The 225,781-nt window shown below is 59.0% G+C and carries 230 protein-coding genes and 1 tRNA gene (1 of these 231 cut by a window edge); 98 read left to right on the top strand and 133 right to left on the bottom strand.

Annotated elements, in window-relative coordinates; genetic code table 11:
* Positions 1-201: 201 nt before the first annotated feature.
* Positions 202-1,017 carry a lytic transglycosylase domain-containing protein gene (locus BUB72_RS08380; RefSeq protein WP_083588610.1) on the bottom strand — a complete coding sequence of 272 codons (816 nt, stop codon included), beginning with the start codon at positions 1,015-1,017 and terminating at the stop codon, positions 202-204.
* Between the two features lie 373 nt (positions 1,018-1,390).
* On the opposite strand from BUB72_RS08380, the gene BUB72_RS08375 reads away from it, so the two are divergent.
* The 13 genes from BUB72_RS08375 to BUB72_RS08315 all read left to right on the top strand — a co-directional run bounded on the left by BUB72_RS08375 (position 1,391) and on the right by BUB72_RS08315 (position 12,553).
* Positions 1,391-1,585 (top strand): Flp family type IVb pilin, encoded by a 195-nt coding sequence (locus BUB72_RS08375; RefSeq protein ID WP_073142742.1) that lies wholly within the window; start codon positions 1,391-1,393, stop codon positions 1,583-1,585.
* 257 nt (positions 1,586-1,842) lie between these two features.
* Positions 1,843-2,037 carry a hypothetical protein gene (locus tag BUB72_RS08370; RefSeq protein WP_073142740.1) on the top strand — a complete coding sequence of 65 codons (195 nt, stop codon included), beginning with the start codon at positions 1,843-1,845 and terminating at the stop codon, positions 2,035-2,037.
* A gap of 240 nt (positions 2,038-2,277) precedes the next feature.
* Positions 2,278-2,466, top strand: a complete 189-nt coding sequence (locus BUB72_RS08365) for a hypothetical protein (RefSeq protein WP_073142738.1) — start codon at positions 2,278-2,280, stop codon at positions 2,464-2,466.
* Between the two features lie 138 nt (positions 2,467-2,604).
* Entirely contained in the window at positions 2,605-3,438 is an 834-nt protein-coding gene (gene cpaB / locus BUB72_RS08360) for a Flp pilus assembly protein CpaB (protein WP_073142736.1), read from the top strand.
* A gap of 212 nt (positions 3,439-3,650) precedes the next feature.
* Positions 3,651-5,078 carry a type II and III secretion system protein family protein gene (locus tag BUB72_RS08355; RefSeq protein WP_073142734.1) on the top strand — a complete coding sequence of 476 codons (1,428 nt, stop codon included), beginning with the start codon at positions 3,651-3,653 and terminating at the stop codon, positions 5,076-5,078.
* A 6-nt stretch (positions 5,079-5,084) separates the two neighbouring features.
* A complete protein-coding gene (locus tag BUB72_RS08350; protein WP_073142732.1) occupies positions 5,085-5,732 on the top strand; it encodes an OmpA family protein in 648 nt (215 codons plus the stop codon).
* Between the two features lie 210 nt (positions 5,733-5,942).
* Positions 5,943-7,199, top strand: coding sequence for a CpaE/TadZ family protein (locus tag BUB72_RS08345; RefSeq protein ID WP_073142730.1), 1,257 nt, complete (start codon positions 5,943-5,945; stop codon positions 7,197-7,199).
* A gap of 15 nt (positions 7,200-7,214) precedes the next feature.
* Entirely contained in the window at positions 7,215-8,654 is a 1,440-nt protein-coding gene (locus BUB72_RS08340; RefSeq protein ID WP_073142728.1) for a TadA family conjugal transfer-associated ATPase, read from the top strand.
* A 6-nt stretch (positions 8,655-8,660) separates the two neighbouring features.
* Entirely contained in the window at positions 8,661-9,629 is a 969-nt protein-coding gene (locus tag BUB72_RS08335; protein ID WP_073142725.1) for a type II secretion system F family protein, read from the top strand.
* A gap of 4 nt (positions 9,630-9,633) precedes the next feature.
* Positions 9,634-10,617: a type II secretion system F family protein gene (locus BUB72_RS08330; RefSeq protein ID WP_073142723.1), complete on the top strand. Its 984-nt coding sequence runs from the start codon at positions 9,634-9,636 to the stop codon at positions 10,615-10,617.
* Between the two features lie 2 nt (positions 10,618-10,619).
* Entirely contained in the window at positions 10,620-11,186 is a 567-nt protein-coding gene (locus BUB72_RS08325) for a tetratricopeptide repeat protein (protein ID WP_073142721.1), read from the top strand.
* A 37-nt stretch (positions 11,187-11,223) separates the two neighbouring features.
* A complete protein-coding gene (locus BUB72_RS08320; RefSeq protein WP_073142719.1) occupies positions 11,224-12,069 on the top strand; it encodes a tetratricopeptide repeat protein in 846 nt (281 codons plus the stop codon).
* A gap of 4 nt (positions 12,070-12,073) precedes the next feature.
* A complete protein-coding gene (locus BUB72_RS08315) occupies positions 12,074-12,553 on the top strand; it encodes an A24 family peptidase (RefSeq protein WP_073142717.1) in 480 nt (159 codons plus the stop codon).
* Here BUB72_RS08315 and BUB72_RS08310 read toward each other — a convergent pair.
* Positions 12,550-14,169 carry a hypothetical protein gene (locus tag BUB72_RS08310; protein ID WP_073142715.1) on the bottom strand — a complete coding sequence of 540 codons (1,620 nt, stop codon included), beginning with the start codon at positions 14,167-14,169 and terminating at the stop codon, positions 12,550-12,552. The genes BUB72_RS08315 and BUB72_RS08310 overlap by 4 nt on opposite strands.
* Before the next feature lie 151 nt (positions 14,170-14,320).
* On the opposite strand from BUB72_RS08310, the gene BUB72_RS08305 reads away from it, so the two are divergent.
* The 4 genes from BUB72_RS08305 to BUB72_RS08290 are packed head-to-tail and all read left to right on the top strand — an operon-like array spanning position 14,321 to position 19,181.
* Complete coding sequence (locus BUB72_RS08305) at positions 14,321-15,634, top strand: ATPase (protein WP_073142713.1); 1,314 nt, start codon at positions 14,321-14,323, stop codon at positions 15,632-15,634.
* Between the two features lie 31 nt (positions 15,635-15,665).
* On the top strand, positions 15,666-18,068 hold the full coding sequence (locus tag BUB72_RS08300; protein ID WP_073142710.1) for a ligase-associated DNA damage response DEXH box helicase: 2,403 nt from the start codon (positions 15,666-15,668) through the stop codon (positions 18,066-18,068).
* Positions 18,065-18,727 carry a ligase-associated DNA damage response endonuclease PdeM gene (gene pdeM / locus BUB72_RS08295; protein ID WP_073142707.1) on the top strand — a complete coding sequence of 221 codons (663 nt, stop codon included), beginning with the start codon at positions 18,065-18,067 and terminating at the stop codon, positions 18,725-18,727. Before BUB72_RS08300 ends, pdeM begins: the two co-directional genes overlap by 4 nt.
* 25 nt (positions 18,728-18,752) lie before the next feature.
* Positions 18,753-19,181, top strand: a complete 429-nt coding sequence (locus BUB72_RS08290; protein ID WP_073142705.1) for a PaaI family thioesterase — start codon at positions 18,753-18,755, stop codon at positions 19,179-19,181.
* Here BUB72_RS08290 and folD read toward each other — a convergent pair.
* The 17 genes from folD to ruvC all read right to left on the bottom strand — a co-directional run bounded on the left by folD (position 19,178) and on the right by ruvC (position 35,373).
* Positions 19,178-20,080 (bottom strand): bifunctional methylenetetrahydrofolate dehydrogenase/methenyltetrahydrofolate cyclohydrolase FolD, encoded by a 903-nt coding sequence (gene folD, locus BUB72_RS08285; RefSeq protein WP_073142702.1) that lies wholly within the window; start codon positions 20,078-20,080, stop codon positions 19,178-19,180. The genes BUB72_RS08290 and folD overlap by 4 nt on opposite strands.
* 107 nt (positions 20,081-20,187) lie before the next feature.
* Complete coding sequence (locus BUB72_RS08280; protein WP_073142700.1) at positions 20,188-21,864, bottom strand: formate--tetrahydrofolate ligase; 1,677 nt, start codon at positions 21,862-21,864, stop codon at positions 20,188-20,190.
* A 169-nt stretch (positions 21,865-22,033) separates the two neighbouring features.
* Entirely contained in the window at positions 22,034-22,621 is a 588-nt protein-coding gene (locus tag BUB72_RS08275; RefSeq protein ID WP_073142697.1) for an MOSC domain-containing protein, read from the bottom strand.
* A 144-nt stretch (positions 22,622-22,765) separates the two neighbouring features.
* Complete coding sequence (gene ftsH / locus BUB72_RS08270; protein ID WP_073142695.1) at positions 22,766-24,685, bottom strand: ATP-dependent zinc metalloprotease FtsH; 1,920 nt, start codon at positions 24,683-24,685, stop codon at positions 22,766-22,768.
* An 89-nt stretch (positions 24,686-24,774) separates the two neighbouring features.
* Entirely contained in the window at positions 24,775-25,998 is a 1,224-nt protein-coding gene (gene tilS, locus BUB72_RS08265; protein ID WP_073142692.1) for a tRNA lysidine(34) synthetase TilS, read from the bottom strand.
* On the bottom strand, positions 25,995-26,810 hold the full coding sequence (gene ybgF / locus BUB72_RS08260; protein ID WP_073142690.1) for a tol-pal system protein YbgF: 816 nt from the start codon (positions 26,808-26,810) through the stop codon (positions 25,995-25,997). The genes tilS and ybgF overlap by 4 nt, the downstream gene beginning before the upstream one ends.
* Before the next feature lie 12 nt (positions 26,811-26,822).
* On the bottom strand, positions 26,823-27,341 hold the full coding sequence (gene pal / locus BUB72_RS08255; RefSeq protein ID WP_073142687.1) for a peptidoglycan-associated lipoprotein Pal: 519 nt from the start codon (positions 27,339-27,341) through the stop codon (positions 26,823-26,825).
* 84 nt (positions 27,342-27,425) lie between these two features.
* Complete coding sequence (tolB, locus tag BUB72_RS08250; protein ID WP_073142685.1) at positions 27,426-28,733, bottom strand: Tol-Pal system beta propeller repeat protein TolB; 1,308 nt, start codon at positions 28,731-28,733, stop codon at positions 27,426-27,428.
* Positions 28,734-28,817: 84 nt separating this feature from the next.
* Positions 28,818-29,957, bottom strand: coding sequence for a hypothetical protein (locus BUB72_RS08245; protein ID WP_073142683.1), 1,140 nt, complete (start codon positions 29,955-29,957; stop codon positions 28,818-28,820).
* Positions 29,958-29,963: 6 nt separating this feature from the next.
* Positions 29,964-30,440 (bottom strand): protein TolR, encoded by a 477-nt coding sequence (gene tolR / locus BUB72_RS08240; protein WP_073142681.1) that lies wholly within the window; start codon positions 30,438-30,440, stop codon positions 29,964-29,966.
* A 3-nt stretch (positions 30,441-30,443) separates the two neighbouring features.
* Positions 30,444-31,139, bottom strand: a complete 696-nt coding sequence (gene tolQ / locus BUB72_RS08235; RefSeq protein WP_073142679.1) for a protein TolQ — start codon at positions 31,137-31,139, stop codon at positions 30,444-30,446.
* A gap of 111 nt (positions 31,140-31,250) precedes the next feature.
* Entirely contained in the window at positions 31,251-31,643 is a 393-nt protein-coding gene (ybgC, locus tag BUB72_RS08230) for a tol-pal system-associated acyl-CoA thioesterase (RefSeq protein ID WP_073142676.1), read from the bottom strand.
* Positions 31,633-32,295: a hypothetical protein gene (locus BUB72_RS08225; protein WP_073142674.1), complete on the bottom strand. Its 663-nt coding sequence runs from the start codon at positions 32,293-32,295 to the stop codon at positions 31,633-31,635. Before BUB72_RS08225 ends, ybgC begins: the two co-directional genes overlap by 11 nt.
* On the bottom strand, positions 32,292-33,122 hold the full coding sequence (locus BUB72_RS08220; protein ID WP_073142672.1) for a hypothetical protein: 831 nt from the start codon (positions 33,120-33,122) through the stop codon (positions 32,292-32,294). The genes BUB72_RS08225 and BUB72_RS08220 overlap by 4 nt, the downstream gene beginning before the upstream one ends.
* Positions 33,123-33,126: 4 nt before the next feature.
* Positions 33,127-34,149, bottom strand: coding sequence for a Holliday junction branch migration DNA helicase RuvB (ruvB, locus tag BUB72_RS08215; RefSeq protein ID WP_073142670.1), 1,023 nt, complete (start codon positions 34,147-34,149; stop codon positions 33,127-33,129).
* A 52-nt stretch (positions 34,150-34,201) separates the two neighbouring features.
* On the bottom strand, positions 34,202-34,867 hold the full coding sequence (ruvA, locus tag BUB72_RS08210) for a Holliday junction branch migration protein RuvA (protein WP_073142668.1): 666 nt from the start codon (positions 34,865-34,867) through the stop codon (positions 34,202-34,204).
* Positions 34,864-35,373: a crossover junction endodeoxyribonuclease RuvC gene (ruvC, locus tag BUB72_RS08205; protein WP_073142666.1), complete on the bottom strand. Its 510-nt coding sequence runs from the start codon at positions 35,371-35,373 to the stop codon at positions 34,864-34,866. Before ruvC ends, ruvA begins: the two co-directional genes overlap by 4 nt.
* 339 nt (positions 35,374-35,712) lie before the next feature.
* Here ruvC and BUB72_RS08200 point away from each other — a divergent pair, with 339 nt between their 5' ends.
* Positions 35,713-35,904 (top strand): DUF1127 domain-containing protein, encoded by a 192-nt coding sequence (locus BUB72_RS08200; protein WP_073142664.1) that lies wholly within the window; start codon positions 35,713-35,715, stop codon positions 35,902-35,904.
* Positions 35,905-35,979: 75 nt separating this feature from the next.
* On the opposite strand, the gene BUB72_RS08195 is transcribed toward BUB72_RS08200, so the two are convergent.
* From BUB72_RS08195 to modA, 15 genes are all read right to left on the bottom strand, one after another.
* Positions 35,980-36,333 (bottom strand): hypothetical protein, encoded by a 354-nt coding sequence (locus BUB72_RS08195; protein WP_073142662.1) that lies wholly within the window; start codon positions 36,331-36,333, stop codon positions 35,980-35,982.
* Between the two features lie 77 nt (positions 36,334-36,410).
* Positions 36,411-37,280 carry a 50S ribosomal protein L11 methyltransferase gene (locus tag BUB72_RS08190; RefSeq protein WP_073142660.1) on the bottom strand — a complete coding sequence of 290 codons (870 nt, stop codon included), beginning with the start codon at positions 37,278-37,280 and terminating at the stop codon, positions 36,411-36,413.
* A 66-nt stretch (positions 37,281-37,346) separates the two neighbouring features.
* The gene (locus BUB72_RS08185; RefSeq protein ID WP_175549135.1) at positions 37,347-38,591 is read right to left on the bottom strand and encodes an MFS transporter; all 1,245 of its coding nucleotides are present in this window, start codon (positions 38,589-38,591) and stop codon (positions 37,347-37,349) included.
* A gap of 59 nt (positions 38,592-38,650) precedes the next feature.
* Positions 38,651-39,649 carry a hypothetical protein gene (locus BUB72_RS08180; RefSeq protein WP_073142658.1) on the bottom strand — a complete coding sequence of 333 codons (999 nt, stop codon included), beginning with the start codon at positions 39,647-39,649 and terminating at the stop codon, positions 38,651-38,653.
* Between the two features lie 102 nt (positions 39,650-39,751).
* Positions 39,752-40,438, bottom strand: a complete 687-nt coding sequence (locus BUB72_RS08175) for an adenylate kinase (protein WP_073142656.1) — start codon at positions 40,436-40,438, stop codon at positions 39,752-39,754.
* Positions 40,438-42,408: an acetate--CoA ligase gene (acs, locus tag BUB72_RS08170; RefSeq protein ID WP_073142653.1), complete on the bottom strand. Its 1,971-nt coding sequence runs from the start codon at positions 42,406-42,408 to the stop codon at positions 40,438-40,440. Before acs ends, BUB72_RS08175 begins: the two co-directional genes overlap by 1 nt.
* A 376-nt stretch (positions 42,409-42,784) precedes the next feature.
* Entirely contained in the window at positions 42,785-44,200 is a 1,416-nt protein-coding gene (locus BUB72_RS08165) for a homospermidine synthase (protein ID WP_073142651.1), read from the bottom strand.
* Positions 44,201-44,267: 67 nt separating this feature from the next.
* On the bottom strand, positions 44,268-44,888 hold the full coding sequence (rpsD, locus tag BUB72_RS08160) for a 30S ribosomal protein S4 (protein ID WP_073142972.1): 621 nt from the start codon (positions 44,886-44,888) through the stop codon (positions 44,268-44,270).
* Positions 44,889-45,034: 146 nt separating this feature from the next.
* The gene (locus BUB72_RS08155; protein ID WP_073142649.1) at positions 45,035-45,676 is read right to left on the bottom strand and encodes a hypothetical protein; all 642 of its coding nucleotides are present in this window, start codon (positions 45,674-45,676) and stop codon (positions 45,035-45,037) included.
* 13 nt (positions 45,677-45,689) lie between these two features.
* Positions 45,690-46,382, bottom strand: coding sequence for a M50 family metallopeptidase (locus tag BUB72_RS08150; RefSeq protein WP_073142646.1), 693 nt, complete (start codon positions 46,380-46,382; stop codon positions 45,690-45,692).
* A 4-nt stretch (positions 46,383-46,386) separates the two neighbouring features.
* Positions 46,387-47,442: a Hint domain-containing protein gene (locus BUB72_RS08145; RefSeq protein ID WP_073142970.1), complete on the bottom strand. Its 1,056-nt coding sequence runs from the start codon at positions 47,440-47,442 to the stop codon at positions 46,387-46,389.
* A 142-nt stretch (positions 47,443-47,584) separates the two neighbouring features.
* Positions 47,585-48,496 (bottom strand): lipid A-modifier LpxR family protein, encoded by a 912-nt coding sequence (locus BUB72_RS08140; protein ID WP_073142644.1) that lies wholly within the window; start codon positions 48,494-48,496, stop codon positions 47,585-47,587.
* 102 nt (positions 48,497-48,598) lie between these two features.
* A complete protein-coding gene (modC, locus tag BUB72_RS08135) occupies positions 48,599-49,690 on the bottom strand; it encodes a molybdenum ABC transporter ATP-binding protein (RefSeq protein ID WP_073142641.1) in 1,092 nt (363 codons plus the stop codon).
* Positions 49,687-50,373 (bottom strand): molybdate ABC transporter permease subunit, encoded by a 687-nt coding sequence (modB, locus tag BUB72_RS08130; RefSeq protein ID WP_073142639.1) that lies wholly within the window; start codon positions 50,371-50,373, stop codon positions 49,687-49,689. The genes modC and modB overlap by 4 nt, the downstream gene beginning before the upstream one ends.
* Positions 50,373-51,077, bottom strand: coding sequence for a molybdate ABC transporter substrate-binding protein (modA, locus tag BUB72_RS08125; RefSeq protein WP_073142967.1), 705 nt, complete (start codon positions 51,075-51,077; stop codon positions 50,373-50,375). The genes modB and modA overlap by 1 nt, the downstream gene beginning before the upstream one ends.
* A gap of 84 nt (positions 51,078-51,161) precedes the next feature.
* On the opposite strand from modA, the gene BUB72_RS08120 reads away from it, so the two are divergent.
* Positions 51,162-52,136, top strand: coding sequence for a threonine dehydratase (locus tag BUB72_RS08120; protein ID WP_073142637.1), 975 nt, complete (start codon positions 51,162-51,164; stop codon positions 52,134-52,136).
* A gap of 6 nt (positions 52,137-52,142) precedes the next feature.
* Here BUB72_RS08120 and BUB72_RS08115 read toward each other — a convergent pair whose 3' ends face one another.
* Positions 52,143-53,267: an acetoin utilization protein AcuC gene (locus BUB72_RS08115; RefSeq protein WP_083588607.1), complete on the bottom strand. Its 1,125-nt coding sequence runs from the start codon at positions 53,265-53,267 to the stop codon at positions 52,143-52,145.
* A gap of 123 nt (positions 53,268-53,390) precedes the next feature.
* On the opposite strand from BUB72_RS08115, the gene BUB72_RS08110 reads away from it, so the two are divergent.
* The 5 genes from BUB72_RS08110 to ptsP all read left to right on the top strand — a co-directional run bounded on the left by BUB72_RS08110 (position 53,391) and on the right by ptsP (position 58,873).
* Positions 53,391-53,867, top strand: coding sequence for an NUDIX hydrolase (locus tag BUB72_RS08110; RefSeq protein WP_073142635.1), 477 nt, complete (start codon positions 53,391-53,393; stop codon positions 53,865-53,867).
* A 70-nt stretch (positions 53,868-53,937) separates the two neighbouring features.
* Entirely contained in the window at positions 53,938-54,351 is a 414-nt protein-coding gene (locus BUB72_RS08105) for a DUF1178 family protein (protein ID WP_073142633.1), read from the top strand.
* A gap of 10 nt (positions 54,352-54,361) precedes the next feature.
* Positions 54,362-55,006 carry an SDR family NAD(P)-dependent oxidoreductase gene (locus BUB72_RS08100; RefSeq protein ID WP_073142630.1) on the top strand — a complete coding sequence of 215 codons (645 nt, stop codon included), beginning with the start codon at positions 54,362-54,364 and terminating at the stop codon, positions 55,004-55,006.
* An 81-nt stretch (positions 55,007-55,087) separates the two neighbouring features.
* Entirely contained in the window at positions 55,088-56,326 is a 1,239-nt protein-coding gene (locus BUB72_RS08095) for an aspartate kinase (protein WP_073142629.1), read from the top strand.
* A gap of 291 nt (positions 56,327-56,617) precedes the next feature.
* Positions 56,618-58,873, top strand: coding sequence for a phosphoenolpyruvate--protein phosphotransferase (gene ptsP / locus BUB72_RS08090; protein ID WP_073142627.1), 2,256 nt, complete (start codon positions 56,618-56,620; stop codon positions 58,871-58,873).
* 169 nt (positions 58,874-59,042) lie between these two features.
* Here the strand turns inward: ptsP and BUB72_RS08085 are convergent, their stop codons facing one another.
* Together BUB72_RS08085 and BUB72_RS08080 are read right to left on the bottom strand one after the other, a co-directional pair.
* Positions 59,043-59,819, bottom strand: coding sequence for an EcsC family protein (locus tag BUB72_RS08085; protein WP_073142625.1), 777 nt, complete (start codon positions 59,817-59,819; stop codon positions 59,043-59,045).
* Between the two features lie 5 nt (positions 59,820-59,824).
* Positions 59,825-60,316 carry a GNAT family N-acetyltransferase gene (locus BUB72_RS08080; protein ID WP_073142623.1) on the bottom strand — a complete coding sequence of 164 codons (492 nt, stop codon included), beginning with the start codon at positions 60,314-60,316 and terminating at the stop codon, positions 59,825-59,827.
* A 78-nt stretch (positions 60,317-60,394) separates the two neighbouring features.
* Between BUB72_RS08080 and BUB72_RS08075 the strand changes: the two genes are divergently transcribed.
* Positions 60,395-61,000 carry a flavin reductase family protein gene (locus BUB72_RS08075; RefSeq protein ID WP_073142621.1) on the top strand — a complete coding sequence of 202 codons (606 nt, stop codon included), beginning with the start codon at positions 60,395-60,397 and terminating at the stop codon, positions 60,998-61,000.
* Between the two features lie 278 nt (positions 61,001-61,278).
* Here the strand turns inward: BUB72_RS08075 and BUB72_RS08070 are convergent, their stop codons facing one another.
* A complete protein-coding gene (locus BUB72_RS08070) occupies positions 61,279-62,955 on the bottom strand; it encodes a SulP family inorganic anion transporter (RefSeq protein ID WP_245814771.1) in 1,677 nt (558 codons plus the stop codon).
* Positions 62,956-63,139: 184 nt separating this feature from the next.
* Here BUB72_RS08070 and BUB72_RS08065 point away from each other — a divergent pair, with 184 nt between their 5' ends.
* The 3 genes from BUB72_RS08065 (at position 63,140) to BUB72_RS08055 (ending at position 65,546) form a co-directional block, all read left to right on the top strand.
* Entirely contained in the window at positions 63,140-64,012 is an 873-nt protein-coding gene (locus BUB72_RS08065; protein ID WP_073142619.1) for an S-methyl-5'-thioadenosine phosphorylase, read from the top strand.
* A 105-nt stretch (positions 64,013-64,117) separates the two neighbouring features.
* A complete protein-coding gene (locus BUB72_RS08060) occupies positions 64,118-64,945 on the top strand; it encodes a M15 family metallopeptidase (RefSeq protein WP_073142618.1) in 828 nt (275 codons plus the stop codon).
* A gap of 61 nt (positions 64,946-65,006) precedes the next feature.
* Positions 65,007-65,546 (top strand): adenine phosphoribosyltransferase, encoded by a 540-nt coding sequence (locus BUB72_RS08055; protein WP_073142617.1) that lies wholly within the window; start codon positions 65,007-65,009, stop codon positions 65,544-65,546.
* Positions 65,547-65,674: 128 nt separating this feature from the next.
* Here the strand turns inward: BUB72_RS08055 and BUB72_RS08050 are convergent, their stop codons facing one another.
* From BUB72_RS08050 to coxB, 11 genes are all read right to left on the bottom strand, one after another.
* Positions 65,675-67,087, bottom strand: a complete 1,413-nt coding sequence (locus BUB72_RS08050) for an FAD-binding oxidoreductase (RefSeq protein ID WP_073142616.1) — start codon at positions 67,085-67,087, stop codon at positions 65,675-65,677.
* A 37-nt stretch (positions 67,088-67,124) separates the two neighbouring features.
* Complete coding sequence (locus tag BUB72_RS08045) at positions 67,125-67,928, bottom strand: MBL fold metallo-hydrolase (protein WP_073142613.1); 804 nt, start codon at positions 67,926-67,928, stop codon at positions 67,125-67,127.
* Between the two features lie 88 nt (positions 67,929-68,016).
* A complete protein-coding gene (locus tag BUB72_RS08040; RefSeq protein ID WP_073142612.1) occupies positions 68,017-68,601 on the bottom strand; it encodes a GNAT family N-acetyltransferase in 585 nt (194 codons plus the stop codon).
* The gene (locus tag BUB72_RS08035) at positions 68,601-69,860 is read right to left on the bottom strand and encodes a M16 family metallopeptidase (RefSeq protein ID WP_073142611.1); all 1,260 of its coding nucleotides are present in this window, start codon (positions 69,858-69,860) and stop codon (positions 68,601-68,603) included. The genes BUB72_RS08040 and BUB72_RS08035 overlap by 1 nt, the downstream gene beginning before the upstream one ends.
* Positions 69,857-71,245: a threonine synthase gene (thrC, locus tag BUB72_RS08030; protein ID WP_073142609.1), complete on the bottom strand. Its 1,389-nt coding sequence runs from the start codon at positions 71,243-71,245 to the stop codon at positions 69,857-69,859. Before thrC ends, BUB72_RS08035 begins: the two co-directional genes overlap by 4 nt.
* Positions 71,246-71,256: 11 nt before the next feature.
* Positions 71,257-71,931 (bottom strand): SURF1 family protein, encoded by a 675-nt coding sequence (locus BUB72_RS08025; protein ID WP_073142606.1) that lies wholly within the window; start codon positions 71,929-71,931, stop codon positions 71,257-71,259.
* Positions 71,932-72,002: 71 nt separating this feature from the next.
* The gene (locus tag BUB72_RS08020) at positions 72,003-72,803 is read right to left on the bottom strand and encodes a cytochrome c oxidase subunit 3 (RefSeq protein WP_073142604.1); all 801 of its coding nucleotides are present in this window, start codon (positions 72,801-72,803) and stop codon (positions 72,003-72,005) included.
* A 25-nt stretch (positions 72,804-72,828) separates the two neighbouring features.
* The gene (locus tag BUB72_RS08015; protein ID WP_073142602.1) at positions 72,829-73,425 is read right to left on the bottom strand and encodes a cytochrome c oxidase assembly protein; all 597 of its coding nucleotides are present in this window, start codon (positions 73,423-73,425) and stop codon (positions 72,829-72,831) included.
* Complete coding sequence (locus tag BUB72_RS08010) at positions 73,425-73,616, bottom strand: hypothetical protein (protein WP_073142600.1); 192 nt, start codon at positions 73,614-73,616, stop codon at positions 73,425-73,427. Before BUB72_RS08010 ends, BUB72_RS08015 begins: the two co-directional genes overlap by 1 nt.
* A 5-nt stretch (positions 73,617-73,621) precedes the next feature.
* Positions 73,622-74,560, bottom strand: coding sequence for a heme o synthase (cyoE, locus tag BUB72_RS08005; protein WP_073142597.1), 939 nt, complete (start codon positions 74,558-74,560; stop codon positions 73,622-73,624).
* A 61-nt stretch (positions 74,561-74,621) separates the two neighbouring features.
* The gene (coxB, locus tag BUB72_RS08000) at positions 74,622-75,506 is read right to left on the bottom strand and encodes a cytochrome c oxidase subunit II (RefSeq protein WP_073142594.1); all 885 of its coding nucleotides are present in this window, start codon (positions 75,504-75,506) and stop codon (positions 74,622-74,624) included.
* Between the two features lie 161 nt (positions 75,507-75,667).
* Between coxB and tldD the strand changes: the two genes are divergently transcribed.
* Together tldD and dprA are read left to right on the top strand one after the other, a co-directional pair.
* Positions 75,668-77,098: a metalloprotease TldD gene (gene tldD / locus BUB72_RS07995; RefSeq protein WP_073142592.1), complete on the top strand. Its 1,431-nt coding sequence runs from the start codon at positions 75,668-75,670 to the stop codon at positions 77,096-77,098.
* Between the two features lie 184 nt (positions 77,099-77,282).
* Positions 77,283-78,410 carry a DNA-processing protein DprA gene (gene dprA, locus BUB72_RS07990; RefSeq protein ID WP_073142589.1) on the top strand — a complete coding sequence of 376 codons (1,128 nt, stop codon included), beginning with the start codon at positions 77,283-77,285 and terminating at the stop codon, positions 78,408-78,410.
* On the opposite strand, the gene BUB72_RS07985 is transcribed toward dprA, so the two are convergent.
* The 4 genes from BUB72_RS07985 to BUB72_RS07970 form a co-directional block, all read right to left on the bottom strand.
* A complete protein-coding gene (locus BUB72_RS07985; protein WP_073142586.1) occupies positions 78,407-79,234 on the bottom strand; it encodes a DMT family transporter in 828 nt (275 codons plus the stop codon). The genes dprA and BUB72_RS07985 overlap by 4 nt on opposite strands.
* Positions 79,235-79,443: 209 nt before the next feature.
* Positions 79,444-81,087, bottom strand: coding sequence for a chaperonin GroEL (groL, locus tag BUB72_RS07980; RefSeq protein WP_073142960.1), 1,644 nt, complete (start codon positions 81,085-81,087; stop codon positions 79,444-79,446).
* A 68-nt stretch (positions 81,088-81,155) separates the two neighbouring features.
* Positions 81,156-81,443 (bottom strand): co-chaperone GroES, encoded by a 288-nt coding sequence (locus tag BUB72_RS07975; RefSeq protein WP_073142584.1) that lies wholly within the window; start codon positions 81,441-81,443, stop codon positions 81,156-81,158.
* Positions 81,444-81,591: 148 nt separating this feature from the next.
* Entirely contained in the window at positions 81,592-82,260 is a 669-nt protein-coding gene (locus BUB72_RS07970) for a DUF2161 domain-containing phosphodiesterase (RefSeq protein ID WP_073142582.1), read from the bottom strand.
* A 108-nt stretch (positions 82,261-82,368) separates the two neighbouring features.
* Between BUB72_RS07970 and BUB72_RS07965 the strand changes: the two genes are divergently transcribed.
* From BUB72_RS07965 to BUB72_RS07935, 7 genes are all read left to right on the top strand, one after another.
* A complete protein-coding gene (locus tag BUB72_RS07965; RefSeq protein WP_073142580.1) occupies positions 82,369-83,838 on the top strand; it encodes an asparagine synthetase B family protein in 1,470 nt (489 codons plus the stop codon).
* 88 nt (positions 83,839-83,926) lie between these two features.
* On the top strand, positions 83,927-84,844 hold the full coding sequence (locus BUB72_RS07960; RefSeq protein WP_073142577.1) for a manganese-dependent inorganic pyrophosphatase: 918 nt from the start codon (positions 83,927-83,929) through the stop codon (positions 84,842-84,844).
* Positions 84,845-84,953: 109 nt separating this feature from the next.
* Positions 84,954-85,826 carry a TIGR01459 family HAD-type hydrolase gene (locus BUB72_RS07955; RefSeq protein WP_073142574.1) on the top strand — a complete coding sequence of 291 codons (873 nt, stop codon included), beginning with the start codon at positions 84,954-84,956 and terminating at the stop codon, positions 85,824-85,826.
* Between the two features lie 83 nt (positions 85,827-85,909).
* Positions 85,910-86,368 (top strand): MaoC family dehydratase, encoded by a 459-nt coding sequence (locus BUB72_RS07950; RefSeq protein ID WP_073142572.1) that lies wholly within the window; start codon positions 85,910-85,912, stop codon positions 86,366-86,368.
* Between the two features lie 38 nt (positions 86,369-86,406).
* A complete protein-coding gene (locus tag BUB72_RS07945; protein ID WP_073142570.1) occupies positions 86,407-87,339 on the top strand; it encodes a bifunctional riboflavin kinase/FAD synthetase in 933 nt (310 codons plus the stop codon).
* Positions 87,336-87,803: a YcgN family cysteine cluster protein gene (locus BUB72_RS07940; RefSeq protein ID WP_073142568.1), complete on the top strand. Its 468-nt coding sequence runs from the start codon at positions 87,336-87,338 to the stop codon at positions 87,801-87,803. The genes BUB72_RS07945 and BUB72_RS07940 overlap by 4 nt, the downstream gene beginning before the upstream one ends.
* Position 87,804: 1 nt before the next feature.
* The gene (locus BUB72_RS07935; protein ID WP_073142566.1) at positions 87,805-88,857 is read left to right on the top strand and encodes a threonine aldolase family protein; all 1,053 of its coding nucleotides are present in this window, start codon (positions 87,805-87,807) and stop codon (positions 88,855-88,857) included.
* On the opposite strand, the gene BUB72_RS07930 is transcribed toward BUB72_RS07935, so the two are convergent.
* Both BUB72_RS07930 and BUB72_RS07925 read right to left on the bottom strand, forming a co-directional pair.
* Complete coding sequence (locus BUB72_RS07930; protein ID WP_073142564.1) at positions 88,854-89,585, bottom strand: alpha/beta fold hydrolase; 732 nt, start codon at positions 89,583-89,585, stop codon at positions 88,854-88,856. The two genes, BUB72_RS07935 and BUB72_RS07930, sit on opposite strands and share 4 nt — an antisense overlap.
* Complete coding sequence (locus BUB72_RS07925) at positions 89,586-90,182, bottom strand: 2-hydroxychromene-2-carboxylate isomerase (protein WP_073142562.1); 597 nt, start codon at positions 90,180-90,182, stop codon at positions 89,586-89,588.
* Positions 90,183-90,299: 117 nt separating this feature from the next.
* Between BUB72_RS07925 and BUB72_RS07920 the strand changes: the two genes are divergently transcribed.
* Positions 90,300-91,316: a ribose-phosphate pyrophosphokinase gene (locus BUB72_RS07920; protein WP_073142560.1), complete on the top strand. Its 1,017-nt coding sequence runs from the start codon at positions 90,300-90,302 to the stop codon at positions 91,314-91,316.
* Positions 91,317-91,411: 95 nt separating this feature from the next.
* Here BUB72_RS07920 and BUB72_RS07915 read toward each other — a convergent pair whose 3' ends face one another.
* The 7 genes from BUB72_RS07915 to BUB72_RS07885 all read right to left on the bottom strand — a co-directional run bounded on the left by BUB72_RS07915 (position 91,412) and on the right by BUB72_RS07885 (position 97,813).
* Positions 91,412-91,762 carry an H-type lectin domain-containing protein gene (locus BUB72_RS07915; protein WP_073142558.1) on the bottom strand — a complete coding sequence of 117 codons (351 nt, stop codon included), beginning with the start codon at positions 91,760-91,762 and terminating at the stop codon, positions 91,412-91,414.
* A gap of 157 nt (positions 91,763-91,919) precedes the next feature.
* On the bottom strand, positions 91,920-92,309 hold the full coding sequence (locus BUB72_RS07910) for a F0F1 ATP synthase subunit epsilon (RefSeq protein WP_073142555.1): 390 nt from the start codon (positions 92,307-92,309) through the stop codon (positions 91,920-91,922).
* Positions 92,310-92,327: 18 nt separating this feature from the next.
* Positions 92,328-93,752, bottom strand: coding sequence for a F0F1 ATP synthase subunit beta (gene atpD, locus BUB72_RS07905; RefSeq protein WP_073142553.1), 1,425 nt, complete (start codon positions 93,750-93,752; stop codon positions 92,328-92,330).
* Between the two features lie 18 nt (positions 93,753-93,770).
* Positions 93,771-94,643: a F0F1 ATP synthase subunit gamma gene (locus tag BUB72_RS07900; protein WP_073142552.1), complete on the bottom strand. Its 873-nt coding sequence runs from the start codon at positions 94,641-94,643 to the stop codon at positions 93,771-93,773.
* Positions 94,644-94,658: 15 nt separating this feature from the next.
* Positions 94,659-96,197: a F0F1 ATP synthase subunit alpha gene (gene atpA / locus BUB72_RS07895; RefSeq protein ID WP_073142550.1), complete on the bottom strand. Its 1,539-nt coding sequence runs from the start codon at positions 96,195-96,197 to the stop codon at positions 94,659-94,661.
* A gap of 1 nt (position 96,198) precedes the next feature.
* Positions 96,199-96,759: a F0F1 ATP synthase subunit delta gene (locus BUB72_RS07890; protein ID WP_073142547.1), complete on the bottom strand. Its 561-nt coding sequence runs from the start codon at positions 96,757-96,759 to the stop codon at positions 96,199-96,201.
* Positions 96,760-97,051: 292 nt separating this feature from the next.
* The gene (locus BUB72_RS07885) at positions 97,052-97,813 is read right to left on the bottom strand and encodes a class I SAM-dependent methyltransferase (RefSeq protein ID WP_073142545.1); all 762 of its coding nucleotides are present in this window, start codon (positions 97,811-97,813) and stop codon (positions 97,052-97,054) included.
* Positions 97,814-98,071: 258 nt separating this feature from the next.
* Here BUB72_RS07885 and clpA point away from each other — a divergent pair, with 258 nt between their 5' ends.
* Together clpA and BUB72_RS07875 are read left to right on the top strand one after the other, a co-directional pair.
* Positions 98,072-100,405, top strand: coding sequence for an ATP-dependent Clp protease ATP-binding subunit ClpA (gene clpA, locus BUB72_RS07880; protein ID WP_073142542.1), 2,334 nt, complete (start codon positions 98,072-98,074; stop codon positions 100,403-100,405).
* Positions 100,405-101,367: a M23 family metallopeptidase gene (locus tag BUB72_RS07875; RefSeq protein WP_073142540.1), complete on the top strand. Its 963-nt coding sequence runs from the start codon at positions 100,405-100,407 to the stop codon at positions 101,365-101,367. The genes clpA and BUB72_RS07875 overlap by 1 nt, the downstream gene beginning before the upstream one ends.
* Here the strand turns inward: BUB72_RS07875 and BUB72_RS07870 are convergent.
* The 3 genes from BUB72_RS07870 to BUB72_RS07860 all read right to left on the bottom strand — a co-directional run bounded on the left by BUB72_RS07870 (position 101,354) and on the right by BUB72_RS07860 (position 104,981).
* Positions 101,354-103,144: a peptidoglycan -binding protein gene (locus BUB72_RS07870; protein WP_073142537.1), complete on the bottom strand. Its 1,791-nt coding sequence runs from the start codon at positions 103,142-103,144 to the stop codon at positions 101,354-101,356. The two genes, BUB72_RS07875 and BUB72_RS07870, sit on opposite strands and share 14 nt — an antisense overlap.
* Positions 103,145-103,148: 4 nt before the next feature.
* Positions 103,149-104,363 carry a biopolymer transporter ExbB gene (locus BUB72_RS07865; RefSeq protein WP_073142535.1) on the bottom strand — a complete coding sequence of 405 codons (1,215 nt, stop codon included), beginning with the start codon at positions 104,361-104,363 and terminating at the stop codon, positions 103,149-103,151.
* 81 nt (positions 104,364-104,444) lie between these two features.
* Positions 104,445-104,981 (bottom strand): gamma-glutamylcyclotransferase, encoded by a 537-nt coding sequence (locus BUB72_RS07860; protein ID WP_073142958.1) that lies wholly within the window; start codon positions 104,979-104,981, stop codon positions 104,445-104,447.
* Between the two features lie 65 nt (positions 104,982-105,046).
* On the opposite strand from BUB72_RS07860, the gene BUB72_RS07855 reads away from it, so the two are divergent.
* The gene (locus BUB72_RS07855) at positions 105,047-106,048 is read left to right on the top strand and encodes a DUF2125 domain-containing protein (RefSeq protein WP_073142533.1); all 1,002 of its coding nucleotides are present in this window, start codon (positions 105,047-105,049) and stop codon (positions 106,046-106,048) included.
* Here the strand turns inward: BUB72_RS07855 and BUB72_RS07850 are convergent.
* The 4 genes from BUB72_RS07850 to BUB72_RS07835 all read right to left on the bottom strand — a co-directional run bounded on the left by BUB72_RS07850 (position 106,045) and on the right by BUB72_RS07835 (position 111,112).
* Positions 106,045-106,719: an extensin-like domain-containing protein gene (locus tag BUB72_RS07850; protein ID WP_245814769.1), complete on the bottom strand. Its 675-nt coding sequence runs from the start codon at positions 106,717-106,719 to the stop codon at positions 106,045-106,047. The two genes, BUB72_RS07855 and BUB72_RS07850, sit on opposite strands and share 4 nt — an antisense overlap.
* Before the next feature lie 167 nt (positions 106,720-106,886).
* On the bottom strand, positions 106,887-107,801 hold the full coding sequence (locus BUB72_RS07845) for a prephenate/arogenate dehydrogenase family protein (RefSeq protein WP_073142528.1): 915 nt from the start codon (positions 107,799-107,801) through the stop codon (positions 106,887-106,889).
* Positions 107,802-108,872, bottom strand: coding sequence for a histidinol-phosphate transaminase (hisC, locus tag BUB72_RS07840; RefSeq protein ID WP_073142526.1), 1,071 nt, complete (start codon positions 108,870-108,872; stop codon positions 107,802-107,804). It abuts the gene before it with no gap.
* Between the two features lie 62 nt (positions 108,873-108,934).
* A complete protein-coding gene (locus BUB72_RS07835) occupies positions 108,935-111,112 on the bottom strand; it encodes a primosomal protein N' (RefSeq protein ID WP_073142524.1) in 2,178 nt (725 codons plus the stop codon).
* A gap of 87 nt (positions 111,113-111,199) precedes the next feature.
* Here BUB72_RS07835 and fsa point away from each other — a divergent pair, with 87 nt between their 5' ends.
* From fsa to BUB72_RS07800, 7 genes are all read left to right on the top strand, one after another.
* The gene (gene fsa, locus BUB72_RS07830; RefSeq protein ID WP_073142522.1) at positions 111,200-111,853 is read left to right on the top strand and encodes a fructose-6-phosphate aldolase; all 654 of its coding nucleotides are present in this window, start codon (positions 111,200-111,202) and stop codon (positions 111,851-111,853) included.
* Between the two features lie 72 nt (positions 111,854-111,925).
* Positions 111,926-112,882: a DUF808 domain-containing protein gene (locus BUB72_RS07825; RefSeq protein ID WP_073142520.1), complete on the top strand. Its 957-nt coding sequence runs from the start codon at positions 111,926-111,928 to the stop codon at positions 112,880-112,882.
* 55 nt (positions 112,883-112,937) lie between these two features.
* Positions 112,938-113,885 carry a DMT family transporter gene (locus BUB72_RS07820; RefSeq protein WP_073142517.1) on the top strand — a complete coding sequence of 316 codons (948 nt, stop codon included), beginning with the start codon at positions 112,938-112,940 and terminating at the stop codon, positions 113,883-113,885.
* A 112-nt stretch (positions 113,886-113,997) separates the two neighbouring features.
* The gene (locus BUB72_RS07815; protein ID WP_073142515.1) at positions 113,998-114,699 is read left to right on the top strand and encodes a DUF484 family protein; all 702 of its coding nucleotides are present in this window, start codon (positions 113,998-114,000) and stop codon (positions 114,697-114,699) included.
* On the top strand, positions 114,699-115,628 hold the full coding sequence (locus tag BUB72_RS07810; protein WP_175549134.1) for a tyrosine recombinase XerC: 930 nt from the start codon (positions 114,699-114,701) through the stop codon (positions 115,626-115,628). Before BUB72_RS07815 ends, BUB72_RS07810 begins: the two co-directional genes overlap by 1 nt.
* 113 nt (positions 115,629-115,741) lie before the next feature.
* Entirely contained in the window at positions 115,742-116,329 is a 588-nt protein-coding gene (locus BUB72_RS07805; RefSeq protein ID WP_073142512.1) for a cytochrome P460 family protein, read from the top strand.
* A 113-nt stretch (positions 116,330-116,442) separates the two neighbouring features.
* Positions 116,443-117,138 carry a CDP-alcohol phosphatidyltransferase family protein gene (locus BUB72_RS07800; protein ID WP_073142511.1) on the top strand — a complete coding sequence of 232 codons (696 nt, stop codon included), beginning with the start codon at positions 116,443-116,445 and terminating at the stop codon, positions 117,136-117,138.
* Here BUB72_RS07800 and BUB72_RS07795 read toward each other — a convergent pair.
* Positions 117,135-117,599 carry a methylated-DNA--[protein]-cysteine S-methyltransferase gene (locus tag BUB72_RS07795; RefSeq protein WP_073142510.1) on the bottom strand — a complete coding sequence of 155 codons (465 nt, stop codon included), beginning with the start codon at positions 117,597-117,599 and terminating at the stop codon, positions 117,135-117,137. The genes BUB72_RS07800 and BUB72_RS07795 overlap by 4 nt on opposite strands.
* 3 nt (positions 117,600-117,602) lie before the next feature.
* Positions 117,603-120,584: an isoleucine--tRNA ligase gene (gene ileS, locus BUB72_RS07790; protein ID WP_073142508.1), complete on the bottom strand. Its 2,982-nt coding sequence runs from the start codon at positions 120,582-120,584 to the stop codon at positions 117,603-117,605.
* Positions 120,585-120,901: 317 nt separating this feature from the next.
* On the opposite strand from ileS, the gene BUB72_RS07785 reads away from it, so the two are divergent.
* Complete coding sequence (locus tag BUB72_RS07785) at positions 120,902-121,525, top strand: hypothetical protein (RefSeq protein WP_073142506.1); 624 nt, start codon at positions 120,902-120,904, stop codon at positions 121,523-121,525.
* A gap of 65 nt (positions 121,526-121,590) precedes the next feature.
* Here the strand turns inward: BUB72_RS07785 and BUB72_RS07780 are convergent, their stop codons facing one another.
* Complete coding sequence (locus BUB72_RS07780) at positions 121,591-122,049, bottom strand: RrF2 family transcriptional regulator (protein ID WP_073142503.1); 459 nt, start codon at positions 122,047-122,049, stop codon at positions 121,591-121,593.
* Positions 122,050-122,130: 81 nt separating this feature from the next.
* Here BUB72_RS07780 and BUB72_RS18785 point away from each other — a divergent pair, with 81 nt between their 5' ends.
* From BUB72_RS18785 to BUB72_RS07770, 3 genes are read left to right on the top strand one after another with little or no spacing between them, the layout of a single operon-like run.
* Complete coding sequence (locus BUB72_RS18785) at positions 122,131-122,304, top strand: hypothetical protein (protein ID WP_175549133.1); 174 nt, start codon at positions 122,131-122,133, stop codon at positions 122,302-122,304.
* Entirely contained in the window at positions 122,289-122,711 is a 423-nt protein-coding gene (locus BUB72_RS07775) for a group III truncated hemoglobin (protein ID WP_073142500.1), read from the top strand. The genes BUB72_RS18785 and BUB72_RS07775 overlap by 16 nt, the downstream gene beginning before the upstream one ends.
* 53 nt (positions 122,712-122,764) lie before the next feature.
* Positions 122,765-123,946 carry an FAD-dependent oxidoreductase gene (locus BUB72_RS07770; RefSeq protein WP_073142497.1) on the top strand — a complete coding sequence of 394 codons (1,182 nt, stop codon included), beginning with the start codon at positions 122,765-122,767 and terminating at the stop codon, positions 123,944-123,946.
* Here the strand turns inward: BUB72_RS07770 and BUB72_RS07765 are convergent.
* Positions 123,943-124,926, bottom strand: a complete 984-nt coding sequence (locus BUB72_RS07765) for a YcjF family protein (protein WP_073142495.1) — start codon at positions 124,924-124,926, stop codon at positions 123,943-123,945. The genes BUB72_RS07770 and BUB72_RS07765 overlap by 4 nt on opposite strands.
* Entirely contained in the window at positions 124,923-126,326 is a 1,404-nt protein-coding gene (locus BUB72_RS07760) for a YcjX family GTP-binding protein (RefSeq protein ID WP_073142492.1), read from the bottom strand. The genes BUB72_RS07765 and BUB72_RS07760 overlap by 4 nt, the downstream gene beginning before the upstream one ends.
* Positions 126,327-126,420: 94 nt before the next feature.
* Here BUB72_RS07760 and truA point away from each other — a divergent pair, with 94 nt between their 5' ends.
* The gene (truA, locus tag BUB72_RS07755; protein ID WP_073142489.1) at positions 126,421-127,212 is read left to right on the top strand and encodes a tRNA pseudouridine(38-40) synthase TruA; all 792 of its coding nucleotides are present in this window, start codon (positions 126,421-126,423) and stop codon (positions 127,210-127,212) included.
* Here truA and BUB72_RS07750 read toward each other — a convergent pair.
* From BUB72_RS07750 to BUB72_RS07740, 3 genes are all read right to left on the bottom strand, one after another.
* Complete coding sequence (locus BUB72_RS07750) at positions 127,209-127,892, bottom strand: hypothetical protein (protein ID WP_073142487.1); 684 nt, start codon at positions 127,890-127,892, stop codon at positions 127,209-127,211. The two genes, truA and BUB72_RS07750, sit on opposite strands and share 4 nt — an antisense overlap.
* A gap of 214 nt (positions 127,893-128,106) precedes the next feature.
* The gene (locus tag BUB72_RS07745) at positions 128,107-128,868 is read right to left on the bottom strand and encodes an ABC transporter permease (protein ID WP_073142485.1); all 762 of its coding nucleotides are present in this window, start codon (positions 128,866-128,868) and stop codon (positions 128,107-128,109) included.
* A complete protein-coding gene (locus BUB72_RS07740; protein ID WP_073142482.1) occupies positions 128,865-129,791 on the bottom strand; it encodes an ABC transporter ATP-binding protein in 927 nt (308 codons plus the stop codon). The genes BUB72_RS07745 and BUB72_RS07740 overlap by 4 nt, the downstream gene beginning before the upstream one ends.
* 246 nt (positions 129,792-130,037) lie before the next feature.
* Between BUB72_RS07740 and BUB72_RS07735 the strand changes: the two genes are divergently transcribed.
* Positions 130,038-130,376 (top strand): hypothetical protein, encoded by a 339-nt coding sequence (locus BUB72_RS07735; RefSeq protein ID WP_073142479.1) that lies wholly within the window; start codon positions 130,038-130,040, stop codon positions 130,374-130,376.
* Here the strand turns inward: BUB72_RS07735 and rpe are convergent.
* On the bottom strand, positions 130,373-131,050 hold the full coding sequence (rpe, locus tag BUB72_RS07730) for a ribulose-phosphate 3-epimerase (RefSeq protein WP_073142477.1): 678 nt from the start codon (positions 131,048-131,050) through the stop codon (positions 130,373-130,375). The genes BUB72_RS07735 and rpe overlap by 4 nt on opposite strands.
* A gap of 131 nt (positions 131,051-131,181) precedes the next feature.
* Here rpe and deoC point away from each other — a divergent pair, with 131 nt between their 5' ends.
* Both deoC and BUB72_RS07720 read left to right on the top strand, forming a co-directional pair.
* On the top strand, positions 131,182-132,168 hold the full coding sequence (gene deoC, locus BUB72_RS07725; RefSeq protein WP_073142475.1) for a deoxyribose-phosphate aldolase: 987 nt from the start codon (positions 131,182-131,184) through the stop codon (positions 132,166-132,168).
* A 4-nt stretch (positions 132,169-132,172) separates the two neighbouring features.
* On the top strand, positions 132,173-134,473 hold the full coding sequence (locus BUB72_RS07720) for an aldehyde dehydrogenase family protein (RefSeq protein ID WP_073142472.1): 2,301 nt from the start codon (positions 132,173-132,175) through the stop codon (positions 134,471-134,473).
* A 12-nt stretch (positions 134,474-134,485) separates the two neighbouring features.
* Here BUB72_RS07720 and BUB72_RS07715 read toward each other — a convergent pair whose 3' ends face one another.
* From BUB72_RS07715 to BUB72_RS07670, 10 genes are all read right to left on the bottom strand, one after another.
* Positions 134,486-135,139 carry a DUF1523 family protein gene (locus tag BUB72_RS07715; RefSeq protein ID WP_073142955.1) on the bottom strand — a complete coding sequence of 218 codons (654 nt, stop codon included), beginning with the start codon at positions 135,137-135,139 and terminating at the stop codon, positions 134,486-134,488.
* A 15-nt stretch (positions 135,140-135,154) separates the two neighbouring features.
* Complete coding sequence (locus BUB72_RS07710) at positions 135,155-135,424, bottom strand: hypothetical protein (protein ID WP_342742152.1); 270 nt, start codon at positions 135,422-135,424, stop codon at positions 135,155-135,157.
* Positions 135,421-136,779: a DUF6638 family protein gene (locus BUB72_RS07705; protein ID WP_073142469.1), complete on the bottom strand. Its 1,359-nt coding sequence runs from the start codon at positions 136,777-136,779 to the stop codon at positions 135,421-135,423. Before BUB72_RS07705 ends, BUB72_RS07710 begins: the two co-directional genes overlap by 4 nt.
* Positions 136,776-137,015, bottom strand: coding sequence for a hypothetical protein (locus BUB72_RS07700; RefSeq protein ID WP_073142466.1), 240 nt, complete (start codon positions 137,013-137,015; stop codon positions 136,776-136,778). Before BUB72_RS07700 ends, BUB72_RS07705 begins: the two co-directional genes overlap by 4 nt.
* Complete coding sequence (locus BUB72_RS07695; RefSeq protein WP_073142464.1) at positions 137,008-137,796, bottom strand: hypothetical protein; 789 nt, start codon at positions 137,794-137,796, stop codon at positions 137,008-137,010. The genes BUB72_RS07700 and BUB72_RS07695 overlap by 8 nt, the downstream gene beginning before the upstream one ends.
* 17 nt (positions 137,797-137,813) lie before the next feature.
* Positions 137,814-139,745 carry an ATP-binding protein gene (locus BUB72_RS07690; RefSeq protein WP_073142462.1) on the bottom strand — a complete coding sequence of 644 codons (1,932 nt, stop codon included), beginning with the start codon at positions 139,743-139,745 and terminating at the stop codon, positions 137,814-137,816.
* A gap of 30 nt (positions 139,746-139,775) precedes the next feature.
* Entirely contained in the window at positions 139,776-140,906 is a 1,131-nt protein-coding gene (locus BUB72_RS07685) for a hypothetical protein (protein WP_073142459.1), read from the bottom strand.
* Entirely contained in the window at positions 140,903-141,238 is a 336-nt protein-coding gene (locus BUB72_RS07680) for a hypothetical protein (RefSeq protein ID WP_175549132.1), read from the bottom strand. The genes BUB72_RS07685 and BUB72_RS07680 overlap by 4 nt, the downstream gene beginning before the upstream one ends.
* A gap of 35 nt (positions 141,239-141,273) precedes the next feature.
* Positions 141,274-142,350, bottom strand: coding sequence for a coiled-coil domain-containing protein (locus tag BUB72_RS07675; RefSeq protein ID WP_073142455.1), 1,077 nt, complete (start codon positions 142,348-142,350; stop codon positions 141,274-141,276).
* Between the two features lie 120 nt (positions 142,351-142,470).
* On the bottom strand, positions 142,471-143,262 hold the full coding sequence (locus BUB72_RS07670) for an alpha/beta hydrolase (RefSeq protein ID WP_073142452.1): 792 nt from the start codon (positions 143,260-143,262) through the stop codon (positions 142,471-142,473).
* Positions 143,263-143,321: 59 nt separating this feature from the next.
* On the opposite strand from BUB72_RS07670, the gene BUB72_RS07665 reads away from it, so the two are divergent.
* Both BUB72_RS07665 and BUB72_RS07660 read left to right on the top strand, forming a co-directional pair.
* The gene (locus BUB72_RS07665) at positions 143,322-143,858 is read left to right on the top strand and encodes an RNA polymerase sigma factor (protein WP_073142952.1); all 537 of its coding nucleotides are present in this window, start codon (positions 143,322-143,324) and stop codon (positions 143,856-143,858) included.
* A complete protein-coding gene (locus tag BUB72_RS07660) occupies positions 143,859-145,814 on the top strand; it encodes a vWA domain-containing protein (RefSeq protein WP_073142450.1) in 1,956 nt (651 codons plus the stop codon).
* 66 nt (positions 145,815-145,880) lie between these two features.
* On the opposite strand, the gene BUB72_RS07655 is transcribed toward BUB72_RS07660, so the two are convergent.
* The 5 genes from BUB72_RS07655 to BUB72_RS07635 all read right to left on the bottom strand — a co-directional run bounded on the left by BUB72_RS07655 (position 145,881) and on the right by BUB72_RS07635 (position 148,464).
* Positions 145,881-146,435 (bottom strand): F0F1 ATP synthase subunit B, encoded by a 555-nt coding sequence (locus tag BUB72_RS07655; protein ID WP_073142447.1) that lies wholly within the window; start codon positions 146,433-146,435, stop codon positions 145,881-145,883.
* Positions 146,436-146,438: 3 nt separating this feature from the next.
* A complete protein-coding gene (locus BUB72_RS07650) occupies positions 146,439-146,975 on the bottom strand; it encodes a F0F1 ATP synthase subunit B' (RefSeq protein ID WP_073142950.1) in 537 nt (178 codons plus the stop codon).
* Between the two features lie 116 nt (positions 146,976-147,091).
* On the bottom strand, positions 147,092-147,328 hold the full coding sequence (locus tag BUB72_RS07645) for a F0F1 ATP synthase subunit C (RefSeq protein ID WP_073142444.1): 237 nt from the start codon (positions 147,326-147,328) through the stop codon (positions 147,092-147,094).
* A gap of 46 nt (positions 147,329-147,374) precedes the next feature.
* Positions 147,375-148,133: a F0F1 ATP synthase subunit A gene (locus BUB72_RS07640; RefSeq protein ID WP_073142442.1), complete on the bottom strand. Its 759-nt coding sequence runs from the start codon at positions 148,131-148,133 to the stop codon at positions 147,375-147,377.
* 4 nt (positions 148,134-148,137) lie between these two features.
* Complete coding sequence (locus BUB72_RS07635) at positions 148,138-148,464, bottom strand: AtpZ/AtpI family protein (protein ID WP_073142440.1); 327 nt, start codon at positions 148,462-148,464, stop codon at positions 148,138-148,140.
* A 219-nt stretch (positions 148,465-148,683) separates the two neighbouring features.
* On the opposite strand from BUB72_RS07635, the gene BUB72_RS07630 reads away from it, so the two are divergent.
* The gene (locus BUB72_RS07630; RefSeq protein ID WP_073142946.1) at positions 148,684-149,007 is read left to right on the top strand and encodes an ArsR/SmtB family transcription factor; all 324 of its coding nucleotides are present in this window, start codon (positions 148,684-148,686) and stop codon (positions 149,005-149,007) included.
* On the opposite strand, the gene BUB72_RS07625 is transcribed toward BUB72_RS07630, so the two are convergent.
* The gene (locus BUB72_RS07625) at positions 149,004-149,879 is read right to left on the bottom strand and encodes a DMT family transporter (RefSeq protein WP_139250633.1); all 876 of its coding nucleotides are present in this window, start codon (positions 149,877-149,879) and stop codon (positions 149,004-149,006) included. The two genes, BUB72_RS07630 and BUB72_RS07625, sit on opposite strands and share 4 nt — an antisense overlap.
* A gap of 144 nt (positions 149,880-150,023) precedes the next feature.
* Positions 150,024-150,911 carry a LysR family transcriptional regulator gene (locus tag BUB72_RS07620; RefSeq protein WP_342742151.1) on the bottom strand — a complete coding sequence of 296 codons (888 nt, stop codon included), beginning with the start codon at positions 150,909-150,911 and terminating at the stop codon, positions 150,024-150,026.
* Positions 150,912-151,051: 140 nt separating this feature from the next.
* Between BUB72_RS07620 and BUB72_RS07615 the strand changes: the two genes are divergently transcribed.
* From BUB72_RS07615 to trmD, 12 genes are all read left to right on the top strand, one after another.
* Positions 151,052-151,525 carry a hypothetical protein gene (locus BUB72_RS07615; protein WP_073142942.1) on the top strand — a complete coding sequence of 158 codons (474 nt, stop codon included), beginning with the start codon at positions 151,052-151,054 and terminating at the stop codon, positions 151,523-151,525.
* Positions 151,504-151,983, top strand: a complete 480-nt coding sequence (locus tag BUB72_RS07610) for a hypothetical protein (protein ID WP_139250632.1) — start codon at positions 151,504-151,506, stop codon at positions 151,981-151,983. Before BUB72_RS07615 ends, BUB72_RS07610 begins: the two co-directional genes overlap by 22 nt.
* A gap of 196 nt (positions 151,984-152,179) precedes the next feature.
* Positions 152,180-153,682, top strand: coding sequence for a signal recognition particle protein (gene ffh / locus BUB72_RS07605; RefSeq protein ID WP_073142435.1), 1,503 nt, complete (start codon positions 152,180-152,182; stop codon positions 153,680-153,682).
* Positions 153,679-154,212 (top strand): GNAT family N-acetyltransferase, encoded by a 534-nt coding sequence (locus tag BUB72_RS07600; RefSeq protein WP_073142432.1) that lies wholly within the window; start codon positions 153,679-153,681, stop codon positions 154,210-154,212. Before ffh ends, BUB72_RS07600 begins: the two co-directional genes overlap by 4 nt.
* Complete coding sequence (locus tag BUB72_RS07595; RefSeq protein WP_073142430.1) at positions 154,212-154,814, top strand: GNAT family N-acetyltransferase; 603 nt, start codon at positions 154,212-154,214, stop codon at positions 154,812-154,814. The genes BUB72_RS07600 and BUB72_RS07595 overlap by 1 nt, the downstream gene beginning before the upstream one ends.
* Positions 154,807-155,100, top strand: coding sequence for a chorismate mutase (locus tag BUB72_RS07590; protein ID WP_073142428.1), 294 nt, complete (start codon positions 154,807-154,809; stop codon positions 155,098-155,100). Before BUB72_RS07595 ends, BUB72_RS07590 begins: the two co-directional genes overlap by 8 nt.
* A gap of 45 nt (positions 155,101-155,145) precedes the next feature.
* Positions 155,146-155,571 carry a 30S ribosomal protein S16 gene (gene rpsP, locus BUB72_RS07585; RefSeq protein WP_073142425.1) on the top strand — a complete coding sequence of 142 codons (426 nt, stop codon included), beginning with the start codon at positions 155,146-155,148 and terminating at the stop codon, positions 155,569-155,571.
* Between the two features lie 14 nt (positions 155,572-155,585).
* Entirely contained in the window at positions 155,586-156,215 is a 630-nt protein-coding gene (gene bluB / locus BUB72_RS07580) for a 5,6-dimethylbenzimidazole synthase (protein ID WP_073142423.1), read from the top strand.
* Entirely contained in the window at positions 156,212-156,634 is a 423-nt protein-coding gene (locus BUB72_RS07575) for an EVE domain-containing protein (protein WP_073142420.1), read from the top strand. Before bluB ends, BUB72_RS07575 begins: the two co-directional genes overlap by 4 nt.
* The gene (locus BUB72_RS18780) at positions 156,631-156,777 is read left to right on the top strand and encodes a hypothetical protein (protein ID WP_175549131.1); all 147 of its coding nucleotides are present in this window, start codon (positions 156,631-156,633) and stop codon (positions 156,775-156,777) included. The genes BUB72_RS07575 and BUB72_RS18780 overlap by 4 nt, the downstream gene beginning before the upstream one ends.
* Positions 156,774-157,280, top strand: a complete 507-nt coding sequence (gene rimM / locus BUB72_RS07570) for a ribosome maturation factor RimM (protein WP_073142418.1) — start codon at positions 156,774-156,776, stop codon at positions 157,278-157,280. The genes BUB72_RS18780 and rimM overlap by 4 nt, the downstream gene beginning before the upstream one ends.
* Before the next feature lies 1 nt (position 157,281).
* Positions 157,282-158,085 carry a tRNA (guanosine(37)-N1)-methyltransferase TrmD gene (trmD, locus tag BUB72_RS07565; protein ID WP_073142414.1) on the top strand — a complete coding sequence of 268 codons (804 nt, stop codon included), beginning with the start codon at positions 157,282-157,284 and terminating at the stop codon, positions 158,083-158,085.
* On the opposite strand, the gene BUB72_RS07560 is transcribed toward trmD, so the two are convergent.
* Complete coding sequence (locus BUB72_RS07560) at positions 158,082-159,110, bottom strand: NADP-dependent oxidoreductase (RefSeq protein ID WP_073142410.1); 1,029 nt, start codon at positions 159,108-159,110, stop codon at positions 158,082-158,084. The two genes, trmD and BUB72_RS07560, sit on opposite strands and share 4 nt — an antisense overlap.
* Positions 159,111-159,476: 366 nt before the next feature.
* Between BUB72_RS07560 and rplS the strand changes: the two genes are divergently transcribed.
* The 3 genes from rplS to BUB72_RS07540 all read left to right on the top strand — a co-directional run bounded on the left by rplS (position 159,477) and on the right by BUB72_RS07540 (position 161,355).
* Entirely contained in the window at positions 159,477-159,851 is a 375-nt protein-coding gene (rplS, locus tag BUB72_RS07550) for a 50S ribosomal protein L19 (protein WP_073142406.1), read from the top strand.
* 11 nt (positions 159,852-159,862) lie between these two features.
* Positions 159,863-160,084 (top strand): 50S ribosomal protein L31, encoded by a 222-nt coding sequence (gene rpmE, locus BUB72_RS07545; RefSeq protein ID WP_073142404.1) that lies wholly within the window; start codon positions 159,863-159,865, stop codon positions 160,082-160,084.
* Positions 160,085-160,542: 458 nt separating this feature from the next.
* Entirely contained in the window at positions 160,543-161,355 is an 813-nt protein-coding gene (locus tag BUB72_RS07540; protein WP_073142402.1) for a division plane positioning ATPase MipZ, read from the top strand.
* On the opposite strand, the gene BUB72_RS07535 is transcribed toward BUB72_RS07540, so the two are convergent.
* From BUB72_RS07535 to BUB72_RS07495, 9 genes are all read right to left on the bottom strand, one after another.
* Complete coding sequence (locus tag BUB72_RS07535) at positions 161,352-161,717, bottom strand: hypothetical protein (protein WP_073142399.1); 366 nt, start codon at positions 161,715-161,717, stop codon at positions 161,352-161,354. The two genes, BUB72_RS07540 and BUB72_RS07535, sit on opposite strands and share 4 nt — an antisense overlap.
* Before the next feature lie 180 nt (positions 161,718-161,897).
* The gene (locus BUB72_RS07530; RefSeq protein ID WP_073142397.1) at positions 161,898-162,806 is read right to left on the bottom strand and encodes an FAD:protein FMN transferase; all 909 of its coding nucleotides are present in this window, start codon (positions 162,804-162,806) and stop codon (positions 161,898-161,900) included.
* Positions 162,807-162,810: 4 nt separating this feature from the next.
* Entirely contained in the window at positions 162,811-163,371 is a 561-nt protein-coding gene (locus BUB72_RS07525; RefSeq protein WP_073142394.1) for a nitrous oxide reductase accessory protein NosL, read from the bottom strand.
* The gene (locus BUB72_RS07520) at positions 163,368-164,192 is read right to left on the bottom strand and encodes an ABC transporter permease (RefSeq protein ID WP_073142391.1); all 825 of its coding nucleotides are present in this window, start codon (positions 164,190-164,192) and stop codon (positions 163,368-163,370) included. Before BUB72_RS07520 ends, BUB72_RS07525 begins: the two co-directional genes overlap by 4 nt.
* Positions 164,189-165,079 carry an ABC transporter ATP-binding protein gene (locus BUB72_RS07515; protein WP_073142389.1) on the bottom strand — a complete coding sequence of 297 codons (891 nt, stop codon included), beginning with the start codon at positions 165,077-165,079 and terminating at the stop codon, positions 164,189-164,191. The genes BUB72_RS07520 and BUB72_RS07515 overlap by 4 nt, the downstream gene beginning before the upstream one ends.
* Positions 165,045-166,376 (bottom strand): nitrous oxide reductase family maturation protein NosD, encoded by a 1,332-nt coding sequence (locus BUB72_RS07510; RefSeq protein ID WP_073142386.1) that lies wholly within the window; start codon positions 166,374-166,376, stop codon positions 165,045-165,047. Before BUB72_RS07510 ends, BUB72_RS07515 begins: the two co-directional genes overlap by 35 nt.
* A 3-nt stretch (positions 166,377-166,379) precedes the next feature.
* On the bottom strand, positions 166,380-168,317 hold the full coding sequence (gene nosZ, locus BUB72_RS07505; protein WP_073142384.1) for a TAT-dependent nitrous-oxide reductase: 1,938 nt from the start codon (positions 168,315-168,317) through the stop codon (positions 166,380-166,382).
* A gap of 13 nt (positions 168,318-168,330) precedes the next feature.
* Positions 168,331-170,535 (bottom strand): NosR/NirI family protein, encoded by a 2,205-nt coding sequence (locus BUB72_RS07500; protein WP_073142382.1) that lies wholly within the window; start codon positions 170,533-170,535, stop codon positions 168,331-168,333.
* A complete protein-coding gene (locus BUB72_RS07495; protein WP_139250631.1) occupies positions 170,532-170,993 on the bottom strand; it encodes a DUF2946 family protein in 462 nt (153 codons plus the stop codon). The genes BUB72_RS07500 and BUB72_RS07495 overlap by 4 nt, the downstream gene beginning before the upstream one ends.
* 223 nt (positions 170,994-171,216) lie before the next feature.
* On the opposite strand from BUB72_RS07495, the gene BUB72_RS07490 reads away from it, so the two are divergent.
* Entirely contained in the window at positions 171,217-172,140 is a 924-nt protein-coding gene (locus BUB72_RS07490) for a LysR family transcriptional regulator (RefSeq protein WP_073142377.1), read from the top strand.
* 154 nt (positions 172,141-172,294) lie between these two features.
* Positions 172,295-173,155 carry a DUF481 domain-containing protein gene (locus BUB72_RS07485; protein ID WP_073142375.1) on the top strand — a complete coding sequence of 287 codons (861 nt, stop codon included), beginning with the start codon at positions 172,295-172,297 and terminating at the stop codon, positions 173,153-173,155.
* Positions 173,156-173,271: 116 nt separating this feature from the next.
* Here BUB72_RS07485 and BUB72_RS07480 read toward each other — a convergent pair whose 3' ends face one another.
* The 6 genes from BUB72_RS07480 to BUB72_RS07455 all read right to left on the bottom strand — a co-directional run bounded on the left by BUB72_RS07480 (position 173,272) and on the right by BUB72_RS07455 (position 179,327).
* Positions 173,272-174,282 (bottom strand): ABC transporter ATP-binding protein, encoded by a 1,011-nt coding sequence (locus BUB72_RS07480; RefSeq protein WP_073142373.1) that lies wholly within the window; start codon positions 174,280-174,282, stop codon positions 173,272-173,274.
* Positions 174,279-175,304, bottom strand: coding sequence for a Gfo/Idh/MocA family protein (locus BUB72_RS07475; RefSeq protein WP_073142370.1), 1,026 nt, complete (start codon positions 175,302-175,304; stop codon positions 174,279-174,281). The genes BUB72_RS07480 and BUB72_RS07475 overlap by 4 nt, the downstream gene beginning before the upstream one ends.
* A complete protein-coding gene (locus tag BUB72_RS07470; RefSeq protein ID WP_073142368.1) occupies positions 175,301-176,140 on the bottom strand; it encodes a carbohydrate ABC transporter permease in 840 nt (279 codons plus the stop codon). The genes BUB72_RS07475 and BUB72_RS07470 overlap by 4 nt, the downstream gene beginning before the upstream one ends.
* 10 nt (positions 176,141-176,150) lie before the next feature.
* Positions 176,151-177,077 carry a carbohydrate ABC transporter permease gene (locus BUB72_RS07465; RefSeq protein ID WP_073142365.1) on the bottom strand — a complete coding sequence of 309 codons (927 nt, stop codon included), beginning with the start codon at positions 177,075-177,077 and terminating at the stop codon, positions 176,151-176,153.
* Between the two features lie 80 nt (positions 177,078-177,157).
* Complete coding sequence (locus tag BUB72_RS07460) at positions 177,158-178,411, bottom strand: ABC transporter substrate-binding protein (RefSeq protein WP_073142363.1); 1,254 nt, start codon at positions 178,409-178,411, stop codon at positions 177,158-177,160.
* Between the two features lie 22 nt (positions 178,412-178,433).
* The gene (locus BUB72_RS07455) at positions 178,434-179,327 is read right to left on the bottom strand and encodes an N-acetylmuramic acid 6-phosphate etherase (protein WP_073142361.1); all 894 of its coding nucleotides are present in this window, start codon (positions 179,325-179,327) and stop codon (positions 178,434-178,436) included.
* 152 nt (positions 179,328-179,479) lie between these two features.
* Here BUB72_RS07455 and BUB72_RS07450 point away from each other — a divergent pair, with 152 nt between their 5' ends.
* Genes BUB72_RS07450 through nagA form a run of 4 tightly spaced genes read left to right on the top strand, consistent with a single transcriptional unit; the run spans position 179,480 to position 183,320 of the window.
* Positions 179,480-180,373, top strand: a complete 894-nt coding sequence (locus BUB72_RS07450) for a glucosamine kinase nucleotide-binding domain-containing protein (protein ID WP_073142358.1) — start codon at positions 179,480-179,482, stop codon at positions 180,371-180,373.
* Positions 180,373-181,131: a GntR family transcriptional regulator gene (locus BUB72_RS07445; protein ID WP_073142356.1), complete on the top strand. Its 759-nt coding sequence runs from the start codon at positions 180,373-180,375 to the stop codon at positions 181,129-181,131. The genes BUB72_RS07450 and BUB72_RS07445 overlap by 1 nt, the downstream gene beginning before the upstream one ends.
* Before the next feature lie 9 nt (positions 181,132-181,140).
* Positions 181,141-182,172, top strand: a complete 1,032-nt coding sequence (locus BUB72_RS07440; protein WP_073142354.1) for an SIS domain-containing protein — start codon at positions 181,141-181,143, stop codon at positions 182,170-182,172.
* The gene (gene nagA, locus BUB72_RS07435) at positions 182,169-183,320 is read left to right on the top strand and encodes an N-acetylglucosamine-6-phosphate deacetylase (protein ID WP_073142352.1); all 1,152 of its coding nucleotides are present in this window, start codon (positions 182,169-182,171) and stop codon (positions 183,318-183,320) included. The genes BUB72_RS07440 and nagA overlap by 4 nt, the downstream gene beginning before the upstream one ends.
* A gap of 81 nt (positions 183,321-183,401) precedes the next feature.
* Here nagA and BUB72_RS07430 read toward each other — a convergent pair whose 3' ends face one another.
* Positions 183,402-186,443, bottom strand: a complete 3,042-nt coding sequence (locus BUB72_RS07430) for an aminotransferase class III-fold pyridoxal phosphate-dependent enzyme (RefSeq protein WP_073142350.1) — start codon at positions 186,441-186,443, stop codon at positions 183,402-183,404.
* Positions 186,444-186,679: 236 nt separating this feature from the next.
* Between BUB72_RS07430 and BUB72_RS07425 the strand changes: the two genes are divergently transcribed.
* On the top strand, positions 186,680-188,110 hold the full coding sequence (locus BUB72_RS07425) for an efflux transporter outer membrane subunit (RefSeq protein WP_073142347.1): 1,431 nt from the start codon (positions 186,680-186,682) through the stop codon (positions 188,108-188,110).
* A 215-nt stretch (positions 188,111-188,325) separates the two neighbouring features.
* Here the strand turns inward: BUB72_RS07425 and BUB72_RS07420 are convergent, their stop codons facing one another.
* Positions 188,326-188,826 (bottom strand): hypothetical protein, encoded by a 501-nt coding sequence (locus BUB72_RS07420; protein ID WP_073142345.1) that lies wholly within the window; start codon positions 188,824-188,826, stop codon positions 188,326-188,328.
* Between the two features lie 13 nt (positions 188,827-188,839).
* The gene (locus BUB72_RS19075) at positions 188,840-189,559 is read right to left on the bottom strand and encodes a helix-turn-helix transcriptional regulator (RefSeq protein WP_083588603.1); all 720 of its coding nucleotides are present in this window, start codon (positions 189,557-189,559) and stop codon (positions 188,840-188,842) included.
* An 829-nt stretch (positions 189,560-190,388) separates the two neighbouring features.
* Between BUB72_RS19075 and BUB72_RS19180 the strand changes: the two genes are divergently transcribed.
* From BUB72_RS19180 to BUB72_RS07395, 4 genes are all read left to right on the top strand, one after another.
* Positions 190,389-192,113: a hypothetical protein gene (locus BUB72_RS19180; protein ID WP_073142343.1), complete on the top strand. Its 1,725-nt coding sequence runs from the start codon at positions 190,389-190,391 to the stop codon at positions 192,111-192,113.
* Between the two features lie 159 nt (positions 192,114-192,272).
* Positions 192,273-194,312 carry a type I secretion protein ATPase gene (locus BUB72_RS07405; protein WP_139250630.1) on the top strand — a complete coding sequence of 680 codons (2,040 nt, stop codon included), beginning with the start codon at positions 192,273-192,275 and terminating at the stop codon, positions 194,310-194,312.
* A 79-nt stretch (positions 194,313-194,391) separates the two neighbouring features.
* On the top strand, positions 194,392-196,392 hold the full coding sequence (locus tag BUB72_RS07400) for a type I secretion system permease/ATPase (protein WP_083588601.1): 2,001 nt from the start codon (positions 194,392-194,394) through the stop codon (positions 196,390-196,392).
* Entirely contained in the window at positions 196,385-197,725 is a 1,341-nt protein-coding gene (locus tag BUB72_RS07395; protein WP_073142336.1) for an HlyD family type I secretion periplasmic adaptor subunit, read from the top strand. Before BUB72_RS07400 ends, BUB72_RS07395 begins: the two co-directional genes overlap by 8 nt.
* Before the next feature lie 33 nt (positions 197,726-197,758).
* On the opposite strand, the gene BUB72_RS07390 is transcribed toward BUB72_RS07395, so the two are convergent.
* From BUB72_RS07390 to BUB72_RS07365, 6 genes are all read right to left on the bottom strand, one after another.
* Positions 197,759-197,835 (bottom strand) — tRNA-Arg (locus tag BUB72_RS07390).
* A gap of 171 nt (positions 197,836-198,006) precedes the next feature.
* Positions 198,007-198,360 carry a hypothetical protein gene (locus BUB72_RS07385; RefSeq protein WP_073142334.1) on the bottom strand — a complete coding sequence of 118 codons (354 nt, stop codon included), beginning with the start codon at positions 198,358-198,360 and terminating at the stop codon, positions 198,007-198,009.
* Positions 198,361-198,372: 12 nt separating this feature from the next.
* On the bottom strand, positions 198,373-198,756 hold the full coding sequence (locus BUB72_RS07380; protein ID WP_073142331.1) for a hypothetical protein: 384 nt from the start codon (positions 198,754-198,756) through the stop codon (positions 198,373-198,375).
* A gap of 72 nt (positions 198,757-198,828) precedes the next feature.
* Positions 198,829-200,232 carry a sensor histidine kinase gene (locus tag BUB72_RS07375; RefSeq protein WP_073142329.1) on the bottom strand — a complete coding sequence of 468 codons (1,404 nt, stop codon included), beginning with the start codon at positions 200,230-200,232 and terminating at the stop codon, positions 198,829-198,831.
* A gap of 24 nt (positions 200,233-200,256) precedes the next feature.
* Positions 200,257-201,675 (bottom strand): dihydrolipoyl dehydrogenase family protein, encoded by a 1,419-nt coding sequence (locus BUB72_RS07370; RefSeq protein WP_073142327.1) that lies wholly within the window; start codon positions 201,673-201,675, stop codon positions 200,257-200,259.
* A gap of 2 nt (positions 201,676-201,677) precedes the next feature.
* A complete protein-coding gene (locus BUB72_RS07365) occupies positions 201,678-202,400 on the bottom strand; it encodes a TVP38/TMEM64 family protein (RefSeq protein ID WP_139250642.1) in 723 nt (240 codons plus the stop codon).
* 287 nt (positions 202,401-202,687) lie between these two features.
* On the opposite strand from BUB72_RS07365, the gene rpmH reads away from it, so the two are divergent.
* The 3 genes from rpmH to yidD are packed head-to-tail and all read left to right on the top strand — an operon-like array spanning position 202,688 to position 203,468.
* Positions 202,688-202,825 (top strand): 50S ribosomal protein L34, encoded by a 138-nt coding sequence (gene rpmH / locus BUB72_RS07360; RefSeq protein WP_073142323.1) that lies wholly within the window; start codon positions 202,688-202,690, stop codon positions 202,823-202,825.
* Between the two features lie 26 nt (positions 202,826-202,851).
* Positions 202,852-203,250, top strand: a complete 399-nt coding sequence (rnpA, locus tag BUB72_RS07355) for a ribonuclease P protein component (RefSeq protein ID WP_073142321.1) — start codon at positions 202,852-202,854, stop codon at positions 203,248-203,250.
* Positions 203,247-203,468, top strand: coding sequence for a membrane protein insertion efficiency factor YidD (yidD, locus tag BUB72_RS07350; protein ID WP_073142318.1), 222 nt, complete (start codon positions 203,247-203,249; stop codon positions 203,466-203,468). The genes rnpA and yidD overlap by 4 nt, the downstream gene beginning before the upstream one ends.
* On the opposite strand, the gene BUB72_RS07345 is transcribed toward yidD, so the two are convergent.
* Positions 203,465-204,391: an alpha/beta hydrolase gene (locus tag BUB72_RS07345; protein WP_073142316.1), complete on the bottom strand. Its 927-nt coding sequence runs from the start codon at positions 204,389-204,391 to the stop codon at positions 203,465-203,467. The two genes, yidD and BUB72_RS07345, sit on opposite strands and share 4 nt — an antisense overlap.
* A 119-nt stretch (positions 204,392-204,510) precedes the next feature.
* Here BUB72_RS07345 and ttcA point away from each other — a divergent pair, with 119 nt between their 5' ends.
* The 10 genes from ttcA to BUB72_RS07295 all read left to right on the top strand — a co-directional run bounded on the left by ttcA (position 204,511) and on the right by BUB72_RS07295 (position 214,079).
* Entirely contained in the window at positions 204,511-205,401 is an 891-nt protein-coding gene (gene ttcA / locus BUB72_RS07340; protein ID WP_073142314.1) for a tRNA 2-thiocytidine(32) synthetase TtcA, read from the top strand.
* 168 nt (positions 205,402-205,569) lie between these two features.
* Positions 205,570-206,964 carry a bifunctional diguanylate cyclase/phosphodiesterase gene (locus BUB72_RS07335; protein WP_175549130.1) on the top strand — a complete coding sequence of 465 codons (1,395 nt, stop codon included), beginning with the start codon at positions 205,570-205,572 and terminating at the stop codon, positions 206,962-206,964.
* Positions 206,965-207,089: 125 nt separating this feature from the next.
* A complete protein-coding gene (gene yidC / locus BUB72_RS07330; RefSeq protein ID WP_073142310.1) occupies positions 207,090-208,910 on the top strand; it encodes a membrane protein insertase YidC in 1,821 nt (606 codons plus the stop codon).
* Complete coding sequence (locus BUB72_RS07325; RefSeq protein ID WP_073142308.1) at positions 208,907-209,650, top strand: MOSC domain-containing protein; 744 nt, start codon at positions 208,907-208,909, stop codon at positions 209,648-209,650. The genes yidC and BUB72_RS07325 overlap by 4 nt, the downstream gene beginning before the upstream one ends.
* Positions 209,647-210,300 (top strand): ribosome biogenesis GTP-binding protein YihA/YsxC, encoded by a 654-nt coding sequence (yihA, locus tag BUB72_RS07320; RefSeq protein WP_073142306.1) that lies wholly within the window; start codon positions 209,647-209,649, stop codon positions 210,298-210,300. The genes BUB72_RS07325 and yihA overlap by 4 nt, the downstream gene beginning before the upstream one ends.
* 69 nt (positions 210,301-210,369) lie before the next feature.
* Positions 210,370-211,239, top strand: coding sequence for an acetylglutamate kinase (gene argB / locus BUB72_RS07315; protein WP_073142304.1), 870 nt, complete (start codon positions 210,370-210,372; stop codon positions 211,237-211,239).
* 71 nt (positions 211,240-211,310) lie between these two features.
* Positions 211,311-212,039 carry a hypothetical protein gene (locus tag BUB72_RS07310; protein WP_073142302.1) on the top strand — a complete coding sequence of 243 codons (729 nt, stop codon included), beginning with the start codon at positions 211,311-211,313 and terminating at the stop codon, positions 212,037-212,039.
* A 77-nt stretch (positions 212,040-212,116) separates the two neighbouring features.
* Positions 212,117-212,911, top strand: coding sequence for a sterol desaturase family protein (locus BUB72_RS07305; protein ID WP_073142300.1), 795 nt, complete (start codon positions 212,117-212,119; stop codon positions 212,909-212,911).
* Positions 212,908-213,570, top strand: coding sequence for a ferredoxin (locus BUB72_RS07300; RefSeq protein WP_073142298.1), 663 nt, complete (start codon positions 212,908-212,910; stop codon positions 213,568-213,570). Before BUB72_RS07305 ends, BUB72_RS07300 begins: the two co-directional genes overlap by 4 nt.
* Positions 213,567-214,079 carry a SixA phosphatase family protein gene (locus BUB72_RS07295; protein ID WP_073142296.1) on the top strand — a complete coding sequence of 171 codons (513 nt, stop codon included), beginning with the start codon at positions 213,567-213,569 and terminating at the stop codon, positions 214,077-214,079. The genes BUB72_RS07300 and BUB72_RS07295 overlap by 4 nt, the downstream gene beginning before the upstream one ends.
* 66 nt (positions 214,080-214,145) lie before the next feature.
* On the opposite strand, the gene BUB72_RS07290 is transcribed toward BUB72_RS07295, so the two are convergent.
* The 12 genes from BUB72_RS07290 to rplQ form a co-directional block, all read right to left on the bottom strand.
* Complete coding sequence (locus BUB72_RS07290) at positions 214,146-214,913, bottom strand: amino acid ABC transporter ATP-binding protein (protein ID WP_073142295.1); 768 nt, start codon at positions 214,911-214,913, stop codon at positions 214,146-214,148.
* 13 nt (positions 214,914-214,926) lie between these two features.
* Positions 214,927-216,483: an ABC transporter permease subunit gene (locus tag BUB72_RS07285; RefSeq protein WP_073142293.1), complete on the bottom strand. Its 1,557-nt coding sequence runs from the start codon at positions 216,481-216,483 to the stop codon at positions 214,927-214,929.
* Between the two features lies 1 nt (position 216,484).
* Positions 216,485-217,702, bottom strand: a complete 1,218-nt coding sequence (locus BUB72_RS07280; protein WP_073142291.1) for an amino acid ABC transporter permease — start codon at positions 217,700-217,702, stop codon at positions 216,485-216,487.
* Between the two features lie 141 nt (positions 217,703-217,843).
* Complete coding sequence (locus BUB72_RS07275) at positions 217,844-218,860, bottom strand: amino acid ABC transporter substrate-binding protein (RefSeq protein ID WP_073142289.1); 1,017 nt, start codon at positions 218,858-218,860, stop codon at positions 217,844-217,846.
* A 243-nt stretch (positions 218,861-219,103) separates the two neighbouring features.
* Positions 219,104-219,811 (bottom strand): ATP12 family chaperone protein, encoded by a 708-nt coding sequence (locus tag BUB72_RS07270; RefSeq protein ID WP_073142287.1) that lies wholly within the window; start codon positions 219,809-219,811, stop codon positions 219,104-219,106.
* On the bottom strand, positions 219,808-220,491 hold the full coding sequence (locus tag BUB72_RS07265; RefSeq protein WP_073142285.1) for an HAD-IA family hydrolase: 684 nt from the start codon (positions 220,489-220,491) through the stop codon (positions 219,808-219,810). The genes BUB72_RS07270 and BUB72_RS07265 overlap by 4 nt, the downstream gene beginning before the upstream one ends.
* A complete protein-coding gene (locus tag BUB72_RS07260) occupies positions 220,479-221,537 on the bottom strand; it encodes an RluA family pseudouridine synthase (protein WP_073142283.1) in 1,059 nt (352 codons plus the stop codon). The genes BUB72_RS07265 and BUB72_RS07260 overlap by 13 nt, the downstream gene beginning before the upstream one ends.
* Complete coding sequence (gene crcB, locus BUB72_RS07255; protein ID WP_073142280.1) at positions 221,534-221,911, bottom strand: fluoride efflux transporter CrcB; 378 nt, start codon at positions 221,909-221,911, stop codon at positions 221,534-221,536. Before crcB ends, BUB72_RS07260 begins: the two co-directional genes overlap by 4 nt.
* A gap of 37 nt (positions 221,912-221,948) precedes the next feature.
* Positions 221,949-223,247, bottom strand: coding sequence for a replication-associated recombination protein A (locus BUB72_RS07250; RefSeq protein WP_073142278.1), 1,299 nt, complete (start codon positions 223,245-223,247; stop codon positions 221,949-221,951).
* Positions 223,247-224,629 carry a trypsin-like peptidase domain-containing protein gene (locus BUB72_RS07245; protein WP_073142276.1) on the bottom strand — a complete coding sequence of 461 codons (1,383 nt, stop codon included), beginning with the start codon at positions 224,627-224,629 and terminating at the stop codon, positions 223,247-223,249. The genes BUB72_RS07250 and BUB72_RS07245 overlap by 1 nt, the downstream gene beginning before the upstream one ends.
* A gap of 70 nt (positions 224,630-224,699) precedes the next feature.
* The gene (locus BUB72_RS07240; RefSeq protein WP_245814766.1) at positions 224,700-225,242 is read right to left on the bottom strand and encodes a hypothetical protein; all 543 of its coding nucleotides are present in this window, start codon (positions 225,240-225,242) and stop codon (positions 224,700-224,702) included.
* Positions 225,243-225,405: 163 nt separating this feature from the next.
* On the bottom strand, positions 225,406-225,781 hold the 3' portion of the coding sequence (gene rplQ, locus BUB72_RS07235) for a 50S ribosomal protein L17 (protein WP_073142273.1). It continues 38 nt past the right edge of the window; the window shows 376 of its 414 coding nt (coding positions 39-414); the start codon falls outside the window, past its right edge; its stop codon occupies positions 225,406-225,408.

Below are 225,781 nucleotides of genomic sequence, written 5' to 3'. Positions count from 1 at the left end.
AGAACATCAGTGTCAGGGTGAACAGGATCATGGAGAGACGACCGCGCCTAAGTAGGCTAAGTTGAGGCCGGTCGCGAAAACAAGCACTCACCACAAGCCCAACCGCCGCAACTTTTTAAAGTCATCAAGACGGCGCGGGTCTCGCTTAGTTAGTGAAAAGGTGCCGCCGACATCCAAGATCAGGGGTTTGCGGGCCTTGGACTAGCCTTTCGTGCGGAAAACGCAGCCATCGGACACCAGTTCTGGCGGCGATAGACACATGCCTTTCGCGACCTTCCATGCGGCCAGCACTTTGGGCACATAATTGCGGGTCTCAGCATAGGGTGGCACGCCGCCATGCTTCTTCACTGCATTTTCACCCGCGTTATATCCGGCAAGGGCCAGAATGGGGTCACCGTTGAATTCCTTCATCAGCCATTCCAGATAGGCGACGCCGCCCTTTATGTTCTGCACAGGATCGGTGCTATCCGTCACACCAAAGCGGGCAGCAGTGTCCGGGATCAACTGCATCAGACCTTGCGCGCCCTTGTTGCTTTCAGCGGTGGCACGCCCCCCCGACTCGATCGAGATGAGGGCCAAGACGAAGGCAGGAGATATCTTCTTGTTTAAAGTCTCTAGCAGAATTGTCGTCCCGTGTTGCGACGCGATGGACTGCATGGTCTCAAGCCGCGGGGCTTTGACCGCCTGCCCCTTCGGTGCCTTCCCAAGACTGGCGACCGCATTCGAGAACCGGCCCGGACCAGACGCGTCTATTGACGGCGAAACCACTTGCCAGAACCACTCAAGTTGCGACGGGGCCGCCGCAGATGTTCCGGCTTTGGCCGTCGCTGTGGTTTTGGTCTCCGCAGGCTTGGGTTCGATCTGAATCGTTATAAGTTTCTTGGTGCCGCTTTTCGGCGGTGCAATCTTCTTAAAGGTAAAGTTTCCACCAAACGCAGGTTTGAGCTCTGCCGCCTTGGCAGAGAACCCGATGCTCATACACATCAGGACGAATAGTGCGCTTATCTGAATCGACATGAGCCTGCCCGACTTGTCGTTGGTGTTATTCTTTTTCAGGACTCTTCCAGAAAACCTGCACCAATTCTACCTCAACTAAGAAACAATCAAGAACCTGTGCCAGCATTGACGCAACCAACGCGACAGATTCCATGCCCGAAAGATTAATTTTTTATTAATTATCCATAAAAAACAACGAGATGTAAGATTTTACGTAGATTTCTTACCCTGCTCCGAAAAGGAACCATTCGCGCCCAATTCTCGCCCCGATTGAGGGGGATACATGCTGCATACCAAGACGGCGACACGGTCTAGAACAGAGGCTGGCCGGGTCGAACAAGCGTCAGGGTTAACTTGGAAACTAAACAAACTTACATCCTTGGAGGGATATACTATGACACTGAACGCAATGATCAAAAATTTCGCAGCTGACGAATCTGGCGCAGTAACTGTTGACTGGGTTGTTCTGACCGCTGCCATCGTTGGCTTGGGCATCGCAGTTATGGCTTCCGTTTCCGACGGTCTGGAAGACCTGTCCGGCGACATCGAAAACCAGCTGACGACTCAAGGCATCTCGACCACTTTCTAAGTTGGTCGTCGCCTAGAGCGACTTCGAGATTGGGCCGCGTTCTTAGGAACGCGGCTTTTTCGCGTTTTACGCCCCTGCCCATGCGCATTTACTTATCAACAATGACCCAGATCTGGTCCAACTCTCGCCCTATTCTTTTCGGATAAATTTTCCTCTTACAACAGCAATCCAAAGAAGGTCGGCGACCTTGTGGGATACGACTATCCCAATCAGATACAGAGAACCAAGCCAGGCCTAAGATCATTGAGGGGTAGACTATGACACTGAACAAACTGACCAAAAAATTCACTTCGGACGAATCTGGCGTCATCACTACCGATACGATGCTGATGATCGCTGCAGGCGGCCTTTTGAGCGTCGCGGTTATGGTCTTTGCCAGCGCAGGCGTCGAGCAGCTCGACAAAGACAAAGCCTATCAGCTGAAGGCTCAGGAGAAGGTCACCACGTTCTAGACGTGTCGGCACAGTATTGACTACGCCAGTGAGGGGCGCATTCTTCGGAGCGCGGCCTTTTTTACTGCCGAAAGCGCTCACAACCTTTCGTCGCCGACTTCGAAAACGGAAACGATCAGTTTCTAACTCAGGCCGCAATTATGGCGAGAATGCCTTATTCCTTCTAAATTTTGCCTAAATTCGTTGCGATAACTGTATCGTTGCAACCACGGCCCCAGGCCTGTTCCGCCGGAGAGTAAAATGACGTACCTAGTATCCCGATTTTGGACCGACGACTCCGGCGCCGTAACCGTAGATTGGGTCATCCTGTCTGCAGGCGTCATCGGGTTGGCGTTGGCCTCGATGGGTGTTGTCATCGATGGAACCGAAGACTTGACGGGCGATGTGGATACGACCCTCAGCAGCCAGCTGATCAGCACTTCGTTCTAATCAAACGATCCACGTAGCGCCGCGGTAAATCCTCGCCAGCTCCTACATTTTGCCGCATTTGCCGTGCATGACTGTGGTCACACGAGTGAGCCTGACCGGAAAATCGGCAGGCGTTACAATATTTAAAGGGGCTAAAAAATGCGATTGGTATTCGGGTTAGTACTGATAGTCGGCGTCGCCTTAGCGGGCTTCGCTGCATATATGGCGAAAAACAGGTTCGACCAATATCAGGCCAAAGTGGCCGCTCAGGAAAAATTGCTGAAAAGCAATGTTCCCTTGGAAGCTGTCTTCACGGTAAAACGGCAGATTGCCTATGGCGAGACGCTTACCAAAGACGACGTGCAGATCATCGCTTGGCCCAACAACGCTATTCCTGAAGGTGCATTCCAAAAAGGCGAGGACTTGTTCCCTGCCACTGGCGCCCTTCGCACTGTTCTTCGCGTAATGGAAAAAGACGAAGCCGTTATGGCATCGAAAGTGACAGAGCCGGGCGAAGACGCCGGTGTGTCCTCGCGCCTGTCGAAAGGTATGCGTGCTTTCGCGTTACGTGTTGACGTATCATCCGGCGTGTCAGGTTTCCTGCGCCCCGGTGACCATGTAGACGTTTACTGGACCGGCAACAGCCAAGGTCGCGAAGTTACAAAACTGATCGACACTCGCTTGCAGCTGCTTGCAGTGGACCAGATTGCCGATGGCGACCGATCTGCCCCGACAATTGCGCGGACTGTAACCGTAGCCGCGTCGCCCGCAGAAGTCGGCGCATTGGCTCAAGCCCAATCGTCGGGCCGCCTGTCCCTATCCCTTGTTGGTGCCGGTGATGACACCGAAGTCGCCGCAGTTGAAATCGATCAAAACCAGCTATTGGGTATTCTAGAAGAAAAGGCCATTGAGGCCAAAGCCGCGAAGGTCTGTACAATCAAGACCCGCAAAGGTGCCGAAGTGGTGGAGATCCCAATCCCCTGCGCTGAATGATCCGGAACCGATTATAAAACAACCTGACGGCACCTTATATTGGGTGCCGTTTCTGTGTGACCTACTAGAATTTGCGTTGTGTTGCGACAGGCCCACATAAAAGACGCGCGGTAAACACCTGATTCTTGCAATAAATATTAAATTCGCGCATGGTTCTCGTGAAAATGGGCAAAAGACCCGTTCCACTTAAGTGATCAGAGAGGCAGATCACAATGAAATTGAAGCAGTTTTTCTGCGTTGGCCTGTTTGGCCTCGCGCTAACGTCATTCGTACCAGAGACCGGGTTCGCACAGAACCTTAAGGTGACCAACCAGTCGACGGCACGCAAACTCAATGTTGCAATCAACAGCGCCGTGGTCGTCGAAAGTGACGTCCCCTTCGCTGAATTGTCCGTGGCCAACCCGGCAATCGCGGACATCGCGACCCTGTCGGACCGCACTATATATGTGCTGGGCAAGTCTCCGGGCCGCACAACTCTGACACTTCTTGGACCGGATGGCCGCTTGATCACCAACGTCTCCGTGCGCGTGTCGCCGGATCTGTCGGAATTCAAAGAGCGCCTTCGCGAAATCCTCCCGGGTGAGAAGATCGAAGTTCGCACCGCAAATGACGGTCTCGTGTTGTCCGGCACTGTTTCAAGCATCGCAAAGCTCGACCGCGCTTTGGACCTCGCCGAGCGTTATGCGCCGGACGCCGTGTCCAATCTGATGAGCGTCGGCGGCACTCAACAAGTGATGCTGAAAGTTCGGTTTGCTGAAATGCGCCGCTCTGTCTCCAAAGACCTGTCTGCAAGCCTCGGTTTCCAAACCGCTGGCGGGACGTTCGGGGCAAACGGTTTCACCAACACACTTCAAGCTGGCAACAACCCGACAACGACCTTCCCCGCCGGTGGTGGTGCTGGGAATGCGGTTTCTACCCGTGAACGTAACGGTGTGTTCTCATTCGGGTTCGGCAGCGGCAGCCTTCGCGCGCTTGTTGTTCTCGAAGCCCTTGAAACCAAGGGCCTTGTGCGCACTCTTGCCGAGCCAAACCTGACCGCCCTCTCTGGTCAGGAAGCGACATTCCTCGCAGGTGGTGAATATCCGATCCCGGTCGTAGACGACGGAACAGTGAGCATCAGCTACAAACCTTTCGGTGTTGAGCTGAAGTTCACACCAACCGTGCTGGACGAAGACATCATTAACCTCAAACTTGATACCGCCGTTTCGGGCATCGACTCGACTGTCGTTGTTCAAAATGAAGGTTTTGCGGTTAACGCCTTCTCCAAACGCGCATCTTCGACTGTAGTGGAAATGCGTGACGGCGAAAGCTTCGCGATCGCGGGTCTTCTTGAAGACGACTTCACCGATCTGGCTGGCCAGGTACCGTGGCTTGGGGATATCCCAATTCTGGGTGCATTGTTCCGCAGCGCAAACTTCGAGCGCCGTCAGTCCGAGCTGGTTGTCATTGTCACCGCACATCTTGTGTCGCCGACCCGTGGCAACGCCCTTGTTCTGTCAACCGACCGCATCCGCCCGCCGACGGAGCGTGAATTCTTCCTGAACGGGAAAGTCGCACGCGAAGTTCGGACTCGCCGCACATCTACAGGCGAAGTGGCCCGCCAGGACTTTTCTGGCTCCTACGGCTATGTTTTGGAGTAATACCAGATGCTTAAAACCTCTTCTTCAATCGCCCTGATCGCCGCGCTTACGGTCAGCCTGTCCGCATGCTCCAACTCTCGCAGTGTTTTTGAGCGGGAAGCTGGCGGTGATCTTGATGAGGGCGGCTTCGGCAACCCCACCATGACCAACACCTTGATCAGCAACGGGACGATTTCCGTTGCCGAGACTCTCGGCCGCCGTTTTGCGACGGATGTGAACACTCAGGTGAATTTCGAGTTCAATTCGGCACAGCTTGACGCGAACGCGCGTGCCGCCCTGCTTGAGCAAGCAAACTGGATCCGCCAATTCCCGGAAGTCCGCTTCCGCGTCTATGGACACACTGATCTTGTTGGCTCGAACGCCGCCAACAAAGCTCTCGGGCTGCGCCGCGCGAATGCTGCTGTAAACTTCTTGACGTCTCAGGGCATCAGCCGCTCTCGACTAGAGGCTGTCGCGTCGTTCGGAGAAACGAAACCTGTCATCCTGACTGAGAGCCCAGAACGTCGCAATCGTCGTACCGTGACTGAAGTCACAGGCTTCGTGAGCAACCATCCGATGCTTCTAAGTGGCAAGTACGGAATTATCGTTCAACGCGAGTATGTTCAGACCGCAAAGAGCGAAGAAACGCTCGCACGGGAAAGAATAGTGCAATAACGGAAATAATACCTCAGTTTTTCGCTAATTTAGCCCCATTCTCGCCCCTTTTCCTAAGCATTCCTTGTCATGAGATAAGCCACAATCCGCCTTAAGACGGCATGTTGGTTTAAATACCGCAAACAGTTGGCGGGGGCGCTAACCCTTACGAAAGGGTGCCCTCGTTAACACGAACCCGGCCGTGTTTTTTGGCCAAATGGGATTTGAGGCATGACGAGCAGTGTAGCTTTACAAACCGAACCGGCGCCAATTTCAGCCTGTACCGTCGCTCGCGACGTCCAAAACTTCGATCTTCTGATCGAAGATATGGAAACAGAGCTTGGTGAAGCATGGGGTGATCTGAGTTTCGAGGACGCAAACGCGTACTTGTCTCAGCCCGATGCCACGGACTTGAAGTTTATCGCCGTTGCGGTCGACAATTCCGACGAAGACAACCTGACACTTGTGGGCGACGTAATAGGTCGCGCCAAGGAAGTTGGCGTCAAAGTCATCCTGATTGCAGAAGATGTGTCGCCAATCGCGCTGCACCAACTGTTGAAGCTGGGCGCGGACGACTTCGTCCCCTACCCGCTTCCGGAAGGCGCACTGCACGACTCCATTGAACGCATTAGCAAGCCAGCTGAAGTTGTTGAGGCACCTCAAATGCCCGCCACCGTCGAGACCACGCCAGTGGTAACCGGCAAGGCGGGCACCAATGAAGGCGTCGTTCTTCCAGTCCACGGCCTTGCCGGAGGCGCCGGTGCGTCCACCTTTGCGGTGAACCTGGCTTGGGAGTTGGCGACAGTCGACAAGAAATCCGAAGTAAGCGTGTGCTTGCTCGATCTGGATTTCCAGTTCGGCTCAAGCTCTACCTATCTTGATCTGCCTCGCCGCGACGCTGTTCTGGAAATGCTGTCTGACATCGAAGGTATGGACGACGCCGTATTCCGCTCAACGCTTCTGACGTTTAACGACAAGCTTCAGGTTCTCACGGCTCCTGCCGACATGATCCCATTGGATATGGTCGGGCCGGAAGAAATCGAAAAGCTGGTCGAAACCGCACGTCGCAACTTCGATTATGTCATCATCGACATGCCATCGACGCTTGTTCAATGGACCGAAACGGTTCTGGGCATGTCTGATGTCTACTTCGGGATGCTGGAACTTGATCTGCGCTCCGCTCAAAACACGCTGCGTATGGTGCGCGCCCTCAAATCCGAGGATTTGCCCTACGAGAAAATTCGTTACGTGCTGAACCGTGCGCCGAAATTCACCGATTTGTCCGGCAAAAGCCGTGCGAAACGGATGGCAGAGAGCCTTGATATCTCCATTGAGCTGCACATGCCCGATGGCGGCAAACAAGTTGCACAAAGCTGCGACCACGGTCTGCCACTCGTTGAAACTGCAGCCAAGAACCCTTTGCGCAAAGAGATCGCCAAACTGGCGCAGTCTCTGCATGAAACAAATATGGCGGAAGCCACAGGATAACGGAAGGTTACCAAAATGTTTTCGCGCTACAAAAAACCAGGTGCCGATCCAAAGGCACAAGCAAACGCAGCACCGCAAGCAGCAGCGCCTAAAATCAGCGCCGCAAAGTACATGCGCAAGGCCGAGACCAAGCTTCCGGTCGCGCCTGCCGAGGTGATTGCTCAAGACAAAGAACTCAAGCGCCGTCAGCGTCTGGAAGAGGTCCGTTCAGATCTTCACCACCGCCTGCTCGACAACTTGAACCTCGCCGCGCTGGAAAACGCGCCGGAGGCTGACCTTAAGGCCGAAATCATCGCGATTTGCGCCGAAGGCCTTGAAGAGCAGTCCATCATCCTCACAAAGGACGAGCGGCAGACCCTGCACGCAGAACTTTTCGACGAAGTCACGGGCCTTGGCCCGCTGGAGCCGCTTCTGAAGGACGACACCGTCAACGATATTCTGGTCAACGGCCCGAACCGCGTGTTCATCGAACGCGACGGTAAACTGACGCTGACCAACACCCGTTTCAAAGACGAAAAGCACTTGCTTAGGATCATCGACAAGATCGTGTCCGCTGTGGGTCGTCGTGTCGATGAATCCAACCCGTACGTGGATGCGCGCTTGAAAGATGGCTCGCGTTTCAACGCCATGGTTCCACCGATTGCAGTGGACGGCTCGCTCGTTTCCATTCGTAAGTTCAAGAAAGAAAAGCTGGCGATCGACGATCTCGTCAAGTTTGGCGCGTTTTCGGAAGAAATGGCCGCCTATTTGCAAGCCGCCGTCGCGTGCCGTCTGAACGTCATTGTGTCGGGTGGTACGGGTTCCGGTAAAACGACCACGCTCAACGCTTTGTCATCCTTTATCGACAATTCCGAACGCATCCTGACGATCGAGGATACGGCGGAACTTCAACTCCAGCAGGTCCATGTCGGCCGAATGGAAAGCCGCCCGGCCAACGTCGAAGGCAAAGGTGCTGTGTCTCAGCGGGATTGTCTGAAAAACGCCCTTCGGATGCGCCCTGACCGTATCATCGTGGGTGAGACGCGTGGCGAAGAAGTTATCGACATGCTGCAAGCCATGAACACGGGTCACGACGGCTCGATGACCACCATTCACGCCAACTCGGCGCGTGACGGGGTGTCCCGTCTTGAAAACATGATCGCGATGGCCGGTATCGAGATGCCGATCAAAGCTGTGCGCGCGCAAATTTCCTCGGCTGTGAACCTGATTGTGCAGGCGTCGCGTCTGCAAGACGGCTCGCGTCGCATGGTCTCGATCACCGAGATCACCGGCATGGAAGGTGATGTTATCTCCATGCAGGAAGTGTTCCGTTACCAGCGTTTGGGCCTTCAGCCCGACGGCAAGATTATCGGCCAGTTCACGCCAACAGGTGTGCGCTCGCACTATTCCGACCGGTTCAAGCAGTGGGGCTATGACCTGCCTGCTTCGATCTACGAACCGATCGCAGCGGAGTAACCAGTTATGGAAATCAGTTTTGAACCAATCCTGTACGGCATAATCTTTGTTGCCGTTCTGATGTTGATCGAAGGCGTCTACCTTGTGGTATTCGGCAAGTCGATCAGCCTCAACAGCAAGGTGAACCGCCGTCTGGACATGATCCAGAAAGGCGGATCGCGCGAAAAGGTTCTGGAGCAGCTCCGCAAAGAGATGAACCAGCACATGAATTCGGGCGGCATCCCGCTCTATTCCATGCTGGCCGACAAAGCCCTACGCGCCAACATCGCGTTTACGCCGACCGCCCTCATCGCGATGATGTTCGCGCTTGCGGCGGTTATCTTTGCTGTTCTCAGCCAAATGACGGAAGCCGCCGCCCCCGTGCGTGGCCTCATTGCGCTCGCGATGGGGATCGGTGCTGTCTATGTTTGGGTCAACAACAAATGCAAAAAGCGCCTTGCCCTAATGGAAGAGCAATTGCCGGATGCCATCGAGTTGATGGTGCGCTCTCTTCGTGTGGGCCACCCGTTTGCCTCGGCGATCAACATCGTCGCCAAAGAGGTCGCGGATCCGCTTGGCACCGAATTTGGCGTGATCGCAGATGAATCCGCCTATGGTCGTGACGTGTCCGAAAGCCTCAAGCACCTGGCCGAGCGCATGGACATGCAAGATTTGCGCTTCCTCGCCGTGGCCGTGACCATTCAACAAACCTCCGGTGGTAACCTCGCCGAGATTTTGCACGGGCTTTCGCAGGTGATACGTGCCCGCTTCAAACTGTTCCGCCGCGTGAAAGCCATCACGGCAGAGGCCAAATGGTCCGGCATGTTCCTGTCCGCCTTCCCACTTCTGGCGCTGGTCGGGATCAACATCATGGAGCCGGATTACTACACCGAAGTAAAAGAAACCGAATTCTTCATTCCCGCGTGTATCGTTGTGGGTGTGTTCCTTGTGGTGAACATGGTTTTCATGCGCATCATGGTCAACATCAAGGTGTAATGAGATGCAGTTCATCGAAAAAATCAACGCCCTGCTCGTCGACAACTTCGGAGAATTGGGCCCGCTGATGGCAGTTGGCCTGCTGGGCTTCATCATGGTTCTGGTCACGTTGCCGACCATGCTGAAGAAGCAAAAGGACCCGCTCGACCGCATCCGTGAAGAGGCGCAGCGCTCCAACAACCGCTCGAAAAACGGAGAAAATTCGCTCCGGAACGCGAACGGCACCGACAAGCTCGACAAATTCGCCAACTTCCTCGAACCGCAGGATGATGAAGAACTTGCGGGCATGAAGCTCAAACTCCTTCAAGCGGGCTACAAGCAGAAAACAGCGGTGCGCACGTTCCACTTCGCACAGTTCGCACTTGGCTTGTTGTTCCTGACCCTTGGCCTGCTCTATGTTCTGATCCTCGGCGGCGACGACATGTCGACCCGTGACCTGATCCTGGCAATCGTGATCCCGGGTGGTGCAGGCTACTACCTGCCCAAGTACTGGATCGAACGCCGCCGTCAGGAACGGCAGGACGAAATCGAAAGCGGCTTCCCCGACAGCCTCGACCTGATGCTTGTTTGCGTTGAAGCGGGCCAAGCGCTTGATCAGTCGATCATCCGCGTGGCCGCCGAAATCCGGGCAGGTTATCCGGCCTTGGCAGACGAATTCCAAATGGTCGCCAACGAGATGAAAGCTGGCAAGGACCGGATTACCGTGCTTCGCGATATGGCCGAACGTGCTGGTGTGCCGGACGTGTCCAGCTTTGTAACCGTGCTGATCCAGTCAACCAGCTTCGGTACATCCATCGCAGATGCCTTGCGTGTCTATGCATCCGAGATGCGGGACAAACGCGTTATGCGCGCTGAAGAGAAGGCAAACGTGTTGCCGACCAAACTCACCCTCGGCACGATGTTGTTCTGTTTGCCACCTCTTTTGATTATTTTGATCGGCCCGTCGATCTATGACATCTATAAGAACCTAAACGGTGGCGGCGGATAATCATGCGATTTTGGGTGGGTGCAATAGCAGTTGGACTTAGCCTCGCTGGATGCGAGGAAGAGGCCCCTTCGCTTGGCGAGGGGGCTAATCCGTTTCCGCCCACCGGAGACGTCGCCCGCCTTCAAGGCGTCGACGGGCTAAGCGTCGGTCACCAGCTTATGGCTGCCGGTCAGTTCGAACTGGCCCTCAAAGCCTACCTTCGCGCCGCAGGGGAACAGGGAACCACTGTCGATGTGCTCAGCGCGCTCGGCTCGGCCAACTTGCGGCTTGGCCGGCTTGGACAGTCGGAAAAGCAGCTCCGTCGCGCCATCAAAATTGACCAAACCTTTGTTCCTGCTTGGAATAATCTTGGCGTGGTACTGATGGAAACCGGCCGCGCCGGAGAGGCCAGCCGTGTCTTCAAGACCGCCTTCGCGCTCGATAGTGGCAAATCTGACAAAATCAGGGAAAACCTGCGCCGCGCGCTCGCCAAGATAGAAAATCCTGCATATAGTTCAGAAAAAGACGACAGAGCCTTTGACTTGGTGAGACGCGGTAACGGCCGCTACCTGATTTTACAGGCGCCCTGATCAAAAAGGCCATTGAGAGCAGAGTAGAGGACGCCCCATGCGCCATATGAAGACAGGAATGCTGTGTCTTATCAGCGTTGTAGCCCTAACCGCTTGTGATAAAGGCGGCAAAGGCGAGTACAGCAAAACCCTCAAAAACGTCAATGTTATCGATGAGAGCAATCTCAACGACATCATGCTTACGGTCGCCGACCCTAATGAGGCGGTGACCTATTTCCAGAAGGCAAGTCGCGACGATCCAGACCGCCTTGACCTGCAACGTGGCCTCGGCCAGTCGCTGCTGCGCGCCAAACGCGCGACGGAAGCCGGTGTTGTCTGGGCAAAAGTCATAAAGCACCCCGAGGCGAACAACGACGATCAAGTCTTTTACGCCAATGCCCTGGTCCGCCAAGGCGAGTGGAAGAAAGCCGAAAAAGCACTTGATGCCGTGCCACCGACATATGAAACCTTCGAGCGGTATCGCCTCGAAGCAATCATCGCGGACACCAACAAAGAATGGAAAAAAGCCGATAGCTTCTACCAGACGGCTGTTGGCCTGACCACCACACCCGGATCGGTGCTCAACAACTGGGGTTTCTCGAAACTGACCCGCGGCGATTATGACGAAGCCGAGCGTCTGTTCGGCGAAGCCATCACCTATGACCCGAGCCTGTTTACCGCGAAGAACAACCTCGTGCTCGCGCGTGGAGCCCGTAAGAACTACACGCTTCCGATTATCCAGATCACGCAGGTCGAACGCGCGCAGTTGCTGCACACCATGGCCCTGACGGCCATCAAGCAAGGCGACACGCAGACCGGCAAAACCCTGTTAGAAGAAGCCATCGAGACCCATCCGCAGCACTTCGAGGCCGCGATCCGCTCCTTGCGCACGCTCGAAAGCTAAGTCTATGGCGACCTTCGCGTTATGGTCCCTGCCCTTGGCGACCCTCATTTGCATGTGGGTCGCCTGGAGCGACCTCGCCCGCATGAAAATTCCCAATAAGGCCGTGCTCGCATTGCTAGCGGTCTTTGCGGTGGTAGGTCTCCTGACCCTGCCGCTAGAGGCGTATCTGTGGCGCTACGCCCATTTTGCGGCCGTTTTGGCCATCGGCTTCTTGATGACCATCACCGGATTGGTCGGTGCGGGTGATGCAAAGTTCGCCGCCGCTATGGCCCCGTTTGTGGCTGTCATTGACGGCACATTTGTGGCCGCCATCTTCGCGGTCACGACGATCGTTGCTTTCATCTTGCACCGCTTGGCGCGTGTTACACCGCTGCGCAAGCTTGCCCCGAACTGGGAAAGCTGGGAGCGCACGCGCGACTTCCCGATGGGTCTTCCGCTCGCCGTAACTCTCATCGTCTATCTGGCGCGCACAGCCTTTCTTTAAGGGCGCGCGAACAAGATGTAGAGCTCGGTCCGCCGGACCTCTTCCAACACCTCGCCCCGCGCCTCCACGTCCTTCAGGATCGACCTGTAGGCATGTGGCGTGGTCGGGCAGGTCGGGATCAGCAGGTAATCCGCATTCTCGTACCCCGTCAGGTGTCCGTAATACCAAGGTGCGGCGCCAAGCGTGGGCTCCAGATCGCCAAACATCCACAGGTTGCCAAAGGTGTCCGCGACAAACACGGATTTCCCGTCGGACAACCCTGCCTGATCCAGATCTCGTGCCATCGCATGCGAAGCCCCGATCAACCCCAGCTCTTGCGCGCAGGAGGGCAAAACCTCGCCTTGAAACTCTGCCGGTGGCAGATGCGCCGCAAGCTCGTTCATGTAGGCAAACTCCTCGCTCTTGAACAGCATCGGCTTACGCATCAAGATGCGGTTGACCCGTTCAGCTTTGGTAAAGAAATCGCCATAGCGCGCCGCGTTGGGAGTGCCTTCAAACAATGCACTGTAGGTATTCTGCTTCGCCACAAAATGCCGTGCGGTGCTTGTTGCCATATTGAAAAACGAGGGCGCAATCAATGTGCACGCCACAACAGCCAACGCGATGACCTGCGGGGTTCGGGACACCGCCAAAATCATCACCGCCAGAAGCGCCAGCCATTTCGGGTCATTGCCATAATTCTGGTAGGTGACATAAATCATCCCCGGTCCAAGAAGCATCAGCACCAACCCCAAACGCGGATCAACGCCACGCCGCAGGACCACAACGGACAAGACCAGCACCGCATTCCCCAACGCGTATTGCGGGGCCGTCAGCAGCGTGCCCATATCCACCCCTGCACGCGGGCGAATGTCAGTGCCCGCTACCAACGCGAGGTCACCCAAATAGGCCGGCCACATCGCCGGACCTGCCAACGCCGTCAGCACACCGGCAAACAAGGCCACCACAACCAGTGCCGCCCCTATCGCCCGCCATTGGCCACGCATCGCCAGCGCAACGGCAACTCCGGGGGCGAAGGCCACACCGTAGGTTATTTTGCCCATGACAAAGAAGCTGAATGCGATCCCCAATATGACCCCGTCCAGCCATTGGTTTTCCGCCTGCTTCGGCTCCAGAACCGCGACCAGGATCGCGACGAAAGCAAACGCCCATGCCCAACGGTTATAGTGCATGGACAAAGACAGCGACGCCGAGGCCTCACCATGAATCATGGCCAAAACAAGCACCATAACCAAGGCGCCGACACCGTAGGCCATTCCACGGGTCAAACGGCTGTAAGCAAGCCACCAAACCATCGGCACGAACATCAACGCGACGGTGATCTGTGCCAGCAAAATCGCGGTTCCGATGCCGAACCCCATCCAGACGAAGGCCACAATCGGTAAGAAACAAAGGACCCCCAAAGGCGTGACAAAGTCCAGATGCGGCCATTGGCCTTCGGCCATCCGCAGCACAATTTCGATTAAATGGAGCGTGTCGCCCTCGTGGCGGTCCACGTAAAGACCACCTTTTGCCAAGGATAGACCGCCCATCAGCGCGACCAATCCTAGCAGATAAACAAGAAAAAGCCTTGCTCCGGCCTTATCCATACCCTCGTCCATGCCCATCATCCCCATGCCCCGCCCTGTTTGGCGGTGTTCTTTATGTACAAAGGCTAGCGCAGCTGGCCTGCTTTTTGAAGTGAGATCGGTTTTTGTTGTCCGGATACAGTTCAACCGATAAACTAGGTGGAAGGATGCCGAAAAATCGGCACGCGAGGCAGAGCACATGAATATGCACACAACCACGGGCGTACAGGCCCCGGCCCCTCCCAAGTCGTTGAAAGACACGGGGCTAAGCATCGTTATGATGCGCGATATCCTGTTAAAAACAATCTTCCGCAAGAACCTTGAGCACGTCTCGGACATGGCCGTTGCCATCTGTCTGTCCCTGCCGCTGACCCAACAACTTGTTGAGATCGCGCGGGAGCAAAAGCTGATTGAAGCACAAGGCACGTTGCACGCGGGCTCCGGCTCCGAGATGGCGTTCCAGCTGTCTGACGCGGGCAAATCGCGCGCGCTCGACGCCCTGTCCCAATCCGAATATTACGGCGCCCTACCTGTTCCTTTGGCCATGTACAAAGAGCAGGTAAAAAAGCAGTCCGTGCGCAACATCCAGATCACCCGTGAAAAGCTGCTGGGCAATATGGGTCACCTTATCCTGCCCGATAACCTGCTGAACGATCTAGGACCAGCAGTGAGTTCCGGCCGCTCCATTCTACTTTATGGCCCTCCCGGCAACGGTAAGTCAGCGATTTCCAACGGCATCCGCGACGCACTTGGTGACATGATCTATATCCCGCAATGTATTGAATATGCAGGACAAGTTGTAACACTATACGACCCGATCGTGCATACACCGATCGAAGATGTCGAGACGCAAACCACCTCTCTGCGCCGGACCGACAACCGCTACGACAAGCGCTACCTGATGTGCGAACGCCCCACGGTTATGACCGGTGGTGAGTTGATGCTGAACATGCTCGACCTGAACTACAACGCTACGTCGCGCACCTACCAAGCTTCGCTTCAGTTGAAGTCGACCGGCGGCGTGTTCATCGTGGATGACCTTGGCCGTCAGGAAGAGCCGCCACAGGCTCTTATCAACCGTTGGATTGTTCCGATGGAAGCCGAATACGATATTCTGGCCCTGCAATCGGGCGAGAAGTTCGAGGTCCCATTTGACACGCTGGTGATCTTCTCAACCAACTTCCACCCCAATGAGATGTTCGATGGCGCGGCCCTGCGTCGTATTTTCTTCAAAATCAAAATTGACGGCCCGACACAGGAAGAATTCCTGAAAGTGTTCGCCATGGTTGCGAAGAAAAAGAAAATCCCGCTGAACGAGGAGGCGTTGATCCACCTGTTGAAAGTCCGCTATCCGACAATCGACAACGTCTACGCCAACTACCATGCAAACTTCCTGATCGACCAGATGATCGCGGTGTGTGAATACGAGGGCATCCCAAATCAGATGACGCCCGAGCTGATCGACCGCGCATGGGCGAACATGTATGTGAAAGACGAAGAGATTAAGCACTGACCAAAACCATCGGTCGGGCTATATCTGGTGCATGACGCACCTGCCCCAGCCCCTGCATGATTGGTTCGCCGCCAGAGGCTGGGAGATTCACCCGCATCAGCAAGCGATGCTCGATGCCGCACACGCGCCGTCGACCTTGCTTATTGCCCCCACGGGGGGCGGCAAAACCATGGCGGGCTTCTTGCCCACGCTCGCCGATCTGCACGCATCCCCACGCCGTGGGCTTCACACGCTCTACATCTCGCCACTCAAAGCATTAGCCGCTGATATCAAACGGAATCTCCGAACGCCCGTGGACGAGATCGGCATGGATATCCGCATCGAGGATCGCAGCGGCGACACCACCTATACCCAGAAGCGCAAGCAACGCGCGGACCCGCCGCACATCCTGCTCACCACCCCTGAAAGTCTGGCATTGCTTCTCAGTTACGAAGACGCGCCGCGCATCTTCAACGAGTTGCAGCGCGTCGTGGTCGACGAAATCCATGCCCTTGCTGAAAGCAAACGTGGCGACCAGCTCATGCTTGGTCTCAGCCGCCTGCAAGCCCTTGCACCAGACCTGCGCCGTGTGGGCCTAAGCGCCACTGTCGAGGACCCCGAAGCCATCGCCAGCTTTCTCGCGCGTCATCCGCAGCCCACCAAGATCATCCACGCGGACCCCGGCCCTGCCCCCGATATCTCCATGCTGGAAACGGAAACGGCCCCTCCATGGTCTGGTGGTGGTGGGCGATACGCCATCCCCGCTGTGCTGGAGCAGGTGAAACGCCACAACACAACGCTGATCTTCCACAACACCCGCGCGCAGGCAGAGATTTTCTTCCACCACCTCTGGCTCGCCAACGAAGACCAGTTGCCCATCGGCATCCACCACGGCTCCCTCGCCCGCGAGCAGCGCATGAAGGTGGAACAAGCGATGGTCGAGGGCAGCCTAAAGGCCATTGTCTGCACTGGCAGCCTTGATCTGGGCATTGATTGGGGCGACGTCGATCTCGTGATCCAGATCGGCGCTCCGAAAAACGTCAAACGCCTCGTGCAGCGCATTGGCCGCGCCAATCACCGCTATAACGCACCATCCAAAGCGTTGCTCGTACCCGCAAACCGCTTCGAAATCGTCGAATGCAAAGCCGCCCTTGATGCGGTGAAGGAACACGACCTGGACGGGGAGCCGCGAAGCACAGGCCCGCGCGACGTCTTGTGCCAGCACATTTTGGCCAGCGCCGCGTCCGGCCCGTTTGCTGCCGATGATCTTTACAGGGAAGTCACAACCGCAGGCCCATATGCCAAGCTGACCCGCGACGATTTCGACCGCTGTCTCGATTTCTGTGCAACCGGCGGCTACGCGTTGCGCGCCTATGACCGCTATCAGCGCATTGTGGAGCGCGACGGTAAATGGCAACTCCGCGACCCGCGATCTGCCGCTCAAATCCGCATGAATATCGGCACGATCATCGACACTGAAATGCTGAAAGTCCGGCTTAAAGGGCGTCGTGGCGGGTCCGCTTTGGGCGAGGTCGAAGAAGCCTTTGCCTCGACATTAAGCCAAGGTGATACGTTCCTGATCGGCGGCCAGATCGTGCGCTACGAAGGCCTGAACGAGATGACGGTCGAGGTCACCCGCCGCGCATCCGACAACCCGAAGGTCGCGGTCTTCTCCGGCACCAAATTCGCCAACACCACGCAACTCAGCCAGCGCATTATGCGGCTCTTGCAGCAAGACAGCTGGCCCGACCTGCCCGCCCACACGGCCCAATGGCTGACCCTGCAACGCGAGCGCTCAAAATTGCCCGAGCCTTCGCGACTACTCATCGAAAGTTTCCCGCAAGACAGCCGCGAGTATACTGTCATCTACGGCTTCGCCGGACGCAACGCGATGCAGACACTGGGGCTTCTTCTGACCCAACGGATGGAAGAACAGGGCCTCGACCCGCTCGGGTTTCTGGCAACCGATTACGCCACCATGATCTGGAGCTTGCAACCCGTCACCGACCCTACCCCCTTGTTTAAAATAGACAACCTGCGGCAGGGATTGGAGGACTGGTTGGCTGGAAACGCCGTGATGAAGCGAACCTTTCGCGCCTCCGCCATAATCTCCGGCCTCATTGACCGCATGACGCAAGGCAAACGCAAATCCGGCAGGCAGGCCACGTTTTCCTCTGACATCCTGTATGACACGCTGCGCAAATATGATCCCGACCACCTCATGCTCGACATCACGCGGGAAGAAGCGATGAAGGGCCTCATCGACTTCGGCCGCATCGAGGAAATGATCACCAGAACCCGCGGCGCAATTGATCATCTTCAGCTGGACCGCGTCACCCCGCTGGCAGCCCCCCTCTTTCTGGAAATCGGGCGCGTCCCGATCAAAGGCGCGGCAGAAGAGCGGCTTATGGCCGAAGAAGCGTCGCTATTGATGGCAAAGGCTGGTCTGGAATGAAGCCGTTTTCATTTTGCAGGGCCGACCTCGTGGCCCTCCCCTCCGGCGCACTTCTCTGGCCCGCGCAAAAACTACTGACCGTCTCCGATCTCCACCTTGGTAAGTCGGAACGTATCGCGCGCCGCAGCGGCCAGATGCTCCCCCCCTACGAGACAATCGACACGCTGACGCGCCTGCAAACCGATCTGGATGCCCATAGGCCTGAACATGTCATCTGTCTTGGCGACAGCTTTGACGATCTGGAAGCCGGCGCGCATATGCCCGAAAATATCACCGACTGGATCACGCGGCTAATGGCTGGCCGAAGCTGGACATGGATCGAAGGCAACCACGACCCGGGGCCGTTGAACCTTGGTGGCAGCCACCGGGCGCAACAACAGATCTTCCCCCTGACCTTCCGTCATATCGCCGAGCCAGCCCCTGCATCGGGTGAGGTCTCGGGCCATTACCACCCCAAAGCCAGCTTGCGCACACGCGGGCGCAGCGTCACACGGCCCTGTTTCCTGTATGATCAGACGCGCCTGATCCTGCCCGCTTACGGCACCTATACTGGCGGCTTGCGCACGAATGCGGCCACCCTGCAATCGCTGATGGCACAGGATTCCCGCGCCATTCTCATCGGTGCATCAGCGGTGGAAATCCCGATGCCACGCAGCTAGGCTTTCAAAAAACTCCGGAGCCCTCATGCCATCCCCCCCGCGCAATCCCGACTATGAAACCACGGTGAAGGACAGCTTCGCGCGTCAGGCCATGATGGCCACAGCCGGGGCATCTCTCAGCAAAGTGTCCGCTGGGCAGTGCATAATAACCGCCCCGATCCGCGCGTCCATGACGCAGCAGCACGGATTCGGCCACGCAGCTTTAACCTTCGCATTGGGCGACAGTGCCGCGGGTTATGCCGCCCTCACGCTCATGGAAAAGGGGCAAGAGGTTCTGACCTCCGAGATGAAGATAAATCTGCTCGCACCGGCCAAGGGCCATCACCTCAAAGCGGTCGGGCGTGTCTTGAAGGCGGGGCGTCGGTTGGTTGTGGTGCAATCGGATGTCTACGCAATCGACGGCGAAGTGGAGACCCACATCGCCGCCCTGCAAGGCACCATGGTGCCGGTTTAAGCGGTCAGGCCTTCCGGCTCCGGCAACCCGTTGGCACGGCAACACGCGGTCAGGGTGTTGGCAAGCAGACAAGCAATCGTCATTGGTCCGACGCCGCCTGGAACCGGTGTGATCGCGCCAGCAACAGCCGCCGCGCTTTCATAATGCACGTCCCCGACAAGGCGGGTCTTGCCCTCGCCTTTTTCAGGCGCGTCGAGACGGTTGATGCCGACATCGATCACCGTCGCGCCCGGTTTGATCCAGTCACCCGGCACCATTTCAGGGCGCCCCACAGCGGCCACGACAATATCAGCGCGGCGCACCACATCGGGCAAATCCTTCGTACGGGAATGTGCAATCGTCACCGTGCAGCTATCCCCCAGAAGCAGCTGCGCCATAGGCTTGCCAACAATGTTAGAGCGCCCGACAACAACCGCGTCCAAGCCAGAAAGAGACCCGTGGTGGTCGCGCAGCATCATCAGACACCCCAATGGCGTACAGGGCACCATCGACTTCTGACCGGTGCCCAAAAGTCCGACATTGGAGATATGAAACCCGTCCACATCCTTGGCCGGATCAATCGAGTTGATCACCAGATCTTCGTTCAAATGCTTCGGCAACGGAAGTTGCACCAGAATGCCGTGGATCGACGCGTCTTCATTCAGCGACTTGATGACGGCCAGCAGGTCCGCCTCAGACGTGTCCGCATCCAACCGATGCTCGACCGACTTCATGCCAACTTCCACGGTCATCTTGCCTTTGGAGCGCACGTAAACTTCGCTTGCCGGGTCTTCGCCCACCAGAACGACCGCCAATCCCGGCACAAGGTCGTGATCGGCTCTTAACTTGCTCACACCTTCCGCGACTTGCCCGCGCACCTTGGCCGCAAAAGCCTTTCCGTCAATTACCTGTGCGCTCATGCCCGCAGTCTCCCTATTGATTTCAACACCCGCAACACGCGCGGGAAGCAGCCAAAGCTGCGACGCGGGCGTGGCGGCCTCGATGGCCGCTACGCCCGCACCATGTCTTAGAACAAGCCTTCGATTTCACCCGCGTCGTTTAGCATAATCGCTTCGGCGGACGGAACCCTCGGCAGGCCCGGCATGGTCATGATCTCGCCGCAGACGACAACGACAAAACCCGCACCTGCTGACAGTCGTACTTCACGCACTGGCAAGGAATGGCCAACCGGCGCGCCGCGCAGGTTCGGGTCGGTCGAGAACGAGTACTGCGTCTTCGCCATACACACCGGCAGGTGGCCATATCCGGCCTCTTCCCACTGGCGCAGCTGGTCGCGGATTTTCTTGTCCGCCAGAACCTCGTCAGCGCGGTAAATGCGCTTGGCAATGACTTCTATTTTCTCGATCAACCGCAGGTCGTCGGAATATAGCGGTGCGAATTGCGACGCTCCGCTATCGGCAATTTCCGCCACGCGGGTTGCCATTTCCTTGATCCCTTCGGAGCCATGCGCCCAGTGTTTGCACAAGATCGCTTCCGACCCTTGCGCTTCGACATAGGTCTTTACCGCAGCCACTTCCGCCTCGGAGTCGCCTGAGAAATGGTTGATCCCGACGACAACCGGCACGCCGAAGGATTTGACGTTCTCGATATGGCGTCCAAGGTTGGAGCAGCCCGCCTTCACCGCGTCCACATTCTCTTCTGCCAGATCGGCTTTCGCCACGCCGCCATTCATTTTCATCGCCCGAACCGTCGCGACCAGAACCACGCAGTCAGGCGCAAGCCCGGCTTTGCGGCACTTGATGTTCATGAACTTCTCGGCGCCCAAATCAGCCCCGAACCCTGCTTCGGTGACCACGTAATCGGCAAGCTTCAACGCTGTGGTGGTCGCCACTACCGAGTTACAGCCATGCGCGATATTGGCGAAGGGGCCGCCATGTACGAAGGCCGGATTGTTTTCCAGCGTCTGCACAAGGTTAGGCTGCATCGCTTGTTGCAGAAGCACCGTCATAGCACCGTCCGCCTTGATATCGCGGCAATAGATCGGAGAGCGGTCACGGCGATAGGCCACAATGATATCCCCCAGACGCTTTTGCAAATCGTCCAGATCAAGCGCCAAGCACAGGATTGCCATAACTTCGGAGGCCACGGTGATGTCGAACCCCGTCTGACGCGGGAAGCCGTTGGCAACCCCGCCCAGTGACGTCACACAATCGCGCAGCGCACGGTCGTTCATGTCCAGAACCCGTTTCCACACTACGCGGCGTTCGTCGATTTCCAGCTCGTTGCCCCAGTAAATATGGTTGTCGATCATCGCTGACAACAGGTTATGCGCCGAAGTGATCGCGTGGAAATCGCCCGTAAAGTGCAGGTTCATTTCTTCCATCGGCACGACTTGCGCGTACCCGCCACCAGCGGCCCCGCCCTTCATCCCGAAACACGGACCCAGCGAGGCTTCGCGAATACAGATCGCAGCCTTCTTGCCGATTGCATTCAGGCCGTCACCAAGACCTACGGTCGTTGTGGTCTTACCCTCACCGGCGGGTGTCGGGTTGATCGCGGTCACAAGGATCAGCTTGCCGTCTTTCTTGCCGCGCTGAGCGGCGATGAACTCTGCCGACACCTTTGCCTTGTCGTGGCCAAAGGGCAGAAGGTCCGCTTCCGGAATGCCCAGCTTGGCGCCGATCTCTTGGATCGGGCGTTTTTTGGCCTCGCGGGCAATCTCGATATCGGTCTTGAAACTCATGGTCTGTCTCCCCTTGGCCCGCGCAAAAACGCAATGGCTCGATTGTGTACCATCGCCTATATCGGGGACGCGGCCAGTCTCATCCCGCGTTTCCGACATTTATGACCCCGGAATCGGCCTCAACGGGATAATGCGTTTCTCATCGGAACGACTTTTGCCAATCATGCCCTCAATCCCCCTTCGGGCTCCACGCTCTTTGGTCCGGGATGTGCAAGCTAACGGTATCACCCACGCGCAGCAGACCTTCCCGCTCGACCCAAGCCGTCACTCCGCGGCGGTCTTTGGCAGCGGCTTTGAACGCGCGACCATGGCCCGGCGCATCTTCGTCGATAACGGGACTGGGCAAATGACAGGGGCGGTTTTCCATGTCGACCGTCAGGGTGGTGCCATCTTGCGTTTGCAATCGCGAGGATGGCGGGATGTGGGTGAAATCCGAAATGCCTTCGATCACGATGTTCGCGCCGCACCATTCCGGATTGAACCGCGCCACCCCGATCTCTGCCGCGACGGCCGCCATTTCTTCCGCCGACACGATACAAAGCTGCCGCGTGTTCTTGATTGGTGTCCCTTTGGGATATTGCGTCGAGACACGGCTGCAGGACGGGCGGGTCAGCCCGCCATGATCTTCACCGTCAATGCCTTCGAACCTGGCTTCAACTTCGGCCAAAGGGCTGGACCGCAACGCATCCGCCCTGCTCTCCACGCGCCCCAACCAGATGATGGTGCCAGTGTGTTCGGTCTTTTTCAAAGCAGGCATGCGGTCGGTATCCAATCAAATTGTCCGGCGACAATGGGCGACGGGGCAAAAGGCGTCCAGTCAAACTCTGTGACATCCTGCATCACAAGAAAACGCCCCACCAATTGGCAGGGCGTTCATTCGTCTTATGGGTGTGATCCAGCCTTACGAAGAAGGCTCCGGCTCCATGCCACCATCAGATTTTGGTGTTTTGGGTTTCCGTGTCTTCGGGATCGCCGCAACAGAGGTCGTACCGCTGCTTGGCGTATCATCTTCTTCGTCATCACCTCGGTTCAGCGGCTGACCGGCAACCACTTTGGCGATTTCGGATCCAGTGAGAGTTTCATACTCCAACAGCCCCTGCGCCAGCCGTTCCCATTCTTCCTTCTTTTCCGTCAGAATGCGTTTGGCGGTCTGATATCCTTCGTCGACCAGTTCTTTTACCTTCTGGTCAATGATCTTCTGAGTTTCTTGCGAGTGGCTCGTGCCACCCCCATAAGGGCCCAAATGGGACTGCTGCTCATTCGCGTAATCGACATGGCCCAACTCTTCGGAGAACCCGAACTGCGTGACCATCGCACGCGCGATTTTCGACACTTGCTGGATATCCGAGGTCGCACCAGAGGTGACGTTCTCAGGACCAAACTTCAGCTCTTCCGCAACCTTACCGCCCATCGCCATTGCGATTTTCGACGTGTACTTGGTTTTGGAAACTGACAACTGATCGCGCTCCGGCAAGCTCATCACCAGACCCAAGGCACGTCCGCGCGGGATAATTGTCGCTTTGTGGATCGGGTCATGCTGCGGAACGTTGAGCCCCACAATCGCGTGCCCGGCCTCGTGATAGGCCGTCAGCATTTTTTCGTCCTCGGTCATCACCATGGAGCGGCGCTCCGCCCCCATCATGACCTTGTCTTTGGCATTCTCGAAGTCTTCCATTGTCACAAAGCGACGCCCGATGCGGGCCGCCATGAGCGCGGATTCGTTCACAAGGTTCGCCAGATCGGCACCCGAGAACCCGGGCGAGCCGCGCGCAATGATGCGCAAATCAACATCAGGGCCAAGCGGCACCTTGCGCGCATGCACGCGCAGGATTTTTTCGCGACCTTTGATATCCGGATTCGGCACCTGAACCTGACGGTCGAAACGACCAGGGCGCAGCAATGCAGGGTCCAGAACGTCAGGACGGTTGGTTGCGGCCACGATGATGATGCCTTCATTGGCTTCAAAACCGTCCATCTCAACCAGCAGTTGGTTCAAAGTCTGTTCGCGCTCGTCGTTGCCGCCGCCATAGCCAGCCCCGCGGGAGCGACCAACAGCGTCAATCTCGTCAATAAACACGATGCAGGGTGCATTCTTTTTCGCCTGCTCGAACATATCACGAACGCGTGAAGCGCCCACACCGACGAACATTTCCACGAAGTCGGAGCCGGAAATGGTGAAAAACGGCACGCCAGCTTCGCCGGCAACAGCACGCGCCAGAAGCGTTTTACCAGTCCCGGGAGGGCCGACCAGCAAAGCACCTTTCGGGATCTTTCCACCAAGGCGCGAGAACTTCTGCGGGTTGCGCAGGAATTCGACGATCTCTTCCAAATCATCCTTCGCCTCGTCGATGCCAGCCACGTCGTCAAACGTCACGCGGCCTTGCTTTTCAGTCAGCAATTTGGCCTTCGATTTGCCGAAGCCCATGGCCCCGCCTTTGCCGCCACCCTGCATCCGGTTCATGAAGAAAATCCAGATGCCGATGATTACGAGGAAGGGCAGCAGCGTGCCAACATAAGCCAGAATACCGTTTTGTTCCTGACGCTTGGCCTCAACAGCGACCTTGTTCTCTAGCAGAACAGGGGTCACATCCACGCCTTCAGGCTTGATCGTGGCAAAGCGTTCATTGCCGGATTGGATGATGATGTTCTCGCCATCCAAAGTCACTTGGCTCACATCGCCGGACTCAACTCGCGAAATGAAATCCGAATAGGAAATCATGCGGGAATCTGCGGCGCTCTGCCCACCGTTGAACAGGTTGAAAAGAGCGAGGATCAATAAAAACAGTACGACCCAAAAAGCGATGTTTCTCGCGTTGCCCAAGAGAGTTCTCCTAAATCAGCTCGGCTTTGACGCAGACACTTACGCCACTTACAGCCGTTGGTGTTAAAATAGGGATAAGTGGCGCATGTTCAATGCGATAAAACGAACTCTAGGTACTCACAGTCATGTTGTCGCAGCGTTAGGCTCCAATTGTTGTCCCATCCGGCCAAAGGGGCCGCCATTAACCTGTCGCCCTCCCACACCGATGGCGAGGCAAGCACCGAAGCGCGAGGCAATCCGGTATCGCGCCAGCTGACCGCGCATTGAGCCAATCCTGCCTCTCCCAAAGCCCGAATTTCAGTGGTTTTGCTATGCGGACCGGCCACGCTCCATCGCTGGTCCCAAACCTCGGTCGAAGGTACACGAAGCTCCGCAACCGCGTTCAATTCCCGCCCGACCCGAAGCTCCGCGTCGTTGGACGTGATCACGCAGCCATGCAGCACGGATTTCTGGCGCAAATCTGCCAGTACCCGCATCGTTTTCGCACCGCGCGGCGGATAATCCTGTCCCGCAACGAATTGCAAAGCCGAATTGAGCAATCTGCGCTGCGACTCAGGTGACTTTGCCTCCAGCCAGTGAAGGTCAAAACACAGGTCGCCCCGATCCAGCCGGACATGGCCTTCCACCTCGGCGGCAAGTTCAGCGTTCAAATCGCGGCGGGTCGCTTGCAGGTTGCTTAGGGACATCTCGATTTGCTCGGTGGCGATACCTGCGGCTTCCAGCGCGCTCATGCTCTGACGCACCTGAATACGTTGGTAGCCGGGGTCGTCATTGCTCGGATCATCACACCAGTTGATCCCCGCACCGCGCAACATATCGCGCAATTCCGACCGGCGGGCATGAAGCAAGGGGCGATGAAACGCGACGCCTTTGCGCGAAAACGAAGGCTGCATACCAGACAACCCGTCCAAACCCGCCCCTCGCGCCAGACCCATCAGAAATGTTTCGATGTTGTCGTCGGCAGTATGCCCAAGCGCCACGCTGCCCAGTCCAGCCTCGGCAGCCCAATCGGACAGCAACCGGTAGCGACCCCGCCGCGCCTGATCTTGCAGGTTGCCGGTCCCGTCCCAGTGCCAGTGCAACTCATCGTGGCTAACACCACGGATCGCGCAATACGCGGCGACGGCCTGCGCCTCTGCTTCGGCTTCATCGCGAAGATTGTGGTTCACAGTGGCGACCCGAACCGGCACGCCGGCCTGCAGCAACATATACAGCAACGCCATGCTGTCGCCGCCGCCAGAGACGGCAACGCCCAGAACGCTGTCCGGTTTTAATGAGGTAAGGAAGTTTTCAGGAAGCGCTGCGGCGGTCACTGGCAGCCAAGATTGCGCATCGACGAGTTCGCAGGAAGCACCTGATCCGATCCCGGATAGCGCACGCCAACTTCTTGCAACATCAGGCAGGCCTCTTCCGCTTGGCCCAGCTCGTATAAGGCAAGTCCCAAACGGAACAACGCCTCTGGCGCGCGCGGGGCATCAGGCGAGCCGGAGAAACTTTCCAGATAGGAGCGTGCCGCGTTGTTCCAGTCACCCGATTGCGCCAGCGCCTGTCCACGCAAGAAATAGGCGTCGGCGGCTAGAGGCCCCCCCGGGTAGGATTCATTAAAGGCCGCAAACTGCTCCGCGGCGCCGCGAAAGTCACCGGCTGCGAGCGCCTCCTGCGCCCGCTCGAAGTCGGCTTTCTCGGATATGGCCAGTTCTGCACCGCCCGTGTCAGGCGAGGCGGTCGGCGCAACTGCGACAGGCGCTGTGCCGGTGTCACCACCTAAAGTCGGGGTTTCTCCAAGCGAACCAAGATCGCAGCCCGCTTCCAATTCGCACAGACGGAATTCCAGATCGCCCACGCGGTTGGTGCCGTCGGTCACAACACGATTAATCCGGTTCTCAAGGTCTTCGGCCTTGGAGGTCAGCTTCGCCAAGGACGCCTCGATAATGTCGATGCGTTGCAATGTGTCACCGGTGATCGTCAAACCACCGGTGTTGCCGCTCGACACTTCAGAGCGCAGCTGAACCAGCGCAGCATTCAGCTGCCCCAACTCCGCGCGAATATCCGCAAGGCTCGAATCTTGCGCGGCCAGCGGCCCCACACTCAGAGCGAAACTCAAACACATCAGAACCTTGCGCATAACTTTATCCTATCAGCTGCCAACACCAGCAGCGATCACTGTCACCGCACGGCGGTTCTTCGCATAGCATTCTTCTGTTGAACAGACCGCAAGCGGGCGCTCCTTGCCGAAGGTCACCGTGCGCAGGCGGTTGTCCGCAACGCCGTTCGCCACAAGGTAGTCACGGGCGGCGGCGGCACGGCGAGCGCCCAGCGCAAGGTTATACTCGCGCGTGCCCTGCTCGTCGGCGTGGCCTTCAATGATCGCGGTATAGGTCGTGTTGTTGTTCAGCCAGTTGGCCTGTTGGCTCAACGTGGTGCGGGCGGTGTCGTTGATTGTGGACTGGTCCACGGCAAACAACACTTTGTCACCGATGGTCTGGTTGAAATAGGCCGGGCTATTTGCGTCCAAAGCGGAGCTGGAAATTCCGCCGTTATCTAGACCGCCAGCGCCTGCACCGGCACCATTGCCGCTGCGGTCAAACGGGCTTTTGGCACAAGCGGCCAGCGCCAGCGTGGTGGTTAGCACTACAACCTTGGTAAACGTCTTCATGGGGTTTGATCCTTATCGGTCATTATATGTTAGCTCGATTGCGCCGAACTTAGCATGTGCGCGGCGCAAAGGGAATCTCACGGTTTATTTCAGCAGCGGTGACCAACTTGGGTCCGAAGCCTGCGCTTGTACGGCCTTCAGGTTGCGCCCCGAAATATCCACCGAATACAGCGTTGACGACCCGCCAGAGCCCGCCGTTTCACGGGTGAACATGATCACACGGCCATTCGGCGACCATGTCGGGCCTTCATCCAGGAACGAGGCCGTCAGCAGCCGCTCACCCGACCCGTCGGTGCGCATCACACCGATGTGGAAACGGCCACGGTTTTGCTTGGTGAAGGCGATCAGGTCACCACGCGGTGACCATACGGGCGTGCCATAACGGCCCTGCCCGAAGGAAATCCGTGTCGCCTCGCCACCACCGGCGTTCATCACATAAAGCTGCTGGGTGCCGGAGCGGTCACTCTCGAACACGATCTGCGTGCCGTCTGGCGAATAGCTGGGTGCGGTCTCGATCGCGGGACTGGAGGTCAGCTGCGTGCGCTGCCCGCTATCCAGATTCAGCTTGTAAATATCCGTGTTGGACCCTGTGGTCAGCGAGAACACGACATCCTGCCCATTCGGCGCGAAACGCGGCGCAAAGCTCATCGTGCCTGGCTGGTCTTGCAGCACACGACGCCCGACCGAAGCCACGTCCAACACATAAATCTTCGGGAACCCGCTCTCGTAGGAGGTATAAATCACGCGGTCGCCATTGGGTGAGAAACGCGGTGCCAAAACAATCGCCTGTGCATCGGTCAGGAATTGCTGGTTGGCCCCGTCATAGTCCATGATGCCAAGGCGTTTCAGGCGAGCATTTTTCGGACCGGTTTCAGACACGTACACGACGCGGCTATCAAAATAGCCGCCCTCGCCGGTGATCCGCGAATACACAGCGTCCGCCACCTTATGCGCCATGCGACGCCATCCATTGGTTGAGCCGACAAATTGCAGCCCCTCACCCATCTGGTCCTCGGAGAACACGTCAAACAGACGGAACTTCACGACGATCTGCCCGTCGCCCGTTGTCGTCACAGCTCCGGTGATCAGCGCTTGTGCGTTGATCGCCTTCCAGTCCGCGTATTGGACAGGGCTGTCAAAGCTGGTGATCTGGCTGATGAACGCATCTTGGCTGATCGCGCGGAACAGGCCGGAGCCTTGCAAGTCCGACGACACAACCGCCGCCAGATCGCGGGCATATTGGTCCGCACCCGCAGACTCAGCGATGAAAGCAGGCGCTGCAAATGGCAGCGGCTCGATATTGGGGCTGTCCAACTCGATGCGCAAAGGTTCGGCCTGCGCGGCAGCGACCGCCATCACAAACGCAAGACAGGTGAGAAGCATCTTCATCATGGTCTTATCCTTTCACGCAGACGGTACATTGCAAGGCGTTCTCGCCCTGCGTGGTTGCACTTCGGCGTATTTGCGCCATTTTGGTCATCTGATTTCTTTCTTCGTCGCGTTGAAGCTTACTTCCACTTCACGCCATTGGTCATATTTGTCGAGGGGAAGGTTGTACCCGCTTGCCCCGCAACGGATAATTGCACGGCGAGCGGCCTCATAGGCTTTCTCCACCGCGACACCGCTGCCACCCGTGGACGAGATCATCCGGATCGAGCCCACAATCGGTTTTGCATTTTGCTCCATCTGAAAGCCGACAACCACGGAAACCGCCAAGGCATCCGTGCCCAACGCGCCGACATTCCAGCATTTCTGAATACCCAGTATGAAGGTGCCTTTTTCAGACCGCGTGATCGGAGACGACGTGCCGCCACCGGGATTGGCGTTGTCCGCCACGGCGGTCGACGTGTTCGCCTCCGCCACCGCGTTCGCAATGCTATCTGCAAGGCTCGGTGCTTCGCTGGGGGTTTCGGTCGGTGTTTCGGCCACTTGCGGCGCAGGGCGCGCGGGCGGCTTTGGCTTGCGGCCGGGCCGCGTCGATTTGGTCGGCGCAGAGGTCGACGGCTCGTCCGCTTCGGTCACGATCTCGGTCGTGGCCTCTTCACGGGCAGTCTCTTCCTGGGCCTCTTCCACGGGGGTCGGCTCCGCCGCGGGCGCAGTCGCCGCTTGGTCCGTTTCGCCTATGGCCACCTCTGGATCGGGCTGCTCGACCACCTCCTCGGCGATCCGCTCCGCAGGGCGCGGAACAGGCACGGCATCAGGCACGATCAAGGTCGCCCCCGGATCGCCATCCACATCGGGCGCTTCTGGTTGCTCTGGAACCACGGGTGCCTCGACAGGTTCCGCAGGTTCGGGGATCACAGGCTCGGGCTCAGGTGCGACCTCTTCGACCGGACGCGGGGTCGGCGGCGGCGCGCTTGGTGTCTCCGGCTCCACGGCGGGGGCCGGTTGGTCGACGTCAGCAGGCACTTCCGGCGCGGGCGGCAATTCCCCTTCACCCGGGGATTGGGCCTGCATGGACGCAAATTCTTCGCCCGAGATAATCGAGACGTTGCTGACCTTCACTTCGAAATCCGTGTCCCGCGCAACGAAAAGCCCCCCTACGATCAGGTAGAGGATGAAGGCCGCATGGCCTGCGCCGGAAACATATGTGCCGGTATTTGGGGACATGCGCATGCGCGCCTACCCGCCCTGCCCGTCAAGAGAGGGGCCGCCGGTATCTGTCACCAAACCAATGTTGGAAAAGCCACCCTTGTTGAGCGCCCCCATCACCTGCACGACCCGCTCGTAAGGGATCGAGCCATCGGCCCGCAGGAAAACCTTGTCGTCATTCCGCTCGGCAGCAATCGCGCGCAGGCGGCCAATCAACGCGTCATCCTCGATCGGTGTATTCTGGATCGACAACTGCCCGTCCGCCTCGACGGTAATGGTCAGCGGTTCCTCCTGCTCCGTCGGCAGGGCTGAAGCTGCGGTCTTCGGCAACTCCACCGGCACGCCTACGGTCAACAACGGGGCCGCCACCATGAAGATGATCAGCAACACCAGCATCACATCGACGAAGGGCGTGACGTTGATCTCTGACATAGGCTTGGAGCCGCCCTTACGCCGCTTGCCCCGACGCCCGCCCGAAGACGCGCCTTGTTGAACGCTTCCAACCATGGTTCAAGCGTCCAGTTGACGTGACAGGATGGTGGTAAACTCGTCGGCAAATGCCTCGTAGCCCGACATGATGCGGTCCGAGTCGGCGCTGAGCTTGTTGTAGAAAATAACTGCCGGAATAGCCGCGACCAGACCCAGTGCCGTGGCGACCAGCGCTTCTGCGATACCAGGGGCCACAACCGCCAAGTTGGTGCTTTGCGAGATCGCAATTTGCTCGAACGCGTGTTTGATGCCCCAAACCGTGCCGAACAGTCCGATGAACGGGGCTGTCGCACCCGTAGTCGCCAAGAAGCCCAAACCGTAGTTCAGTTTTTCTTCCTGCTTGGAAATCGCAACATCCATCGAGCGGTCAATCCGCGCGGTGGCCCCCGCGATCAGCTGGCCGTCGTCGCGGTGCGAGCGTCGCCATTCGCTCATGCCTGCGGCAAAAATCTTCTGCGCCGCCCCGTCGGGATCAGCACCCACCTTGTCGAACAGCTCGTCCAACGGTTCGCCCGACCAGAACAGGCGGTCGAATTCCTCTGCCTCGCGGCGTGCCGCGCGGTAGTTGATAAACTTCTGAACGATGATCGCCCAGCCCCAGAACGAGGCCCCGATCAGCATCAGCATGACTATTTTAACAGTTGGTGTTGCCCGCCAGAAAAGCGCCGTGACTGAAAAGTCCACGTCGCTGGCTAGGCCGATTGCCTCAGCTTCCATAAAACCCGCTCGCCTTGTTTATTACCGCTTTGTGCGGCTTGATTGGCTGTAGAATAGCCGCAACGGAACCGCATTGCTACATTCCACGCAACAAGGGCATAAAAATTCCCGTTACCGTTGCATCAATTGGCGAATATCCGCCGGAAGGCGGTGCGGGCGGCCATCTGCGCCCAAGCAAACAAGCGTTACCACCGATTTGAACAGCGTCTCGTCACCACGGCTGACATCTTGCGTGAGCGTGATCCGCGCGGCCGTTATGTCCTGCACGTCCGTTGTCACGCTCAAGACGTCGTCAAATTTCGCAGGGGACAGGTAGTCCGCCTCGACCCGCCGCACGGCGAAAACAATCCCCTGCTCCGCTTTCAGCGCCACCTGATCCACGCCGATCCCGCGCACCCATTCGCTGCGGGCGCGCTCAATGAACTTCAGGTAGTTGGCGTAATAGACGATGCCCGCAAGGTCGGTGTCCTCGTAATACACACGCAGTGAAAAGCTATGTGGCATCAGATGCCCCCGCCGCAAGCAACGCCCCGACGCGCGCGGCCATCCGCAGCGCGTGGGATGCATCATCTGCCGCCACAGGCATCACCGGATCGTAGGCGGCACGGATCACATTCGCGACGTCCGGTTTCAGGATCGCCACATTGTCGCCTGTCAGTGCCAAGGGCGAACTTGTGGCAAAAGCCGCGTCCGACCACAGCAGAATCGACTGCACAGCTTGGCCCAAACATAAGGTATCCGCTGGCAGCTCCGACAATGCCGCATCCATTCGCAGAAATACAAAGCAGGCTTTGATCCCTCCGGCCTCGTCAAAGCGGAACAGCCGGTACTGATTGGCGTCCGCGCTCTTCAACCGGCCCACCAACGGCCCCAACTCAGGGATCAGGCGGTCCAGATTGGGGGTATCTGCCAGCTCCTGCCAGTCGCGCACGAAAAACACCATGAAGTTGGAGCCCAGTTCAGGATCCGTCTCCGCCATCTCGTGTTTGGCCAATCGGCACACGGCCTCGATGGCACCCTTCAAGATAGACACCGCGCTGTCCTCTACTCCGAAGGCGACGGGTGCAACGGGCCGCCCCCAACGGGCAAACTGGTAGGTTCCGTCCGCGCGGGTGAACAGCTTGGTCACCACCTCGGGCGAGGTCTCGTGCATCATGGCATTCTCCATCTCAATAGCGACGCGATAACGGGGTCTGCAAATTGCTGGTCACCCGCAAAGACAATAGGCCCGCCACGATCATAAAAGATCGCAAATGGGGCACCGTCACTGATCCGCAACGCCCAAGCCGCTGCTGCGCTATTGCACATATGTGCCTGGCAGGCGCGGCCAACGACCCAGCCGCCCTCCTGCTTCGTGTCACCCGGACCGGACATCCTGCGGTTCAGCTCGTCCATATTTTGTGGCGTTAACACACGAGCAAACCGCGTCTGCTCGCTCGGGTCTTGCGTCAGGTGTTGTGGATGCTGGCCCAGCCAGCGCGTCACGGCCTGTCCCGCTCCAGCCGCGGGCGCGGTCGCCTCTGCCACCGCCACTTGGCTCAGCTGCGCCCCGTCAAAGCGAAAGGTTTGATACGCCACCCGTGGCGCGGGGTCGGAGATATCAAGCTCCAACGCGTCAGGCGTCACCCGAACGTCAATTGGCCTGCCACGGCAAACCCCGAACTCATCCGTGCGCACCGCTGCACCTGCCGTCAGCATAATCGCGACCTGCGCACCGCCGCCGCACATATTGCCACCATGTATGGACGACAACACGGCCCAGTCCTGTCCGCCGCCTTGCACCGCCCAGACACCATCAATGGAAAAGGAGTGGTTCTCGATCCCAAGATCAGAGCCGTTGAATAGCACCCGCTGAAAACCCCGAGGCCCCACCACCTGTAACAGCCCGAAGCGGGTCTGCGCTTGGTCATAGCCACCCATTAGGTAGTCCGCCGCAGCAGCATTGCTCCAAATCGCAAAGAGAAAAGCAACAACGTACCGCATAGCGTCAGCCTTCAAACAAGTCGTTTCGCATCGTCGGCGCGTCGAGCCCCAGATGGGTCCACGCCTTTTGCGCCAGCATCCGCCCGCGCGGGGTGCGCTGGATCAGACCTTGTTGCAGCAGGTAAGGCTCGATCACCTCTTCCAGCGCGTCGCGGCTCTCGGACAGGGCCGCCGACATGGTCTCGATACCCACCGGCCCGCCCTGGTAGTTCTCGGCGACCAGCCGCAAGTAGCGCCGGTCCGCCCCGTCGAGGCCCAGATGGTCCACGCCCAGCCGCGTCAATGCACTGTCCGCCAGCGCGCGCGTAATCTTCCCGCCGCCCTCAACCACGGCAAAATCCACGACCCGCCGCAGCAACCGCCCCGCAATTCGCGGCGTGCCGCGTGCGCGGCGTGCGATCTCCAACGCGCCGTCGTCTTCCGTTGGCACGCCCAACAGCCGCGCGCCGCGGCGCACGATTTCATGCAACTCGCTCTCGGTGTAAAACTGCAAACGGGTCGGGATGCCAAAGCGGTCGCGCAAGGGCGTCGTCAACAAACCCAGCCGCGTGGTGGCGCCTACCAGCGTGAAAGGTTGCAGCTCGATGCGCACGGTGCGCGCCGCAGGCCCCTCGCCAATCACCAGATCCAGCTCGAAATCCTCCAAGGCGGGATACAGGATTTCCTCTACCACAGGGTTGAGCCGGTGAATCTCGTCGATGAACAGCACGTCGCGGGCTTCCAGATTGGTCAGGATCGCCGCCAGATCGCCCGCCTTGGCCAGCACAGGGCCAGAGGTCATCCGGAAATTCACCCCCAACTCGCGCGCCATGATCTGCGCCAGCGTGGTTTTCCCCAAACCGGGCGGGCCGTGAAACAGCGTGTGGTCCATCGCCTCGCCGCGCGTTTTGGCGCTTTCGATGAACACCCGCAGGTTCGCCCGCGCCTCCGCCTGCCCGATGAATTCATCAAGGCCTTGAGGCCGCAACGCGCGGTCCGCGTCTCCCGGCCTCGCCTCAGGGCGCAGTGTTGGGTCAGGTTCGTTCATATACATCTCTATGCCGCAGGGCGGTGCGTTCTTCCAGAGGAAGGTTCACCGCTCACTCCTTCGGGGCCAGCAGTTTCAATGCGGTACGGATCAGCGCGGGCGTCTCGGCCGCCCCGTCTCCGGCGGCTTGCGCCACAGCACTGGCCGCGTCCCCGTGGGCATAGCCGAGGTTGATCAAGGCCGACAACGCCTCCGCCTGCGACGACGCGCTCGAGGTGGTAACACGTTCTATCACGTCATCATTCACGTCATCATTCTCAGGCGCTGCGACGACCGTGCCTTGTGCTGCGGCCAAGCTGCCACCCATCGCCATGACTTTCGGCGCTTTGTCCTTCAGCTCCAGCACAACCTTTTGCGCGGTCTTGGGTCCGATCCCCTTGGCCGCCTTGATCGCGTTCCAGTCACCCAGTGTCACCGCCCGCGATACGCCATCCGGCCCCAGTGTCGACAGGATCGCCATCGACGCCTTCGCGCCGACGCCCTGCACCGTTATCAACATCCGGTGCCATTCCTTCTCGATCAAGGTGGTGAAGCCGAACAATTGCAGCAGGTCCTCGCGTACCAGCAATTCCGTAAACAGCGACACGGCTTCACCCGGGCCGGGCAACACCGCCATCGTGCGCTCCGAGCAGTAAACCATGTAGCCGACCCCGCCGACATCGATCAAAACATGATCCGTCGCGCGGTAATCCAGACGCCCCGAGAGTTTGCCGATCATGCCCCTGCCCTCGCCAATGCTGCGCTTAATGTGTTGCCGGTGCGGGCGTGAAAGGCGTGGCACAAGGCAATCGCCAAGGCATCCGTCGCATCCGGCCCCGTCAGAACCACCCCCGGCAGCTGCATCTTCACCATATGCGCCACTTGGAGCTTGTCTGCATGGCCGACGCCCACAACGGTCTTCTTGATCTTGTTCGGGGCATATTCGCCAATGCTCAGCCCCGCTTGCGCAGGCACCAACATCGCGATGCCGCGCGCTTGACCCAATTTCAGGGTCCCCGCGCCGTCCTTGTTAACAAAGGTCTGCTCCACGCCAGCCGTGTCGGGCATAAACTGCCTGAATACTTCGGTAAGCTGGCTGTGCAGGCTCAACAGTCGCGCCCCAAGCTCGGTGCCCGTCGAGGAATGGCAGGTGCCATTCGCAACATGCGAAATCCGCGATCCGTCAGTGTCGATCACCCCCCAACCAAGGTTTCTCAACCCCGGGTCAATCCCTATGACGCGCATGTCCTGCTCATTTTTTGTTGTTCTTTCGCCACAAGTAGCACGAAACAAGAACATTTGCCAAGATGATACGTGCAGGGCCGATTTAATCAACTTTCACCCAGTTCGCCCGAAACGCCGTATCTGGAGTCCAAAATCGCCGCCCCAAGCTCTGTTTGCGACATGCGGAAAGGCCTTATTTTACCATATTTTTTAGGGATTTGGGTGACGTTAAGACATATGCAAAAACCGCATAGGGGCCATGCAAAATTCATTCTTGTGGGACGCGTGACCGAACCCTAAATGCGGCTCAGATACTCATATCGCTCAACAATTGGGCACAATCAAAAAAGGACGACTCGCATGGCTGTATATGAAACCTCCCGCTCGCTGAACGAAGGCGTCCGCGCCGATGCACGTGGCTTCTTCGCTTCTCTCTTCGCAACTGTTGCAACATGGAATGACCGCCGCGTCACCCGCAACGCTCTGTCGGCTTTGACCGCACGCGAACTGGAAGACATTGGCCTGAACCGCGGCGACATCTACAACGTCTAAGCCACAGGGCTTACCGTATCGAAATCGCAAAGCCGCCCCTCGGGGTGGCTTTTTTCGTTTTCAAAGTTGAGTTCTTTACTTACCGGGCATGACCACGCGAAGGCCACGCGCCATGGCTTCGGTTGCCGGATCGGAATCCAGAAGAAACGCTGCAAAAACCTGAGCACTCGGCCCCTTTTTCAGCGTATCAATGCGGCTTTCGTATTCGTCTGCACCCAGCTGAGCCAGAACGAACCCTTTAAACATCACAAAGATCAGGGCGATGGTAACCATGCTTTTTATCGGGAGAAGTTTCTTGCGACGCGGCTTAACCACCTCGACAACAAGGCCATCCTTGTTGACCTTGCGCACGACCTTTTTCTTCGGGTCGCTTTTCTGCTGAATCGCATTTAGTCGCTCGATAAAGCGATCTTTATTAACGTCTGCCAAAACCTGATCCCAGTGCTTATGAATTGCACATTTGCGATCTTCGCTAACAGGTTTGCAGAAAAACTCCTACAAAAATCCTATTTTTTACACATTCTGAGCGCAGTCCATTCGCCAATGTCGCGTCTTTGCGACAGTTCGAATCCGGTTTTCTCGTAAACCGCCTGAACTTCATCCGCCTGTTCGATCAACAAACCCGAAAGAATAATCGTACCGCCTGCGGCACAATGCGCCGCCATATCGGGGGCCAAATCAATCAAGGGCCCCTTTAGAATATTCGCAAAAATCAAATCGAATGGCGCTTTTTCGGCAATAGCCTCGTGCCCGAAACCAATCGCTTCCAGACAGGTAATCTTGTCCGCCATGCCATTGGCCTGAGCATTCACTTCCGCGACCTCGACCGCAACGGGGTCAATATCGGACGCAATCACCACATCGCCCCAGACCGCAGCCGCTGCCATGGCCAGTACCGCTGTGCCACACCCCACGTCGATGACGTTTCTGGCGTGGCCGCCCTCGCTCACATAGTCTTCCAAGGACAACAGGCAGCCTTGCGTGGTGCCATGATGTCCTGTCCCGAAGGCCATTGCTGCCTCGATCAACAGCGATATCTTGTCGGCAGGAACTTTGTCCGCGTCATGCGCGCCGTAGACAAAGAAGCGCCCCGCCTCGACAGGGGCAAGTTCGCGGCGCACATGGGCGACCCAATCCGTCTCGGGGATCTCGGACACCACAAATGGCTTCGCGCCGTGCAGTGCCGTCAACAACGCCAGCTCCACATCGCTGGGCTGGTCCATGAAGTAGCCGCCCACTTCCCAAAGGCCGGAGCCATCCTCGACCTCGAATACGCCAACACCCGTTGGAGCAGGTTCCAACGCTTCCAAAGCCTCGCCCAAGGCTTGCGCGGCGGGTTCTCCCATCAGGGTGGTCAAAGCGGTATAAGTTGGCATGGGCTGGCTCCTTAATGTTGCCGTTCGCTTAGGCCGCTGCCGGCCCCGGCGCAAGCCCCCGACGCATTACTCCGCCAGGGCCGCCTTGGTGCGGGCAAAGATGGTCTCGTGGCCCGGCTCAGGGTGGCGCGGGATCAGCATCGACAGCACAAGCGAGGTGATCGCCATGCCCGCCGCCGCAATGAACACCGACGCGGGCGAGTTGATCCACATATATCCCAGCACCACCGGCAGGAACACGGCGGCGATATGGTTGATGGTAAACGCCACGGCAGCGGTTGGTGCGATGTCGGCGGGGTCCGCGATCTTCTGGAAATAGGTCTTCAGCGCGAACGCCATGGAGAAAAACAGGTGGTTCACCACATAAAGCCCGGCCGCCAGCACCACGCCCCAGCCGAAATAGTAAATGCCGCCATAGGCAAGGAACACAATCGTCAGGCCGACATATTCGAAGATCAGCATCCTGCGCTCGCCATAAACGCCAATCGCCCGCCCGATCAACGGGGCGAATATCATGTTGGCGACGTAGTTGATCAAAAACAGCGCCGTCACTTCATGCACTTCGAAACCGAAACGCTCGACCATCATGAAGGCCGCGAACACCACGAATATCTGACGCCGCGCGCCAGACACGAATTGCAGCGCGTAATAGAGCCAGTAGCGTTTGCGCAGCACCATGGTCTTGTTTTGCGGGTTCGGCGTCTCGAATTGCGGAAAGTAAAACAGGCAGAACGCGGCGATCAGCACCGTGATGCCACCCGACGCCAAATAGACCAGCTCATAGCTTAGATCGAAGGTCTTCCACGTCAGCACCAGCAACCCGTAGGCGATCAGCGAGGCGAAGCTCCCCGCCGCCGTCAGCCAGCCCAGCGTTTGCGGGGCCTTGGCCTTGTCGATCCATTGCAGTTGCAGCGACTGGTTGACCGTCTCGTAATAATGAAACCCGATGGAGGACAGCAGCGTCAGCATCAAAATGCCACCAAACTGCGGGAAATAGGATGTCATCGCGGTGGCCGCGCCCAAAAGGATCAGCGAAATCAACCCCAGCACCTGTTCGCGGATGAAGATGATCAGGAAGATCACCCCGATCGCGAGAAACCCCGGAATTTCACGCACCGTGTGCAGCCAGCCGATTTCGACGCCGGTAAATCCGGCCACCTCGATGACAAAATTGTTGAGCAGGGCCGACCATGTCGCAAAGGCAATCGGCATGGCAAAGGCCATAAGAAACAGCAAGAAAACAGGCTGGCGCACGAAGGGCAGCGCCTTCGCTTCATCCAAATCCATGCGTCTGATCTTGTCTCCGAACATGGCGAAGGCTTACGCCTGTCCCACCAGAATGGCGAGCAGAAACCGCAGCACGTGGCGCGCTAGTTCACCACCTCGACCTCATAAGGGACGGTCACCGCCGCCCCGTCCACACCGGGGCGCGACAGGTCGGTCAGCACCAGCTCGATGCGGTATTTGCCTGCGTCAGGCAACGCAAAACCGGCGGTGATGAAATTGTCGAAATAGTCGTCCGGCACCGGAATGCGGTGGGTGCTTTGCCCCTTATAGACGAACGCCGACGGCACGCGCTGCTCCCCCGGCTCGTCAAGCCGAGTCACGACCAGATCCATGTTGATCTCGTACCGCGCCTTCGAGGTGCCGGGGTCGTAACGCCCGACATTGAGCAGGTTGGCGTGCAAGGAAATCCGCTCGCCGGTTTTGTATACATTGCTGGCACGGCGCACGGGTGGCCCGCCGGGCTGGCGCGCGGCCTCATCCACCAAGGCTTGCGATTTTATCGCCATCGGCGGCAGCGCGTCTTGTCGTGCTGCGGCGTTTTCGTCGATTTGCTGGTCAAACGGCGTGCGGGGGCCGAACTGCTCAAGGTTGTTCATCATGTAGCGCATCGACATCGCATAGCAGTCCTGCCGCAACTGCGGGCTGTCCATGGTGACAATCGTGTCGGTGTAGATGAACTCACGGCCCGTCAACGGCTTGCGGATCAATCTGCATTCGGGCTGGTCCAACAGCACTTCCAACCCTTCCAGAAGCGGCTGTTGCGCGCTCGAGCTGAGGAAGCTTTTCACGACCTGATCGAATTTGGCGGGGTCGGTCGTCGGCACGTTGGTCGCAAGAAAGAACGCCACCGTGCCGCCTTCGGTCTTCGCCGTCTCGATGGTGCGGTCGATGGCATAGAAATCCGTGTCGATCACCGTGCGGGTGCTCGCCTCCAGCCCTTCTTGGGCCACAGCGGCGTTCCACGCAGCTTCGTCAACGATGCGCCCGTCGTTTTGGTTGATGATCACAAACCAGGCCTCCACGTCCTGCGCGGCAGCAGGAACGGCCAAAAGGGACAAGGTCAGCGGCAGGAATTTCAACATCAGAGCACCTTGGAATGACTAAACAATACTCCAAGCGTAGCAAAGGGCGCACCAAGGCGCGCCCTTCATTTTACATGTCACCGCCCGTAGGCGGGAAAAGGCTCAGGCCGACACGCGGCTCACGATGGCCCCAAGGTCCGACGCGATGGCGTCAATGTCGCCCATGGCATCCACCCGCACCAAAACACCCTTGCCGTCATAATAGTCAATCAACGGCGCGGTTTGCGCGTGGTAAGCCTCAAGACGCGAGGCAACCGTTTCCGCATTGTCGTCTGCACGGCGTACCATCTGGGTGCTGCCGCACTTGTCACAGGTCTCCGCCACAACAGGGGCTTTGAAGGTATCGTGATAGCCTTCGCCGCATCCCTTGCAGGTGAAGCGGCCCGCGATGCGCGTGACCATCTCCGCATCATCCACATCCAGCGAAATCGCCGCGTTGATGCGTTGGCTTGACGCTTTCAACAGATCATCCAGCGCCTCCGCCTGCACCGTGGTGCGCGGGAAGCCGTCGAGGATCACGCCCTTGGCGCAGTCAGACTCCGCCAAGCGATCCTTCAGGATCGCCAGTACGATTTCGTCGCTGACCAGCCCACCGGATTCCATCACCGCCTTGGCTTGCTTGCCCGCCTCGGTGCCAGCGGCAACTGCGGCGCGCAGCAAATCACCCGTCGACAACTGCACAAGGCCGAAGCCTTCTTCCAGTTTACGCGCTTGCGTCCCCTTACCCGCGCCCGGAGGCCCGAGCAGGATCAGCACAGGCGCCGCGTCGGGAATGTTGGACCCATCCATTACGCGTCCTTCCGGTTCATGCGGTTGGCGATCAAGTCATCGACCACGGCAGGTTCCGCCAGCGTGGAGGTATCCCCCAACGCGCCGAAATCATCTTCGGCAATCTTGCGCAGAATGCGGCGCATGATCTTACCGGAGCGTGTTTTCGGCAGGCCGGGTGCCCATTGGATCAGGTCCGGTTTGGCAATCGGGCCGATCTCGGTGCGAACCCATTTTTCCAGCTCCTTGCGCAGCTCTTCGGTGGGCTCCACGTCGTTCATCAAGGTGACATAGGCGTAGATGCCTTGGCCTTTGATGTCATGCGGGTAGCCCACAACCGCGGACTCGGCCACTTGGGCATGTGCCACAAGCGCGCTTTCGACTTCGGCAGTCCCCATACGGTGGCCGGACACGTTGATCACGTCATCGACGCGCCCCGTAATCCAGTAATCGCCATCCGCATCGCGCTTGCAGCCGTCACCGGTGAAGTAGTAGCCGGGGTAGTCGCTGAAATAGGTCTTCTCGAACCGCTCATGATCGCCCCAAACGGTGCGCATCTGGCCGGGCCACGAGTTGGCGATAACCAGCACGCCGTCCACGTCATTGCCTTCGATGACTTCCGCCGATTGCGGGTCCAGAACCAGCGGCTTGATCCCGAAGAACGGCTGCTGCGCCGATCCCGGCTTCAAATTCGTAGCTCCCGGCAATGGCGTCATCAGGTGGCCGCCGGTTTCGGTCTGCCACCATGTGTCAACGATCGGCACTTTGCCCTTGCCGACGACGTTGTAATACCACGTCCATGCCTCAGGATTGATCGGCTCGCCCACAGTGCCCAGCACTTTCAGATCGCTCAGATCACGTCCTTCAACAAAGCTGTCGCCCTGTCCCATCAACGCGCGCAGCGCGGTCGGTGCGGTGTAGAACTGGTTTACCTTGTGCTTTTCGCACACGTCCCAGAACCGGCCTGCGTCTGGGAAGGTCGGCACGCCTTCGAACATGATCGTCGTCGCGCCATTGGCCAGCGGGCCATAGACGATGTAGCTGTGGCCGGTAACCCAGCCCACATCCGCCGTGCACCAGAACACGTCGCCATCATGGTAGTCGAAGACGATCTCATGCGTCATGGCCGCATAGGTCAGATAGCCGCCGGAGCTGTGAACCACGCCCTTGGGCTGGCCGGTCGAGCCGGAAGTATAGAGTATAAACAGCGGATCTTCGGCGCTCATCTCGGCGGGGTGGCAGCTGTCGTCCGCCTCCATCGCCATCTCGTCGTAGTCATAGTCACGGTCGGTCCACGTGGTCTGCCCGCCTGTGCGCTTGACCACCAGACATTTCACGCTGTCCTTGCAGTGCAACAATGCTTGGTCAGTGTTCGACTTCAGCGGTGTGGAGCGCCCGCCTCGTGGCGCGTGATCTGCCGTGATCACCACCTTGGCGTCACAGCCGTTGATCCGCGCCCCCAAAGCATCCGGCGAGAAGCCCGCGAACACGATGGAATGGATCGCGCCAATGCGCGCGCAGGCCAGCATGGCGTAGGCCGCTTCGGGGATCATGGGCAGATAGATGACAACGCGGTCGCCTTTGCGCACGCCAAGGCTTTCCAGCACATTGGCCATTTTGCAGACCGACTTATGCAGTTGCTTGTAGGTAATGTGCTTGGCGTCTTCCTTGGTGGGATCATCCGGTTCCCAGATGATCGCGGTCTGGTCGCCACGTGCCGCCAGATGGCGGTCGATGCAGTTGGCCGCGACGTTCAGGGTGCCATCGGCGAACCAGTTGATATGGACGTTGCCCAAGGTGAAATCCACGTCCGAGACTTGGCTGAACGGCTTGATCCAGTCCAGCCGCTTGCCCTGCTCCGCCCAGAAGGCGTCGGGGTCGGCCACAGAGGCTGCGTACATTTTCTCGTAACCCGCCGCGTCCACATGGGCGGCCTTGGCGAAGGCAGGGTCCGGGGCATAGGTCGTGTCTGGATTGGATGGGGTCGTCATATGGTCCTCCGCAAAATCTGAGCAAGGAGCTTGACGCAAGGGCACTCCCGCCCTGCACCTTATCTTGTAGATAGTGCTCCCTTACCGGAGCTTATAGCACGCTCATTTTAAAATTGCCGTCAAGCGTCGGGTATTGAAAGATAATTTTGTAAACTTATTTCCCTTATTCAGCCAATTCTTGGGGAAAGAGTTGTAAATTTAGTAAATATATTGCTGCTCCATTGACTTGCCGCAACGCAGCAGAGGCCATTTCAGCAGCCAACCTTCAGCAGTTTTCCACCACGCCGCGTGCGCTACCAGACCATAGTCGCGCGATATGTTGGCGCAAAATGACGCAGCGGAAGGCAGGCCACCCGAACAGGGCAACCTGCGATTCTCAGCTGGCGAGCACGTTGCGGAACTGCCAGGGGTCGCTTTCGTCGATGTCTTCGGGGAAATGCTGCCACCGGTCCTGCAAGGGCGTCCAGTCGGTGTAATGCCCCTCAACCGGCCCAAGATACGGACGTTGAACCTCCAAACACCGCGCATGGTCCATCTCGTCGGTCTCGACGATCCCCGCATTCGGGTTCTCCAGCGCCCAGACTATGCCTGCCAGCACCGCTGACGTGACCTGCAACCCAGTGGCGTTCTGATACGGCGCCAGTTTGCGCGTTTCCGCGTTGGACAGGCGCGAGCCGAACCACAGAGCGTTCTTTTCATGCCCGTACAAAAGCACGCCCAACTCGTCGATGCCCTCGACGAGTTCGTCCACGTCCAGAATTTCGTGCTCCACCTGCTGGCGACCAGAGCCGAACATCTCGTGCAGCGACAGCACCGCGTCGTCGCAGGGGTGGTACGCATAATGGCAGGTCGGGCGATACTCCGGCGCGTCTGCCGCGCCGACGGTGTAGTAATCCGAGATCGACACCGCCTCGTTATGGGTCACCAGATAGCCGAATTGCGGACCCGGCGTCGGGCACCATGTGTGCACGCGGGTGATCGCACCCGGACGCTCCAGCCAGATGGCGGACTGACAGCCCACATCATAGCTATGCGCATTCTCCGGCATCCACGTCTCATGCGTGCCCCAGCCCAACTCCGCAGGCTGGAACCCTTCCGCGATGAAGCCTTCGACCGACCATGTGTTCACGAACACATTGCGGGGGCGCGGCAGGCGGCGGGCTTGGGTGTCGCGTTCGGCAATGTGGACGCCTTTGACGCCAAGCGATTGCATCAGCTTGCCCCACCCTTCGCGGGTGGTCGGCGCGGTCGCGTCCTTGCCGGTGTCCTGCGCCAGCATCAGCAATGCCTCTTTGACGAACCAGCTCACCATGCCGGGGTTCGCCCCGCAGCACGACACCGCCGTCGATCCACCGGGGCGCGCCGCCTTCTCGTCACGCACCTTCTGGCGCAGGGCATAATTGGTCCGCTCCGCGTTGCTTTCAGTCTCGAAATAGAAGCCGTCCCAAGGCTCCACCACCGTGTCGATGTACGGCACCTCCATCTCGCGGCAGAACTTCATCAGGTCCAGCGAGGACGTGTCCACCGACAGGTTCACCACAAAGCCGCGGCCGCGCTCCAGCATCCCGCCCAGCAACTCACGGTAATTGTCACGGGTCACAGCCTCGGCCACAAAGCGGATATTGTGCTGCGTCAGGAAGTTGTGGTTGTCGGCGTTCGGCTCGATCACCACGAACTTGTCGGCGTCATATTCGAAATGCCGCTCAATCAGCGGCCATGTGCCTTTGCCGATAGAGCCGAAGCCGATCATCACGATGGGGCCGTCAATACGCCCGTAAACTGGGTGGGTCATTTATCTTCCTCCAAAGCAAAAAGACCGCCCCGAGGGGCGGCCTTTGGGACTGAATGGCACAAGAACCTTAGTTCTGTGCGTAGTATTCGATCACGAGGTTCGGTTCCATCATGACAGGGTAAGGCACGTCGCCCAGACCCGGAGTGCGCACGAAGGTCGCTTTCATTTTGGAGTGGTCGACTTCCATGTAGTCAGGAACGTCACGCTCTGGCAGTTGCGATGCTTCGAGCACCAGCGCCATTTGCTTGGACTTCTCACGGACTTCGATCACGTCGCCTTCCTTCACACGGTAGGAAGGAATGTTGACGCGCTGGCCGTTCACGGTCACGTGGCCGTGGTTCACGAACTGGCGGGCCGCAAAAACGGTCGGCACGAACTTGGCGCGGTAGACAACAGCATCCAGACGACGCTCCAGCAGGCCGATCAGGTTTTCACCGGTGTCGCCTTTAACACGAGCAGCTTCAACGTAGGTACGCTTGAACTGCTTCTCGGTCAGGTCGCCGTAGTAGCCTTTCAGCTTCTGCTTGGCGCGCAGCTGCAGACCGAAGTCCGACAGTTTGCCCTTGCGGCGCTGACCGTGCTGGCCGGGGCCATATTCACGACGGTTAACTGGGGATTTTGCGCGACCCCAGATGTTTTCGCCCATCCGGCGGTCAATTTTGTATTTGGCAGCAGTACGTTTCGTCACTTGCTGATCTCCTTCTTGCATTTTCAGAAGGGCGTTGTCCTTCCCCCGGATTTTGCCGGGGTGACAGGGTTCCTCTTGCGAGGGCCACCAACACCAATGAAGAGGCGCTTATAGACGGGTTCAGGGCAGAGTCAACAGGCCCGGCGCTACGGCTGCGCCTTTGCAATTTCACGACGCAAACGCGCACTCGCTTTGCGCACGCGTTGCCCCATTTTACCATCCAGATCAGCGCGAACGGTATGGAAGGTCACCATCGCATCCCAGACCAAAACGAACGAGATTTCCTCGACCACCGGAATAGTCGTAACTCCCGGCATCACCATGCCCGTCGTCAGCTGCAAAGCCTTCGATCTTGGTCCGTTCTCGGTCGCGGTGACAGCACGCGCGTTCTTCATGCCGCCGGAGTAGTCAAACACCGCCTTTATCCAACGGGCTGATTTCGCACCTTTGGGGATATTGAACTTCTGCCCCTTGGTATGGGCCTGTGCTTTGCTGAAAAACAGCCGGAACATCTTGTCGAATTCGGCCTCGGTGCCGCTACCTGCCTGTGCGTCGGCGCGCGCAACATACGCAACGATTGTGTCGTTGAATTCGCCGATCCGCTCCAATTCCTCGACCGCCTTGGTCTCGAATACCGCGACGTCTTTCGGGGCGCCCTTGGCCGCCGACACGTCTTTGTAGCCCCGCGGCGTAGGGACGGTCGCGGACACGCCGTCATAGCTCAGCGTCGCGGTCCAGCCAGAGCCGGCAATGCTCAGGGCAATCGCCAGCGTGAGGAGTATTTTCATAGTCGACCTTTGTTCAAACGGATGGCGGCGTAGATTTGCCAAACACGATATTGCTCGACGCCCCCAAACCGTAACGCAGGCTAGTCCCAATCGCCAGAAGGCTCAGCACCAGCCACAGCCCGCCCCACATCACCGTTGCCCCACCAAACTCGTTGGCCATCAACCACGCGTCGGATTGCAGATGCGACCGCGCGATGGTGTCGGAGAAAATGTCGAACGGCACGTAGATCATCGAGGTCAGCCCGATCACCCGCAGCACCAGATCATTGGCGCGGTGATCCAGCCATCGCGCCACCGCCAGCAACACCACTGCCAGACCGATGCAAAACAGCAAGGCAAACAGGTCACGCAAGTACAACGCTGCCATCACCAGCAGCAGCAGCCCCAATCCCGCCACCACAGCGCGGTCCGCCGTGCTGCGCAAGGCCGCGAACAGCAGCGCCATGCCAAGCAGCAACGAGCCCAGATAGCCAGCCGTCAACGACCAGAAGCGCGAACCGCCGCGCAACTGCGCTAGCCCGCCTTGCTCCGGGGAAATGGTGATTTGCTCGATGGAGCCGCCCGTGAGGATCGCGGCCAATCCGTGGGACAGCTCATGCAGCAACACCACGACGATTTTCAGCGGCACCATGACCGGCGTCGACCACAATGCGAAAATAACGGCGACCAGCACCAGCAACTGCCAATGGCCTTTCACAAAGGCCACGGGTCTACACCATGTCGTGCATCAGGATCGCAGCTTCGGAGCGGTCAAGATTGCGCCGCGCAAACGGGCCATAGCTGTGAAGGTCGCGTTTCAAGTCAGGGAACAGGTCCAGCAAACCGGCACGTTGCCCAGCATCCACCGTCTTCAGCGTGGTATTCGCCGGATGGTAACTTTCCGTCGCCACCCCGTTGGCCCACAGAACCTGATGGCGCGACAACAGCAGGTGAATATAGGTCACCTCTTTCACGGTGTGATCCACAAAAACCGAATTGTCGTTGATCAGGTCGGACGCCGCCACCAGCACTTCCGGCTGGTTGAACAAGGCTTGCGCATTGGGGCCGGAGAACAAGATCCGGTGATGCGGCGAGACCAGCAAATCTTCGTCCGGCACATCTAGATCCAGCGCCGCTGCCCGCAGGCGCACGGGGCGCAACTCGGGCATCGCATAAAGCCGCGCACCAGACATGCGGCGACGACCGATCCACAGGATTTCCTGCGCCCCGTCATCCTTGGTCTGCACCACGTCGCCGACACCCAGATGTTCCACATGCGCTTCGCCATCAGGCGTGCGAATGCGCGTGCCTTCGGTAAAGCAGATCACATCACCGCCAAAATCGCTGGAACTGCGTTGAACCGCGGGTGTGCTTGGGGCGGAGGTCACACGGTATTCGCGCCCCGCAAGCGGCACACCATCGACACACCACCACAACATCGTTGCGAGTTTGGAGGATCGTATCGGCACCAGCGTGAACCGCACCTCACCATCCGACAGCACGTAGCCCTCAGGCCCTGTCATGTCGTCGTCGCCAACGGTGACATCACCGCCTTCGGGTAAGTCGAACTTGCGCTGCACGACGCGCGCGACACGGCGGCGCAAATCTTCGCGGCCGATCTCACCCGTTAGGATCAATGGAGAATGCGTCCCATCCAGACGCACGGCGTCCCCGTGCCAAGACCAGACCTGACCGGTCTGAGGCAGCTGTCCCAAAGCACTTGCGGCTCCGTCCAGCTGAATTTGGTCTGACGTGAGGACATACGTGCCTGTAAAGCCCGTTTTCATGTCCGTTACCTGCTCAAGTTTTTTATTTTTTTGGTCGTCTTTTTTAAGCGGTAACACGAAAATCCGTATCTGGATAGGCATGCGTTAACAATTCGTTAAGACGTGTAGCTCACCTGTTGCATAGAGGACTCCCTCTGAGCTGTCAGAACTGGATATTCACGCTCAGCGCGCCGACAATCTGCCCCTCGGGCTGGCTCTCGTATTCCTCGCTCAGATAGGTCGCCCCGTAAAACAAGGCCGCGCGCTGGAACTGCTGATGCACTCCCGCCCGAAACCGCGCCCGCATGTCTTTCGCAGCGATCCCCGGCGTGTCGAGGTATTTGCTATCCGCCACATACGCGACATCGCCGCCCATAATGAAAGACAATCCCGTAGGCCGATCCCCTTGAATGCCGGTGTAAAGCAGCCCCGTCGTGCTGTCGCGCAGCAGCAAGGCCCCTGTCCCGAAGCCGCCAAAGGTTACATCAGCCCCCACCCGCGCCAGCGTTTCCGCCCCCGCCTGAAGCTCCACGAACGGGCGCACACGGCCCGCCCCGCCAAGCGCGAACTCGCGACCGGCCTCGAATGTCACGGTCGGGTAAACCGCATTGGCAACCTGAAACCCGTCCACATTCACGCTGGACGACGCGAATACCCCGTGCAGCTCGTCCTGCAACTGGTCAATCTTGGTTTGCGGGCCGACAAATACCAGATCGAGCCCAAGGCTCATCTCGGTGGCACCTTTCTGGAAATGCGTATGCGCCCCGACCGACAGCGCGCCCACATACAACCGATCCGACGCTCTGGGCGCGGCCACGTTGACGGGGGTAATCATCTCGGCGCGGAACCGGTATTCGATCAACGCCCCGAAGCTGTCAGGCCGTTGCCCCGACCATTCCGTACCGCGCAGATGCGACACCACCAACGACGCGCTGCGCCAGCGGTCCTTGTTGTCACCGATGGCGTCATTGGTGAACAGGCTTCCCCACCCCAAAGAGCGGTTGCCATCAGCCGACGCGCCACCGGTCACAGCCAGCAGCATCACGGTCGCCATAAGAGTACGCAGAGAGTTCATCGGGGGCCTCACGGTCATTTGCAGCCGTTATCCGCAAAGCAGCCCCGTGCCACAAGACAGCGCCACGCGGCAAACCGCGCGCTACGGCATCTGCGCAACAGGCTATCCCGTCCCGCGTCCGCCCATATCGGTCGGCGCCACCGAGACGGACTTGATCACTGCATAGCAACGCAGCCCCGCTGTCAGCCCCATCGTTCTGGCGGAGCGTCGGGTGATCCGCGCCATCAACGCATCCTCGCCGGAGCGCAACGCCACCGCCACCCCCGGCCCCTGTCCTTCATGTATCTGCGTCACCGTGCAGGGCAGGATATTCAGCGCCGACAACCCGTCCGGCTTGTCTTTGGATAGGATCACATCGCTGGCACGAATACGCACCCGCATCGCAGTTCCATCCTCGGCTTGCACCTTTGGAAGAAACAGCCGGCCCGCGCTGGTGGCCAAAACGCTCAACCCGTCGCTGGCATCAGCCTGCGCCACGGTGACGTTCAAAATGGCCCCCGCCTCGCGCACCCCGATATCGGAAATTGCCGCCGGATCGGACAAAAGCTGCGCCAGCGCACCCGACCGCACCACCCGCCCGTCCCGCATCACCACCAGATGATCCGCCAACTGCGCAACTTCCGACATGGCGTGGCTGACATAGAACACCGGAATGCTGGTCTTGGCGACAAGCGCTTGCAGGTAGGGCAGGAAGTCCGTCTTACGCGCGTCGTCCAGCGCCGCCAGCGGCTCGTCCATCAGCAACACTTTCGGTTGGCTCGTCAGCGCCCGCGCAATCGCCACGCGCTGCGCCTCGCCGCCCGACAGGTCACGCGGATACCGCTCCATCAGGTGCTCGATGCCCAGCACCGCCAGCCCGCCATCGCCCCGCGTGGAATACAGCTGGTTTGGCCGCCCATAGCCGATATTTTGTCCGACGCTCATATGCGGGAACAAGCGCGGTTCTTGAAACACATACCCGATCCGGCGCTTGTGCGGCGGCACAAAAACACCCGTCTCGCCGTCAAACAGCACCTGATCCCCAAGGCGGATATGCCCTGCATCAGGGCGACTCAACCCCGCAATCGCATTAATCACCGAGGTCTTCCCGCAGCCCGATGGCCCGAACAGCGCCGTCACCCCGCCTTCGCTCTCAAACGATGCATCTAGCGCGAAATCTCCAAGGCGCTGCGTGATCTGGACCGAAACGCTCATGCCCGCCGCCCCGCAACTTTACGTGCGACCCATTCGGACACCGCAACCGCGCCCAGCGCGATCACCAGAGACACCAGCACCAGTTTGCCCGCTTGGCTTTCGCCGCCGGGCACTTGCAAGAAGGCGTAAATGGCCGAGGGGATGGTCTGCGTCTGCCCCGGAATGGCCGCAACGAATGTAATCGTCGCGCCGAATTCGCCCATGGCCTTGGCGAAGCCCAAAACCGCGCCTGCAATCACCGATGGCAAAGCCGCGGGCAAGGTGATCGTGCGGAAAACCCGCCACGGCGACGCGCCAAGTGTGGTGGCCGCTTGCTCCAGCTTCGGATCACTCGCCTCGAACCCAAGCCGGATGGCGCGCACCATCAAGGGAAACGCCATGATCGCCGCGGCCAGCGCAGCCCCCGTCCAGCGGAAGGCGAACACGATGCCAAGGTTGCTGAGGAAGCCGCCCACCGCGCCTTGCGTGCCGAAGGTCAGCAACAACAGATAGCCGGTGACCACGGGAGGCAGCACCAGCGGCAGCAACACCAGCGCGTTCAACACGCCCTTGCCCACAAACTCACGCCGCGCCAGCAGATGTGCCACCCAGATCGCCAATGGCAGGATCGCCAGCGTCGCCACAATGGACACCCGCAGCGACAGCGCCACCGCGCCCCATTCCTCTGGTCCCAAGCCAAGCATCACGGAACCCCGAACTCATGCGCCGCGTAAACAGCGCGCGCCGTATCGCTTTGCAGCGCCTCCATCACCGCACCCGCCTCCGGCTTCGCGCTGGCTGTCAAAGCCACGGGGTAGCGGATTGGCAGGTCGGGCAATTCAAGCAAGGCGTGGATGACATGCACCGCAGGCTCCGCAGCCGCATCACTTGCGTAAACCACCGCGAACGGCACCTCGCCACGCGCCGCCAAAGCTAGCGCCGCGCGGGCGCTGTCGGTTTCAACCAGACGCGGGGCGATGGCGTCCCAGTGGCCCGCGCGTTCCAGATAGGCCTTCGCGTAGATGCCCACCGGCACCGACGCAATCAACCCCGTCGCGACGCGGCCATCGCTTGCGAGCATTTCTTCGAACGGCACCGCCTCATGGCCGACGATCACCAGCGCGTTGGACAACAGCTCCACGCGGCTCTCGGGGCGGATCGCGCCTGCATCCTGCGCCGCGTCCATCCAGACCGCGTTGGCCGAGAAGAAAATATCCGCCGGTGCACCCTGCATGATTTGCCGCGCCAGCAGCCCGCTGCCGCCGTAGGAGATGCGCACGGGGAGGCCTCGCGTAACCTCGTCCAACGCCGTTTTCAGACTAGACGCGGCGAAGATCACCACGTCGTCCGCCTGTGCGGGCAGCGTGGCAAGGCAAAACGCCAAGGCTATGAAAACACGACGGATCATGGCCGCCGATTGTGGGCAATGCGCGCGCGGGCGCAAGGCCAAATGCTTCTTGCAGCGGCGCATAAGCGCGTTAGGCTGGCCCTCATGATGACATTCACCAAATCCGAGCTTGAGGACGCCTGCGCCCTCGTCTACCGCCACATGCCCCCCACGGCGCAATATAGCTGGCCGATGCTGAACGCCCGCACGGGCACGCCCACTTGGGTGAAGCACGAAAACCATGGCCCCACCGGCGCGTTCAAAATGCGCGGGGCGATCACGTTTATGGACTGGCTGACCCGCACCCACCCGGGCGTGCCAGGCATCTGCACGGCCACCAAGGGCAACCACGGGCAAGGCCAAGCGCGGATGGCCACGGCGGCGGGGCTACGCGCGCTGATCTACGTCCCCCACGGCAATTCGGTCGAGAAGAACGCCGCCATGCGCGCCTTCGGGGCCGAACTGGTAGAACACGGACAGGATTTCGACGAGGCCAAGGCGGAAGCCTTCCGCGTGGCCGAAGAACAAGGCCTGTTCATCGTGCCGCCCTTCCACAAGGAACTGGTGCGCGGCGTGGCGACTTATGCGTTTGAATTGCTGACCGCCCAGCCCGATCTGGACACGATCTATGTCCCCATCGGCTGCGGCTCGGGTATCTGCGGCACCATTCTGGCGCGCGACGCTTTGGGACTGAAAACCAAGGTGGTGGGCGTGGTGTCAGAGAATGCCCCGACTGCGAAACTATCGGTCGAGGCAGGTCGCATGGTCGAGACCGACAGCGCCGTCACCTTCGCCGACGGCATGGCCGTCCGCCTGCCGGTGCAGGAGGCCTACGACATCTATTCCAAAGGCGCGGAGCGGATCATCACCGTCAGCGACGACGAGGTCGCGGAGGCCATCCGCGCCTATTACACCTGCACTCATAACTTGGCCGAGGGTGCGGGTGCCGCGCCTCTGGCGGGGTTGTTGCAGGAGAAAGAGCAGATGGCGGGCAACAACTGCGCGGTGATCCTGTGCGGCGGGAATATCGACACGGAATGGTTCTTGCAGGTTATGGCGGGCAAAACGCCGAAGGTTTAGCGGCGGTTAATACTGGGCCTTCAACCGCGCGCTCAGCATATTCAGTCTCGTGCGGACCTCGTCGCTGATCGCGCCCTCTCGCGGGACGTCGGTCAGGGTTGTAAACCAATGCTCCGGCGGATTGCGGCCATGGCGGTTGCCCTCGAAACTAAGCGCCCGCAGGACCGCTTCGGCCTTGGGCGGCAGACGGTCGGGCGCCTCATGCCCCGCCAACTCGCCCCAAACAGAAGTCCACAACCGCCCGACGCTCCACGGGTTGTAGCCGCCACCACCCAGCACCAGCAGACGCGGTGCGAGCGGTCGCAACGCCCGCAAGACGCGCAAATGCGCGTTGTTGGACAGGCTCAGATGCGACAGCGGGTCTTCCTCCACCGCGTCCGCCCCGCATTGCAGGACAATCGCGTCGGGGCGATGGGCCGTCACCACAGGCAGGATCAGGCGATCAAGGATCAACGCCATTTCCGTGTCGTTCAATCCGCGCGGCACCGGCAGGTTGTACGCCGAGCCACCAGCCCGATCCTCCACCGCCCCCGTACGCGGCCAAAGCCCTTGCTCATGCACCGAGACCATCACCGTGTCGGGATCACCCGCGAAGCCATGCTCCACCCCGTCGGGATGATGTGCGTCGATATCAACATAGGCGATGCGCTGCACCCCCTGGCGGCGCAGGGACAGCATCGCCAGAACCGGATCGTTGAGATAGCAAAAGCCCCCTGCGCGGTCGGGAAAGCCGTGATGCGTGCCGCCTGCGGGGCTGTAGACGACGCCACCATTCGCCAGCAATTCCCCCGCCAGCATGGCGCCCCCAGCCGACGTGGCAGGGCGGCGGAACATCTCGGGGAAGACCGGATTGTCCAGCGTGCCGATACGGTGGCGCGCGCGGGTCTCCGCGCTGACATGCTGCGCGTCCTCCGCCGCTTGTAACGCGGCGACATACTCGGGGCTGTGCCAGATTTCCAGCGCCTTAGGCTTGGCGCGCGGCGAGTTGACGAACTGCGCGGGCGGCAGCCACCCCAATGCGCGGCTCAGGTCCATCACCGTCGACACCCGAGGCACCCGCAACGGGTGCTTCTTGCCATAGGACGAGCCGCGATAAATCTCGGAGCCGATGAAAAGCGGTTGGGTCAACATGGGGCATATACCTAGCGGCTCTGCGCCGAAGGAACAGGCGTTTCGGCGCAAGACTCTTTAATTATTCACATATGCGGGCTAACTTAGCCAAAAGGGCGTGTAATCGCGCCGTCGGAGCAGAGCATGTCGCTGATCAAAATGAAACACCCCGCCCTCCGGATGGAGGGGTCCCAAAAGCGGGACGTGCGCACGCAGTTCGGGGCGTTGTGCTTTCGGGTGCAGGGCGACGAGACGCAGGTGCTTTTGGTGACGTCACGCAATTCACGGCGCTGGATCATCCCCAAAGGCTGGCCGATGGAAGACCAGTCCCCCGCCCAAGCCGCCGCCATCGAGGCGTTCGAGGAGGCAGGCGTCGAGGGCAAGGCCTACAACATCTGTCTGGGGCTCTATTCCTACACCAAGGTCATGGACAAATCCGACAACCTTCCCTGCGCGGTGTCGGTATTTCCGCTGAAGGTGCAGAAAATCCATAAAGTCTGGCCCGAAAGCAAGCAGCGCACCCGCAAATGGTTCAGCGTCAAGAAAGCCGCCGCCCGCGTACGGGAGCCGGAATTGCGCAAGATTATCAAGAATTTCAACGCGTCCCTGTTGAAAGCCTAACCCGATTGAGGCTTGCCTTCGTCCCGCGCGTGCTTAGATTTATAGGACGCTATAAGGACCACTCCGCGCTATGATCCGCTACGCCCTCACCTGTGCCAAAGACCACTGCTTCGACAGCTGGTTCCAGTCGGCAGACGCGTTCGACAAGTTGTTGTCGTCGGGCATGATCACCTGCGCAATCTGCGGCACGGACGAGGTCAAGAAGTCCATCATGGCGCCGCGCGTGCGCACATCGGAGGACAAACCGCTCTCCGCCCCTGCCTCCCCCGCCGAACAGGCGTTGAAGGGATTGCGGGCAAAGGTGGAGGCCAATTCTGAACATGTCGGCAGCAATTTCGCCAAGGAAGCCCGCGCCATGCATAACGGCACAGCGCCGGAGCGGTCGATCTATGGCGAAGCAAAGTTAAAAGACGCCAAGGCACTGATCGACGACGGCATCCCCGTGGTACCGCTGCCCTTCGGGCCGAACCGCAAGAGCAACTAGAGAGGCCGCCATGAGAGTTCTAATCACAGGTGCAAATCGCGGCATCGGGCGCGCACTTTATGACGGATATGCAACGCGCGGTGATGAGGTGACTGGCACCACACGCGGCAAGGCTGCGGAGGGTTGGCTGCAACTCGACGTCAGCGACCCCACCTCCGTGGCCGCGATGGCCGATGCACTGGATGGGCAACCGCTGGACCTGCTGGTCTGCAATGCGGGCGTCTACCTCGATAAGGGCCACGAGCTTGGACGCGGATATGGCGCGGACATCTGGGCCGACACCTTCGCCACCAACGTAACAGGCGTATTCCTGACCATCGAGGCGCTTTTGCCGAACCTGCGCGCGGCGGGCGGTAAGGTGGCAATCATTTCGTCGCAAATGGGCTCCAGCGAACGGGCGGGCGGCAACGCTTTTGTCTACCGCGCCTCCAAGGCGGCGGCGCTGAACCTCGGTCGCAATCTGGCGGTGGAGTTGGCCCCGAACATCGCCGTTGGTATCTACCATCCCGGCTGGGTGCAGACTGACATGGGCGGAAGCGCCGCGGCGATCACGGTCGAGGAGTCCTCCGCAGGTCTGATCCAGCGCTTTGATGCGCTAGGCCCCGAATCCTCGGGATGCTTCGAGATGTGGAACGGCGAGGCGATGCCTTACTGACCCTTCCCCATATCCTCTGCCCCTTGCCCTTCGTGCCGTCGCGTCATAAGACGCAGCACGATACGACAAAGGGCAAAACCTATGCCAAGACTGGTGATGAAATTCGGCGGCACGTCCGTCGCCAATCCGGACCGCATCCGCCGCGCTGCAAAGCGCGTGGGCGTAGAGGTGGCCAAGGGCTACGAGGTGATCGTCATCGTGTCGGCCATGTCCGGCAAGACCAACGAGCTGGTCGGCTGGGTCGAGGACGTCTCGCCGCTCTATGACGCCCGCGAATATGACGCGATTGTCTCGTCGGGCGAAAACGTCACCGCGGGCCTGATGGCGCTGACCTTGCAGCAAATGGACGTACCGGCGCGCAGCTGGCAGGGCTGGCAGGTGCCGTTGCTGACGACGGACGCCCATGGCTCCGCCCGTATCGAGGAAATTCCAACCGCCAATCTGGACGCGAAATTCGCCGAAGGCATGAAGGTCGCCGTGGTCGCGGGCTTCCAAGGCATCAGCCCCGAGGGACGCATCACCACGCTGGGGCGTGGCGGGTCCGACACCACCGCCGTGGCGTTCGCCGCTGCATTCGAGGCGGAGCGCTGCGATATCTACACCGACGTGGACGGGGTCTACACCACCGATCCCCGCATCGAGGACAAAGCCCGCAAGCTGGACCGCATCGCCTTCGAGGAAATGCTGGAACTGGCGAGCTTGGGCGCAAAGGTTCTGCAAACCCGCTCGGTCGAGCTGGCCATGCGCTACGGCGTGAAGCTGCGGGTTCTGTCAAGTTTTGAAGAAATGGACGACAACGCGGGCACGCTTGTGTGTGCCGAGGAGGATATCGTGGAAAGCAACGTAGTCGCAGGCGTGGCCTTCGTCAGGGACGAAGCCAAAATGACCCTTATCTCGGTCGCCGACCGTCCGGGCATCGCAGCCGCCATCTTCGGGCCATTGTCCGAGGCGGGTGTGAACGTGGACATGATCGTGCAAAACATCTCGGAAGAGGGTCGCACGGATATGACGTTCTCCTGCCCCGTCAACGAAGTTGCCCGCGCAGAGAAGGCGATGGCGGACGCCAAGGCCTCCGGCTCGATCAACTACCACGATCTTGTGGCGGACACAGACGTGGCAAAAGTTTCAGTGGTCGGCATCGGGATGCGTAGCCACGCAGGCGTCGCCGCGAAAATGTTTACCGCCCTTCAGGCCGAAGGCGTCAACATCAAGGTGATAACCACATCCGAGATCAAAATCTCGGTGCTGATCGACCGCAAATATATGGAGCTGGCCGTTCAAGCCCTCCATGACGCGTTCGAGTTGGATAAGGTGGGTTAAACCCCCAATATTCTTCCCAAAAAGCCGATAATACCGTTAATGCCCGCGCACCGTCGCGGGCGTTCGTCTTCGGGGGACCTCGCAAAGACGGCCTTCACAATTCGCACAGTCGCCACCCAAGAATGAGACTTATCAGCCCAATATTTGCGCTTTAGGAACATCCGGCGTGTTGTGATGCGTGAAAACGCATCGTATCGGCGACTTTCCTCCAAGCAGGTAAGTCTCTCCTCTCCACTTCCCCAGAAAACTCCCGTATAGCAAATAGTGAGACCACAAGGGGGGGCGAGGGTTTTGCCCAACGGAACTGAAAGTGAAAGCCGCAAGCTGCTTGGCCGCCTGCGCGATACCCTTGCCGAGGAAGGCGCGGGGCAGGAAAGGCTGGACCGGATCACTACCATCATCGCGGAGTCGATGGCGACTGATGTGTGCTCAATCTACCTGTTTCGCGATGCCGAAACGCTGGAGCTATGCGCCACCGAAGGTCTGAACAAAGAGGCCGTCCACCAGACGCGGATGCGGATTGGCGAAGGTCTTGTCGGCCGCGTCGCGCGGACATCCACGCCGGTGAATACACCAGACGCCCCGTCCGCCCGCGGATTCCGGTTTATGCCGGAGACCGGCGAGGAGATTTTCTCGTCCTTCCTTGGCTTGCCCATTCAGCGACTTGGCGACACGCTCGGCGTGCTGGTCGTGCAGTCCAAAAATGCCCGCAGCTACACCGAAGACGAAGTTTACGCGCTGGAAGTTGTGGCCATGGTGCTGGCCGAGATGACCGAACTGGGCGCGTTCCAGGGCGAAGGCGCCGCGATGAGCGCACGCCACGTCCAGCAAGCGCTGTTCCGCGGCGGCACCGCCCAAGAAGGGGCCGCAGAGGGTCACGTCTACCTGCACGAGCCGCGCGTCGTGATCACCAACCCGATTGCCGACGACCCCCATGTCGAGCTGCGGCGTCTGGAGGATGCCATGGCCACCCTGCGCGGCTCGGTCGACGAGATGCTGGGCGCGATGGGCAAAAACACCGACAAGGAACAGGTGAAGGTCATCGAGGCGTATCGAATGTTCGCCAACTCCCGCTCTTGGGTGAAGCGCATGCAGGAAAACGTCGGGCTGGGCCTGTCGGCCGAGGCCGCCGTCGAGAAAGAACAATCCGCCACCCGCGCCCGCATGGAAAGCGTGCCGGATGCCTATCTGCGCGACCGCTTGCATGATCTGGACGACCTGTCGAACCGTCTTTTGCGTCTGCTGACCGGACAAGGACGCGACACCGGCGCGGAAATGCCGGACAATCCCATTCTGGTCGCCAAGAATATCGGGCCGGGGGAGTTGCTGGACTACGGCAAGAAGCTCAAGGGCATCGTGTTAGAGGAAGGCTCTGTCGGTTCCCACGCGGCGATTGTCGCGCGCGCTTGGGCCATCCCGCTGGTGATCAATGCCAAGCGGATTCTGACCGAGGCGCTGAACGGCGACCACATTCTGGTCGATGGCGATCAAGGTATCGTTCATCTGCGTCCGGAGGATGCGGTTGCCGCTGCCTTCCGCGACAAGATCGCGATGCAGACGCAGGCGCAGCAACGCTACACCTCCATCCGCGAAAAACCTGCCACCACACTGGATGGCGAGACGATTGCCTTGCACATGAATGCGGGCCTGATGGCCGACCTGCCCTCTTTGGTCAGCTCGGGCGCGGAAGGCGTGGGCCTGTTTCGCACCGAGTTGCAGTTCCTGACCCGTGCACGGGTGCCGCGCCGGTCCGAACTGGCATCCATCTACGGCTCTGTCATGGATGCGGCGAAGGGCAAGCAGGTTGTCTTCCGCACGCTCGACATCGGGTCGGACAAAGTGCTGCCCTATATGAAAGCCACCGAGGAGCCGAACCCCGCCATGGGCTGGCGGGCCATTCGTGTGGGGCTGGACAAAAAGGGCGTGATGCGGATGCAGCTGCAAGCGCTGATCCGTGCCGCCAACGGTCGGCCCCTGTCGGTGATGTTCCCGTTCGTCGCCCAGTTCGACGAATTCCGCGACGCCAGACAGCACCTGCTGGACGAGTTGGAGCGCGAAAGAAAGCTGGGCCATACCCTGCCTGTCGACGTCAAAATCGGTGCGATGCTGGAGACCCCGTCGCTGGCCTTCGCCCCCAAACAGTTCTTCGAGCTGGCGGATTTCATCTCCATCGGCGGCAATGATCTGAAACAGTTCTTCTTCGCTGCCGACCGCGAAAACGAACGTGTCCGCAAACGCTATGACACGCTGAATGTCAGTTTCCTGACCTTCCTGGAGCAGATCATCGCGCGCTGTACCGAGACCAACACCCCGGTTAGTTTCTGCGGCGAAGATGCAGGCCGCCCCGTCGAGGCATTGTGCTTTGCGGCGATTGGCTTGCGGACGCTGTCCATGCGCCCTGCTTCCATCGGTCCGGTGAAAAGCCTGCTGCGCCGCACAGATCTGGCCGAGGCCAAGCAGGTCATCGACGCCGCCCGCCTGACGGGCGCGCAATCGGTTCGGGCCGACGTTATGGACTGGTTAACGGGCCGCGCCGAGACGTCCTAACCCCGGAAAACAAAACGACCCGCCGCACGGTGTTATCCGAAGGGCAGGCCGCGTCAGCGAGAGGGAAGACCCGCTGGAAACTGGTTACATACTCGTGCCTCAGGCTTGTGTTCTTATCGATCGTCAAGCCGTTGCATGCGCAGATAACCCCAGCAGGGTTACCGAATAGTTAACGCGGGGTCACTTTGTTCGACAGTTCCCGCCGAAACGCCTCGACCAGCGCGGCACGATCCGATCCCGTCTCCTCGGCCAGTCGCCGCAACCCGAAGCTGACATGCGCCATTTCCTGATAATAGCTGGTAAAGCTGTAGTTGATCGCCGCCCCCGTGACGGCCCCCAAAACCGGAATGGTTTGTGCGGCAAGCTTTTGGCCCAGCACCAAGGCCAGCTTCGGGGCCACCTGTTTGATGACGCCATGCAGCGTCGCGCCGGTAACGCTCAGCCGGAGGGTCAGAAAGTTGAGATCGGTGCTGTCATCCTCGGCCAGCGGACCGGCGGAGGCGAAGACCTGCAAGCATTCCGCCCGCGTGTCGGGCTGGGTGGTGTCGAAACCATGCTCCTCGGCGATGGTCTGGATGGCGCGCAAGATGACGGTGGTGGTCACCGGCAATTCGGCCAGCGCGGATGGCAGCCCGCCGAACCCGCCAGCAGCCCCTGTGCCCATCGTCAACGCACGGGTCATCCACTGACCCGAATCCGGCACATTGGCGCGGGTCTTCGCCGCCGCCTCGAAGCTGAACTCCAACGCCTTGATCGTCGCGCCATCCAGCCCGTCGCGCGCGCCTTTCGGCAAATGGTCCAGCAGGCCTTCTGCCTTCGCGCCCAGCGCGTTCAGCACTTTCAACCCGATCCCGCGCGAGTTGCGGTAACGGGCGGCAAGATGCTTGATTTGCGTCTCCAAAGGGGGATCAGCGGGCTTGGTCGGGGGCAAAATGGACTGGTTCATCCCCTTTAAGTGCTGCCCGTCGGCGCGTTTTTCAAGGAGGACACCACGCCGCGCACGTCTTTCCAGTCCCAAAGTCCCAACACCCGATCAGGGTTCGTGGGCGGCGGCATCTCGACGCCGGAGAGTTTTTGAAAGCCGAATTTTCCGTAATATGGCGCGTCGCCCACCAGCAGCACCCGCTTCCAGCCAAGCGTCTCGGCGCGGGCCAGACTGTCGCGCACCAAGGCACCGCCAAGCCCCTCGCCCTGACGGGTCGGGTGAACGGCAACAGGGCCAAGCAAAAGCGCATCATGCGCCCCCACGCGGATCGGCCAATAGCGGATTGCGCCGCCGATAATGCCCGCCTCGTCGCTTGCCACCAAGGACAGATCCGGCACCGGATCGACCCCGTCGCGCAAACGGTAGGACGACAGCGCAGTACGTCCGGGCGCAAACGACAGATCGTATAGCGCCTCGACCGCCCACCAGTCTTGCGGAGTCTCAACCCTAAGTTCCAATTGCCCTGCCCGTTTTTACCCTTTCGGTACAGTCTACATGGCGCTACCCCTTGGGCAACCAAGAAGGAGACGCCCCCGATGTTCTACCGCCCCGAAGACGGCCACGGGCTGCCCCATAACCCGTTCAACGCGATTGTGACCCCGCGCCCTATTGGCTGGATATCGACACGTGGGTCTGACGGCTCCGAGAACCTCGCGCCCTATTCGTTTTTCAACGCGGTGGCGTATGTGCCGCCTCAGGTCATGTTCGCCTCCACCTCCGCCAAGCCGGACCGCGACGGCACCAAGGACAGCGTGGCCAATATCCGCGACACGGGCGTGTTCTGCGTCAACGTGGTGGAATACGCGGCGCGGGACGTGATGAACGTGACATCCGGCCCGTGGGACAAAGAGGTGGACGAGTTCGCCAAGGCGGGGATCGAGCGGGTCGACTGCGACACCATCCCCTGCTCCCGCGTGGTGAATGCGCCCGCCAATCTGGAATGCAAACTGACGCAGATTGTGCAACTTCCGGGCGAGGCGAATTTCGCCGTGTTCGGGGAAGTCATCGGCGTGCATATGCGCGATGATTGCATCAAGGATGGCATGTTCGACGTGACCACCTTCCAGCCTTTGGCGCGGCTGGGCTACAAGGACTACACCTACGTCAAAGACGTGTTCAGTCTGAACCGTCCCGGTGAGTAAGCACGCCAAAAGCCCCGAGCCGCCGGAATGCGGCGCGGGGTGGTGAGGCATCTCTATCTGGGGAAAAGCGCCCTCAAATCGGGTCGCTGGATACATAAATGGCGGCGCCGCCTGTCGCGGGTTAAGCCAGACAGGGGCGTTACCCCCTGCATCTTGAACGCATGCGTCATGCAGATTGCCCCATAACAGAGGCCCTGAATTCCACGAGCTATGTTCGACGTCGAGGGGCAGGTTTTACCCGCCCCCCGTTAATCTTTCGCTACGTCAGCGCGCGTTGCCTAATGCCCGCCCGCCATGACACCGGTTTTGACCGAGTAGTTCACGGCGATCTCGTAGTCAGGGTCGTCGTCACTGTCGATCATCAGCTGGCCAGCCTTGGTCAGCAATTCGTGGCAGTCGCGGCTGAGGTGGCGCAAATGCACCGACTTGCCAACGGCCTCGTATTTGCCCGCAACGGCCTCGATGGCCTGTAGCGCCGATTGGTCCGCCACACGGCTGCCTGCGAAGTCGATAATGACCTCGTCAGGGTCGTCGTTGGGGGTGAACAACTCGGAGAACCCCTCGGCAGAACCGAAGAACAGCGGGCCTTCGACTTTGTAGACCTTGGTGCCGTCTTCCATGATTTCGGTCTCGGCATGGATGCGGCGGGCGTTCTGCCACGCATAGGCCAGCGCCGAGACGATCACGCCCACAACCACCGCGATGGCAAGGTCATACATCACCGTGGTGATGGTCACCAAGACGATCACGAAGGCGTCCAGACGTGGCACCTTGCGCATAATGTTGAACGAGTTCCACGCGAAGGTGCCGATCACCACCATGAACATCACTCCAACCAACGCGGCCAGCGGGATCTGCTCGATCAGCGGCGAGGCGACCAGAATAAACGCCAGCAAGAACAGCGCCGCGGCGATGCCCGCCGCGCGGGTGCGGCCACCGGATTTCACGTTGATCATCGACTGCCCGATCATCGCACAACCACCCATGCCGCCAAAGAAGCCGGTGACGGTGTTGGCCACGCCCTGGGCGACGCATTCTTGGCTAGCGCCGCCACGCTTGTTGACGATTTCGCCGACAAGGTTCAGCGTCAGCAGGCTTTCGATCAGGCCGATCGCCGCTAGGATCAGCGCGTAGGGGGCGATAATCCACAGGGTCTCCAGATTGAACGGGGCCAGCATGTCGCCATAAAGGCCCGTGCCACCGCCTGCGCCGAAGCTGAACGGGATGTGGAACGGCGGCAGACCGCCCTTGATGGAGGCCAGATCACCCACCCGCGGCACGTCGATACCAAAGCCAATGACGATCAGCGCCACGATGCCAATGCCCGCAAGCGGCGCAGGGATCAGCGAGGTCACTTTAGGCGTGGCCCAGATGATGCCCATGGTCAGCACGGTCAAGCCCAGCATCATCGCCAGTGGCAAACCGGTCATCCATTGGCCATTGGCCATCGCGTGGCCACCACCATCTGCGGTGCCGGGCACCTGAAACTGGCTCATCTGTGCGAGGAAAATAACAATCGCGAGGCCGTTCACAAAGCCCAGCATCACCGGATGCGGCACCAGCCGGATGAACTTGCCCAGCTTGAAGATACCCGCCCCAATTTGCAGCAGGCCCATCAGGATCACCGTGGCGAACAGGTATTCGACCCCGTGCGCTGCCACCAGCGACACCATCACCACGGCCAACGCACCCGTCGCACCGGAGATCATCCCCGGGCGCCCGCCAATGCACGCCGTGATCAGGCCGACGATAAAGGCCGCATAAAGCCCCACCAGCGGGTGAACCCCCGCGACGAAGGCGAAGGCCACGGCTTCCGGCACCAAGGCCAGCGCCACGGTCAGGCCGGACAGAATTTCAATACGCCAGCGCGCAGCCCCCATGGGGCCGGAAGGCGCAAGGCTTAGTTCGTTCAAAATCGGATTGTTGGCGAGGGACGCCATCAGCTTGTTGGTCACGCTGCTGCCTCTTGTTCAGGTCACATATGTCGATGAGTTGAGCGCCTGTTAGCGCACACAGTCGCGGAATGCACGGATTAGTTGCCCCAACACTTGCGTGAAGTGGCGTCCGGTGCATTTCCATCCGGTTAACCTTCCGCCAATATGCCCCGACCTGACGCAATTCACGAATGAAGGACAGCAAATGGCAGATACGATGATCGGTGTGATCGGCGGCTCCGGCCTCTACGAGATCGACGGGCTGGAAGGCGCTGAATGGCAAACCGTCGAGACCCCGTGGGGCACCCCGTCCGACGCGATCCTCACCGGCACTTTGAATGGCGTCAAAATGGCGTTCCTGCCCCGCCACGGGCGCGGCCATGTGCATTCGCCCACCACGGTTCCCTACCGCGCCAATATCGACGCGCTGAAGAGGATCGGGGTAACGGATGTCATCTCGGTCTCCGCCTGTGGGTCGTTCCGCGAGGAAATGGCGCCGGGTGATTTCGTCATCGTCGACCAGTTCATCGACCGCACCTTTGCCCGCGAAAAGTCGTTCTTCGGCACCGGCTGCGTGGCGCATGTCTCAGTCGCGCACCCGACCTGCCCACGCCTTGGCGCAGCCTGTCTGGAGGCGGCCAAAGACACCGGCATCAATGTCCATCAGGGCGGCACCTATCTGGCAATGGAAGGCCCGCAATTCTCGACACTGGCCGAAAGCCGGATGTACCGCGACAGCTGGGGCGCGGACGTGATCGGCATGACCAACATGCCCGAAGCCAAGCTCGCCCGAGAAGCCGAGCTTTGCTACGCAAGCGTCGCCATGATCACCGACTATGACAGCTGGCACCCCGACCATGGCGAGGTCGACGTGACGCAGATCATCGCCACCTTGATGGGCAACGCCAGCAAGGCGCGCGACATGGTGGCCATGCTGCCCGCCCTGCTAGGATCAGAGCGCGCGCCCTGCCCCCATGGCTGCGACCGCGCGCTGGAATACGCCATTCTCACCGCGCCCGATGCCCGTGATAAAACCGTGATGGCCAAGCTGGATGCGGTCGCGGGTCGCATACTTTAACTTTCAATAACAAACACTTGCAAGCGCAGCATGCAATTCACGTCTGCGCTTGCCTTACCTGTGGTAAACTCTCCCTATCAAGACAATAGCGAGGGAGTGTTTTTAATGGACACAGCAGCCATCAAGCTTGTGCAATCCAAGCTCAAGGACATGGGACATTACTCCGGCCGGATTGACGGCGATCGAGGGCCTAAGACACATGCCGCTGTCAAGAAGGGTATTCCACAGATTGGCGGCACCCCGCCCTCCAACTGGAAACGACTGAGCGGCAAACGGCAAACGCTGGTTTTTCTGCAGCTCTACTGCCATGCCTGCGACGTCAACGCAGGCACCATCGACGGCTTCTGGGGGCCGCAAACCGCTTGGGCCGCCGACGCGCTGGCGGAAAAGCTGCAAAACGGCTTCATCCATGCGTGGCGCGACGTGGAGCCGATCGAAGCCAACCCGCACCAGTTCCCCAAGCAATCCCAGATGACGAATTTCTACGGCCCCCACGGCACCCCCGGCGGGCGCTCCCCCGATCTGGTCAGCGTGCCCTGCCCCTGGCCACTCAAAATCGCGTGGAACAAGGCGCAACGCCGCTCCGGCTTCAGGGTGCACCGCAAAGTGGCCGACAGTCTGGGCGAGGTCGTCGAACGGGTGCATGACCATTACGGCCTCAAGGAAATCGAACGCCTCGGCTTCGATCTGTTCGGCGGCGATTACAACCCGCGTAAGATGCGCGGCGGCAGCAGCTGGTCCACCCATAGCTGGGGCATCGCCATCGACTTCGACCCCGAACGCAACCGCCTGAAATGGGGCCGTGGCCGCGCCAGTTTCGCCCATCCCGACTGCGCCGACTTCTGGGAAATCTGGGAACGGCAAGGCTGGACGTCGCTGGGCCGCGTCAAGAATTTCGACTGGATGCATGTGCAGGCCGCGCGCTTGGGTTAAAGGCTTTTAACCACCGCAGCGCTAAGGTATCCGGAGATGCACGCAATCTCCGGAGCCGGTCATGCCAAACACCAAGCAGGTCAAAGACTATATTCGCACCATCCCGAACTTCCCCCATGAGGGGATCATGTTCCGCGATGTCACCACCCTGTTTCTGGACGCCCGCGGGTTTCGCATGGCGGTCGACCAGTTGCTGCACCCCTATGCGGGCATCCGGTTCGACAAAGTGGCAGGGCTGGAGGCACGCGGCTTCATCATGGGCGGCGCCATCGCGCACCAGTTGTCCACGGGCTTCGTGCCGATCCGCAAGAAGGGCAAACTGCCCGGAAAGACCATCGCGCAAAGCTACCAGCTCGAATATGGCGAAGCGACGATGGAGCTGCACGAAGACAGCCTGCAGCCGGGCGAAAAGGTGCTTCTGGTTGACGATTTGCTCGCCACCGGCGGCACCGCCGAGGCTGGCATCAAGCTGATCGAAAAGCTGGGTGCCGAAGTCATCGGATGCAGCTTCATCATCGACCTGCCCGATCTGGGCGGGCGCGCCAAATTGGAAGCCATGGGCCAGGATGTCCATGTGCTATGCGAATTCGAAGGCGACTAACCCGCACCCCCCCCATCATTGCTTCAAAAATACCTCGGGGTGTGGGGCAGAGCCCCACTGAATTCGCCGCGTGTGGGGCAGAGCCCCACTGAATTCACCGCATGTGGGGCAGAGCCCCACTCATCTCGCTACCCCGTCACCACCGCGCCGGGATTCATAATACCCTTCGGGTCCAGCGCCGCCTTGATCGCCCGCATCGCCGCCAGCTTTGTCGGGTCGCCATAGCGGTTCAGATCATCAACTTTAAGCCGCCCGATCCCGTGCTCTGCCGAAAACGAACCACCCATCTCCACCGCCAGATCATGCACGATCCGCTTCACCTCGGCGCGCTGGTGGTCGTGGTCCGCCCGCGACTTCCCCTTTTGGGGAAATACGTTGTAATGCAAGTTGCCGTCCCCCACATGGCCAAAGCAGTTGATCCGGAAGTCGTCGACCCGCGCCAGCGCCTTGCCCGCACGGTCGATGAATTCGGGTATGCGCCCGACCGGAACAGACGTGTCATGCGACGAGACCGAGCCGATCCGGCGGTTCGCCTCCGGAATGCTCTCTCGGATGGTCCAGAACGCCTCCCGCTGCGCGCCGGACTGCGCAATCACACCATCACTCACCAAACCCCGTTCCGCTCCGGCTTCAAACAATCGCTCCAGCGCCTGCGACGGCTCCACTCCCGCGACACAGCCGACATCAATCAGGACCATCCACTCCGGTGCCTGCTCGAAGGGCACGCGGACATCCGGCCCGACCTCGCCTAGGAAATCCAGCCCCATATGGTTGATCAACTCGAAGGCCGAGACCTGATGCCCCAGCAAATCCCCCGCCAAAGTCAGCAGATCAAGCGCGGCCTGCGGGTCCGGCACAACCATTAACGCGGCCCCCTCGCCTGCCGGTTTCGGGAACAGTTTCAGCGATGCGGCGGTGATAATCCCCAGCGTCCCTTCCGCCCCGATCATCAGATGGCGCAGGTCATAGCCGGTGTTGTTCTTTTTCAGCCGCGACAGCCCGTTCAGGATCGCGCCGTCCGGCAGCACCGCCTCCAGCCCGACGCATAAATCCCGTGCATTGCCGTAGCGCAGCACATTCACTCCGCCTGCATTTGTGGACAGGTTGCCGCCAATCCGCGCAGACCCTTCGGAGGCCAATGATAACGGAAACACGCGGTTAACCGCCTCGGCGGCGTCCTGAACCGATGCAAGGATCGTTCCCGCCTCGGCCACCAGCACATTCTCGTTCGGAAACACGTCGCGGATTTTGGTCATCCGCTCCAGTGACAGGATCACCGGCACGGGGCCGCTCTCCAGCACCTGCCCGCCGACAAGGCCGGTCCCACCACCATAGGGAATAATTCCGACCCCTGCCGCGGCGCAGGCCCGCACCACCAATGCGACATCCCGCGTGCAATCGGGCGCAACCAGAAAGCCGTCGCCCCCGTGATAGCGCCCGCGCGGCTCGTGCAGGTAGGCGTCGGTCAGCTCGCGAAACGCGGCTTCGGGAAGTTTCGAGGTCAGCTCTGCCCGCAGGGCGTCAGTCACAGAATTCAGCATGGGGTCTTTATTGCGCGGCTATTCGGCAAGGGAAAGCTCATTCAATCGGGGCCCGCAAATAGGCAGGCCGTAAGGTGATCACGGTGGGCCGCTTTGGCAGCGTGCGCAGCGATATCTCTAGCGAGCTGTCGGTGCGGCGATCAATTGCGAACTCATCCGCCATTCCAGCCACGAACCGCCCCAGCGAGCCATCAGCCCACCAATGCATCGGAATCACCACCGAGGATTTCAGCCGTTTCAACACCTTCACCATGGTCGGCAAATCCAGCGTCAGCCCGCCATCCACGGGGGCCATAACCACGTCGATCCGCCCAAGGGCCGCATATTGCGCCTGATCGGGCTCGTGATGCAAATGCCCCAGATGCCCGATGCACAGCCCCGCGACCTCGAACACGAAGATGGAATTACCATCCTCCTCGACATCGCCGGAAAACTGCCCGCGAATGTCCGTCGACACATTGCGCACCAGCATCTCGCCAAGGTCCAGATGATGCTCCTCCTGCCAGCCGCGCAGCACATGCTTGATGCGCGGATCAGGGCTCGGCGTCCAATGGCTGGAATGGGCGTGGTTCATCGTCGCCACATCCGGCACAAAATCCCGCACCCCAAAAAATCCGGTGTAGTCGGTGGCCGCCGTCAGCCCGCCCGACGTCTCCAGAATAAAAGTGGCATGGGCAATGTAGCTGAGCCGAACGGTGTAGTCGTCCAGCGCCTCCCCGAATGCGGCGCGTTGGATATATTCGACCCCCGGCGCTTCGGCCAAAGCAATACAATGGCTCGGCCTGCGGTCCTGAGCCAGTGCCGCAAGCGGCATCATCAAAAAGAGAAATACCCATCGCATAGCTCAAAGTTAGATCATACGGGGCTCAGGGCAAAATCAAATGGTCTTCATCTTGGCAAAAATATTCAAAGAGCCCACGCCAGCACCGTTAGCCCACATCCGTTTTGCCCCGACGGTCGCCGCGCAAATTGGCGAACAGCACATGATTGCGCCAACGCCCGTTGATCTGCAAATAGCTCTGCGCGACACCTTCATACTTGAAACCCGATTTCTCCAGCACTCCGCGCGATGCGGTGTTTTCCGGCAGGCACGCCGCCTCGACGCGGCTCAAATCCAGCGTCGTAAATGCATAATGCACCAGCCCGAGGATGGCTTCCTGCATATAGCCGTGGCGGGCATAGTGCTGGCCCATCCAGTAGCCCAACGTCCCCGCCTGCGCAGGGCCGCGCCGGATATTGTCCAGCGTGATCGCGCCCAGCAAAGCCTTGTCCTCACGCCGCTCCAGAAACACCGGAATGGCATTGCCGTTATTCACGGAGCGCTGCGCCCAGTAGACGCGGTTGGTAAAGCTTTTGCGAGTCAGATGATCGGATGCCCAGGACGGCTCCCAAGGGGTCAGGAATTCGACCGACGACGACCGAAGCGACGCCCATTCGCGGTAATCGCCATGCGCAGGCAGGCGCAGCGTCATACGTTCCGTCTCGATACGGACCTTACGCTTGCGCCCCAACATCACGCGGCAAGCCTGCGGGCGACATGGGCCAGATCGCGGGCTTTTTCCACCGGACCATATAGGGCCATCGCCGCTTCGGCTCCGGCCAGTTTCTGCGCAAAACCGCGTACCTGTGCGACATCGACCGCGTCGATCTTGTCGATGGTCTCCGACAAGGGCGGCACGCGGCCCCAGATGCCGACCAGCCGCGCCAGCCGCTCGGCCCGCGACGACGGGCTTTCCAGCCCCATCAGCATGCCTGCTTTCATCTGCACACGCGCGCGGTTCACTTCCGCCTCGGACATATCCCCCGCGGCGCGTTTCAACTCGTCCACGGTGATATCGGCCAATCCGGCGATATCGTCGCCGGATGTGCCTGCATAGACGGTCATCATGCCGGTGTCGGAATAGCTGCCGATAGAGCTGTAGATCGAGTAGCAAAGCCCGCGCTTTTCGCGCACCTCTTGGAACAGCCGAGAGGACATGCCGCCACCGAACGCGGACGCGAACACCTGCGCGGTATAGAAATCATCGTCGCGATAGCCCGGCGCTTCGAGCGCCAAGGTGAAATGCGCCTGCTCCAGCGCTTTCACTTCGCGCCGCTCGCCCGCGGCAAAACTGGCATGTTCCGCTGTCAATGCGGCCCCTGCTGGCATGTCCCCGAACATGTCTTCAGCCATGCGCACGATCTCGTCGTGGTCCACCGCACCTGCCGCCGACAGGATCAGGTTTTGCGGGCCGTAATGCTCCCCCACGAACGCCGACAGATCCGCACGCGAGAAGTTCGAGACCCGCTCCGTCGGCCCCAGAATGGTGCGCCCGATTGGCTGCTCTGGATAGGCCGCCTCTTGCAGCCAGTCGAAAATCACATCATCCGGCGTGTCCAGAGACATGCCGATTTCCTGCAAGATCACGCCGCGTTCGACCTCGATCTCGCGCGGGTCGAACACAGGGTGGCGTACGATGTCGCCGATCACATCCATCGCCAGCGGCACGTCATTTTTTAAGACGCGGGCGTAATAAGCCGTCACCTCGCGCGAGGTGTAGGCGTTGATATAGCCACCCACGTCCTCGATCGCCTCGGCGATCTGCAACGCGCTGCGCCGCTTGGTGCCTTTGAAGGCCATGTGTTCCAAGAAATGCGCGATGCCGTTTTGCTCGATACGCTCGTGGCGGCCGCCCGCATTGACCCAGATCCCCACGCTGGCGCTTTCCAGAGACGGCATGTGCTCGGTCACGATACGGAACCCGTTGGACAGGGTGGTCAGCTGTTGCCTCATGCGTTGATACGCTCGCGGATCAGGGCTTTGATCTTCTCGATGTCATTTGGCAATTCGGTCATGCGCTCCTCGCGCTCGAACAGGTCCGACATGCGGTCGGGCAATTCAGGATGGTGGCCGGACGCAGCTTCCACGGCGGCCGGAAATTTTGCGGGATGTGCTGTGGCAAGCGTCACCATCGGCGTTGTACCCAGATGGTCCATCGCCACTTTAACACCCACGGCGGAGTGTGGGCAAAGCAACTCGCCCATCGTCGCGTTGGCGCGGGTGATCATGGCGGAGGTTTCCTCCTCACTGACACGACCCGACGCATAGGTCTCCTTCAGCGCCTCGTAAGCGCCTTGGCTGACCTTGAATTCACCGCTGGCTTTGAGTTCGTCCATCTGGTCCGACACCGCAGCGCCATCTTGGCCATAGGCGTAGAACAGCGCGCGCTCGAAGTTTGACGACACCTGAATGTCCATCGACGGGCTGATCGACGGCTTCACGCCATCGGTCGTATAAGCGCCCGTTTCCAGCGTGCGGTGCAGGATGTCGTTCTGGTTTGTGGCAATCACCAATTCGCCAATCGGCAGGCCCATCTGCTTGGCAATGTAGCCCGCGAAGATGTCTCCGAAATTGCCTGTTGGCACGGTAAAGTTGATCTCTCGGTCCGGTGCACCGAGGCTCACGGCGGAGGTGAAGTAATACACCACCTGCGCCAGCACCCGCGCCCAGTTGATCGAATTGATCCCTGCAAGGCGCACCCCGTCGCGGAAGTCGAAATCGTTGAACATATCTTTGACGGCGGATTGGCAGGTGTCGAAGTCGCCTTCGATAGCCAAGGCGTGCACGTTGTCCTCGGAGGGCGTCGTCATCTGGCGACGCTGCACGTCAGACACACGGCCTTGCGGGAACAGGATGAAGACGTCGACCGCGTCCAACCCCCGGAACGCCTCGATCGCGGCGGAGCCTGTGTCGCCGGAGGTGGCCCCCACGATGGTCACCCGCTCGCCAGAGCGTTTCAGAGCGGCTTGGAACATCTGGCCGATCATCTGCATGGCGAAGTCTTTGAACGCCAAGGTCGGACCGTGGAACAACTCCAGCAGGTAGTGGTTCGCGCCCAGTTGCACCAAAGGTGCGCGGGCGTCGTGGCCGAAACCTTCGTAAGCCTTGGCGATGATCTCGCGGAACTCGGCGTCGGTAAAAGTGTCGCCGATGAAGGGGCGCATGACCGTGAAGGCCACGTCCTCATAGGACGCGCCGCGCATGGCGCGGATAGCGTCATGGTCCAGCGTCGGGATGCTCTCGGGCAGGTACAATCCGCCGTCGCGGGCAAGGCCGGTGAGCATGGCCTGCTCGAATGTCAGGACAGGGGCTTTGCCGCGGGTCGAGATGTAACGCATGGGATGTTCCTTCAAACGGTCCGCTGCCTGATACGCCAAAGCAAAAACGCTGTCATCCCAAACCATATCACCGCGAGCGAAAACCATGTGATCGCATAAGACAGGTGGTCGTTGGGGATGCCAGCGCGGCTGACGGGAAGCGGGGTGATTTCGGGGGTGGCAGGGGTTGCAGCGCGCAAGATGAGCAAGACAGGCTCGGTGCCCAGCTTGGCGGCCATGCGGTCGACGTCGCGGGCGAACCAGATGTCGCGCGCCTCGTCGGGGTCCGGCGTGTAGCTGTCGACCTCGTGCGGCCAATGGATGTTGCCTGTCACCGTCACCTCTCCGGTGGGCGGCGCGGGCAATTCACCTGCAATCGGGATGACGCCGCGATCCACCATGATCGTGCGGCCTTGTGTCGTGAACGGGCTGATGATCCGGTAGCCCGCGCCGACCTTCTTCTGGCTGACCAACACGCGGATGCGGTCCGCACCGAACATACCTGTCGCTTGCACTGGCAGATACAGGTCGTCTTGTTGGTCCAAACTATCGGGCAAGGCCACGGCCTGCGCCGTGATCCGAGCGTCGATTTCGGACAGCATGGATTCTTTCCACGCAAGGCGCTTCACTTGCCATGTCCCGAGGCTCACCAAAATGGCGCAGCCGATCAGGCCGAACAGCAAAGGCAGGATCATTCGTTTGGTCATGTTACCTCAATGAAGAAGCGCGAGGGTTTCCCCTCGCGCCTATCGATTTTCTCAGTAGATCGCAGGAAAGCTTAGCCGCCCCAGATATAAACCGCTGCGAACAGGAACAGCCAGACCACGTCCACGAAGTGCCAGTACCAAGCAGCGGCCTCGAAGCCGACATGCTGCTCTGGCGTAAAGTGGCCTTTGTATACGCGGATCAGGCAGACCAGCAGGAAGATCGTCCCGACCAGAACGTGGAAGCCGTGGAAGCCTGTCGCCATGAAGAAGTTGGCGCCATAGATGTTGCCCGAGAAGCCGAAGGCTGCGTGGCTGTATTCATAGGCTTGGAAAACAGTGAACAACGCACCCAACGCAATCGCGAGGATCAGGCCGTTTTTCAGGTCTTTGCGGTTGTTCTCATGGGCCAGCGCGTGGTGCGCCCAAGTCGCGGCCGCACCGGAGCAGAGCAGGATCAACGTGTTGATCAATGGCAGGTGCCAAGGGTCGAACGTCTCGATGCCCGCAGGTGGCCATTGGCCGTCAACCGCAGGGCTTAGGGGCCCCATCGGGTACATGGCGTGTTTGAAGAAGGACCAGAACCACGCCACGAAGAACATGACTTCGGACATGATAAAGAAGATGAAGCCATAGCGCAGGCCGATACGCACCACCGGGGTGTGATCGCCTTGCTGGCCTTCGTCGACCATCTCGGACCACCAGCTGAACATGGTATACAGCACGGTGGCGAAGCCGATCGCGAACAGCCATGGGCCGCCGTCATGCATCCACAGCACCGCGCCGGTGAGCATTACGAACGCCGCAAGCGCCCCAAGGAACGGATTAATCGACGGCGGCAGGATGTGGTAATCGTGGTTCTTGGCATGTGCCATTTTGTTGGGCTCCCTCGTGGTGGGCTTAGTTATATTCAGTTGTTTTTGCGGGCTGCTCGGGTGTCAGGGCCGCTTGCGCGCCCCCGTCCGGCAGGTCGATCTCGTAGAAGGTATAGCTGAGGGTTATTTCCTCGACAAACTTTGCGTCAGGATCGTCGACGATTTCCGGATCCACGAAGAAGGTCACCGGCATCTGGATACGCTCACCGGGTTGCAAAACCTGCTCGGTGAAGCAGAAACACGCGATCTTGTTGAAGTAGCCGCCAGCGGTAAACGGGAAGACGTTGTAGCTGGCCTGACCCGCAATCGGGCGATCGGTCGGGTTGTAAGCCTCGTAGAACGCAAGGCCCGTCTCGCCGATGCGCACGGTCATTTCGCGCTGCACTGGTTTGAACTCCCACGCCATGTTGGACGACAGCGATCCGTCGAAGCGAACGTTGATGGTGCGGTCCAGAATGACGTCGGAGCCTGCATCCGCCTGCGCCGTCGTTCCGCCATAGCCTGTGACACGGCAGAACAGATCGTAAAGCGGCACAGAGGCGAAGCCGAGCGCGCCCATGGTCAGCACAACACCAACCAGCACCGCCATGGTGCGTTGCTTGGGATCAAGCTTGCGCGCCATCAGTTGCTGCCCTCGTCAGGGATCAGCGCCGGACGGGCGACGTGGTCATAGCCCTCGACGAAGCCGGTGTTTTGCACCTTCACCACGGTCAGCCCGAAGACAATCGCGACGAAACCAACCAGCAACAAGCCCACGCCTAGATTGCGGCCGAAGCGACGTTTATGCAGCTCGTGTTCTACCCTGAGTGCCATGACCTCTACCAAGCTCCCATGCCGGCTTTGACCCAGACCGCTTGCAGCAGCAGGGCACAGAAACTTGCAAACAGATAGACGAGCGAGAAGCGGAAATAGGCCTTCTCGGCGGTATAGATATCGGCCTCGGCGTCGGCTTCCTCGCGCTGCCACAGCTTCCACGCGCCCCAGACAAATTTGGCGTTCAGGTAGATCGCGGCGGTCAGGTAGATCCAGCCACCGATGGAGGTAAACGCAGCGCCGATGGCCAGCGGGGCCAGAAGCAGGGCGTAGATGAAGATTTGCTTGCGGGTCTCGCGCTTGCCGTGGGTCACGGTCAGCATTGGCACGCCTGCATTGGTGTAGTCATTGTTCATGAACAGCGCCAAAGCCCAAAAATGGGGTGGCGTCCACATGAACACGAGGCAGAACAGCAAGACGCTCTCAAGCGACACACCACCCGTTGCCACGGCCCAGCCGATCATCGGAGGGAACGCACCAGCCGCGCCACCGATCACGATGTTTTGCGGGGTCCAGCGTTTCAGCCACATGGTGTAGACGACAGCGTAGAAGAAAATCGTGAAGGCCAGCAAGCCAGCGGCGACCCAGTTGGAGGCCAGCCCCAGCATGGTGACCGAGATGAACGACAGCCACAGACCCAGCGTCAGCGCCTCGCCCGGGGCCACCTTGCCCGACGGGACGGGGCGGTTGGCGGTGCGTTTCATGATGGTGTCGATGTCGTGGTCGTACCACATGTTCAGCGCGCCGGACGCGCCGCCACCCAAGGCGATGAACAGGATCGACACCATGGCGATGAACGGATGCACGCTGACGGGGGCCACGAACACACCAACGGCGGCGGTAAACACCACCAACGACATTACGCGCGGCTTGAGCAACGCCCAGTAGTCGCCGAACTGGCCTTCGCCAGCAGTCGTCCCGATGTTTTGTGTCGCGTCAGTCATGTGGCGTTACACCCAAGAAGAAGAGGAAGCAGTAGGGCGGGGTTCACCCCGCCACACCTTATTAGTTAGCGGAAGCAACCTGAACGGACAGGGGTGTCCCTGCATATTCTTCGATCGCGCCTTCCAGCCAAGCGTCATACACCTCTTGGCTGACCACTTTCACAGTGATCGGCATGTAGGCATGGGCTTGGCCGCACAACTCGGAGCATTGACCGAAATAGATGCCCTCTTTCTCGGCTTTGAACCAAAGCGCTGCCAGACGGCCGGGAACGGCGTCCTGCTTCACACCAAAGGCGGGGATGGTCCACGAGTGGATCACGTCCGCGCCAGTGACCTGCATCACGATGGTTTTGTTCACTGGAACGACGACGGCAGTGTCGGTGGCCAGCAGGAACTCGTCCTTGCTGTAGCCCGCCTCGACCAGCTCGGCTTCGACATCCGGTGTCAGGCGGTTTTCGCCCGCGCCAATCATGATGCTGTCAAAGCCGAAGCCGTGGTCAACATATTCGTAGCCCCAATACCACTGGTAACCGGTGGCCTTGATCACAATGTCGCCTTCAGGAATGCGCTGTTGCTTGAACAAAACAGGCACCGAGAACGCGCCGATGATGACCAGAATGATCACGGGAACCATGGTCCAGGCCACTTCGAGCGTCGAGTGGTGCGTAAAGGTCGCCGCATTCGGGTTCCGTTTGGCGTTGAAGCGATAGGCACACCACAGCAGCAGGGCCGTCACGAACAAGGTGATCACGGTGATGATCACAAAGACGAACTGGTCCAGCCAATGCAGGTCGCGGGCCAGCTCGGTCACCGCAGGTTGGAAACTCAAGGATGTCTCGGCATTTGGTTTGCCGATAATTTCCAAGTTATCAAGTGCGGCTTGCGCATGCGCGCCAGTGGCGGTCAAAAGGCCCGCGAAGCCAGCAAAAAGTTTTGCAATTCTCATCTGTTGTTCCCGTCGTTGTCAGGGCCGTGCTCTTCGGGCACGGCTCCCCCGCTTGCGTCTGGCCTGTGAGAAACCATATTACCATGCAAGGGGCAAGCGCCGACACCAAGAAAGCGCCACGATGCCGCACACAATTTTGCGCTAAATCAAGGGAATCACCAATGACCTCCGCTAACGCCGCCCCGTTCCGCCCGTTCGAGACCATGTTGGACCAAGACCGCGCGCTAGAGATTCTCCGCTCTGCGACCGCCGGAGCCGACGACGGCGAGCTGTATCTGGAGCGCAAACGCGGTGAGGTTTTCGCCTTTGACGACGGTCGCCTGAAAACCGCCAGCTACGACGCCTCCGAAGGGTTCGGCCTGCGCGCAGTGCGCGGCGAGACCGCCGGATACGCCCACGCCACCGAGATTTCCGAACACGCGATGATCCGCGCCTCTGAAACCGCCCGCCTTGCGGTCGGTGCAGGGGGCGGCACCCTGGCCCCTGCGCCTTCGCGCACCAACCGCAAGCTCTATTCCGACATGGACCCGATGGAAGGCATCGCGTTTACCGCCAAGGTCGACACCCTGCGCGAAATCGACGCTTTTGCCCGCGCGCTCGACCCACGGGTGGTGCAAGTGTCCGCATCGCTGGCCGCCTCCCATCAGGAAGTCGCGATTTTACGGCCCGATGGCACCTTGGTCACAGATGACCGCCCGATGACCCGCATCAACGTCTCGGTGATCGCAGAGAAAGACGGGCGTCGCGAAAGCGGCACGGCTGGCGGCGGCGGGCGCACCATGCTGGACGGGTTGTTGGAGCCATCCCATTGGCAGGGCCTAATCCGCGAGGCTTTGCGCATCGCGCTGGTCAATCTCGACGCGGTTCCAGCTCCTGCGGGTGTCATGGACGTGGTGCTTGGCCCCGGCTGGCCCGGAATTTTGCTGCACGAGGCCATTGGGCATGGGTTGGAAGGCGACTTCAACCGCAAGAAAACCTCGGCCTTTGCGGGGTTGATGGGGCAACAGATTGCCGCCAAAGGCGTCACCGTGCTGGATGACGGGACGATCCCGGATCGGCGCGGCTCGATCACCGTGGATGACGAAGGCACGCCCTCGGCCAAGAACACCCTGATCGAAGACGGCGTGTTGGTGGGCTATATGCAGGACCGCCAGAACGCCCGCCTGATGGGGGTGGAGCCAACAGGCAACGGACGCCGCGAAAGCTATGCCCACACGCCGATGCCGCGCATGACCAACACTTATATGCTCGGCGGCGACGCGGAGCCGGAGGCGATTGTGCATGACCTGAAAGATGGCATCTACGCCGTGGGCTTTGGCGGCGGACAGGTGGATATCACCAATGGTAAGTTCGTGTTCAGCTGCACCGAAGCCTACCGCGTCCGCAACGGCGTCGTGGGTGAGCCGGTCAATGGCGCGACGCTGATCGGCGACGGGGCGACCGCGCTAAAACATATCCAAGCCATCGGCAACGACATGGCGCTTGATCCGGGCATGGGGAACTGCGGCAAGGCGGGCCAATGGGTGCCTGTGGGTGTGGGCCAGCCGACCTTGAAAATTGGCAAGCTGACGGTCGGCGGTTCCGCGACCTAAGCGAAACACTGTGGCTTCAAGAATCAGCGCGCCGCTGGACAGCTGCGCGCTCGTTCTTGATAGGCTCAATTTTTATACAATTGCATTCAGTATCTTAGCGGAAATATCTCATCTTATTATCCACATTCATTTTCCTTTAACTCCGACGCGGCAAAGTGGGCTCACTGATTAGACGGAGCGAAGAATGGCCAGCGACCTGCTGTCTACCCCACCCCCCCTCGCACCCCCAAGACTACAGGGCGATGTGTCCGCTTGGCTCCGTCTGATCAGGTCTCACCGCGTTGGCGTGAGCACTTTTTTCCGGCTTCTGGATGAACACGGCAGCGCCGAGGCGGCGCTTGAGGCTTTGCCCGGCATCGCCTCCGCCGCAGGTGTGGCGCGCTACACCCCGTGCTCGCCCGAAGCCGCCCGACGTGAGTTGGACCAGGGGGCAAAGCTTGGCGCGAAGCTCTTGCTGCACGGCGCGCCGGACTACCCGCAAGCTTTGATGGATCTGGATGATGCCCCGCCCCTGCTGTGGGCGTTGGGTGACATATCTTTGGCGAACCGCCCCTGCATCGCGATGGTCGGCGCGCGCAACGCGTCCTCGCTTGGAACACGCATGGCGCAAGGGTTGGCCAACGATCTGGGCAATGCGGGTTACGCCATCAGTTCAGGTCTGGCGCGCGGCATCGACACCGCCGCCCATATCGCCGCCCTGCCCCACGGAACCATCGCCGTCGTCGCGGGGGGGCTCGACGTGGTGTATCCGCGCGAAAATGCCAAACTGCATGACGACATTGCCAAACAGGGCCTGATCCTGTCGGAGCGCCCTTTAGGCCTGCAACCACAAGCGCGGGACTTTCCGCGCCGCAACAGGATCATCTCGGGCCTTGCGCGGGGTGTGGTCGTTGTTGAGGCCGCCGCGAAATCCGGCAGCCTGATCACCGCCCGCAACGCGCTGGACCAAGGGCGCGACGTCATGGCCGTGCCGGGCCATCCGCTGGATGCCCGCGCTGCCGGATGCAATTTGCTGATCCGCGATGGCGCGACATTGGTCCGCTCTCCGCAAGATGTGCTGGCAAGCTTGGGACAGCCACAAACGCATGAGGCACCAAAGGCAGCTCTGCGACTGGCCAGCACCCCCGCACACCCGCACGGCGCGGCACATGCGCAAATCCTTGGCCTGTTGGGGCCAACGCCCGTGGCCGAAGACCAGCTTCTGCGCGATCTGAATATTGACGCGGGGGCCTTGTCGCCACAGCTCACCCTGCTGGAACTGGAGGGCAGGATCGAGCGTCAGCCGGGCGGCCTGCTCACCCGCCTGAACTAGCGTGTCGGGCGCAGCGCCAAGGCGACACCGCCCAGCACCAAAACACTGGCAAGGGCAAACCGCAGTGTCAGCGCTTCGCCCAGAAACGCGATGCCCCCTGCCAAGGCGATAACCGGCACGGTCAGTTGCGCGGTTGCCGCGATCGTCGTCAGAAGTTGCGGTAAAACGCGGTACCAAAGGGCATAGCCCAGCGCCGACGTGACCGCACCGGAGGCCACCGCCGCCATGTATCCCAGCGGCGTGCCCATCGGCAGACCAATCACCACGGCAATGGCAACCATAAGCAGCGCCGCGTATCTGAAATTGCGCTCCGTGCGCAGCAATGGCGCAGCCGCACCGCGCCCGACCAACGTGTAAACGCCCCAGCCCACGCCGGCTGCGGCCATCAGTATCGCCCCCCAGACATCCGGAGCAGCGCCACCAACCGGCCACAACAACGCGGCAAGACCGGAAAACGCGATGCCACATCCGATGTAGCGGAGCGCGGGAATGCGCTCTCCGTTGACGACTGCCGCGGCGAACATGGTGATTTGAACGACGCCGAACAGGATCAACGCCCCCACGCCAGCCTCCAGCGTCACATAGGCCAGCGAGAAGCCGAGCATATAGACCAGCAACGACGCGGTGCCGATCAGGCTGCCCGTCTCAGGGGCGCGATTGCGCCGGACCCAGACCAATAGAAGCAACATCAGGGCCCCACTCCAAAGACGGAGCATGGCGAAGTCCAACGGCTCCATCCCGCCCCGTGACACGCCCAGTTTGTTGAGAACGGAGTTGGCGGCAAAAGCCACCATCGTGAGAGCTGTGAGAAGGAAAAGACGCATGCGGGACGCATAGGCCGATTAACGGGGAATGGGAATTCACGAAAACGAAAAAAAGGGCCGCCCGATGAAGGGCAGCCCTAAGTACTTCAGACGGTTTGGTTCTCGGCAGTTCTGGTCGAAGCGAAAAGCCTTCCCCTCTCGTGACAAAGGCCCCCACGAGGGAGGCCTTTGCACTGACGGATACGCCCTTTTGCCTATGGCAAAAGAACTTACATCATGCCGCCCATGCCGCCCATGTCGGGCATGCCGCCGCCGGCACCGCCGCCGTCTTTCGACGGTTTGTCGGCAACCATGGCTTCCGTGGTGATCAGCAGCGAAGCGATAGACGCCGCGTCTTGCAGAGCAGTCCGGACCACTTTGGCAGGGTCGATCACGCCGAATTTGAACATGTCGCCATATTCTTCGGTTTGAGCGTTGAAGCCGAACGTCGCGTCGCTGGACTCGCGGATTTTGCCAGCAACAACAGCGCCGTCGACACCAGCATTCTCGGCGATCTGGCGCAGAGGTGCTTCGATCGCTTTGCGAACGATATTGATGCCAACATTCTGGTCGTTGTTCACGCCTTCCAGACCTTCAAGGGTCTTGGACGCCTGAACCAGAGCAACACCACCACCGACAACGATGCCTTCTTGCACGGCCGCACGGGTCGCGTTCAACGCATCGTCAACGCGGTCTTTACGCTCTTTGACTTCGGTTTCGGTCATGCCGCCCACGCGGATAACAGCAACACCGCCTGCCAGTTTGGCAACGCGCTCTTGCAGCTTCTCACGGTCGTAGTCGGATGTGGTTTCTTCGATCTGCTGACGGATCTGGGACACGCGTGCCTCGATCTCGGCTTTCTCGCCTGCACCATCAATGATGGTGGTCAAGTCTTTGGTGATCTGGACCTTCTTGGCGGTGCCAAGCATGTCGATGGTCACGGACTCGAGCTTCATGCCAAGGTCTTCGGCAATAACCTGACCACCGGTCAGGATTGCGATGTCTTGCAACATGGCTTTGCGGCGGTCGCCGAAACCAGGTGCTTTGACAGCAGCAATTTTCAGACCGCCACGCAGCTTGTTCACAACCAGAGTTGCAAGGGCTTCGCCCTCGACATCTTCAGCAATGATCAGCAGGGGCTTGCCGGATTGAATGACAGTTTCGAGCAGTGGAACCATAGGCTGCAACGACGAGAGCTTCTTCTCGTGCAGCAGGATCAGGCAGTCTTCCAGCTCGGTTGTCATTTTCTCGGGGTTGGTCACGAAGTAAGGCGACAGGTAGCCGCGGTCGAACTGCATGCCTTCAACAACATCGGTTTCTGTTTCCAGACCTTTGTTTTCCTCGACGGTGATAACACCCTCGTTGCCGACTTTTTGCATCGCGTCTGCGATCTGGCGACCGATTTCAGCTTCGCCGTTTGCGGAGATCGTGCCGACCTGCGCAACTTCGTCACTGTCATTGACTGGGCGTGCTGCCGCTTTGATTGCTTCAACGACCTTGGCAGTTGCCATGTCGATGCCGCGCTTCAGGTCCATCGGGTTCATGCCAGCGGCAACCGATTTCAGGCCTTCTTGCACGATGGCTTGGGCCAGAACCGTAGCGGTCGTGGTGCCGTCGCCAGCTTCGTCATTGGTACGCGAGGCCACTTCTTTGACCATTTGTGCGCCCATGTTTTCGAACTTGTCTTCCAGTTCGATTTCCTTGGCCACGGATACACCATCTTTGGTGATACGCGGTGCGCCGAAGGATTTGTCCAGAACCACGTTGCGGCCTTTCGGGCCCAGCGTGACTTTGACAGCGTTGGCCAGAATGTTGACGCCTTTCAGCATCTTGTTCCGGGCTTCGGTGTCGAATTTGACGTCTTTAGCAGCCATTTTCATGTGCTCCTTAAAATTTTAGTTGGATCGAAAGCGCAGGGCGGGTTTGCAACCCACCTTCCAAATCAGGACAGGATGCCCAATACGTCGCTTTCTTTCATCATCAGCAGCTCTTTGCCGTCGACGGTGACTTCCGTGCCGGACCATTTGCCGAACAGGATTTTGTCGCCTTTTTTGACGGCCATGGGGATCAGCTCGCCCGAATCCTTACGCGCACCTTCGCCAACGGCAACAATAATGCCCTCAGCAGGTTTCTCTTTTGCGCTCTCTGGGATGATCAAACCACCTGCGGTTTTCTCGTCGCCTTCAACGCGTTCTACAAGAACGCGGTCGTGAAGCGGTGTTAATGCCATCTGTTGGTGCTCCTTAGCTCCAATGTTACGTCCATGGCTCCGTTTGACCGGAGCCGTTAGCACTCACCCAATGCGAGTGCCAACGACGGATAGCTAAGGAGCAGAGCGGTATGAGTCAACCACTGCATCCAAGAAATTGTCATGAATTTCAGACGGCAAGATCACCGAAGTCGGCAAGACCCTTCTTGCCCTGCGTCGACAGGTCGTAAACCCCTTTGGAAACCTTCTCGAACCAGCCGTAATGATTGTCGCGCATCACCCGTGTGGCGGTCGGCACTTCGGCCCATTCCGCCACCTTTGCGCCCTTGGACGCGCCATGCACCGCCAAGAACCGCGCACAGCGGATTGCGTCCTGCCGATAGGCCGTAATCAACCCGTGCCGCGTCGCCCCGCCATCATTCGGGTCACCCACGCGGCGCGCGAATTCCTTCAGCAACCGCCCCTTGCGCTTCTTTGACTTGCGGGGGGCATAGGGAACGGGGTCGGCATGTACCTCCACCAGCTTGTCGGACAACCGCACGGTAATCAGCCCCAGCCCGACCCTGCGGCACAGCGCGGTGTTTTCCTTCAACGCCCTTTGAAACGGCTTGCCGGTTTTGCGCGGCACCGCGATATAAACGTCATCGGTCATCGCCAGCCGCGCCACGCCTTGATGAAACAGGCTCAGCGAAAATGCGGTTTTCAGCTCGACGATCACCGGATCATCCCCGCCCCGCACGCCCACGACGTCGCACGCGCCGATCTCGCCCTTCACCTCGTAGCCCTGCCCTTCAAGAAAGGATTTCACCGGCGCGTATAGTTCAGTCTCTTTCGTCATGAGCCGGACGCTACACGGGCCAACAAGGTTTTGCCAAGCACCCGCACCATGGTGTACGATCCGCAAAACACGAGCAGACAATCAGAGCCCCGACAGGAGCCACCCGACATGCTAAGCGCCCCCCTTGCGGCCCACATGGCCTGCGACGCGGCAAAACTGGATTTTTCCCGCATTTTTCGGGGTCAGTTTGTCCTCAGCCAATCCACAGAGTTGAGCCTTGACGGCTACCGCGTGACCGAATTGTGCGAAGACTGGCGTTTGCACCATTGCCGCGCGCTCCCCTATGCCCGCCTGACCGACCAGAACGGCAAGCCTGCGGGTGTTGTCCTTGGGATTGCCGTGGATGGCGCGGGCGTGCTGGTCACCGATGGCTACAAGCTGACAGCGTCGTTTGAAGCCTTCGTCACCGATGCAGCCGGGCGCTATGTGGCCTTTGACGCGGCGGGCGCAGTTTACGCCGACCCGACCGGATCTATGGGCGTGGTCTATGACGCGAACACCCGCACGGTCGCGTCAACGCCGTTGATGTGCTTGAACCGCCCCATCATCGACAACCCTCGCTTTGACGCAGACGCTATCCAAGCAGGGCGCGGCAGCTACGCGCTTGGATTTACCCGCGACACGTTTGTCCGCGGTGTGATGCCGAACCACCGGCTGGACTTAAGCGACTTCTCCCTGACGCGCTTCTGGCCGCGTGCAGATGCCACCTATCCCACCGACGCGCCAGAGCAGACCATCGCCGCCATGGGACAACGGCTGAGCGACGTCATCGGGGCCATCGCGAAAGGCCATCCGACCTTACTGCCGCTGACCGGCGGGCGCGACAGCCGCAACCTTGCTGCCGCCGCCAAGCCGCATCTGGCACATATCGTTCAAAGCTACACGTTTGTGTCGAACTGGCAGGGCCAGATCGACGCAAAGCTGGCAGAACAGCTTGCCGAAGCGCTGGCATTAAACCACCAAACCTATGCCTCGTACATTAACACCGCGCAGGACCGGGACACGCTGCCCCGCCCTGCCCGCAAGCGTCAAAAGATGGCCTACCGGCTGGCGGGCGGCTATGTTGGCGACGCCAACAACGACGTGCTCGACGGTTTGGCGCGCAAGGTGCCAAAAGGCGTGGTTCTGCGCGGCAACGTGATGGAGTTGCTAAAAGCCAACCACTGGAAACGCGGCTTGGCCCGTGACGCGGCCCATCCGGACGGCCACGATGCGGATTATGCCACCGAACGGCTGGCGATCCTGCCCGAAGGCGGGGCTGCAACCGTGGCGGCCTTCAAGCCCGACTATCTGGCGTGGAAGGCGACATTGCCAGAAGGCGCGCAAGCGCTGGCCTATGACTTCGCCTTTGTCGAAAGCCTGCTTCCCGGCTGGCAGCCCAAATTTTACGGCTACACCCGAAACTTCCTGCTGAACCCGTTCAGCGACCGCGCGCTGATCGAAGGATGTCTGCGCTTGCCCGTCGCCGAGCGTCAGGCCAACGCCTACAACGATGCGTTGCTGGCCCATCTTGCGCCAGAGCTGTCCGCGATCCCTTTCACGCCGGATGTGAAACTCGCGCGCACCGCCGCCGCCTAATTCGCCGCATCCAAGCTGGCGTGACAAGCCAAGCGGCGGCTCCTATAAGGCCCGCAAAGACTGCACATATCACGAGGACACTCCCGCAATGACGACTTTTGTTTTTGGCCACAAATCCCCCGACACCGACAGCACCGGATCGCCGCTGATCTGGGAATGGTTTCTGAACCACACTGGCACTGACGCCTCTGCCAAGCTGTTGGGCGAGCCGAACACCGAAGCCGCCTTCATGCTGGAGCGCTGGAATCTGGCCAAGCCGGAAATCATCGACAACGTCGCCGATGGCCAGCCTTGCGTGATCGTGGACACCAACAACCCGGCCGAACTGCCCGCCAATATCAACGGCGCGGATGTCCAAGGCATCATCGACCACCACAAGCTGGTCGGCGGCTTGGAAACAGCTGGCCCGATCGACATCACCATCCGCCCACTGGCCTGTACCGCCACCATCATGCACGACCTGATGGGCAAACACGCCGGATGCATGCCGGAAAACATCAAAGGCGCGATGCTGTCGTGCATCTTGTCGGACACGCTGGAGTTCCGCTCCCCGACCACCACCGACACCGACCGCGCCTTGGCGGAAAAGCTGGCGGACGAGTTGGGCATCAACATCGCCGAATACGCCTCCGAGCTGTTTGCGGCGAAATCCGACGTCTCCGCGTTTTCGGCGGCCGAATTACTGCGCATGGACAGCAAGGAATACGAGGTCGAAGGCGTGAAGTTCCGCGTCTCCGTTCTGGAAACCACCAGCCCCAAGATGGTTCTGGACCGTACCGCTGAAATCATGGAAGCGATGCCAGCCGTCGCCGGTGAAGACAAGGTGAACGAGGTTCTGCTCTTCGTCGTGGATATCCTGAACGAAGAAGCCACGATGCTGATCCCCAACGACCTGTCCAAGCGCGTGGCGGAAAAGTCATTCGGCGCGAATGTCACTGGCAACACGGTCGTGCTGCCCGGTATCATGAGCCGCAAGAAGCAGATCATTCCTTCCCTGAAGGTCTGACCCCGCCTCCACGCACCCACTATCGGGCGCCGCAATTTACGACCTGCGGTGCCCGACAGAAGTCCGACGGAAAGCCGACAGGTATCCGACACCCAAATTCGAGGCCAAAATGTCCCAGATCATCACCCACCTGTCTGAAGTGTCCGACCGCTACGACGCGCTGTTTGTCGACTTGTGGGGGTGCATCCATAACGGGCTGGAACCCTTTGCCGAGGCCGTCACGGCCATGCAGACTTACCGCGCCAAAGGTGGCAAGGTGATCTTCGTCACCAACGCCCCGCGCCACCGTGGCTCGGTCGCTTTGCAGCTTGGCAAAATCGGTGTAGCCGAGGACAGCTGGGACGCCATCGCCACCTCTGGCGACAGCGCCCGCTTTGCAATGTTCAACGGCGCAGTCGGCTCTAAGGTCTATTTCATTGGCCAACCGCATGATCAGACCTTCTTTGACCCGTTGGAAATCGTCGAGAACCCTGTCGCGATTGAACAGGTGCCGCTGCAAGAGGCCGAAGGCATCATTTGTTGCGGTCCTTTCGATCCGCTGGCCGATCCTGACGTGATGCGACCGGAATTTCTCTATGCCAAACAAAAGGGCCTCAAGCTGCTCTGCGCGAACCCCGATATCGTGGTGGATCGCGGCGAAACCCGCGAATGGTGCGCCGGGGCTTTGGCCAAGCTTTACACCGAGATGGGCGGCGAAAGCCTGTATTTCGGAAAGCCGCATCCACCGATCTATGACCTTGCCCGCCGCAGGCTCGCGGCATTGGGGCAAGCTGTTCCGGACGACCGGATTTTATGCATTGGCGACGGCGTGTTGACGGATATCCGTGGCGCGATGGGGGAGGATATTGATTCCCTGTTCATCTCCGGCGGCCTTGCCGCAGCCGAGACGAAAACCACGCACCAGCCTGATCCGGAGGCCCTAAAAGCCTATTTGGAAACGGAAATGTCGTCGCCAACCTATACTATTGGCTACCTGCGTTAGGGCAAAAAAAGCTGGACTTTGCTGCAAGTGCAAAGTAATTATCTTTCAAACCTGTCCATTTACTTGTTTGAAAGTTACGCGCCATGCTCGACGTTCATCGCACAGACAACCTTCCCCGCGGCACCATCTGCATCGAGGATATTGAAATCGGCATGAAGCGGCATCTGCGCAAACAGGTGACCGACCGCGACATCGAATTGTTCGCTGAGGTCTCGACCGACCACAATCCGGTGCATCTGGATGACGACTACGCCCAAGATACTATCTTTGAAGGCCGCATCGCACACGGAATGCTGACCGCTGGCCTGATCTCTGCCGTGATTGGCGAGCAATTGCCCGGCCACGGCACGGTTTATCTGGGCCAGTCGCTGAAGTTTCTTGCCCCCGTGCGCCCCGGTGACATGGTCATGGCCGAGGTCGAAGTGACCGAGATCGACCACGCCAAACGTCGCGTGACGATGCACACCCGCTGCGAAGTGGATGGCAAGAACGTGCTGAAAGGCGAGGCCGTGGTTTTGGCCCCCTCGCGCAAGTTCGACTAGCCCTTGCACCCCTGCCGCACGGCGTTTACCCAAACGCCATGAGGATTATCCGAGACTACCAGTTTGTGCGACCAGAGGACCGCGGGGCGACCGCGGCCATTGGCAATTTCGACGGGGTTCATATTGGCCACCGCGCGGTAATCGACATTGCGCGCCAAGCGGCCCCCGATGCACCATTGGGTATCGTGACCTTCGAGCCGCATCCACGCGAGTTTTTCGCCAAGGAGGCCTCGCCCTTCCGTCTGATGAACGCCGAGGCGAAGGCCAACCGCCTTGAAAAGCTGGGTGTTGAGCGGTTGTACCAGTTGAACTTCAACACCACCCTGTCGAGCCTGACCGCCGAGGAATTCGCTCGCGACGTGATCGCCAAAGGCCTTGGCCTGAAGCATGTCGTTGTCGGGGCTGATTTCTGCTTCGGCAAAGGGCGCGCGGGCAACGTGGAGATGCTCAAGGCATTTGGCGATACATACGGGTTTGGCGTGACCATTGCCGAGTTGGTGACGCAGGACACGGCGCAGGTATCCTCGACCAATATCCGCACGGCGCTATCCGAAGGCCGCCCCCGCGACGCCGCCGGAATGCTCAGCCATTGGCACCGCATCGAGGGCGAAGTGATCCAAGGCGATCAACGGGGCCGCGAGCTGGGCTACCCCACCGCAAACATGTCGATTGACCGCCTGCATCCGCCAAAGTTCGGCGTCTACGCCGTTCTGGTGGACGTGCTGACAGGGCCGCACAAGGGCAACTATCACGGCGCGGCTTCCATCGGCGTGCGCCCGATGTTCGGGGTAAACAGGCCCAATTGTGAAAGCTTCCTATTCGATTTCAAAGGCGACCTTTACGGCGAAACGCTGTCGGTGGCCTTGGTCGACTACCTGCGCGGTGAGGAGAAGTTTGACAGCCTCGACGCGCTGATCACCCAAATGGATGCGGATTGCGACCGCGCGCGCTCCATACTGGCCGCGCTATGAAAGACCCGATCGAGCGCGACGGATTGCGCCACAAATTCTGGGAGAAAGTCCCGTTAAAGAACATGGCCCCGAAGGAATGGGAGGCACTGTGCGATGGGTGCGGGCGCTGCTGCCTGAACAAGCTTGAAGACGAAGACACGTTCGAGATTGCCTTCACCCGCGTTGCCTGCCGCCTGTTGGACGGCGATACCTGCCGCTGTGCGCAATATGACATCCGCAAGCAGTTCGTGCCCGATTGCGTGATGCTGACGCCGAAGAACATCGACGAAATCGGCTACTGGATGCCCCCCACCTGCGCCTATCGGCTGCTCAACGAGGGCAAGGCATTGTACGACTGGCACCCGCTGATTTCCGGCACCGCCCAAACCGTCCATGACGCAGGCATCTCCGTGCAAGGCTGGACCGTGCCGGAATTCGAAGTGTCCGAGGACGAGTGGGAAAACTATATAATCGAGGACCAGTGACATGAATTTTGCCTCTGACAATGCAGGCCCGATGCACCCAAGCGTTCTGGACGCCATCGTAAAAGCCAATACCGGCTACGAGATGCCCTATGGCAACGACACCATCATGGACCGCGTGCGCGACAAGATCCGTGCGACGTTCGAGGCGCCCGAGGCTGCCGTCTACCTCGTGGCCACCGGCACGGCGGCCAATGCGCTGGCCCTCGCCACCTACACCAATCCTTGGGACACGATTTTCGCCCACCGCGTCGCGCATGTGGAAGAAGATGAATGCGGCGCGCCGGAGTTTTATGCAAATGGCGCGAAACTGACTTTGGTCGAGGGCGCGGGGGCCAAGATGGACCCTGATGCGCTGCGCCAAGTGATTATCGGCACCGGCCAAAAAGATGTGCATAGCGTCCAGCGCGGCCCCGTGACCATCACGCAAGCCACCGAAGTTGGCACGCTCTACAGCTTGAAGGAAATCGCCCAAATCACCGCCATCGCCAAAGAATACGGGCTCAAAACCCATCTTGACGGTGCACGCTTTGCCAATGCGTGCGCAGCGCTCGGCTGCACCACCGCCGAGATGACGTGGAAGGCAGGCATCGACATGGTGTCCTTCGGCGGCACCAAAAACGGCTGTGCAGGCGTCGAGGCTGTGATCTTCTTCGACCCCGAAAAAGCGTGGGAATTCGAGTTGCGCCGCAAACGCGGCGCGCATCTGTTCTCCAAGCACCGCTATTTGTCGGCGCAGATGGAGGCCTATCTGACCAACGACCTGTGGCTGGAACTTGGCGCAAAAGCCAACGCCAATTGCGCGCGACTGGTCAAAGGGTTGGAAAGCATCGACGAGGCTGAAATCCCCGACGCACCGGCTGCCAATATGGTCTTTGCCCTCCTGCCCCGCGCCGCACATCGCCGCGCAATCCAAGCAGGTGCGAAATATTACCTGTTCCCCGCTGACGCCTCACTTGACGGCCCCGATGACGATCTGATCCGCTGCCGCTTCGTGTGCGACTGGTCAAAGCCCGACACAGAGATCGACCAGTTGCTCGCCCTGCTGCGCGGCTAGGCCGTAAACGCCGCAATCTGCGCAGCCAACTGCGGGCCATGGGTAACAGGAATCATGTGGCCTGCATCATCGAACACAACACTGGTGCAGTTTTCAAACTGCGCCTCCAGCCCTTGCACAATGCCCGGCATGACAGGTTCGGACTTCCCGCCAGAGACGATCAGAACCGGACAGGTCACATCCCGCAGCCGCGGCCAGATCTGTCCGGTATCTTCGATAAGGCTCGCCGCAGTGACACCGATAAGCGGCATCCGTTCCGCAATCGCGGCGCGGGCGGGCGGCGGCATCATCGCCCAGCCGCCCTCAACACCCCAATCGCCAAGAAACAGCTCTGCCGCGTGCATATGGTCCTTTTTCGCGATGGCCTGCATCACGGGGCCAGCGCGCTGAGCGTATTGGTCAAACAGAGCCGGATCCGCCTGCTTCGCTGCGTAGAAGAAGACCGGGTCCACAAGCGTCAGGCTGCGCATCACGTCAGGCCGCTCCACAGCCAGCCTTAACGCAACAGATGCGCCGAACGAGTGCCCCACCAGATGCACAGGGGTGTCGCACAGGGACTGCGCCATCTCAAACGCCTGTCTCTGATAATCCCCGCCATCCCACGCGACTGCACCACCATGCCCAGGCAGGTCCATGGTCTGGCACTCCATCTCAGGAAGATGCGCCGTCACCGAACGCCACACCCGCCTGTCGGCGAGCATGCCATGCAAAAACAGCGCGTCTGGCACTTAAAGCTTGCCCGACAGGTGCAGATCCAGATCGTCGATCTTGTCCTGCCCCCAGAAGCGTTCATCCCCGTCGGTAATGTAGGTCGGCGCGCCAAAGACGCCCGCCAGCACGGCGTCCTCTAGATTGCGGCCATATTGCTCCGCTCCGGCCAGCAAACCCTTGTCTGCCAGCGCGGGGTCGAAACCAGATTTCTCCAGCACGTCGCGCACAACAGAATCCTCCGCGATGTCGCGATCCTCGGCCCAGCAGGCACGGGTGAATGCATGCACCAAAGCGCCGACATCACCGCCCGCAGCTTGAGCCGCAATAATCGCATAGGAGGACGGCGCCGGATTGGTCGGCCAATGTGCCGGTTTCAGATTGATCGGCAGCTCCAGCTTCTTGGCCGTGCGGCGCATTTCCTGAAGCCGCCATTCCTGACGGTTGGGGTGGCGCTGCGGGGGTGGTGTGCCGCCGGTGCGGGCAAACAGTGCCATGATTTCCATAGGTTTGTAGGTGATTGTCGCGCCATGTTTCGCGGCGACCTCCTCCAGACGCGTGCCCGCCATGTAGGTGTAGGGGGACAGAGTCGCGAAATAATAGTCTACATGTGGCATATGGACGTCCTCTCGGGGTTAAACCTTTGCGCGAATCCTAGTCGGGTGTTACGGGGTGCGCAACGCGGTCCGGTTGGGGAACACAGGTCCGTGATAGCTGCCAAACGGGGACACCACATGCCAGTCAACACCGATCCAAAACTCATCGCGGGTAATTCGAACAAGCCGCTTGCCACATCCATTGCCAAGCGCATGTCGATGCATCGCGGTCAGGTCGTCAAACCGATTGATACAAGGGTCGAGCGATTCAACGATGGCGAAATCTTCGTCGAGGTCTTCGAGAACGTCCGTGGCGAGGATATGTTCATTATCCAGTCCACCTCCAACCCGGCCAATGACAACCTGATGGAGCTGCTGATCATGACCGACGCGCTCCGTCGCTCTTCGGCGCAACGCATCACTGCCGTGATCCCCTATTTCGGCTATGCCCGTCAGGATCGCCGCACCAAGGCCCGCACGCCAATCTCCGCCAAGCTGGTCGCCAACCTGATCGCCGAAGCCGGAGTGGAGCGGGTTCTGACCATGGATCTGCACGCGGCCCAAATTCAGGGCTTCTTCGATTTGCCCGTGGACAATCTCTACGCCTCCCCGATTTTCGCATTGGATATCCTGCATCACTTCAAGGACATGGAAGACGTCATGGTCGTCTCCCCTGATGTGGGCGGTGTGGCCCGTGCCCGCGAACTGGCGCAGCGCATCAAAGCCCCACTCTCCATCGTCGACAAGCGTCGCGAGAAAGCTGGCGAAATTGCAGAAATGACCGTCATCGGGAACGTCGAAGGCAAGCGCTGCATCATCGTCGATGACATCTGCGATACCGCTGGCACCTTGTGCAAGGCCGCCGAGGTCTTGATGGAAGCCGGAGCCACCGAGGTCCATAGCTACATCACCCATGGTGTCCTCTCCGGCCCCGCCGTCGAGCGCATCACCAATTCGGTGATGAAAAGCCTCGTGATCACCGACAGCATCCAGCCCACCAAAGAGGTCAAGGCCTGCAAGAACATCCGCATCGTGCCGACGGCGCCGATGTTTGCGCAAGCGATCCTGAACATCTCGGGCGGTATGTCCGTCTCGTCCCTGTTCGACAACGAAACGCTGGAGCCGATCTACGAAAGCCTCTACCCCAGCAGCTAACCCTGCCCCCAATCATTGCTTCAAAAAATACCTTGGGGGTTTGGGGGCAACGCCCCCATCAAAACATCAAGCGCCGAAGGCACAATTCGGGTAGTTTAGTACAGATCCCAATCGTCTTCGTTGGGCAATGGCCCGATGACCATCCAGTTTGCGCGCACGCGCGCCACACGGCTGTCACCCCATGTCCGAAACACCAGATCAAATCCGGTCTCGGAGACGTTCTCCGCGGCGATATCCATCCGCTGGTTGGTCTTGGTATCGCTGTCCCACATCGCGATCGACACCATCACATTGGGCACAGCCGCGTAGCTTTCGGCAAATTCCACCTCAAACCGGTGCTCACGAGGGCCGGTTCCGGTCCACATCGGGCCGTCATCAATGAAATCCGAAAACAAGACGCGGGAGCCTTGCGTGATTCCAACATTATTGCTGGTTAGTCGTTGCATAAATTACCCTTACGCGGTGGTGATACTCGTAAACTTCGGCGACACTATGACAGTTCCCCTAATGTAAGCCTTACCTATGGGTAACTTAGAAAAAAAGCCCCGACCAGGCGGGGCTTTCTTTTAACACGTTGCGCAAAAGGCGCGTGATTGCCGGAAACTAGCCGGAAATCTGGGTGCTTGCTGCGACCAGATCATCGGCATATTTCGCCGCCATATCCGTATTGTTTGCATCACGCTGCAGGTTCGCCTCTTTGATTAGGTCCTCCAGCAGCTCTGGTGTGACATCCGCTTTGGCAAAAGCACGTTCCGCCAACACAGATGTGCCAGCAACGCCCACTTCGGCGAAACCGCCCGTCACCAGATACTCGTCGGTGCCAGACGCGGTCACAACCTTCAGCACGCCGGGGCGCAGGGTGGTGATCACCGGCGCGTGTTGCGCCATTGCAGTGAAGTCACCCTCGGCCCCGGGGATTTGCACCTCGGAGGCCTGCACGGAGGTCAGCCGCCGCTCGGGCGAGACCAGATCGAATTGCATCATCTCAGCCATGTGATGGCCTCCTTGAACTTAGGCTGCGTCAGCAGCCATTTTCTCGGCTTTGGCGATCACTTCGTCGATGCCGCCAACCATGTAGAAGGCGCCTTCCGGAAGGTGATCGTATTCGCCAGCGACAACTGCCTTGAACGACGCGATCGTGTCTTCCAAAGGAACCTGCTTACCGTCGGACCCGGTGAACACTTTCGCCACGTCGAACGGCTGCGACAGGAAGCGCTCGATCTTACGCGCGCGCGCCACGGCCAGTTTGTCGTCCTCGGACAATTCGTCCATGCCAAGGATGGCGATGATGTCTTGCAGCGACTTGTAGCGCTGCAGGATGCCTTGCACGCTACGAGCCACACCATAGTGCTCCTCGCCAACAACAGCAGGGTCCATCAGGCGCGACGTGGAGTCGAGCGGGTCAACCGCAGGGTAGATACCTTTTTCCGAGATCGCACGGTCAAGAACCGTCGTCGCGTCAAGGTGGGCAAAGGACGTCGCAGGTGCCGGGTCGGTAAGGTCATCGGCCGGCACGTACACGGCTTGCACCGACGTAATGGAGCCAGCTTTCGTCGACGCAATACGTTCCTGCATCGCACCCATGTCGGTGGCCAGCGTTGGCTGGTAGCCCACAGCGGACGGAATACGACCCAGAAGCGCGGACACTTCGGAGCCTGCTTGTGTAAAGCGGAAGATGTTGTCGACGAAGAACAGAACGTCGGAACCGGTGTCATCGCGGAACTGCTCTGCCAAGGACAGACCGGTCAAAGCGATCCGCATACGCGCACCTGGAGGCTCGTTCATCTGGCCGTAGACGAGCGCGATTTTCGAATCTTCGAGGTTATCAGGAACGATAACGCCGGATTCGATCATCTCGTGGTAAAGGTCGTTGCCTTCACGGGTCCGCTCGCCAACACCCGCGAACACGGACACACCGGAGTGCACCTTCGCGATGTTGTTGATCAGCTCCATGATCAGAACCGTCTTGCCCACACCAGCACCGCCGAAGAGGCCAATTTTGCCGCCCTTAGTATATGGGGCCAGCAGGTCGATAACCTTAATGCCTGTTACCAGAATTTCAGTCGCTGTGGACTGGTCTTCGAACGCAGGCGCGTCGCCGTGGATCGGGCGGCGTTTGGTTGCTTTGACAGGTCCCTGCTCGTCAACAGGGTCACCTGTAACGTTCAGGATGCGACCCAGCGTGCCGGGGCCTACTGGAACAGTGATCTGACCTTCGGTATTGATCACTTCCTGACCGCGCACCAAACCTTCGGTGGCGTCCATAGCAATCGCACGAACGGTGTTTTCGCCAAGGTGCTGCGCAACTTCCAACACCAGCGTTTTGCCGTTGTTGTCTGTTGTCAGCGCGTTGAGGATCGCAGGCAGGTCATCGTCGAAGTGAACGTCGACGACCGCGCCGATAACCTGTGTAATTTTGCCGTTAACATTGGCCATGTTGAGGTTCTCCGGGGTCTAGAGCGCTTCCGCGCCCGAAATGATTTCGATAAGCTCGTTGGTGATGACAGCCTGACGCGACCGGTTGTATTGGATGGTCAGTTTGTCAATCATATCGCCTGCGTTGCGGGTCGCGTTGTCCATTGCGGACATCCGAGCACCCTGCTCCGAGGCGCCATTTTCCAAAAGGGCCGAGAAGATTTGCGTAGCAACTGCGCGCGGCAGCAAGTCGGCCAAGATGGCTTCCTCGCCGGGCTCGTAGTCATAGACCGTGCTTTGCTCGCCTACTTCAACGTGGCTGAAGTCGGCGGGGATGATCTGCTGCTCGGTCGGGGTCTGGCTGATGACGGACTGGAAGGTCGAGTAGAAGATCTTCGCCACGTCAAATTCGCCAGCATCAAAGCGTGTCAGCAAATCCTGAGCAATCGTCGCCGCGTTGTCATAGCCAAGCTTTTTAACGTCCGACAAATCGACATGCCCGATGAAATGGGACCCAAGCTCGCGTTTCAGCGCCTCGCGACCTTTCTTGCCAACGGTGAGAATTTTCACCGTCTTGCCTTCAGCCATCAGTTTGTTTGCAGCAACACGGGCCAGCTTGGCGATGTTGCCGTTAAAGCCGCCGCACAAGCCGCGTTCTGCGGTCATGACAACCAGCAGATGCGTTTGATTGGAGCCGTTGCCGACCAGCAGCTTTGGGCCACTGTCGCCAGACACGCCACCGGCCAGCTGCGCCATTACGGCGTTAAACCGTTCAGCGTAGGGGCGGCCAGCCTCCGCCGCTTCCTGCGCTCGGCGCAGTTTCGCGGCGGCGACCATTTGCATCGCCTTCGTGATCTTGCGGGTCGATTTGACCGACGCGATCCGATTTTTTAGAACCTTGAGGTTTGGCATCTGCCTAAGCCCCCCTTATGCGAAGTCAGCTGCGAACGCGTCGATCTCGGCCTTAACGGCGGCCTCGGCATCACCCTTAATTTTCGGGTCATCCTTGGTGATCATGTCCAGAACCGCTTTGCCCTTGCCACGCAGGTGCGACAGCAAACCAGCCTCGAAGCGACCAACGTCAGAGACGGCGATCTTGTCGAGGTAGCCTTTCGTGCCTGCATAGATCACGCAAACGATTTCAGCGTTGGTCAGTGGCGAATACTGCGGCTGTTTCATCAGCTCGGTCAGGCGCGCACCACGGTTCAGCAACTGCTGGGTCGCGGCATCCAAGTCGGAGCCGAACTGAGCAAACGCTGCCATCTCGCGGTACTGAGCAAGCTCCAGCTTAACCGGACCAGCCACAGACTTCATCGAGTTTGTCTGAGCGGACGAACCAACGCGAGACACCGAAAGACCGGTGTTCACCGCAGGGCGGATGCCTTGGTAGAACAGCTCGGTTTCAAGGAAGATCTGACCATCGGTGATCGAAATCACGTTTGTCGGAATAAACGCCGAAACGTCGCCACCTTGGGTCTCAATGATCGGCAGAGCCGTCAGGGAGCCGGAACCGTTGTCTTCGTTCAGCTTACAAGACCGCTCCAGCAGGCGGGAGTGGAGATAGAAAACGTCACCTGGATAGGCTTCACGTCCTGGTGGGCGACGCAGCAGCAGCGACATCTGACGGTAAGACACGGCCTGTTTGGTCAAGTCATCATAGATGATCAGGGCGTGGCGGCCATTGTCACGGAAGTGCTCGGCCATTGTTGTCGCGGCGTAGGGTGCCAAGAACTGCATAGGTGCCGGGTCGGAAGCGGTCGCAGCAACAACGATCGAATATTCGATCGCGCCGGACTCTTCGAGTTTCTTAACCAGCTGCGCCACTGTGGAGCGCTTTTGGCCGATAGCCACGTAAACGCAATAGAGCTTCTTGCCCTCGTCGTCGCCAGCAGCGTCGTTGTAGGATTTCTGGTTCAGGATGGTATCCAACGCGATGGCTGTTTTACCGATCTGACGGTCACCAATGATCAGCTCGCGCTGGCCGCGGCCAACAGGGATCATCGCGTCCACAGATTTCAGGCCGGTTGCCATTGGCTCGTGAACCGATTTACGCGGGATGATGCCCGGAGCTTTTTGCTCGGCAACGGCGCGCTTCGTGGTTTTGATCGGACCCTTGCCGTCGATCGGGTTGCCCAGACCGTCAACAACGCGACCCAGCAGTTCGTCACCAACCGGAACGTCCACGATGGAGTTCGTCCGTTTTACAACGTCGCCCTCTTTGATTTGGCTGTCGGACCCGAAGATAACAACACCGACGTTGTCGCTTTCGAGGTTCAAGGCCATGCCTTGAATGCCACCGGGGAATTCGACCATTTCGCCAGCTTGGCAATTGTCGAGACCGTAAACGCGGGCAATACCGTCACCGACGCTCAATACGCGACCGACTTCAGCAACTTCGATTTCTTTGCCGAAGTTCTTGATCTGGTCTTTCAGGATCGCAGAGATTTCTGCAGCTTGGATCGCCATTTTATCCGACCTCTTTCATGGAATTCTGGAGGGAAGCGAGTTTCGAGCGGATCGAGGTGTCGATCATCTTGGAACCCACCTTTACGACAAGACCGCCAATGAGGCTTTCATCGACGGCCATATTGATTTTCACATCTTTGCCCACAGTCGCGGTCAGCGTCTTGGCAAGTTTGTCCTGTTGCGCCTTTGTCAGCGCCTTGGCGGCGGTGACGTCAGCAGTAATTTCGCCTTTTTCGTCGGCGATCAGCCCGCGCAGCGCGGTGACCAACTGCGGCAGAACGAAGAGGCGGCGCTTGCCAGCCATCACGCTCAGCGTGTTGGCCATCGTTGGCGACAACTTCATTTTCTTGGCAATCGCCGCGACCGCATTCGCCTGCTGCTCTCGCGAGTATAGCGGCGATGCGATCAAGTCGCGGAAATCAGCACTTTCGGCCAATGCGGCATCCAGCGTGTCGACGTCGGTTTCCAACGCCTTCAGCTTCTTGCCTTCCTTGGCCAGTTCAAACACGGCGGTCGCATAGCGCCCGGCGATGCCTGTGGAGATCGAGACTGGTTCGGACACGTCCACCCTTCCGGTAACGGGGTCGGTGAACTTTAGCGAAAGTCCGGACCGACCGTTGCAAGAAAGGCCGCGAACCTCGCAGCCTTCAAAATCAGTGGTGATCTAGCAAAGCAGGGTGCTTACCGCAACAGGGAAGGCTAATATAATAGTGCATAAGTATGCGACCCGTTTCCCTTCTTTTACTGGGGTTCGACCAATTCCACCTCTGGGTGCGACCGATTGAAGCCGCAATAAGTGAGCACTTATGTCAAGTTTTCGGCTGATTCCGGCATCGAGTCACCATAACGCGCGTTCAATTCGAACCGGTCAAATTGCGCCCCGCGACAGGATTCGCAGCGCCCTCTAATATTCGCAAAGGTGCCCTTACATCGACGGCCACCCCGCGCTTCTTCGGTGCATAGACCTGTTTGCTGGCCTCAACGATTAACACGCCACCGGCGTAATAGCTCGACATCTTGCGTCCGTAGCGCTCGAACGTGCTGGCCCATTTCAGCCAAACCTTGCGTTGACTAGGGGGCGAGAACAGCGCCGCGCGATGGCTTTCGGGGGTGAAAGAATGGCGCTTCAGCTGCACTTCGAGTTGCGTCAGTGAATAAGGCCGCCCGAAGCCGAACGGCGTTGCATCCCGACGCGACCATAGCCCCGCACGGTTCGGCACCACAAAAACAGCCCGACCACCGGGGCCAAGGACCCGGAAACACTCATCCAGCAAGGCGGTCGGATTTTCCGTGGTCTCCAACCCGTGCAAAATCACCAACTTGTCGACCTGTCCGGTCTCCAGCGGCCAGAGCGCCTCTTCGCACAGCACCGACATATTATCCTGCCCCGCAGGCCAGTGCATGACCCCCTGAGGGCCGGGCATGAGGGCCACAACGCGGCGGGCTTCGCCGATGAACGGGCGCAGCAACGGCACGGCAAATCCGTAGCCCGCCACCGTTTGCCCCTTGGTATCAGGCCACAGCGCCCGCACCTGATCACGCACCGCGCGTTGCGCAACGCGGCCCAGCCCCGTGCGGTAGTAGAACTTCTTCAAATCCTGAACATCAAGATGCATAAACAGCCCCTAGCGCGTCTGAACCACTGTGCATTTCTTTTGAACACTTGCAAAGGTGTCAGCGCGTCTTACCTGAACATCAACAGCCGGAACACGTATCCGGAGCAATCACCTCTTTCTTTTCGGGCCGATCACGCTCATTGTGAAAAGAAAAGACTTGAAGATCGGCAATATAAACCGAACTGTAAGGTCTAAGAGGCAATGGTAGAGACCGGGTCCTCGACCCGGAACCTGCCCTCGATAATAAAGGAGCATAGGGTGCCGTCATTCTCTGACACTCTCGAAAAGGCAATTCATTCCGCGCTGGCGCAGGCCAATACGCATCGCCACGAGCTTGCCACGCTGGAACATTTGCTACTGGCCCTCATCGACGAGCCGGACGCCGCCAAGGTGATGATCGCCTGTGGTGTTGATCTGGATATCCTGCGGACGACCCTTGGCGAATTCATCGAGGACGAGCTGTCCACGCTGGTCACCGATGTTGAAGGGTCGGAAGCTGTCCCGACGGCCGCTTTCCAGCGCGTTATCCAACGCGCAGCCATTCATGTTCAATCCTCCGGTCGCACCGAAGTGACCGGTGCAAATGTGCTCGTCGCCATCTTTGCGGAACGCGAGAGCAACGCGGCCTTTTTCCTGCAAGAGCAGGACATGACCCGTTATGATGCGGTGAATTTCATCGCGCACGGTGTCGCGAAAGACCCGACATTCGGCGAGGCCCGCCCGATTTCCGGCTCGTCCGACTTTGAAGACGACATTACGCCCGAAACCGCAGAGGTCGAAGGCGAAGGCAAGGAATCCGCACTTTCGAAATACTGCGTGGACTTGAACGCCAAGGCTGTGAAAGGCGATGTCGACCCGCTGATCGGTCGATCCGAGGAAGTGGAGCGCTGCATCCAGGTGCTTTGCCGCCGCCGCAAGAATAACCCGCTTTTGGTGGGTGATCCGGGCGTTGGCAAAACCGCCATTGCCGAAGGTTTGGCCCACAAGATCGTCGCGGGTGAAACCCCCGACGTTCTGGCGGGTGCTACAATCTATTCGCTCGACATGGGCGCTTTGTTGGCAGGCACGCGTTACCGCGGTGACTTCGAAGAACGCTTGAAAGCAGTGATGACGGAGATGGAAGATCACCCCGACGCGGTGCTGTTCATCGACGAAATTCACACCGTTATCGGTGCGGGTGCGACCTCCGGCGGGGCGATGGATGCCTCCAACCTGCTGAAGCCTGCACTTCAAGGCGGCAAGCTACGATGCATGGGCTCCACCACCTACAAAGAGTTCCGTCAGCACTTCGAGAAAGACCGCGCTTTGGCCCGTCGTTTCCAGAAGATCGACGTGAACGAGCCATCGGTGGATGACGCGATCAAGATCCTCAAAGGTTTGAAGCCTTATTTCGAGGAGCATCACGACATCAAATACACCACCGACGCGATCAAGTCGGCGGTGGAACTGTCTGCGCGCTATATCCACGATCGCAAACTGCCGGACAAAGCCATCGACGTTATCGACGAGGCGGGCGCCGCGCAGCATCTGGTCGCTGAAAGCAAACGCCGCAAAACTATTGGGGCCAAGGAAATCGAGGCTGTCGTGGCTAAGATCGCCCGCATCCCACCGAAAAACGTGTCGAAAGACGATGCGGCTGTGCTGAAAGATCTGGAAAAGGCTCTGAAACGGGTGGTCTTCGGGCAGGATTTAGCCATCGACGCGCTGTCCTCGGCGATCAAGCTGGCCCGTGCGGGCCTGCGCGAGCCCGAAAAGCCTATTGGTAACTACCTGTTCGCAGGCCCGACTGGTGTGGGTAAAACCGAAGTCGCCAAACAATTGGCAAGCACTTTGGGTGTAGAGCTTCTGCGTTTCGATATGTCGGAATACATGGAGAAGCACGCGGTGTCGCGCCTGATCGGCGCCCCTCCCGGCTATGTAGGCTTTGACCAAGGCGGCATGCTGACCGACCAAGTGGACCAACACCCGCATTGCGTGCTGCTGCTTGACGAGATGGAGAAAGCCCATCCCGACGTCTACAACATCCTGTTGCAGGTGATGGATAACGGCAAACTGACCGACCACAATGGCCGGACGGTGGATTTCCGCAACGTGATCTTGATCATGACCTCCAACGCGGGTGCCATGGAGATGTCCAAATCGGCCATCGGCTTTGGCCGTGACCGTCGCGAGGGTGAAGACACCGCCGCGATCGAGCGGACATTTACGCCGGAGTTCCGCAACCGCCTAGACGCGGTGATCAGCTTCGCGCCACTGGGCAAGCAGATCATCACCCGCGTGGTCGAAAAGTTCGTGCTGCAACTTGAAGCGCAACTGATGGACCGCAACGTGACCATCGAGCTGACCCCTGCTGCCGCAGAATGGCTTGGCGACAAAGGCTACGACGACAAGATGGGCGCACGTCCGCTGGGGCGCGTCATCCAAGAGCACATCAAGAAACCGCTGGCTGAAGAACTGCTGTTCGGCAAGCTGCTGAAAGGTGGTGTGGTCAAGGTCGGCGTCAAGAAGGGCGAGATCGACCTGACGATCCTGGAGCCGGAAGCCGCACGGATCACGTCCAAGAAAAAGCCGCCGCTGCTCACCGCCGAGTAATGCGCGCCGCTGTTCTGGCCCTTACACTCACAGCTTTCGCGGCCCCCGTGGCCGCGAAAGACCCTCTTCTGTCTTTGCCCATTGAGTGCGATCTGGGCGAAACCTGCTTCATCCAAAACTACGTCGATAGCGACCCGAGCCCTGCGGCCAGCGATCACAAATGTGGCACGCTCACCTATGACGGGCACAAAGGCACGGATATCCGCGTCGCCACTCTAGCCGAAATGGAGGCAGGTATCACTGTCCTCGCCGCCGCCCCCGGCACGGTGCGCGCAACCCGTGACGGGATGCCGGATATCCCCTCCAACGCACCGGACGCACCCGATCTTGATGGCAAGGATTGTGGCAACGGGCTGGTGATCAGCCACGGCGATGGCTGGGAAACCCAATACTGCCATATGCGCCGCGGCTCGGTGATCGTCAAAAAAGGCCAACGTGTTGCGAAAGGCACCGCGCTTGGGCTTGTCGGCCTCAGTGGCAAAACAGTGTTTCCACATATCCACCTGTCCCTGCGCCACAATGGCGAGGTGGTAGACCCCTTCGCCCCCGATGCCAAAGGCACCTGCGGGCCGTCAGAAAACACACTTTGGCAAGATGACATCTCCTACCAAGCCGGTGGGCTGCTCGATGTCGGGTTTGCCGAAGGCGTGCCCGACTTTGCCGATATCAAGGCGGGACTGCCCGACCCGGCAACGTTGAATGCGGATGCCGCCGGCCTTGTCCTTTGGGGCTACGCATTTGGCACCCGCGAGGGCGATACGATGGAGTTCAACATCACAGGGCCAAACGGATGGCGCCATGATCAAGTGGTGGAATTTACCAGGCCCCAAGCCCAAGTCTTCCGCGCGTCGGGTCGCAAACAGCCGCAAGGCGGCTGGCCCGCTGGCACGTATGAAGGTGTGGTGACGTTCTCTCGCGCCGGCTCGGTGCTCAGCACGCAAAGCTTGACTATTTCTCGGTAAGTTTCAGCTCGATCCGGCGGTTCTGCGCGCGCGCTTCAGGTGTGTCCGCCTCGTTTATCGGCTGGTATTCCCCGAAACCATTGGCCGCCAAACGCTGGGGTGGGATACCAAGATCGGCGCTCATGTAGCGCACCACCGAGAGCGCGCGGGCTTGACTCAATTCCCAGTTATCCTTGAATTGCCCAAAGCCCGATAGCGGCACATTGTCGGTGTGCCCATCGACGCGGATCACCCAGTCCAGCGTATCAGGAATGTCCCCGGCCACGCGCGACAGGATCGCTGCCACCTTGGCAACTTCGCCTTTGCCAGCGGGTGACAAGACCGCCTGCCCCGGCTGGAACAGCACTTCCGAGGAAAACACAAAGCGGTCGCCTTCGATACGGATGCCGTCCTGATTGCCCAGCAGCGCGCGCAACTGGCCGAAGAATTCCGAGCGGTAGTTCTTCAACTCTTTCGCCTCGGCCTCCAGACGCAGCCGCTCCGCTTCTTCGAGTTTCGCCCGTGCGCGCTGTTCCGACGCGACCAAGGCCAACGCGGAATTCAACTCCGACCCCAGATTTTGCACCTGAACATCCGCCGCCTCGCGCCGCGTGTCGGTTTCATCCAAGATCGTCTGCAACGACCCCAGTTGGGAGCGCAGTGCCGCGACCTGTTGATTGAGGGCTTCGACCTTGCGCTGGCTATCCAGACTGATCGCCTTCTGGTCGGCCAGTTCAGCGCGCGCGGCTTCCAGCAGTGCTGCGCGTTGCTCCGCCGCACTCAACGCTTCACCTTCGCCCGATTCCGCAGCGATTTTGGCGGCAAGCGCTGCCATCAACTGCTCGCGAAGGCTCTCTTGCGCCGTTTCCGCCGCTGCAAGATTGGCACTCGTATCGGTCTTCGCCGCCAAGGCTGCGGCCAGCTTTTCTTCCAGCGTAAGCGCCGAAGTTCGGCTGGAGGACAACTCCTCTTGCAGCGCCTTCTCCGCCGCGCGCGCGGCGGCCAATAACGTCAGTGTGTCCTCGGCCTCCTTGCGTTGCGCTTCCAGCGCCAAGGTCATCGCGGTCAGTTCGGCATCCGCATTTTTCAGACGATCCCGCAACGTTTGTGCTGCGGCGGCATCCACAAGCTTCGCGGCTTCGGCTGCGCTTAGTGCTTCTGCCTGTTCGTTGGTTTGCACCTCCAGATCGGCGACCAAGGCTTCCAGCGCTTCCCGTCTTGCAGCCGCCAGTCGTGCGGCTTCCTCTCCTTCGCTAATCTCCTCGCGGGCCGCTGCCAAGGCAAGTTGCGCGGCCTCTTTTTCTGAAATCTCGCGCGCCAGTCCGGCCTCAATGTCTTCAATGCGCGCACTCAGCCCTGCGACCTGCGTCTGCGAGGCGTCCAGATCGCCGGTCAATGACGCGACTTGGTTTTGCAGACCCTCGCGGTCTTTCAAAAGCCCCGCGACCTGTTCCTCGAAACTGGCGATGCGTCCTGCTTGCGTGTCATTTTGCGCGGACAGGGACGCAATCAACGCGGCCTGCTGTGCGGCCTGCGCATCCAGCTCATCGATGTTTTGCTCCAGCCCAAAGCTGCGCTGCTGCTCCAGCCCTAACGCTTCCGCCAAAGACGAGACTTCGCTGGTCAACTGGTCCAGTTCGCTGTCTTGGGAGGTAATCGTTTCGCTGAGCATGAACTGCACGATCATGAAGATCGACAGCACGAAGACCAAAACCAGCAAAAGCGCTGTCATGGCATCGACGAAACCCGGCCAGATATTGGCCTCGAAGCGTTTGCCATTGCGTCGGGACAGCGCCATGCGGCTACTCCCCCTGCTCGCGGTCCGGTAGTCTGCGGGTGTTCGACGGTCTACGCTCGCGGGTCAGCGCGCGCACGGCTTGAGTGACTTGCGCCAAGTCGCCATGTAGCTGGGACATGCTTTCCTGCCGGCCCGAGGACATCTCTTCGAGGATTTTCAGCAGTTGCACGTCAATCGACCGCAGGCGCATCCGGCTTTCAGGATCCACGCCATCTTCGTTGGGTTCAGACAGTTTCGCCAGTAGTCGCTCTTGCCCTTCGGCCACGCGGTTCAGCGCGTCCGTTGGATCAATGGTCAGGTCCAGACGTTCGGTCAGGTGCCTGAGAGACGACGTTAGCCCGTCAAGCTTTTCGGCAGAGGCAGCGCGGCTCGCCTCTCCTTGAACGAACAATCCTTGTAGGCTGTCGATCTGCTCGACCATGTGATCCAGAACCGTTGCAACGACACCTTGATCAAACCCGCCGCTGCCTTCGCCTTCCCCCGCGGAGAACCCGACACGGGTGATCGTCGACAGCCATTCTTCCATTTCGCGGTAAAATCGGTTCTGCCCGTGCCCCGCGAACAGTTCCAACAACCCGACGACCAGTGACCCCGCAAGACCCAGCAAGGAAGACGCAAACGCCGTGCCCATGCCCGCAAGCTGGCCTTCAAGGCCCGTCATCAACTGGCGGAAAACCTTCGCGCCGCTTTCGCCCTCTGCGACGTTGAGCGAGCGAATGGTATCGACCACGCCGGGAATGGTCGTTGCAAGGCCGTAGAAGGTGCCGAGAAGACCAAGAAATATAAGAAGGTTAACAATGTAGCGCGTAATATCGCGCGCTTCGTCCATGCGTGATGCGACCGAGTCCAAAATGGTGCGCGACGAGCCGGAGCTGATCTGCATCCGCGCCCCGCGCGACCGTAGCAACCCTGCCAATCCCGCCAGCAAGCGCGGCGCGCGAAATTCATCGTGATCCGCGCGGTCTTGGGCGAAGCTGACAATCCATGACACAGAGGAGGTCAGTTGTAGCACCTGCCAAAAGCACGCCAGAACGCCGACCACAAACACCGTGAAGATCACGCCATTCAGATACGGGCTGGATGCGAACACCTGTGACACCGCCGGATAGATCAAATATCCGCCAGCTACCACAAGGCCAAGGATCAGCAGCATGACGATAATCTGCCGCACAGGCTGGGTGAAATGCGGCGTGCGTTCCCGCTCGGCTGGGGTGTCCATCAGATTGGGGCCTCTATCATGCTCGGTCTTCTTTTTATATCGCGCATGATACGGGCGGAAGGGCGCATTTCAAAGGGGAAACTAGCCCGCCAGCTGCCGCACCCGCGCCACCAACCATTCCATATCGACGTCATCAATTCCGAAGGCATCCAGCTGCTGCGCCGTATTGTAGAGGTATTCCGTATTCGGCCCGCGCCCGCCGACCGCCTTGGCGATCACCTGTGCCTGACGCTCCAGCTCCAGCCCGCCACAATACTGGATGTGGTCGCGCTCGATCACATAGCAAAGACCCGGAACCTTGCGCCCGTCGCGCAAATCCAGATCATGCACCTGCTCGACATACGCGGCTGAGATTAATTCCCGCTCGCGCAGGTAGTCGAGCACGCGGTCACGATCCGCATCCGCCACGCGCATGGCCACGCCTTCGCAAGCGGCATCCGCTTCGTCCAAGGCCAGAACAAGCCCGGGCTCTTCCTCAGAGCCGCGGTGGTGAATGGACCACATGCAAAACGAACGATGGAAACCGTTGAGCCGCGCCAGCACTTGCTCGGCAGGCTCGAAGCCCGGGTTCCACATCAGCGAGCCGTAGCCAAAGACCCAAAGCGGTGTGTCAGTCATCATCTGGTCCTTCCATCTTCCGCCCTGTAAACAGCATCACGGGTTTCGGGAAAAGGACATTCCACATGCGTAAGCTTTTGATCATTGTACTGGTGGCCGCGACCGCATGGGGTGCCTATTGGGTGGTCGGCGCCACAGCATCGCAAAAGGCGACCGAGGGTTGGCTGGACGCGCGTCGCGCGGAAGGCTGGCAGGTGGAGTATTCCGACCTGAAAGTACGCGGCTTCCCCAACCGCTTCGATACGACGATCACAGACATTCAGCTTACCGATCCCGAGACCGGCCTCAGCTGGTCCGCACCATTCTTTCAGCTCTTCTCACTTAGCTACCAGCCTAACCATTTGATCGCAGCATGGCCCAACACACAAGTTTTTGCCACGCCATTTCAGAAAATTGACATAAAAACCAGCAAGATGACCGCATCCCTTAAAGTTCTGCCCACCAGCACGCTGGAACTCGATACCGCGACGGTCGTGATAGAAGGCGCTGCGCTTACGTCCTCGGCGGGCTGGAATTCCGGGGCCGACAAGGTCAACGCCGCGATCCGCCGGACCACCGGCAAAGAGATGACGTATGATGTTGCCGCACAGGCTGACACCGTGATCCCCGGCGACGCCTTGCGCGGACTGCTGGATGCGGGCGGCACTTTGCCCGACGTGATCGAGGGTTTAACCTTTGACACCGAAATCGGCTTTGCCCGCCCGCTCGACATTCGGGTGATCGAAGACAACCGGCCAGACATCACCACGCTCAACATCAAAGACGCGCGCGGCACATGGGGCGAACTACAACTGCGCGCCAAAGGCGATCTGGACGTCGATGCCGACGGCTATGCGAACGGAGAGCTGGCGCTGAATGCCCGCAACTGGCGTGAAATGCTGGCCTTGGCCGTCCGTGCAGGGGCTGTCCCTGCCGAGGCCGCATCGGCGGCAGAACTGGGCTTGGGGTTTCTGGCAAGGCTTTCCGGCTCTGAAAACTCGCTCGACGCGCCGCTTACATTCGCGGGCAGTCGCGTCTTCCTCGGGCCGATTCCGATTGGCACGGCCCCGACGCTAAACCTGCGTTAACGGCAATAGGTGCCGGAGCGATACCGCGCGGTGTCAAAGTGGAAGTGATCTTGATGAAAGCGGTTCGCGTTCGGGCCAAGCACCGTGCCAAACGGCCCGCAGGCCGCTTTGTGCATCTTCTTGAGCGCAGGCCCGTTCTTCGCGCTACGCCAGCCTTTTAGCACCGTCATCGACGAGCCGTCTTTCAAATTGATCGCGGCAATGTCCACCGCACGTCCACGTCCATGCTCCGAGACCTTCGCACCCTTCTGATTGTTGCGGGTCCGGCAGGCGTAATGCGCGACGACCTTCAACGACTTTACGCCCCCGCCGCGGCGGCCGACAGCGGGCTTAACGCCCTTCTCGACCCAAGCGTTCAGTGCTTTGGCCGTGTTGCAGTCGATCTTTGCGTGCTGCGTCAACGCAACGCCGGACACTTCGGTAACCTTCACCCCGTTATCCAGCCCGCATCCGCGCAGCTTCGCGGGAATACGGCTGATCTTTTCACCCCGAATATTCGGATTGCCACAGACCGAGCCTTGCAGACCTTTCGCCACGCGCTTGGAGGTCTTTGCGTTCATGTTTGATTTGCTGGCTTTGGGCTTCTTCTTGAACGCCTGCTGCAACTGCTGGCCAAAAGTGTTCGCCCTTGCTTTGCCGTTTGATCCTTTCGTGATCACTCTGCCCCGCATTTCAGGCCGCAGCGATCGTCTTGGGGCAAGTTGCGATCGGGAGACCTCCACAATGACCGCACGGCTGGGCGCCGCAACCAGCGGCTCCCGCGGGAGGGGGCGCAGAGAGCTTGAGATATTTGCCTGCGCAGCGCTCGCAAGCAGAAGGAATGCAACCGCCAGCCGTATCATTTGGCGTTCCGCCCGAAGTTCGGCACATCGGTATCCTGCCCCGCTTCGATAATCCCGCGCCGGATGGCGCGGGTGCGCGTGAAGTAGTCGTGCAAATGCTCCCCGTCGCCGGTGCGAATGGCCCGTTGCAGCGCAAACAACTCTTCAGTGAAGCGGCCCAGAATTTCCAACGTCGCGTCTTTGTTCGCTAGAAACACGTCGCGCCACATGGTCGGGTCTGACGCCGCGATCCGCGTGAAGTCGCGGAAACCGGCGGCGGAGTATTGGACCACCTCGCTGTCGGTGACGCGGCCCAAATCGTCCGCCACACCGACCATCGTGTAAGCGATCAGGTGCGGCGTGTGCGAAGTCACTGCCAACACCAGATCATGGTGCGGCGCGTCCATCTCGTCCACATTCGAACCCATCTGACGCCACAACTCCTTGTAGCGTTCCAGCACCTCCGGATCGGTGCCGTCCAACGGGGTCAGCAGGCACCAGCGGTTGTCGAACAGTTCCGCAAAGCCGGAGCGTGGGCCCGACTGCTCTGTCCCTGCCAACGGGTGTGCGGGGATGAAATGCACGCCGTCGGGCAGATGCGGGGCAACCGCCTCGATCACTGCGCCCTTGGTGGAGCCCACATCCGACACCAACGCGCCCTGTTTCAAATGTGGAGCAATCTCTGCGGCCACCGCCCCCATGGCACCAACCGGCACGCACAGGATCACCAGATCAGCCCCTTCGACGGCCTCGGCGGCGCTATCTACAATGCGGTCGCACAACCCGATTTCACGCGCCACGTCGCGGGTCTCGGCAGAGCGTGCGTAGCCCACGACCTCCCCGGCCAAACCGGCGCGTTTCATCGCGTGAAACAACGACCCCGCGATCAGCCCCAGCCCGATCAGGGCCACACGGTCATAGAGTTGTGCCATTCAGAGCACCTCCTTGATGGCCGCGACAACCCGCTTGCAGGCGGCTTCCGTCCCGACGGTAATGCGCAAGCAATTCGGCAAGCCGTAGCCCGCCACCAATCGCACGATCAGCCCTTTGGTTTTCAAGTGGGCGTCCACGGCCTCGGCCTTCGTCTGATCCTCAAACCGCGCCAATACAAAATTCGCCTCTGAACGGTCCACAGCAACACCCATCGCGTCCAGCTGTGCAGTCATCCAGTCCCGCATCCGCGCGTTCTCAGTGCGGCACCAATCAGTGTATCCCACATCGCGCATCGCCATCTCGGCGGCTTTCAACGCAGGCACGCTCAGGTTGAACGGTCCGCGCACGCGGTTCAGCGTGTCGATGATCTCTTGCGGGCCATAGCCATAGCCGATGCGCAAGCCGCCCAGCCCGTAAATTTTCGAGAATGTCCGCGTCATGAACACGTTGTCCCGCGCGTCGATCATCGCCCTGCCTGCATCAAAGCCATCCACGAATTCCGCGTAAGCCCCGTCGAGCACCAGCAGGCATCCGTCCGGCAGCCCATCGGCCAGCCGAGCAACCTCGGCTTCGTCAATCATCGTGCCGGTCGGGTTATTGGGGTTGGCAATGAACACCAAACGTGTGCGCTCCGTCACCGCCGCCAGCAGCTTGTCGACGTCCGTGCGCCGCTCGGTTTCCGGCGCAACCACAGGCGTGGCCCCCGCCGCCAGCGCGGAAATGCGGTACATCGAGAACCCGTGTTCGGTATAGAGGACTTCATCCCCCGGCCCTGCATAGGCGTAGCACAGGAACGAGATAATCTCGTCCGAGCCCACGCCGCAGGTGATCCGCGCAGGGTCCATTCCCTGCACCTCGCCGATCGCTTCGCGCAGTTCAGTGTGGTCGGTGGACGGGTACAAGTGCAGCTCGCCCGCCGCTTGCCGGAACGCATCCAAAGCACGCTTCGAAGGCCCGTGGGGATTCTCGTTCGAAGACAGCTTCACCACCTCGGTGACACCCTCGATTTTCGAGGCCCCCGACTGGTAAAGCTTGATATCCATGATCCCCGGCTGCGGCGTGATCGTCATGTCAGTTGTCCCCAAAGTTCCGCCCGTTTTAACCAGCCCGAACGGGCTTGGAAAGGACCGCTTTAAAAGAAGCTTTGGGGGTCGATATCAATCTGCAATCGCAGGTCACCTTTTAGCCGCACAGGCCTGATCCATTCCGACAATGCGCTTTGCAAGGCCACGCCCTTGGGCGCTTTCACCAGCAACCGCACACGGTGCCGTCCGCGTATTCGCGCGATGGGGGCAGGTGCCGGCCCGTAGACTTGCGCACCCACGCGCTTCAACGCCCCGTCATTGCGCGCCAACGCGTTGCCCAGATCGAACACCGGCCCAATCTCCGGCCCTGACAGGATCACCCCTGCCATGCGCCCGTAAGGCGGCATCCCCGCCTGTTCCCGCTCCGCCGCTTCGGCGCGCCAGAATGCTTCTTCGTCGCCATTCAGGATCGAGGTGATCACCGGATGCTCCGGCTGGAAGGTCTGCAACAACGCGACCCCACGCTTTTCCGCGCGTCCGGCCCGCCCTGCAACTTGGCGCATAAGCTGGAAGGTCTTTTCCGCCGCCCGCAGGTCGGAGCCTTGCAAGCCAAGGTCGGCGTCAATGACGCCCACCAGCGTCAGATGCGGGAAGTTGTGCCCTTTGGCCACCAATTGCGTGCCGATAATGATATCCGCGCCACCTTCGGCAATATCCTCGATATGCGCCTTCAACTCGCGTGAGGTCCCGTAAAGATCCGACGACAGCACCACCACACGCGCGTCAGGAAACAACTCGGCCAGCTCCTCCCCCATCCGCTCCACGCCGGGGCCGATGGGGGCCAGCCGATCCTCTGCCTCGCAGGACGGACAAGCGGTCGGCATCGGTTTCGTCTCGCCGCATTGGTGGCACATCAGCCGTTTGAGGAAGCGATGCTCCACCATCCGCGCGTCGCAATGCTCACACACGATCTGATGCCCGCACGCTCGACACAGCGTCATCGGCGCGTAGCCGCGGCGGTTCAGGAACACCAGCGACTGCTCGCCTAACTCGATCCGCTTGGCGATTTCGCGCTGCAAGGTCGGCGACACCCAGCGCGATCCGGGCAGGTCTTCGCGCCGCATGTCGATCGCGCGCATTTCCGGCAGCACCGCGTCGCCAAAGCGTGACGTCAACTCGACCCGTGCGTATTTGCCCGCCTCCGCGTTCGCCCAGGTCTCCAGCGATGGCGTGGCCGAGGCCAGCACCACTTGCGCCCCGCACAAGGACGCCCGCAAAACGGTCATGTCACGGGCGTTATACAGCACGCCGTCTTCTTGTTTGTAGGAGCTGTCATGCTCCTCATCCACAACGATCAACCCGAGGTCGCGGTAAGGCAAAAACAGCGCCGACCGCGCGCCCACGATCAATTCCGCACCGCCATTCGCGACCATGCGCCAGACGCGGCGGCGCTCGGTCATGGTCACGCCAGAATGCCATTCGGCAGGCCGTGCGCCGAAGCGTTCTTCCACGCGGGTCAGGAATTCCGAAGTCAGGGCAATCTCCGGCAACAGCACCAAGGCCTGCCGCCCACGGCGCAAACACGCCGCCACGGCTTCCAGATAAACCTCGGTTTTACCCGACCCCGTCACGCCTTTGAGCAATGTGGTCGAATACCCCTCGCGATCCAGCGCCGCCACCGCAGCCGCCTGATCTTCGGTCAATTCCTTACTGGGGCGCGACGGGTCAAGCGTCATGAAGGGCAAATCGCGCGGGCTGTCTTCCTCGCGCACCGCACCCTGCGCGGCCAAGCCTTTAACGACGGACGTCCCAACACCCGCCTGCTCGGCCAGCTCTTTCAAGGTAAACGACAGCCCGCCGAACTCTTCCAGCACCGCCAGCACTTTTTCGCGGGCGGGGGTCATGCGGTCGACTTCACCCGTCCCCATGCGAAACACTTTGCGCATCGCAGGCGGGTCACCCAATCCGGGCGAGCGTGTCGCCAGCCGGACCATCGCGTGCAATGGCGTCAGCGTGTACGCCCCTGCGCGGGTCAGAAATTCCTTCATCTCGTCGCGCATGGGCGGCACGTCCAGCACCCGTATGACCGAGCGGACCTTTGCGTAGTCGAAATCCCCCTTGCCCGGCCCCCAAACGACACCAAGCACTTTGCGCGGGCCAAGCGGCACTTCGACAAACGCGCCCAGGTGGCAGCCGCCTTCGGGCGCTTTGTAGTCCAGCATGCGGTCCAGAGGCTGGGTGGTCACGACCCCCACCAAATCGCCTTCATGGAAAAACCCGCTCACGACTGCCCTTTCACCGTTTGCCCTCACCTACAGAACTGAGGTAAAGCCACACTTAACCAGAGCAACCGCCCACTGAAAGGTATTCCCATGAAATTCTTCGTAGACACCGCCGAAATCGACGACATCAAAGAACTGAACGCCTTGGGTATCGTGGACGGGGTTACCACTAACCCGTCGCTGATCGCGAAATCCGGTCGTGACATTCTGGAAGTCACCAAAGAAATCTGTTCGATTGTTGATGGTCCCGTTTCCGCAGAGGTGGTTGCGCTGAACGCTGATGATATGATCGCCGAGGGCCGCAAGCTGGCAAAAATCGCGGACAATATCGCCGTAAAAGTGCCGCTGACATGGGACGGGCTGAAAGCCTGTAACGTGCTGACGAACGAGGGTCACATGGTCAACGTCACGCTCTGCTTCTCGGCCAACCAAGCCCTGCTGGCCGCCAAAGTCGGCGCGACCTTCATCTCGCCCTTCATCGGTCGCTTGGATGACCTGAACCTCGACGGCATGGAACTGATCGCGGATATCCGCAACATCTACGACAACTACGGCTTCGAGACGCAGATCCTTGCCGCCTCCATCCGGTCCGCCAACCACATGTCGGACTGCGCAGCCGTTGGCGCGGACGTGGCCACTGCGCCTCCGGGCGTGATCAAGAAAATGGCAGACCATGTGCTGACCGACAAAGGCTTGGACGCGTTCATGAAGGACGTGGCCAAGGCGAACATCAAAATCGTCTAAACGCCACCGAAATCCTATGCTAAAAGGCCGTGTGTTCACCCCGAACACGCGGCCTTTCCTTTAGGAGCATTTATGAGCGGACTACTTGCATTACTCGACGACGTCGCTGGCATCGCCAAAGTCGCGGCGGCCTCGGTTGACGATGTGATGGGGCAAGCCGCCAAAGCTGGGGCCAAAGCCGCCGGTGCGTTGATCGACGATGCGGCGGTGACGCCCAAATATCTGCACGGGTTCGAGGCGTCGCGCGAACTGCCCCTTGTCTGGCGCATCGCCAAGGGATCGCTGAAGAACAAGCTGCTTTACCTGCTGCCCATCGGGCTGCTGCTATCGAACTTTGCCCCGTGGTCGATCACGCCGCTACTTATGCTGGGCGGCGGCTATTTGTGCTTCGAGGGCGCCGAGAAGATTGCCCACCTGTTCACCCATGACGACCACCACGCGGACCAGCCCGAAGACCTGCCGGAAGACCCTGCCCATCTGGAGGAAGAAAAAGCCGCCGGCGCGATCAAGACCGACTTCATCCTGTCCGCCGAGATCATGACCATCGCGTTGGCCGAAATTCCACCAAGCTCGATTGCGATGGAGGCCGCAACCCTGTTTGCCGTCGCCGTCGGCATCACCGCATTGGTCTACGGCTCCGTCGGGTTGATCGTGAAGGCCGACGATATTGGCCTGACCATGGCAGAGCGCGGACGCCTCTCGGCAACCCGCGCACTGGGGCGCGGCATCGTAAAAGCCATGCCGGGCTTCCTGCAAATGCTGCTTGTCGTGGGCACCGCCGCGATGCTCTGGGTCGGCGGTTCCATCGTGATCCACGGCTTGGACAGCCTCGGGTTCAGTTGGCCCGAGCATATAATCCACGACATTTCCTACGCCGCGGCCGATGCTGTTGGGGCCGCCAAAGGTGCGGTGCAATGGATCACCAAAGCCGCGATGGATGGCGTTTTCGGCCTTGCGCTTGGTCTGGTGCTGATCCCCATCGCAACCAAAATTCTGATCCCGACTTGGGGGGCCATACGCGGGAAATGACCGTTAGGTGCTTTGCCGCTGGACCACGCCTGCGCCCTGCCCTAGCGTCGCTCTAATGAAGCTCTCTCCCACGACCCTCGGCCCGCTATTTGCGGCCATAGCCGTCACGCTGTTCTCCTTGAACGACGTCACCATGAAGTTCCTGTCGGGCGGCTATGCACTACATCAGATCGTGCTGATCCGCTCGATCGTCGGCATGGCCGTGGTGATGCTGTTCATGGTGCCGTTTCAAGGTGGATTTGCGGCGATCAAAACACAACGCCTCGGGGCGCAAATAGCGCGGGCGGGCATGGTGTTCTTCGCCAACATGACCTTTTTTCTGGGCCTCGCAGCACTGCCATTGGCCGATGCCGTGGCCCTGTTCTTCGTATCACCCTTCGTCATCACCATCTTTTCAGTGTTGTTCCTGGGCGAAACCGTCGGCGCACGCAGATGGGGTGCAGTTGCCGTCGGGTTGATCGGAGTGCTCATCATCCTGCGGCCGGGCACCTCTGCCTTCCAACCCGCGTCGCTGCTGCCCATCGCTGCCGCGTTTGGATATGGCGGCCTGCACATCATGACACGGTACCTGCGCAACACCGAGACCACAGTCTCCATGGTGTTCTACATCCAGTTGATGTTCATTCTAGCAACCTGCGCCTTGGGTCTGCTCATGGGGAACGGCAAGTTCGCCACGACGGACAACGCCTCGCTGGAATTCCTGTTCCGCCCATGGGTCTGGCCCGAGCCAAGCGACCTGCCTTATATCCTGATCCTTGGCCTGTTTGCGTCGGTCGGCGGCTATTTCATCTCGCTGGCCTACCGCATGGGCGAAGCTGCCTTGGTCGCGCCGTTTGAATATCTGGCGCTTCCCTTGTCGATCATTCTGGGGATGTTGATCTTTGACGAATGGCCCGACGCCGTCGCTTGGGCCGGGATCGCGCTCATTTTGACGTCCGGCCTCTACACGGTCTGGCGGGAGCATCAGCTGGCGAAGCGGCAGCGGCCCAAACGCGAAGGATAGCAAGGTGCTTCCCATTTGCGACACCTTCTCGCTCGCGCAATCTGAGCGTGGAAAAAGCCTATTCCATGGGCTATAGTCCTTCAAAACAAAGCCCTAACCAAAGGCAACGAGCATGATTGAGCAGGCCGAAGTGCTGGACGCGCTGCGCACAAAAATCCTGACGGACCCAGAAGTTATTCTGGAAGATCAAGACCTTATGCGGGCCCTGATCGAAGCGAACGAACGCTCCCTTGGTGGAAACATCGTAGACCTTCGCGGAATCGCGATGGAGCGTTTGGAGAGCCGTCTTGATCGGCTTGAAGACACGCACCGCTCGGTGATTGCCGCTGCCTACGAAAATCTGGCCGGCACCAACCTCATTCACGGGGCTATCCTGAAGGTACTGGAGCCGACGGATTTCCCTGCTTTCCTGACCAGCCTGTCCGGTGACCTGCTTGAATCGCTGCGGGTGTCACGCCTGCGCCTGATCCTTGAATCCAAAGAACATGACAGCCCGTCCATCGGTTTCGAGGATGTGTTGTCCATCGTGGAACCCGGCGTGGTCGACCACTACATCACCGCAGGCCGGGACGTTCCCGTTCGCCCTGTGAGCTTGCGTCAGGTCTCGCCCGCGTCCGAGGACGTGTATGGCGACAACGCCGCCTATATCAAATCCGAAGCCCTGCTTCGCCTCGATCTGGGCGAAGGCCGCCTGCCGGGCTTGCTGGTCATGGGGTCCGAAGATCCGCACCAGTTCCGACCCAATCAAGGCACTGACCTGCTGACCTTTTTCGGATCCGCTTTCGAGCGGGCAATCAAGCGCTGGCTGGCATAATGTTGATCTCACCCGCCTGCCGCGACGCGCTGGAGGGGTGGCTCATTCATCGCAAATCGCTTGATGGCGTGGCTGTAAACACAATTGAGGCCTATCGCGGCGACGTGTTGGGCTTTCTCAACTTCATCACCGCGCATTTTGGCGACAGCACCGGATTGAAACCGCTGCAACGGGTCAAACCCACCGACATGCGCGCGTGGATGGCGCACGAGCGTAAGCGCGGGGTTGCGGCAAGATCATTGGCGCGCGAACTGTCCTCGGTCAAAAGTTTCTACCGCTGGTTGGCGGAACGCGAAGGGTTCGAACCCACCGCCGTCCTTGCGACGCGGTCTCCGAAGTTCCAAAAGAAGCTACCGCGCCCGCTGGCGGTCGATGCGGCCCGCGCGATGATTGACACCGTCGAGTTGCAGGCCAGCAAAGACTGGATCGCGACCCGGGACGCTGCGGTGCTGACATTGCTCTACGGCTGCGGGTTGCGGATTTCCGAAGCCCTTGGCCTGACCTTCGCGGATGCACCCCTGCCGGACGTGCTCCGCATTGTCGGTAAGGGCGGCAAAGAACGCATCGTACCCGTCATTGCCCCCGCTCGCGTCGCGGTGGACCGCTACCTTCAGGCGCAACCCTACCCGATGCTACCCGGTGATCCGCTGTTTCGCGGTGCGCGTGGTGGGGCGCTAAGCCCGCGCCTTATCGCGAAAGCGATGGAGAGCGCACGGATGCAATTGGGCCTTCCCGCGACTGCCACGCCACATGCAATGCGCCATTCCTTCGCCACCCACCTGCTGGAGGCTGGCGGCGACCTGCGCGCCATCCAAGAACTGCTTGGTCATGCCTCGCTTTCCACAACCCAAGCCTACACGGCCGTCGATACGGCACGGTTGATGGAAGTCTATGACAACGCCCATCCGAAAGGGTTGAAGCACGGGTGATCCCCTCAAAGCTTCACGCCTTTGTGTCTGATCGTTTGGAAACTTGTATTGGCAGAACCAGTCTAACCCTGCGACAAACTGTCCAAGTTCTGAAATTTAGGAGACACAAACACATGACCATCCACACTTTCGTCGTCGCCGCGACTACTGCAACCGCCTTGATGGCCACAGCTGCAAGCGCCGCTGATTGCGCTGTCGACGTCGAAGATCCGTTCGACCTTGAAGCCGCCCAAATCAATGAAATCTACGACTGCCTGAAAGACGCAATGGCCGAAGGCTACGCCAAGGAAGGCGACGAGGTTGCATCGAACTTCCGATCCTGGACCGTCAGTTCCACCCGTCCCGCCGTCGCGGGCGCGCATGGCAACCGCCTGCTACAAACATTCGCCAATGACATCGCAGCCGAGCAATATCTAAAATTTGCCGAAGAGGGTGTGAAAATGCCCGTAGGCTCTGTGCTGGCGAAAGAGTCGATTACTATATCTAAAAAGAAAAAGCAGGCCCGCATTGGTCCGCTCTTTATCATGACCAAGATGGAGGACGGCGCGATCTCTGAAACCGCGGATTGGCTTTATGCGGGCATCCAGCCCAATGGCAAAGTCATGAAGATCAAACAAAGCTTCTGCCATGATTGCCACGCAAGCTACGCTGATCAGGATATGCTCGCCTACCCCCTCGAAGAGGTGCGGGTCGGCAACTAGGCCTTAACAAACCAACTTCTGGAAAGGCGCGGTCGAAAGGCTGCGCCTTTTCTTATGTAATTTGACGGGTCGTTAGACTTTACAATTTGCGTCACTTTGGGTCATGAGGGGCCATGACACCTCAGATCAAAGCCCTCTCCGTCCATTTTCTGACCGCCACCGGAGCCGTTTTCGCCATGTTGGCGATGCTCGCAGCCGTGGAGGAAGAATGGGCACTGATGTTCGTCTGGCTGGTGGTGGCCTTTGGTGTGGACGGCATCGACGGGCCCATGGCGCGCAAATATGACGTCAAACAATACGCGCCGCAATTCGACGGCGTGCTGCTTGATCTGATCATTGACTACCTCACTTACGTATTCATCCCTGCCTTCGCGCTGTTCCAATCAGGTATGTTCGAAGGTTGGACGGGTTGGTTTGTCATCATCGTGATCACCTTCGCGTCCGCACTATATTTCGCCGATACGCGCATGAAAACAAAGGACAACTCGTTCTCCGGCTTCCCCGGGTGCTGGAACATGGTCGCCCTTGTTGTCTTCGCCCTACAGCCGAATTTCTGGATCATTCTGGTGTTGGTCACAGCACTTGCCATCGCGATGTTCGTGCCGTTCAAATTCGTCCACCCCGTCCGCACGCAGCGTTGGCGTAGCGTCACTTTACCAATGGCACTGGCGTGGACGTTCTTCGCAGGCTGGGCCGCTTGGGTGGATTTCGACCCGCAAAGCTGGGCGCATTGGGGGCTGATCGTAACCTCGATCTATCTGCTGTTTGCAGGCATTGCCCAACAAGTGCTTTTCGGCAAAGACGGCTAGATCAGCAGCGACGCCGCACCTTCCAGCTTCAACAATTCGATCTTCGCCTCGACCCCGCCCGCGCCTGAAAAGCCACCCAAACCCGTGGCCCCCAAGACGCGGTGGCAGGGGATCAAGATCGCAATCGGGTTCGCGCCGCAGGCCTGCCCGATCGCCTGAGCCGACACGCCCAATTCCGCAGCCAAATCGCCATAGGTGCGCGTTTCGCCATACGGTATGGCGCTAAGGGCCGCGTAGAATTTCTGTTGAAACGCAGACCCCCGCGGCTCTAGTGGCAGGTCAAACACCTGCCTACTTCCGGCGAAGTATTCTTGTAGCTGGGTGACCGCATCACCCAGAACTCCAGTTTGCACAATGTCTCCGGAGTTATCCCACTCCAGCTCCACAATCGCACCGTTCCGCTCAATTAGAGTGATCGGTCCGACGGGGCTCTCAAGCCGTGCTCGCGCCCCGTCGTTCATTGCTTACTCCAACGCCGTGTCGCAGCGTTGGCAGACACCTGCATGGGTGTGGCTCCCCACATCCGGCAGAATCTTCCAGCAGCGTTGGCATTTGTCACCATCCGCTTTGTCGAACACCACGGCCACACCGTCGGTATCCTCCAAAGCGAACGCACCGTCCGGTGCCGCATCAGTGGTCACCGTGATGCCCGAGGTGATGCACATGTCGTCGAAGTTCACCGTTTTCAGCACCTCGGCGGCCTCTGCACCGACAAACACGGTCGGAGCCGCTTCCAGCGACGATCCGATAACCTTGGCCGTCCGTTCGACTTCCAAAGCACCCGTCACGACGCGACGAACTTTGCGCACGGTGGCCCATTTGGCGGCCAGCTCTGCATCACGCCACGCGACGGGCGTTTCCGGAATGTCTGTCAGGTGGACTGACGATTCATCGCCCGGGAAGCGTTCCAGCCAGATTTCCTCGCAGGTGAACACCAGTACCGGCGCAAGCCACGTGGTCAAGCGGTGGAACAAGATGTCCAATACCGTGCGCGCGGCACGACGGCGGGCGGTGTCGCCGTCGCAATACAAAGCGTCCTTGCGGATGTCGAAATAGAACGCAGACAGATCGACAGTGGCAAAGGTAAAGATCGCTTGGAACACGCCTTGGAAGTCGTATTTGGCGTAGCCTTCGCGCACCACCTCATCCAGCTCGGACAGGCGGTGCAGCACCCAGCGCTCCAGCTCCGGCATATCCGCAGGCTCGACCCGATCCGCCTCGCTAAAGTCGTTCAGCGACCCCAGCATATAGCGCATCGTGTTGCGCAAACGGCGGTAGCTGTCGGCCACGCCCTTCAGGATTTCATCCCCGATGCGCTGGTCCAAAGTGAAGTCCGTTTGCGCCACCCAAAGGCGCAAAATATCGGCGCCATATTGCTGCACGATTTTTTCGGGCACGATGGTGTTGCCGATGGACTTGGACATCTTCATGCCCTTCTCGTCCAACGTGAACCCGTGGGTCAGCACGCCGCGATACGGCGCATGCCCGATAGTCCCGCAGGCCTGTAACATCGACGAGTGGAACCAGCCGCGATGCTGATCGGTGCCTTCAAGATACAGGTCCGCCATACCGTCTTCCGAGCCGTCCTCGCGGTCGCGCAAGGTGAACGCGTGGGTGGAGCCGGAATCGAACCAAACGTCCAAGATGTCCATCACCTGGTCGTAGTCCTCAGGGTTCACGATGCCGCTCAGGAACCGCTCCTTCGCGCCGTCCTTGTACCACGCATCCGCGCCCTCGGCTTCGAACGCCTCCAGCACGCGGGCGTTGACGTCCTCATTGCGAAGCAGGAAGTCGTCGGCATCCGGCAAGGCGCCTTTCTTGGTGAAACACGTCAAAGGAACGCCCCATGCCCGCTGACGCGACAGCACCCAGTCCGGGCGCGCTTCGATCATCGAGAACAGGCGGTTGCGGCCTGTCTGCGGTGTCCATGTCACCAGCTCGTCGATGCTGCGCAATGCACGCTCGCGGATCGTCTTGCCGTAAGTGTCCTGTCCGTCGCCGACCTCCTTGTCGACCGCTGCAAACCATTGCGGGGTGTTGCGGTAGATCACCGGAGCCTTGGAGCGCCACGAATGCGGGTAACTATGCGTCAGCCGTCCCCGCGCCATCAGCAGGTTGCCCGACGCCAAAACCTCGATCACCGCCTTGTTCGCGTCCCCCTCTTTGCCGTTCGGCTTGAGGATACGTTTGCCGCCAAACAACGGCAGGTCAGCGCGGTAAGAGCCGTCTTCCAAGACGTTATACGTCATCGGCAGGCCGAATTTCAGGCCGATCTGGTAGTCATCATCCCCGTGCGAAGGGGCGGTGTGCACGAAGCCCGTGCCCGCATCCTCGGTCACGTGATCGCCCGGCAGCAAGGGTACGTCGTAATCCCATTCGCCCTCGCCATCCGGCACGCCGCGCAACGGGTGCTTCAAGGTCAACGCTTCCAGCACAGCAGGCGACGCATCACGCAGGCGTTGGAAGCCATCTACGCGGGCTTGGCCGAAAATGTCTTCCGCCAATGCATCCGCCATCAGGTATTTTTCGCCAACCTTGGCCCAGTTGTCCTCGGCCGCCTCGGTCACCTTATACAGCCCGTAGCTGATCTTCGGCCCGAAACACACCGCGCGGTTCTGCGGGATGGTCCATGGCGTCGTTGTCCAGATCACAACATTGGTGTTGGTGAATTCCGCGCCGATCTCTTGCGCGGCGTTGGCGGTCTTGCCCTCGTCGCCGCCGGTGATTTCAGCCACCAAAGCTTCGGTGCCAACCAGACCCACAACAGGGAACTTCACCCAGATCGTGTGCGACTGGTGGTCGTGATATTCGACCTCCGCCTCGGCCAAGGCGGTCTTTTCGACAGGCGACCACATCACAGGTTTGGAGCCTTGATACAGCGTGCCCGTCATCAGGAACTTTTGGAACTCTTCGGCGATCACGCGCTCCGCGTGGAAGTTCATCGTCAGGTACGGATCGTCCCAATTGCCGGTGACGCCCAGACGCTTGAACTCCTCGCGCTGGATGTCGACCCAGCCCGCGGCAAACTCACGGCATTCCTGACGGAACTCCACCACGTCCACGGCGTCTTTGTCTTTGCCCTTGGAGCGGTATTTCTCCTCGATCTTCCACTCGATCGGCAAGCCATGGCAATCCCAGCCGGGGATGTAGCGCGCGTCGCGGCCCATCATCTGCTGCGAGCGGACAACCATGTCCTTCAGGATCTTGTTCAACGCGTGGCCGATATGCAAATGCCCGTTGGCATAGGGTGGGCCGTCATGCAGCGTGAAGGGCTGGCGGGACTCAGTCCGTGCCTTCTCACGCAAACGCTCATAGACGCCGATCTTGGCCCAACGCTCCAGCCAGCCCGGCTCGCGCTTGGGCAGACCCGCGCGCATCGGGAAGTCGGTTTTCGGCAGGTTCAGCGTGTCTTTGTAAGAAATGGTCTCAGGGGTGTCGGCGCACATGTCAGGCGTCCTTTGTCGTCGAATTTGCAAATCGGAGTGGGGTCGGTGCGAGCATCTCAAACACCTTTGCCCGGCGTCTCATCTGGATCAGAGCGCCGGGGTTATAATTCGAATAATGACGCGAAGATAGGTCATGGGCTTTCTATAGCGCCGCTGTGCGCGCTGGTCCATCGCCTTATTGCAGCGCAGGTGACCGCCGTCCGCGCGGGCTTCACGTCTTTTGAACGGGTTTCTCACACGCTGATCTGGCGGGGTCCGCTAAAGTGAGACCACTCCCCAATACCCCTTTTTCACCCCTCACCTACCCGGAGGTCACTATGTTTAAGACAGTACTTTTCGCAGGTCTGACCACCTTGATCGCAACAGGCCAATTGGTTGCAGGACAGCACTTTTCTCCAAACGACACAGAGTTAGGGACCGTCTCGGGCGGCTCCAATGATTACCTGTTCCTCAAGTCCCCTCGCGAAGGGGCTGATGTCACGCTGACCATTCGCCCCGTCGCCGGACAAGCCTTTCCGTCCGAGATCGAACGCATCAATCCCGGCACCTCTGCACTGGCGGATGAGTTGAAGATCAACTGGTATGCCCAAGCCAGCTGTAGCGCAGGCATCCAGCAATTGCGCTCGGCAGGCCCCGGAGGCACCTCCGTGCAAAATATCAACGGAAGCCGCAACGCCATCGCGGGCCGCAGCAATATCCAAAGTTTTGATGTGGAGGCGGTAGACCGTGTGTGCATCCGCTGGGCGAAAGCCATGATCGCGCAATGCGGCTGGCCATTCGAGCCAGGGGCCGGCTGCGACTTCGAGGAGACGTTCTCTTATGATGCGACCACACCGGTTCCACGCAGCAGCCCCGTTCGCATCTCGGGCAGTTGTGTGAACAGCCAATTGCCCACGACCGACAATTATGGACGTCTGACATTGCGCTGCGTCTTCGAGTAACCGCGACTCTTAAAATTCCGGCGGGCATCACTTGGCAGACTGCCCGTCAGGCTTGTGCGCCCCCGCTAGGCGGGTTCGTCCAGCGTGTTTGCGGTCTCTAAGCCCAGCAATCGCGTCAATGCAGCACCCTGCCCGCTGACTTCTTCAAGACTGTAGCCGTCCAGCACGGTAAAGAAGGCCTCCTGCGCTTCGGCCAATGGCCCGCGCAGCCCGCAAGCTGGCGTGATGGCGCAAGCCCCGTTGCCCGCAAAACACTCCGCGACAGATAGATTTCGCGTCAGGCTGCGTACCACCGCGCCGACGCGAATTTCACCCGCCGGTTTTGCCAGACTCAAACCGCCAGTGCGCCCACGGGTGGAGTGCACAAATCCTTCCGCTACCAATGCCGTCGCCACTTTGGAGAGATGATGCTCCGACAGTGAGAACCTCGCCGCAATTTCCGCGACCGACGCCCTGCGCGCACCGCACAATCGCAGGTAGATCAAGGCGCGCAGCCCGTAGTCGGTGAACTTGTCCAGTTGCATGCGACATAATTAGCATTTGTAATGCGCAATTAAAAGCGTTAGATATTGCGCATCTTAAATGCCCATTAAAGGGAACATCCGATGTCCGTAGCCACCACCGCCGAGAAGATCGCCGAAATCCTGCTTTGGCCGGGCACCAAGATTTGCCAGTTCTTCGGCATACAACCCACTGATGATGCGGGCCTGATCCGCTCCATGTTCAATATGCTGGTGTACCTATGCATTCTGCTTCCAATCGTATGGATCATTCTTTGACCGCTCAGCCGCCCCGTTTCGACATCACGCCTCACCAGATCGACCAAGTGGTCACCAAATTCTACGCAAAGGTCCGGGCCGATTCCGTGCTTGGCCCTGTCTTTGCGGCACATGTCCCCGAAGACGGCTGGCCTGCCCACGAGGCCAAGATCGCGAGTTTCTGGCGCAACGCCATCCTGTACGAGCGCAGCTATGACGGGAACCCGATGCAAAAGCACATGGCCGCGCGCGACGTCCATGGCGAACACTTCCCCCATTGGCTGGCCCTGTTCGACACGGTCCTCGCCGCAGAGCTGCAACCACAGACAGCACTGGCCTTTTCGACCCTCGCGCACCGCATCGCCCGTGGATTGCGTATGGGCGTCGAAGATTTACGGGCACCCGTTGGGGCACCACCCAGCCTTTGACTGCGGTCATTTAGCCCATGACGCCAGCGGCTTAACCGCCTAAGTTCACCCGCATGAGTTACAATATCGCTATCGCTGGTGCAGGGATTGGCGGCTTGACCGCCGCCGCCCTTTTGGCCCGTCAGGGCCATACCATCACCGTCTTCGACCAGTTCGACACGCCCCGCCCTGTGGGGTCCGGCTTGGTGATCCAGCCCGTCGGCCAAGCTGTGCTGGACGAGATCGGCGCAGGTGGTGCCGCCCGCGCCAAGGGCAATGCAGTGCGCCGGATGCTCGGGCATGAGGCAGACAGCGGACGCCGCGTCCTTGATGTTACTTATGACCACGACCCGAACGGTCTCCATGTCGGTCTTGCGATCCATCGCGCCGCGCTGTTTGACGCCATCTTGCAGTCGGCGCTCATAGTCGGGGTCACCATCAAACCGTCCCACGAAGTCACAGCGCTGAAGGACCGTCACCTCCACTTCCGCTCCAACGATCCCCAAGGCCCGTTTGATCTGGTGATCGACAGTTCCGGCGCGTCCTCGCCGCTCTCCCCCATTCAGGCAAAACCACTGCCCTATGGCGCGATCTGGGGTACCGTTCCGTGGTGCGAATGCGGCCTGCCGCAAGATCAGCTTACCCAAGTCTATCGCCGTGCCGACCGGATGATCGGGATTATGCCCTCCGGCACATTGCCCGGCTCCGACATCCAGCAAGCGGCTGTTTTCTGGTCTATGCCGCGCGACGCCCATGATGCATGGCGCGCAGCCCCTCTCTCGGATTGGCAGGCAAAGGTCGCGCAGCTCTGGCCCCAAGCGGCTCCGATCTTCGAACAGATCACCAGCCACGAGCAAATGACCATGGCCCGCTACGCCCATGGCACCTTGCGCAAACCCTATGCCGACAACCTCGCCATCATCGGCGACGCCGCGCACAAGGCGTCCCCGCAACTGGGCCAAGGGGCGAATATGGCAATGCTTGACGCTTCGGCGTTGGCGAAGGCCATCGCGCAGCATCCGCTACAAGACGCCCTGCCCGCCTACGCGATGGCGCGGCGCTGGCATGTTCGTATTTATCAGGCGATGTCATGGGCCTTCACGCCGCAATATCAGTCAGACAGCCGCATCCTGCCCGCGTTTCGCGATCATCTGCTGTTTCCCGTCAGCCAGTTTGGTCCAGTTCCGCGCGTGCTGACCCGCCTCGTGCGCGGCGACATGATTCCGCCCATGGCATCACTCACCCCGCGCGACTAACCCGTCGGGAAAAGTCCCGTCAACGCGCGGCGCACCAGTCCTGTTACCGACGGGCGATCTTGTGTGGAATAAGGCAGCGGGCGGCACACATCCATAGCGGCAACCCCGACGCGCGCCGTCAACGCGCCGTTGATCACACCCTCGCCAAAGCGGCGTGACAGTTTCGACAACACCCCCCCGCCTGCGATGGAGCCGATCAGATCGTCGCCCACAGCCACGGCTCCCGTAGCCACCAGATGCGTCAGCACGGCGCGCGTCAGCCGCCAGCTTCCCAGCGTGCCAGAGCGCCCGCCATAAATCTCCGCAATCCGCCGGATCATCCGCAGGTTAGACGTCAAAGCCGCCACCAGATCGGCCAGCGCCAGCGGGACGATTGCCGTAACCGTGGCCACTTGCCGCGCTGCGGCCTCGACCTCCAAACGCGCCAAGGCGTCCAACGGGGCCAGCAATTGCGTCTCCGCCTCGCCCAACACTGCATCCGCGTCGAACCCATCCCCATTGCGCGCGTTCACCGCGGCGCGGCCCGCTTCCAACTCGGGACGGTTAGCATACAGCGTCAAAAGCCGCCTGGACACCGCGCGGGAGGCCTTCAGATCGCCTGTCGCCAACGCCGCCTCCGCGTCCTTGCGCAGTCCGTCGATCTTTTTCAATCGACCGATGGCCAGCCATTCCTTGCCCGCGATCAACAACAACGAAAAGACGAACAGCCCCGTCAGGCCAAGCGCAATCGCGCCAAGAACAGGGCTGCGTTCGATCAATCCGGTGACAAAGTCCCAAGCCGCAACGCTTGCCACAAAGCTCACCAACGCCACCAGCGCCGACCAGAAGAACTTCGCCAAACGTGACGGCCTGCGCGCCGCCAAGGCCGCGACGGACTGCATAGCGCGCCCTTGCGGTATCTCGTCGGCAATCACCGGTGCTGTCGCGGGGGTGATCTCGGCAGGCTCGTCCAACTCGATCAATACGGGGCGTTTGCTCATCTCAAACGGTCTCCAATCAGGAATTCTGCGGCGCGGTCCAACCGGATATGCGGCGGCCCTTCACCCGGGGCCAAATTCAATTTTGCAGGGGCAAAATTCATCACCGAGTATTCCCCGTCGAGCCAGCCTTGCGCCCCATCGCGCGCAGCTCCGATTATCTTGGCAGGGTCCGACGGCAACTCTCCGGGATAGAACGCCGCCTGCTTGCCCGTATTCACCAAACGCCCGCGGACCACATCCAGACCTTGCAAATGGTCCTCCGTCGTTGCCCTGAGCGCGGCAATCGACATCGCTTGTGTCTTGGCCCCTGCGAAATCCGCGCGGTCCCGCGCCTCGCGCAACAGCGCTTCCATGATCGCCGTCAACCGACCGTGTTGTGAGTGGTGCAAATGGTCTGCTTTGGTCGCCGCGAACAGGATTTTCTCAACCCGCTTGCCAAATAACAATTGAGACAGCCACGCATTGGCACCGGGCCGGAACGCGCCCAGAATATCCGCCATCGCGTTGCGCAGATCATCCACAGCCTGCGGCCCCGAATGGATCGCGCCTAGAGCGTCGACCAGCACCACCTGACGGTCAATCCGCGAGAAGTGGTCGCGGAAAAACGGCTTCACGACTTTGGATTTATACGCCTCGAACCGCCGCTCGAACTCGCGGTACAGCGATCCGCGCTTCGAGACCTGCGGCACAGGCATCGGCGCAAATGTCAAAACCGGAGAGCCTTCCAAATCACCCGGCAACAGGAATCGCCCCGGGGTGTAATCCGAATACCCAGCTTCCCGAATGGCCTTCAAATAGGCAGTATAAGCTTCGGCAAACCGCTTCGCCTGCGGCTCGTCCAGCTTCACACCGCCATCGGTAGAACGCGCCAAAGCCACAAAAGCCGCACCTGCGTCGCGCCCGTCGGCGCGGGTCAAAGCCTCTTCCGACCACTGCGCATAGCTCTTTTCCATCAGGCCCAAATCCAGCAGCCATTCGCCGGGGTAGTCCACGATATCCAGATGCACCGTGCGCGGACCGGACACCATGCCCATAAGCCCCGTCGGCTGCACGCGCATCGACAGGCGCAACTCAGAAATCGAGCGAGTCGACACAGGCCAATGCGGATCAGCCCCCGTCAGCGCGGCGAGATGCGTCTCGAAGTCAAACCGCGGGATCGTGTCATCCGGTTGCGGGTGCAGATACGCGGTCTGGATGCCGCCATCTGCCGCCGCCCGAAGCTGTCCCATGCGGGCGCGGTCCATTAGGTTCGCGATCAGCGAGGTGATAAACACGGTCTTACCCGCGCGGCTCAACCCCGTCACGCCCAGCCGGATCGTGGGTTCGAACACCCCCGTCACAGACTGCGTCGCGCCTTCCACCGTGCGGCCTATGCCGTCAACAATATCGTAAAGTATCAAGTCTGCCCCTCGGGTTGTTGATCCCTACATAGGGCGCGCAATGCGCTATGTGTAGGCCCTTGGCACCGCGACGCAGTCAGGATACCTGTCGGCCATGCCCCGTTACGCGCTCAAAATCGAATATAACGGCCAGCCTTACAATGGCTGGCAACGTCAGGATGGCCAACCCACCGTGCAAGGGGCCATCGAAGACGCCTTGCGCAAATTGCAGCCCGATTTCGAAAAGATTGCCGCCGCAGGGCGCACGGATACAGGCGTGCACGGATTGGCGCAGGTCGCCCATGCTGACATGACCCGCGACTGGGAAGTCTTCCGTCTGAACGAGGCACTGAACTACCACCTGAAGCCGCACCCGATTTCGATTCTGGAGGTCGTGAAGGTTCACGACGACTGGCACGCCCGCTTCGACGCCACCGAGCGGCGCTATTGGTTCCGGCTGCTCTACCGCCGCGCCCCCGCGACGCACGACAAAGGCCTTGTCTGGCAGGTCAACTACCCGTTGGACATCGCCCTCATGCGTGAGGCCGCGCAGCACCTTATCGGGCAGCACGACTTTACCACTTTCCGGTCGTCGACCTGTCAGGCGCTGTCGCCCGTCAAAACGCTAGACGAACTCACCATTGAGGAAATCGCCATCCCCTACGGCGCCGAATACCGCTTCTCTATCCGCGCCCGCAGCTTCTTGCACAATCAGGTGCGCGGTTTTGTCGGCTCGCTGGAACGTGTCGGCTGCGGCTCTTGGGAGCCGATCCAGATGAAGCATGCACTGGAAGCTGTTGACCGCGCAGCCTGCGGGCCGGTTTGTCCGGCGAGCGGTCTGTATTTGGCAGGTGTCGGCTATCCAACCGATCCCTTCACACTTTCAGCCCAACCACCCCGCAGCTAACTCGCGGTGCGGCGTTTCTTTAAGGCCAATAGGTCGCCGGCGTCATCCCCCTTCAATTCAATCGAATCCTGCTGGCAACCCGCCACATAGCGCTTCAGCATTCCGGTATAGAAGCTGAGTTCTTCTTGTTGATCCGCCAAGCGCTTCAGACGTGCTTCGATCACATCGCTATGGCTTTTCAGAATATCGCGGGACGACGGCTCGGAAAGCGAAATCAGGTCAAATATCGGGGAGACGATATCGCTCAGAACTTCGACCGCAATGCGCTCCCTCACTGTGGCGGGCGGCACCTCGGCAGACGGCAGGAAACAAATCACTCTGTTCATGTCCCCGACATGCCGGTCGAAACTAAGCCTCACACTTCCCGGCTCATCAACCCCGCGCGCAGGGTCGATGCGTAGGCCGGACACGCCAACCCCCGGAAGGAATACCTCGAAATTCGGTAGGGTTATTGGCTCGCTTCCAATTTCCTGAGTGTTCAATACGGCAAGAAACCGGTCCGCGAACTCGGATACGAGAACGCTTTCGATCGTCCGGCTCGTGTCGAAGAAAAAGCTGCTGTGCATTCCACCTGAAATCAACTGGATGGACCGGACCCGATAGGTCGTATCACAGTATTTTGTTAGCGCAATGGTAACGCTGTCACTCGACATCAAGCCAAGGGATTTTGCCGTAGACATTGGGGGCCTCAATCTATCGAAAGGGTACAAAAATCAAACTGGTTAAAATCGGCTAAGATCCGTTATTGCTTCGTAAAGATTGCGCCCAAATAGTTAACAAATCCTTTACAGCCGTTTCTGGCAGGGCCGAAATGACGTGAGGAAAACTCCGAAAAATCGATATTTTCATAGAAAACCCAGCTGTTACCCAGGTTGGGCGAACACCTCGTGCAACTCAGGTTTTCAACCGGTATCCGGTTTTGAATATCCATCCGATGACCGCGATGCAGACAGCCGTGAACAACGCAATGGCGAACAAGCTTAACCCGATGGACACCTCTGCCTCTCCGAAAAACGCCCAGCGGAACCCTGAAATCAGGTAGACCACAGGGTTGAACATGGTGATCGTCTGCCACAGGGGTGGCAGCATCGAGATCGAGTAGAACGACCCCCCGAGAAATACCAACGGGGTAATCACCAGCAACGGAATCAGTTGCAGCTGCTCGAAATTCTTGGCCCAAATGCCAATGATGAACCCCAGCAAGGAAAAGCTGAAGCAGGTCATCACAAGAAACGCGATCATCGCCACGGGGTGCGCGATTTCGAGGTCTACGAACACGAACGCCGTCCCCAGAATTATCAACCCCACCAGCAACGCCTTGGACGCCGCCGCCCCCACATAGCCGATCATGATCTCTACAAAGGATACCGGCGCGGACAGCAGCTCGTAAATGGTGCCAATAAACTTGGGGAAGTATATCCCGAAGCTGGCATTCGCCGTACTCTGTGTCATCACCGACAGCATGATCAGCCCCGGCACAATAAACGCCCCGTAGCTGACCCCTTCAACCGTGTCGATACGTGACCCGATGGCCGCCCCGAAGACCACGAAATATAGCGAGGTCGATAACACCGGAGAGATGAAGCTCTGCAACAACGTGCGGAAAAAGCGCGTCATCTCGAATACGAAGATCGCTTTGATAGCTGTCAAATTCATGCCGCATCCCCCACCAGTCCGACGAAAATATCCTCAAGCGAGGATTGCGAGGTCGACACGTCTTTCAACACCAGCCCTTGCGCCGCCAGATCGCGCAGCAACGCGGTGATCCCCGTCCGCTCGCCCCGCGTGTCATAAGCGTATTCGAGGCTGCACCCATCCGTGCCGAGCACCAGTTCATAGGCGGATAAACCGGCAGGAATTTCAGCAATCGGCTCCTGCAATTCGATGCACAATTGCTTGCGGCCCATCTGCGCCATCAATTCAGCCTTGTCCTTCACCAACAGGATCTTGCCGTCATTAATCACGCCAACCCTGTCGGCAATGGCTTCTGCTTCTTCGATGTAATGGGTCGTCAGAATGATCGTCACGCCGTCTTCACGCAGCCCGCGCACGATCTCCCACATGTCCTTGCGCAACTCGACATCCACACCGGCGGTCGGCTCGTCCAGAAACAAAACCCGTGGCTCGTGGCTCAGCGCTTTGGCAATCAACACGCGCCGCTTCATCCCGCCCGACAGCTCTTTGACGCGGGCGTCCTTTTTGTCCCAAAGCGACAATTGGCGCAAAATGCGCTCCACATAAGCGTCGTTGCGTGGCTTGCCGAACAGCCCGCGCGAGAACCTGACCGAGTTGATGACTTTCTCGAACGGCTCCAGTGACAGCTCTTGCGGCACCAGTCCGATCAAGCTCCGTGCGCCACGGAAGTCGTCCACGATATCATGGCCGCCAACGCTAATGGAGCCCGAGGTCGCGTTCACCATCCCGCAAATGACCGAGATCAACGTGGTCTTGCCCGCCCCGTTTGGGCCAAGCAACGCGAGGATCTCGCCTTGCTCAATATCCAAAGACACGCCTTTCAGGGCTTCAAAGCCGCCCTCGTAAATCTTCGTGACGTCATTGGCGGATACGATTGCAGGCATAAGACCCCCAGTTGATATTATGTCGCACTTGTAGGGGCTGCCGTAGCCAAGGAAAACCCAGAGTTATGTGCAGCAGGTGCAAGCACGTGTGCATTGCAGCTATCTACATTGAAATGTTTAGAGTTTTCGGTAAGTTCATTGCATTCGCTCCGGGGTGGGGCACAGATTGATAACGCTTTGATGTCAGGCATACGGCCGATTGGCCATTGCTATGCGTGGTTTGTAACGATTGGGACGAGTGATTAGGTGAGTTTGCAGCAGATCGACACGATGATCGACTTTGCAATTGCGCAAGTGTCTGACACGCCGGACGGCTATCGCGCCGTCGTTCGGGAGCTTGCCGACAGATGGCCGGACGTCACAGGCGCCCAGATCGTTTTCGTCCTTGTCAGCTCGGCCCATGCCATTGAAAGAGTGTTTGAAACGGCTCCGGAGCCACGGACCGAGGTGCAGCAAACCTTCCGCGTCGCCGCGTTGTTGGCCAGCGATCTTTTTGCCCTGCAAAAGCGCGGAAACTTCGCCCCGTCCGGTCGCGATTTAACGGCCTATTGGCGCGAAAGCGATCCGTTCTTCCTGAACCTTTAAGCGTAGGACGCGCGGATCGCGCGGATGTTCTCGCCATAAGGCGCAGGATCGCTGACAGAGCCGCCCTTGAACACCGCCGAGCCCGCGACCAGCACATCAGCACCAGCCTTCACCAGACCAGGAGCCGTCGCAGGCGTGACGCCACCGTCAATTTCGATATGCACCGGACGGTCGCCGATCATCGCGCGCAACTCCGCCACCTTGCCTTCCAGCGGGATGAAGCTTTGACCGCCAAAGCCGGGGTTCACGGTCATCACGCAGACCATATCCGCTACATCCAGCAGATGCGCTACAGCCGAAGCCGGCGTGCCGGGGTTCAGTGCAACCCCCGCTTTGGCCCCTGCCCCGCGGATCGCTTGCAAAGTGCGGTGAATATGTGGACCCGCCTCAACATGGGCCGTGATAATATCCGCGCCCGCCTTGGCAAAGTCGTCGATATAGGCGTCAACCGGAGAGATCATCAAATGCACGTCCATCACCGTTTTGATATGGGGTCGGATCGCCGCACAGGTCATCGGGCCAAAGCTCAGGTTCGGCACGAAATGCCCGTCCATCACATCCACATGGATCCAGTCCGCACCTTGCGCCTCGACAGCGACAATCTCGGCACCAAAATTGGCGAAATCCGCCGCCAGGATGGAAGGTGCGATTTTTACGGAACGGTCGATGGTCATGGCAGAATCCCCTGATGCGTTTACAGCCCTCTCCTAACGCGCAGGGTCTCGCTTGGGAAGGCAGGCTGCGTCTTGCAACGAACGCCCGCCCGTGCCACCTTTCGTGCTTCTCCACCCGAAGGACGCCTGACGTGAGCACCCTGACACACACCCAAACGCAGTTGCCGCAAGTGCACCTGCCCCGAAACCCCGGCATAGCGCTAGACCTCGACTGGGTCGCGCGGGTTCAGGCGAACACCTCCGCAATCGAGCGTCGAGCCGCGAGTTTGCCCGGCCGTCGCAGCGTCAAGAAGGACTATCAGGCCGCGTGGCTTCTAAAGGCCGTGACCTGCATCGACCTGACCACCTTGTCCGGAGACGACACCGAGGGCCGCGTTCGCAGACTTTGCGCCAAGGCCCGCCAGCCGATCCGTGCCGACTTGCAAAAGGCACTGGGTGTCAGTGGCATCCAGACAGGTGCCGTCTGCGTCTACCACGACATGATCGAGACCGCCGTAGACGCGCTTCAAGGCTCGGGCATCCCTGTGGCCGCCGTGTCGACAGGTTTCCCCGCCGGCCTCTCCCCCTTCCACTTGCGCGTGGCCGAGATCGAGGAAAGCGTGAAGGCTGGAGCGCGCGAAATCGACATCGTCATTTCCCGCCGCCATGTGCTGACGCAAAACTGGCAAGCGCTCTATGACGAGATGAAAGCCTTTCGCAAGGCCTGCGGCGACGCCCATGTGAAGGCCATTCTGGCAACCGGTGAGCTGGGCTCCCTTCGGAATGTGGCGCGCGCGTCGCTGATTTGCATGATGGCCGGTGCGGACTTCATCAAAACCTCAACAGGTAAGGAAAGCGTCAACGCGACGCTGCCCGTCAGCCTCGTGATGATCCGCGCCATCCGCGACTATTTCGACGCGACTGGTTTCCATGTCGGCTACAAGCCCGCAGGCGGCATCTCCAAGGCCAAGGACGCGATCACCTATCTGGCGCTCATGAAAGACGAGCTTGGCAATCGCTGGCTGCAACCCGACCTGTTCCGCTTTGGCGCGTCGTCGCTTCTCAACGACATCGAGCGTCAGCTCGAACATCACATCACCGGCGCTTACTCCGCCTCCTACCGTCACCCAATGGGCTAAAAACATGACCGTAAAAAACATTCTAGAGACGATGGACTATGGCCCCGCCCCCGAAAGCGCGTCCGAGGCGATGGCATGGCTCGACAGCAAGAACCGCCAGTTCGGTCATTTCATCGACGGCAAATTCACCCCGCCCACGCAGGACTTCACCTCCAAGAACCCCGCAAACGGCGAGGTGCTGGCAAGCCTGTCGCAAGCCCGTCAGGACGACGTGGACGCTGCCATAAGCGCGGCCCGTAAGGCGCAGAAATCTTGGGCCAAGTCCGGCCACACCCGCGCAAAATACCTCTACGCGCTGGCCCGTGCCTTGCAGAAACACGCGCGGCTGTTCGCCGTGCTGGAGACCCTCGACAACGGCAAACCCATTCGTGAGTCCCGCGACATAGACGTGCCGCTCGCCCAACGCCATTTCTACCACCACGCAGGCTTCGCCCAGCTGATGGAAGATGAACTCCCCGATCGTGAAGCGTTGGGTGTTTGCGGCCAGATTATTCCGTGGAATTTTCCCCTTCTCATGTTGTCGTGGAAAATCGCCCCCGCCTTGGCGATGGGCAATGCGGTGGTCCTCAAACCCGCTGAATACACCTCTCTGACTGCACTTCTATTTGCAGAAATTTGCGATCAGGCCGGCCTGCCCAAAGGCGTCGTGAACATCGTCACGGGTGACGGCGCGGTGGGTGAAATGATCACCGCATCCGACGTGGACAAGCTGGCCTTCACCGGCTCCACCGAGGTGGGTCGCATCATCCGCAAGGCCACCGCAGGCTCCGGCAAGGCCCTGTCGCTGGAGCTTGGCGGCAAGTCCCCCTACATCGTCTTCGACGACGCTGATCTGGACAGCGCAGTTGAGGGTCTGGTCGACGCCATCTGGTTCAACCAAGGTCAGGTCTGCTGTGCGGGTTCGCGTCTGCTGGTGCAAGAAGGCATCGCCGACACCTTTTATCGCAAACTCAAATCCCGCATGGACGGGCTGCGCATTGGCGACCCGCTCGACAAATGCATCGACGTCGGCGCAATCGTCGACCCGATCCAGCGCGCCACGATCGCGGATATGGTTGCCAGCAATGACGAAGGTGAAACCTATCAGACCACCGCGCCCGAAGGCTGCTTCTACCCCCCGACGCTGATCACCGGCCTGACCACCTCGTCAAAACTGATGCAGGAGGAAATCTTCGGCCCCGTGTTGGTTTCCACAACCTTCCGCACCCCTGCCGAGGCCGTCGCTATGGCCAACGACACCCGCTACGGGTTGGCCGCAACTGTCTGGACTGAAAACATAAATCTGGCGCTCGACATCGCACCGCAGCTCGTTGCGGGTATCGTCTGGGTGAACTCCACCAACCTGATGGACGCCGCTGCCGGCTTTGGTGGCGTGCGCGAAAGCGGCTTCGGGCGCGAAGGGGGCTGGGAAGGATTGTCCAGCTACACCAAGGCAAAAGACGCACCCAAGCCCACCAAACCCGTCACCGCATTTGAGGGCAAAGGCGGCCTGTCAGACCCGATCGACCGCACCGCGAAGCTCTATATTGGCGGCAAGCAGTCACGACCCGACGGGGGCTATTCCCGCGTGGTTTACGGCCCCAAAGGAGACGCCTTGGGCGAGGTCTCACTGGCCAACCGCAAGGACCTGCGCAACGCCGTTGAAGCCGCACACAAAGCCAAAGGGTGGAGTAAAACCACGGGCCACTTGCGCGCGCAAATTCTGTACTACCTTGCCGAAAACCTCGCCGCTCGCAGCGCAGAATTTGCCGACCGCATCAAAGCGATGACCGGAAAACAAGGCAAGGACGAGGTTGAAGGCGCGATTCAGACGCTATTCACCTATGCGGCGTGGGCGGACAAATACGACGGGCAGGTGCACGGCGTTCCGATCCGTGGTGTGGCCTTGGCCATGAAGGAGCCGGTTGGCGTTATCGCTGCCCTGTGCGACACGCGTCCCTTGGCGGGTTTGATCGAAGTCATCGCCCCCGCAATCGCGATGGGCAACCGCGTAATCGCCTCGACATCCGAGGTCTTCCCATTGGCCGCGACCGACTTCATTCAGGTTCTGGAAACCTCTGATGTGCCTGCGGGCGTCGTAAACCTGCTGACAGGAGATCACGCTGAAATGGCACCCCACATGGGCGCCCACATGGACATCGACGCTGTCTGGAGCTTCTCGGACCCAAGCCATGCCGCCACGATTGAAGCGGGCTCTGCCAGCAACATCAAGCGCACGTTGATCGCTCCCGTCCCCGGTGCTGCCAAGGCGATGCTGGACGCCGCAACCGAGGTGAAAAACATCTGGGTGCCCTACGGCGAGTGAGACATTGCCCCGCTACTTGCGGGGCTTGCTTTTCCAACTGTCGAGCCATGCGCGGAACCCCGTGCGTCGCTCATCCGCGTAGTCGTCCACTGCGTCCCAAGTCTCCCCTACACTGTCGGTAATCGGGTCGATCTTGGAGCGTTTGAACCATTGCAACATGCGGAAAATGCCGAGGCAGATACCCGCAAGAATGACTAGGATGATGATGTTCAGCCAAGGGATCAGCGTCGCATCCGGATCATCCGTCGGGCGAATACCAACAGCGTTCGGGAAGATCGAGTAGAACTCGTTGCGCCAGCCGTAATGCGTCAACACCGCCCATTGCGGGGCCGCCTTGGTCGAAATCAGATCCGCTGCCTCGGTTTGCAGATTCTTGGTGTCAAACTTGAAATAGGGGGGCCATCCCCAGCCCGTGTCTTCATTGCGGTAAACCATAGGCTTGCCGTTTTGCCGGATCGTCTGGATGAACAGCACGTCGCGGTTGGTTCCGGTCACGTCACTGCCGGAATCACCCGACGCCCAGAACCACGAATTTTCGCCATAGTCGATGCGTTGCTCGAATGTGCCAACAACCCGCACCACATCACGCTGCGGCATGGTGTAATGCAGCACCGAAAGCACAAGCAGCCAGAAAATCAGAACAACGGCGTATTTGACCCAACGCAGCATGGCTTAGGCTCCTTATTGAAAGTTGACCACGTAGACCAGCACAGCGATCACGAGGTAAGGCACCACGAAGACGCCAAGTATAAGTTTGCGACGCAAGGAGCCGTCGTATTCCGCAAGCCCCTGCTCGATGAACGCATCGCGGTCGCCCTCGCGCACCTCTTCGTCCCACTCCTCGGCCAGCTTGCCGCGGCGCACAGAGCGCGACCACGCCGACAAGATGAAATAGACGATCAGCATCACGATGAACGCGACCAGCGACAGACGTAGAATGGCGAATATCATCGTGTCCTCCTCACGGCGCCCCAAGGTCCGACCACTTCGACAACGTCGCGCGGTGCAGATTGCAGCGGCTCTTCCATAGGCGCGTCACCACTCCCGAACAAGGCCTCGCGCGCGCCAGCTTTGTCGACCTGATACTCCCTTGCAAGGAAATCAGCCACAAAAGCCTTCTTTTGGTCCGGCCAGCTGCGGTAACGGGCGTAAAACAATTCCTTGTGGCAAATGAACAATTGCCGCACGTCCAGAAGTGACAGCTCTGACAGCAACATATTCACCAAGTCACGGTCCTTATGCGGCTTGGCCCTAAGCGTGTAGAAATAGGCGGGATCATTGGACGAGATGCGCGGCCACGCCCCGCCCCCTTCCGCCCAGCGCAACAGCTTGCCCAGAGTGTGAAACTCCGGCGGCAGCAGGTCCGAATAGCGCCGCGCCAAGGAACGCAGGTCGGTCCGGCGCACTTGGCTCAGGTCGGCCTCCATCGTGGCGGCCACATCCACGACGATGAAATCCAGCTTCTGGCGCAGGATCGCCACCGCATCCACGCCGCGCGCCTTGACGATAGGTTCCACCAGTTCGTTGTCGTCCAGAAACTTGGCGATCTTCGTGCGCTCCGACGCGCCAATGGCCGCCCCGCCCTTACCCACCGGCAGATTGCCAAGATCATCCTCGGACATGGAAATCACCGCAGGCTTTTCCACATCGCGAAACGCGTAAAGCCCGCCGAAATGCGAGGTCCAGAAGTTCTCTTGCTCGTAGTCCGCGTGCCCCAACTTGATCGGCACCCGCGTCACGTCGCCGGTTTTGTGGGCCAGCTTGATCATATCCGCGATCAGCACATCGTCCCACCACGCGTCGTCGCGCGCACGGAATTCCGCGATCATCCCGTCCAGTTTCCCCGCATCCGCCACCACGCCGGAGGTCGTGTCGGCCTCCACCCGTATCTTGCGAATGTCGAACAAATGCGCGGGCTTGGTCACGCTGTAGACCGAGTTCACCAACTCCCCCGCCACCGCGTCCCGCGCGGTCAAGGCGAACAGCTGCGCCTCGTTGGCGTCGATGAACTGCCGCAATATACCGCGCGAGGTGGAGAACTTGGCCTCCAGCAAAGGCGCGGTTTTCTGCTCGATCGAGAGCAGAATAAACTGCCGGTTGCAGCCCTTGGGGTTCAGATACAGATGGTCGCCCAACTCTTCCCCCACCTCCGGCGCGTAGCCGGAGATATCGACGTGGAAATCCGTCAGCGCCGTTTCCTTGCCCGTCAGATGCTTGAGCGCACGGTTATAACGGTCCGCCATCGCCTGCCCGTTCACATGGAACAGGTTGCCATACATCAGGCCCTTTTCGATCAAGCGCATCATTGGTCAGGCCCCTCCGTCCCATCGCCGCGGCGATAGATTAACAAGTAACTAAACAGCGCCCCTACCCATATGGCGATGCAGAACATGATCGACAAGCTCAGGAACATCTCCCCGAACCCCTCCGTATGCCCCGCGTAATTCGCCCCCGAGGGCGTAAGCGCGCCGAACAGGTAGGCCGTCACCGCCCATGCGAGCAGGATCGGGGCGACGAGGATGGGGAGGAGGAGCTTACGCATGGTTTCCCATGTTCTTCGTTAGTTCATCAGGCTGTGCCCACATTGAACGGTCTTCTAAGGCTTCCTTCAAAACCTTTTTCAACAGCGGCAGCTTTAAATCGTGAAGAACCCACTCGATCATCGCTTCGCTACCTTCAATGTTCGCCTCTCTTATGATCACGTCCACTTGACTTAAACAAGCAAACCAAGAAACTGGGGGCTCAGGAGCAAGCACCGCACAGTTTTTTTCAGTACGATGTTTGATAACCAAATTACGAGTTTTGTCGATTTTCTCAGCCCATTCTGTTGGCCCCATTCCGGTGATATGCGTACGAATTCTTGATCCCGAACTTGCATTTAAAAAGGGTATCGTGGTCCGCTTACCCCGGTCCCCGGGAGTTGCCTCGAATTTGAACTCCATAAATGCCATATCCTTCAACGACGATCTAAGAACCTCGTACATGGCCCTAATCTTCGCATCCGCAGCAGCTTGGTCACGTCGCACGTTTTCCGCAGTTAATAATTTCGTTTGCTCCTCCTGCGTCTCGCGCATCCGCTCTAGTTCTTCTCGCTGATACGAAAGCTCACGTCCTTGCATCAGCACAGTCACGATAATCCATAGGAAGGCCAACGACCCTGCGAGACCCGCGAGGGTATCTCCCTTTTCGTTCGGCGGAGACTTTAGGAAGGCTTCATAATTAGTTTGACAAATGGTCTCTTCATTGACGGTTCTACAAAGCGGCTGCACCGCAAGGTAGGAGCACGTCAAGATAAAAAGTCCTGTCAGACTGAAGCCGAGCATGACAAGTCCACGACTGCTCACCCCTTCTTCTCCAAATACCGCCGCTTCGCTTCCTCATTCAGCCCGAATTCCCGCACCATATTGGCAATCGCCACCTCGTCCGACTTGTCGGCATAGCGGAATTCGCTATCGGCGTAGCGGTTGATTTCCTGGATCACCATGTCGACCGTGATCGGCTGGCGCAGCTCCTCGATCATGCCCTTCTTTTCGTCGTAGGATTTGAACAGGAACAGGTCCGGCTCCTCCATCCATTCGTCCGGCAATTCGAAGTCCATCGCCCGCACCTTCACGGCGTCGGTGATGTTCTTGATCGCGCGGCCGGTGAAACGGTGGTCAGCCTCCTGGATGCCTTTCAGATACGTCCCCAGCTTGGCAATCGTATCGAGCGAGCCGATGTCTTTGGACACCTTCTCATAGACCCTGAGCAGCCCGTCTTCATGCGGTTTCGAGTGCCCCTCGAACGACGCGGCGACGGCCTTCTTGATTTCCTGCGCGGCGAAGACCGTGTGGTCGCCCAAGGGGATGTCGTGGTTCTTGCCCATCAGCAGCGCCAGAATGTCGATGTAGTCGTCGCGCGAGATCGGCCCGTCTACAAGGAACCGCGCCCCAGCCCGTTGGCGCAAGGCGTCATCCACGTTTTCGGGGTAGTTCGAGAACATCCCAAACGTGCAATTCCCGCGCACCACGGTGTTTGCCCCCGCGAAACTCTCCATCAGCACGGCGGTAATCTCCAACTGTCCCGCGCTCGACTGCCGGTCGCCGCGTTTGCCCGCCAGCTGGTCAATATCATCAATCGTGCCGAACCCGATCACATTCGGGTCGATCACGTTGTTGATGAACGCCTTGGCGTTCTGGCCGGACTTGCCTTGATAGCTGTCGATATTGTCGGTGCTCAGGTTCTGGTAGCGGAACGGATAGCCCGCCGTCTCGCAATAGCCCGAGACCAGACCCGCCATCATCTGGATCAGCGTCGTTTTCCCCGTCCCCGGCGCACCGTCGCCCATGAAGGTGAAGATGAAGCCGCCAAGCTCCGCAAACGGGTTCAGCTTACGGTCGAAGTCGTAGGCCATCAGCATCTTGGCCAGCTTCATCGACTGGTATTTGGCGATATGGTTGCCGACGACCTCGTTGGGTTTTTTGAAGGTCATCGTCAGCTTGGTGCCCTTGGCCGCATGGGCGGGCGTGAAGCCGTTGATCGTGAGGTTGTCCGCTTCAACGCGGTAGGAGGCCGAGTTAAACGCCTGCAAGCGCGGCGCGTTCTGGGCGCGCAGGGCGACCTTTTCCATCACCTGCTCGGCATAGGCCAGCACGGTCGCGACCAGCTTGGCGTCGTCGCTGGCGAACAAGGTCAGGTCTTGGTCCAACTCCCACAGCGCGCCATGTAGCGCCAGTTGTGCGTTGTCGGACAGGATTTCCTCAACCGCGCCGATTTCCACCGACGCCTCGCTGGCTTGCGACGCCAGCAGGAACGACGTGGCATTGGCGAAGGTGAACAACACCGCCAGCGCTTCCGCCGCCAACAATTCGCCGAACTCAGCGCGGCGGGCTTCCGCGACGCGGCCTGCGAGGTTTTCCTTCTTCAATTCCGCCAGACCCGTGGCTTCCGAAAACGCTTCGCCCGTCGCCAAGGCAATCGCCAAGGCGCGGCGGATGCCATGCAGCACGCTGGCCTGCGCGGCGGAGGGCAATACATCCTCGCCCACGCCTTCCACCCGCTCGATCAGCCGTACGCCCTCAGGCCGCGCGGTGGAGCGGGTTACCAGCCCCGGCGTAGTCGACCGGAACCGGCGGCGCGTGCCCAGCCCGGCGGATTTCTCCGCCTGCGGGGCCTCTTTCGCCTTTGCGATGCGCGGCGTGTGATCCACGCCTTCCAGCATCGCCACCGCCGCCGCGTAATGCTTGCGGATGTCGTCTTCGGTCAATTCCATCAAATCGGCTGATTGGCTCATTCTATCTCCGTTGGCGGGTAAACCCCCGCCCTATCTGTAAGAAACAACACGCCCCGCAGGGCTAACAACGAACTTGCGCACGTCATGAAATCCGGCCGGGTTCTTCTCGGCCAGCACCTGAAACGGGCGTTGCGGCAGAATGATCGAGCGTTCGATGCTCGTCGTCCCCGTCTCTGCCCCGCGCCCGCCAAACGGGTCGAGCTTGAAAATCTCGCGCTCGACCGAACTGAACCAGCCCTTCTTCTCCATCTCTGTGCGCTCGGAATGAAGGTCCTCGACCGTCCATGCCAGCGTCCAATCCTCACCCACGGGGCCTTGCGCTTCTTCCAAAACCTCGCGGATCGGGCCGGATTGTTGCGTGAAGGCGGACGAATACATCGGCCCCACATGAATGCGCCGCAGCCGCTTGGGGTGCAGGTCATCGAAGTCGCGGTCGAACCCTTGGGCGATGGTCAGCAGCTTCAATCCAGCCGATCCTTGCGCGGTCAGATGCGCCTGTGCCTCGGGCCAACGCCGCGCGTCTTTGGGCAGGGCCACATCGCCTGTGTCCTCAACATCCATCATGTAGATCGTCGGCACGTTTTGCTGGCTGTCATAGACCGCCCAATGCAGCATATAGGTCCGGCGGTCCTCTTTGTTGCCGGTCCATAGCGCCTGCGGGTCATTGGTCGCCCAGAACAATTCGCTGGTTTGCAGCTGTTGGTAATACAGCCGTTGGGTCATGGCATATTGAAGCTTGGTCGGCACGGTCAAATCACCCACGATCTGGCGCACCATTTCGTCTTTCAATTCCTCAACCGAGCGCATGCCCGCCAGATGTTTATCCGCCTGCTGCGCATCATTGGCCATTTTCATCAGTTCGGCAAAGATCGGAAAGCCGCTCTCATGGTGATCAATCGATAGCGACCCAAAGAACACGCCCGTGTCGCGCCCTGTCAGCAAATACTTATGGCTCAGCGCACGGAAGCTGCGCGCGATGCGGGTTACATACTCGGATATGATCCCGACATCAGTTTTGGAGAACGTGCGCTCCACCTCCATCTCGGCGGCAACACGGGCCAGATGGCCGGTGATCCGCTCGAACTTGGCAAAGTAGCGCCGCGCCGCGAGGTCGTCCGTCAAACCGGAGTGGTCTTGGGTGAGGTTTAGGTCTTCAGTCATGACTTGACCTTAGAAAAGTACCAACGAACATCCTGACGCATCAAGAATGCCCGACCGGTGATAAACTCGAAAACCCGACCGAAGCTAACTTCTGCCGCCTTCTGGAACACCAAACCAGCCATTCCCCAAACACCAAAGATACAGGGATAGACAAAACGCGCGACAAACCAAAAGAAGAACACACCCCAGAAAATAAACGCAGGCGCGATAATCAGCCACTGAATCAAGGTATTTTCAGTAACTGAAAAAGCAATCACTGCGGATAGGATCCAAGGGATTGTCACTACGAACACTGCAATAACGTAAATAACGAGAACAGTGATCCAACTCACGATGGTCAAAATCACTCCATTGAGCCAACGTAACATCAAGCCCCATACAAGTTCTTGTCGTGCTTCTCGACGATCTTCTCGAACCGTCGCGCAAAACGTTCATCCGCCTTCGCCTTCTGTTCCAAAACTTTGCGGGCGAAGACCATTTGATCCTCATGGGCTTCCATCATCTCGGTCATGCGGGCGTTCGTCGCCGCCCCGATACCGGCCATGGCGGACTGCGCCTCCTGGTCGGTTTTGACGCCGATTTCGTTGATCTTATGGGCCACGTCTTGCTGTTGCGCGGTCTTCAAGGATTTGGTCAACGCATCGTAAAGGACCACGCGCTGCTTGGTGTCGGTTTCCAGCTTGTTGATCAGCACCATTTGCGTCGCCGCTTGGTTCTGCAAGCTGTCGATCCAAGTTTTGCCCTGCTCGATGTAGCGCTCCAAGGTTTGGGACTTGGCAAGCTTCACTTGTTCGGCCTGCACCTTTTCGTTGTACTCGGAGTTCAGGCCCGCCAGCTCGGTCTCCAGCTTGGTGCGCGCAGCCGCGTCTTGCTCGACGGAGATTTTGTTTTCCAACTCGATGATCTTCGGGTCCATCGCCACGATCTCGGCGCGTAGGGTTTCCAGCTCGCCCACAGTGAATTCGCGGTCGTCCAGCGTGACGGTCAGGTTGCCTTCAACCTTTTCCTTTTGCTCATTGAGCATCGCCAGCTGACCTTGCAACAGCGCCACAATGGTGTCGGACTTGCCGATCAGGTCTTGCAGTTTATCGTCAATCGACGCGGTGCGCATACGTTCTTGGCGCAGGCTTTCGGATTTACCCTTCGAGAAGATGCCAACGAAGCTTTCCCAGCCCGTCTTGTCGCGCATGGCGGAAAAGTCTTCGGAGAAGCCGGAGGTCACGTCGTCCAGCCCCATAATCAACTCGGCAATATTTGCGTCCATGGCGGCGGTGTGCGCGTGAACATCCTCCAGCGAGGCGTTCTCGATGTCCAATTCCAGCACGTCGCCCGCTTCAATCTTGGCGCGCGCGCTTTCGATCTTGCTTGTCATTTCAGCAATTTTCGCTTGCGCTTCAGCTACTTGCTCTTGGCTTTCACGGACTTGCGCGTCAAAATTGGCCATAGATAATATCCCCTCGTTCAAATGTTATTACCATTTACATAATGGCAGGAATTTCAGTTTTAAAGAGTTTGCCACGCCAAACCCGCCCCGCGCCATAGGAAAAAGGGCGCGGCGGGCAAATTAGCCAAGTGCCGCCTTCATCATCGGGCTATCCGCGTCCCGCAATCCGTCGATCACATCAAAATGGTGCCGCCCGGGCAGGATCATCTGCTTTGCGTCCCATGCCTCCGACAGCCAGCGGGATTGATCCAGAAAGACGGGACGTTCCTGCGCGCCGACCACGACCGTCACCGGTACGTCCAGCGGCTTGCCCAATGCGGGGCTTTCCGCCTCGGCCTCTGCCGCATCAAGACGCAGCGTGTCGTTCATGGTCAACGGGATCAACGGGCGCAGGTCCGAGACGGGAGAGATCGACAGCACATGAGACAAGCGCGCCGCGACCGCGTCGGGCAACACCCCCGCCATCGCCATCCGCGCCACCAGATGCCCGCCCGCCGAGTGACCTGCCAGCACGATCGGGCCATCTACCCGTGCCGCCAACGCGGTGACGGCCTGCGCGATATGGGCGGTGATTTCGCTAATCCGCACCTCCGGCGCCAGCGGGTAGCCCGGATGCGCAATCGCCCAACCAGCGTCGAAGGCCCCTTCCCCAAAGCAGGTCCAGTCGTCCTTGTGCCGTTGCAGCCAGTAGCCACCATGCACAAAGACGAACAAGCCCTTGGCAGCACCTTCAGGCCGGATCAGATCGAACTTCGCCCGCGGGTTTTCCCCATAGGCCACGCCATATTCACCCGCATGCGCGTCCCGAAACGCCGCCGACGCGGCCTCCCACGCATCTGCATAGCTTTGGGCATCAGGAATAAATCCACCGTTTTCATATTCCAAATCAAGCTCTTGTCGGGTTTTCACCATTTTTCTCAACTTTTTTCCAAGGATTGACGCCGCCCATGCGTCCTACCATCACTATGCGTATGAAAACCAGCGACGAGGCCTTGGCGCAAGCCGCCAGTGACGGGGACAGCGAGGCGTTTGGCCTGCTGGTCCGACGCCACTACGACCGGTTGTTCCGCCTGTCATGGCGGTTAACGGGGCATAAAGCCGATGCCGAGGACCTGACCCACGATATTCTCGCCGCCCTGCCAGCCAAGCTGCGGGGCTTCCGCTCCGACGCCAAATTTACGACGTGGCTCTACCGCGTCACGCTGAACGCCGCCACCGACTGCGCCCGCAAGGCGCAACGGCGCGTAAAAGCCCGCGACGGCTGGGGGCAGGACTACACCCGCCGCGCAGCCGAGGCCGCAGAAACCGCGCAGGCTCAGGATTGGTTAACCAATGCGATGCGCGCCTTGCCAGCGGAGCTGCGCGAGACTGTGGCGTTGACACTTGGCGAGGATTTGACCCAAGCCCAAGCCGCCGAGGTCATGGGCCTGTCAGAAGGAACAATCGCGTGGCGCATGTCGGAAGTGAAGCGCCACTTGCGTGAAATGGCCACAGAGGAGGCCAGATAGATGCCCGAATTTAAAGATGAACTAGACAAGCTCCGCGCCGCCCTGCGCGACGCAACTCCCGCGCCGGATGAGGCTTCGAAGGAGGCGGCATTACGCGTGGCCGAAAAAAATTTCGCCAATCTCCAAGGATCGGCCACCGCCGTACGTCCTACAGATATCAACCCCGAGCGGGCAGGATTTCTGAAAGGACTTGGACAGATGTTTATGAAACCGAATTTGAAGCCGATGATGTTGGCGACATCCTCGCTGGTGATAGTGGGAGTTGGCACAGTGCTGGTAACCCGGCAGCCTGCCCCTCCAATTCAGCCCGCCACCGTCGTGGAGAAGGTGGTCGCAGAGCCTCCCGCACCTGCATCGCCAGCCGTTGCAGATATGGAGGCAGACGATGCCACCACGGGGCGTCTCATGTCCCGCTCGTCCGGAGTGAAACGCATGAAACTGGACGAGGCTCCGGCACCCATCTCTGGCGCTAGACAACCCGCCCCGCAGGCGATGGCGGAAAGCACGCAATCCATCGCGACCAACGGCGCGTTCCGCGACCGCCTGCCCCAACCACAGATCGCCCAATCGCGAGACCAATTCCCTGACGCCACACCAAACCCGTTGAAGGTCACCTCCGAGGAGCCAGTTTCGACTTTCTCCATCGACGTGGACACCGCCAGCTATTCGTGGCTACGCTCCAGCCTGTCGCGTGGCCAATTGCCGGACCCCAAATCCGTGCGCGTCGAGGAGTTGGTGAACTACTTCCCCTATGCCTACCCCGTCCCAGTGGGTGACGTGCCGTTCCAGCAAACCGTGACGGTGAGCGAGACGCCATGGAATCCCGACACCCAGTTGATGCATATCGCCATTCAAGGCGCGCAGGTGACCGAGCGCCCACCGCTTAATCTGGTGTTCCTGCTGGACACCTCCGGCTCGATGCAGGACGCGAACAAGCTGCCTTTGCTTGTGCAAAGCTTCCGCCTGATGCTGGGTCAACTGCGCCCCGAGGATGAGGTGGCGATCGTCACCTATGCGGGCTCCGCTGGCACGGTTCTGGAGCCCACCAAAGCGTCCGAGCGTCGCAAGATCGAGGACGCCCTGCTGCGCCTCTCCGCAGGTGGCTCTACCGCTGGCGGTGAAGGGCTGCGGGCGGCCTATGCCTTGGCAGACCAGATGAGCCGCGACGGCGAGGTGTCCCGCGTCCTGCTTGCCACGGACGGGGATTTCAACGTCGGGATGCAATCCAACGCAGAGTTGAAAGGCTTCGTGGAGCAGAAGCGTAAATCCGGCACCTACCTGTCGGTGTTCGGCTTCGGGCGTGGCAACGTAAACGACGCCTTAATGCAAACGCTGGCACAGAACGGCAACGGTCAGGCCGCCTATATCGACACTCTGGCCGAAGCACAGAAGGTGCTGGTGGATCAGTTGTCCGGCGCGATGTTCACCATCGCTCAAGACGTCAAAATTCAGGTGGAGTTCAACCCCGCAACCGTCGCCGAATACCGGTTGATCGGCTACGAGACCCGCGCGCTGAAACGCGAGGATTTCAACAACGACAAAGTTGACGCCGGAGAGATCGGCGCAGGCCACACCGTGACCGCCCTCTACGAGGTGACGCCCGTCGGCTCCGACGCCGTTCTGACCGACCCGCTGCGCTTTGGCACCGTCGCGGCGGATGGCAATACCTCCGATCTGGCCTTCCTGCGCCTTCGCTACAAAGAACCCGGCGCGACGCAAAGCAAGTTGCTGGAAGAAGTCGTGCCGGTCGGCTCAGGCGACGCAGGCTCCGAGGCTGCGTTCAGCGCAGCTATCGCGGGGTTCGGGCAACTGCTGCGCGGCAACACAGCACTTGGCGAGTGGGGATATTCCGACGCCATTGCGCTGGCCAATGCCAACAAGGGCAATGACGAATTCGGCTATCGCGCCGAAGCCGTAAAGCTGATGCGATTGGCGCAGAGCTTGTCACAAAATTAACCCCGAAAAGCAAAAAGCCCCGAGGCCAATACGGCATCGGGGCTTTTAAACAATCTCGGTCTGCGCTTAGTGCAGTTTGTCTTTAACCTGTGCGATGGCGTCATCAATCAAGCCGTTTTGATCCGCAGCGGTCGTCTTCGACGCCACAACTTCAGCAGCAGCAGCGATGGCGACGTTGATCGCGCGGTCACGAATTTCGCGCACAGCACCGGCTTCAGCGCTGGCGATCTGGTCCTCGGCACCTTTCAGGCGACGGGCAATCGACAGCTTCAGATCTTCCTTGGCCTGCGTGGCAGCAGCTTCGGCTTCGCGCTTGGCTTCGGCGACAATGCGGTCTGCCTGCTCGGCCACTTCCTTTTGCTTGCGCTCATAGGACGCCAGCAGGGTTTGGGCTTCTTCGCGCAGGGCCTTGGCCTCATCAAGCTCGGCTTGAATGGTCTGGGCACGCTTGTCGAGCATCCCGCCCAACATGCCGGGAACCTTGTAGTAGAATAGCACCGCGATGAACAAGATGAACGCGAGCAGCACGACGAAGTTGGTGTTGTGCAGCGAGAAGAAAGGGCCACTTGCGGCCAACGCCGGAGCGGGCAGCAATGCCGTAAGAGCGAGGAGCTTCTTCATCTCTTATCCCTTCATCTTTGCAGTGACGGCGGCGGTGATCGACTTGGCGTCAATCTTGCCCGGTGCCACAGCCGACACGATGTCTTTTGCAATGTCCTTGGCCACAGTCGCAGCGCTTTCAGCGGCGCTGTCACGAATGGCCGCGATAGCTTTTTCACCTTCAGCCGCACGTGCCGCAATTTCTGCGTCCGCTTTGGCAATGGCCTTGTCCAAATCCACCTGAATGGCGGCCTTGGTTTCGCCGACGATCCGGCCTGCCTCGGCGCGCGCATCGACAAGGGCTTTCTCATAGGCAGCTTCCGCGTCGATGGCCTGTTGTTTCAGGTCCTCGGCGGCAGCAATGTCGTTGGTGATGGTGCCGGCACGTTCTGCCAGAACCGATCCGATGCGCGGCAGCGCAACGCGCGACAGCACGAAGTAAATGACCACAAGCGTGATCAGCAACCAGACGATCTGGTTATCAAAGCTCGAAAAATCGAGCTGCGGCATACCCGCCGAGGCGCCGGCGTGATCGCCGTCAACCCCAAGCGCATCGGCCATGCCCTGCGCTTCTGGGCTAAGGTTGTGTTCAGCCATGCTGACCTCCGAAGTGCCTTGTTACACCGGACGAGGCACCGAATGCCCCGCCCGACCGTAAGGATAGTATAGCTTGGTTCTTAAACAGCGAACATCAGCAGAAGAGCGACGAGGAACGAGAAGATCCCCAGAGCTTCCGCGAATGCGATGCCGATGAACAGTGTTGCAGTCTGCGAAGCAGCTGCGGACGGGTTGCGCAGAGCGCCGGACAGATAGCTGCCAGCCACGTTGCCCACACCGACGGCTGCGCCGCCCATGCCAACAGAAGCCAGGCCTGCGCCGATGAATTGACCCATTTGTGCGATATCGCCTTCCATGTCTTTTCTCCTTACGATGGAATTGAGGTGATTAGTCTTCGTAACCTTAGTGCGAAGGATGCAGCGCATCTTTCAGATACACACAGGTTAGAATTGCGAACACGTAAGCTTGGATACCGCTTACGAGAATTTCCAAACCATACATGGCGGTGATTGCCAGAATGGACAGGGGTGAGATTGCCGCGATGGCTGCGAAGCCCGCGAAAACTTTGATAACAGCGTGACCGGCCATCATGTTGCCTGCCAAACGAATGGAGTGGCTGACGGGGCGCACGAAGTAGCTAATAACCTCGATCAACGCCAGAATGGGGCGTAGCGCCAGAGGCGCCGAGGACACCCAGAACAGGCCTAAGAAGCCGGCACCGTTTTTGACGAAGCCAAGGATTGTGACTGCGAGGAACACCATCATCGCCAGCACACCGGTAACAGCGATATGCGAGGTGGTGGTGAACGCCATCGGCAGCAGGCCAAGGAAGTTGGACACCAGAATGAACATGAACAGCGTCATGATATAGGGGAAGTACTTCACGCCGTCCTTGCCGGTGACGTCTTCGACCATCTTGTAGACGAAGCCATACATCATCTCGGCGATGGACTGGCTGCGCGATGGCACGATGGCGCGGCGCGAGGTGCCGAAGACCAGCAAAACGATGATACAAACAACCGTCAGGGCCATCCACAATGTCACGTTGGTGATCGTGAACGCGCCGACATCGCCGTTGCCAAACAGCGGCTTGACGATGAATTGGTCCATCGGGTGAAAAACCAGACCGCCGTCTTCTGCGCCGTGAGCTTCTGTCGCCATCTGTTCAGTCCTTCTCGTTGGCCGCTTTGGCCAGATGTTCGTTTTGGACCTCTTTGGCGGTGCGAAGCATAACGTTCACCCCGGCCGCGAAGCCCAGCAATGTGAAGATCACCAGAAAAATCGGCAATGTGCCGAACAGCCAGTCGAGGCCGTATCCGATGGTCAGGCCGATCCCAAGACCGGCAACAAGTTCCGTCACCATGCGCCAGCCCTGCTGGGCCCCCGAATAGTGCTCGTCCCCCCTTGGCTTTTCAGCCTGAGAGGTTTTCTTGAGCCCTTCGATCCGCTCGCTCAGCGCATCCAGCTGGGCCTTATTCGGGTCATTGGTCATCAAAAGACACCCCTCGGGAGGTTTGCAGGAGGGATAGGCCGCGGGCCGCACAGAGTCAATCACCCTCAACAGTCGCTGAAAACCACTTTAACCTTATGATATTTATACCTTAAACCGAGCTCCATCCGAAGCTGGACACCACGCCGCAGGCCCCCATGCAGTTTTTTGATATTCAACCATTTGGTTGACGATTGCGCCGCCCCGCGCCATGACACCGCCATGAGCACCGCCCTTGATACCACCTTCGCAGCCCTTGCCGACGGCACCCGCCGCGCCATTCTGGCGATGCTGCTGGAGGATGACATGGCGGTCACCGATGTGGCCGAGCCGTTTGAGATGTCACTGGCCGCGATTTCCAAACATCTGACCATTCTGACCCGCGCCGGTCTAATCACTCAGGAAAAGCGCGGGCGCGTGAAGTGGTGCAAGCTGGAGCCGGAGGCCATGCGCGAGGCCATCGTTTGGATCGAGAGCTTTGGCCAGCTGGAGGCGCTGAACTTCGACGCCTTCGAGCAATTCCTGAACAAAGAACTCGGCAGCTAGTCCTTCAGCAACATTCCCAAGGCAAGCACCGTCAATGCCACCCCCGCCAGAACCAGCGCCGGTGGGGCGGTGCCCCCCAGGGCCAGCTCCCACAGAATGACCCAACTGGGTACGAGGTAGGTATAGGCCATCACCTTCGACGACGGCAGTCGCAGCGCCGCATATTGCAGCAGCACGAAGGTCATCGCCGATGCGGCGACTGACACATAGAGGATGGTCACCCACACAATCGCGGGCAGCGCGGCCCAGTCGGTGGCCCACAGATCGGACCACCCCCAGATCGTCAGCAGCCCCAACCCGCCCAACAGGGTAAAGAAGGAAAACACCACCGGTGCCTCGCCGCGGTTCAGCTTGCGCACCAGCGGAGTGTAGATTGCATGCGCGGCACAGCCAACGAAATAGACGGCTTCGCCCCGCCCAACCTCGAAGCCCAGCAAGGCCTGCACATCCGCCCTGAAAATCACCCACAACGCCCCGACGGCCCCCAAAGCCAGAGCCAGCGCCATACGGGTGGTTAAAACCTGACGCAGCAGAATATATCCTGCCCCCGCCGCCAGTACCGGCGTCAGGGTAAAGACCGCCGCCGCGCTCACTGGCGGCGCTGTCTTCAAGCCTTCGAACATCAAAACGAAATAAGCCGCGAATATCCCGCCCAAAAGCAAATAGCGCCACGGGGCCACCAAGGCCCTGCGCGGCAGCCCTGTTGTCACCAGCGCCGCCACCCCGATCACCACGCCCGCAATCGCAAAGCGCACCGCATTCAATGCCGCCGGTGATATCTCGTTGGCCGCCAACGACCCCAGCGAGAACGATCCCGCCACCAGAACCGAAAACAGCAGCATCGCCGCATGGCCACGCAGCGCCGGTGTCACAAGAACCCTCTTACAGCTTCATCTTGGCTCAAATATTCAATCCTCACCCTGCCCCGTGCACGCCCTTGCCTGTTTGGCCTCACACCCGCCACAAAGCGCCAGAAATATCGCGCGCCGCAGGCGCTCATTCAGGTCAGCCCACGCCTAAAGGTCGCCCCACCCTTTGGCTTCCTCTTTCAAAAAGGTCACAAAGGAATGCACCTTCGCGGTTCTGTGCAAATCCACGTGGGTCACACACCAGAAAGTTGACGACCAGCTCTGCTCGGACGGAAGCATCTCCTTCATATCCGGATGCGCATTGCCGATATAGGAGGGCAGAAACCCGATTCCTGCACCGGCGATAACGCCGTCCTGCACCGTGTTGGTGTCGGAACATTTGTAGACGACATTCTCCTCCGGCACGTGCTCCCCCATCCAACGCATAAAAGGCGCACGCAGGTTCAAGGTCGACATGCGGCAGAAGCGGTGGTTGGGGATATCCTCCATCCCCTTCAGCGGGCCATGCCGGAACACGTAATCCTTGTGGGCATAAAGCCCCATCGGCATTTTCGCCAGTTCCTGCACGATATTGTCCAGATCATCTCCCGGCGCACCGGCGCGCAGGGCCACATGCGCTTCGCCGTATTCAAGCCGCAAGGGCCGCGTATCGACGATCAGCTCGGCGCGGATATCAGGGTTGTCAGCTTGGTATTTGGTAATCGTGCGCGCCATCAGCGGTGACATCTGCGGCAGGCAGGTGACGATCAGATCGCCTGACACCGATGCTCCGCGCCCGTGTATACGGCCCGCCAGCTGCGTCAACTGATCCTCGGTCGCCGCGGCCACGGTCAGCAAATCCTCCCCCGCTTCGGTCGGGGTGTATCCGCGCGCATGGCGCTGGAAAAGCTTGGCCCCTAACTTGCCTTCAAGGCTGTCGATATGGCGGATAACGGTGGCATGGTGCACGCCCAACACCTCTGCCGCGGCACTCACCGTGCGCAGGCGCGCGACTTGATAGGCGGTACGATATTCGTCCCAGTTGTCGATTTCCATAAGCCGCCGCCTCCCTTGTGCGCAAATGCGCGGACCTCGCCGAACCATTCCACATCGGTTTTATTTTGCAAAGCACAAAGCGCGGCCACGCCACAGCACCTGCCCTTTTCAATCCTGCGCCGTCTGGTAGTCTTTGCATCATGAAAGTCACCCGCAACCTGCCCGAGCAATTGATTGTCGAGAACAGGCCTTGGGTCGTCTCCCTCGCCCTTGTCGGGGGCTGGCTTTTGTTCTTCGGTATCGGTCTTTCGATCTTGCTAAGCGGGCAAGCCATGGGCCTGATCTTCATGGCCGCAAGCTTCATTCCCGTCGTCCTGCTTTATTTCTTCGCCCGCCGCACTCAAGCGCTGTTCCTGCGCTCTGAAGGAAAACTGGTTATCCGGCGCAAAACGCTGCTGGGCGGGTCCGTGGTCGAGCATCAGTTGCACGAAGTTCAAAATGCCATTGTGCAGGCCAGCCACACCAAGAAGGGCGGCACAACCTACCGCGTGGCACTGGTCTTTCCCGAGGGCCAAAGCGCAGGCATCCACCCTCTGGTCTTCGCCTATGACAATTTCAGCGACCATCACGGGATCGCCGACACAATCAACCAGTGGCTGACACAGGCATCATGATCACGCGAGACAATCGCCCTTCCAGGCTGGTTCTGGACCAGAAACCCGGGATGGTGGCCTGGTTCCTTGCGGCCTTCGTCTTGGCATGGGTTTATATATCGATCACCATTCTCAAGAGCGGCGACCCCATCGGCTGGATATTTCTGGCAGCCGTGATCATCCCGCTGTTCTTTCTGACATTTGTCGAACGTCAGACGCTCACTCTGGATCGCGACGCGGATGCTCTTATCCTTACGCGGCAAACCATCTTCAAAAAGCGCCAGATGATCGACGAGTTGGGGCTGGTCCGAGGGGCCAGAATCAGGTGGCGTGGACAAGGCTCAACCCGATCGGGGCGGCTGGTTTTGCAGCGAGATACAGGCCCGCTGGAGTTCGGCTCCCCGCAACCGCAAAGCCGCGCTCGGAGTCTGGCCCGAGAGGTCAACGCGTGGCTTGACTCCAAAGGCCCCACCGCGTAGATCGCCCACAACATCCGGAAGCACCAGACTTCCGGTCCCCGCTTGAAGCAGGGATCGCCCCCCATCAGCGCGTCGCGCCCATGGGGGCCAAACTGTTTGTTTGGACCCACTTGTGACAAGTGGCGGGGGCAATTGTCGTTTAGCCGGTCCGTGCTTAGGTAGGGGTCACATGTGAGGAAGAAGGAGCCGAGAGCCCATGTTTGAGAACCTGTCCGAACGCCTCTCTGGCGTCTTTGATAAGCTCACAAAGCAAGGCGCGCTGTCCGAGGACGACGTCAAAACCGCCCTGCGCGAGGTGCGTGTCGCCCTGCTGGAAGCCGACGTCTCGCTACCCGTCGCCCGCGATTTCGTCAAAGCTGTCGCCGACAAGGCCACCGGCCAGAACGTCACCAAGTCGATCACCCCCGGCCAGCAAGTCGTCAAGATCGTCCACGACGAGTTGAAACATGTGCTGGCAGGCGACGACGATACGCCGGGCGAGTTGAAAATCGACAGCCCGCCCGCTCCGATCCTGATGGTGGGTCTGCAAGGCTCCGGTAAGACCACGACGACCGGTAAGCTGGCCAAACGGCTGAAAGAGAAAAACAACAAGCGCGTGCTGATGGCATCGCTCGACGTGAACCGCCCTGCGGCGATGGAACAGCTGGCGATCCTCGGTGTGCAGATCGGCGTCGACACCCTGCCGATCGTCAAGGGCGAGAAGCCCGTCGACATCGCCAAGCGCGCCAAGCAACAGGCGACGCTGGGCGGCTACGACGTCTACATGCTCGACACTGCGGGCCGTTTGCAAATCGACGAAGTGTTGATGCAGGAAGTCGAAGACGTCCGTGACATCGTCAAACCGCGCGAAACGCTGCTGGTGGTCGACGGCCTGACCGGTCAGGTCGCCGTTGAGGTCGCTGAGGAATTCGACGGCAAGATCGGCATCTCCGGCGTTGTGTTGACCCGTATGGACGGCGACGGTCGCGGCGGCGCGGCCCTGTCGATGCGCGCGGTCACGGGCAAGCCGATCAAATTCGTCGGCCTTGGCGAAAAGATGGACGCGCTTGAAACCTTCGAGCCGGACCGCATCGCAGGCCGCATCCTTGGCATGGGCGACATCGTCGCCTTGGTCGAGAAAGCACAAGAAACCATCGAGGCTGAACAAGCCGAGAAGATGATGAAGCGCTTCCAGAAGGGTCAGTTCAACATGAACGACCTGAAGAACCAGCTTGAGCAGATGCTCAAGATGGGCGGCATGGAAGGCCTCATGGGCATGATGCCCGGCATGAAGAAAATGGCAGGTCAGGCCAAAGAGGCAGGCCTCGACGACAAGATGCTGAAACAGCAGATTGCCCTGATCCAGTCGATGACCAAACGCGAACGCGCCAACCCGCAGCTTTTGCAAGCGTCGCGCAAGAAGCGCATCGCCAAGGGCGCGGGGATGGAGGTCTCGGACCTGAACAAACTTCTGAAAATGCAGCGCCAGATGGGCGACATGATGAAGAAGATGGGCAAAATGGGCAAAGGCGGGATGCTGAAACAGGCCATGAAAGGCATGTTTGGCAAGGGCGGTATGCCTGACATGAACGACCCGGCAGCCATGGAGGCGGCGGCCAAACAAATGGGCGCGAAGCTGCCCGGCGGAATGGGCGGTATGCCCGGCATGGGTGGCGGCGCGCTGCCCCCCGGCCTGTCAGGGTTCGGCAAGAAAAAATGACCGTGACCTTTTCCACCCCCACGCTTGAGACAGAGCGCTTGATCCTGCGCGCTCCGAAAGCCGCGGATGTAGACGCTTACGCTGCGCATTACGCGTCGGAGCGGTCGCAATATATCGGCGGCCCGAAGGATGCAGAGGATGCGTGGGAAATCTTCTCCTTCGAGGCCGGCCACTGGATCATGCGCGGTTTCGGCCACTACATCATCACCCGTAAAGGCAACGATCAGGCCATCGGGTTGACCGGACATTTCGCCCCCCCGTGGTTTCCCGAAAAAGAAATCGGTTGGGCGTTGTTCGACAAAAAAGACGAGGGCCAAGGTCTTGCCCTTGAAGCAGCGAAAGCCTGCTTGGATCACGCTTGGAACGTGCTGAAATGGGATACCATCGTCAGCTACATCGACCCGCGCAACACGGCCTCGATCAAACTGGCAAAGCGTCTTGGCGCGGCGCACGACCCTGAGGCGAAGTTCCCGAACCCGCTCAAGACTTGGGGGCTCGTTTACCGCCATCCAAAGCCGGAGGCCGCGTAATGGGCCACCGCGACATCCCCGTGCTGGAAACCGAGCGTCTGGTCCTGAAAGGGCCGGAGCCGCAGGACTATCCCGACTTCAAGGCGACCTTCACCAGCTTCCGCGCCCGCTACATGGGCGGGCCGTTGAACCCGTATGAGGCGTGGATGCTCTATGCGGCCGAAATCGGCCACTGGGAAATTCGCGGCTTCGGCATGTGGATGATCCACGACAAGGAAACCGACGCGACGCTTGGCATGGCAGGCGGCTGGCAACCTGCCTTGTGGCCGGAGCGCGAACTGGCTTGGATCATCTGGCCCGAAGTTGCGGGCAAAGGCTATGCGCTGGAAGCCGTCGACGCCGCGCGCCGCCATTTCTACAAATCCGGCTGGGAGGGTGCTGTCAGCTACCTTGACCCCTACAATCTGGATTCTGTCCGTCTGGCCGAGCGTCTGGGCTGCGTGAAAGACAAGGAAGCGAAATCCATCGGGGATGATGACGCGGTCTACCGCCACCCTGCCCCCGCTGCGCTGAACGACACCCAGCTGTCCCACGGCATCGCCATGGAAGTTAGCCATTACCAAGACCCTGCCTTCAAACCGAAAGGGTTCGCACTTGACTGATCCCGTCACAAAAGCCGCCGAGCTGTTGAAAGAGCACCGCGCCAGCATCGACCGTCTGGACGCAATCCTCGTCTATACGCTGGGCGAGCGGTTCAAGCATACCCAAGCCGTGGGCAAGCTGAAGGCCGAGCATAATCTGCCGCCGTCGGATCCCGACCGTGAGGCAAAACAGATCAACCGTCTGGAAGACTTGGCAAAACGTGCCGATCTGGACCCCGAATTCGCCAAATCCTTCCTGAATTTCATCATTCGGGAAGTCATCCAAAACCATAAAACGTTTCAATAATTTCGGACACTTGTCCGGCACAGCCATCTTAAGGAGAACTACACAATGGCAATGAAAATCCGTCTGGCCCGTGGTGGGTCCAAAAAGCGCCCCTTCTACCGTGTTGTCGCAGCCGACACGCGCATGCCACGTGACGGCCGTTACGTCGAGAAATTGGGCACATACAACCCGCTGCTGCCAAAAGACAGCGAAGAGCGTGTAAAGCTCGACATGGAACGCGTGCAGTACTGGCTCGACCAAGGCGCGCAGCCTTCTGACCGTGTGTCCCGCTTCCTGGAAGCTGCTGGCGTTATCGAGAAGAAAGAGCGCGCCAACCTGAAAAAAGGCGAGCCGGGCAAGAAAGCTCAGGACCGCGTTGAAGAGAAAGCCGCAAAAGCTGCTGCCGCTGCTGAAGCTGCTGCTGCTCCGGCTGAGGCTCCTGCAGAAGAAGCACCGGCTGAAGAAGCTGCTGCGGAAGCATCCGCAGAGTAATCTGCGCTTGAGCAATGCGTGAATTCGAACCGGCCTTCCGGGACGAGCTATATGAGTTGATGCGGTGGCGGCGCGATGTGCGCCGCTTCCGCACCACACCCCTGGACGAGGCACTGCTGATGCGGTGCCTCGACGCATTTTCGCATGCCCCCTCCGTGGGCCTGTCGGAACCTTGGCGCATCGTGCGTGTCGAGAGCGCCGAAGCCCGCGCCGCCGCCCGCGCCAATTTCGAGGTCGCCAATGCCGAGGCCCTTGCCCGCTATGACGGTGACCAAGCTGACAATTACGCAAAACTGAAACTGGCGGGGATGGACCAAGCGCCGGTGCAACTTGCGGTCTTTTGCGACGAAGCTACGACCAAAGGCCACGGCCTTGGTGCAGGCTCCATGCCCGAGATGCGCCGCTATTCGGTGGTGTCCGCAGTCACCCTTTTCTGGCTCGCCGCACGTGCCGAAGGCTTGGGACTGGGATGGGTCTCCGTTCTTGACCCTGCGCAGCTGTGCCGCGATCTGGATGTGCCAGAAGACTGGGCCTTAATCGGCTATTTCTGCATCGGCTACCCTGAAGCCGACCACGAAACACCCGAATTGCTGCGCGAAGGCTGGGAAGCCCGTGCCGCCGCGTTGGATATCCGAAGCATATGAGCCCGCGTTACGTCATAGGTGTCGTCCATGCGGCCCATGTTGCGGCGGGCAAGCGGCAGGGCTTTGTGGCCTTCAGCCACGGCAAGGAAGCCGCCGTGCGCAATTTGGATGTGGGCGACAAAGTGATCTTCTACGCGCCAAAAACCGAATTTGACGGAGACCCTGTGCAGGCTTTTGTGGGCCACGCCACCATCACCGGCGACGCCCCGCGGCAGATGGATTACATGACCGGCATGCCAGCATGGGTGCGGGATGCCGAATTTGACGACGTGGTCGAAGTTCCCGTGCGCCCGTTGTTGGAGGACTTGTCCTTTGTCACCCGCCCCAGCCATTGGGGGATGGCATTCCGCCAAGGTAAATTTACAATCCCTGAAGCCGACTACCGCCTGATCGCCAATGCCATGGGGCTCGACACATGATCCGACGTATGTTCACGCTGGTGTTTATGGGGCTGGCCTTCTATGGCGGGCTCAAGGTAGAGCGCGGGCTGTCGGAAGGCCGCTGCACCCATGCGGGCGGTGCCATGGTCAACGGGGTTTGCATTGGAGCACGGTCAGAATGAGCAAAGATAAAATTGTTGTCGGTGCAATTGCCGGATCCTTCGGCGTCAAAGGCGAGGTGCGGCTGAAAAGCTTCTGCGCCACTCCCGAGGATATCGCGTTGTACTCCCCACTCACGGGCGACAACGGCGTGGAATACACCTTGAAGATCACCCGTCAGGTCAAAAACGGCTTTGCCGCCCGCCTGTCAGGCATTCGCTTCAAGGACGAGGCGGACGCGCTGCGCGGTGTCAAACTTTCGGCAGATCGCGACCTGTTGCCCTCCCTGCCCGACGACGAATACTACCACGCCGATCTGATGGGCTTGGACGTGCTGGATACCGGCGGCGAGGTCATCGGCAAAGTCGCAGCGGTCCTGAACCACGGCGCAGGCGACATTCTGGAGCTGCGCGGTCCAAGCCTCAAAGGCTCCGTTCTGCTGCCCTTCACGCTTGACGCGGTGCCGACGGTCGATCTTGCCGCAAAGCGCATCATCATCGACCCGCCGGAAGGCTTGTTGGACTAGTATGAGTACCCCGCCCAGATCCCATGGTCGCAAGACCATTTCCGCCTCTCTCACGCCAAGCGATTTGATGGCCGAACCAACACGCCTGAAGGGCGCGTGGGCAGCCAAGATCATAACGCTGTTTCCCGACGCCTTTCCGGGCGTCTTGGGCGCGTCGCTGACAGGCAAGGCGCTGCAAGAGGGCAAATGGACGTTGGAGGCGATCGACCTGCGCATCTTCGGCGAAGGCAAGCACCGCAATGTAGACGATACGCCTTACGGCGGTGGTGCTGGCATGGTGCTGCGGGCCGATATCGTCGGCAAGGCGCTGGACTTCGCCAAGCGGGGCACGACCGAGCGCGCCAAATGGCCCGTTGTCTACCTGTCGCCGCGCGGCAAGCCGTTCACTCAAGCCAAAGCGGCTGAATGGGCGCAGGCAGACGGCATCACCATGCTGTGCGGACGGTTTGAAGGTGTGGATCAGCGGGTACTGGATCACTACGAAATTGAAGAGGTCAGCGTGGGTGACTTCGTGCTAACAGGCGGCGAGATCGCAGCGCAGGCGATGATCGACGCGACCGTGCGCTTGTTGCCGAATGTGCTGGGGAATTCAGACTCAACGGAAGACGAAAGCTTCTCCGACGGTATAACGCTGGAGCACCCGCAATACACCCGCCCCGCCGAGTGGCGCGGCTTGGGTGTGCCGGACATCCTGACCTCCGGCGACCACGGGAAAGTCGATGCTTGGCGGCGCGAGCAGTCAGAGGCGCTGACCAAAGCGCGCCGGCCCGATCTTTGGGCCAAGCGCGAAGAGGGTGAAGGCTAGACCTTCACCACCATTTTGCCAAAGCTGCGGCCCTCGAGCAGGTCGTTCAACGCGGCGGGCGCGTTTTCGAGACCGTCAACGACCTGCTCTTTATACTTCACTTTGCCGTCGGCCAGCCATCCGGTCATCTCGGCGGCGAACTCTTTGTAAGTCTCCGGCCCGAAGCTGTCGAAGATGATGAAGCCCTGAACCTTGACCTTCATTCGCAGGATTGTGCCCATGATGACCGGCCCCATGTCGGGGCCATCCGGCAAGCCCGGCAAGTTGTACCAAGCCACCATGCCGCAGACCGGCATCCGCGCGAACGGGTTCAGCAGGGGCAGTACGCCGTAGAGCACTTTGCCGCCGACATTCTCGAAATAGACGTCGATGCCGTCAGGGCACGCGTCTTTCAGCTGGGCCGCGAAGTCGTCAGCCTTATGGTCGATGCACGCATCAAACCCAAGATTGTCGACCACATGCGCGCATTTCTCCGCCCCACCAGCGATGCCGACAACGCGGCAGCCCTTGAGCTTGGCGATCTGGCCCACTGTCGCCCCCACGGGGCCGGAGGCGGCGGCGACCACGACGGTCTCGCCAGCTTTGGGTTCCCCGATTTTCAGCAACCCCGCATAGGCCGTGTAACCGGGCATACCCATAATTCCCAAAGCCCAGGACGGGTTCGCCGGATCAGCGCCAAGGTTCAAAACCTGATCGCCATTAGAGACCGCGTAATCCTGCCAGCCGCTCCCGGACAGCACGTAGTCGCCTTCGGCAAAGCCCTTGACGTCGGAGGTGACGACCTGTGCGACCACCTGCCCCGTCATGACTTCGCCCAGCTTGACCGGCTCGGCATAGGATTTGGCGTCGCTCATCCGGCCGCGCATGTAGGGATCAAGCGACAGGTATACCGTGCGCAGTAGCATCTCGCCCGCGCCAGCGGTGGGGATATCGGTCTGCTCAAGACGCAAAGTGTTGTCGTCCGGCAGGCCCTGAGGGCGCTCGGCCAGAACGATGCGGCGGTTGCTGGTGTCTGATTGTGTCATGGGACGCTCCTTGGGTATGGTTCCTTCAAGGATGGGCCGTGCAGGTGCGCGCTTCAACCGTTCCGCTGCGAAACGCGCTAAAAATCGTGTCTGGGGTGATGGCCGCTTGATCTACGCGGCGAACCCTCCTATACCCCGCCAATCTGGAATCAGAATACTGACCGGAGCCTTTGTTTTATTGGCCATCCAACGCGCTTTTTTCGGCGCACATCGTGGATGCAAAGCTTGGGCGCTCAAAGCAACGTCGATCTAATCTCTGGCGGGCGCTTTCTCGGAAACGAGGGCGGACCCGGAAGGAAACCAAGAGCTCTTAGACCGCGAGACATATTCTCCGGGTAAACCGGGATCAGAAAAGGAGCGTTTCAGATGAACCTGATCGCACAACTAGAAGCGGAACAAATCGCCGCTTTGGGGCATGATATCCCCGACTTCAAAGCGGGTGACACCATCCGCGTTGGCTACAAAGTGACCGAAGGTACACGTAGCCGTGTTCAGAATTACGAAGGCGTTTGCATCGCGCGCAACAACGGCAAAGGTATTGCCGGTTCGTTCTGCGTGCGCAAAATCTCCTTCGGTGAGGGCGTGGAACGTGTGTTCCCACTGCACTCCACCAACATCGACAGCATCACCGTTGTGCGTCGTGGCCGCGTTCGTCGCGCCAAGCTGTACTATCTGCGTTCGCGTCGCGGTAAATCCGCTCGTATCGCCGAGGATTCCAACTACAAAGCGCCCAAGGCGTAAGGGGAACTGTCATGAAAAAAGATACTCACCCAGAATACCACACCATCAACGTCAAAATGACCGATGGCACAGTGCTTGAGATGAAATCCACTTGGGGCGCTGAAGGCGACCAGATTTCTTTGGACATCGACCCTTCCGTGCACCCCGCATGGACCGGCGGCAACCAGCGCCTGATGGACACTGGTGGTCGTGTTTCCAAGTTCAAAAACAAATACGAAGGACTGGGCTTCTAAAAGCCGTACCCTTCGACGCAGATCAAAGCCGCACCCTTCGGGGGGCGGCTTTTTTCATTGGACACGCCAAATACCGTGGCAGGCGGACCTGTCACGGGTTTGGGATACGCTCTGTCTGGATATTTGCAACGCGCGCGCCCTCTAAAGGCGCCGGACGGGGGAATACCCCCGCATCCTCGCCGGTTTTTCCGGCGTATCAGGGCAAAAGCCCCGTCTCATGCATGATTTTCGGATGCCCCGTAAGCATTGCCAGCTTGCCACAGCCAGCAACGCGGGGCCCGGAACCATTTGGGATCGACGTCGATATGCGAGGGTTTACGCCCTAGCCGTTTACGTCCGTTTAACCATGCGTTCGCAACCTGCAAACTTTGCGGCGGTTTTGCTTCCCCTCGCCCCGCCCCGTGCTTATAACGCCTCAAACCCCGACAAGGGGCACGCACTAATCTACGGGACAGAACATGGCCGCGCATATCATCGTCTTTGGCAACGAAAAGGGCGGATCGGGAAAATCCACCAATTGCATGCATGTTGCGACCGCGCTCGTGCGGGCGGGATTCACCGTGGGCGCGCTGGATCTGGACCTGCGTCAACGCAGCTTTTCGCGATACTGCGAGAATCGCGCGGGCTACTCGAAAAAGAACGGACTCGACCTGCCGCGCCCTGAAATTGTCGAGTTGCCAGAGGTTGACCCCGCGACGCTCAACCCCGGCGAAAACATCTACGACCGCCGTTTGACCGAAGCCGTTGCAGGGATGGAGGGTCGCTTCGACTTTATCGTCATTGATTGCCCCGGCTCCCACACGCGGTTAAGTCAGGTCGCACACTCGTTGGCAGACACCTTGGTGACGCCCCTGAACGACAGCTTTATCGACTTCGATCTGCTTGCCCGCATCGAGCCGGAAACGCAGAAGATAATCGGCCCGTCGGTTTATGCCGAAATGGTCTGGCAGGCCCGTCAGCTGCGCGCGCAGGCGGGACTGTCCCCGATCGACTGGATCGTGGTGCGCAACCGCGTGGGTACCCAGCGCATGCACAACAAGAAGAAGATCACCGACGCGGTCGAGGCATTGGCAAAACGCATCGGCTTCCGCGTGGCCCCCGGCTTCTCGGAAAGGGTGATTTTCCGTGAGTTGTTCCCGCGCGGGCTGACGTTGCTGGACTTGGGCGATATCGGGGTGAAAAACCTCAACATCTCCAACATTGCCGCCCGTCAGGAAGTGCGTGAATTGATGAAATCGTTGCGCCTTCCCGGCGTCGACGTCAATTTCTAGCCGCCAGTATACACATCGCCGCTTGGAATTATGCGTTGCCGCTGCCGCTGTTTGAGCGCTTGCAAGCTCGTGCCTGTAATCTGAGGTGCCTCGATCACAGGGCCCGACGGTGCAGCGTGCGCAGGTCTGATACTTCTGGACTGCGCATCAAGGGCTGACATCTGGCTTCCGCTGGCAATCATCTTCATCATCGTGGGGTTGGACGCAAAAAAGGTCGCGAATTTTTCTGCAAGTCCCATATAGACCACACCGCGATCAAGCTTGCCTGACGCCATTCCCACAAACATCATCGAACTTGCCGCCAAGGTGAAGGCAACGAAGAACAACTGCACGCGTTTGAAAATTTCGGTGAAGACGGTCATGAGCGGCCTCCGAAGTGTGTTTCGGGCGCTAAAATGGTCAGGGGTTCAGATATTCGCATGACAGATACGATCCACGACTCGGGTTAAGCTGACGTGAATATCAATCATAAATGGGGCAATATGCGGGCAGCCGCGCAAGCATTTGCTGCCCGAGCAGGTCCCCGCCACCAAAGCCGCGCGCTAGGCGGCTGAAATCGCCTCGAGTTTCACACCCCGGAACTGCGCAAGGCACGCGTCTATGCTGGCGCGGTCCTCGATCAGACATGCTGCCGTTGAAAGCGCGTCCGCGAGAGCCGCAGACTGTGCCGAAACGGTGATTTCACGCCAAGTCACACGCGCCGGCAGGCCTGTGCGCGGGTCAAGAATGTGGCTCACCTGCGCTTCTTTATCAAAGGTGGTACCCAGCGGCGCAGAGGTAGCAAGCGCCCGCGCCGTCAACGGCACCTCGCCCCCCGCCGCCAGTTTGACGGGCCATGCACCGCCATCTGGGTGGCCACCAACAGCACGGAATTCTCCGGTGTCGATCAGGATGTTGGTCAGCCCCTCAGCTTCCAGCAAATCGGCCACACGATCCGCGATGTAGCCCTGCGCGATGCCATTAAGCGTCAGCGCCATGTCGGGGCGCAGGGTTATGGCCGCGGGGTCGAGCGTGACACCCGTCCAACCCGTAAGCGCTTGTGCCTTGCTCAGAGCTTCGGCAGCCGGCAGCGCGCCACGCGCAGATGCCTCCGCATAAGCGGCCCAAAGCGGCTGGATGGTCGGATCAAAGCTGCCACCGCTCGCCCTATGGACCGCGGCAGCCAGAGACAGGCATTCCAGCAACTCGAAGGGTGGATTTAGCAGTGCGGCATTGCGGTTCAGTTCCGACAGCGCGCTGTCAGGGCGGTAGAGGCTGAAGATGTCCTCGAGCCGCGATATCTCGGACGCGACGCGGGCGCTGATCGCCTTGGCGTCCGGATGGGCAAGGCGCAGCGTGGCACGGGCGCCAAGGGCAACCCCTTGCCATGTGTAGACCGGCTGCGCGGTGCTGCGACCGGCGCAGGCCATTGCGGCGGCGGTGATGGTCAGGAAACGGCGGCGGCTGGTCATGGGGTCATCCTTCCGAGTTGCGCGACAGGGCGCGCAGGCGGTTGTCAAAATCATCGTCAGTTGTGTCGCCATCCAAGGCAACGGGGGCAAGCACGGCGCTGTCGGGTATCTGCGACAGCTGCATCACGTCGCCGCCATTGACGGCGGCAAACTTCACGGCGTCGTCGCGTTTGGAAAACGGAACCAATTCCGGCGCGCCCATGCCACCCAAGGCACGACCACCCACGACATAGAACGCATCCTCGGCGGTGATCCAGTTGCTTGCGCCGGGCGCGTCCCAAGTGGCGCCAGTGGCGCTCATGTCGTTGACCCAGACGGCCAGAATGTCGTGGCTCTGCTCCGGCATCCGCGTATAGGCCACCACATCGCGCACCTGAGAGAAGAACAGCGGCGCACCGGGAAGCCCGCCCAGATGCGCCTGCGCTTTGGGGCCTTCATGTTCCAGCAGGTTCATCTGGCAATAATGGCCCACGGCCTCCTCGGTCAGGGGCAAAGCGGTGGTATCCTGCACGACCTCTTCCTTGCAGGCGGCCAGCAGCATCAGGGCGACGAGCAGGTATCTCATGGCTCCACCTTCCGGAACGCCAGTGCCGCCAGTGCCAGCGAGACCAGCGGCCAGATCAGGATCGACAGCAGCGATTGCCACAGAGGGATCGTCGCCGCCGCTCCGCCCACACCCGACGCTGCGGCGGTGGCCTGCGATGCGGTCAGGTTGAACAGCCGGAACGCGTCTGCTGGGTTGGCGAGCAGCGCTGCGGGGAACACGTCCGTGGTGAAAAATCCGCCATCGTCTGCCACCACGGCGGCCAACAGGCCCAGGTCATAGAGCACGACCAAACCCAGCCACAGCCCGATTGCCAGACCGGCAGCGCCGGACACACGCCGCGCCAGCGAGGACAGCGCGTAGCCAATGCCGATGAAGGTCGCCCCCAGCAGCACGGAGGTCCATGTCAGCCGCCACAAAGCGCCCAGACCTGCCACCGCCGCCGGATCGGCCGCAATGGTGATCGCCGCCGCAACGCCATAGCCCGCGAGGATGGCCACGATCAGGATCGCTGTGTGCGCCAGCAGCTTGCCTGCCAGCACTTCCCAGCGGGCGACGGGGTAGGTCAGCAGCAAGGGCAACGTTCCGCGTTCCACCTCGCCCGCGACGGCGTCAAACGACATGAGCAGCGCCACCAGCGGCACCAGATAGACCGATAGCGAGGTCAGCGAGGCGACGACCACGGACAACCGGTCCGCGCCAAGCGCACCCGTGGGCGCGGAGCCTGCGGCGGACAAAACAAGCGAGAACACCACCATCAGCGCCACGGCGATCAGCACCCAGCGGTTGCGCCGGGCGATATGCGCCTCGGTGACGGCGGTGGCAAAGATACGGGCAATCATTGGCCGTCCCTCCGGCTGAAATGGCTGTAGATGTCTTCAAGCGACGGCGGAATGACCTCCAGATCCGTGACCTTTTCCTGCATCGCGGAGATACGGGCCAGCGTCGCCAGCTTGTCTTCCTGGGTGCAGTTCAGATGCAGCCCGCCATTGAGGCGGATGGCGTCCGGCAGGGCCGCCATGATGTCCGTGTCATAACCGTTCAGTGCAGTGATCTGCATCGACACGGGCAACGCCGCCTCGCGTCGCAACTCCGGCAGGGAGCCTTCGGCGACCATGCGTCCGCCCGACAGGATCAGCAGGCGGTCGGTGCGGGCCTCCACCTCGGTCAGGGCGTGGCTCGACAGCAGGATCGACGCACCATCGGCGGCCAAGCCGTCGAGCAGTTCGTAGAAGTCGCGGCGGGATACGGGGTCCAGACCGCTGGTCGGCTCGTCCAGCACCAGCAGACGTGGATGCCCGATCAGCGCCTGCGCCAGCCCGACGCGCTGCCGCATCCCTTTGGAATAGGTGCAGATGCGCCGCTTGGCGGCGTGGCCCAGCCCGACGCGGTCCAAAAGCTCCATCGCGCCCGACACAGCCTCGCCGCGCAAGCGCATGTAATAGGTGATCTGCTCCAGCCCCGTCAGGGCGGAATGGAACGCGGCGTTTTCCGGCAGGTAGGCCACTTGGCTGCGAGCCTTGCCCGGTGCCGCGCCGCAAACGCTGATCTCGCCACCATCGGGTGCGATCAGGCCAAGGATCACCTTCATCAGCGTGGACTTGCCCGCGCCGTTATGGCCCAGCAGCGCCACGCGCTCGCCCGGCTCCACGGCCAGCGACACGTCGGACAGGGCTTTCACCCCGCCAAACGCCTTAGTGAGATGCGAGATCGTTAACGTCGAAGTCATCTAGGTCACTTTCTTTCCGCCGCGCGGCCGCGTCGGCCTCCATCGCGGTGTATTCGGGTGAAACGGTTATGGTCGGGGCCGCCATCAGCGGTGCGCTATCGACCACGCCGCCGGGCAGCGTGGCGGGGAAGCTCGATTGCGCCCAGCGGATCAGTTGCACGGCAGGCGCACCGGTCAGCAGCGAGGCGGCGGGTTGCGACCACAGGATATGGTCCATCAGATCATTGGGGCGGAACGGGCTGTCGGCAATGCCGTCGCCGCCAAGGTCAAAACCGGGGTGGTCGGACCAGTAATTGCCACGCCCCTCGAAGCTCCATTCAATGTCACGGGTGCCCACGTATTTCACCTGCGTGCGGTTGCTGATGAAGGCATTGCCGGTCAGCACGTTGCGCTCCGAGCCGGCGGTGAAGTGGATGCCGATATTGCAGCCCTCGAAGCGGTTGTCATAGATCAGGTTCTTGTGCGCGTTGTAGATAAACGTGCAGCGATCCGCCCCGCCGCGCACCAGATTGCCCGACACGTCGGCGTTGTTGGCGTAGTTCAGCATGACCCCGTGGCTGATGTCCGACAGGCTGAGGTTATTCTTCAAAACGACCTTGTTGGAGAACATGATCGCATAACCCAGATGGTTGCCGATGGACACGTTGCCCGACACCTCGGAATCGTTGGTATACATGTAATGCACCGCAAAACGCAGGTCGCGGAACAGGTTGTTGCGGTATATCCCCTTGCGCGAGGTGTTGGAGAATATCCCGTCGCGGCCCCAGCGGACGGTGTTACCCTCGACCAGCGTGCCGGGAGAGTTCCACACATAAATGCCGTTGCCGCGGTCGTTCATGCGGAACTGCTGAGTACCTTCGATCACGTTGCCGCGCACCTGCGCGTCATGGCCGCCATGCACGTCGACGCCGTGCAGATTGCCCAGCACGCGGTTGTTTTCCACCAGCGCGCGGTCGGCCTTCTTCAAAATCTTGATGCCCGCGTCAAGGTTCTGGCTGTCCAGCCCCGAGCCTGTGACAGTCACGCCGGTCACAGACACATCCGGCGCGTCGATGGTCACCACGGTGCCCTGCCCCGTGCCGTCGATGATCGCGTCATGGGTGCCGGTGATGGTCAGCGGGCGGTCGATGGTGACGGGGCCGGCGTAAACACCCGCCCCAAGGATCAGCACATCGCCGGGATTTGCCCCGGCGATGGCTTTTGCAAGCGTCCCCTGCCCCGCAGGCACGCTGATCTGGGCCGCCCAGAGGGGCAGCGCGACCAGCAGTGACAAAACAAGGAGCAGGGACCGCATCATGGCTTAGGTTGCCTTTGGTTCGACGAACATCCGGCCGCGCATCTCCATGTGGAGAGCGTGGCAGAACCACTGGCAATAGTACCAGAAAACACCGGGCTGGGCTGCCACAAAGGTGACCGAGGAGGTTGCTTGCGCCCCGATTTCCATTGCGACACCGTGATTGCCCATGGTGAAGCCGTGGGTCAGATCGTCGATGTCATCAAGGTTGGTGACATAGACCGTCACCTCGTTGCCTTGTTGCACGGTAAACGACTCCAGCGAGAAGTTCGGCGCTTGGCTCGACATGTAGACGCGCACCTTGTTGCCATCACGGATAATGGTGTCCTGATAGTCGTCAAGATCAACGCCATCTGCCTCGGCTTGTGCGCGCGCATCGGCCCACATCGGATCATTCCGATCCCAGACAGATTTGGGGTTCACTTTGCTTGGGTCAACGATGATCGAGTCGTGAGGCTCGGCAAAGGTCGGGCCGTCATGGATCAAGGTCATCTCGTCGCCATCAATGGCAAAGAGTTGCTCGTTCTCTGGTTTCAATGGGCCAACATTCAAGAACCGGTCTTTCGAGAACTTGTTCATCGTCAGATAGTATTTATCCGTCGCTTCAAGTGTCTCACCCATTACGGTCGAGTTGTGGCCGGGCTGGTAGTGCACGTCTTTCTTGGTGCGGATCGGATCAACGTCTTCGCCGTTATACAGCTTGATCGCATCTTCGATGTTCCATTTCACAACCTGGCTATCAAGGAACAAGGTGGTGTATGCGCCGCCCTTGCCATCAAAGCAGGTGTGTAGCGGGCCAAGACCCAGCTCAGGTTCAGCCACGACAACGCTGCGCGGATCAGCACCGTCGTTGAAGACAGCGTCCAGTTTGCGCACGTCGATCACCGACACAGTGGGCGACAGTTTGCCCGCGATGCACAGGTGGATCTTGTCAGGGGCCATGTTACAGCCATGCGGGTTGTTCGGGACCGGGATGTAGGCAGTGTATTTGCTGTCTTGCCCCTTACGTCCGTCGAGCACCTTCACGCCGTTCAGCTCGATAAAGTCACCGGCTTCGATGCCTTTTTCGATCTCTTTGATGTTGAAGACAACGACATGGTCCATGTCGGCCTCTGTCATCTCGGGCAGGGTCATGCCCATTTCCGAGTTATAGGATGTCGAGAACGCGTATTTGCCTTCATAGTCGCAATCGGTGTTGTCGAGGTTACCGGTCACCATCACCTGCCAAGCCACGGTCATTTCGTCGGCATTCACGGCGGTGTAGAAGTTTACGTACTTCTCTGGCTCATCCAGAACCGAGCCGTCATTGACCATCGGTACTTCGTCTTCACCGTTACAGAAGACGTAGTTCGTGCGTGGCCATTTTTGCGGACGAAGGCCGTGGATAGCCTTCGCGTTCGGGATCTCGATGATCTTGTCGCACTTCATCACGTCACAGCGCACGCGGGCTACGCGGGTGTTGGCCTTGTCGTTCATGAACAGGAAGCGGCCGTCATATGTGCCTTCGGTGAAGGACATGTGCGGGTGGTGCAAGTCACCGTTTGGCGGGAACTCGTGGCCGTTAGCCGCCAGATATTCCTTGGTCTTGGGCAACAAACCTTCGGTCAGAATCTTTTTGGATTCATTGGTGATGCCCCAGCCCGTCGCCGAGCAGGTGTTGAACACCGGAATCCGCATCAGTTCGCGCATCGAGGGCACGCCCAGAATACGCATCTCGCCGCACTGGCCCGAGGACCAGAACCCGTAATATTCGTCAAGCTGGCCCGGGCCGACTTCCGCACCGGCTGCGGCGCGTGCGCTGGTGGCTGTGGCCATCGTGGCTGCCGTAACAGCGCCGCCGGCCAACATAGCACGACCGCCGAATGCCCCTGCGAGCGCTGCGCCTCCGGCCGTGGCGCCTAGCAGGCCACGACGGGTAATTGGCAGTTTCTTATCCTCAGACATAACTGATCCTTTCTCAGTTGGTTACTTGTGATTTGGTTTGGTTCGGGTGTCCCAGATTGGCGCGCGACAAGTCTGGCGCTGCGCCAACTTTCTCACGGCGTTTCACCTTTTTGATGACGACGGGACAGGTGGTTTTGGATTGGTAGAGCACCTGGCAGTGCAGGCAGTTGATGCATTCGTTCGGGTTGATTTCTCCCGTCGGATGGATCGATTGCACCGGACACTGGTTGGCACAGGTCTGACAAGGATTGCCGCATTCATGGTAGCGTTTCAGCCAGTCGAACATCCGCAGCCGCGCTGGAATGGCCAGCGCCGCGCCCAGCGGACATAGGTAGCGGCAGAAGAACCGCTCCACGAACAGGCCCGCGATCAGCAGCGCTGCGACATAAGCCACAAACGGCCATGCGCGCACGAAGTTCAGGATGATCGCGGTTTTGAACGGCTCGACCTCGGCCAGACGCTCGGCTTGCTCGATGCTGGTCAGCGACACGCCGAACAGGCCAAGGAAGATCATGTATTTCAGCGGCCATAGGCGTTCATGCAGACCCCATGGCAGCGTCCATTGCGGGATGCGCAGCTTGCGGGCGATCTGGTTCAGCAACTCCTGCAACGCGCCAAACGGGCAGAGCCAGCCGCAATAGGCCCCACGGCCCCAGAACAGCAGGGCAGCGGCTACGGCGAACCACAAGATGAAGGTCAGCGGGTCCAACAGGAAGGCTTGCCAGCTAAAGCCCGAGACGAGCGAGCCAAACAATGCCATCAGGTTGACCACGGACAGTTGCGCGTTGGCGTACCAGCCCAGATAGACCAACGTGACGGTCAGGAACCCCATGCGGAACCAGTAGAAGCCGCGTTCGTTGCGGGTGACCAAGCCTTGGAAGAAGAACACGCCCGTCAGGATCGTTAGCATGATGCCAAGCACCACGATCTCGATCTGCTTGCCCGCCCAGATGCGCTTCCAAAGCGCCTGATGGGCGTCGGCCTCGGTTTGCGAGGTCACTTCTGCCACGCTGGCCGGCACTGCCGCAGCAGGAGGTGGTGCAATGGCGCGAATGTACTGTTCCGGCAGCTGATAGCCCAAATCAAAAGTCGTAAACACCTTTTCGATCGCGCCTACGTCACGATGCACCAAAAGCTGGATACGGAAAGGTTTTGTCGGATCAAAACCGCTGTCAGCGGGGATTTTGAAAAGATCCGCCTCGTTGAAAACAGGCGCGCCATCCGCTTCGATTGTGTTGATGCGTTTGTGCATCCGGTCGCGGAACCGCACCGACACGTCGTCCTGAATTAGCACAATCCGGTCGAAGATGCCGCCGCGCACATACCCCGACCCTTTGAAGGAATAGAGCCCGCGCCCGACGATGGCGACGGCGTGGTCGCCCTCCTCCAACCAGTCCTGAATATTCGCGTTCACGGCCTCGCCTAGAATGGCGCGCCCGATGGCAGGGTGCGACACCAGCGCTGCCTGCATCTCGATGAAGGTTGTTTCCGGAGCTTCTGTCAACGCGCGCTCGGCGGCGCGTTCGTCTTCCATCGCGGCGAAGGCGGCATTAATCTGCCCGACATCCAGCGACAGGCGGCGCAAGGTGCCATCGCCTTCCAGCGTCATCCAGTCGCTGGCGGCCTCTGCATCGGGGTTGATCTCGAATTGAGGTCCTGACCCCACCTCCTCGACTGCCAACCCGCCCAGTCCAAGCTGGCGTGCGACCTTCAAACCGGCGCGGATGATCGAGTCGTCGATCACCATGATGGTCACGGTCGCGCCGGAAATGATGTCGAGCTTGTGTGAGGAGCCACCGGATTCTGCTTCGGCCACCAGATCAAGGCCGCGATAATTGGCCACCAGCGCCTTGACCTTCGCGTCCGGTATCCCGATCAGCACGATCGGCTCGGAATGCTTGACCAACTGTACGCCGATAACCTGCGCGGCATCATCTACGGCAACCATGGTATGAATGGGTTTGCCGGAATAACCGGTGGTCGACACATAGTCGGAGGTTACAAATGCCCAACCGACGCGCTCGCCCCCCTTGAGGACCTGGATTGCGGGCGTATCCGGATGGGTGGCGCCAAAGGCGTCGGCCCCTTCGACCAGCTCCCCGACTTCAACGTCAGGCAACAGCTTGGCCAGCAACGAGTCTGCTGCGGCGGGAAGCCCGAAACCGAGCATCGTCGCAACAAGAATCATAGTTTTTAGAAAGAGCCGGAAAGTCGTCATGCGGTGGCGTCCTTGAAGAAAGATCGCCCGTCGCTGCTTTTGTGATGGCCCATCAAAGACTGATCAGGATTGATCAGGTTCAGCTGGGACAGAACTGAAAAGTGCATGACCGGAGGGGCACGCGGCATCGGGCGAATGGTTCGCTTTAGAAAACTTGGGGTTTGATAGGGCGTACGCTCCAGCACATCCAACGTCAAGATGTTCAGACCGGCCTCTGTCACGACATTCGGGTGGGCTCCCGTTGTCTCGCAGCAGATCAGGCAGTCTTGACACTCTTGGTGAGGTTCAACTGGAACTCCATCAGCATCGACGCGCACCGTCCGAGCAACGCCATCCGCACAGATTTCCATGCTGAATGACGCCCCCCCAGTATTCGTCGCAGCCATCGCTATCGGGCCGTACACGGCAAGACACACGGTTAGCAACAACCTGAGCAAAAGGGGTAATGCAGTCTTCATAGAGCCGCGTGTAGCAACGGCGCATACGAGGAACTTTGTCCTAGCGCAAAGAACCTCTAATCAGTCGTGGTTTTCGTGGGGCAGGTCCGGATTTATCGCGCGCAGTTCATCGCCATGCTGGATGAAGTGCAGAATTCGAAAGGCGACACGCACAGCACTGGTGATCAGGAAAGCATCACGAATATCAATTGAGGGTTAGCCCAGTTATTCTTATGCTTCCCTAATGGATATTACACTCGTCAAAACCTTTCTGGAGGTCGCAGCCACCGGATCTTTCGTTGCCGCGTCTGAGCGACTTTTTGTAACCCAGTCAGCTGTCAGCCTGCGCATTCAAAGGTTGGAGGACAGTCTTGGTCGCCCGCTGTTCAACCGCTCGAAAGCAGGTGCCGTTTTAACACCGGCGGGAACCGAATTTGAACGCTACGCACTCGGTTTGATAAAGCTTTGGGAAGAGGCGCGCCAACAGATCGCCATCCCTGAAGGCTTTACCAAGAGCCTGACCATTGGTGCGCAATACTCGCTGTGGCCGCGCTTGGGGTTTCGCTGGATAGATGCCCTGCGCGCCGAGATGCCATCGCTGAGCATTCGCACCGAGTTGGGTATGCCAGATCGTTTGACGCGGTTTCTGATCGAAGGCGTTGTGCAGGCAGGGCTAATGTATAACCCACAACTACGTTCGGGACTGTCCGTGTCCAAAGTCAGCGATGAAGAATTGGTTTTGGTCGCTTCGTGGGAAAATCCGTCGCTGGACCAGATTGACGGTCGATATGTTTTCATAGATTGGGGCGCGGAGTTCACGCAGGCTCATGCCATTGAACTACCGCATCTGATCAACTCGGGGCTTACCTTGTCCCTTGGCGCGATGGCCGCTGAATTTATCGTTAAGCGCCAGTATGCGGGCTACCTACCGGCACGCTATATCACGCAATATATCGACGCGGGCCAGTTACATCTCATTCCGAATGCGCCTCGTTTCCCCTATCCGGCTTATGTGGTCTGGCGGGATGATCTTGATGCAGAAGTCGCCGATGTTGCGCGAAAGACACTTCAAGAGACCGTTGAAAAGGCCACCCGAGCGCAGGGTGAGGTGATCACGAAGCTGAGTGAAATCAGCATATCCAAGCAAATACCTATACTTGGAGGTTGATCTTAAATTTAGATGAGCAATAATCGTTTTATACGTGATTATTTCGAATTTAACTTATGTGAAATACATTTCTAAACCCGTTCCTAGCAGAGATGCTCCCGATCTCCGGCAATTGTGTCGGAAGACGGGCACCTTGTTGGGAAAGGAATGACCCATGAAACTTATTTCTAAACTGGCGACCGCTTCCGTAGTCGCGCTTCTGGCCGCGACTCCGTCGATGGCACAAGATCGTCTGGTTGGCACAAAGGCGCTGGACGACCGTATTGACGACATCACCGACGATGTGAACGAAGACCTAACACGTGGCGATGACGACGAGCGTTTTGGCCCGACCGGCGTTGCGCAAGGCTTTCGCGGCTCGATCGCACTGACCGCATCCGGCACCTCCGGCAACACCGACACCGGTGAATTGTCCGGCGCAGGCCGTCTGTCTTACGGCATCGGTGACTGGAACCACTCCGCCGGTTTCGCAATCGAATACGGCGAAGCCAACAACCAAAAGAACGAAGAAAAATTCTTCGCGACCTACGAAGCCCAACGCTACTTCAACGAGAAGTTCTACCTCTTCGGTATCGGCCGTTACGAATATGACGGCTTCTCGGCTCCGACCGTCCCTGGCGGCGCGCCCGTTGCTGGTAACTCGTCTGATGCGTTCTTGGGCTTTGGTCCAGGCTACCGTGTGATCAACACACCCGAGCAAGCTTGGCGCGTTCAAGCTGGTATTGGTGTACGTCACACGAAAGACTTCGCGAACGTGTCGAATACCGAAGAAGCAATCATCGCATCCTCGCGTTACTTCATGAAACTGACCGACACCATGTCGCTGACCAATGACACCGACGTTCTGTCCTCTTCGGCCAACACGGTTGTGTCAAACGACTTGGGTGTGAACTTCAAAGTTTCTAACAATCTGTCGACCCGCGTATCTTACCGGACCGACTACAACAGCGCCCCTGCTATCGGTCGCAAATCAACTGACAACACTTTGGGCTTGTCCCTTGTGCTTGGTTTCTAATAAGCAATCCGGCGTGGTCAGGCAGACCGATTTCCCTCGAGAGGTCTGATCACTACGGACAAGGGGCGGAGCAATCCGCCCCTTTCGCGTTCAGGCCTTGGGTGTATCTCTATTACCTACCCGTGACCCGCAAAAACCCGCTGCTTTTCGTGGTCGAACGCGAAGGCGGCGTGGTCGTCGAAATCCAGTTCGATTTCTTCACCGACACGGGTTCCATCCTGACCGAAGATGCGCACGGTCAGGGCCTCCTGCTGTGCGGTCGAGACCAACAGGTTGGTGTCGCCGCCCAAGCGCTCCACATGGGTCACAGTGCCTTTGATCCGTCCGCCTTTGGTGGCGCGCAGATGTTCCGGGCGGATGCCCAGCGCCCCGTTTTTCGGGATGGACAGCGGTGCTTTGGTCAAGAAATTCATCGCGGGCGACCCAAGGAAACCAGCAACAAACTGGTTGGCCGGATTGTTGTAAAGCTCCATCGGCGATCCGACCTGCTCCACCCGACCGTCCCGCAGAACGACGATCTTGTCGGCAAGTGTCATCGCCTCGGTCTGGTCATGGGTGACGTAAATCATCGACGCACTAAGCGTGCGGTGCAATTCCGCAATCTCGATGCGCGTGTTCATCCGGAGCGCCGCATCAAGATTGGACAGCGGCTCGTCGAACAAGAACAGCTTCGGCTCGCGCACAATCGCACGCCCGATGGCCACGCGCTGGCGTTGCCCACCGGACAGATCGGACGGGCGGCGGTCAATATATGCACCAAGATCAAGCATCCGAACCGCCTTGTTCACGCGCTCCTCGATTACCAATTTGGGCTGCTTTTCCTGCTTGAGACAAAGCGCCATGTTGTCCCGGACACTCAGATGCGGATAAAGCGCGTAGGATTGGAACACCATCGCAATGCCGCGCTTGGCGGGCGGGATACTGTTCACCACAGTGCCGCCAATGTTCACCGTGCCTTTGGTGGCATCCTCCAGCCCCGCGATCACCCGAAGCAACGTGGATTTACCGCAGCCCGAGGGGCCGACGAACACCACAAACTCACCCTCCTCCACGGTCAGGTTGATGTCTTTGAGGACTTCTACAGACCCGAAGGACTTGCAGACATTGGTGAGGTTCAGGGCGGTCATTGGATAACTCCTAGATCAACAGGGCGGCCAGTACGGATGCTTTCATCCGCGGCGAGACAAATACCCAAAGATTGCACGGCATCCGACAAGTGCCGGGTCAGATCGACGTCATTCAAAATGGCGTCGATCATGAATGCTTGTTCAGTATTGCAAAGGTCCTGATGGCCCGGCTCGTCGGGCATTTCGATCAGTTTGTCTCCGTCGGCACGGTGAACGAGTATTCCACCGACTTTTGTGTGGCCGTCCACATCATCCGACGCGCCCTTGTTGCCGTCGGAGATCGACACCGCCCCATTGGGAGACACCACATCCTTCACGAAAAACGCGGTTTCTGACATCATCGGGCCCCAGCCGGCTTCGTACCATCCGATCGAGCCGTCGGCGAACCACACCTGCAATTGGCCGTAATTATACATCTCCGGTGCAATCTCGTCCGACAGGCGCAGGCCCATTCCGCTGACACGCACAGGTTTGGCATCGGTGATCTGGCACATCACATCGACGTAGTGCACACCGCAATCGACAATCGGGCTTGTGGTGCGCATCAACGCCTTATGCGTCTCCCATGTGGGACCATCGGATTGCTGATTGAGGTTCATGCGAAACACATATGGCCCGCCCAAGTCACGTGCCTCGGCAATCAGCCGCTGCCAACTGGGGTGGTGGCGCAGGATATAGCCCACGACAAGTTTACGGTTCAGCCGCTTGGCCGTCTCGACCACACGCACCGCATCCGCGACCTTGGTCGCCAGCGGCTTTTCGATGAAGACATCGGCCCCCGCCTCCATCGCGGCAATCGCGTAATCGGCGTGGCTTTCGGAATATGTGGCAATGCAAACCAGATCAGGTTTCAGCGCCAATCCTTCGTCGAAGGATTTGAAAAGGGGATATCCCTGAAGCTCGGCGGGCAAGGCGACTTCGGAACGGTTCACCAACCCGACAATTTCGGCGTTTGGATGGGCATGATAGGCCAGCGCGTGGCTGCGACCCATATTGCCAAGACCTGCTACAACAACCCTCATTTGACTGCCCCCGAGGTGATGCCGCGGATCAGCTGGCGTGAGAAGATGACATAAAGCGCCATCACCGGCAGGATCGCCAGCGACAAGGCAGACAGCACCGCGTTCCAGTCGGTCACGAACTGCCCGATGAACACCTGGCTGCCAAGGGTCAGGGTTTTCACTTCCTCGGCAGGGGCAAGGATCAACGGGAACCACAGGTCATTCCAGATCGGGATCATGTTGAACACTGCAACTGTCGCCATGGCCGGACGCACCAGCGGCAGCACAAGGCGGAAAAAGATGCGGTATTCGGACAAGCCATCAATACGGCCTGCGTTTTTCAGATCATCGCTGACTTGCCGCATGAACTCGCTGAGGATAAACACCGCCAGTGGCAAGCCTTGCGCCGTGTAGACGAGGATCAGCGCCCAAAGCGTGTTGACCAGACCGGTCTGCACCATCATCTCCAGTATCGCGACGGTGCCGATGCGGATGGGGATCATGATCCCGAGGGCCAGATACAACCCCATGACCAAGTTGCCTTTGAAGCGGTATTCGGCCAGCGCAAAGGCTGCCATCGCTCCGAACAACAAGATGAGGAACAGGGACCCCACGGTGACGATCATCGAGTTTTGGAAATAGAGGAAAAAGTCCCCCTGCTTGAGCACCGTCTCGTAGCCGATCAACGAGAAGCTGTCGGCGTTCGGTAATGCCAGAGGTTCACGAAAGATCGCCTTGCGGGTTTTGAAACTGTTGATCACGATCACAAAGACCGGAAACAGCGCAATCAGCGTGTAGAGGATCAGCGCACCATGCGCGGCGACTGTGTTGAAGCGGTTTTGACGTGCAGCGTTCATGTGGCCCTCCTCAGAACTGGTAGCGGCGCATGCGCGACTGGATACCGAACAGGTACAAACACACACCGACGAGGATGATTGCGAACATGGCCGACGCGATGGTGGAGCCCATATGCGGATCGCCTAGCTGCAGCTGGAAACCGAAGAACGTGCGGTACATGAACGTCCCCAGAATATCGGTCGAGAAATCCGGCCCCGCCAACGCCCCTTGCGCGGCGTAGATCAGGTCGAACGCGTTGAAATTTGCCACGAATGTCAGGATCGAGATAATACCGATGGACGGCAGAATAAGCGGCAGCTTGATCTTCCAGAATGACGCGAAACCGGTGATGCCCTCGACCTCGGCGGCCTCGAGAATTTCGTCGGGGATCGACAAGAGCGCGGCATAGATCAGCATCATGGGAATGCCGACAAACTGCCAGACCGATACCAGCGACAACGCGGTCAGGGCGTAGGCTTCCTTGCCCAACCACGGCGCGTAAAGGGATTTCAGGCCGACCGCGTCCAGCATACCGGGGGCGATACCCCAGATGGGCGACAGGATCAGTTTCCACGCGAAACCAACGATAACAAAGCTTAAAATCGTGGGGATGAAAATTGCGGACCGATAAAAGCTGGCAAAGCGCAGTTTTGGATGGCTCAGGATCGCGGCAAGGGCGACGCCAATCGGGTTTTGAACCAGCATATGGACGACAAAGAACCAGAAATTGTTGCCCAAGGCGTTCCAGAACTGCGTTGACCAGACCGTATCCCCGAACAAGGTGCGGAAGTTTTGCAAGCCAACAAAAACGCGCTCCTGATCAATCTCGGTGAACAGTGACAGCCGCAAGGTGTTGAAAAGCGGGTAGATCATCACCGCGGTGTAGACGAGCACTGCGGGTGCCAGAAACACGACGATATGCCATCTGAACTTTGGTTTGGTCTGCGTGTCGGGCATCAGAAAATCCTACCGCGGGTCAAGGGAAAGAGAAGGTGCCGCCCCAATCAGGGACGACACTTGGTTTAAGGGAGAAGGACTTACTTCTGGGGGTCGTACCAGCTTGCCAGACCTTCTTGCAGACGCTTGCCCGCATCTTCCGGGCTTTCCTCACCTTTGATCACTGCAACGGAAGCGTTCCATGTTTCATTCTCAAGGTTCGGCGTGCCACGCGACAGGATCTGGTAGGTCGACCGGATCGAGCTTTCACACTCGCCCCGCCAAGAGATGAACTCTTGCGCAAGCGGGTCTTCCAGCGTGACCGGAGCGGACGACAGCGGGAAGAAGCCCGGCAGCGCATTCGCAAAGATGGTGGCGAATTCGGACGAACCGACCCAGTTCAGGAAGGTTTTCGCGGCTTCCGCATTAGGCGTTGCAGCGTTCATGCCAATGCCGATATCGGTGTGATCCGAGATGTAGCAGGTGTCGCCAGCATTCTGCACAGGCGGGTAGAAAGCGCCCATCTCAAAGTCAGCCAGCCCGTTGAAGCCTGAGACTTCCCAAGATCCTGCGGGATAGATCGCAGCGCGGCCCAAGGTGAAAATGTTCTGGCTGTCGGGATAGGTCTGCGCCTCGTAACCGTCACCCAGATAAGGGGCCCATTTGGCGAGTTGGCGATAGGGGGCTACCCATGGCTCATCCGTCAGCTTCTGGTCACCGGCGATCAGCGCCAAGCGGCCCTCCTCACCTTTCCAGTAGTTTGGACCGATGTTGTTATAACCCATGGTGGCAGCTTCCCACTGATCATTTGTGCCCATCGCCATCGGGGTGTAATTGCCGTCTTCCTTGATCTTGTCCAAAACGGCAAAGAACTCGGCCTCGGTCTTTGGAACCTCCACGCCCACTTCGGCGAACGCATCTTTGTTATAGATGAAGCCATGGATCACGCTGGCCATCGGGACGCAGTACTGGACGGATGCGTCATCCGTGCTCCAGCCCGACTTGGATACAGCCGAGAAATTCGCCATCCCCTCAAGGTCGGTGATGTCAGCCAGATGACCCGCTTCGAACAACGCCTGCGAGGCATCGAAGGGGCGGCACGTGATGATGTCACCAGCAGAGCCTGCGTCCAGTTTGGAGTTCAGCACCGCGTTGTATTCAGCAGGAGCCGAGGGCGTGAATTTCAGCTTGATCCCTGGATGCTCCGCCTCGAAAGCAGGGATGATCTTATCCTGCCAGATGGCCAAATCATCATTGCGCCAGCTCTCGATTGTCAGCGTCACATCCTCGGCCGAGGCAGTGCCCGCCAGCATGGTCGTGGCCAGCATGGCGCCTATTAACGTTGTCTTTTTCATAGTCTTCTCCCTAGTTTGGTTTTCAAGTTTGTTTTGGTTTAAGCGATTGAAGGCAGGGTCCCAAATGTCCGCCATGCGCGTCGAGAATATCTCCAGCGGCTTCGACGGTGACACCTTTCGCGACAAGTATTGCCAGCTTCGGATTGCCCTTTGACTTTTGTAACGCTGTCTCTGCCTCTGGCATGGACACATCCGCGACACGCGACACGATCCCCGTTGCGCGCGCGATCAGCTTGGCGTTATCAGCGACAACGTTGACCATCATACCTTGGTAAACATGGCCCAGTTTCACCCCCATCATCGAGGACATCAAGTTTAACGCAGCTTTCTGCGCCGTCCCAGCGCCCAGCCGGGTCGATCCTGCGATCACCTCCGGCGGCGTCTCAAGACAAATCGGGACATCAGCAATGTCCAAAAGCGGTGTTCTCGGATTATTTGCGAGAGCGATAATAGTACCGCCGTTGGCCTTGGCACATTCTGCAACAGCCAGAGCGTAAGGCGTCGTTCCACTTGCACTGAGAACGATCAGGACATCCCCCTGCTTAACGCCACGACCCACAGCTTGCGCCGCGTCGACGTCATCTTCGGTGTCGCCCGGCATGTAGCCATCGGCGGGAACCCCGCCTGCCATGTAAATTCGGACGCTCTCAGGCGAAATCCCAAAGGTTCCCGACAGCTCGCACGCATCTGCCAAAGCCATCAAACCAGAGCTTCCCGCAGCCGCATACACCAAGGCGCGCCCAGATCGGACCGCTGAGGCCATAACCTCGGCACCTTGGTCGATATCGCCTGCCGCAAGCCTTACAGCCGCAATCGCAGCCTGTTGACCATCGAGGAACGCAGACATGGCATGGGCCGCAGACACCGCATCAATCGTCACGGCACCTGAAAGCCTTTCTGTAGTTTGCGACAGCATGGAATCCTCCCTGCACAAACTAATACCTTTTAAATACCTTTTGTCTACCATTTTCTTATCTGCTGCATTTTTGCCGTAATCTCAAAGCCAATATCAGCAATAATAGCGAATTTGGTCTATCTTTTGCAAAATAGGTATTATAAAGGTATTGCATGATCAAATCTGGCAGCACAGTAATTATCGGCGTAGATGGGGGCGGCACGGGCTGCCGCGTTGCCATTGGCACGTTATCCGACGGGGTGCTCTCGCGATCCGAAGGTGGTCGGGCCAACGCGGCCTCGGATGCCGCACTTGCCGTGAAGAACATTGCGTCCACCGTCGAAGATGCTGCAAGACTTGCCGGCATCCCGACGAGCGCGCTGTCGCATGCTACGGCTCATATCGGAATTGCCGGAATATTGGGGGCTGATGACAGCGCCCGCATCGCCTCCGCCCTGCCCTACAAGACCATAACCGTGACCGATGACCGCCCGACCGCAGTCACAGGCGCATTGGGCAGGCATGACGGCTACTTGCTGTCCCTCGGCACCGGCGCGTTCGCGGCGGCCAGTCAGGCTGGCGTGTTTACGTTTCTGGGGGGCTGGGGCTTTTACGTCGCCGATCAGGGGTCGGGTGCATGGCTTGGTCGCGCCGGTCTGGAGCAGGTCATGCTCTGCCATGACGAGCTTGCCGATCATACCCCCCTGACCCGCAAGCTGTTTGAGAAATTCGGCGGCGACCCCAACGCGCTGGTGTCGTTCAGCGTGACGGCCAAGCCGGGCGACTTCGCTACGCTCGCACCTGAGATCATCGCTGGCGCACAGGCTGCGGACCCGTGGGGGCAAGCCATCATGAAAAAGGGAGCGAACCATTTGATGCGCTGCCTCGCGAGATTGGGCTTCCGAACCGGAGATACGCTTTGCCTCACCGGCGGCATCGGACCTCATTACGCGGGCTATCTTCCCGAAGATTTCCTGTCCGGTCGCATTCAACCGAAAGGCTCCGCGCTTGACGGGGCATTCCAGCTTGCAAGCTCCAATGCAACACAACAGCCGGAGAGCAATTGATGACGATCGCCGCATTCCTCGCGCCAGATAAGTGGCTGCTTTCAGATGGTGGACCAAGATATGTCCAACTGCGTCAACGACTCTCGGAGGGTGTTGATCAGGGTCTTTTGAAAGCAGGAAGCCCGCTACCACCGGAACGCGAAATTGCCGCGATTACCGAGCTGTCCCGCGTCACCGTTCGCAAGGCGATACAAGCTTTGGCGAAGGATGGCATCGTCATTCAAAAGCAAGGGTCGGGATCGTTCGTCGCGTCTCATGCGCCACAGATCGAGCAGTCCCTGTCGCGCTTGACCTCGTTCAGCGAAGACATGTCGCGCCGCGGCATGGTGTCGACAAGCATTTGGTTGGAACGCGGAGTCTACATGCCATCGCCGGACGAAGTGCTTGCGCTTGCCCTGTCACCTGACGCGTCGGTCTCACGGATTGCCCGCCTTAGAACTGCGGATGGAAAGCCAATGGCCATCGAGCGCGCGTCCCTGTCCTCCGAGATACTGCCCAACCCGCTGCTGGTTGAAACATCACTCTACGAAGTCTTGGAGCAGATCGGCTTCAGACCGGTTCGGGCCTTGCAAAAGATCTCTGCAATCAACCTTGAAGAGGACAACGCAGCGCTGCTGGATGTCGCCCCGGGCAAGGCTGGCCTGCGGATCGAGCGGACCTCATATCTAGCAGACGGGCGGACGGTCGAGTTCACTCAATCCATATATCGCGGGGACGCCTACAACTTCGTAGCCGAGCTTCGCCTTGCCAAGGAATAGGACTGCCAAATGACCACCACGCAAACTCAGATGCGCCGCGAGGTGCTGGAAATCCCAGTGGCTGTAAACAACCTGTTGCAACGGGGCGGCGACGATATTCGCCGCGCGGCCGACGCCATGCGCGCACGCAAACCCAGCTTCATGGTTTCGGTCGCTCGTGGCTCCTCAGATCATGTCGCGACCTACCTGAAATACGTGTCCGAGTTGCTGACCGGAACCCCGATCGCATCCATCGGCCCGTCCATCGCGTCGATCTACAACCGCAAGTTGAACCTTGATGGCAGCGTCTGCCTGTCCGTTTCGCAATCGGGCAAAAGCCCGGATATTGTCGAGATGGCTCGGATGGCGCGGGATGGCGGGGCCTTGTCGATTGCGATGACAAACAACCCCGACAGCCCGTTGGCTCAAGTCGCTGACCACACGTTGAACCTGCACGCAGGCACAGAGATCAGTGTGGCGGCGACGAAAACTTTCGTGAACTCGGCGGTTGCCGGCATCTGGCTGCTGGCTGAATGGGCGGAGGACGATGCGCTTCGTGCTGCCATTCATGATTTACCCAGCAAGCTGGAAACAGCGGTTGGGATCGACTGGCCGGAAGCCCGCGCCGCATTGGGGTCGCGCAACTCCATCTTTTGTTTGGGACGCGGGCCAGCCTACGCCATCTCGAATGAAGCTGCCCTAAAGTTTAAAGAGACCTGCCAAATCCACGCAGAATCCTACTCTTCGGCAGAGGTGTTGCATGGGCCGGTATCGATCGTGGACCTCGGCTTCCCTGTGATTGCCCTCGCATCGGCGGATGAGGCGGAAACCGCGCTCGCCAGTGTTGCCGACGAGATCGCGTCCAAAGGGGCCACGGTTTTTGCGACCAGCACAAAAGTACGGAATGCCACGGGATTGGCAGTTGCCCGAACGGGTCATCCGCTCACCGATCCGATCACGTTGATTGCGAGTTTTTATGCGATGGTAGAACAGGTTGCCGCATCGCGAGGTATCAACCCTGACGCGCCCCGCCATCTGAAAAAAGTGACAGAAACAGTATGATTGGCATCAAACAAGCCTATGTCGGAGCACATATCCATGACGGGCTAACCCTGCATGTCGATCACGCGCTTGTCGTCGGGGATGACGGCTACCTTAGCATTCAACCGCTTGGCAGTCTGCCTCCCGACTGCCCCAAGCAGAAGCTGGGTGGCGGGTTGATCACGCCCGGCTTTGTTGACTTGCAGGTCAATGGCGGCGGTGGGGTCATGTTCAACGACGAACAATCGGTGGCGGTATTGCGAAAGATTGCCGAAGCCCATGCGACAACCGGAACACAGGCGTTGCTGCCAACCTTGATCACGGACACGCCTGAACGCACCCGCGCGGCGATTGATGCGGTAGAGCAAGCAATCGTCGAAAACATCCCCGGAATAGTCGGCATCCATCTTGAGGGGCCGCATTTGTCGGTCGCACGCAAAGGGGCGCATGACGCCAAGCTGATCCGTACGATGACGGACGAGGACCTGTCGCTGATCCGGCACGCGGCTGACCGGTTGCCAAATGTCATGATCACCGTTGCGCCCGAAAGCGCCTCAACGGCGCAAATAAGATCGATGTCGGAAGCTGGCATCGTGGTCTCGTTGGGCCATACCGACGCGGATTGCCAGTCCTGCCACGCGGCGTTTGACGCAGGTGCGCGTTGTGTGACCCACCTGTTCAATGCGATGAGTCAGTTGGAAAATCGGGAGCCCGGCTTGGTCGGCGCAACTCTGGAGCGCGGGGATATTTATGCGGGCCTGATCGCGGACGGCATCCATGTCCACCCCGCTGCAATCCGCATTGCACTGGCTGCAAAACCACACTCCGAAAGAGTGTTCCTTGTGACCGACGCAATGGCGACGGCTGGCTCAACCATCAAGAGTTTTCTACTCAACGGACGTGAGGTATTCAGACAAGACCATCGCCTTACGCTGGCTGATGGCACACTTGCAGGGGCTGATCTGGACATGCCTCAAGCGCTTTCGGTCATGACCGAAACGGTGGGAGATGAGATGGTTTCTGCGGTGGCCCGAGCAACATCAACGCCTGCAGAGCTGCTGCGAGAATGCGGCGGTGTCGGACGTCTAGGGCCTACCTCCCGTTCAGCGCTTTACTTCGAAGACGGGTTTTCGAAGCCGAAGACATTGTCTTCGGCTGGTGCTGTGTAAGTTTTGCAGCATGTGCTTACGCCACTTTCAGTTTAGTCCTGTTCGGAGCCCCAAGAGCGTCAAAGATCACCCCATTGCCAACTAGGCAGAAACAGGGTGCTCAACTTCGGCAAGCACCTGATCAAGAGTGGTCGTAATCATATCCACATCCTCGGCCTCAATGGTCAACGGCGTGCGTATCTTCAGGATATTGTCCTTGGGGCCTTCACTGCCAATCAGGATACGGTGATCGCGCATACGGTTTTTGACATAAGAGCAGATTGCCGTGGCCTCGGTGCCGTCGGGATTGATTAGCTCCACCCCAAAGAACAGACCCATCCCGCGCACGTCCCCTACGCAAACGTATTTCTGGTGCAGCGCTTGCAGCCCGCTCAGAAGCCGCGCGCCCATCACGCGGGCGTTTTCCTGCAAGCCTTCCTCATCGACGATATCCAGCACCTCTTTGCCAATCCGACAGGACAGGGTAGAGCCACCAAAGGTTGAGAAAAACTCGATCCCGTTGTCAAAGCTTTGCGCGATTTCCTTGGTCGTGACCAACACACCCAACGGGTGTCCGTTGCCGATTGGTTTTCCCATTACGACGATATCGGGCAGCGCGCCTTGATGCTCGAAACCGAAGTAATACTCGCCCAACCGACCAAGTCCGGTTTGCACCTCGTCCGCGATGCAGACACCGCCCGCAGCGCGGATTTTTTCATAGACAGCAGCCAAGTAGCCCTTGGGGGGAATGATCTGCCCGCCGACCGACGGGAAGGTCTCGGCGATGAAGCCTGCCAACCCGTGCCCTTTACGGTGCAACGCAGCAATCGCCGGATCGACCAGATCAGCATATTTCTGCGCGCGATCCGGATCATCGCGCCGGTATGAACCACGGTAATCATCGGCAACTTCGACCAGCTCAACCCAATCAGCCTGCCCTACTCCGCCGGGTTTGTTGAACTTGTAGGCAGAGATATCAATCGCGCCGGTGGTGTTCCCGTGATAGCCATGATCAGGCGTGACCATACCCTTGGCACCCGTGTGCGCCCGTGCCAAGCGCAAGGCCAACTCGTTGGCTTCGCTGCCCGAATTCACGAAGAAACAGACCTCGAAACTCTTGGGGAGTTTCGACAGTATCTTTTCTGCAAAGGCAGTTTGCGCAGGATGCAAATAGCGGGTGTTGGAATTAATCCTTTTCAGCTGGTCAGCGGCGACCGCCTGAATGCGCGGGTGGGCGTGGCCGACATGCGGCACGTTGTTGTAGGCGTCCAAATAAGGACGCCCCCATTCGTCAAACAAATGATGCTTCCAGCCGCGGACCAGCATCAACGGATCGTCATAAGTCAGGCTCAGATTGCCACCAAAATGCGCTTTGCGCTCCGCCAGAACTCCCTGCTTTTCCGTCGGATAGTAGCGAACCTTTTCGTCCGGCAGGTTCAACAGTGCCGCGGGGTTCGGACAGACAGCGCGCCACAGATACATCTCGTCAGGATCACCAACGCCGGGCCAATCGGCTTCGATCCCTTCCGTCGTGAGCGCGAGTTGGAAATGCACATGCGGTGCCCAGCCTCCGTTCATGTTTGGATCGCCCAACCGGCAAAACTCCTCGCCCTGCTCCACCACTTGACCGGGCTTCAGGCGGTCGAGGAACTCGGGATCAAGATGGCCATACAGGGTATAGAATGGATCGCCCTCGGGTGTTTCGTGGCGCAAGATGATGACGCCCCCATAATCCAGATGACCCGAGCGGTATTCTGCAACGAAAACCTCGCCGCGCAATGGCGCGAACATGGGGGTGCCCGCATGCGTGAAGACATCAACCGCCAGATGCACAGTGCGCCTGTCGCTGGCTTTCCATGGCCCTTTGCGGAAGGCGGGTTCAGCGTAAATCAGGCGCGGTTCGTGATAATAACCCAGCCAGATGCGGCCTTGATCCTCGAATTCCTCGCCCACACGGGCGGCTTCATCCAATGGCATATGGAACGGGTTTTGCGGCCAAGTAGAGTTTTCAACGGATAGCGATCCCAAAGGCGCGTCAGCAATCCCCTGTCCCATCAAAGGAGCAAAATTTCCGCGTTCCTGCTCCAACCAATCAAGAACCCGGTCGGCTCCCTCAACCACAGGCAACCCGCAGGCTGCTCGCAATCGGGCGCTCAGCAATCCGCCATGAAGAGTGTTGCCCTCTAGAAAGCGCCACGCGGATGCTTGCGAAATTGTTACATAGGGATCATCCGGATTCTCCACCGCCATCAGTGTGGAATTCACGACACTCACCGCCAGCCGCATGCGCAGCAGCGGCCAAATCAGGTCCACCTCTGCTGGCGTCAACGGGTAGGCCTCATGGTAACCTGCGACGAGCGCGGCAAGGGCCGCCTCAGGCTTATCATGGTCCAGCACGATATAGGCCGCGGCAATCGCCAGATCGCAGACGCGCGGCGCGGCACACATGTCGCCCAGATCAATCAGGCCTGACACTTGACGAGGTTCGCTTAAGTCACCCCTCACCATAATGTTGTAGTCGTTGGCGTCGTTGTGAACGGCCTGTTTGGGCAGCGCAGCGAGAACAGGTTTCACGCTGGCAAAATCCGCGCAGATCCCGTCGATGATCTGCCGTCGTGCCGCGTCGGTGATGCAATCCAGCTCATCGCTGATCCAGTCCCCACGCATCAGATCCCATTTAAAGTCACGGTCTAACCCTGTGTGCTGGAAATCCGCCAAGGCCGATGCAAAGCCTCCAAGCATGCGACCAACTTCATGGATCAGCGCGTCACTCTTGGGGGCAGCATTGGCATAGCATCGACCAGGGAGCTGGTTAAGCAGCCAGACAAGGCGCTTTTGTTCAGCCTCATCGGGCAACGTTAGCAGAGACATCCCATCGCCGGATTTGATCACCTGAGGGCAAGGAAGCAACGGGTCACGAAGGGCGATATGTTCGAATGCCTTCACTTGCATACCGACCAGCCAGCTTTCGCAATCAGGACGCATGACTTTCAGAACATATCCTTCGTGGCCGTCACCTGTCGCGAGAAAATTCAGATCATATTCTCCATCCAGACGGCTCAGGTCGCCCTCAATGCCCCAGTGATCTTTGAGGGCGGTTCGCCAATGCCGGAGTTGCCGCGTTCCGATTTCCGTTTCTGTCATGATTTTCCGCTCCGACGCTTGAACTGCCATATCGTGATGATCGTGCTGTTCGTGGCTGTCAAGAAACTAGCTGACCCGCGACGGCGAGCGAAATTCATGCCAAAACTGGACCGCCTTGCTGCTGTCATCCCCAAGCACCAGATCGCCAAAAAATTGAAGCCTGCCCCATTTCTGCCACAATGTTTGACACAAATTTGACGAAAATAACTAAAAACAGTCAATTTTGGGCAGAGCAAATGATCAGAACGTTCATAACGACAGGCATGGCCTTCGCGTTGATAGGCTGCACGACGGTCGGGCCAGACTACGAACAGCCAACGATGGATTTGGCACCCGAGTTCGTTCTGGGCGGATCAACAACCCTTCTAGATGGCAGGGCTGACCCTTGGTGGCAGCGGCTCAATGATCAACTTCTAAATGATTTGGTCGTCCGCGGCGCGTCGCAAAACCTTGATGTCCAATCTGCGATTGAACGCATAGCGGCTGCAAACGCCGCCTTGGGGCAAACCGGATTGAATGCACAAACCGACGGCTCGATTTCCGCAAATAGTCAGCGGCGGGGCATTAACGGGACGACTGACTCGACGCAAACCTTAGAGATCAATGCTGGATACGTGATTGATTTGTTTGGAGGAGTTGTGCGTGGCCAAGAGCGGGCCATCGCCACGTTTCATGCCTCACAGCTTGATGCCGGTACAATCCGTCTGGCGTATCTCGCAGACCTGACAAACAGCTATATACAGGCACGCTATTATCAAGAGGCCGCCGCGGTTACCCGTCAGACGATTGCCAGCCGGCGTCAAACCTTGTCCGTCGTGAACCAACGGCGCGCTGTTGAAGAAGCAACGGAGTTAGAGGTGCAACAAGCGCGCTCGCTTCTGGCTTCGGCCGAAGCGTCGCTTCCAATTTTAGTCGCAAATTTCGAGATCAACGTCTTCCGAGCGGCAACCTTGGTGGCAGAACCAGCCGCTCCGCTGCTTGAACAAATGCAGCGTGGCGCGCCGCAACCCCGCCCGTCCGGCGTTACTACGGTGGGTTTACCGGCTGATCTGTTGCGCAATCGTCCGGATGTTCGGGCAGCAGAACGCAACTTCGCGGCGGCGACGGCACAGGTTGGAGTAGCGCAGGCCCAGTTGTATCCGTCAATTGAGCTGGCTGGAACGCTGGGCATAGGAACCGTAGACCGGTGGTCTTTCGGCCCCTTCGTATCAATTCCGATGTTAAACCGTGGGCTTTTGCGCAGCCGCAAGCGGGTGGCTGAATCCGCTGCGCGCGAGGCCGAACTGGCATGGCGCAAGTCAGTGTTAAATGCAGTTGAAGAGGTTCAGACAGCGATGACGCTATGTCGAAACTGGAACCTGCAAATTCGGCACCTTAGACGTGCGGCAGCGTCGTCAAAAGCCGTTCTAAATTTATCGCGTGAAACCTACGCGCTAGGGTCCGTCACGTTAGCAGAGGTTCTGGACGCGGAGCGCGTTTATGCCAACGATCGCCTAACGCTCGCAGATGCCGTTCGCAATTTCTCTGTCAGCTGGATGCGTTTGCAGGTCGCGACAGGGCGAGGGTGGAGTGTAGAGACGTTCCGTACGATCAGCGAAATGAAAGCGCCTGACCTGACTCCTGATCCATTGGGCGTCGAAGCGGAGCGATACGCGACGAACAACTAAAGCCACGCCTGACGCCCTATTCGAAACTGCTGCCGTCGATTGCGATCGTGCCGTTAGCGCCGATAGCATTGTGGCTTTTGTTCAAAACCTACACAATCTGCCAAAAAATAGCGCGACGCAGGCAAGCGACGGCTGGGAAAATGGCCCAGAACGCTTTGAAATATATGAAAAGAGCTAGGTAACCTAACAATAGGGATAGCATTGATCGTATAGGACTAGTCCGGGTAATTATAATCCCTGACAGCCTGCCAGACATCGCGGTTGATGGATTTCAGCTCTGCGATCGCCGCCTCAACATCCTCGGCAGCGGCTGCATCAAGTGCGTTAACCTGCCCCATCATAAGCTTGTCTTTACGGTCCGCGATCCGCATTAGTATGGATCGCGGGTTCTCGCCGTCGCTGTCAAATGCATAAATACAATGATTGTAGCGGTTGCGTAGAGCTGACTGACGTTGAATACGTCCCGTTAACTCGAGAATACGGCTGCGTTCCTCCGGCTTGATACGCTCGAGCTTGGAAAGCCTCTCTACCATGTCGATACGAGCCCGGGTGGTATTCAATGTAAGAAATACAACCGTGGCAATTTCCTTATCCATCCCCGAAAGTCCGGCGATCAGGTGAATCAGCAGGCTTTCCGTATTGGTCCAACTGTAGTTGAGCTTGCCGATCAACAGCAGGAAGGCGTCGAAATCGATAGGGCCGTCCGCCTTCACCATGCGCTTCGCCTCCTTAACCTGCAGGGTCCCGGTGATGATACCAATTCGCAGCTTCGGTGCGGTTATGAACACCCAGCTTAGCAATGATATGGTGCATGTGTAATTTTACGGTGTGTTGCGAGAGTTGCAGTTCATCCGCGATGATCTTGTTCTGCTTGCCCTTCGCGGCAGCTTCCAGAACCTGCAATTCCCGTGCAGTCAGATGAACCGCGTCAGGCTTTTGGTGGTCCTCGACCAACTTCTGCGACGCTTTGTGAGGTGTTGTTGCATTCGTCAAAGACTGTTCACGGACAAAAAGCTCTGAAGGGAAATAGCTTTCACCCGACGCCAGAAGCCGGACAACCGACAACCAGAAATCGAGGTTCATATTCATCGGCAGAAAGCCGACTTTTCCCCAAGACGTTTCAATCCGTATACGGTCGGCAAAAGAACGCGCAATTTCAATATCTCTAAATGCTAAAGCGACAGTGGCCATCGGAAACGCCGCACGAAGTTGCGGCATAATCGTGGTTAAGCTCTCCAGCATCGACTCGTCCACAATTATGAGGCGAATAGATTGCGTTCGCGTTTGCCCCATCAAAAGTAAATCATTTACCGCGGCTGTTCTAATGCAACTGATGCAGGGTAATTCAGTTTCAACAAGACTCAATGCTGTATCGGAAAAGCTTAGCGGATTGCCTACGAAAGCACATCCAACGGTCTTGGTATTCAGGTTTTTTTCAGCGATTTTCATTTTTATTTACTCATATAACTAATAACTGACTGTTCTTATCGCCACCACACATGTGGTGTCATCGTATCGTATAGCTCTGCTCCCGATTGCGTGTCGCCACTAAGGTTTTTCGCCCTAAGCACAAACCGCTGAGTGAGGCGACGCCAAATAGCTTTCAAGCCGCCCTAAAGCAGCCTCTTGGGTACTTCCGGTCATCGGGTAATTAGAGCTCCCCGGATGCACCCGTTATTCGCCCAAAAAGAGGGCGAAATAAAAATTACCACTTTCTTTAAAGGACAGGCACTCAGCAACCCTCACCAGACTTCTTAACTGGAGATTAATGTAACATGAATTTCGGTAATTGTCCGCCACTCCTTCGCTTATGTGTGGCCTTAACCCTACTTCTGTCGCGAATGCAGGCTGCTCTTTATAGCTATTGAAACGGCATCTTGGGCATAAACCTTTTGATATTGAGCGCGTTTTTTCTTTCCAAAAACAACGCAGTGTCATGAGTTTCTGTTCCTAATCCTATGTCCAGCTTTCCGATTTCCCTGTTTCAATAGAAACTTCCTTTATCACGAATTCTGCGTGATGCCGAAGTTAGATTCGACGACGGTTTCGGGCTCATCATCGGGACATTTTCCCGAATCACTACGATGCCGCCCTGCATTTAAATTTAAGCATCGGGGGTACTGCCAACGAGAAACTTTACATCACTGAACGGGTGAACCTTGGATCGAGCTATCGTCTGACGTTCCCAAAACCAAACTTCAAATCCAAACAGCATCTACACGTTGGTCGCATTATATAGAATGGCGGTCCCGTAGATGTCTTTTACGGAGGCACCAAAATGTCAAATAAAAACAACTTCATTTTCCCTTGGGGGCACAACGGCCACCAGGATCAGGACCAGGAACAAGATCAGGACCAGCTGCAAGCGCAGGCTGAGCTACAAGCCCAGCTGCAAGGTCAAGGTCAAGGTCAAGGTCAGTACCAGTCTTCCAACAGTGATAACGACAATGACAACGGAAATCACAACGGGAATGGTAACGGAAACGGCAACCTGAACGGCAATGGTAACCTGAACGGAAACGGGAATGGCAACCATAACGGCAACTCGAATGCCAGCTCGAACGGGAACGCAAACGGTAATGCGAACGGGAACCTCAACGGGAACCTGAATGGCAACCTCAACGCCAACCACAACTCCTCGGACACGGATGTCGACGTGCATGTCGGCGTTGATCTGGTTGGTTGGGAACCAAGTGACGATGATTTTGCCGATATCGACCTGACCAACTCGGCCGCTGGCGACTTTGTTATGGCTAGGGGCGATGTGGACTACAGCCCCGGCGATGACATGAACCTTGAAGACATCCTGAACGATGCTCTGAACGGTGCTGGCAACGACTCAGCCACGATCAACGCGCAGTCCAACAAGTTGGTGGACAACGACACACTGGACCATGTGTCGAACAATGGCACAATGACCCAAACCAACACATCCAGTGGCGGTCATGCGAGATCTGACGATGGCATCTCTGCTGGCGCAGATGGTGGCAGGGCCAACGGTTCAGCCTCTGCTGACGGTGGCGGGGCCCTTGGTGGTCTTGGCGTCGGTGGTGCAGCTGGTGCAACTGGTGGCGCAAGCGGTAACGGCGGTCACGCCGGTGCAACAGGCGGCACAGGTGGCGCAGGTGCAGCTGGTACAGCGGTCGGCCTTGGTGTCGGTCTTGGAGGCGCGTCCTCCGGTGCTGGTGCAACTGGCGGTGAAGGTGGAGCAGCTGCTTCGCTTGCAGCCGGCTTGGGTGCCGGTACAGCATTGTCAGGTGCCAACGCTGAAGGCGGTGACTCTGGTATCGCTGGCGGCGTAGGTGCTGGGATCGGCGCAGCTGGTTCTGCTGCGGACAGCAGCAACACCGGTGACGCTGGTGCGATTGGTGCAGGACTTGGCTTGCTGGGTCTCGGTCTTGCTGGTGCTAACAATGGCTCCACAGGCACCGCTGATGCAGATGCTCTGGGTGCCGGTCTTGGTGCTGGTCTAGGAGCAAGCGGTGACGGCGGCGACGCTGGCGCAATCTCCGGTGCAACTGGATTGGGCGCTGGATTGGCCAACGCAGGTGACTCTGCTGGTGGTGCTGGTGGCGACGCCGGTGCAATCTCCGGTGCGATGAACAGCTCAGCTGGCTATGGCGGCAATAATGCTGCCAATGGCGGCGCTGGTGGTGACGGCTATGGCGGTCACGCCTGGGGCGGTGACTCTGGCAATGCGTTCGGTGGTCAAGCACAGGTCGGTGGCGTTCAAGCTGGCGGCGGCTCTGGTGGCAATGGCGGTGACGCCTTCGCTGGCGGTGGCGGCGACGGTGGCAACGCTGGCATGTGGGGCTCGAACAACGGTGACGACGGTTACGTCACCGGCGAGTCTTTCGCATCGGCTGCCTCGCAGATCGATACATCTGCGTTCAACCAGACCATCGTGCAAGGTGCCAACGTGCTCGGCAACACTGTCGATATGACAGTTGTCGGTGGCTCGTTCAGCTCCAGCTACATCGGAGACGATAGCGATGGCGCATAGGCTTTAAAACTGAACCTGAGCCCGAAGAAATTCGGGCTCAGGATCTAAAATTTCCAATTTCTCTATTTTTAAGAACGAACACAAAATTTTGCGCAAAAATATTTTCCGAACGACCCGAGGCGCGCACCCATTTTAACTCAAAGCGAGGCTGCGATGTTAATGGATAAAATGACCGAAATGGTCGCCCACATGATCGGTATATTTCATACCACCATGGAAGATGAACGAATGCGGGAAGCCTATGACAAGTTCAAGGCGTTAAAGGCCGCTGATCCAGACAACGACCCCTTGGAGGCGATGGGGATCAAGTTCAAAGCAAAACATGTGCTTGAAGGCTTCACGCCAAGCCTACGCTATTCGGATGAAGCCCACTCTGCCCCTGCCGACGACATCAACACCCCCTTCTATTCGTCCGCAACCATTGCAACTGCCAAGCTCCACTCGATCGCGCCAACCCCTTCAGAAACATCATCAATTGTGACTGTAGCCATGGGCATCGGTCGTCCGCTGCTTAAGCTTGAGCCACCCGGCAGCGTTGTCGTCATCACCGCGCAAAGCGCATATTTGAGCGATAACGACATCACGATGCTGGGGTCTGGCGATACCCTTTTCACAGACACAGCGGAATTTTTAGACCAGTTAATGCAGTATCAAACCATCGCGACGGCCATCGCCAGCCCGGTGACTGCCGAAATGATTACGCCCGGTGAAAACGCGGCACGCGATGCCATCAAACTGCATGAAAAAGTATCCACGGCTGAGGCCACGATGATGTCAGGTGTTCTGGCAACAATGCAGCACAATACCGATGCAATCGGGATGCGCATCAATGGTGAGGAAGTCGAAGAAATTCCAACATTGAACGACCTGTGGCCCGCCTTTAAGTCGGCCAATGCCGATGACGCACAAGACGCGTCAGGCGAAGACGGCGAACCGCTTGCAGATCAAGCTGCGACAGAACTTGAATTGAAAGATCCTTTTCAAGGGTTAGCCAATAGCAAGAATGACAATGGCCCTCCTGAAATCGAGGACGGACATGCCGTTGTCGCCGGTGCCAACACGCTGGTAAACGAAGTCCTGATAAATACGGCCTGGCTTGATGCACCGGTAATTTCGGTCATGGGAGACGTGGTAAATCTGAACGTGGTCTCGCAAGTCAACGTCCTTGTGGATCATGATATCGGCGTCTTTGACGACTTAAAAACCTCTACATCGATGAACGCGGCACATGTAGCGGCGACCGCCACCACTCCGGAACCCGAAGCGGGTGAAGAAGCAGACGATACAGCCGACCTGGGATTACCTTCGAACTGGGCCGTGACAAAGATTGAAGGGGACCTGATCGCCGTCAACCAAGTCAGCCAATACAGTTTCGTCACTGACAATGATTGCGCAGAAATCACGTTTAACAGCGCGAACACGTATATCGGGCTCGGGGATAATTCGGTCATTAACCTAACCGACCTATCCGAACTTGGGTTCGGGTTTGACCTGATCATGATTGGCGGCAGCATGATTTCGGTCAACTGGATCAGCCAGATCAATGTCATGATAGACAACGATACGGTGACCTATTCCGGCGATACTCCCGCAGGGTTTAGTGGCAGTGACAACTTACTGTTCAACGGCGCGGTGATTAACTCCATAGGCGTCGACAGCTACGGCGAGATGCAAGCGAACTTCGCCGCAGCAAGCGACAGCCTCGCCAATGGGGGCCTGACGATCGATGAGAGTGTGGCCCATGACAGCGTGTTCGAGGGCACTGAAATCCTCCGCGTTCTCTATATCGAAGGCGACCTGACAACGATCAACTGGATCGAGCAAACAAACGTGTTGGGCGACTCCGATCAGGTTCATCTTGCGATGGAAAATTTTGAGGCCGCGACGGGCGCCTCCGTGACTGTAACCGCAGGGTCAAACTCCACCATCAATGTCGCGACCATCAACGAATACGGCACTGATTCCGCCATTGCCGTGAACGGCGATGTCTATGATGACGCATTGCTTTACCAAGCCGAGCTCATTGACACCGACGCCGACCCGCTAGGCGTGGACATGCCCGCCCTAGCAACCGAAGCCGTCGCTTTTCTGGCAGACGACATGATGTCCCCCGACATGACACCCGCCGATGCAGCAATTGTAGCAACCGCGTCTGAAAGCACCGCATCTTCTGATGTGATGCAGTCGATGTTGGCCTGACAGGATATTAAATTTCATGACTTTGACCGAATTAACGAGATCTGCCGAGGCACTAAAAAAGCCAGATGGAAAACACAAAATGCGCGCGCCAAGCGGTTCACCTTCCGCGCGCAAACCAGACCCTCTGCCTTTGACCGAAAAGCAACGCGTCTTCCCGGATAAACGGGTGGTTTTTGAGAGCAGACGAAAACTGGCGAAGGGCTTGGGAGGCGAACAGATTGACGGGGATACCGGTCCAATCTTGAACCAAGGCGGTGGTAGCAAACCCCCGGGTACGTCCGACGGTGGCAAGGGGGGCGGAGGTGGCGGTGGCGGCGGTTCTTCTAGCTTTCACAAACGCGCGGCACCTGATCAGTTCTTGCAGCAGCTCAACTCTGGAACACGGGTCGTCAAAAGAAACCTGATGTTCGTTATGATTTTGACCTGCGCAACAAATCTGCTGGTCTTGTCGATCCCGATCTACTTGTTCCAGATTTCCGACCGTGTCCTGACCAGCCGGTCGCTGGACACACTTGTCATGCTCACGGCGGTTATCGTTGGCGCAGTCGTCCTACAGGCAATTTTCGATGCCGTGCGCCGCTTCATCCTGATGCGTACCGCAGTTGAGGTCGCCGTGAGACTTGGCGCACCTGTTTTGAGCGCCGCGGCACATGCCTCACTTCACGACAACGGGCGGCAGTATCAAACCTTGGGTGATCTACAACAGCTGCGCGGCTTTCTCACATCCGGCACGCTAATCTCTTTTCTGGACGTGCCCTTCGCGCCGTTATTTATCTTCGCAATCTTTTTGGTTCATCCACATCTTGGAATGATCGTGATCACCGCATCCGTGGTTCTGATGATCATCGCGCTGATCAACCAGAAGGTAACTGCCAAGCCATTCGCCGAGGCAAACTTGGCCCAGAGCAAAGCCAACATGCATCTGGATTCCATGTCCCGCAACAGCCAGATCATCAACGCATTGGCGATGGTTCCGGAGGCGGTAGCACTTTGGGGCAAGGACACAGCGGACTCGTTGCGTGCGCAGGTGCGCGCGCAAGATCGCAACATCGCATGGGCGGCGGTGTCACGAGCGTCACGACTGCTGACACAAATTGCCATGCTGGGCTGGGGCGCGTTCTTGGCCATTCAAGGCGAGATCACGGGTGGGATGGTGATCGCGGCGTCGATCATCGCAGGCCGAGCGCTTGCCCCGATTGAAGGGTCGATCGAAGGCTGGAACGGTTTCATCTTGTCACGTTCGGCTTATGGCAGGGTCCGCTCCCTGATGCAGAATTCCGTTCAACGGTTCGAAAAGCTGGTGCTGCCGAATCCGGAAGGCCGGCTCAATGTTGAACGCTTGTTGTTCGTACCCGTTGGCACAAAGCAGGTCATTTTGAACGGGCTCACTTTCAGCCTGAACCCCGGTGAATCCTTGGGTGTCATTGGCAACTCGGGTGCTGGTAAAACAACGCTGGGCAAGATGCTCGTCGGATCAATCCTGCCAACGTCCGGCAACGTGCGTCTCGACCTGATGGACCTGCGCAATTGGGACACACGCCAGTTGGGTGAAAATATTGGCTATCTGCCGCAGGACGTCCAACTTTTCCCCGGCTCCATCAAAGCAAATATCGCGCGAATGCGTGCAGGCGCAAAAGACGAGGATGTGCACCGCGCCGCAATGCTGGCCGACGTTCACGACATGATCGCGATGCTTCCGCACGGGTATGAAACGATGGTGCAAGCCGATGGCTCGCCGCTGTCAGGCGGTCAGAAACAACGCATTGCTTTGGCCCGCGCGTTCTTTGGCAATCCACGCCTTCTGGTGCTGGATGAGCCAAACTCGAACCTCGACACCGCAGGAGATCGCGCACTTGCGAATGCAATCAGACATGCAAGTCAAAACGGCATCACAGTGGTGGTCATCACCCAGAAACCATCTTTGTTGAGCGTGGTGGACAAGATCATGCTCATGGCGGATGGCAACATCGGCATGTTCGGTCATCGCCAACAGGTTCTCGAACAACTCGCGCAACGCAATAGGCCGGGTGGAAATCTCCCTCCGGCAAGCGGCGGCGCAGGAGGTCTTCCTAATGTCTAATGTGACCGTCTACACAGCCCAACCAGAATGGTATGACAACGTGCCGCGCTCCGTGACAAAACACATTGTCTTCGGCCTGCTGTTATTCGTCGTCGCGTTCGGTGGGTTCGGGTTTTGGGCGCTGAAAGCTCCTTTGGCCGCTGCTGTCATCGCACAGGGCAGCTTCGTCGCCACTGGTCGCAACAAAATCGTCCAGCACCTTGAAGGTGGCATCATCAACGAGATCCTCATCGACGAGGGAGATACCGTTGTGAAGGGCGAGCCCATTCTGTTGCTCGATGAAACTGCGGCGTTGGCCACTGAACGCGAGCTTTTTCTGCGGCAAATTCGGCTAGAAGCGATGGAAGCGCGGATATTGGCGGAGCATTCAGGGGCCGAGAAATTGACCTTCCCAACTCATATCGAGGCATTGCGTTCAGACTTCGACGTGGCCTCGATGCTGGATGGACAGACAATCACCTTCGACGCAGCCTCGCGGCAACTGCGCAACGACATTGCCTTGTTGGAACAAAGCATCGAAGCGCTGACCGTTCGATCATCAGGGTACAACTTCCAACTCGTCGCGACACAAACGCAACTCGACATCCTCAGAGAGGACTTGGACAGCAAACAAGAACTGCTTGAGAGAGGGCTCATTCGCCGGCCGGAAGTAAATGCCCTTCGTCGCGCGATTGCAGAAGCTGAAGGGCAGACCGGACGGTTGATCGCAGAGAAGGATGAAATCGTCGAGGTGGTCGCACGTTACGAGGCCCAAATTGCCCAAACCATCAGTGAACGCCAAAGTGTGGCGCTTGATGAATTGCAACTCGTCCAGTCCGAACTGGAGAGTGTGAGCGAGCAAGCCCGCCGTGCCGAGAGCATTCTGAAACGCTCCGAAGTGTTGGCACCGGTCTCTGGCACTGTCGTCACCCTGCACTATCACACCGCAGGTGGCGTGATCGAAAGCGGGAAACCCATCGCCGAAATTCTGCCCAGCGGCGAGCCGTTGATCATTGAAGTGAGCGTCCCGCGCACCGAGGTTGACGTGGTGCATCAAGGTCAAATGGCAACCGTGCGATTGACCGGATTGAATGCCCGCACAACCCCGATTTTGGAAGGCAAGGTGTTCTATGTTTCGGCCGATGCGATCCTCGACCGCCAGCAAGAAGTCCCGCAAGAAGTCTACGTCGCACGCGTTTCCGTTTCACCAGAACAACTAAACCGCGTGAGAGGGTTTTCCCCGACACCAGGGATGCCAGCCGAGATCATGATCCAGACCGAAGCACGGACATTCTTCCAATACTTGATCAAACCGATCACCGACAGCATGAACCGGGCATTCCGCGAGCAATAAGCTCGGGATGAAACTCGACTGCTTGGGATAAAGTGGCGCGCTGGGGAGGATTCGAACCCCCGACCCCTTGATTCGTAGTCAAGTACTCTATCCAACTGAGCTACCAGCGCGCGGGGTGTGGGCGATGTAACCCTGCCCCCCCGCCATTGCAAGCCCATTTTAGCGACTTCCTGAAAGAACATTGGCTGCGGGTCTCGTTTCGTCGATCCTCGGCACGTATACTCGATTTTGCCTCTCCAAACTGGAACTCGGTGCGGCGCTTCAGCGCTATCGCACCGTCCTTACATGGATGTCGACATAGCTCGAAGTCGTTCACGCCGAGCCCGAGATTGCAGCTTTTGAAGTTCGCTTTTGGACACATCACTTTTGCCGACACTCGCCACTGTCCCGACTCCGAACCATTCATCCGTTGTATCACGAACAGCATCCCAGAATGTTTTCTCAGGAACGGGCTCGGGCTCCACCGAGCGGAAGCCAGCAACGCGCGCGCCCGGTTTCGCAATCTTGGCCTGCCCCGAGAACGTATCGTAATTCTTGTCTACGGAATAATCACCCCGGCCGACGCCCAAAACCAACAGAAGCATAAAAACGCTCAGGCTAAACAGAGCCATCTTCCAAACAACTTTAGCGACCATTCCAGTGCCTTTCTACGATCCGTTATACAACACGCCTTTCGTCCGCGTGTTGTAGGTTTTGTGCCCTTCACGACGCAGTGCCAATTTGCGTAGCTCGGCTTTGCGGTGCTTTGCTTGCCGCTCCGCTTCCGTGTCGGCCCCGAACCAAGAGCGAACACTCTCCACAAAGCTGACTTCGGTCGCATATGCGCCCTTCGCTGTCATCGAAAAGTTGTGGGTACGCTCGCCGATTTTAGTGCTTTTTGTCCCATTGCCGTCGACGGTGGCATAGACCATTGGCGCCTCTTCGGCGTCCGTGATGGCGAAACCTGCCATGATCACCAACATGAAAACAGCCGCAGTTCCAAGAATGACATTTCTGTAAAAGTTGCCCATCAGTCGCAATAGTTCCCACATATCTCGTCCCGAGAGTATCACTCCGAAACAGGGCAGAAACGGGGCTGCGAAAGGGAATAGTTGGGAAAACTTCTACTGGGCGGCTTGCTCGAACACGGCATTTTCTTTTGGCAAGAACAGCTGGAACTCGGTCCCCTGCGCGTCAGATCGTGTCAAAGTAAGCGAGCCGCCATGCCCGCGCGCCAGCTCCGCGGCAATGGCCAACCCCAAGCCGGTACCACCTTTCCGAACGCCGCCTTCAAAGGCCGTAAACAGGTGCTCTCGCGCTTTTGGCGGCAATCCGGGGCCATTGTCTGATACGGTCAGTCGCCACCCGTCGCTGGCTTCATCAGCAAAAATCTCGATTATTCCGGGCTTGCCCGATGCTTCCAGTGCCTGCCGTGCATTGCGCACGAGATTTCCAAGAATCCGGTAAATCTGTTCGGCATCACAGCGCACCATCATATGAGCAGGAACATCCCAATCAAAGCTGATGTCGCTGGTGGTCGACAATTGCTCGCTTTTCAAAACGTCTTCTACGATATCTTCGATCGTAGTCATCGCAAGCTTGGGCGGCGCTTCGTCTACGCGGCCGAATGCAAGCGTCCCTTCGCAAAGATTGACCGCCCTGCTCAGGGAGTTCACCAGTTTCGGGGCCGAGCGTTGCACGGCGGGGTCCTCCGACCGCTCCATCCGGTCAGCCAGCAAAGTGGCCGTCGTCAAAATGTTGCGAAGATCATGACTGATCTTGGCCACGGCCCCACCCAACTGCGCCAGACGCTCTTTTTGTTTGAGAGAGCCGGTCAGACGGGTCTGCAGCTCGGCCAGCGTATCCTCGGCCGCGCGTAACTCGGTGATAGAGGACGAAGGCTGCATCACCCGCCGCGCATCCTCTGGCGCCTGCGCATAGGCTTCCATGGACGAGACCACGCGCTTGATCGGATGCACCATGAAACGCCGCACCGCCAGAAACAACAATGCCGCAGAGATAATGGAGATGACGGCAGACAACCCCAGAACCCTTAGTCCGTAGTCAATCATCGCTGTTCTAAGTGGTGCTTGTGGCATGGCGACTTCGATCAGCGAGCCAGCAGCACGGGTCGGTGAGCCGATCACACGAATGACCCCTTCGGGTGAGTCGAACAGCTGCTTCATCGCCCCCACGATCAGATACAATGCCGATGGGTCGCGCAAATCCACCATGGTTGTCACAGGACCGGGAACAGGTGAGGACAACACCAAGTGGCTGGCTGCGTCGCGGCGCAGAACGACGTTATAGACGCCTGCATTGTCTAACAGCTCCTTCGCCAGATCGGTCGTAATACCCTGATTTTGCGACGCCAGCACCGAGAGCGAAGCAATTTGAGATTTCTCCAATCTTGCCAGAAGGTAGTCCTGCCGGAACCGCGCCACCGAAGGCACGAAAATCAGAACCTCCGCGATCATCACAAAGATGATCGTCAGCAAAAGGAACCGACCTGAGAGCGAATTAATCAAACACTTGCCTCCACCAGGCGGGGTCTAGGGAATAAACTTTTGCACAAACCCAACAACTGCCTTCACCATATCGCTTTCAAATAGCCTTGGCGAGAAATAGGCACCCGCCGCGCGTTTGTTAACCTCTCCAAGCGTCGGATATGGGGCGACCATCCCCGCGATCTGACTCATCTTCAGGTTATTGGCCAGTGCGAGCGCCCACACGCCAATCAACTCACCCGCGCTCGCGCCGGCAATCGATGCCCCGACGGGACGCCCTTTAACCACCATGACCTTTATCAGGCCCGTGGTCTTACCCTCGGCAATGGCGCGGTCGTTCTCGTGGAACGGAAAGCGGTAGACCTCGGCCTTATCGCCATGCTCTTCGCGCGCCTGAGCCTCTGTCAGGCCCACCTGCGCCAGTTCAGGGTCCGTGTAGGTCGCCCAAGGGAGGTGCCCTTGCTTGGCCTTCGATGGCAGCCCGAACAGGATGGAGCGGATCACCACCCCCGCGTGGTACCCAGCGACGTGGGTAAATTGCAGCTGGCCCGCAACATCACCAATCGCATAAATCTTCTTGTTGCTGGTCTTCATCGAGGCATCGACCTCGATCCCACTTCGGGAATACGCAACACCCGCTTTTTCCAGATCCATATCATTTACATTCGCGGCGCGGCCAACGGCCATCAGCAGATGAGTGCCTTTGAAAACGCGGCCATCCTTGGCCTTTACAGTTATGTCACCAGCCTTGCCTGAAATCTCCTCGGCCAGCGCATCTTCCTCAATGACCATGCCCTCTTCGCGCATTCGGTCCAATACGATGGCTGCCAGCTCAGGGTCATCCTTCCCCATCGCCTTCATGCCTTCGATCACCGTCACCTTGGACCCGAGGCGCAAATGCGCTTGCGCCATTTCAATCCCGATAGGGCCACCACCCACGATCAGCAAGTGCTCTGGCAGCTCGCGCAGGTTCCATAAGCTTTCATTGGTCAGATAAGGCACGTGCTCCAGCCCCGGAATAGGTGGCACGAAGGGAGAGGAGCCGGTGGCAATAACGATGCGGCGTGCCGTGATCTCGTTATCGCCCGCCTGTACTGTATTTTCGCCGGTGAAGCGTCCGCGCTCGCGGATCACGGTCACGCCCAGACCTTCAAATCGCTCTTCACTATCCACCGGAGCAATCGTGGCGATGACGTTGTTCACATGGTCTTTTGCCGCGGCATAGTCGACCTTGGGCATTACATCCGCCACGCCAAACTTCGCGCCGTTGCGCAAAGCATGAGCTTGCTTGCCCGCAGCGATCAGCGCTTTGGACGGCACGCAACCATAGTTCAGGCAGTCGCCCCCCATCTTATGGTCTTCCAGCAGCACCACCTTGGCCCCCATTTGCACGGCCCCTGCCGCGACGGACAACCCGCCGGACCCCGCGCCTATAACCAACAGGTCAGTTTTGGTCTTGTTCATGTTCAAATACCTTCTTTGCCGCGCAGGGCTTTCAGAGCGATTGGCAGCAACGCCAAAGCGCATAGCCCGAGGATTGGTAGTAAAATGTGGGGTTCGAAAATAATGCCCAGATTCGGGGTTTCGCCACGCTCGAAGACTTCACCCAAGCCCGCCCCAACGGAGGTGTAAACAACTGAGCCGGGAATGATTCCAAAGAAAGTTGAAATCACGAAGCGACGCAGTGGCACATCCACCAGTGCCGGCACCAGATTGGCCACAAAAAACGGGACAGCGGGCACCAGCCGGATCAAAAACAAGACAGACCACTGGTTTTCGTCGATACCATCCTTGATCCGCTTGACCATGCCATCGCTGCTTTCCATCCTGGCCGCGAGCTTGTCCCCAAAGCCCATGCGCGCAGCCGAGAAGATCGCCGTCGCCCCGATCGTTGCAGCGGTTATATTGTATAAAAAGCCCGGGAAAGTCGCGAACAAGAAGCCCCCGGTCAGGGTGGCAATTGCCGCACCGGGAAGGGAAAACGCGACGATAACCACATAAATGGCGATGAAGCCGAGCACCGCCAGCAGGTAGTTGGCGTCGCGAAAGGCAATCAACGCCTCGCGGTTGTCGCGCAACGCATCAAAGCTGAGGTAATCGCGCAGCGTTATCGCACCCAGCGCGGCTACGGCGACGATAATTAGAATTGGCAGCTTCTTTCGAAGGACCGACGTTTCGGTATGTGTCATCATGTCCGCCATGTGTTCCGGATTTCTGAAGTGTAAGTTGCTACGGTATTGGGCGAAAAGCGGCGAATAGGATACTCCTGCTCACGGGTGCTTGATCAAGGGTGATGGAAATACGCCCCTGATGGCCATTTAACGCGACGTAGGTTACAACTTGGTCCTGAATTGTTGCAAAAAGGGGCAGGTTTGCCCGTTGACGCAGAACGCAGGGCTGTCTATGACGCAGGCTCTGAACACAAATGGGTTCGAATCCTTGGAGGATTTGCCCCCGATCCGCAGGAGCCTCGCTCATGAGCAAACGTACATTCCAACCATCGAACCTGGTTCGCAAGCACCGCCACGGCTTCCGTGCGCGTATGGCAACCAAAGCTGGCCGTAAAATCCTGAACGCGCGTCGCGCGAAAGGCCGGACGAAGCTGAGCGCGTAAGCGCCCTCCTTCTCCTTTTGACCTAGATGCCGCCGGAGGCCCACGCGACAGGACAAGACGTCCGCGTTGCGGATGCGCCACCGGCGGCTTCCGTTTGTCTGGAGGTTATGCGCAAACGCGCTGACTTCTTACGCGCCGCCCGCGCCAAACGCTCGGGGCAACCCGGCTTTCTTCTGCAAGCCCGTGCTCGCGACGATACCGACGCACCCCGGGTAGGCTACACCTGCTCCAAGAAAATCGGCAATGCCGTCGCACGCAATCGCGCAAAACGACGCCTTCGCGAAGTCGCGCGATTGGTCTTGGGTGCGGAGGCCAAGCAAGGCTGGGACTACGTTCTTGTTGGCCGCCCGAACGAAACGATCACGCGCTCCTTTGATCAACTGGTTGCCGACCTGAAGCGCGCTGTCGCCAAGGTCCACACATGACTCCGCTGGCGTGGATCTGCGCGCTTCCCGTGCGCGGCTACCGCGCGGTGTTCAGCCCGTGGGTCGGCCATAATTGTCGCTACGACCCCACCTGTTCAGCCTATGCGCTTGAAGCGTTGAAGAAACATGGGGGCATCAAAGGGTCGTGGTTGGCGGCGAAACGGATTGCCCGCTGCAACCCTTGGGGTGGCATGGGTGTGGACGACGTGCCCGACTAGGGCTTCAAGGCAAGCGTCCCAAGATTGGTGCGCGTTCTTGTGGGCAGCCCGTCTGCGGCGCCCCCTGCTATCGTCAAGGACGCGTCTTCAAAAAACCGCGTGTCCTCGAACCACCAGCGGTGAGAATACAGCTGCTCTGCCGTGTTGTTCGGAAAGCTTGGTTTGACATGCCGATACCGCTCGGTGGCATACACATCAATATGCTCTCCAAAGACCAGATCGGGCATACCGCTTAAACCAACCCTCGGCTTGCCGTGGTAGGCCACTGCCAGGGTCAGCACTTCGTCATCATTCGAATAATAATTTGTGAGCCTTTTCGCATGGTGACGCAGAACCAAAGCTCCGGCTGCCCCCTTCTCAAAATCCCGCCGATGGGCATCACCCGACGCCAGTAATATCTGGTCCACTTTCCACGCCCCAGAGCCCGGACCATTCGTGTCCCCGAAGCGCGCAAACCCATCAAGAGTGATGAAAGCCCCCATCGAGTGACACATCAGATGAACACGCGGCTTCCAACCCGAATCCAGCATGGGCAGGATGCCACCCTCCACCAGATATTTTCCGACCTTGCCCGCCATTCGCAAGTCTCTGCCATATGCGCTGGTCTTCCCGCGGCTTGGCCAGTCAAAGGAAATCACTGCCCCGCTGTAGCCCTGCCCTCGCAATCCGTCTTCAATCAACTTGTGTCGCGCAAGCATGTCGCGCTGCTTGGTGTTGAAGCCATGTACATAAATCAACACGTCGTCACTCTGGGCTTCGGCCCGTGCGGCAGCCACGAAAGCATCGCGCTCCAACAGATGCGACGACCACTTGCCGTCCGGACGCTGGCCTTGCACGGAAACGTAGCGGGTCAAACTGGACATGTTGTTGGTGAAGGTGTTGGTCTTTGTATTCAATGCGCGGCGGGAAAAGAATAAAGTCATTGCGCCCTCCAGATTTCAGCCAAGCATAGCATCACAGGCGGCAATCTCAAAAAATCCTGCCCCGTCGACCGGTCAGATGCATCTTTCTTTGCCTCGCCCCTCGCCCTATAAGCACGGCCATGCTGGACAAACCCGATACCCCCACCGAGCCGTTGGACGACATTCACGCGCTGTTCCACGGCGCGCCCTCGACCACCGAGTTCAAAAAGTTGCGCAAACGCATCATCCGCGACACGCGTCAGGCCATCGACGATTTTGGCATGATTGAACGCGGCGCCAAATGGCTCGTTTGCCTGTCCGGCGGCAAGGACAGCTACACCCTGCTTGCGGCGTTGACCGAGCTGCAATGGCGTGGACTTCTACCCGTCGAGATTCTCGCCTGCAATCTGGATCAGGGACAGCCCAACTTCCCAGCAACCGTGCTGCCTGAATTCCTTGAAAAGATGGGTGTCCCGCACCGCATCGAATATCAAGACACCTACTCCATCGTGAAGGACAAGGTGCCGGCGGGCCGAACTTACTGCGCCCTTTGCTCTCGGCTGCGTCGCGGTAATCTCTACCGCATCGCACGAGAGGAAGGCTGCTCCGCAGTGGTCCTCGGCCACCATCGCGACGACATTCTGGAGACCTTCTTTCTCAACCTGTTTCATGGCTCGCGCTTGTCAGCGATGCCGCCGAAATTGCTGAACGAAGAAGGCGACGTCTTCGTCTACCGCCCGCTCGCTTATATATCCGAGGCCGACTGCGAACGGTTTGCGCGCGACATGAACTACCCGATCATCCCGTGCGATTTATGTGGCTCGCAAGACGGCTTGCAGCGTCAGAACATCAAGCAAATGCTGGATGGTTGGGAGCAGAAGTCCCCTGGTCGTCGACAAAAAATGTTCCGCGCGCTGACCAATACCAACCCCTCTCACTTGCTGGACCCAAGCCTGTTCGACTTCGCAGGCTTAACACGCGATCCGGTAAAACTTGAGCAAAACCCTCCGGACTTGCTGTCCGACAGTTAATACGCTGAAAAGTATGCGTGCCTAGGCTCCCCTTGTTCGAATGCGAAAGGGTGAGCGATGGATCTCGTATGGGTACGGCAATTATTTAATTCGGGGTCTCGGATACGGGTTGGCCTTGCGAGCCTGCCAGTGCTGGCGGGAATCCTATACGCAACAGAGCAATGGCTCATGCTCGCGCTTGTCTGCTTTGCACTTCCTGTTGTGCTGCTTGGGTTTCGACCCAGACCTGTCGGCCCGTACCGGACCCAATTGCGGGCGGGAGGAGAGGCCGATATCGACGCGGCTCTCGAAGCAGCGCTGGCCCAATCCGACAGCAATTACCGTTGCGCTTCGGTCATGCTGGAATTGGACGCGGTGGAGGCCTTGCGGGACACATGGGGCTCCGAGGGTGTCGAAACCATCATGTCCACGGTGACCGACAGGCTATGCTCGGTCCTGCGCACCTCTGATGTCATCGTTCAATTGGACACCAATCGCTTTGCGATTTCATTGCCTAGCATTCGGGCGCCGGAACTCGGGGCTGTAATCTCTTTGATCGAACGTCTCCAGAAAACTGCGCGCGCAGCCATATCAATTGATCATGCGCATGCCTACGTCACTTTAAGCGCAGGGTTTTGCCTGGAAACGCGTGCACCAGATCGCTCGGCGCGATCTCTGCGCCAGTCAGCCCACATGGCGCTACTTGAGGCGAAGTCCCAAGGCGTCGAAAACTCAAGAGGGTTTTCAGCAAACACGCCTGACCTCAGAGAAGGCAAGAGCGGGCAAAGTGAGGTGGTCAAAGCGCTGCAAGACGGCCAGATCGTTGCATGGTTTCAGCCACAACTGTCCACAGACACAGGCTTGGTCACTGGTTTTGAGGCTTTGGCGCGGTGGGAGCATCCAACACGCGGTGTGTTCACTCCCATCGAATTTCTATCCGACTTGGAAGCGGCCCATGCAATGGAGCTGCTGAGCGAAACTATGCTTCAGCACGCCTTGCGCGCGCTGCGTGCTTGGGATGTCGCGGGGCACAAAGTGCCTTCGGTCGCGGTAAACTTCTCGACACAGGATTTACGAAATCCCAGCCTGATTGAGCGGATCAAATGGGATGTGGACCGGTTTGAAATGGACCCAGCCCGCTTGGTCATCGAAATCTTGGAAACCGTGGTGTCAGAGAGTGATGATGACATTATCACGCGCAACATCAGGGCGTTAGGCGATCAAGGCTATCGCATTGATCTGGATGATTTCGGCACCGGACATGCGTCCCTTGCCAATATCCGGCGCTTTGCAGTGGACCGCATCAAGATCGACCGGTCTTTCATCACACACGCAGACGACGATCCGGAACAGCAACGCATGATCAACGCCATCATCAGTATGGCCGAGCAGATGGGGATCGATACCCTGGCCGAAGGCGTAGAAACCATAGGAGAGAAAAGCATTCTGTCACAGCTTGGCTGCACGCATATGCAGGGTTACGCAATCGCACGCCCGATGCCGTTTGATCAAACACTGGTTTGGCTCGCCGAGCACAAATCCCATCTATCCAAAACCAGCTACTTTCCCCGCCGCACTGGGTAGCAATGCCGAGATATCAACCGCGATTATAAGTCTAAAAACACGGCATTTAGGCCAATACCGCTTGACCTTTCGGTCCCCAGCCTATTGAACCAGCCTGACTTAAAATGACAGGTGGCGGCCCCCTAATGGACGATCAAAACAAGAACCTCATTCTTGCAACTGCGCTCAGCTTTTTGGTGATCCTAGGGTGGTTCTTCTTCTTCCCGCCGGAAGAGGCCGCGGTTGATCCAAATGCGACGCCTACCGCCGTTGTGCAATCCGACGGCTCGGCGGTGCTTCCGCCCGCGTCCACCGCGCCAGCGGTTGCACCTGTTTCTGTGGCTGCGACCCGCGCGACCACGTTGGCTGAAAACACCCGCCTGAAAATTGAAACTCCAAGCCTGAGCGGCTCCATCTCGCTCACCGGCGGTCGCCTTGATGATCTGTCGCTGTCGACCTATCGCGAAACGCTGGAGGCTGATTCCGAGAACGTAACTCTGCTATCGCCCGTAGGGACAGAAAACGCCTATTACGCGCTGTATGGATGGGCCCCTTCCGGCGCACTGACATACGAGCAAGTGCCTGGTGCCAATACACAATGGACGCTGACCGAAGGTGAGACCCTCGCCCCCGGCGCCCCCGTCACCCTGACATGGGATAACGGCGCAGGCATGATTTTCAGCCGCGTCTTCTCTGTAGATGAAAACTTTATGTTCACTGTCACCCAGAAGGTCGAAAACGCCACTGGCACCGCACAACGCATCCAGCCTTATGGCATCGTTGCCCGCCACGGCGAGCCTGACATTCAGCAATTTTTCATCGCTCATGAGGGCGTGGTCGTAATGGCAGACGGTGTGTTGGCTGAAATCGACTACGATGACATGCCAGAGTTCCCGACCATCACCCGCGAAGCCGCCAATGCGGAAGTGACCGAAGTCGGTGCAAATGGCTGGGTCGGCTTTGCCGATAAATACTGGATGACGACATTGATCCCGGACGGCACCACGCCCTTCACATCTGTGGTAAAGTACGTGCCCGGCGCGGATATCTACCAAACCGAAGCCCGCCTTCAGCCCGTCGACATCGCTGCGGGTGCCACTGCTGAAGTGACTACCCGCCTGTTCGCTGGTGCGAAGGAGTGGGAAGAAATCAAGGCCTACGAGGCCGACGGCGTGTACAACTTCATCGACAGTATCGACTGGGGCTGGTTTTTCTTCCTTACCAAGCCGATTTTCGCTGTGCTGCACTGGTTGAATACCATCATCGGCAACATGGGATGGTCAATCATCGCCCTGACGCTGCTGATCAAGGCTTTGCTCTTCCCGTTGGCGTATAAATCCTACGTCTCCATGGCGAAGATGAAGGAGCTTCAGCCGCAAATGGAGAAAATCAAGGAGAAGGCCGGCGATGACCGCCAGAAACTCCAGCAGGAGATGATGGAGCTTTACAAAAAAGAGAAGGTAAATCCAGCCGCCGGTTGTTTGCCAATCTTACTGCAAATCCCGATCTTTTTCTCACTCTACAAGGTGATTTTCAACACAATCGAACTGCGCCATGCTCCATGGATCGGTTGGATCCGCGACTTGTCCGCCCCCGATCCATCTTCAATCCTGAACCTTTTCGGCGCGCTGCCTTATGCGACACCAGAGCCGGGTTCGATCTTCTACATCTTCTCACTAGGTGTGCTGCCGATAATCCTCGGCATCTCGATGTGGCTACAACAAAAGTTGAATCCGGCGCCCGCTGACGCGACCCAAGCGATGATCTTTGCCTGGATGCCTTGGGTGTTCATGTTCATGCTGGGCAGCTTTGCGTCTGGTCTGGTCATCTACTGGATCGCAAACAACGTGATCACCTTCACCCAGCAATACACCATCATGCGCACGCAGGGGTATAAGCCGGATGTGTTCGGGAATATTATCTCTGGCTTCAAGCGGGATAAAAAGCCGACGAGTGAGAAAAAGTGACCGTAACCCTCGCCCATATCTGGCGGCATCCCGTCAAATCGCATGGGCGAGAACAGCTGTCAGAGGTGTCACTCAACGCCGGCCAAACCATGCCATGGGACCGCACCTGGGCGGTCGCCCATGAGGGTGCGCGTACCGACGGTAACGAGTGGGCTCCGTGTGCGAACTTTTCACGCGGAGCAAAAGCCCCGAAGCTGATGGCTATCAATTGCAAATTGGATGAAGCCACGGAGGTTGTGACATTGTCTCACCCCGATCGTGAGACAGTAAGTCTGCATCCGGAACGGGACGCCGCACAGCTTGTCGACTGGGTCCGACCCTTGATGCCCCAAGATCGCGCACAATCGTCTCATGTTGTGCGTGTCAAAGATCGCGGCCTGACAGACACCCCCTTCCCGTCCATCTCCATTGCAAACATCGCCACTCACCGCGCGGTTGAGGCCAAGCTGGACACGTCGCTGTCCATGCAACGCTGGCGTGCCAACCTATGGTTGGACGGATTGGAAGCCTGGGACGAGTTTGACTGGATCGGAAAAATCCTCCGCATCGGTGAAGTCGAATTTGCCATCGAGGAACGTATCACCCGCTGTCTCGCCACCACCGCAAATACGGAAACGGGCGAGCGAGACGCTGACACCCTCGGCGCGCTCAAGTCATGGGGTCACCAAGATTTTGGCATATACGGCGTGGTCAAAAACTCCGGCACAATCCGCCACGGCGACAAGGCAGAACTCACATGACTAACTTCACCTTCCAAGTTGCCGAAGACCCCACACCCGAAGAATCCGAAAAAGGTCGCGTTCTTTTCGCGGGGGAAACCGACTTCCTCAAGGGCGTCGTCGCGATGGACGGAATGCCACCGGCTGATCGTCTCGAAGTCTGCTTTGCAGGCCGTTCCAATGTGGGGAAATCCAGCCTGATCAACGCGCTAACAGGCCGAAAATCGTTGGCTCGGACGTCCAATACGCCCGGTCGCACGCAAGAGATCAACTTCTTCACCCTTGCCGAAAGCCACTACCTGGTAGACCTTCCTGGCTATGGATTTGCGGAAGCCCCGGTCGCCATTGTGCAAAAATGGCAGCGCTTGTTGAAAGCCTACCTGTCCGGTCGCCAAACTTTGCGCCGTGCTTTCGTGCTGATCGACTCGCGTCACGGTGTGAAACCGGTCGACGAGGAAATCTTGTCTTTGCTGAACAAATCCGCGGTGACCTTTCAAGTCGTGCTGACAAAGACCGACAAGCTCAAAAAGGGCGAGCTCGACAAAGTCATCACCCAAGTTAGCACTGCGTTGCAAAAGCATCCTGCCGCCTTCCCCGAGATCGTTTTGACCTCGTCCGAGAAGGGCATTGGCATCCCGACACTACGCCACATTATCGGCACGTTGGTTTAACGCGCCGCCGCTTGGCAGCATCAACGTCACACGGTAAACTTATCGAAATTCGCAACCGACCGGCTCAACATGAAAAAGCAGACTGCCATGAACAGTAACTGGATTGAAACCGCACAAACCCTGTCGGCCGCATTGCCGTATTTGCAGCGATATGACGGGGCTATTGTGGTGATCAAACTAGGTGGTCATGCCATGGGCAGCGATGAGGCGATGGACCTGTTTGCACGCGACGTGGTGTTGATGCAGCAGGTCGGGGTGAACCCTGTGATCGTCCATGGCGGTGGTCCGATGATTAACGACATGCTGGCGCGGCTTGGTGTTCAATCCGAGTTTGTGAACGGCAAACGCGTCACTGATGCCGCGACCGTTGAAGTGGTTGAAATGGTGCTTTCCGGATCCGTCAACAAGCGCATCGTACAGGCGATCAACCGTCAAGGCGGGCGTGGCATTGGTCTGTCGGGCAAGGACGCGGGCATGATCCGCTGTGAGGCCGCCAAACCCGAGCTGGGATTTGTTGGCGAACCCATTGAGGTGAAACCCGATGTGCTGCGCCAACTGTTCGAGGCCGAGATTATCCCGGTCATCGCCCCGATCGGCTTTGGCGACGAGGGCGAGACGTTTAACATCAATGGCGACACCGCAGCCGGTGCCGTCGCCGCAGCACTCAAGGCCGACCGCCTGTTGCTGCTAACGGATGTGGCCGGCGTCAAGGACGCCACCGGTGAAGTGGTGACCGAACTGACTGCGTCCTACATTCGCAAGCTGACTGCTGACGGCATCATTGCGGGTGGTATGATCCCCAAAACCGAAACTGCGCTGGCGGCACTTGACGGCGGGGTCCGCGCGGCGGTCATCCTCGACGGGCGTGCCCCCAATGCGTGTTTGCTGGAATTGTTCACTCCACACGGCGCTGGCTCAATGATCCGGCAGGACAGTTAACCCTTACTTATCTGAATATCGCGGCCATGTTACCCTAACGTCAGCTTAGGTTGATTTTGGATGTATTGATTATGAGTGATGCGACGTCCCAAGACCCGCCTCAAAAGGCGGAAAAAAAGACATTTCTTGCCCACGTCCTCTCCTTCATTCGCCGCCCGATTGAATACGGGCTAATTGGCGCCGCCGCAGTTTTGGTGATCTGGCTCGCAGACACACTTCATGTCTTACCGTTGAAGTTCAAAGGCCTGGGAACCGAGGTGGAATTTGGGAAAAAAGAGAAGACCGTGCTCAACAGCAGCGCCGATCAAGTCGCCGCGCTTGAAAATCGGGTGCATAAGATGCAGGGCGAGCTTGCCAAAGTCGTAGATGCGGTAAGGGACGAACGCAGGTTGGATGTCACCGCCGCCGCGGTTGTCGCATTGCCCGAAGATGCAGGAAACGTGTCTAAAGCGACGCTGAGCAACGAAAAGATCGTACAAGGCACTGGGACTGTTTGGCTTGGCGCTTTCGATCCCATTATCGGGCGTTGGACTGAACGCTCAGTCACCCAACCCGGTGGCAGCTTGGCTGCTCCCGAAGCCTTAAACGGGATAGAAGTGACCTTCGAGATCGACGTGAACGTGCGCGATGGATTGCCCGAAGCAAACCCGAGTTACTACGGCGCGATCGCGAAAAAGGGTGTCGCCAAGAAGGGATTTACCGCCACGATCGTTGGCGATCCCGTACGCTACGTTCGCCCCACCGGCATACAATATTGGGCAGTCGTCGCGCTCAGCTATGTCGAGGCGTCCGAAATTTAGTGATTATCACGCAGATTTGCCCACCCTGCGGCACTGCACCCCTTGCCAGTTGAAGCCAGCGCCGTAGGTTGAGCCTCATGGAAAACGAAGCTCTCATTCGTCTCGCAGTTTTTGCAGGCTTGTTCATGTTGTTTGCGGCGCTGGAAAGTGTAGTACCACGCCGCGACCGCACCCAGACCCGCAAGGCGCGCTGGACGACCAACTGGGCAATCATCATCATCGATACGGTCACCTTGCGCGCGCTTGCGATCTTCCTGCCGCTGCTCGCGGTTGGGGCCGCCTATGACGCCGCGAACAACGGCTGGGGCTTCTTCAACGCCGTAGAGTGGCCCGCTTGGCTGGAGGTTACACTCGCCATTCTGATCCTCGACTTCGCCATCTGGGCCCAGCATCTCATCACCCACAAGGTGCCGCTGCTGTGGCGGCTGCATCAGGTCCATCACGCCGATGTCGATATCGACGTGACCACGGCCATCCGCTTTCATCCTGTAGAAATCGCATTGTCGATGTTGTTGAAAATTGGTCTCGTCTACCTCATGGGCCCTGCGGGCGTTGCCGTGATCCTGTTTGAAATCATCCTGAATGGTACCGCCATGTTCAACCACGCCAATATCAAGCTGCCACTTTGGCTTGACGCAATTATGCGCACGGTGCTGGTGACGCCTGATATGCACCGCGTACACCACTCTGTTCACCGCACCGAGCATGACAGCAATTATGGCTTCTCCCTGTCGATCTGGGACCGCATGTTCCGCACCTATATTGCTCAACCGTCCGAAGGGCATGATGAGATGAAAATTGGCCTGCGTTGGCAAGATGACCGCCCCTCAAAGCTGACTTGGTCGCTCGCCCTGCCGTTCCGCAACAAGTGACATTGGATAGCCTTCAGGCTCGGTGTTCTGCTGTAAATCTCGACATTCTCGGAGCCTTCCACCCCGAACCGGAGGACCTAGCCCCTGAGGGATGCGGCACTCTTGTCCTTCTTGGCCCAAAAGAGCCGGGTTTCTGGAACGCCTTCACCAGCAGCACCGAATGGCGGGACAAAACACCTGATCCGATGGACCGCTGGTCCACCCGTGTCGTCACCACACTTGCGCAGCAAACTGGTACGACCGCGCTATTCCCCTTTGGCGGCCCACCCTATCAGCCATTTTTCCGCTGGGCACTCGCCTCTGGTCACGCATGGCAAAGCCCCGTCTCCCTGCTCGTTCATGATCAGGCGGGGTTAATGGTGTCTTACCGCGGCGCGCTGGCCTTCCGTGAGCGGCTGGAGCTACCACCCGCCCCAGCCAAACCGTGCGACACCTGCACCGATCAACCCTGCCTGAGCGCCTGCCCGTCACAGGCGCTTACCAATGCAGGCTATGACGTCCCGAAATGCCACGCGTTTCTAGAAACCGATGAAGGCCAAGCGCACTTAACAAAAGGCTGCAACGTGCGACGTGCTTGCCCGCTGTCACAAAGCTATGGCAGGGTGGAGGAACAGTCGGCGTATCACATGTCGATATTCCATAAGGGGGCCACTGCTTGAAACTCATCCTCACCCGCCACGCCAAATCCAGCTGGGACGACCTGTCACTGGACGACCATGACCGACCCTTGAACGAAAGGGGCCAGTCAGCAGCGCAGCGGATGGGCAAGTGGATCGAAAGCCGCCGCCACGTGCCGTCACAAGTTATTTCCTCCGACGCCTCCCGTGCTCGGGAAACTGCCGAGCTGATGATTGATGCAATGGGTGGATCTCCGAGCCTGACACTGGATGAAGGTCTATATCACGCCTCTCCTGACACTGTGTTGGCCCGCATCCAGCGTGCGCCCAAGGGCGACCTGATGATCGTCGGCCACAATCCCGGTATCGCGGCGCTTGCAGCGCTGATCGTCGATGTTCGCCCAACGCATGAACGCTTCGGCGTCTATCCGACCACCGCTACTCTGATCATGGAGGTCCCAGTGGACGATTGGGCAGACCTGAAATACGGCATGGCGCGTGTTGTCCAATTCATTGTTCCGCGGGAGTTGAAAGAACTCAATACCGCCTGAAAAGACCGCGCGAACGAAAAAAGGCCCCGAATATTATCGGGGCCTTTTTCATGTCTTTCGTAAAAATTAGTGGCCGAGGATCTGGCTCAGGAACAACTGGGTCCGCTCAGATTTCGGGTTGTTGAAGAACTCTTCCGGCTCGTTCTGCTCCACGATCTGACCCGCATCCATGAAGATCACGCGGTTGGCAACCTGACGGGCAAAGCCCATCTCGTGGGTCACGCACAGCATCGTCATGCCCTCTTCCGCCAGCTCGATCATGGTGTCGAGCACCTCTTTGATCATCTCGGGGTCAAGCGCCGAAGTCGGTTCGTCAAACAGCATGATACGCGGGCGCATGCACAGCGAACGGGCAATTGCCACGCGCTGCTGCTGACCGCCGGAAAGCTGGCCGGGATACTTGTCCGCCTGCTCCGGAATCTTCACTTTCTCAAGGAAGTGCATTGCCGTTTCCTCGGCTTCCTTCTTGGGCGTTTTGCGCACCCAGATCGGGGCCAGCGTGCAGTTCTCCAGAATGGTCAGGTGCGGGAAAAGGTTAAAGTGCTGAAAGCACATCCCCACCTCCGACCGGATCTTGTCGATGTTTTTCAGGTCCGATGACAGCACGGTCCCGTCCACAACGATTTTGCCCTTCTGGTGCTCTTCCAGTGCGTTGATGCAGCGGATCAGCGTTGATTTACCCGAGCCCGAAGGCCCGCAGATCACAATCCGTTCGCCGCGTTGCACCGTCAGGTCAATGTCGCGCAGCACGTGGAAGGTGCCGTACCACTTGTTCATGTTGGTGATCTCGATCGCGACTTCGTCCGAGACCGTCATTTGAGATGTTTGGTTCATAGTTCAGGTCTCCTTAATGGTGGCTGGTATTGAGCTGACGCTCAAGCCACTGGGAATATTGCGAGATCGAGTAGCAGACGACGAAGAAGAGCATGGCACCGAAGCCGTACACTTCCCAGTAAACACTCGTCCACTCGGTCGAGTTCTGGATGGGCCCACGGATCATCCCGACAAGGTCGAACATCGAAATGATCGACACCAGCGTGGTGTCCTTGAACAGCCCCACCGCGACGTTCACGATGCCAGGGATCGAAATCTTCAGAGCCTGTGGCAGGATGATCAGGCGCGTTGCCTGCCCATAGTCCAATCCAAGACTGTCCGCCGCTTCGTACTGCCCCTTTGGCAGGGCGGCGAGACCACCCCGGATCACCTCGGCGATATAGGCAGACGAAAAAAGCGTGATCATGATGATCACCCGCAAGATCAGGTCGAAGTTTGATTCAGGTGGCAGGAAGTAGGCCAGCATCACGTTCGCCACGAACAGCAATGTAATCAGCGGCACGCCACGGATAAACTCGATGAACACAACGCAGACACCTTTGATCAGCGGCATTGGCGACTGACGGCCAAGGGCCAGCAAAATGCCCAGCGGGATCGACAGAGAAACACAGATCGTACCGAGCAGCATGTTGAGCATGAAGCCCCCCATGTCGCGCGACGCGACGGCTTGCAGTTCAATCGGAATGATCGAATTCAATGCCATCCAAATCGGGCTTAGCAGGTAAACGAAGGCCAGATATCCGAACAGCAGCGAGGCCACGATCGACACCAGTCCACCATCCTCATAACTGTTGTAAATAGCGTAGCCCACGAAGATGCCCATAGGCACGCAGAACACAAAGGCGAAGATCGCCATAATCCAGAACACGCCATAGGCAATTGGCGCGATCATTCCCTCGGTTCCGACGGAGTTCGCGATGAACACCAACTCCTGCGCCCCGATGAACAGCAGATAAGCCAAGCCGGCTCCACAGATCACACCAATCACACCCGAAACGATCTGGCGGATATTCACCGGAATCTGCGAGGAAATCAGGCGGAAGACTAACATGGTTGCAATAATGAGCCCCAAGATGGTCAGCGGCAGCCATAGCGAGCCGCCCCAAACCAGCCAGAAAGCTAGAAACGGGTAGAAAGCAGTAAACAGCAACATTCTGCGCGGCAGCGAGCTGAACAGCGCAGGTCCGGCAGCCACTATCAGTAGCAGGAACGCCAGTAAAATACGCCAGTAGCCATCTTGCGGATACTTGAAGCCGAAGACCAAGTGGTCCCACCGATCAACCAGAACCGCGAAACAAGCGCCGGTTCCTTTTCCGGCTTCGCGCAGAATATCTAGACATTCCTTACGGCTGCTGGCCTCCCAGACCCCGTTGTAAAACCACGGGAACACGAAAATGGCGAACCGCACCACAACATACAGCGCGAGCAAGGTCAGCACCGTGTTGAAGATGCCGGAGAACAAGTTCTCCCGCACCCATTTGACGGCACCGGCTTCCAGCGCCGGTGGCGGCGATTGCGGGATTTCCGTTTCGCGAACGAAGGCGACGGTTTGAGCGTGTGTATCAGACATCTTAGCGCTCCTGCAATTTCATGGTGTTGTTGTAGATGTTCATGAAGAACGATATCGACAGCGAGATGATGAGATAGAACAGCATCAGCAACAGCACCGACTCAATAGCGCGGCCGGTTTGCAGCAAGGTGATGCCACCCAGCGTACCCGTCAGGTCCATGTAGCCCACCGCAATCGCGAGCGAGGAGTTCTTGGTGATGTTGAGATATTGCGAAATCAACGGCGGAATGATGACGCGCAAGGCTTGTGGCAGAACCACTAGGTTCATGATCCGGCCCGGACGAAGTCCCAGCGCCCCTGCTGCTTCGGTTTGGCCTTTGGATACCGCAAGGATACCCGCCCGCACGTTCTCGGCGATGAAAGCCCCCGTGTAGATCGACAGCGCGAACCACAGGGCAATCAAGGAGCCCAGAATGGTAATGCCACCCCGGAAGTTGAACCCTTTCAAGGCGGGATATTCCAGCGAGACAGGCGTACCCAGAACAAGCTGCGCCAAGATCACCGGAATGAAGAACAGCGCCACTGATGGCCAGAAGGTCGGGATCAGTTTGCCGTGGTCAAACAACTGTTTGCGCGCATAGCGACGGAACAGGAATATGCCGATAATCGAGGCGATGAAGACCCCGACGACCAGCAGCGATCCCGCACCCCAAACGGGTTTGGGCAAGTAGACACCTCGGTTGGTGACTGCAATGGAGTCGAAAAGCCACATGGAGGCAGTTGGTTCGTCCCCACGGAATGCATTCGGAGCCGGTGCGGCGTTGATCATGATCGAGAAGATGATCAGGATCCATATCAGCACGGGCACGTTGCGGAAAATCTCGACGTAGAAGGCCATGATCTTGCGCACCAACCAGTTCGGCGACAAGCGCAGCACGCCCGCAACCACCCCGATGATGGTGGCCGTGATACAGCCCAGAAACGCAACAATTAGCGTATTCAGCAGCCCGACCATCGCGGCGCGACCGTGGGTATCCTGGCTGTCATAAGAAATCGGGCGCTGGTTGATGTCGTATCCGGCCTGCGCGCCGAGGAAGTCGTAAGAGATGTTCAAACCGGCTTCCGCCAAGTTGCGCACGAGGTTGCCGCCAATGAAGGCCATGGTGGCGATGATGGCCACGAGCGCGATGAACTGAAATGTGAGAGAGCGGTAGCGCGTGTCGTTCAACAGCATCGAAAGCCGGAACGACTCCTTGTGGGGGTCGGCTAATGTCGTCATCTGGGACGTTCCCTGTCTTGGCCGGCGCTTTAGAGTTGCACGTCATTTGCGCGTGCGGCGCTGCCAGCTCTTTTTTAGTTGGTCTGTTGTCGCAAGATAGGAAAAGGGCGCGGACTATGCCGCGCCCTTTCCCAAATGTTTTTACCGGAACGGTGGCGAGTAGATCAGGCCGCCGTCGGTCCATTGTGCGTTCAAGCCACGGGCCAGACCGATTGGGGTCGCAGCACCGATGTTTTGCTCGAAGATTTCGCCGTAGTTACCAGCAACACCCAGCGCAGCTTTTGCCCAGCCAGCGTCCAGACCCAACATGGAGCCCAGTTCGCCTTCAGTACCCAGCAGACGGTTGATTTCCGGGTTCTCGGTGCCAGCAGACAGCTCTTCGAGGTTCACAGACGTCACGCCCAGCTCTTCAGCTGCGATCAGTGCGTTCAGTGTCCAACGCGAGATGTCAGCCCATTCGTTGTCGCCGTGACGGACCAGTGGACCCAGCGGCTCTTTCGAGATGATTTCTGGCAGCAGAACATGTGCCGATGGATCTTCGAAGTTTGCACGCTGAGCAGCCAATGCGGATGCGTCAGTGGTGTAAACGTCACAAGCGCCAGCGATGTACTGCTGAACAGCTTCTGCACCGGTTTCGATTGGAACCGGCTCATAGGAAATGCTGTTCGCGCGGAAGAAATCCGCCAGGTTCAGCTCGGTAGTGGTACCGGTCTGGATACAAACAGTCGCGCCGTCCAGGTCTTTTGCGGATGCAACGCCCAGCTCTTTTGGAACCATGAAGCCTTGGCCGTCATAGTAGTTAACGCCAATGAATTCGAACTTCAGGTCGACGTCACGGGAGAAAGTCCAAGTGGTGTTACGAGCCAGCAAATCGATCTCGCCGGAAGCCAGCGCGGTGAAGCGTGTCTTGCCAGTTGTCGGAACGAATTCTACCGCGTTGCCGTCACCCAGAACAGCAGCTGCTACAGCGCGGCATACAGCCACGTCGAAACCTTGCCATACGCCGGATGCGTCTGGCTCCGCGAAGCCTGGAACGCCAGTCGTCACACCGCAGTTCAGCTTGCCGCGTGCTTTAACTTCGTCAAGCGTGGCTGCCGATGCGCCGCCAGCAATGATGCCGGCAACGGTCAGGGCGCCAAGAAAAACGGATTTTTTCATGTTTACCTCTTCCTGATGGTCCACTCCTTTGCGGAGTGGTTTTTCCGACCGAGTGAAGGTCGGGAGCGATACTAAAGGAAGCAAGTTCCTTCGGTGAGCGTGAATAAGGCCAAATCAGCGCTAGAACGTCAAGGTAATATGCCAAAGTGACCCTTGGTAAGGCGCAGCAATTCCACGAGAAAACAGAGTGTTTCCGCAAAAAGTCGCGTAAAGCGTCAGATTAAGGGCCAATTCGGCCCTATCTTAAGCACATAAGAGATAAAAGGCCTCCGCACGCATCAAGTCCCGTTTTTTCAGCGCCGCCTGTGCTTCTGCCTCATCATCGGCCCCCCATTGCGCAATTTGCCACTGTTCATCGATTCGGCTGACATCCCAAGCCTGAGCTGAATCGAGGCGTCCACGGATCACTGCCAGCCCAAGCACCAGCGATCCGGTTATCGCCACCAGATCGTGGAACGCCGTCAGACGGAACGCATCCAGTTCCGAGACGTGGCCATGCAGAATTTCAAGTGTTTTGGGGCTTTGCGGCAGATGCATAACCCCTGTGCGCAATTGGAGCGGCGCGCGTAATTCTGTCGCCGACCAGTCAACCAGCGGATCCCAACTCTCAGCTTGCTTGGCGACCAGCTCAGCAGGGCTTTCCGCGCGGTAGCATAATAAATCGCTATCGCCATAGGCGGCCAGCATGTCGACCACCTCCGCATGTTGCGTCGCAACCTTGTCTAGGGCTGCATTGGCCGCACGGGTCACAGGCATGGACAGTGGGTCAATCTTGTCGACCTGCGCGGCCCATTCCGCCTTCATGGCTTCCGCCATTGCGAGTGTCGGCACGACAACCTGCGTTTTCAGAGGCGTGCGTACGGAACGCCCATCCAGATGGACTGCAAAACCGCCTTCAACCTTGTCAGCAGTCACATTCTTCCAAAAGCGTTTCGCGGCCCACTCGCTCATGCTGTCTTGCTCCAAATTCCGTTCAACGCGGTGTCCAGATCCGCGTAGGTGTCAATCAATACACTGGCGCGAGTGCGAAGTGTCTCGGGCGTGTGATAGCCCCAACTCACCCCGACCGACGCCATCGACGCATTTGCCGCCATATCCATGTCGTAGCTTGTGTCACCGATCATCACCGCATGCGCGGCCTCGACCCCCGCGTCATACAGGCATCGCTCCAGCATCGACGGATGCGGCTTTGACGGGTGGTCATCCGCCACCTGCGTCGTCACGAAAAAGCGCCGCAGGTCATGTGCATCCAGCAGGTGGTCCAAGCCACGCCGCGACTTGCCTGTAGCAATGCCCAGCAGCACATCGTCCAGCGCATGCAGCCGCTGGATCGCCTCCAAAGCACCGGGGTAAAGCGGGCTCGTTTCCGTGCTGTCACGCAGCTTGCGCGAAGTCATAAACGACGTCTTGTACCCCTCCACCAGCGCGTCGCCATGCGTGGGATAAAGCGCGGGCGTCAGCTTCTCGAACGCCGCGTGCAGCGACAATCCGACGATGCCCAGAATGTCCGCCCGCGACGGCACCGCTTCGCCAATCGCCTCGAACGTGGTGGTCATGGCCGAGACGATATCGTCCTGACTGTCCACCAACGTCCCGTCGACATCGAAAACAACGAGCTTCAGCTCTGCCATTGCTCATCCGCGTCAAACGGGTCGTTGGGCACGTCCCGTTCGTGCCAGCCAAGGAAATCCCACGACCGCTGCATGTGCTCTGACAACTCCGCTTCAATGCGGATCATCTTACCCGTTACCGGATGTTCGAACTCCAAGGATCGCGCGTGCAGGTGCAGCTTCTTGCTGATCTCGTCGCCTAGCTGAGAGCCCCAGCCGTCGCCCATGTTTTCCTGACCCGAGCCGCCGTATTTGCCGTCACCCACAATCGGATGCCCCATCTCGGCCATATGCGCGCGCAACTGGTGCGTGCGGCCGGTGATCGGCACCAAAGCCATCCAAGACGCGCGCTGACCTAGGAAGCACAGCGTCGCGTAATCCGTCTGCGCCCGCTTGGCGCCGGGTGTATTCGCCACTTCGCGCGGGTGGACGCAATGCATCTTCTCGCCCTCGCCGCCCTTGCCATGGCCCGGAGCTTTCACCAGCCCGTATTTGATCGTCCCGATCTTCGGATACGGCACGCCCGCAACCATCGCCCAATAAATCTTGCGCGTGCCGTGGTGCCGGAACGCCGCCGTCAGCGCCGTCGCCATCGCAGGCGTCCGCGCCAGAACCAACACGCCGGATGTGTCCTTGTCCAAGCGGTGCACCAGCTTCGGCGTGTCATGCCGGTCAAAGCTCAACGCCGCCGCCATGCCGTCCACATGCCGCGTGGTTTTAGAGCCGCCCTGCACTGCCAAACCAGCAGGCTTGTTCAGCGCGATGATGTGGTCGTCCTTGTAGATGACACAGCCGCGGATCATCTCCGCATCCGCCTTGGAGACATGCGGCATCCGCGTTTGCGCCTCCATGTCCTCCTCGGTCGGCAGCGGCGGAATGCGCACTTCCTGCCCCGGTCCCACACGGGTGTTCGATTTCACCCGACCGCCATCGACGCGGATTTCGCCCTTGCGGCACATCTTCTCGATGCGGCCCTGCGGCACATGCGGGAATTGCTTGCGGAACCAGCGGTCCAGCCGCTGCTCTGCCTCGTCGGGGCCAACTCTCAGGGTCTGAACCTTGCTCATGCGAATAGTCCTCTGGCGATCATCACGCCTGCGATCAGTCCGGCGATGGACAGGATTACGGAAGCCAGCACGTATAGACCGGCCGCGCCCGTCTGGCCACGCTCAAATAGGGTGTATGCCTCTAGGGAAAAGGCGGAAAACGTGGTGAACCCGCCCAAGATGCCGGTCATCACGAATGGGCTCAGATGCGTGTTCGATGTCTTGGCCGCGAACACCACAAAAACACCCATGGCAAAGCTGCCGGCAATGTTGACCGTCAGGATCGCCAGCGGAAAGCCCGGCCCCGTCAGCTTAAAAATGCCAACGCCTGCCAGGAACCGCAACGCGGCCCCAATGGCCCCGCCAAGGGCAACCTGTAAAGTGGTATAAAACATGCGCGTTCTCTCTGCCCTGTGCTGCGCAGAGTCAAGTTCAGCGTTTCGCCCGCAGCTTGGTGAAGTAGTCCAGCCGCCGCTTCAGCTCCCGCTCGAACCCGCGCTCCACCGGATTGTAATACACCCCGCGCTTCATCGTTTCAGGGAAGTAGTTCTGCCCCGAAAACCCGTCCTCCGCGTCGTGGTCATAGGCGTAGCCATCGCCATAGCCCTGCTCTTTCATCAAGGATGTCGGCGCGTTTAGGATATGCTTCGGCGGCGGCTCCGAGCCGGTTTTCTTCGCCGCGGCCATCGCGTTCTTATACGCCGCATAGCCCGCGTTCGACTTGGGCGCTAAGGCCAGATAAGTCACCGCCTGCGCCAGCGCCAACTCCCCTTCCGGCGAACCGAGCCGCTCATACGTCTCCCACGAATCCAGACACACGCGATGCGCATGGGTGTCCGCCAGCCCTATATCCTCAACCGCCATGCGGGTAATCCGGCGGGCCAGATAGCGTGGGTCTTCGCCGCCCGTCAGCATCCGCGCGAACCAGTACAAGGCCGCATCCGGGTCCGAGCCACGCACCGACTTATGCAGGGCCGAGATCAGGTTGTAGTGGCTGTCCCCCGACTTGTCATATTGCGCCGCGCGCCGCATCAGCCGCTTGCCCAGACTTTCAGTGTCCAGCTTGCCGTCGATCTTCCACGCGCTTACCTGCTCGATCAGGTTCAAAAGCGCCCGCCCGTCGCCATCCGCCATTTCCAGCAAAGCCGCCCGCGCGTCGGGATCCAAAGGCAGGCCGCGGCCCAAGTCCTTCTCCGCGCGCTGCGCCAGCCGTTCCAAATCAACCAGCGACAACCGCGTCAGCACCAATACCTGCCCGCGAGACAGCACAGCGGCGTTCAACTCGAACGAGGGGTTCTCGGTCGTGGCCCCCACCAGAAGGATGGTGCCATCCTCCATGTAGGGCAAAAACCCGTCCTGCTGCGCCTTGTTGAAACGGTGTATCTCATCGACAAACAGCAACGTGCCCTTCCCGTTGTCGCGGCGCATTCGCGCGGCATCGAATATCTTCTTCAGGTCCGGCACACCGGTGAAAATCGCGCTGATCTGCACGAAATGCAGATCGGTTTCATCCGCCAGCAGCCGCGCGATGGTGGTCTTGCCCACCCCCGGCGGCCCCCAGAGAATCAGCGACGACAAAGCGCCCGAGGCCAGCATCACCCCAAGCGGGCTGTCCGGCCCCAGCACCTGTTCCTGTCCGATCACCTCGCCCAGCGTTTTGGGCCGCAAACGATCCGCCAAGGGCTGCATCTTCGACGGCTCTTTCGCGCCCGTATCGAACAGGTCCGGCATCAGATGCGAAACCTGTAGGAAAACCGCTGGCCGCCACGCAGACCGTCAATCCGCCAGTTGCGCGACCGCGCATCGGACGCCTCTTCTACATCAGCGGTCGTTTCGATTTCATCTCCGTTTATCGCGACCAAAACGTCACCTGCACGCAATCCAACGCGTGCCAACGGGCCGGATACTTCCGTCACGACCACGCCTTCAAAGATTGCGGTTGGAAGGTTTAGTTCGGATTGAACAGCCGGATTGATATTTGCCACAGCCAACCCCGCCAAGGTGCCGTCCTGAACCATCCGTGCGTCGCGCGGCGGCGTGTCGGGGGCCTCGATCAGAGCGACCTCGGCCTCTTTGACCTCGCCATCCGATAAATATTCTACCGCTATCGCCTCCCCGACGGGTCGCACCGACATGCGAAATAGCATCTCCGGCGGCGAGTTTACCGGCTGCCCGTCCACCGATAGCACGATGTCGCCCAAGGCTAATCCGGCTTCCGCAAACGGGCTGACCGGATGCATTGAGGAGATCACCACCCCCTCCGGCACGCTCAAGCCGAAACCTTCGGCCAACGAAGAATCCACCGCTTGCCCAAAAATCCCTGCCCAGGCTTGGGTAAAGCTGTCATTGCCCGCCCGCGCCTGCTCGACATAGCGCGCGACCAGATTGGCGGGGATGGCGAAGCCCACTCCGTTCGACCCGCCAGAGCGTGTCAGGATCGACGTATTAATCCCGATCAGCCGCCCGCTCACGTCAACCAGCGCACCGCCAGAGTTGCCCGGATTGATCGCCGCATCCGTTTGCAAATAATACCCCCGCGCGTTGCCCGTCGCCGTGCCGGACCGCGCCAGCCCCGAGACGATGCCGGACGTCACGGTCTGCCCGATCCCGAACGGGTTGCCGATGGCCAGCGCCAATTCGCCCACCTCGACCTCGTCGCTGTCGCGGAAGTCCAGATGCGGCAGCGGGGTGTCCGCGTTGATCTTCAAGATCGCCAGATCGCTGTCCTGATCCGCCAGCAAAATCTCTGCCTCGAACTCGCGCCGGTCGGTTAGCACCACGCGGATTTCGGTTGCCATGCCAACCACATGATAATTCGAGACCACGATCCCGTCGTCCGATACAATCACCCCCGAGCCCAGCGAGTTCTGCACCCGTGGCTGCGATTGCCCGAACCCTCGAAAAAGTTCTTCGAACAGAGGGTTGCCCCGGAACGGGCTTTCCGATTGCTGCACGATACGGTTGGCGAAGATGTTAACCACCGCAGGCGCTGCCTCTTTGACCAGTGGGGCAAAGCTCAGGCTAATTTCTGTCTGGCTTTGCGGCACCTTAACCTCGGCGGTCGCAGGCATCGCAAGAACAAGGCTCAGTAGAACGGGTAAAAACAGTCGCATGGGGTTTCCCTATCTGGTGCGTCTCTCTGATATGCCGCCGCAGCCGTGGGAATTCAATGCGCGGTCTGCGTTACAACTCACCCTCGTAGGCAAGGCGCCGTCTGCGGCGTTCCGTCAGTATCTCCAAACGCGGGTACCAATCATAGCGCTTATCTTCCAACGTCTTGCTCCAGAACAGCTTTCCACCAAAGCGCCACGGGTCTAGCACAATCGCCTCATACATGCTGTCGCCCTTGGCCGAGATCAACGCCGTGCTGTGAGAAATCAGGATCGGGTTTAAGCCATTGGCAATCGCGCGATGCACTTCGAGCGTGCGGAAACCCTCGCTGTTCAGCTTGGCCTGCAAGTCCTCGGCCCAGTGCCAGCAGAGCCCGCGTGGGCGGTCGCCTCTGTTCACCTTCCGGTTGTGGGCAAGTGGCGTGTCGGTGATGCCATATTGTTCTGCCAATTCAAGCGGATAGTCGTAGGCGATGCGGGCGGCGCGGGCGGCTTCTGAGGGGTCGATGTCGTCGCGCAAGGCAGTGATGCTTGCGGCCAGCTCATTGATTTGAGCGTCTGTTGCCTTTGGCGGACCACCCTCGGGTGCCGCGCATGCTGACAGGAATAATGCCACCAGAGGGGCGACTAGAAATGCACGTCTAAAAATGGGCTCGCCTCGTCGATTGTCGTTTCGTCAGAAGCTATGCGGCGCGCCACAGCTTGTCGACCCGATGACCAAAAAGTGAAAAACCCCGCCGGTTAAGGCAGGGTTTTTCGGGTGCCACATAAGTAGCGAATTATTCGGCGTCTTCGGCCTCAAGGCGGGCTTTGTCGGCTGCGCCCTTGGCGGAGACGTCGCGGTCGACGAACTCGATGATCGCCATCGGCGCCATGTCACCGTAGCGGAATCCGGCTTTCATAACACGCACATAGCCACCTTGGCGGTCTTTGTAGCGTGGGCCCAGAACTGCGAACAGCTTCTCGACGTCTTTGTCTTGAACCAGCTTGGAAGCGGCTTGACGGCGGGCGTGCAGATCGCCGCGTTTCGCCAACGTGATCATCTTTTCGATGATCGGGCGAAGCTCTTTGGCTTTCGGCAGGGTTGTTTTGATTTGCTCATGCTCGATGAGCGAGCCGCACATGTTGATGAACAGCGCTTTGCGGTGTTCATGT

It is taken from the genome of Litoreibacter ascidiaceicola, assembly GCF_900129235.1.
GTDB classification, from domain to species: Bacteria; Pseudomonadota; Alphaproteobacteria; order Rhodobacterales; family Rhodobacteraceae; genus Litoreibacter; species Litoreibacter ascidiaceicola.
The sequence above is the reverse complement of the archived record's forward strand: the minus strand, read 5'-3'. Positions and strand labels throughout refer to the sequence as shown.

What these genes read in the sequence shown, in the direction of transcription:
- cpaB (WP_073142736.1), top strand. Translation starts at nt 2,605, where the DNA reads ATGCGATTGGTATTCGGGTTAGTACTGATAGTCGGCGTCGCCTTAGCG.
- BUB72_RS18785 (WP_175549133.1), top strand. Translation starts at nt 122,131, where the DNA reads ATGTCCGTAGCCACCACCGCCGAGAAGATCGCCGAAATCCTGCTTTGG.
- BUB72_RS07480 (WP_073142373.1), bottom strand. Translation starts at nt 174,282, where the DNA reads ATGACCGCCCTGAACCTCACCAATGTCTGCAAGTCCTTCGGGTCTGTA.
- rpsP (WP_073142425.1), top strand. Translation starts at nt 155,146, where the DNA reads ATGGCAATGAAAATCCGTCTGGCCCGTGGTGGGTCCAAAAAGCGCCCC.
- BUB72_RS08180 (WP_073142658.1), bottom strand. Translation starts at nt 39,649, where the DNA reads ATGTTGAAATTCCTGCCGCTGACCTTGTCCCTTTTGGCCGTTCCTGCT.
- BUB72_RS07785 (WP_073142506.1), top strand. Translation starts at nt 120,902, where the DNA reads ATGTTTAAGACAGTACTTTTCGCAGGTCTGACCACCTTGATCGCAACA.
- BUB72_RS07520 (WP_073142391.1), bottom strand. Translation starts at nt 164,192, where the DNA reads ATGATTGCCCGTATCTTTGCCACCGCCGTCACCGAGGCGCATATCGCC.
- yidC (WP_073142310.1), top strand. Translation starts at nt 207,090, where the DNA reads ATGGACGATCAAAACAAGAACCTCATTCTTGCAACTGCGCTCAGCTTT.
- trmD (WP_073142414.1), top strand. Translation starts at nt 157,282, where the DNA reads ATGAGTACCCCGCCCAGATCCCATGGTCGCAAGACCATTTCCGCCTCT.
- tolR (WP_073142681.1), bottom strand. Translation starts at nt 30,440, where the DNA reads ATGGTTGGAAGCGTTCAACAAGGCGCGTCTTCGGGCGGGCGTCGGGGC.
- BUB72_RS07765 (WP_073142495.1), bottom strand. Translation starts at nt 124,926, where the DNA reads ATGAGCAAACGCCCCGTATTGATCGAGTTGGACGAGCCTGCCGAGATC.
- BUB72_RS18780 (WP_175549131.1), top strand. Translation starts at nt 156,631, where the DNA reads ATGATCCGACGTATGTTCACGCTGGTGTTTATGGGGCTGGCCTTCTAT.
- BUB72_RS08245 (WP_073142683.1), bottom strand. Translation starts at nt 29,957, where the DNA reads ATGCGCATGTCCCCAAATACCGGCACATATGTTTCCGGCGCAGGCCAT.
- BUB72_RS07885 (WP_073142545.1), bottom strand. Translation starts at nt 97,813, where the DNA reads ATGCATCTTGATGTTCAGGATTTGAAGAAGTTCTACTACCGCACGGGG.
- BUB72_RS07370 (WP_073142327.1), bottom strand. Translation starts at nt 201,675, where the DNA reads ATGAACAAGACCAAAACTGACCTGTTGGTTATAGGCGCGGGGTCCGGC.
- BUB72_RS07780 (WP_073142503.1), bottom strand. Translation starts at nt 122,049, where the DNA reads ATGCAACTGGACAAGTTCACCGACTACGGGCTGCGCGCCTTGATCTAC.
- atpD (WP_073142553.1), bottom strand. Translation starts at nt 93,752, where the DNA reads ATGGCCAATGTTAACGGCAAAATTACACAGGTTATCGGCGCGGTCGTC.
- BUB72_RS08330 (WP_073142723.1), top strand. Translation starts at nt 9,634, where the DNA reads ATGCAGTTCATCGAAAAAATCAACGCCCTGCTCGTCGACAACTTCGGA.
- BUB72_RS07630 (WP_073142946.1), top strand. Translation starts at nt 148,684, where the DNA reads ATGAGCACCGCCCTTGATACCACCTTCGCAGCCCTTGCCGACGGCACC.
- BUB72_RS07430 (WP_073142350.1), bottom strand. Translation starts at nt 186,443, where the DNA reads ATGACAGAAACGGAAATCGGAACGCGGCAACTCCGGCATTGGCGAACC.
- acs (WP_073142653.1), bottom strand. Translation starts at nt 42,408, where the DNA reads ATGACGACCCCATCCAATCCAGACACGACCTATGCCCCGGACCCTGCC.
- BUB72_RS08290 (WP_073142705.1), top strand. Translation starts at nt 18,753, where the DNA reads ATGCCATCCCCCCCGCGCAATCCCGACTATGAAACCACGGTGAAGGAC.
- argB (WP_073142304.1), top strand. Translation starts at nt 210,370, where the DNA reads ATGAAAAAGCAGACTGCCATGAACAGTAACTGGATTGAAACCGCACAA.
- BUB72_RS07635 (WP_073142440.1), bottom strand. Translation starts at nt 148,464, where the DNA reads ATGACCAATGACCCGAATAAGGCCCAGCTGGATGCGCTGAGCGAGCGG.
- BUB72_RS07345 (WP_073142316.1), bottom strand. Translation starts at nt 204,391, where the DNA reads ATGACTTTATTCTTTTCCCGCCGCGCATTGAATACAAAGACCAACACC.
- BUB72_RS07795 (WP_073142510.1), bottom strand. Translation starts at nt 117,599, where the DNA reads ATGAACGACGGGGCGCGAGCACGGCTTGAGAGCCCCGTCGGACCGATC.
- BUB72_RS07265 (WP_073142285.1), bottom strand. Translation starts at nt 220,491, where the DNA reads ATGGCAGAGCTGAAGCTCGTTGTTTTCGATGTCGACGGGACGTTGGTG.
- BUB72_RS08175 (WP_073142656.1), bottom strand. Translation starts at nt 40,438, where the DNA reads ATGGATGGGTCCAACATTCCCGACGCGGCGCCTGTGCTGATCCTGCTC.
- ybgF (WP_073142690.1), bottom strand. Translation starts at nt 26,810, where the DNA reads ATGCGCAAGGTTCTGATGTGTTTGAGTTTCGCTCTGAGTGTGGGGCCG.
- BUB72_RS08340 (WP_073142728.1), top strand. Translation starts at nt 7,215, where the DNA reads ATGTTTTCGCGCTACAAAAAACCAGGTGCCGATCCAAAGGCACAAGCA.
- BUB72_RS07975 (WP_073142584.1), bottom strand. Translation starts at nt 81,443, where the DNA reads ATGGCATTAACACCGCTTCACGACCGCGTTCTTGTAGAACGCGTTGAA.
- BUB72_RS08095 (WP_073142629.1), top strand. Translation starts at nt 55,088, where the DNA reads ATGCCAAGACTGGTGATGAAATTCGGCGGCACGTCCGTCGCCAATCCG.
- BUB72_RS08200 (WP_073142664.1), top strand. Translation starts at nt 35,713, where the DNA reads ATGGCTGTATATGAAACCTCCCGCTCGCTGAACGAAGGCGTCCGCGCC.
- BUB72_RS07820 (WP_073142517.1), top strand. Translation starts at nt 112,938, where the DNA reads ATGAAGCTCTCTCCCACGACCCTCGGCCCGCTATTTGCGGCCATAGCC.
- ffh (WP_073142435.1), top strand. Translation starts at nt 152,180, where the DNA reads ATGTTTGAGAACCTGTCCGAACGCCTCTCTGGCGTCTTTGATAAGCTC.
- BUB72_RS08165 (WP_073142651.1), bottom strand. Translation starts at nt 44,200, where the DNA reads ATGACCCACCCAGTTTACGGGCGTATTGACGGCCCCATCGTGATGATC.
- BUB72_RS07485 (WP_073142375.1), top strand. Translation starts at nt 172,295, where the DNA reads ATGAAACTTATTTCTAAACTGGCGACCGCTTCCGTAGTCGCGCTTCTG.
- pdeM (WP_073142707.1), top strand. Translation starts at nt 18,065, where the DNA reads ATGAAGCCGTTTTCATTTTGCAGGGCCGACCTCGTGGCCCTCCCCTCC.
- BUB72_RS07850 (WP_245814769.1), bottom strand. Translation starts at nt 106,719, where the DNA reads ATGCGGGGCAGAGTGATCACGAAAGGATCAAACGGCAAAGCAAGGGCG.
- BUB72_RS07310 (WP_073142302.1), top strand. Translation starts at nt 211,311, where the DNA reads ATGAGTGATGCGACGTCCCAAGACCCGCCTCAAAAGGCGGAAAAAAAG.
- BUB72_RS08075 (WP_073142621.1), top strand. Translation starts at nt 60,395, where the DNA reads ATGTTCTACCGCCCCGAAGACGGCCACGGGCTGCCCCATAACCCGTTC.
- bluB (WP_073142423.1), top strand. Translation starts at nt 155,586, where the DNA reads ATGCGTGAATTCGAACCGGCCTTCCGGGACGAGCTATATGAGTTGATG.
- BUB72_RS07510 (WP_073142386.1), bottom strand. Translation starts at nt 166,376, where the DNA reads ATGATGCGGTCCCTGCTCCTTGTTTTGTCACTGCTGGTCGCGCTGCCC.
- rpmE (WP_073142404.1), top strand. Translation starts at nt 159,863, where the DNA reads ATGAAAAAAGATACTCACCCAGAATACCACACCATCAACGTCAAAATG.
- BUB72_RS07700 (WP_073142466.1), bottom strand. Translation starts at nt 137,015, where the DNA reads ATGCGTAAGCTCCTCCTCCCCATCCTCGTCGCCCCGATCCTGCTCGCA.
- BUB72_RS08025 (WP_073142606.1), bottom strand. Translation starts at nt 71,931, where the DNA reads ATGACCAAACGAATGATCCTGCCTTTGCTGTTCGGCCTGATCGGCTGC.
- cyoE (WP_073142597.1), bottom strand. Translation starts at nt 74,560, where the DNA reads ATGACTGACGCGACACAAAACATCGGGACGACTGCTGGCGAAGGCCAG.
- BUB72_RS07450 (WP_073142358.1), top strand. Translation starts at nt 179,480, where the DNA reads ATGATCAAATCTGGCAGCACAGTAATTATCGGCGTAGATGGGGGCGGC.
- BUB72_RS07650 (WP_073142950.1), bottom strand. Translation starts at nt 146,975, where the DNA reads ATGGCCGATGCGCTTGGGGTTGACGGCGATCACGCCGGCGCCTCGGCG.
- BUB72_RS07250 (WP_073142278.1), bottom strand. Translation starts at nt 223,247, where the DNA reads ATGCCGGACCTGTTCGATACGGGCGCGAAAGAGCCGTCGAAGATGCAG.
- BUB72_RS07270 (WP_073142287.1), bottom strand. Translation starts at nt 219,811, where the DNA reads ATGAGCGAGTGGGCCGCGAAACGCTTTTGGAAGAATGTGACTGCTGAC.
- BUB72_RS07865 (WP_073142535.1), bottom strand. Translation starts at nt 104,363, where the DNA reads ATGGACACCCCAGCCGAGCGGGAACGCACGCCGCATTTCACCCAGCCT.
- BUB72_RS07490 (WP_073142377.1), top strand. Translation starts at nt 171,217, where the DNA reads ATGGATATTACACTCGTCAAAACCTTTCTGGAGGTCGCAGCCACCGGA.
- BUB72_RS07845 (WP_073142528.1), bottom strand. Translation starts at nt 107,801, where the DNA reads ATGGCACAACTCTATGACCGTGTGGCCCTGATCGGGCTGGGGCTGATC.
- BUB72_RS08220 (WP_073142672.1), bottom strand. Translation starts at nt 33,122, where the DNA reads ATGCGGTACGTTGTTGCTTTTCTCTTTGCGATTTGGAGCAATGCTGCT.
- BUB72_RS07670 (WP_073142452.1), bottom strand. Translation starts at nt 143,262, where the DNA reads ATGGTGAAAACCCGACAAGAGCTTGATTTGGAATATGAAAACGGTGGA.
- BUB72_RS07690 (WP_073142462.1), bottom strand. Translation starts at nt 139,745, where the DNA reads ATGAGCCAATCAGCCGATTTGATGGAATTGACCGAAGACGACATCCGC.
- BUB72_RS07815 (WP_073142515.1), top strand. Translation starts at nt 113,998, where the DNA reads ATGATTGAGCAGGCCGAAGTGCTGGACGCGCTGCGCACAAAAATCCTG.
- BUB72_RS07655 (WP_073142447.1), bottom strand. Translation starts at nt 146,435, where the DNA reads ATGAAGAAGCTCCTCGCTCTTACGGCATTGCTGCCCGCTCCGGCGTTG.
- ttcA (WP_073142314.1), top strand. Translation starts at nt 204,511, where the DNA reads ATGCTGGACAAACCCGATACCCCCACCGAGCCGTTGGACGACATTCAC.
- BUB72_RS07935 (WP_073142566.1), top strand. Translation starts at nt 87,805, where the DNA reads ATGAATTTTGCCTCTGACAATGCAGGCCCGATGCACCCAAGCGTTCTG.
- BUB72_RS08320 (WP_073142719.1), top strand. Translation starts at nt 11,224, where the DNA reads ATGCGCCATATGAAGACAGGAATGCTGTGTCTTATCAGCGTTGTAGCC.
- BUB72_RS07870 (WP_073142537.1), bottom strand. Translation starts at nt 103,144, where the DNA reads ATGGCGCTGTCCCGACGCAATGGCAAACGCTTCGAGGCCAATATCTGG.
- BUB72_RS08105 (WP_073142633.1), top strand. Translation starts at nt 53,938, where the DNA reads ATGATCCGCTACGCCCTCACCTGTGCCAAAGACCACTGCTTCGACAGC.
- BUB72_RS07920 (WP_073142560.1), top strand. Translation starts at nt 90,300, where the DNA reads ATGCCAGTCAACACCGATCCAAAACTCATCGCGGGTAATTCGAACAAG.
- BUB72_RS07660 (WP_073142450.1), top strand. Translation starts at nt 143,859, where the DNA reads ATGCCCGAATTTAAAGATGAACTAGACAAGCTCCGCGCCGCCCTGCGC.
- BUB72_RS08300 (WP_073142710.1), top strand. Translation starts at nt 15,666, where the DNA reads ATGACGCACCTGCCCCAGCCCCTGCATGATTGGTTCGCCGCCAGAGGC.
- BUB72_RS07720 (WP_073142472.1), top strand. Translation starts at nt 132,173, where the DNA reads ATGACCGTAAAAAACATTCTAGAGACGATGGACTATGGCCCCGCCCCC.
- BUB72_RS07420 (WP_073142345.1), bottom strand. Translation starts at nt 188,826, where the DNA reads ATGGTGAAGGCGGACGGCCCTATCGATTTCGACGCCTTCCTGCTGTTG.
- ybgC (WP_073142676.1), bottom strand. Translation starts at nt 31,643, where the DNA reads ATGCCACATAGCTTTTCACTGCGTGTGTATTACGAGGACACCGACCTT.
- rplS (WP_073142406.1), top strand. Translation starts at nt 159,477, where the DNA reads ATGAACCTGATCGCACAACTAGAAGCGGAACAAATCGCCGCTTTGGGG.
- BUB72_RS08140 (WP_073142644.1), bottom strand. Translation starts at nt 48,496, where the DNA reads ATGAACTCTCTGCGTACTCTTATGGCGACCGTGATGCTGCTGGCTGTG.
- tldD (WP_073142592.1), top strand. Translation starts at nt 75,668, where the DNA reads ATGACCTCCGCTAACGCCGCCCCGTTCCGCCCGTTCGAGACCATGTTG.
- BUB72_RS19075 (WP_083588603.1), bottom strand. Translation starts at nt 189,559, where the DNA reads ATGAAAATCGCTGAAAAAAACCTGAATACCAAGACCGTTGGATGTGCT.
- fsa (WP_073142522.1), top strand. Translation starts at nt 111,200, where the DNA reads ATGAAATTCTTCGTAGACACCGCCGAAATCGACGACATCAAAGAACTG.
- ruvC (WP_073142666.1), bottom strand. Translation starts at nt 35,373, where the DNA reads ATGCGCGTCATAGGGATTGACCCGGGGTTGAGAAACCTTGGTTGGGGG.
- hisC (WP_073142526.1), bottom strand. Translation starts at nt 108,872, where the DNA reads ATGACGATCACGCCGCAGCCGGGGATCATGGATATCAAGCTTTACCAG.
- BUB72_RS07805 (WP_073142512.1), top strand. Translation starts at nt 115,742, where the DNA reads ATGACCATCCACACTTTCGTCGTCGCCGCGACTACTGCAACCGCCTTG.
- BUB72_RS08310 (WP_073142715.1), bottom strand. Translation starts at nt 14,169, where the DNA reads ATGGGGATGATGGGCATGGACGAGGGTATGGATAAGGCCGGAGCAAGG.
- BUB72_RS07395 (WP_073142336.1), top strand. Translation starts at nt 196,385, where the DNA reads ATGTCTAATGTGACCGTCTACACAGCCCAACCAGAATGGTATGACAAC.
- BUB72_RS07620 (WP_342742151.1), bottom strand. Translation starts at nt 150,911, where the DNA reads ATGGAAATCGACAACTGGGACGAATATCGTACCGCCTATCAAGTCGCG.
- BUB72_RS07775 (WP_073142500.1), top strand. Translation starts at nt 122,289, where the DNA reads ATGGATCATTCTTTGACCGCTCAGCCGCCCCGTTTCGACATCACGCCT.
- BUB72_RS07665 (WP_073142952.1), top strand. Translation starts at nt 143,322, where the DNA reads ATGAAAACCAGCGACGAGGCCTTGGCGCAAGCCGCCAGTGACGGGGAC.
- BUB72_RS08040 (WP_073142612.1), bottom strand. Translation starts at nt 68,601, where the DNA reads ATGTTGGGGCGCAAGCGTAAGGTCCGTATCGAGACGGAACGTATGACG.
- BUB72_RS08120 (WP_073142637.1), top strand. Translation starts at nt 51,162, where the DNA reads ATGATGACATTCACCAAATCCGAGCTTGAGGACGCCTGCGCCCTCGTC.
- BUB72_RS07290 (WP_073142295.1), bottom strand. Translation starts at nt 214,913, where the DNA reads ATGAACCAAACATCTCAAATGACGGTCTCGGACGAAGTCGCGATCGAG.
- BUB72_RS07595 (WP_073142430.1), top strand. Translation starts at nt 154,212, where the DNA reads ATGGGCCACCGCGACATCCCCGTGCTGGAAACCGAGCGTCTGGTCCTG.
- BUB72_RS07455 (WP_073142361.1), bottom strand. Translation starts at nt 179,327, where the DNA reads ATGCTGTCGCAAACTACAGAAAGGCTTTCAGGTGCCGTGACGATTGAT.
- BUB72_RS07285 (WP_073142293.1), bottom strand. Translation starts at nt 216,483, where the DNA reads ATGTCTGATACACACGCTCAAACCGTCGCCTTCGTTCGCGAAACGGAA.
- BUB72_RS07695 (WP_073142464.1), bottom strand. Translation starts at nt 137,796, where the DNA reads ATGCTCGGCTTCAGTCTGACAGGACTTTTTATCTTGACGTGCTCCTAC.
- BUB72_RS07425 (WP_073142347.1), top strand. Translation starts at nt 186,680, where the DNA reads ATGATCAGAACGTTCATAACGACAGGCATGGCCTTCGCGTTGATAGGC.
- BUB72_RS08335 (WP_073142725.1), top strand. Translation starts at nt 8,661, where the DNA reads ATGGAAATCAGTTTTGAACCAATCCTGTACGGCATAATCTTTGTTGCC.
- BUB72_RS07475 (WP_073142370.1), bottom strand. Translation starts at nt 175,304, where the DNA reads ATGAGGGTTGTTGTAGCAGGTCTTGGCAATATGGGTCGCAGCCACGCG.
- BUB72_RS08100 (WP_073142630.1), top strand. Translation starts at nt 54,362, where the DNA reads ATGAGAGTTCTAATCACAGGTGCAAATCGCGGCATCGGGCGCGCACTT.
- BUB72_RS07280 (WP_073142291.1), bottom strand. Translation starts at nt 217,702, where the DNA reads ATGACGACATTAGCCGACCCCCACAAGGAGTCGTTCCGGCTTTCGATG.
- rimM (WP_073142418.1), top strand. Translation starts at nt 156,774, where the DNA reads ATGAGCAAAGATAAAATTGTTGTCGGTGCAATTGCCGGATCCTTCGGC.
- BUB72_RS07900 (WP_073142552.1), bottom strand. Translation starts at nt 94,643, where the DNA reads ATGCCAAACCTCAAGGTTCTAAAAAATCGGATCGCGTCGGTCAAATCG.
- atpA (WP_073142550.1), bottom strand. Translation starts at nt 96,197, where the DNA reads ATGGCGATCCAAGCTGCAGAAATCTCTGCGATCCTGAAAGACCAGATC.
- pal (WP_073142687.1), bottom strand. Translation starts at nt 27,341, where the DNA reads ATGAAGACGTTTACCAAGGTTGTAGTGCTAACCACCACGCTGGCGCTG.
- BUB72_RS07495 (WP_139250631.1), bottom strand. Translation starts at nt 170,993, where the DNA reads ATGAAGACTGCATTACCCCTTTTGCTCAGGTTGTTGCTAACCGTGTGT.
- BUB72_RS08315 (WP_073142717.1), top strand. Translation starts at nt 12,074, where the DNA reads ATGGCGACCTTCGCGTTATGGTCCCTGCCCTTGGCGACCCTCATTTGC.
- rnpA (WP_073142321.1), top strand. Translation starts at nt 202,852, where the DNA reads ATGCCGCCGGAGGCCCACGCGACAGGACAAGACGTCCGCGTTGCGGAT.
- BUB72_RS07305 (WP_073142300.1), top strand. Translation starts at nt 212,117, where the DNA reads ATGGAAAACGAAGCTCTCATTCGTCTCGCAGTTTTTGCAGGCTTGTTC.
- BUB72_RS07940 (WP_073142568.1), top strand. Translation starts at nt 87,336, where the DNA reads ATGAAAGACCCGATCGAGCGCGACGGATTGCGCCACAAATTCTGGGAG.
- groL (WP_073142960.1), bottom strand. Translation starts at nt 81,087, where the DNA reads ATGGCTGCTAAAGACGTCAAATTCGACACCGAAGCCCGGAACAAGATG.
- dprA (WP_073142589.1), top strand. Translation starts at nt 77,283, where the DNA reads ATGGCCAGCGACCTGCTGTCTACCCCACCCCCCCTCGCACCCCCAAGA.
- BUB72_RS08050 (WP_073142616.1), bottom strand. Translation starts at nt 67,087, where the DNA reads ATGCTGAATTCTGTGACTGACGCCCTGCGGGCAGAGCTGACCTCGAAA.
- BUB72_RS07515 (WP_073142389.1), bottom strand. Translation starts at nt 165,079, where the DNA reads ATGACTTCGACGTTAACGATCTCGCATCTCACTAAGGCGTTTGGCGGG.
- BUB72_RS08060 (WP_073142618.1), top strand. Translation starts at nt 64,118, where the DNA reads ATGGACACAGCAGCCATCAAGCTTGTGCAATCCAAGCTCAAGGACATG.
- BUB72_RS19180 (WP_073142343.1), top strand. Translation starts at nt 190,389, where the DNA reads ATGTCAAATAAAAACAACTTCATTTTCCCTTGGGGGCACAACGGCCAC.
- BUB72_RS08345 (WP_073142730.1), top strand. Translation starts at nt 5,943, where the DNA reads ATGACGAGCAGTGTAGCTTTACAAACCGAACCGGCGCCAATTTCAGCC.
- modA (WP_073142967.1), bottom strand. Translation starts at nt 51,077, where the DNA reads ATGATCCGTCGTGTTTTCATAGCCTTGGCGTTTTGCCTTGCCACGCTG.
- BUB72_RS07465 (WP_073142365.1), bottom strand. Translation starts at nt 177,077, where the DNA reads ATGCCCGACACGCAGACCAAACCAAAGTTCAGATGGCATATCGTCGTG.
- modC (WP_073142641.1), bottom strand. Translation starts at nt 49,690, where the DNA reads ATGAGCGTTTCGGTCCAGATCACGCAGCGCCTTGGAGATTTCGCGCTA.
- BUB72_RS07950 (WP_073142572.1), top strand. Translation starts at nt 85,910, where the DNA reads ATGCTCGACGTTCATCGCACAGACAACCTTCCCCGCGGCACCATCTGC.
- BUB72_RS07740 (WP_073142482.1), bottom strand. Translation starts at nt 129,791, where the DNA reads ATGCCTGCAATCGTATCCGCCAATGACGTCACGAAGATTTACGAGGGC.
- BUB72_RS07915 (WP_073142558.1), bottom strand. Translation starts at nt 91,762, where the DNA reads ATGCAACGACTAACCAGCAATAATGTTGGAATCACGCAAGGCTCCCGC.
- BUB72_RS08035 (WP_073142611.1), bottom strand. Translation starts at nt 69,860, where the DNA reads ATGAGGCAACAGCTGACCACCCTGTCCAACGGGTTCCGTATCGTGACC.
- tolQ (WP_073142679.1), bottom strand. Translation starts at nt 31,139, where the DNA reads ATGGAAGCTGAGGCAATCGGCCTAGCCAGCGACGTGGACTTTTCAGTC.
- truA (WP_073142489.1), top strand. Translation starts at nt 126,421, where the DNA reads ATGCCCCGTTACGCGCTCAAAATCGAATATAACGGCCAGCCTTACAAT.
- BUB72_RS08110 (WP_073142635.1), top strand. Translation starts at nt 53,391, where the DNA reads ATGTCGCTGATCAAAATGAAACACCCCGCCCTCCGGATGGAGGGGTCC.
- BUB72_RS08015 (WP_073142602.1), bottom strand. Translation starts at nt 73,425, where the DNA reads ATGGCGCGCAAGCTTGATCCCAAGCAACGCACCATGGCGGTGCTGGTT.
- BUB72_RS08280 (WP_073142700.1), bottom strand. Translation starts at nt 21,864, where the DNA reads ATGAGTTTCAAGACCGATATCGAGATTGCCCGCGAGGCCAAAAAACGC.
- BUB72_RS07910 (WP_073142555.1), bottom strand. Translation starts at nt 92,309, where the DNA reads ATGGCTGAGATGATGCAATTCGATCTGGTCTCGCCCGAGCGGCGGCTG.
- yihA (WP_073142306.1), top strand. Translation starts at nt 209,647, where the DNA reads ATGACTAACTTCACCTTCCAAGTTGCCGAAGACCCCACACCCGAAGAA.
- BUB72_RS07645 (WP_073142444.1), bottom strand. Translation starts at nt 147,328, where the DNA reads ATGGAAGGCGATATCGCACAAATGGGTCAATTCATCGGCGCAGGCCTG.
- BUB72_RS07960 (WP_073142577.1), top strand. Translation starts at nt 83,927, where the DNA reads ATGACGACTTTTGTTTTTGGCCACAAATCCCCCGACACCGACAGCACC.
- BUB72_RS07535 (WP_073142399.1), bottom strand. Translation starts at nt 161,717, where the DNA reads ATGACCGTCTTCACCGAAATTTTCAAACGCGTGCAGTTGTTCTTCGTT.
- BUB72_RS07965 (WP_073142580.1), top strand. Translation starts at nt 82,369, where the DNA reads ATGCTAAGCGCCCCCCTTGCGGCCCACATGGCCTGCGACGCGGCAAAA.
- BUB72_RS07600 (WP_073142432.1), top strand. Translation starts at nt 153,679, where the DNA reads ATGACCGTGACCTTTTCCACCCCCACGCTTGAGACAGAGCGCTTGATC.
- BUB72_RS07525 (WP_073142394.1), bottom strand. Translation starts at nt 163,371, where the DNA reads ATGAGATACCTGCTCGTCGCCCTGATGCTGCTGGCCGCCTGCAAGGAA.
- BUB72_RS08055 (WP_073142617.1), top strand. Translation starts at nt 65,007, where the DNA reads ATGCCAAACACCAAGCAGGTCAAAGACTATATTCGCACCATCCCGAAC.
- BUB72_RS08355 (WP_073142734.1), top strand. Translation starts at nt 3,651, where the DNA reads ATGAAATTGAAGCAGTTTTTCTGCGTTGGCCTGTTTGGCCTCGCGCTA.
- BUB72_RS07860 (WP_073142958.1), bottom strand. Translation starts at nt 104,981, where the DNA reads ATGACTGACACACCGCTTTGGGTCTTTGGCTACGGCTCGCTGATGTGG.
- BUB72_RS08380 (WP_083588610.1), bottom strand. Translation starts at nt 1,017, where the DNA reads ATGTCGATTCAGATAAGCGCACTATTCGTCCTGATGTGTATGAGCATC.
- BUB72_RS07825 (WP_073142520.1), top strand. Translation starts at nt 111,926, where the DNA reads ATGAGCGGACTACTTGCATTACTCGACGACGTCGCTGGCATCGCCAAA.
- yidD (WP_073142318.1), top strand. Translation starts at nt 203,247, where the DNA reads ATGACTCCGCTGGCGTGGATCTGCGCGCTTCCCGTGCGCGGCTACCGC.
- BUB72_RS08325 (WP_073142721.1), top strand. Translation starts at nt 10,620, where the DNA reads ATGCGATTTTGGGTGGGTGCAATAGCAGTTGGACTTAGCCTCGCTGGA.
- BUB72_RS07560 (WP_073142410.1), bottom strand. Translation starts at nt 159,110, where the DNA reads ATGACACAATCAGACACCAGCAACCGCCGCATCGTTCTGGCCGAGCGC.
- ileS (WP_073142508.1), bottom strand. Translation starts at nt 120,584, where the DNA reads ATGTGCGCCGACACCCCTGAGACCATTTCTTACAAAGACACGCTGAAC.
- BUB72_RS07945 (WP_073142570.1), top strand. Translation starts at nt 86,407, where the DNA reads ATGAGGATTATCCGAGACTACCAGTTTGTGCGACCAGAGGACCGCGGG.
- BUB72_RS07750 (WP_073142487.1), bottom strand. Translation starts at nt 127,892, where the DNA reads ATGTCTACGGCAAAATCCCTTGGCTTGATGTCGAGTGACAGCGTTACC.
- BUB72_RS08010 (WP_073142600.1), bottom strand. Translation starts at nt 73,616, where the DNA reads ATGGCACTCAGGGTAGAACACGAGCTGCATAAACGTCGCTTCGGCCGC.
- BUB72_RS07855 (WP_073142533.1), top strand. Translation starts at nt 105,047, where the DNA reads ATGCGTAAGCTTTTGATCATTGTACTGGTGGCCGCGACCGCATGGGGT.
- BUB72_RS08275 (WP_073142697.1), bottom strand. Translation starts at nt 22,621, where the DNA reads ATGCCTGCTTTGAAAAAGACCGAACACACTGGCACCATCATCTGGTTG.
- BUB72_RS07245 (WP_073142276.1), bottom strand. Translation starts at nt 224,629, where the DNA reads ATGCGACTGTTTTTACCCGTTCTACTGAGCCTTGTTCTTGCGATGCCT.
- BUB72_RS07405 (WP_139250630.1), top strand. Translation starts at nt 192,273, where the DNA reads ATGGATAAAATGACCGAAATGGTCGCCCACATGATCGGTATATTTCAT.
- BUB72_RS08350 (WP_073142732.1), top strand. Translation starts at nt 5,085, where the DNA reads ATGCTTAAAACCTCTTCTTCAATCGCCCTGATCGCCGCGCTTACGGTC.
- ruvA (WP_073142668.1), bottom strand. Translation starts at nt 34,867, where the DNA reads ATGATCGGCAAACTCTCGGGGCGTCTGGATTACCGCGCGACGGATCAT.
- BUB72_RS08190 (WP_073142660.1), bottom strand. Translation starts at nt 37,280, where the DNA reads ATGCCAACTTATACCGCTTTGACCACCCTGATGGGAGAACCCGCCGCG.
- BUB72_RS07530 (WP_073142397.1), bottom strand. Translation starts at nt 162,806, where the DNA reads ATGACCAGCCGCCGCCGTTTCCTGACCATCACCGCCGCCGCAATGGCC.
- BUB72_RS07540 (WP_073142402.1), top strand. Translation starts at nt 160,543, where the DNA reads ATGGCCGCGCATATCATCGTCTTTGGCAACGAAAAGGGCGGATCGGGA.
- BUB72_RS08045 (WP_073142613.1), bottom strand. Translation starts at nt 67,928, where the DNA reads ATGCGATGGGTATTTCTCTTTTTGATGATGCCGCTTGCGGCACTGGCT.
- BUB72_RS08375 (WP_073142742.1), top strand. Translation starts at nt 1,391, where the DNA reads ATGACACTGAACGCAATGATCAAAAATTTCGCAGCTGACGAATCTGGC.
- thrC (WP_073142609.1), bottom strand. Translation starts at nt 71,245, where the DNA reads ATGCGTTACATCTCGACCCGCGGCAAAGCCCCTGTCCTGACATTCGAG.
- BUB72_RS07985 (WP_073142586.1), bottom strand. Translation starts at nt 79,234, where the DNA reads ATGCGTCTTTTCCTTCTCACAGCTCTCACGATGGTGGCTTTTGCCGCC.
- BUB72_RS07365 (WP_139250642.1), bottom strand. Translation starts at nt 202,400, where the DNA reads ATGACACATACCGAAACGTCGGTCCTTCGAAAGAAGCTGCCAATTCTA.
- BUB72_RS07710 (WP_342742152.1), bottom strand. Translation starts at nt 135,424, where the DNA reads ATGATATTCGCCATTCTACGTCTGTCGCTGGTCGCGTTCATCGTGATG.
- BUB72_RS07460 (WP_073142363.1), bottom strand. Translation starts at nt 178,411, where the DNA reads ATGAAAAAGACAACGTTAATAGGCGCCATGCTGGCCACGACCATGCTG.
- BUB72_RS07385 (WP_073142334.1), bottom strand. Translation starts at nt 198,360, where the DNA reads ATGGTCGCTAAAGTTGTTTGGAAGATGGCTCTGTTTAGCCTGAGCGTT.
- BUB72_RS07275 (WP_073142289.1), bottom strand. Translation starts at nt 218,860, where the DNA reads ATGAAAAAATCCGTTTTTCTTGGCGCCCTGACCGTTGCCGGCATCATT.
- BUB72_RS08065 (WP_073142619.1), top strand. Translation starts at nt 63,140, where the DNA reads ATGGCAGATACGATGATCGGTGTGATCGGCGGCTCCGGCCTCTACGAG.
- coxB (WP_073142594.1), bottom strand. Translation starts at nt 75,506, where the DNA reads ATGAGAATTGCAAAACTTTTTGCTGGCTTCGCGGGCCTTTTGACCGCC.
- modB (WP_073142639.1), bottom strand. Translation starts at nt 50,373, where the DNA reads ATGCTTGGCTTGGGACCAGAGGAATGGGGCGCGGTGGCGCTGTCGCTG.
- BUB72_RS07575 (WP_073142420.1), top strand. Translation starts at nt 156,212, where the DNA reads ATGAGCCCGCGTTACGTCATAGGTGTCGTCCATGCGGCCCATGTTGCG.
- BUB72_RS08185 (WP_175549135.1), bottom strand. Translation starts at nt 38,591, where the DNA reads ATGTTCGGAGACAAGATCAGACGCATGGATTTGGATGAAGCGAAGGCG.
- BUB72_RS07440 (WP_073142354.1), top strand. Translation starts at nt 181,141, where the DNA reads ATGACCACCACGCAAACTCAGATGCGCCGCGAGGTGCTGGAAATCCCA.
- BUB72_RS07615 (WP_073142942.1), top strand. Translation starts at nt 151,052, where the DNA reads ATGAAAGTCACCCGCAACCTGCCCGAGCAATTGATTGTCGAGAACAGG.
- nosZ (WP_073142384.1), bottom strand. Translation starts at nt 168,317, where the DNA reads ATGTCTGAGGATAAGAAACTGCCAATTACCCGTCGTGGCCTGCTAGGC.
- BUB72_RS07675 (WP_073142455.1), bottom strand. Translation starts at nt 142,350, where the DNA reads ATGGCCAATTTTGACGCGCAAGTCCGTGAAAGCCAAGAGCAAGTAGCT.
- BUB72_RS07470 (WP_073142368.1), bottom strand. Translation starts at nt 176,140, where the DNA reads ATGAACGCTGCACGTCAAAACCGCTTCAACACAGTCGCCGCGCATGGT.
- BUB72_RS07380 (WP_073142331.1), bottom strand. Translation starts at nt 198,756, where the DNA reads ATGTGGGAACTATTGCGACTGATGGGCAACTTTTACAGAAATGTCATT.
- BUB72_RS07970 (WP_073142582.1), bottom strand. Translation starts at nt 82,260, where the DNA reads ATGACGAAAGAGACTGAACTATACGCGCCGGTGAAATCCTTTCTTGAA.
- rpe (WP_073142477.1), bottom strand. Translation starts at nt 131,050, where the DNA reads ATGACCATCGACCGTTCCGTAAAAATCGCACCTTCCATCCTGGCGGCG.
- folD (WP_073142702.1), bottom strand. Translation starts at nt 20,080, where the DNA reads ATGAGCGCACAGGTAATTGACGGAAAGGCTTTTGCGGCCAAGGTGCGC.
- BUB72_RS08225 (WP_073142674.1), bottom strand. Translation starts at nt 32,295, where the DNA reads ATGATGCACGAGACCTCGCCCGAGGTGGTGACCAAGCTGTTCACCCGC.
- BUB72_RS08020 (WP_073142604.1), bottom strand. Translation starts at nt 72,803, where the DNA reads ATGGCACATGCCAAGAACCACGATTACCACATCCTGCCGCCGTCGATT.
- BUB72_RS07745 (WP_073142485.1), bottom strand. Translation starts at nt 128,868, where the DNA reads ATGAATTTGACAGCTATCAAAGCGATCTTCGTATTCGAGATGACGCGC.
- BUB72_RS07640 (WP_073142442.1), bottom strand. Translation starts at nt 148,133, where the DNA reads ATGGCGACAGAAGCTCACGGCGCAGAAGACGGCGGTCTGGTTTTTCAC.
- BUB72_RS08305 (WP_073142713.1), top strand. Translation starts at nt 14,321, where the DNA reads ATGAATATGCACACAACCACGGGCGTACAGGCCCCGGCCCCTCCCAAG.
- nagA (WP_073142352.1), top strand. Translation starts at nt 182,169, where the DNA reads ATGATTGGCATCAAACAAGCCTATGTCGGAGCACATATCCATGACGGG.
- tolB (WP_073142685.1), bottom strand. Translation starts at nt 28,733, where the DNA reads ATGATGAAGATGCTTCTCACCTGTCTTGCGTTTGTGATGGCGGTCGCT.
- BUB72_RS08085 (WP_073142625.1), bottom strand. Translation starts at nt 59,819, where the DNA reads ATGAACCAGTCCATTTTGCCCCCGACCAAGCCCGCTGATCCCCCTTTG.
- BUB72_RS07685 (WP_073142459.1), bottom strand. Translation starts at nt 140,906, where the DNA reads ATGACTGAAGACCTAAACCTCACCCAAGACCACTCCGGTTTGACGGAC.
- BUB72_RS07500 (WP_073142382.1), bottom strand. Translation starts at nt 170,535, where the DNA reads ATGACGACTTTCCGGCTCTTTCTAAAAACTATGATTCTTGTTGCGACG.
- BUB72_RS08155 (WP_073142649.1), bottom strand. Translation starts at nt 45,676, where the DNA reads ATGAAAATACTCCTCACGCTGGCGATTGCCCTGAGCATTGCCGGCTCT.
- BUB72_RS08370 (WP_073142740.1), top strand. Translation starts at nt 1,843, where the DNA reads ATGACACTGAACAAACTGACCAAAAAATTCACTTCGGACGAATCTGGC.
- BUB72_RS08365 (WP_073142738.1), top strand. Translation starts at nt 2,278, where the DNA reads ATGACGTACCTAGTATCCCGATTTTGGACCGACGACTCCGGCGCCGTA.
- BUB72_RS08145 (WP_073142970.1), bottom strand. Translation starts at nt 47,442, where the DNA reads ATGAAAACGGGCTTTACAGGCACGTATGTCCTCACGTCAGACCAAATT.
- BUB72_RS07810 (WP_175549134.1), top strand. Translation starts at nt 114,699, where the DNA reads ATGTTGATCTCACCCGCCTGCCGCGACGCGCTGGAGGGGTGGCTCATT.
- BUB72_RS07770 (WP_073142497.1), top strand. Translation starts at nt 122,765, where the DNA reads ATGAGTTACAATATCGCTATCGCTGGTGCAGGGATTGGCGGCTTGACC.
- BUB72_RS08115 (WP_083588607.1), bottom strand. Translation starts at nt 53,267, where the DNA reads ATGTTGACCCAACCGCTTTTCATCGGCTCCGAGATTTATCGCGGCTCG.
- BUB72_RS07955 (WP_073142574.1), top strand. Translation starts at nt 84,954, where the DNA reads ATGTCCCAGATCATCACCCACCTGTCTGAAGTGTCCGACCGCTACGAC.
- BUB72_RS07260 (WP_073142283.1), bottom strand. Translation starts at nt 221,537, where the DNA reads ATGAGCAAGGTTCAGACCCTGAGAGTTGGCCCCGACGAGGCAGAGCAG.
- ruvB (WP_073142670.1), bottom strand. Translation starts at nt 34,149, where the DNA reads ATGAACGAACCTGACCCAACACTGCGCCCTGAGGCGAGGCCGGGAGAC.
- BUB72_RS07875 (WP_073142540.1), top strand. Translation starts at nt 100,405, where the DNA reads ATGCGCGCCGCTGTTCTGGCCCTTACACTCACAGCTTTCGCGGCCCCC.
- crcB (WP_073142280.1), bottom strand. Translation starts at nt 221,911, where the DNA reads ATGTTTTATACCACTTTACAGGTTGCCCTTGGCGGGGCCATTGGGGCC.
- BUB72_RS07925 (WP_073142562.1), bottom strand. Translation starts at nt 90,182, where the DNA reads ATGCCACATGTAGACTATTATTTCGCGACTCTGTCCCCCTACACCTAC.
- BUB72_RS07400 (WP_083588601.1), top strand. Translation starts at nt 194,392, where the DNA reads ATGCGCGCGCCAAGCGGTTCACCTTCCGCGCGCAAACCAGACCCTCTG.
- BUB72_RS07800 (WP_073142511.1), top strand. Translation starts at nt 116,443, where the DNA reads ATGACACCTCAGATCAAAGCCCTCTCCGTCCATTTTCTGACCGCCACC.
- BUB72_RS07335 (WP_175549130.1), top strand. Translation starts at nt 205,570, where the DNA reads ATGCTCGCGCTTGTCTGCTTTGCACTTCCTGTTGTGCTGCTTGGGTTT.
- BUB72_RS07445 (WP_073142356.1), top strand. Translation starts at nt 180,373, where the DNA reads ATGACGATCGCCGCATTCCTCGCGCCAGATAAGTGGCTGCTTTCAGAT.
- rpmH (WP_073142323.1), top strand. Translation starts at nt 202,688, where the DNA reads ATGAGCAAACGTACATTCCAACCATCGAACCTGGTTCGCAAGCACCGC.
- BUB72_RS07705 (WP_073142469.1), bottom strand. Translation starts at nt 136,779, where the DNA reads ATGATGCGCTTGATCGAAAAGGGCCTGATGTATGGCAACCTGTTCCAT.